This window comes from Sporosarcina sp. YIM B06819, from assembly GCF_033485175.1.
Taxonomy (GTDB): Bacteria; Bacillota; Bacilli; order Bacillales_A; family Planococcaceae; genus Sporosarcina.
The window spans coordinates 57,672-255,992 of the sequence record NZ_JAWLIQ010000002.1 but is presented as its reverse complement, the minus strand read 5'-3'; the positions used below and the strand labels follow the sequence as shown (position 1 = coordinate 255,992).

The 198,321-nt window shown below is 40.1% G+C and carries 195 protein-coding genes, 4 pseudogenes and 1 other annotated feature (1 of these 200 cut by a window edge); of the genes and pseudogenes, 90 read left to right on the top strand and 109 right to left on the bottom strand.

All coding sequences use genetic code 11. From position 1 onward, the window contains the following. On the top strand, positions 1–87 hold an 87-nt coding region (locus R2B72_RS02765; RefSeq protein WP_318614681.1), incomplete at its 5' end, for an ArsB/NhaD family transporter. A gap of 24 nt (positions 88–111) precedes the next feature. Further along, positions 112–531: an arsenate reductase (thioredoxin) gene (gene arsC, locus R2B72_RS02760; protein WP_318614659.1), complete on the top strand. Its 420-nt coding sequence runs from the start codon at positions 112–114 to the stop codon at positions 529–531. A 121-nt stretch (positions 532–652) separates the two neighbouring features. Here arsC and R2B72_RS02755 read toward each other — a convergent pair whose 3' ends face one another. Beyond that, on the bottom strand, positions 653–1,618 hold the full coding sequence (locus tag R2B72_RS02755) for an alpha/beta hydrolase (RefSeq protein WP_318614657.1): 966 nt from the start codon (positions 1,616–1,618) through the stop codon (positions 653–655). 239 nt (positions 1,619–1,857) lie between these two features. Here R2B72_RS02755 and R2B72_RS02750 point away from each other — a divergent pair, with 239 nt between their 5' ends. Then, positions 1,858–2,235, top strand: a complete 378-nt coding sequence (locus tag R2B72_RS02750) for an SET domain-containing protein (protein ID WP_318614655.1) — start codon at positions 1,858–1,860, stop codon at positions 2,233–2,235. A 189-nt stretch (positions 2,236–2,424) separates the two neighbouring features. On the opposite strand, the gene R2B72_RS02745 is transcribed toward R2B72_RS02750, so the two are convergent. Next, complete coding sequence (locus R2B72_RS02745) at positions 2,425–3,603, bottom strand: FAD-dependent oxidoreductase (protein WP_318614653.1); 1,179 nt, start codon at positions 3,601–3,603, stop codon at positions 2,425–2,427. A 170-nt stretch (positions 3,604–3,773) separates the two neighbouring features. Here R2B72_RS02745 and R2B72_RS02740 point away from each other — a divergent pair, with 170 nt between their 5' ends. The 16 genes from R2B72_RS02740 (at position 3,774) to R2B72_RS02665 (ending at position 19,674) form a co-directional block, all read left to right on the top strand. Beyond that, the gene (locus tag R2B72_RS02740; protein WP_318614651.1) at positions 3,774–4,040 is read left to right on the top strand and encodes a (2Fe-2S)-binding protein; all 267 of its coding nucleotides are present in this window, start codon (positions 3,774–3,776) and stop codon (positions 4,038–4,040) included. Continuing rightward, complete coding sequence (locus R2B72_RS02735) at positions 4,037–4,435, top strand: (2Fe-2S)-binding protein (protein WP_412177781.1); 399 nt, start codon at positions 4,037–4,039, stop codon at positions 4,433–4,435. Before R2B72_RS02740 ends, R2B72_RS02735 begins: the two co-directional genes overlap by 4 nt. After that, on the top strand, positions 4,428–5,615 hold the full coding sequence (locus R2B72_RS02730; protein WP_318614650.1) for an NAD(P)/FAD-dependent oxidoreductase: 1,188 nt from the start codon (positions 4,428–4,430) through the stop codon (positions 5,613–5,615). Before R2B72_RS02735 ends, R2B72_RS02730 begins: the two co-directional genes overlap by 8 nt. Positions 5,616–6,102: 487 nt before the next feature. Then, the gene (locus tag R2B72_RS02725) at positions 6,103–6,729 is read left to right on the top strand and encodes a LysE family translocator (RefSeq protein WP_318614649.1); all 627 of its coding nucleotides are present in this window, start codon (positions 6,103–6,105) and stop codon (positions 6,727–6,729) included. 63 nt (positions 6,730–6,792) lie between these two features. Further along, entirely contained in the window at positions 6,793–8,292 is a 1,500-nt protein-coding gene (locus R2B72_RS02720) for an amidase (RefSeq protein WP_318614648.1), read from the top strand. Positions 8,293–8,474: 182 nt separating this feature from the next. After that, complete coding sequence (locus tag R2B72_RS02715; protein ID WP_318614646.1) at positions 8,475–10,829, top strand: ABC transporter permease; 2,355 nt, start codon at positions 8,475–8,477, stop codon at positions 10,827–10,829. A 26-nt stretch (positions 10,830–10,855) separates the two neighbouring features. Then, positions 10,856–11,632, top strand: coding sequence for an ABC transporter ATP-binding protein (locus tag R2B72_RS02710; protein WP_318614645.1), 777 nt, complete (start codon positions 10,856–10,858; stop codon positions 11,630–11,632). 38 nt (positions 11,633–11,670) lie between these two features. Next, a complete protein-coding gene (locus tag R2B72_RS02705) occupies positions 11,671–12,351 on the top strand; it encodes a response regulator transcription factor (RefSeq protein ID WP_318614643.1) in 681 nt (226 codons plus the stop codon). Continuing rightward, positions 12,338–13,618 (top strand): HAMP domain-containing sensor histidine kinase, encoded by a 1,281-nt coding sequence (locus R2B72_RS02700; RefSeq protein WP_318614642.1) that lies wholly within the window; start codon positions 12,338–12,340, stop codon positions 13,616–13,618. The genes R2B72_RS02705 and R2B72_RS02700 overlap by 14 nt, the downstream gene beginning before the upstream one ends. Before the next feature lie 205 nt (positions 13,619–13,823). Then, complete coding sequence (locus R2B72_RS02695; protein WP_318614639.1) at positions 13,824–14,333, top strand: NUDIX hydrolase; 510 nt, start codon at positions 13,824–13,826, stop codon at positions 14,331–14,333. 170 nt (positions 14,334–14,503) lie between these two features. Then, positions 14,504–14,929, top strand: a complete 426-nt coding sequence (locus R2B72_RS02690; RefSeq protein WP_318614637.1) for a GNAT family N-acetyltransferase — start codon at positions 14,504–14,506, stop codon at positions 14,927–14,929. Between the two features lie 62 nt (positions 14,930–14,991). Beyond that, complete coding sequence (locus R2B72_RS02685) at positions 14,992–15,837, top strand: NERD domain-containing protein (protein WP_318614636.1); 846 nt, start codon at positions 14,992–14,994, stop codon at positions 15,835–15,837. A gap of 222 nt (positions 15,838–16,059) precedes the next feature. Continuing rightward, positions 16,060–16,833 carry a Cof-type HAD-IIB family hydrolase gene (locus R2B72_RS02680; RefSeq protein ID WP_318614635.1) on the top strand — a complete coding sequence of 258 codons (774 nt, stop codon included), beginning with the start codon at positions 16,060–16,062 and terminating at the stop codon, positions 16,831–16,833. A 775-nt stretch (positions 16,834–17,608) separates the two neighbouring features. Further along, on the top strand, positions 17,609–18,265 hold the full coding sequence (locus R2B72_RS02675; protein ID WP_318614634.1) for an HAD-IA family hydrolase: 657 nt from the start codon (positions 17,609–17,611) through the stop codon (positions 18,263–18,265). A gap of 38 nt (positions 18,266–18,303) precedes the next feature. Beyond that, positions 18,304–18,840 carry a GNAT family N-acetyltransferase gene (locus R2B72_RS02670; RefSeq protein ID WP_318614680.1) on the top strand — a complete coding sequence of 179 codons (537 nt, stop codon included), beginning with the start codon at positions 18,304–18,306 and terminating at the stop codon, positions 18,838–18,840. A gap of 96 nt (positions 18,841–18,936) precedes the next feature. Then, positions 18,937–19,674, top strand: a complete 738-nt coding sequence (locus R2B72_RS02665) for a hypothetical protein (RefSeq protein ID WP_318614633.1) — start codon at positions 18,937–18,939, stop codon at positions 19,672–19,674. Between the two features lie 95 nt (positions 19,675–19,769). Here R2B72_RS02665 and R2B72_RS02660 read toward each other — a convergent pair whose 3' ends face one another. Further along, entirely contained in the window at positions 19,770–21,326 is a 1,557-nt protein-coding gene (locus tag R2B72_RS02660; protein ID WP_318614632.1) for an ABC-F family ATP-binding cassette domain-containing protein, read from the bottom strand. A 131-nt stretch (positions 21,327–21,457) separates the two neighbouring features. Beyond that, complete coding sequence (locus R2B72_RS02655; protein ID WP_318614631.1) at positions 21,458–21,730, bottom strand: DUF2277 domain-containing protein; 273 nt, start codon at positions 21,728–21,730, stop codon at positions 21,458–21,460. A 431-nt stretch (positions 21,731–22,161) separates the two neighbouring features. Here R2B72_RS02655 and R2B72_RS02650 point away from each other — a divergent pair, with 431 nt between their 5' ends. The 7 genes and pseudogenes from R2B72_RS02650 to R2B72_RS02620 all read left to right on the top strand — a co-directional run bounded on the left by R2B72_RS02650 (position 22,162) and on the right by R2B72_RS02620 (position 27,986). Further along, a complete protein-coding gene (locus R2B72_RS02650) occupies positions 22,162–23,616 on the top strand; it encodes an Msr family ABC-F type ribosomal protection protein (protein ID WP_318614629.1) in 1,455 nt (484 codons plus the stop codon). A gap of 110 nt (positions 23,617–23,726) precedes the next feature. Continuing rightward, entirely contained in the window at positions 23,727–25,013 is a 1,287-nt protein-coding gene (locus tag R2B72_RS02645) for an MFS transporter (protein ID WP_318614627.1), read from the top strand. A 71-nt stretch (positions 25,014–25,084) separates the two neighbouring features. After that, the gene (locus R2B72_RS02640) at positions 25,085–25,426 is read left to right on the top strand and encodes a zinc ribbon domain-containing protein YjdM (protein WP_318614625.1); all 342 of its coding nucleotides are present in this window, start codon (positions 25,085–25,087) and stop codon (positions 25,424–25,426) included. A 151-nt stretch (positions 25,427–25,577) separates the two neighbouring features. Next, positions 25,578–25,928 (top strand): helix-turn-helix domain-containing protein, encoded by a 351-nt coding sequence (locus tag R2B72_RS02635; RefSeq protein ID WP_318614624.1) that lies wholly within the window; start codon positions 25,578–25,580, stop codon positions 25,926–25,928. A gap of 216 nt (positions 25,929–26,144) precedes the next feature. After that, positions 26,145–26,386 (top strand): annotated as a pseudogene (locus tag R2B72_RS18605) (YqhV family protein); the annotation flags it as partial. A gap of 161 nt (positions 26,387–26,547) precedes the next feature. Then, positions 26,548–27,081 carry a GrpB family protein gene (locus R2B72_RS02625; RefSeq protein WP_318614622.1) on the top strand — a complete coding sequence of 178 codons (534 nt, stop codon included), beginning with the start codon at positions 26,548–26,550 and terminating at the stop codon, positions 27,079–27,081. A 68-nt stretch (positions 27,082–27,149) separates the two neighbouring features. Beyond that, the gene (locus R2B72_RS02620; RefSeq protein WP_318614621.1) at positions 27,150–27,986 is read left to right on the top strand and encodes an aminoglycoside adenylyltransferase domain-containing protein; all 837 of its coding nucleotides are present in this window, start codon (positions 27,150–27,152) and stop codon (positions 27,984–27,986) included. Positions 27,987–28,004: 18 nt separating this feature from the next. On the opposite strand, the gene R2B72_RS02615 is transcribed toward R2B72_RS02620, so the two are convergent. Next, the gene (locus R2B72_RS02615; protein WP_318614620.1) at positions 28,005–28,559 is read right to left on the bottom strand and encodes an XRE family transcriptional regulator; all 555 of its coding nucleotides are present in this window, start codon (positions 28,557–28,559) and stop codon (positions 28,005–28,007) included. Positions 28,560–28,673: 114 nt separating this feature from the next. Here R2B72_RS02615 and R2B72_RS02610 point away from each other — a divergent pair, with 114 nt between their 5' ends. The 7 genes from R2B72_RS02610 to R2B72_RS02580 all read left to right on the top strand — a co-directional run bounded on the left by R2B72_RS02610 (position 28,674) and on the right by R2B72_RS02580 (position 38,005). Further along, complete coding sequence (locus tag R2B72_RS02610; protein WP_318614618.1) at positions 28,674–29,261, top strand: LysE family transporter; 588 nt, start codon at positions 28,674–28,676, stop codon at positions 29,259–29,261. A gap of 288 nt (positions 29,262–29,549) precedes the next feature. Then, complete coding sequence (locus R2B72_RS02605; RefSeq protein WP_318614617.1) at positions 29,550–30,272, top strand: GntR family transcriptional regulator; 723 nt, start codon at positions 29,550–29,552, stop codon at positions 30,270–30,272. 50 nt (positions 30,273–30,322) lie between these two features. Next, on the top strand, positions 30,323–31,381 hold the full coding sequence (locus R2B72_RS02600; RefSeq protein ID WP_318614616.1) for a TRAP transporter substrate-binding protein: 1,059 nt from the start codon (positions 30,323–30,325) through the stop codon (positions 31,379–31,381). 32 nt (positions 31,382–31,413) lie between these two features. Continuing rightward, positions 31,414–33,321 carry a TRAP transporter large permease subunit gene (locus R2B72_RS02595; RefSeq protein WP_318614615.1) on the top strand — a complete coding sequence of 636 codons (1,908 nt, stop codon included), beginning with the start codon at positions 31,414–31,416 and terminating at the stop codon, positions 33,319–33,321. A gap of 215 nt (positions 33,322–33,536) precedes the next feature. Further along, a complete protein-coding gene (locus R2B72_RS02590; protein WP_318614614.1) occupies positions 33,537–34,733 on the top strand; it encodes an iron-containing alcohol dehydrogenase in 1,197 nt (398 codons plus the stop codon). Positions 34,734–34,861: 128 nt separating this feature from the next. Then, positions 34,862–36,634 carry a sulfoacetaldehyde acetyltransferase gene (gene xsc / locus R2B72_RS02585; RefSeq protein WP_318614613.1) on the top strand — a complete coding sequence of 591 codons (1,773 nt, stop codon included), beginning with the start codon at positions 34,862–34,864 and terminating at the stop codon, positions 36,632–36,634. Between the two features lie 189 nt (positions 36,635–36,823). Further along, entirely contained in the window at positions 36,824–38,005 is a 1,182-nt protein-coding gene (locus R2B72_RS02580) for a YeiH family protein (RefSeq protein ID WP_318614611.1), read from the top strand. Between the two features lie 164 nt (positions 38,006–38,169). Here R2B72_RS02580 and R2B72_RS02575 read toward each other — a convergent pair whose 3' ends face one another. Further along, the gene (locus R2B72_RS02575; protein ID WP_318614610.1) at positions 38,170–38,832 is read right to left on the bottom strand and encodes a ribonuclease H family protein; all 663 of its coding nucleotides are present in this window, start codon (positions 38,830–38,832) and stop codon (positions 38,170–38,172) included. A 266-nt stretch (positions 38,833–39,098) separates the two neighbouring features. On the opposite strand from R2B72_RS02575, the gene R2B72_RS02570 reads away from it, so the two are divergent. From R2B72_RS02570 to hslO, 5 genes are all read left to right on the top strand, one after another. Then, positions 39,099–39,743: an FMN-dependent NADH-azoreductase gene (locus R2B72_RS02570; RefSeq protein WP_318614609.1), complete on the top strand. Its 645-nt coding sequence runs from the start codon at positions 39,099–39,101 to the stop codon at positions 39,741–39,743. Between the two features lie 219 nt (positions 39,744–39,962). Then, positions 39,963–40,442 carry an Rrf2 family transcriptional regulator gene (locus tag R2B72_RS02565; protein WP_318614608.1) on the top strand — a complete coding sequence of 160 codons (480 nt, stop codon included), beginning with the start codon at positions 39,963–39,965 and terminating at the stop codon, positions 40,440–40,442. Positions 40,443–40,492: 50 nt separating this feature from the next. After that, positions 40,493–40,714 (top strand): DUF896 domain-containing protein, encoded by a 222-nt coding sequence (locus tag R2B72_RS02560; RefSeq protein WP_318614607.1) that lies wholly within the window; start codon positions 40,493–40,495, stop codon positions 40,712–40,714. Further along, positions 40,711–41,703, top strand: a complete 993-nt coding sequence (locus R2B72_RS02555) for an MsnO8 family LLM class oxidoreductase (RefSeq protein WP_318614606.1) — start codon at positions 40,711–40,713, stop codon at positions 41,701–41,703. Before R2B72_RS02560 ends, R2B72_RS02555 begins: the two co-directional genes overlap by 4 nt. A gap of 20 nt (positions 41,704–41,723) precedes the next feature. Continuing rightward, positions 41,724–42,605, top strand: coding sequence for an Hsp33 family molecular chaperone HslO (gene hslO, locus R2B72_RS02550; RefSeq protein ID WP_318614605.1), 882 nt, complete (start codon positions 41,724–41,726; stop codon positions 42,603–42,605). A 74-nt stretch (positions 42,606–42,679) separates the two neighbouring features. On the opposite strand, the gene R2B72_RS02545 is transcribed toward hslO, so the two are convergent. Then, positions 42,680–43,942 (bottom strand): TolB domain-containing protein, encoded by a 1,263-nt coding sequence (locus tag R2B72_RS02545; RefSeq protein WP_318614604.1) that lies wholly within the window; start codon positions 43,940–43,942, stop codon positions 42,680–42,682. Positions 43,943–44,168: 226 nt separating this feature from the next. Here R2B72_RS02545 and R2B72_RS02540 point away from each other — a divergent pair, with 226 nt between their 5' ends. The 8 genes from R2B72_RS02540 to R2B72_RS02505 all read left to right on the top strand — a co-directional run bounded on the left by R2B72_RS02540 (position 44,169) and on the right by R2B72_RS02505 (position 51,769). Further along, the gene (locus tag R2B72_RS02540) at positions 44,169–45,320 is read left to right on the top strand and encodes an MFS transporter (RefSeq protein WP_318614603.1); all 1,152 of its coding nucleotides are present in this window, start codon (positions 44,169–44,171) and stop codon (positions 45,318–45,320) included. Positions 45,321–45,452: 132 nt separating this feature from the next. Then, positions 45,453–46,397 (top strand): MBL fold metallo-hydrolase, encoded by a 945-nt coding sequence (locus R2B72_RS02535; RefSeq protein ID WP_318614602.1) that lies wholly within the window; start codon positions 45,453–45,455, stop codon positions 46,395–46,397. Beyond that, entirely contained in the window at positions 46,384–47,136 is a 753-nt protein-coding gene (locus tag R2B72_RS02530) for an SDR family NAD(P)-dependent oxidoreductase (RefSeq protein ID WP_318614601.1), read from the top strand. The genes R2B72_RS02535 and R2B72_RS02530 overlap by 14 nt, the downstream gene beginning before the upstream one ends. A 20-nt stretch (positions 47,137–47,156) precedes the next feature. Continuing rightward, the gene (locus R2B72_RS02525; RefSeq protein WP_318614600.1) at positions 47,157–47,321 is read left to right on the top strand and encodes a DUF6440 family protein; all 165 of its coding nucleotides are present in this window, start codon (positions 47,157–47,159) and stop codon (positions 47,319–47,321) included. A 163-nt stretch (positions 47,322–47,484) separates the two neighbouring features. Beyond that, the gene (locus R2B72_RS02520; RefSeq protein WP_318614599.1) at positions 47,485–48,348 is read left to right on the top strand and encodes a PhzF family phenazine biosynthesis protein; all 864 of its coding nucleotides are present in this window, start codon (positions 47,485–47,487) and stop codon (positions 48,346–48,348) included. Between the two features lie 217 nt (positions 48,349–48,565). Beyond that, positions 48,566–49,555: a phosphotransferase gene (locus tag R2B72_RS02515; RefSeq protein WP_318614598.1), complete on the top strand. Its 990-nt coding sequence runs from the start codon at positions 48,566–48,568 to the stop codon at positions 49,553–49,555. Positions 49,556–49,879: 324 nt separating this feature from the next. Further along, positions 49,880–50,518, top strand: coding sequence for a VanW family protein (locus R2B72_RS02510; RefSeq protein WP_318614596.1), 639 nt, complete (start codon positions 49,880–49,882; stop codon positions 50,516–50,518). A gap of 258 nt (positions 50,519–50,776) precedes the next feature. After that, positions 50,777–51,769, top strand: coding sequence for an LD-carboxypeptidase (locus R2B72_RS02505; RefSeq protein ID WP_318614595.1), 993 nt, complete (start codon positions 50,777–50,779; stop codon positions 51,767–51,769). Positions 51,770–51,836: 67 nt separating this feature from the next. On the opposite strand, the gene R2B72_RS02500 is transcribed toward R2B72_RS02505, so the two are convergent. Together R2B72_RS02500 and R2B72_RS02495 are read right to left on the bottom strand one after the other, a co-directional pair. Beyond that, positions 51,837–53,078 carry an MFS transporter gene (locus R2B72_RS02500; protein WP_318614593.1) on the bottom strand — a complete coding sequence of 414 codons (1,242 nt, stop codon included), beginning with the start codon at positions 53,076–53,078 and terminating at the stop codon, positions 51,837–51,839. Positions 53,079–53,312: 234 nt separating this feature from the next. After that, complete coding sequence (locus R2B72_RS02495; protein ID WP_318614591.1) at positions 53,313–53,762, bottom strand: DUF4362 domain-containing protein; 450 nt, start codon at positions 53,760–53,762, stop codon at positions 53,313–53,315. 176 nt (positions 53,763–53,938) lie between these two features. Between R2B72_RS02495 and R2B72_RS02490 the strand changes: the two genes are divergently transcribed. The 5 genes from R2B72_RS02490 (at position 53,939) to R2B72_RS02470 (ending at position 59,237) form a co-directional block, all read left to right on the top strand. Continuing rightward, the gene (locus R2B72_RS02490; protein WP_318614590.1) at positions 53,939–55,693 is read left to right on the top strand and encodes an ABC transporter ATP-binding protein; all 1,755 of its coding nucleotides are present in this window, start codon (positions 53,939–53,941) and stop codon (positions 55,691–55,693) included. A 5-nt stretch (positions 55,694–55,698) separates the two neighbouring features. Further along, positions 55,699–57,480, top strand: coding sequence for an ABC transporter ATP-binding protein (locus R2B72_RS02485; RefSeq protein ID WP_318614678.1), 1,782 nt, complete (start codon positions 55,699–55,701; stop codon positions 57,478–57,480). Positions 57,481–57,680: 200 nt separating this feature from the next. Then, positions 57,681–58,391, top strand: a complete 711-nt coding sequence (locus tag R2B72_RS02480; RefSeq protein WP_318614588.1) for a cytochrome c biogenesis CcdA family protein — start codon at positions 57,681–57,683, stop codon at positions 58,389–58,391. Positions 58,392–58,407: 16 nt separating this feature from the next. After that, positions 58,408–58,734 carry a thioredoxin family protein gene (locus R2B72_RS02475; RefSeq protein ID WP_318614586.1) on the top strand — a complete coding sequence of 109 codons (327 nt, stop codon included), beginning with the start codon at positions 58,408–58,410 and terminating at the stop codon, positions 58,732–58,734. Continuing rightward, on the top strand, positions 58,731–59,237 hold the full coding sequence (locus R2B72_RS02470; RefSeq protein ID WP_412177780.1) for a CcdC family protein: 507 nt from the start codon (positions 58,731–58,733) through the stop codon (positions 59,235–59,237). The genes R2B72_RS02475 and R2B72_RS02470 overlap by 4 nt, the downstream gene beginning before the upstream one ends. Before the next feature lie 49 nt (positions 59,238–59,286). Here R2B72_RS02470 and R2B72_RS02465 read toward each other — a convergent pair whose 3' ends face one another. Then, entirely contained in the window at positions 59,287–59,694 is a 408-nt protein-coding gene (locus R2B72_RS02465) for a DUF2621 domain-containing protein (protein WP_412177782.1), read from the bottom strand. Positions 59,695–60,008: 314 nt separating this feature from the next. On the opposite strand from R2B72_RS02465, the gene R2B72_RS02460 reads away from it, so the two are divergent. Together R2B72_RS02460 and R2B72_RS02455 are read left to right on the top strand one after the other, a co-directional pair. Next, complete coding sequence (locus R2B72_RS02460; protein WP_318614584.1) at positions 60,009–60,605, top strand: SCO family protein; 597 nt, start codon at positions 60,009–60,011, stop codon at positions 60,603–60,605. Positions 60,606–60,647: 42 nt separating this feature from the next. After that, a complete protein-coding gene (locus R2B72_RS02455) occupies positions 60,648–61,316 on the top strand; it encodes a lytic transglycosylase domain-containing protein (RefSeq protein WP_318614582.1) in 669 nt (222 codons plus the stop codon). A gap of 52 nt (positions 61,317–61,368) precedes the next feature. Here the strand turns inward: R2B72_RS02455 and R2B72_RS02450 are convergent, their stop codons facing one another. Together R2B72_RS02450 and R2B72_RS02445 are read right to left on the bottom strand one after the other, a co-directional pair. Continuing rightward, the gene (locus R2B72_RS02450; protein ID WP_318614580.1) at positions 61,369–61,623 is read right to left on the bottom strand and encodes a GlsB/YeaQ/YmgE family stress response membrane protein; all 255 of its coding nucleotides are present in this window, start codon (positions 61,621–61,623) and stop codon (positions 61,369–61,371) included. Positions 61,624–61,739: 116 nt separating this feature from the next. After that, positions 61,740–61,901: pseudogene (locus tag R2B72_RS02445) on the bottom strand (isochorismatase family protein); the annotation flags it as partial. A 25-nt stretch (positions 61,902–61,926) separates the two neighbouring features. Between R2B72_RS02445 and R2B72_RS02440 the strand changes: the two are divergent. The 4 genes from R2B72_RS02440 to R2B72_RS02425 all read left to right on the top strand — a co-directional run bounded on the left by R2B72_RS02440 (position 61,927) and on the right by R2B72_RS02425 (position 66,210). Beyond that, on the top strand, positions 61,927–62,496 hold the full coding sequence (locus tag R2B72_RS02440; RefSeq protein ID WP_318614579.1) for a D-arabinono-1,4-lactone oxidase: 570 nt from the start codon (positions 61,927–61,929) through the stop codon (positions 62,494–62,496). A gap of 157 nt (positions 62,497–62,653) precedes the next feature. Further along, the gene (gene acnA, locus R2B72_RS02435) at positions 62,654–65,368 is read left to right on the top strand and encodes an aconitate hydratase AcnA (protein ID WP_318614578.1); all 2,715 of its coding nucleotides are present in this window, start codon (positions 62,654–62,656) and stop codon (positions 65,366–65,368) included. A gap of 81 nt (positions 65,369–65,449) precedes the next feature. Next, positions 65,450–65,875: a thioesterase family protein gene (locus tag R2B72_RS02430; protein ID WP_318614576.1), complete on the top strand. Its 426-nt coding sequence runs from the start codon at positions 65,450–65,452 to the stop codon at positions 65,873–65,875. Beyond that, complete coding sequence (locus R2B72_RS02425) at positions 65,875–66,210, top strand: hypothetical protein (RefSeq protein ID WP_318614574.1); 336 nt, start codon at positions 65,875–65,877, stop codon at positions 66,208–66,210. The genes R2B72_RS02430 and R2B72_RS02425 overlap by 1 nt, the downstream gene beginning before the upstream one ends. Positions 66,211–66,222: 12 nt before the next feature. Here the strand turns inward: R2B72_RS02425 and R2B72_RS02420 are convergent, their stop codons facing one another. Continuing rightward, the gene (locus R2B72_RS02420; protein WP_318614573.1) at positions 66,223–66,516 is read right to left on the bottom strand and encodes a HesB/YadR/YfhF family protein; all 294 of its coding nucleotides are present in this window, start codon (positions 66,514–66,516) and stop codon (positions 66,223–66,225) included. Positions 66,517–66,554: 38 nt separating this feature from the next. Continuing rightward, positions 66,555–67,157 carry a glycerol-3-phosphate 1-O-acyltransferase PlsY gene (gene plsY / locus R2B72_RS02415; RefSeq protein WP_318614571.1) on the bottom strand — a complete coding sequence of 201 codons (603 nt, stop codon included), beginning with the start codon at positions 67,155–67,157 and terminating at the stop codon, positions 66,555–66,557. A 296-nt stretch (positions 67,158–67,453) separates the two neighbouring features. Between plsY and parE the strand changes: the two genes are divergently transcribed. The 3 genes from parE to R2B72_RS02400 all read left to right on the top strand — a co-directional run bounded on the left by parE (position 67,454) and on the right by R2B72_RS02400 (position 73,244). After that, positions 67,454–69,427 (top strand): DNA topoisomerase IV subunit B, encoded by a 1,974-nt coding sequence (gene parE, locus R2B72_RS02410; protein ID WP_318614570.1) that lies wholly within the window; start codon positions 67,454–67,456, stop codon positions 69,425–69,427. Further along, entirely contained in the window at positions 69,424–71,853 is a 2,430-nt protein-coding gene (parC, locus tag R2B72_RS02405) for a DNA topoisomerase IV subunit A (protein ID WP_318614569.1), read from the top strand. The genes parE and parC overlap by 4 nt, the downstream gene beginning before the upstream one ends. A 170-nt stretch (positions 71,854–72,023) precedes the next feature. Beyond that, positions 72,024–73,244: an MFS transporter gene (locus R2B72_RS02400; protein ID WP_318614568.1), complete on the top strand. Its 1,221-nt coding sequence runs from the start codon at positions 72,024–72,026 to the stop codon at positions 73,242–73,244. Between the two features lie 420 nt (positions 73,245–73,664). Here the strand turns inward: R2B72_RS02400 and R2B72_RS02395 are convergent, their stop codons facing one another. Then, positions 73,665–74,243, bottom strand: a complete 579-nt coding sequence (locus tag R2B72_RS02395; RefSeq protein ID WP_318614567.1) for a Fic/DOC family protein — start codon at positions 74,241–74,243, stop codon at positions 73,665–73,667. Further along, positions 74,227–74,403 (bottom strand): Zn-dependent hydrolase, encoded by a 177-nt coding sequence (locus tag R2B72_RS02390; RefSeq protein ID WP_318614566.1) that lies wholly within the window; start codon positions 74,401–74,403, stop codon positions 74,227–74,229. The genes R2B72_RS02395 and R2B72_RS02390 overlap by 17 nt, the downstream gene beginning before the upstream one ends. A 1,191-nt stretch (positions 74,404–75,594) precedes the next feature. Here R2B72_RS02390 and R2B72_RS02385 point away from each other — a divergent pair. Both R2B72_RS02385 and R2B72_RS02380 read left to right on the top strand, forming a co-directional pair. Next, a complete protein-coding gene (locus R2B72_RS02385) occupies positions 75,595–76,248 on the top strand; it encodes a hypothetical protein (RefSeq protein WP_318614564.1) in 654 nt (217 codons plus the stop codon). A 123-nt stretch (positions 76,249–76,371) separates the two neighbouring features. After that, complete coding sequence (locus tag R2B72_RS02380; RefSeq protein ID WP_318614563.1) at positions 76,372–77,784, top strand: MDR family MFS transporter; 1,413 nt, start codon at positions 76,372–76,374, stop codon at positions 77,782–77,784. A 264-nt stretch (positions 77,785–78,048) separates the two neighbouring features. Here the strand turns inward: R2B72_RS02380 and R2B72_RS02375 are convergent, their stop codons facing one another. The 5 genes from R2B72_RS02375 to ileS all read right to left on the bottom strand — a co-directional run bounded on the left by R2B72_RS02375 (position 78,049) and on the right by ileS (position 83,477). Continuing rightward, positions 78,049–78,378, bottom strand: coding sequence for a hypothetical protein (locus tag R2B72_RS02375; RefSeq protein WP_318614562.1), 330 nt, complete (start codon positions 78,376–78,378; stop codon positions 78,049–78,051). Positions 78,379–78,657: 279 nt separating this feature from the next. Next, positions 78,658–79,089 (bottom strand): hypothetical protein, encoded by a 432-nt coding sequence (locus R2B72_RS02370; RefSeq protein WP_318614560.1) that lies wholly within the window; start codon positions 79,087–79,089, stop codon positions 78,658–78,660. 99 nt (positions 79,090–79,188) lie between these two features. Next, positions 79,189–79,770, bottom strand: coding sequence for a histidine phosphatase family protein (locus R2B72_RS02365; RefSeq protein WP_318614559.1), 582 nt, complete (start codon positions 79,768–79,770; stop codon positions 79,189–79,191). Between the two features lie 48 nt (positions 79,771–79,818). Then, the gene (locus tag R2B72_RS02360; RefSeq protein ID WP_318614558.1) at positions 79,819–80,349 is read right to left on the bottom strand and encodes a GNAT family protein; all 531 of its coding nucleotides are present in this window, start codon (positions 80,347–80,349) and stop codon (positions 79,819–79,821) included. Between the two features lie 26 nt (positions 80,350–80,375). After that, positions 80,376–83,477: an isoleucine--tRNA ligase gene (gene ileS / locus R2B72_RS02355; protein WP_318614557.1), complete on the bottom strand. Its 3,102-nt coding sequence runs from the start codon at positions 83,475–83,477 to the stop codon at positions 80,376–80,378. 47 nt (positions 83,478–83,524) lie between these two features. Then, positions 83,525–83,768 (bottom strand) — a binding site (T-box leader). Positions 83,769–84,049: 281 nt separating this feature from the next. Between ileS and R2B72_RS02350 the strand changes: the two genes are divergently transcribed. Continuing rightward, the gene (locus R2B72_RS02350; protein ID WP_318614556.1) at positions 84,050–84,835 is read left to right on the top strand and encodes a hypothetical protein; all 786 of its coding nucleotides are present in this window, start codon (positions 84,050–84,052) and stop codon (positions 84,833–84,835) included. A 17-nt stretch (positions 84,836–84,852) separates the two neighbouring features. Then, complete coding sequence (locus R2B72_RS02345; RefSeq protein ID WP_318614555.1) at positions 84,853–85,737, top strand: DUF3307 domain-containing protein; 885 nt, start codon at positions 84,853–84,855, stop codon at positions 85,735–85,737. Positions 85,738–86,045: 308 nt separating this feature from the next. Here the strand turns inward: R2B72_RS02345 and R2B72_RS02340 are convergent, their stop codons facing one another. Both R2B72_RS02340 and R2B72_RS02335 read right to left on the bottom strand, forming a co-directional pair. Further along, positions 86,046–87,392 carry an amino acid permease gene (locus R2B72_RS02340; RefSeq protein WP_318614553.1) on the bottom strand — a complete coding sequence of 449 codons (1,347 nt, stop codon included), beginning with the start codon at positions 87,390–87,392 and terminating at the stop codon, positions 86,046–86,048. Between the two features lie 142 nt (positions 87,393–87,534). After that, positions 87,535–87,711: a PspC domain-containing protein gene (locus R2B72_RS02335; protein WP_318614552.1), complete on the bottom strand. Its 177-nt coding sequence runs from the start codon at positions 87,709–87,711 to the stop codon at positions 87,535–87,537. 70 nt (positions 87,712–87,781) lie between these two features. On the opposite strand from R2B72_RS02335, the gene R2B72_RS02330 reads away from it, so the two are divergent. After that, complete coding sequence (locus tag R2B72_RS02330; protein WP_318614551.1) at positions 87,782–87,946, top strand: hypothetical protein; 165 nt, start codon at positions 87,782–87,784, stop codon at positions 87,944–87,946. Here the strand turns inward: R2B72_RS02330 and R2B72_RS02325 are convergent. The 8 genes from R2B72_RS02325 to R2B72_RS02290 all read right to left on the bottom strand — a co-directional run bounded on the left by R2B72_RS02325 (position 87,906) and on the right by R2B72_RS02290 (position 94,301). After that, positions 87,906–87,992 carry a hypothetical protein gene (locus tag R2B72_RS02325; RefSeq protein WP_318614674.1) on the bottom strand — a complete coding sequence of 29 codons (87 nt, stop codon included), beginning with the start codon at positions 87,990–87,992 and terminating at the stop codon, positions 87,906–87,908. The genes R2B72_RS02330 and R2B72_RS02325 overlap by 41 nt on opposite strands. Before the next feature lie 107 nt (positions 87,993–88,099). After that, entirely contained in the window at positions 88,100–89,659 is a 1,560-nt protein-coding gene (locus R2B72_RS02320) for a DUF4179 domain-containing protein (protein ID WP_318614550.1), read from the bottom strand. Then, positions 89,649–90,152 carry an RNA polymerase sigma factor gene (locus R2B72_RS02315; RefSeq protein ID WP_318614549.1) on the bottom strand — a complete coding sequence of 168 codons (504 nt, stop codon included), beginning with the start codon at positions 90,150–90,152 and terminating at the stop codon, positions 89,649–89,651. The genes R2B72_RS02320 and R2B72_RS02315 overlap by 11 nt, the downstream gene beginning before the upstream one ends. 141 nt (positions 90,153–90,293) lie before the next feature. Further along, the gene (locus R2B72_RS02310; RefSeq protein WP_318614547.1) at positions 90,294–90,989 is read right to left on the bottom strand and encodes a DUF3221 domain-containing protein; all 696 of its coding nucleotides are present in this window, start codon (positions 90,987–90,989) and stop codon (positions 90,294–90,296) included. Between the two features lie 154 nt (positions 90,990–91,143). Next, the gene (locus R2B72_RS02305; protein WP_318614545.1) at positions 91,144–91,581 is read right to left on the bottom strand and encodes a GNAT family N-acetyltransferase; all 438 of its coding nucleotides are present in this window, start codon (positions 91,579–91,581) and stop codon (positions 91,144–91,146) included. Between the two features lie 21 nt (positions 91,582–91,602). Beyond that, on the bottom strand, positions 91,603–92,331 hold the full coding sequence (locus R2B72_RS02300) for a hypothetical protein (RefSeq protein ID WP_318614544.1): 729 nt from the start codon (positions 92,329–92,331) through the stop codon (positions 91,603–91,605). 28 nt (positions 92,332–92,359) lie between these two features. Further along, positions 92,360–92,902: a GNAT family protein gene (locus tag R2B72_RS02295; protein WP_318614543.1), complete on the bottom strand. Its 543-nt coding sequence runs from the start codon at positions 92,900–92,902 to the stop codon at positions 92,360–92,362. Positions 92,903–93,317: 415 nt separating this feature from the next. Next, positions 93,318–94,301, bottom strand: coding sequence for a helix-turn-helix domain-containing protein (locus R2B72_RS02290; protein WP_318614542.1), 984 nt, complete (start codon positions 94,299–94,301; stop codon positions 93,318–93,320). Positions 94,302–94,691: 390 nt separating this feature from the next. Between R2B72_RS02290 and R2B72_RS02285 the strand changes: the two genes are divergently transcribed. After that, the gene (locus R2B72_RS02285) at positions 94,692–95,840 is read left to right on the top strand and encodes a tyrosine-type recombinase/integrase (RefSeq protein ID WP_318614541.1); all 1,149 of its coding nucleotides are present in this window, start codon (positions 94,692–94,694) and stop codon (positions 95,838–95,840) included. Positions 95,841–96,204: 364 nt separating this feature from the next. On the opposite strand, the gene R2B72_RS02280 is transcribed toward R2B72_RS02285, so the two are convergent. The 10 genes and pseudogenes from R2B72_RS02280 to R2B72_RS02235 all read right to left on the bottom strand — a co-directional run bounded on the left by R2B72_RS02280 (position 96,205) and on the right by R2B72_RS02235 (position 105,778). Beyond that, a complete protein-coding gene (locus tag R2B72_RS02280; protein ID WP_318614540.1) occupies positions 96,205–96,960 on the bottom strand; it encodes a DUF4184 family protein in 756 nt (251 codons plus the stop codon). A 7-nt stretch (positions 96,961–96,967) separates the two neighbouring features. Beyond that, positions 96,968–98,011, bottom strand: coding sequence for a DUF1835 domain-containing protein (locus R2B72_RS02275; RefSeq protein WP_318614539.1), 1,044 nt, complete (start codon positions 98,009–98,011; stop codon positions 96,968–96,970). A 228-nt stretch (positions 98,012–98,239) separates the two neighbouring features. Continuing rightward, positions 98,240–98,794: a hypothetical protein gene (locus R2B72_RS02270; protein WP_318614538.1), complete on the bottom strand. Its 555-nt coding sequence runs from the start codon at positions 98,792–98,794 to the stop codon at positions 98,240–98,242. A 98-nt stretch (positions 98,795–98,892) separates the two neighbouring features. Next, positions 98,893–99,255 (bottom strand): annotated as a pseudogene (locus R2B72_RS02265) (tetratricopeptide repeat protein); the annotation flags it as partial. A 12-nt stretch (positions 99,256–99,267) separates the two neighbouring features. Continuing rightward, entirely contained in the window at positions 99,268–99,822 is a 555-nt protein-coding gene (locus R2B72_RS02260) for a class I SAM-dependent methyltransferase (RefSeq protein ID WP_318614537.1), read from the bottom strand. Between the two features lie 176 nt (positions 99,823–99,998). Then, a complete protein-coding gene (locus tag R2B72_RS02255) occupies positions 99,999–100,496 on the bottom strand; it encodes a GNAT family N-acetyltransferase (RefSeq protein ID WP_318614536.1) in 498 nt (165 codons plus the stop codon). 89 nt (positions 100,497–100,585) lie between these two features. Continuing rightward, positions 100,586–101,317: a hypothetical protein gene (locus R2B72_RS02250; RefSeq protein WP_318614535.1), complete on the bottom strand. Its 732-nt coding sequence runs from the start codon at positions 101,315–101,317 to the stop codon at positions 100,586–100,588. Positions 101,318–101,741: 424 nt separating this feature from the next. Continuing rightward, positions 101,742–104,912 carry an ATP-binding cassette domain-containing protein gene (locus R2B72_RS02245; protein WP_318614534.1) on the bottom strand — a complete coding sequence of 1,057 codons (3,171 nt, stop codon included), beginning with the start codon at positions 104,910–104,912 and terminating at the stop codon, positions 101,742–101,744. Between the two features lie 120 nt (positions 104,913–105,032). After that, a pseudogene (locus tag R2B72_RS02240) lies at positions 105,033–105,455 on the bottom strand (SRPBCC family protein). After that, entirely contained in the window at positions 105,452–105,778 is a 327-nt protein-coding gene (locus R2B72_RS02235) for a metalloregulator ArsR/SmtB family transcription factor (RefSeq protein ID WP_318614532.1), read from the bottom strand. The pseudogene R2B72_RS02240 and the gene R2B72_RS02235 overlap by 4 nt, the downstream one beginning before the upstream one ends. Positions 105,779–106,825: 1,047 nt before the next feature. On the opposite strand from R2B72_RS02235, the gene R2B72_RS02230 reads away from it, so the two are divergent. Further along, complete coding sequence (locus R2B72_RS02230; RefSeq protein WP_318614531.1) at positions 106,826–108,097, top strand: LysM peptidoglycan-binding domain-containing protein; 1,272 nt, start codon at positions 106,826–106,828, stop codon at positions 108,095–108,097. Between the two features lie 127 nt (positions 108,098–108,224). Here R2B72_RS02230 and R2B72_RS02225 read toward each other — a convergent pair whose 3' ends face one another. Then, positions 108,225–108,890, bottom strand: a complete 666-nt coding sequence (locus tag R2B72_RS02225) for an HAD family hydrolase (protein WP_318614530.1) — start codon at positions 108,888–108,890, stop codon at positions 108,225–108,227. 211 nt (positions 108,891–109,101) lie between these two features. Here R2B72_RS02225 and R2B72_RS02220 point away from each other — a divergent pair, with 211 nt between their 5' ends. Further along, entirely contained in the window at positions 109,102–109,458 is a 357-nt protein-coding gene (locus R2B72_RS02220; RefSeq protein WP_318614529.1) for a hypothetical protein, read from the top strand. A gap of 78 nt (positions 109,459–109,536) precedes the next feature. Here the strand turns inward: R2B72_RS02220 and R2B72_RS02215 are convergent, their stop codons facing one another. From R2B72_RS02215 to R2B72_RS02140, 16 genes are all read right to left on the bottom strand, one after another. Then, a complete protein-coding gene (locus tag R2B72_RS02215; RefSeq protein WP_318614528.1) occupies positions 109,537–110,337 on the bottom strand; it encodes a DUF4097 family beta strand repeat-containing protein in 801 nt (266 codons plus the stop codon). Further along, positions 110,321–111,058 carry an EcsC family protein gene (locus R2B72_RS02210; RefSeq protein ID WP_318614527.1) on the bottom strand — a complete coding sequence of 246 codons (738 nt, stop codon included), beginning with the start codon at positions 111,056–111,058 and terminating at the stop codon, positions 110,321–110,323. The genes R2B72_RS02215 and R2B72_RS02210 overlap by 17 nt, the downstream gene beginning before the upstream one ends. A gap of 81 nt (positions 111,059–111,139) precedes the next feature. Continuing rightward, entirely contained in the window at positions 111,140–111,826 is a 687-nt protein-coding gene (locus tag R2B72_RS02205) for a TIGR02206 family membrane protein (protein ID WP_318614526.1), read from the bottom strand. A 131-nt stretch (positions 111,827–111,957) separates the two neighbouring features. Then, a complete protein-coding gene (locus R2B72_RS02200) occupies positions 111,958–112,380 on the bottom strand; it encodes a hypothetical protein (protein ID WP_318614525.1) in 423 nt (140 codons plus the stop codon). 142 nt (positions 112,381–112,522) lie between these two features. Beyond that, positions 112,523–113,818, bottom strand: a complete 1,296-nt coding sequence (locus R2B72_RS02195; protein ID WP_318614524.1) for a DUF4179 domain-containing protein — start codon at positions 113,816–113,818, stop codon at positions 112,523–112,525. After that, positions 113,819–114,310, bottom strand: coding sequence for a sigma-70 family RNA polymerase sigma factor (locus R2B72_RS02190; protein WP_318614523.1), 492 nt, complete (start codon positions 114,308–114,310; stop codon positions 113,819–113,821). Between the two features lie 189 nt (positions 114,311–114,499). Next, complete coding sequence (locus R2B72_RS02185) at positions 114,500–115,009, bottom strand: HAD-IA family hydrolase (RefSeq protein ID WP_318614522.1); 510 nt, start codon at positions 115,007–115,009, stop codon at positions 114,500–114,502. Positions 115,010–115,101: 92 nt separating this feature from the next. After that, the gene (locus R2B72_RS02180; protein WP_318614521.1) at positions 115,102–116,013 is read right to left on the bottom strand and encodes an alpha/beta hydrolase; all 912 of its coding nucleotides are present in this window, start codon (positions 116,011–116,013) and stop codon (positions 115,102–115,104) included. Positions 116,014–116,161: 148 nt separating this feature from the next. After that, positions 116,162–117,292: a radical SAM/CxCxxxxC motif protein YfkAB gene (gene yfkAB, locus R2B72_RS02175; protein ID WP_318614520.1), complete on the bottom strand. Its 1,131-nt coding sequence runs from the start codon at positions 117,290–117,292 to the stop codon at positions 116,162–116,164. A 125-nt stretch (positions 117,293–117,417) separates the two neighbouring features. Beyond that, positions 117,418–119,286 (bottom strand): ABC transporter ATP-binding protein, encoded by a 1,869-nt coding sequence (locus R2B72_RS02170; protein ID WP_318614519.1) that lies wholly within the window; start codon positions 119,284–119,286, stop codon positions 117,418–117,420. Next, positions 119,283–121,007, bottom strand: a complete 1,725-nt coding sequence (locus tag R2B72_RS02165; protein WP_318614518.1) for an ABC transporter ATP-binding protein — start codon at positions 121,005–121,007, stop codon at positions 119,283–119,285. The genes R2B72_RS02170 and R2B72_RS02165 overlap by 4 nt, the downstream gene beginning before the upstream one ends. A 19-nt stretch (positions 121,008–121,026) precedes the next feature. Continuing rightward, on the bottom strand, positions 121,027–122,064 hold the full coding sequence (locus R2B72_RS02160) for a HAMP domain-containing sensor histidine kinase (protein ID WP_318614516.1): 1,038 nt from the start codon (positions 122,062–122,064) through the stop codon (positions 121,027–121,029). Continuing rightward, positions 122,061–122,735, bottom strand: a complete 675-nt coding sequence (locus tag R2B72_RS02155; protein WP_318614515.1) for a response regulator transcription factor — start codon at positions 122,733–122,735, stop codon at positions 122,061–122,063. Before R2B72_RS02155 ends, R2B72_RS02160 begins: the two co-directional genes overlap by 4 nt. Positions 122,736–122,901: 166 nt before the next feature. Further along, entirely contained in the window at positions 122,902–123,279 is a 378-nt protein-coding gene (locus R2B72_RS02150) for a sporulation protein (protein WP_318614514.1), read from the bottom strand. A gap of 3 nt (positions 123,280–123,282) precedes the next feature. Continuing rightward, complete coding sequence (locus tag R2B72_RS02145; RefSeq protein ID WP_318614513.1) at positions 123,283–124,518, bottom strand: AI-2E family transporter; 1,236 nt, start codon at positions 124,516–124,518, stop codon at positions 123,283–123,285. Between the two features lie 32 nt (positions 124,519–124,550). Then, entirely contained in the window at positions 124,551–125,510 is a 960-nt protein-coding gene (locus R2B72_RS02140) for an LCP family protein (protein ID WP_318614512.1), read from the bottom strand. 188 nt (positions 125,511–125,698) lie between these two features. Between R2B72_RS02140 and R2B72_RS02135 the strand changes: the two genes are divergently transcribed. Both R2B72_RS02135 and msrA (R2B72_RS02130) read left to right on the top strand, forming a co-directional pair. Then, positions 125,699–125,842 carry a YjcZ family sporulation protein gene (locus R2B72_RS02135; protein WP_412177779.1) on the top strand — a complete coding sequence of 48 codons (144 nt, stop codon included), beginning with the start codon at positions 125,699–125,701 and terminating at the stop codon, positions 125,840–125,842. Between the two features lie 121 nt (positions 125,843–125,963). Then, on the top strand, positions 125,964–126,491 hold the full coding sequence (gene msrA / locus R2B72_RS02130; protein WP_318614510.1) for a peptide-methionine (S)-S-oxide reductase MsrA: 528 nt from the start codon (positions 125,964–125,966) through the stop codon (positions 126,489–126,491). A gap of 53 nt (positions 126,492–126,544) precedes the next feature. Here msrA (R2B72_RS02130) and R2B72_RS02125 read toward each other — a convergent pair whose 3' ends face one another. The 9 genes from R2B72_RS02125 to R2B72_RS02085 form a co-directional block, all read right to left on the bottom strand. Then, positions 126,545–127,009 (bottom strand): NUDIX hydrolase, encoded by a 465-nt coding sequence (locus R2B72_RS02125; protein WP_318614508.1) that lies wholly within the window; start codon positions 127,007–127,009, stop codon positions 126,545–126,547. 151 nt (positions 127,010–127,160) lie between these two features. Then, positions 127,161–127,967 carry a response regulator transcription factor gene (locus R2B72_RS02120; protein ID WP_318614506.1) on the bottom strand — a complete coding sequence of 269 codons (807 nt, stop codon included), beginning with the start codon at positions 127,965–127,967 and terminating at the stop codon, positions 127,161–127,163. Next, the gene (locus tag R2B72_RS02115; RefSeq protein ID WP_318614504.1) at positions 127,960–129,672 is read right to left on the bottom strand and encodes a sensor histidine kinase; all 1,713 of its coding nucleotides are present in this window, start codon (positions 129,670–129,672) and stop codon (positions 127,960–127,962) included. The genes R2B72_RS02120 and R2B72_RS02115 overlap by 8 nt, the downstream gene beginning before the upstream one ends. Before the next feature lie 47 nt (positions 129,673–129,719). Further along, entirely contained in the window at positions 129,720–131,378 is a 1,659-nt protein-coding gene (locus R2B72_RS02110) for an iron ABC transporter permease (RefSeq protein ID WP_318614502.1), read from the bottom strand. Next, on the bottom strand, positions 131,368–132,477 hold the full coding sequence (locus R2B72_RS02105) for an ABC transporter ATP-binding protein (protein ID WP_318614501.1): 1,110 nt from the start codon (positions 132,475–132,477) through the stop codon (positions 131,368–131,370). The genes R2B72_RS02110 and R2B72_RS02105 overlap by 11 nt, the downstream gene beginning before the upstream one ends. Positions 132,478–132,501: 24 nt before the next feature. Next, complete coding sequence (locus tag R2B72_RS02100; protein ID WP_318614499.1) at positions 132,502–133,515, bottom strand: ABC transporter substrate-binding protein; 1,014 nt, start codon at positions 133,513–133,515, stop codon at positions 132,502–132,504. Positions 133,516–133,933: 418 nt separating this feature from the next. Continuing rightward, positions 133,934–134,686 carry a sugar phosphate isomerase/epimerase gene (locus R2B72_RS02095; RefSeq protein WP_318614497.1) on the bottom strand — a complete coding sequence of 251 codons (753 nt, stop codon included), beginning with the start codon at positions 134,684–134,686 and terminating at the stop codon, positions 133,934–133,936. Positions 134,687–134,838: 152 nt separating this feature from the next. Continuing rightward, complete coding sequence (locus R2B72_RS02090) at positions 134,839–135,843, bottom strand: zinc-binding alcohol dehydrogenase (RefSeq protein ID WP_318614496.1); 1,005 nt, start codon at positions 135,841–135,843, stop codon at positions 134,839–134,841. A 260-nt stretch (positions 135,844–136,103) separates the two neighbouring features. Continuing rightward, the gene (locus R2B72_RS02085) at positions 136,104–137,306 is read right to left on the bottom strand and encodes a CynX/NimT family MFS transporter (RefSeq protein ID WP_318614495.1); all 1,203 of its coding nucleotides are present in this window, start codon (positions 137,304–137,306) and stop codon (positions 136,104–136,106) included. Between the two features lie 150 nt (positions 137,307–137,456). Here R2B72_RS02085 and R2B72_RS02080 point away from each other — a divergent pair, with 150 nt between their 5' ends. The 5 genes from R2B72_RS02080 (at position 137,457) to R2B72_RS02060 (ending at position 141,644) form a co-directional block, all read left to right on the top strand. Further along, complete coding sequence (locus R2B72_RS02080) at positions 137,457–137,633, top strand: hypothetical protein (protein WP_318614494.1); 177 nt, start codon at positions 137,457–137,459, stop codon at positions 137,631–137,633. Between the two features lie 466 nt (positions 137,634–138,099). Further along, positions 138,100–138,288: a hypothetical protein gene (locus R2B72_RS02075; protein WP_318614492.1), complete on the top strand. Its 189-nt coding sequence runs from the start codon at positions 138,100–138,102 to the stop codon at positions 138,286–138,288. Positions 138,289–138,460: 172 nt separating this feature from the next. Next, entirely contained in the window at positions 138,461–139,108 is a 648-nt protein-coding gene (locus R2B72_RS02070) for a cupin domain-containing protein (RefSeq protein ID WP_318614491.1), read from the top strand. Positions 139,109–139,253: 145 nt separating this feature from the next. Then, positions 139,254–140,861: an ABC-F family ATP-binding cassette domain-containing protein gene (locus tag R2B72_RS02065; RefSeq protein ID WP_318614490.1), complete on the top strand. Its 1,608-nt coding sequence runs from the start codon at positions 139,254–139,256 to the stop codon at positions 140,859–140,861. A gap of 111 nt (positions 140,862–140,972) precedes the next feature. Beyond that, positions 140,973–141,644, top strand: a complete 672-nt coding sequence (locus R2B72_RS02060) for a hypothetical protein (protein WP_318614489.1) — start codon at positions 140,973–140,975, stop codon at positions 141,642–141,644. Positions 141,645–141,761: 117 nt separating this feature from the next. On the opposite strand, the gene R2B72_RS02055 is transcribed toward R2B72_RS02060, so the two are convergent. Continuing rightward, the gene (locus R2B72_RS02055) at positions 141,762–142,067 is read right to left on the bottom strand and encodes a DUF1033 family protein (RefSeq protein ID WP_318614488.1); all 306 of its coding nucleotides are present in this window, start codon (positions 142,065–142,067) and stop codon (positions 141,762–141,764) included. A 206-nt stretch (positions 142,068–142,273) separates the two neighbouring features. Between R2B72_RS02055 and R2B72_RS02050 the strand changes: the two genes are divergently transcribed. Continuing rightward, on the top strand, positions 142,274–142,936 hold the full coding sequence (locus tag R2B72_RS02050; protein WP_318614487.1) for a 5-bromo-4-chloroindolyl phosphate hydrolysis family protein: 663 nt from the start codon (positions 142,274–142,276) through the stop codon (positions 142,934–142,936). Beyond that, positions 142,923–144,107, top strand: coding sequence for a toxic anion resistance protein (locus tag R2B72_RS02045; RefSeq protein WP_318614486.1), 1,185 nt, complete (start codon positions 142,923–142,925; stop codon positions 144,105–144,107). The genes R2B72_RS02050 and R2B72_RS02045 overlap by 14 nt, the downstream gene beginning before the upstream one ends. A 78-nt stretch (positions 144,108–144,185) precedes the next feature. On the opposite strand, the gene R2B72_RS02040 is transcribed toward R2B72_RS02045, so the two are convergent. The 6 genes from R2B72_RS02040 to R2B72_RS02015 form a co-directional block, all read right to left on the bottom strand. Continuing rightward, positions 144,186–146,087 (bottom strand): hypothetical protein, encoded by a 1,902-nt coding sequence (locus tag R2B72_RS02040; RefSeq protein WP_318614484.1) that lies wholly within the window; start codon positions 146,085–146,087, stop codon positions 144,186–144,188. A gap of 10 nt (positions 146,088–146,097) precedes the next feature. Beyond that, a complete protein-coding gene (locus tag R2B72_RS02035) occupies positions 146,098–146,961 on the bottom strand; it encodes an ATP-binding protein (protein ID WP_318614483.1) in 864 nt (287 codons plus the stop codon). 54 nt (positions 146,962–147,015) lie between these two features. Beyond that, complete coding sequence (locus R2B72_RS02030) at positions 147,016–147,213, bottom strand: DUF6501 family protein (protein WP_318614482.1); 198 nt, start codon at positions 147,211–147,213, stop codon at positions 147,016–147,018. 90 nt (positions 147,214–147,303) lie between these two features. Next, the gene (odhB, locus tag R2B72_RS02025) at positions 147,304–148,506 is read right to left on the bottom strand and encodes a 2-oxoglutarate dehydrogenase complex dihydrolipoyllysine-residue succinyltransferase (protein ID WP_318614481.1); all 1,203 of its coding nucleotides are present in this window, start codon (positions 148,504–148,506) and stop codon (positions 147,304–147,306) included. Positions 148,507–148,568: 62 nt separating this feature from the next. Further along, positions 148,569–151,379, bottom strand: coding sequence for a 2-oxoglutarate dehydrogenase E1 component (locus R2B72_RS02020; RefSeq protein WP_318614480.1), 2,811 nt, complete (start codon positions 151,377–151,379; stop codon positions 148,569–148,571). 199 nt (positions 151,380–151,578) lie between these two features. After that, positions 151,579–152,655 carry an undecaprenyldiphospho-muramoylpentapeptide beta-N-acetylglucosaminyltransferase gene (locus R2B72_RS02015; protein WP_318614479.1) on the bottom strand — a complete coding sequence of 359 codons (1,077 nt, stop codon included), beginning with the start codon at positions 152,653–152,655 and terminating at the stop codon, positions 151,579–151,581. Positions 152,656–152,772: 117 nt separating this feature from the next. Between R2B72_RS02015 and R2B72_RS02010 the strand changes: the two genes are divergently transcribed. After that, complete coding sequence (locus R2B72_RS02010) at positions 152,773–154,119, top strand: MATE family efflux transporter (RefSeq protein ID WP_318614478.1); 1,347 nt, start codon at positions 152,773–152,775, stop codon at positions 154,117–154,119. A 43-nt stretch (positions 154,120–154,162) separates the two neighbouring features. On the opposite strand, the gene R2B72_RS02005 is transcribed toward R2B72_RS02010, so the two are convergent. The 13 genes from R2B72_RS02005 to R2B72_RS01945 all read right to left on the bottom strand — a co-directional run bounded on the left by R2B72_RS02005 (position 154,163) and on the right by R2B72_RS01945 (position 165,578). Beyond that, complete coding sequence (locus R2B72_RS02005) at positions 154,163–155,239, bottom strand: Ger(x)C family spore germination protein (RefSeq protein ID WP_318614477.1); 1,077 nt, start codon at positions 155,237–155,239, stop codon at positions 154,163–154,165. Then, the gene (locus tag R2B72_RS02000; protein ID WP_318614476.1) at positions 155,236–156,255 is read right to left on the bottom strand and encodes a GerAB/ArcD/ProY family transporter; all 1,020 of its coding nucleotides are present in this window, start codon (positions 156,253–156,255) and stop codon (positions 155,236–155,238) included. The genes R2B72_RS02005 and R2B72_RS02000 overlap by 4 nt, the downstream gene beginning before the upstream one ends. Next, positions 156,252–157,682 carry a spore germination protein gene (locus R2B72_RS01995; RefSeq protein WP_318614475.1) on the bottom strand — a complete coding sequence of 477 codons (1,431 nt, stop codon included), beginning with the start codon at positions 157,680–157,682 and terminating at the stop codon, positions 156,252–156,254. Before R2B72_RS01995 ends, R2B72_RS02000 begins: the two co-directional genes overlap by 4 nt. A 114-nt stretch (positions 157,683–157,796) precedes the next feature. Continuing rightward, a complete protein-coding gene (locus R2B72_RS01990; protein WP_318614474.1) occupies positions 157,797–158,606 on the bottom strand; it encodes a CAP domain-containing protein in 810 nt (269 codons plus the stop codon). A gap of 146 nt (positions 158,607–158,752) precedes the next feature. Continuing rightward, positions 158,753–159,676, bottom strand: a complete 924-nt coding sequence (locus tag R2B72_RS01985; protein WP_318614473.1) for a GTP-binding protein — start codon at positions 159,674–159,676, stop codon at positions 158,753–158,755. 60 nt (positions 159,677–159,736) lie between these two features. After that, on the bottom strand, positions 159,737–161,242 hold the full coding sequence (locus R2B72_RS01980; RefSeq protein WP_318614472.1) for a S41 family peptidase: 1,506 nt from the start codon (positions 161,240–161,242) through the stop codon (positions 159,737–159,739). 60 nt (positions 161,243–161,302) lie between these two features. Beyond that, entirely contained in the window at positions 161,303–162,007 is a 705-nt protein-coding gene (gene deoD, locus R2B72_RS01975; RefSeq protein WP_318614471.1) for a purine-nucleoside phosphorylase, read from the bottom strand. A gap of 80 nt (positions 162,008–162,087) precedes the next feature. Next, positions 162,088–162,309, bottom strand: a complete 222-nt coding sequence (locus R2B72_RS01970; RefSeq protein WP_318614470.1) for a YozE family protein — start codon at positions 162,307–162,309, stop codon at positions 162,088–162,090. Between the two features lie 20 nt (positions 162,310–162,329). Next, entirely contained in the window at positions 162,330–162,755 is a 426-nt protein-coding gene (msrB, locus tag R2B72_RS01965) for a peptide-methionine (R)-S-oxide reductase MsrB (RefSeq protein WP_318614468.1), read from the bottom strand. Continuing rightward, positions 162,752–163,282: a peptide-methionine (S)-S-oxide reductase MsrA gene (msrA, locus tag R2B72_RS01960; protein WP_318614467.1), complete on the bottom strand. Its 531-nt coding sequence runs from the start codon at positions 163,280–163,282 to the stop codon at positions 162,752–162,754. Before msrA (R2B72_RS01960) ends, msrB begins: the two co-directional genes overlap by 4 nt. Before the next feature lie 12 nt (positions 163,283–163,294). After that, the gene (locus R2B72_RS01955) at positions 163,295–163,870 is read right to left on the bottom strand and encodes a YpmS family protein (protein WP_318614466.1); all 576 of its coding nucleotides are present in this window, start codon (positions 163,868–163,870) and stop codon (positions 163,295–163,297) included. Between the two features lie 12 nt (positions 163,871–163,882). Continuing rightward, positions 163,883–164,698, bottom strand: a complete 816-nt coding sequence (locus R2B72_RS01950; protein ID WP_318614465.1) for a GDSL-type esterase/lipase family protein — start codon at positions 164,696–164,698, stop codon at positions 163,883–163,885. A gap of 40 nt (positions 164,699–164,738) precedes the next feature. Further along, positions 164,739–165,578 carry a DegV family protein gene (locus tag R2B72_RS01945; protein WP_318614464.1) on the bottom strand — a complete coding sequence of 280 codons (840 nt, stop codon included), beginning with the start codon at positions 165,576–165,578 and terminating at the stop codon, positions 164,739–164,741. Positions 165,579–165,650: 72 nt separating this feature from the next. On the opposite strand from R2B72_RS01945, the gene trhA reads away from it, so the two are divergent. Beyond that, complete coding sequence (gene trhA, locus R2B72_RS01940; RefSeq protein WP_318614463.1) at positions 165,651–166,286, top strand: PAQR family membrane homeostasis protein TrhA; 636 nt, start codon at positions 165,651–165,653, stop codon at positions 166,284–166,286. Positions 166,287–166,349: 63 nt separating this feature from the next. Here the strand turns inward: trhA and R2B72_RS01935 are convergent, their stop codons facing one another. The 11 genes from R2B72_RS01935 to R2B72_RS01885 form a co-directional block, all read right to left on the bottom strand. After that, on the bottom strand, positions 166,350–167,081 hold the full coding sequence (locus tag R2B72_RS01935) for a lysophospholipid acyltransferase family protein (protein ID WP_318614462.1): 732 nt from the start codon (positions 167,079–167,081) through the stop codon (positions 166,350–166,352). 1 nt (position 167,082) lies between these two features. Continuing rightward, complete coding sequence (locus R2B72_RS01930; RefSeq protein WP_318614461.1) at positions 167,083–167,571, bottom strand: dihydrofolate reductase; 489 nt, start codon at positions 167,569–167,571, stop codon at positions 167,083–167,085. A gap of 15 nt (positions 167,572–167,586) precedes the next feature. Next, positions 167,587–168,528 carry a thymidylate synthase gene (locus R2B72_RS01925; protein ID WP_318614460.1) on the bottom strand — a complete coding sequence of 314 codons (942 nt, stop codon included), beginning with the start codon at positions 168,526–168,528 and terminating at the stop codon, positions 167,587–167,589. Between the two features lie 271 nt (positions 168,529–168,799). Then, complete coding sequence (locus tag R2B72_RS01920; protein ID WP_318614459.1) at positions 168,800–169,399, bottom strand: YpjP family protein; 600 nt, start codon at positions 169,397–169,399, stop codon at positions 168,800–168,802. Positions 169,400–169,672: 273 nt separating this feature from the next. Continuing rightward, positions 169,673–170,452 (bottom strand): class I SAM-dependent methyltransferase, encoded by a 780-nt coding sequence (locus R2B72_RS01915; protein ID WP_318614457.1) that lies wholly within the window; start codon positions 170,450–170,452, stop codon positions 169,673–169,675. Continuing rightward, positions 170,449–170,886, bottom strand: coding sequence for a BrxA/BrxB family bacilliredoxin (locus R2B72_RS01910; protein WP_318614456.1), 438 nt, complete (start codon positions 170,884–170,886; stop codon positions 170,449–170,451). Before R2B72_RS01910 ends, R2B72_RS01915 begins: the two co-directional genes overlap by 4 nt. A gap of 158 nt (positions 170,887–171,044) precedes the next feature. Continuing rightward, on the bottom strand, positions 171,045–171,854 hold the full coding sequence (locus R2B72_RS01905) for an N-acetylmuramoyl-L-alanine amidase (RefSeq protein ID WP_318614455.1): 810 nt from the start codon (positions 171,852–171,854) through the stop codon (positions 171,045–171,047). 147 nt (positions 171,855–172,001) lie between these two features. Then, positions 172,002–172,445 carry a hypothetical protein gene (locus R2B72_RS01900; RefSeq protein WP_318614454.1) on the bottom strand — a complete coding sequence of 148 codons (444 nt, stop codon included), beginning with the start codon at positions 172,443–172,445 and terminating at the stop codon, positions 172,002–172,004. Positions 172,446–172,514: 69 nt separating this feature from the next. Continuing rightward, on the bottom strand, positions 172,515–173,714 hold the full coding sequence (locus R2B72_RS01895) for a multidrug effflux MFS transporter (RefSeq protein WP_318614452.1): 1,200 nt from the start codon (positions 173,712–173,714) through the stop codon (positions 172,515–172,517). A gap of 394 nt (positions 173,715–174,108) precedes the next feature. Continuing rightward, positions 174,109–175,242, bottom strand: coding sequence for a conserved virulence factor C family protein (locus R2B72_RS01890; RefSeq protein ID WP_318614450.1), 1,134 nt, complete (start codon positions 175,240–175,242; stop codon positions 174,109–174,111). Between the two features lie 18 nt (positions 175,243–175,260). Beyond that, on the bottom strand, positions 175,261–177,153 hold the full coding sequence (locus R2B72_RS01885; RefSeq protein ID WP_318614449.1) for an ABC-F family ATP-binding cassette domain-containing protein: 1,893 nt from the start codon (positions 177,151–177,153) through the stop codon (positions 175,261–175,263). Positions 177,154–177,348: 195 nt separating this feature from the next. On the opposite strand from R2B72_RS01885, the gene R2B72_RS01880 reads away from it, so the two are divergent. Genes R2B72_RS01880 through R2B72_RS01865 form a run of 4 tightly spaced genes read left to right on the top strand, consistent with a single transcriptional unit; the run spans position 177,349 to position 179,972 of the window. Next, on the top strand, positions 177,349–177,780 hold the full coding sequence (locus R2B72_RS01880) for a LytTR family DNA-binding domain-containing protein (RefSeq protein WP_318614448.1): 432 nt from the start codon (positions 177,349–177,351) through the stop codon (positions 177,778–177,780). A 12-nt stretch (positions 177,781–177,792) separates the two neighbouring features. After that, on the top strand, positions 177,793–178,212 hold the full coding sequence (locus tag R2B72_RS01875; RefSeq protein WP_318614447.1) for a hypothetical protein: 420 nt from the start codon (positions 177,793–177,795) through the stop codon (positions 178,210–178,212). Beyond that, entirely contained in the window at positions 178,205–179,134 is a 930-nt protein-coding gene (locus tag R2B72_RS01870; protein ID WP_318614446.1) for an ABC transporter ATP-binding protein, read from the top strand. The genes R2B72_RS01875 and R2B72_RS01870 overlap by 8 nt, the downstream gene beginning before the upstream one ends. Next, positions 179,115–179,972, top strand: coding sequence for an ABC transporter permease (locus R2B72_RS01865; protein ID WP_318614445.1), 858 nt, complete (start codon positions 179,115–179,117; stop codon positions 179,970–179,972). The genes R2B72_RS01870 and R2B72_RS01865 overlap by 20 nt, the downstream gene beginning before the upstream one ends. A 125-nt stretch (positions 179,973–180,097) precedes the next feature. Here R2B72_RS01865 and R2B72_RS01860 read toward each other — a convergent pair whose 3' ends face one another. The 3 genes from R2B72_RS01860 to R2B72_RS01850 form a co-directional block, all read right to left on the bottom strand. After that, complete coding sequence (locus R2B72_RS01860; protein ID WP_318614444.1) at positions 180,098–180,451, bottom strand: spore germination protein GerW family protein; 354 nt, start codon at positions 180,449–180,451, stop codon at positions 180,098–180,100. A 90-nt stretch (positions 180,452–180,541) separates the two neighbouring features. Further along, positions 180,542–181,675: a glycerate kinase gene (locus R2B72_RS01855; RefSeq protein WP_318614443.1), complete on the bottom strand. Its 1,134-nt coding sequence runs from the start codon at positions 181,673–181,675 to the stop codon at positions 180,542–180,544. A 140-nt stretch (positions 181,676–181,815) separates the two neighbouring features. Further along, positions 181,816–182,058, bottom strand: a complete 243-nt coding sequence (locus tag R2B72_RS01850; RefSeq protein WP_318614442.1) for a hypothetical protein — start codon at positions 182,056–182,058, stop codon at positions 181,816–181,818. 243 nt (positions 182,059–182,301) lie between these two features. Here R2B72_RS01850 and R2B72_RS01845 point away from each other — a divergent pair, with 243 nt between their 5' ends. Both R2B72_RS01845 and R2B72_RS01840 read left to right on the top strand, forming a co-directional pair. Beyond that, positions 182,302–183,792 carry a peptide MFS transporter gene (locus R2B72_RS01845; protein ID WP_318614441.1) on the top strand — a complete coding sequence of 497 codons (1,491 nt, stop codon included), beginning with the start codon at positions 182,302–182,304 and terminating at the stop codon, positions 183,790–183,792. 227 nt (positions 183,793–184,019) lie between these two features. After that, complete coding sequence (locus tag R2B72_RS01840) at positions 184,020–185,036, top strand: DUF1646 family protein (RefSeq protein ID WP_318614440.1); 1,017 nt, start codon at positions 184,020–184,022, stop codon at positions 185,034–185,036. Between the two features lie 158 nt (positions 185,037–185,194). Here the strand turns inward: R2B72_RS01840 and R2B72_RS01835 are convergent, their stop codons facing one another. The 3 genes from R2B72_RS01835 to R2B72_RS01825 form a co-directional block, all read right to left on the bottom strand. Next, positions 185,195–186,163, bottom strand: coding sequence for a proline dehydrogenase family protein (locus R2B72_RS01835; RefSeq protein WP_318614439.1), 969 nt, complete (start codon positions 186,161–186,163; stop codon positions 185,195–185,197). 76 nt (positions 186,164–186,239) lie between these two features. Further along, on the bottom strand, positions 186,240–186,920 hold the full coding sequence (locus tag R2B72_RS01830) for an amino acid ABC transporter permease (protein ID WP_318614438.1): 681 nt from the start codon (positions 186,918–186,920) through the stop codon (positions 186,240–186,242). 20 nt (positions 186,921–186,940) lie between these two features. Continuing rightward, positions 186,941–187,804 carry a transporter substrate-binding domain-containing protein gene (locus tag R2B72_RS01825; protein WP_318614437.1) on the bottom strand — a complete coding sequence of 288 codons (864 nt, stop codon included), beginning with the start codon at positions 187,802–187,804 and terminating at the stop codon, positions 186,941–186,943. A gap of 211 nt (positions 187,805–188,015) precedes the next feature. On the opposite strand from R2B72_RS01825, the gene R2B72_RS01820 reads away from it, so the two are divergent. Further along, the gene (locus R2B72_RS01820) at positions 188,016–188,945 is read left to right on the top strand and encodes an urea transporter (protein WP_318614436.1); all 930 of its coding nucleotides are present in this window, start codon (positions 188,016–188,018) and stop codon (positions 188,943–188,945) included. A gap of 45 nt (positions 188,946–188,990) precedes the next feature. Here the strand turns inward: R2B72_RS01820 and R2B72_RS01815 are convergent, their stop codons facing one another. Then, a complete protein-coding gene (locus R2B72_RS01815) occupies positions 188,991–190,691 on the bottom strand; it encodes a methyl-accepting chemotaxis protein (protein WP_318614435.1) in 1,701 nt (566 codons plus the stop codon). 178 nt (positions 190,692–190,869) lie between these two features. After that, on the bottom strand, positions 190,870–191,592 hold the full coding sequence (locus R2B72_RS01810; RefSeq protein ID WP_318614672.1) for a DUF2161 domain-containing phosphodiesterase: 723 nt from the start codon (positions 191,590–191,592) through the stop codon (positions 190,870–190,872). 141 nt (positions 191,593–191,733) lie between these two features. Here R2B72_RS01810 and R2B72_RS01805 point away from each other — a divergent pair, with 141 nt between their 5' ends. Continuing rightward, entirely contained in the window at positions 191,734–192,159 is a 426-nt protein-coding gene (locus R2B72_RS01805; protein ID WP_318614434.1) for a MarR family transcriptional regulator, read from the top strand. A gap of 103 nt (positions 192,160–192,262) precedes the next feature. On the opposite strand, the gene R2B72_RS01800 is transcribed toward R2B72_RS01805, so the two are convergent. Next, positions 192,263–193,018, bottom strand: a complete 756-nt coding sequence (locus R2B72_RS01800; protein ID WP_318614670.1) for an SDR family oxidoreductase — start codon at positions 193,016–193,018, stop codon at positions 192,263–192,265. Positions 193,019–193,044: 26 nt separating this feature from the next. Further along, complete coding sequence (locus tag R2B72_RS01795) at positions 193,045–193,854, bottom strand: SDR family oxidoreductase (protein WP_318614432.1); 810 nt, start codon at positions 193,852–193,854, stop codon at positions 193,045–193,047. A 140-nt stretch (positions 193,855–193,994) separates the two neighbouring features. Here R2B72_RS01795 and R2B72_RS01790 point away from each other — a divergent pair, with 140 nt between their 5' ends. Together R2B72_RS01790 and ilvA are read left to right on the top strand one after the other, a co-directional pair. Further along, positions 193,995–194,894, top strand: a complete 900-nt coding sequence (locus R2B72_RS01790; RefSeq protein ID WP_318614431.1) for a diacylglycerol kinase family lipid kinase — start codon at positions 193,995–193,997, stop codon at positions 194,892–194,894. Positions 194,895–195,001: 107 nt separating this feature from the next. Continuing rightward, entirely contained in the window at positions 195,002–196,270 is a 1,269-nt protein-coding gene (gene ilvA / locus R2B72_RS01785) for a threonine ammonia-lyase IlvA (RefSeq protein ID WP_318614430.1), read from the top strand. Between the two features lie 43 nt (positions 196,271–196,313). Here ilvA and dacB read toward each other — a convergent pair whose 3' ends face one another. Further along, positions 196,314–197,801 carry a D-alanyl-D-alanine carboxypeptidase/D-alanyl-D-alanine-endopeptidase gene (gene dacB, locus R2B72_RS01780; RefSeq protein ID WP_318614429.1) on the bottom strand — a complete coding sequence of 496 codons (1,488 nt, stop codon included), beginning with the start codon at positions 197,799–197,801 and terminating at the stop codon, positions 196,314–196,316. 305 nt (positions 197,802–198,106) lie between these two features. Between dacB and R2B72_RS01775 the strand changes: the two genes are divergently transcribed. After that, positions 198,107–198,321, top strand: the 5' end (the start) of a protein-coding gene (locus R2B72_RS01775) for a catalase (RefSeq protein WP_318614427.1). Its footprint extends 1,276 nt past the window's final position; 215 of the gene's 1,491 nt are visible here — the first part of the coding sequence; the start codon lies at positions 198,107–198,109; its stop codon lies beyond the right edge, outside the window.

Sequence of the window (198,321 nt, the reverse complement as noted above, 5' to 3'; positions counted from 1 at the left end):
TATTTTAAAATCGGGATACTCTTAACAGTCCCAACGTTATTCATTACATTAATTGGACTGTATTTATGGTTGTCATTCATCCAATAAAACACAAAAAGGGGATTATTCATTATGTCAAAAAAAACACTTTATTTCTTATGTACAGGTAACTCATGCCGTAGCCAAATGGCTGAAGGATGGGGCAAAAAGTATCTTGGTGATGAATGGCAAGTTCTTAGTGCAGGAATTGAGGCCCATGGAGTTAATCCAAATGCTGTTAAAGCTATGAATGAGGCTGGCGTCGACATTACGAATCAAACTTCGGATATTATTAATCCGGAAATTTTAAATAATGCAGATTTTGTCGTCACGCTTTGTGGGGATGCTGCCGACAAATGTCCGATGACACCACCGCATGTAAAACGTGAACATTGGGGATTCGATGATCCCGCAAAAGCAGAAGGAACAGATGAAGAAAAATGGGCATTCTTCCAGCGTGTACGCGATGAAATTGGTGCAAGGATTAAATATTTTTCTGTATCAGGTGAATAAGGATATCACAATATTGCTTATTCCAGTCATTATTAGTCTCATAGCAATCAGAATAAAGACTAAGACGACAAACAACATGTTGCCAGGTGCTATCCGAGTTTTGATAGTACCTGGCAATATGTTATTCAACATATTTATTAAGAAAATGTTTAATCGTCATTTTGTATTTGTCTTGAGCCAATGCAAAGGATTCGCCATGATTTGCATTTGGGACAAGGAGAAGTTCTGTGGCACTTGAAGTATGCTTAAACAAATCTTTTGTCAATTTCGTTGGAACAAAGGTATCGCTCTCTCCATGGATATACAGGATTGGGACAGTTGTTTTCTCCACTTCATTGCGTGCACTTGCTTCTCTGAATGAATAACCGGCTCTAATTTTCGTTAACAAACTAGTACTATCTAACAGCGGAAATGCTGGCAGTTTAAACATCCGATTCATTTGATACTCAAATAATTGATAGACGGACGCATACGGGCTGTCTGCTATAATGGCTTTGACCTGGCGAGGAAGTTCTTCTTCGCCGCTAGCCATCAAGACGGTTGCTGCACCCATCGATAAGCCATGGTAGGCCACTTTCGTATCAGGCCCAAGTTTGTTTACCAAAAGATTAGTCCAATCAATCAGATCAAGCCGATCGGGCCAACCAAAACCGTAATAATTCCCCCCGCTTTTGCCATGCCCCCGTGCATCAGGCATGAAAATGTTATAGCCTAAATCATTATGATAATACTGACCAAATAGCCCCATTTGTTTTGCATGGCCTAGATAGCCATGTGGGAAAATAGCTAATTTATTTGTCGGCTTGGATGCCGGTAAAAAGTAGCCAGACAGTTTTAATCCGTCACGTGATGTTAACGTAAGTTGTTCGAATTGTTGAGCATTTACCCAAGCTATCCAATCTCCGTTTAAAAAGAGATCCATTGTTTGATCCGACACTTCCAAATCCGCATTATTCTGCAAGAAATCTTTCGGCCCTCGCTTGACGGCTAATTCATAGAAAAAGAAGCTACCGATGATTTGGATCAATAAGAAGATTGTTGCAAAGAGAATTAGTAACCTCTTCCAATTGATTCGAATTATACTCATTCCCTTCCATTTTTGAACGTTTAGTATGCAAGATGCATTAACAACAGTATAGTAGAAAAACAGAGGGAAATGAAAGAAGTTAATACGATTACATGAAGTTACCAAATAGATTTGTAAAATGTGTATTGATTTTGTGTAAAGCAATAACTGCTTTGTGGCGCTTTTATATTGACCCGAGCATTATGTTCAAATTAATGTTATAGTTAAAGAACAAAACAAAAGTGAGTAGGCGAGGAAACATGATAGAGGTAAAAACATCTCCGTTAAGTGATGGAGAATTCAATAGAGGCGTATTTGCGACATGTGATTATAAAAAAGGGGAGCTTTTACATGAAGCACCTGTCATTTCTTATCCAAACGAAGAGCATCAATACATTGAGAAAACCATCCTCAGTGACTATGCTTTTGAGTATGGGATAGGTCAATCTGCTATTCTTCTGGGGTATGGGATGTTGTTTAATCATTCGTACGAACCGAATGCAACGTATGATATTAATTTTAAAAATCGTACATTTGATTTCTTTGCTTACACCGATATAAAAGCAGGAGATGAAATTTTGATTAATTACAATGGTGACGTTGATGACAAAGATGAACTGTGGTTTAATAAGGAATAATAGGATGTGGAGGCAATTCGCTTTCCATATATATAGGCTATTCGACTATTGCTGTTAATTATTTATTTTTATGTGAAATGCTCCTTCATTTGTTGGGAGAGAACTGATTGCGTTGTCAGTATCTCTCCCACAGAAGGAGCATTTTTGAGTTATGAACCCTTTTATTTATAATTACGCAAAGTTGGAGGCTTATAAAACAGGTACTTTGGTGAAACGTTCAAAGCGCAATGGATCGATTGGAATAATCGTTTCTGACTCTTCACGGATCAATTGTTCAATCAACTTACCTGTCACAGTGGCAAGACTGATCCCATCGCCCTCATGTCCTGCGGCTATGAAAAAGCCAGGTATTTCATTAACAGCTGAAACAATTGGCAAATGATCAGATGTCCACGGTCTAAAACCGGTGTAGGCCCGAATCATCGTGAAATCATTCAATTTCGGATAGAATCGCATTGCTCTTCTTGCCAATGTTTCCACCACATTGATATCAATTCTTCCATCGTATCCAACAAATTGGCGACTGCTTCCAAGCAAGAAATTCTGACTTTCCGTAGGCTCAAACACTAACGCAACACCGTGTTCCTTTGTTCTTTCGTCCACAATCCGCTCCCGGCCAAATTTGTTCATCAAATAACCGAATTCCATGACATTCCGCATCATCACCGGTTTTTGTCTGGCGCCAACCATGATATGACCTTTTCTCGGGATTATAGGAATATCGAGATCGAGCATTTTTCCGATAAAAGGTGCCCAGACGCCTGCAGCATTGACGACTTTCTTTGCGGTAAAAGTTCCGTTTGTCGTTTCAATTGTAAAGTCCTCTTTTTTTGTAATGGACGTTACTTCTGTTTGTATTTGTACTTTTAGCCCAAATTGCTTGGCCTTTTCAATGAGTGAATAGCAAAATAGATAGGGATTGATAAGCGAATCAGTTTCACACTCTAATCCCCCTGGAATGTCATCTGCAAAATAGGGGGATTCTTGACGAAGATCCTCTCGGTCAAGTAAGTTGAACTTCAATCCAGCGGCAGTCTGAATATCTACCCATTCCTTCGCTGCTTGCATTTCCTTATCATTCTCACAGACAAGCAAACTACCGAGTGCTCGGTATTCAAATGGCAAATCTAATTCTTTGTTCAATTCTATTGTAAGTTCTTGGCTTTTCCAAGACATCAAACTATCGAATCCGGGGTCTTTATCCACAATGGTCACGTTGCCATCACAGCGCGAAGAGGTACCACTCGCAATATCATTTTTTTCAATTAATACACAGTCAAGGCCAGATTTTGCAACATAGTAAGCGATTGCACAACCGACAATTCCACCACCAATAATCGCTACCTCTGCATGATTGTTCTTTGCCATCCTCAAATCCTCCTTTGACATCTGAATGCCTTTTAGTCTATTCTACATGATAGAATGAAGTTTTGCATTTTTTTCTGAAATTCGAATATACTATTCTTACTCTATGGTAAAATAGGAGTAGATATAGTGTCAAATTTTATCGTAATGGATTATAAGGAGGAAGTTGCCGCGTGGATCAAACGATTATTTGTAGATGTGAAGAAGTTTCATTGGAAGATATCCAACAGACCGCAAGCCGTTATAACTGTTCTGCTCGTGAAGTAAAATTACGGACAAGGGCTGGAATGGGGTATTGTGGGGGACGCACATGCAGACCTGCTGTAGACGCAGTTTTGGAAGCGGTAACAGGAGAAAGAGCTGGCCATGATATTCCGTTGAAAGTCCAACCTCCCGTTCGACCTGTATCATTATCAGTTTTAGGAGGAGAATCGAGATGACGAACCGTATTGTAAATCATCCAGTTTTGGGGGAGTTGACTAATCAGACATCTGTCACTTTTACTTTCGATGGTCAAACATATGAAGGATTTGAAGGGGATACGATTGCATCTGCACTCCTAGCAAATGGAATCCGACAACTACGAGTGCATGAAGGAACGGGAGCACCACGGGCAATTTATTGCAATATCGGGCATTGTTTCGAATGTCGTGTAACTGTGAATGACACACAGATCGTTCGTGCATGTATGACGCCTATTCAACAACAAATGGTCATTGAAAGTGGTAAAATGCAACCTGCTCCATTTAAAGCGTCGCCTGAAGAATGGCCACGTACATATGCCGAATTTGAAAAAATGAATGAACATCATAAGGAGGGAGTTCCTCATGGTTGATGTTGTCATCATTGGTGCAGGGCCAGCGGGTTTATCCGCCGCAATTGCCTGCCGCGAATCAAATTTGGATGTATTGGTCATCGATGAATTTCCGAAACCGGGTGGCCGACTTCTCGGACAACTTCATCAAGAACCAAATGGTGAGTGGTGGAACGGGATTGAAGAGACGAAGGCTTTATTGGCAAAAGCTGAGAAGTTGAACACGATGATTCAATGCGAAGTTTCTTGCCATCACCTAGAAAAAATTGAGGCTGGTTATAAGGTGCATACTAATCGAGGTCTTTTTGAAACGAAAAATGTACTCCTTGCAACCGGTGCAGCAGAAACAGCGGCGCCTATCCCGGGCTGGACACTTCCTGGTGTTATGTCCATCGGGGCAGCGCAAGTTATGACAAACGTCCATCGTGTCCGTGTAGGAAAGAAAGGAATTGTCGTTGGGGTTAACGTATTGTCGGCGGCCATTGCTAGGGAACTGCAACTTGCAGGTGTTGAACTGCATAGTATGGCGTTACCTGTCAGCAATCCTGTCACGAAAGACCATGCACATCCTGGGAAAGTCATGGAAGGATTAGTGCGAATCGCTCATTTAGCACCTTCTGCCTTTCTTCGCTTCGGTAGCAAATTTGCCAAAGTCGATTGGGTACGAAACTTGGCGGTCAAATTCTATCCAAAAGGCGGAGTGAAAATGTGGGGGATGCCGATTCACATCCGAAAAGCCATCGTCCAAATTAATGGTGCCGACCAAGTGGAATCTGTGACGATGTGTGACATCACACCTGAGGGAGAAGTGATTCGAGGTAGTGAAAAAACGATTGCTGTCGACTTTGTTTGTATCGCAGGCGGACTTTATCCGCTAACAGAACTTGCCTCAGTTATCGGTTGTCCGTTCCAATATGTAGAAGAACTAGGCGGGCACGTACCCATCCATAACGAACAGATGGAAACGCCACTAGAAGGGTTGTATGTAGCTGGCAATATCACCGGCATTGAAAGTGCAAAAGTTGCTCGTGCACAAGGAACACTTGCTGGATACTCAATCGCTAAACAAAACGATAAAATTCAGCAAGCGATGAAAGAAGTTAAATCTATTCGCGAAGCCGCAACGATCCAATTCCATCCGGAAATCGCCGCAGGACGAAGTAAAGTTGAAAAAGCATTTCATGAATATATCGTTTCCTGATAAATTTAGTTACAGATGCAAAAGCTAAATTTTTGAATAGATGTAAGGCTTACTATTTAACAAAAAGAAACAGGGCGGTTGCCTCTTTAAAAGAAATTAACCGTCCTGTTTAGTCTGTCCAGAAAGTTGGTATTTACTAACTTTTTGGGTTGCTCTATCTTTCTACCCTATAAGCAGACCGTTTTCTATTCCTCGTATATCCTATTGGAAACTTATCAATCAATTGTAAGGAGTTATCGATCAATTCAAAATCGTTTTTGATCAATTGGAGAAAGTTATCGATCAGTTCTGCGAAGTTATAGATCAATTCGGCGGAGTTATCGTCATTTTGGGACCTTCGACCCATCCGAGAATGGAGATGGGGTTCCTCCTCTATATCTTGAAACTTATCAGGCAGCTCCTATAAAGTCCATTTACCAATGTATTCCTCTCGTGTTAAACTTCTAGTAATATAATTAGGAAAAATGCAGTAATTGGAGGTGATAAGATGTTTACTTTTGGGACATTAAGTACGTTTATTGTGATTGTACTTGGTCTATTTTTAATACCAGGTCCGGCTGTTCTTTTGATTACGACGCGTACTGCTCAGAGTGGGCGTAAAGTCGGTATAATGACGGGTCTTGGCATTGCGACTGGCGATTTGGTTCATACGTTATGTGCTGCGGCAGGGCTTTCTGCGATTTTGATGACATCGGCCCTAGCTTTTAATGTCGTGAAATATGCGGGAGTTGCCTATTTGGTGTATTTGGGTATTCGTGCGATTTTGGAAAAGTCTTCAGATCCTCAAATGCCAAAGGTTGCTACCGTGACAAATGGAAATGCGTATCGTCAGGCGATAGTTGTGGAAGTGTTAAACCCAAAAACGGCATTATTCTTTCTGGCATTTTTACCGCAGTTTGTTCAGCCAGCGCAAGGTTCAACGATTGTTCAATTCCTGGTCCTTGGCTTAATATTTGTGCTGATGAGTGTCATCTACACGACGTTTTTTGCCTTGAGCATTGGCGTACTTGGACAATTTGTTAAGCGAAAGTCCTGGATGAATCGGTGGAGCGGCAAAATCGTAGGCGCAGTCTATATTGGCATTGGGTTAAAAGTGGCAATGCAGAGTCGATGACTTAAACCGCTTTTCAACTTTTCACTATATTGGTTTCAAAAATATAACAATGGGAGTGGGAACATGAATATTGATACTTATTTACGCTTAGACGCGACTGATTTGTCGGAGTTGATTCGAAAAAAAGAAGTGAAGCCAAGTGAGTTGGTTGAGTTAAGTTTTGGTCAATTGGAAAAAGTGAATCCTGCGCTGAACGCCGTTACGCATATGCGAAGAGAACGTGTGTTGGATGAATTGAAGCGAGTCGAAGTTGGTAATCATCCATTTGCGGGTGTACCGATTTTATTGAAAAACATTTCACAAGCATTGCAAGGTGAGGCGATAACTTCAGGCTCTAAGTTATTATCGACGACGGTAGCCGGTCAGGATTCGCATTTTGTAAAGAAGCTTCGTGAGGCAGGATTTTTATTTATTGGTCATACAAACACGCCTGAATTTGGCTTGAAAAATATCACGGAACCTGAATTATATGGAGCGACGCGCAATCCGTGGAATCCGGATTATTCTTCAGGTGGATCGAGTGGTGGATCAGCGGCTGCGATTGCTTCAGGGATTGTTCCGCTTGCGGGTGCGAGTGATGGCGGTGGATCGATTCGGATTCCAGCTTCATTTTCGAGTTTGGTAGGGCTGAAGCCAACGCGGGGGCGGACGCCGGTTGGTCCAGGTGTTGGTCGTCAGTGGCAAGGGGCATCGATTGACTTTGTGTTGAGTCGAAGTGTACGGGATAGTGCTGCAATGCTCGATCAACTCCAAGTCGTCCAACAGGCGGCGGCGTTTCAGACACCCTTGCTAGAAGGGAGCTCGGTAGATGCGATCTGTCAACCGATTGCCCGTCAATTAAAGATTGCGTTTACAACAAAATCACCAGTAGCTACACCAGTTTCGGAAGAGGCTCAGGCGGCGGTGAAAAAAGTTGTTCGCTGGTTAGAATCAGAAGGGCATATCGTTGAGGAGCTGGACAATCAGGTTGATGGTATTCAGTTAATGCGGGACTATTTCCTAATGAATAGCGGAGAAATGGCTGCTGTCGTTGAACAATTGGAACAAGCAGTTGGCAGGGCACTCACAGCGAATGATGTTGAAATTGAAACGTGGTTATTAAATGAAGCGGGGAAATCAGTATCAGCAGCAAAATATTCAGCAAGTCTTGCATCATGGGATACAGCTGCAGCACAGATGGCGATTGTACATGAAAGCTATGATTTATACATAACACCGGCAACAGCATTTGCGGCGCCTAAAATTGGAGAGTTAACCCATTCAAAAGCAGAGCAGGAACAACTGCGGTTCAAAATGGACGAAGCATCAGGGAGTGAGCAACAACAAGCAATCATTTATGATATGTTTTTACCGAGCTTAACATATACGCCGTTTACCCAACTTGCCAATTTAACGGGGCAACCTGCGATTTCCATGCCTGTGCATTTAACGAAGGAGGGTTTGCCGATAGGTGTTCAAGTGATGGCAGGGAAAGGTGAAGAAAGACTACTTTTACAGCTTGCGGCTCAACTTGAACAAACCGATCTATGGGTTGGGATGAAAGGAAATCCACTGTTTGAGTGAATAATGTAAGATGCTATTGTTTGATGAAAAGTTCTGAAGCTAGACTAATAATAACGCGCCATCCCTTTTTTGGGGGTGGTTTTTCTTTTTTTTTATTCCAATATACTTTTTCGGACTTTAGGATTATTTAATAACTTATGTTTTAAAATGTGGTTAGAGCGTAAAGAGAAAGGGGTTCTACCATGTTTCTGAAAATATTAAAAAAGGACTTGAAGCGAAAAAAGGCAATGAATGTCGTGTTGTTTGTGCTGATTGCATTGGCATCTACACTAGTTGCAAGTAGCACCAATCTAATGTACTCGACGACAACGGCGGTGAACAGTTTTATAAGTAAAAGTCAGGTTGCGGATCTCAATATTATGATTAGCAACACACCGGAGAATGACAAAATGATTGAAGAGTGGGCAAATGATATGCCATCCATTGATGCATATTATTCAGCGTTCCAAATCGGAGTGTCTTCAAATACTATCACTGTTCCAACTGGAAGTAAGGAGTTTTCAAGCAATACTAGTATTTTTCTAGCCAGCCTTCCTCAGGATGTAAATCTCGTTTTTGGCCAGAACGATAAAAATTTTACATTGCAAGACGGAGAAATAGCATTGCCGATAAACATTAAGAATACGACGGGGATTCAACTCGGGGATCAGCTCACAATTAATGTTGAAGGATTGTCAAAAACGTTTATTGTGAAAGGATTTTTTAAAGATGCGTTTCTGGGGTCTGATCTACTAGGTATAAAAAGACTTCTAATCTCGCAGCATGATTTTGATGAAATAAAGCAAAGCGTGCCCGAGGAAACATGGATTAAGTTATGGAGTTTTGTTAAAAACCCAGAAGAAAGTCAAACGGATATTACAACAGAATTTTCAAAGTCGGATATCCTGAGTATTTTTGATATTGACAAAGCGCTTGTGGAACTGTCATATATGACGGATCGTATTATGTCAGCTTTATTATTTATCGTTAGCTTATTTTTGATCTTTATTGCTTTTTTGACCTTACGATTTACGATTATTTCTACGATACAGGACGATTATAGGGAAATCGGTGTTATGAAAGCAATTGGCTTTACGAATGCTGGTATAAGAGGATTGTATCTTACGAAGTATTTTGGATTATCTGTCGCTGGTGGTGCAATCGGATTGGGAATAAGCCTGCCTCTAACGATAATCATGTCACTGAGGGTGTCGGAATATGTCATTGTGCCTGTTGGTAGCACTAGCATAGTTATAGCAGTTTTCAGCATATTTGGTATTGTAGCTGTGACATTATTATTTTGTGCCCTATGTATGCGCAAAATTAATAAGGCTTCTCCGATTGACGCAATTAGGCAGGGACATAATGGGGAGCGTTTTAAGGCTTCCAGAAAAATGTCTCTCCATAAAAGTAAATTTCTTCATACTACCATGTTCTTGGCAATTAGTGATGTGCTCAACCAGATGAAAGGATACACGACATTAATTCTTACGTTTGTATTAAGCACGGTGATTATTCTGATTCCCATCAATTTAGCGAACACAATTCTAGCACCAGGTTTTATTAATTATTTTGGAACCACGCAGGCTGATTTTTATCCAACAACATGGACAACCGAAGGCGAAATGTCTAATGTTTTAACCGACATGGAGTCTTTAGAGCAAGAATTTCGTGACAAAAATTTCGACGTCTCTTTATCGGTTGATTATTATTTTAACACCAAATATATTCTCGAAAATGGCGAGGGTGCTCGACGTATTATTGGTATGAAAAACGTGTCCAAGATAGCTCAGAATGACTATTTAGATGGAGTGTCTCCGAAGCTTGAGAACGAAATTGCGATTACAGGCATGATGGCTGAGGCATATAACAAACACATCGGGGATACAGTTGTTTTTGAAATCGATGGGAAGATACAAACCTTTCTTATTTCCGGTATTTTTCAAACGATTACCAACGAAGGATATATGGTTCGATTATCAGATGCTTATCAGCCTTTCCAGTTAGCGGGCTATCAATTTATGGGAAACATAAATGCTTCTACTAAAGAAAAACCGCAGATTATTGAAAATATGAAAGAACAGTTTGGCCATCTAAAGATTAAAAGCGCTATGGACATGATGGGTGATTTGACTGGGGGCTTTATGGGTCAACTGAAGATGATTAATGGCTTAATTATTGCGACTATGAGTCTCATTTTATTCTTTATTACAAGTCTTTTTGTGAGGTTGTTAATAACCAAAGAAGTACATGGGATTGCAATTATGAAAAGTCTAGGTTTTACGAATGGGCAAATCAAACTATGGCAGAGTTTACGTATACTCATACTGCTTGTTTCTTCCATCATTTTGGGGGTATTTTTTGCGAATGTATTTGGAGAAAAACTAGTAGGCATGTTGTTCAGATTATTCGGTTTAACGAAGTTCGACATGGATATTGTAGCTTTACAGGTGTATGTATGGTGTCCACTGTTAATCGTAACGGTTGTCTTATTAGCGGTTTACTCTAGTTGTGGACAAATCAAAAAAATACATGTGTGGAATATGAATGAGGAATAATCAAAATGAGCGGGAGGAATTTAGTCATGAGCGCAGTATTAACGGTTGAGAATTTATGCAAAACTTACATCGTGAACAAACAACAAATTAATGTGTTGAGAAATATTAACTTCACTCTGCATGAGGGGGAATTTGTTTCAATCATGGGGCCGTCCGGTTCAGGGAAATCTACATTACTGTATACGGTAAGTGGTATGGATCGCCTAACAGCTGGAGAAGTCCTATTTGATGGAATAAGTCTTGCACAGCTTTCAGAGAAACAGATGGCTGAGGTTAGACTCCATAAGATGGGGTTTATCTTTCAACAAATGCATATGCTTAAAAATCTGTCTATTTATGATAATATTATTCTATCGGGCTATCAAGCTTTGAAGAGTAATGAGAGTAAACGCAGTCGTAGTGATGTGAATACTCATGCAGATCAGCTTATGAAGAGGCTTGATATTGTCGAATTAGCGAACCATGATATCACCGAGGTTTCAGGTGGACAATTACAAAGGGCATGTATTTGTCGTGCGCTGATTAATAAACCGAAAATGCTCTTTGCTGATGAGCCTACAGGGGCATTGAATTCTAAGGCGGCCAAAGAGGTCATGGCAGAGCTTTGTAAAATTAATGAGGATGGTACAACGATTATGCTTGTTACTCATGATGTGAAGGTAGCTGCACAAACGGATAAGGTATTCTATATGGTAGATGGTAATATCCAGGGTGAATTAAAAATGGCTACATCTGGTGATGAATGGAATGTTAGGGAACGAGAAAGAAAATTGAGCAGTTGGTTAATGGAGATGGGCTGGTAGGAATAGTGTTATGTAGAGAGGTATAGGGATGTGAGCATGTGGTAGATATTCTAATCATTGAAGATAACTTGGAGCTTGCTGCGATTCTTTCAGATTTCTTGTTGGATGAGGGATACTCCGTATTTGTTGCGTCCAGTGGAGAAGAAGGGCTTCAATATCTGGCAGAGAATCCGGTGAAGCTATTGTTGCTAGACATTATGCTTCCAGAGCTTGATGGATTTGCGGTTTGCAGGATAATAAGAGAAAGGCATAATCTCCCGATCATTATTATGAGTGCCAGACATGGGGATAATAATAAGATTATTGGTCTAGATCTCGGTGCCGATGATTATTTGGAAAAACCCTTCTCGGTCAACTTGTTAATTGCTAAAGTAAAATCTCATCTTCGTCGTAGCTATCATATGTTTGACAACAAACAATTGCTTTCTGAGGGTGCATTGACAATCGATAGAGCCTCAATGAAGGTGTATCTTAAAGATGAGTTGATTGTGATGACATCTAAGGAGTATGAGTTATTGGTGATTCTGATGATGAATAAGGGGAAAGCCCTCCGCAAAGAGTGGTTGTTTGAGGCGGTATGGGGGATTGATAGCTTTAGTGAGCTTTCGACTCTTACCGTCCATATAAGTAAACTTCGCGAAAAAATTGAGAATAATCCGAAAGAACCAAGATGTATTGTAACCGTTTGGGGTGTTGGATACAAGTATGAAGCAGTTTAATCGTCTGATTATATGGGTTATTATCATTGGGATTACGGTTGTAATCGCCTTTTCCTTTGCAGCTTCTTATAACGGAAGTATTGAGGAGAACAAGGGCTATGTGATTGAAGCGAATCGCATAGCCAACCAGCTAAATAACGGTGTGTTGCTAACTGACATTGAGATTGATCAAGCTAACTATGTTCAGGGTCTTGATTGGATGGAGGGAAATGCGGAGCCACTACAAATTGAACAATTTTTTAATGGTGCGGGAGTTAGAAGTGGAGCAGGTTTTATGATTAAACCCATCTATGACGGACAGCAATTAGCAGGGTATTTGCGGCTTACCTATATTGTTCCGAACACAATTACACCGGTCATCATTACGGTAGCCGTCATTCTACTAGTAGCTTTAACTTCTATTGTCGGGATGCTGTTGTATGTGAAAAGGGAAATTATTAAGCCATTTCATGTCATTGAGAACATGCCACTTGAATTATCAAAGGGACATCTACATCAAGGTATAAATGAGAGTAAAAGCAGGTTTTTTGGTAAGTTTATTTGGGGACTTAATTTGCTTAGAGAGACATTGAATGCACAAAAGCAAACCAATTTACGGCTGGAAAAGGATAGACAAACGCTGATTGCATCCCTTTCACATGAACTCAAAACACCGGTTTCTGCTATTAAATTATATTCGGTGGCATTATATGACGACCTGTATGAAAGTGACAAGAAGCGTAAGGAATGCGCCAAGCTCATTGAGGAAAAAGCTGAACAGATTGAAAATTTGATTGTCGATATTATTAGCACATCTGCATCTTCGATAAGCGATTTTGAAATTCAAGAGACAGAATTTTATCTAAGCGAGTGGATTGAAAAGGTAATGTATAGTAATAAAGAAAAACTTGCGCTGCTTAAAATCAAATTTGAAATAGCGCCCGTTCGAGACAAGCTTTTAATAGGGGACCCGGATAGACTTGTAGAGGTAGTGGATAATATTATTGAAAATGCGATTAAATACGGTGACGGGAATACGATTCGCGTATCGTTCTATGAAGAAGACTATCGACAATTAATCCGAATAGAGAATTCTGGCGCATCCATTTCGCAAAATGAGCTGCCCCATATGTTCTCAAGTTTTTGGCGGGGCTCAAATGTAGGCAACAAACCGGGTAACGGATTAGGACTCTATATAGGCAAGCAGCTACTCAAGAAAATGGGGGGCGACATTTTTGCGGAAGTAAAAGAGCATGCTTTTGCTGTTGTGTTGGTTGTTAGATTCTGATGGTAACCTCCTCATCGCGGGGAGGTTTTTTGCTTTGTGGAAATTTGTAAAGCGGTGGTGCTTTTCATGATAATTGTTGGAAGCTACCTGTTCTCAATGGATGCGCCTTATGATAAACTAGTTTTATAAGAATATTTTGAATGATTAACAAATCGGTATTCCGCTAAAGGACAGGTTCCTGTCAGAAAGAAATGAGGTGAAAATTATGAAGTTTAAGAAGGTATTGGAGTCGCCGATAATCAAAAACCATACTGGCATCATGCAGAGAGAAGCTGTTAGGGCTATTATTTGCACTAACAATAAAATTCTACTAGCCCGTTCAGATAGGGGGGACTATAAATTTCCAGGAGGTGGAGTGGAAGAGAATGAAAGCTACTCCGAAGCACTAGTGAGGGAAGTAAGAGAGGAAACTGGTTACATAAATTGTATCGTCAAAGGCTTAATGGGTGTTGTAATTGAACGGAAAATGGACGAGTTTGTGAATGGACATGTATTCGAAATGACTTCGCACTACTATCCGTGTGAATTAACTAACGTTGAAACGATTTCTCAAGAATTGGATGAATATGAGTCTATTTTTAAATTTACTCCCCAATGGGTTGGTATAGAAGATGCGATTAAACAAAACGAAAGTCTGATCACACGATTCGAGAACAATAGTTGGTTAAAACGTGAAACGTTCGTTTTGAAAGAATTGAAGGAATATGTAGGGTAACAAGCCTATATTCTGCGTCAAAAAAGGTTATCGAATGACTTGGAATTGTTCTGTAATCTAGTGCTTTTCAATTAATGCAGAAATGGGGAATGGATATGCGAATGGTGAGACCGTCCGTTGAATGGAAAAACGAGCATGAAGACTACATTAAAGAGTGGGGGGAGCCCCGTATGACTCCTAGCAGTTTCAATCTAGCTGGCTACGAGAACTACGATGCTTATTTAGAAGCACGGCAGATCCGAGATAATGGTGACCAAAAAACGGTGCCAAGCACGAACTATTTCTTGGTGGACGAAAATGATCGGGTCCTCGCAATGGTCGATATACGGCATAATCTGATGGATTATTTATTTAATGTCGGCGGGCATATCGGGTATAGTGTGAGGCCGGCAGAACGAAGAAAAGGACATGCGACACGAATTCTAGCTGAGGCATTGAGGAAATGCGATGAATTGGGAATCCAGCGCGTACTGGTAACTTGTAATGATGACAATATCGGATCTGCCAAAACGATAATAAAGAACGGCGGAGTTGAAGATAAGAGTTTCAAGGAAGAAGACGGAACTGTAGTTCGGAGGTTTTGGGTAGAGAGATAATTTCGGCACTTGTGTTACGATGCTTTTATTCTTAAACATTAAAGGACGAGAGTAGGGAATGGATGACTACTATATCAAAGTGGATGTTAATCACTGTAATCGCTATCGTTTTCTTGCCGATCCTATTTATCTGGACGCCTGTTCTGTTTACTTTGTCAGTACTGACTGGGATTATCATACTAAAACTTAAGTTTCCGATGATAAAAGGAGCGGTAGCAGAATGGCGAGTAAATCGTATATTGAGTGCATTAGGACCGAATTATTCAATATACCATGATCTATATGTACCAAATGGCGATAGGGGAACAGCACAGGTGGATCATGTGGTTACCTCGCCTTATGGAATCTTTGTCATTGAAACTAAGCATTTTCAAGGTTGGATATTTGGTAAAGAAGATCAAAGATACTGGACTCAGGTTATTTATAAACGAAAAGAAAAAATGTTTAATCCGATTTGGCAGAACTATGGTCATGTCCAAGCATTAAAAAACTATATTGGGAATGAGGACTCTGCATATTTTCAGTCCATTATTGCATTTTCTAGTCAATCTACTTTAAAGTTTGAAGATCGTTTTAAATCTGCAAGAGTCATTCAGTTTCCGCAATTAATTCAGGTAATTAAAGAATGGAATATATATAGAATAAGTGATTTTGAGTTGCGAGAAATTAACCGAAAGCTCGAAGGAATCTTGATTGAAGATAAGAAAGTAAAGAAGATAATTAGGAAGCAACATGTTCAAACAATCCAGACGAATCGCAAAGAAAAGGTGCGGAAAGAGAAAGAAAGCATTCAGCGGAATACTTGTCCAAAGTGCAAAAGCGAGTTGTCTTTGAAAACAGGAAAGTATGGAGATTTTTATGGGTGTAGTAGCTTTCCGAAGTGTAGATTTACAAGGGAAGTTTCTTAGAATCTAGGCGTGATTTTATGGAAGTGACCAGCCTTCCGCTGATTTAGTAATCAAAAATAAAGAGGCGGACATGCAGTATTATATTCATGAAGGAACGTGGTTTGCTTGCATAATCATAAAATAGGTACAGAACGCTCAGATTGTAGAAGTGCTTTCAAGCTATTGATAAATAAGTTGCGTTGCTTCACTCCATTGGCTAGTATTGTCAAAAGGGGTGTTTTTGTGAGTTATAAAATTGCATTTTTTGATGTCGATGGAACGATAACGAATCATCAGGACGGTAGTATTTCAACAAAAACCAAAGACGCTATTCAGGCATTAAAAGATAAAGGATTGAAGGTCGTGGCGGCAACAGGTCGGCCGTTATCAATGTGTCAAGATATTAAAGAGTTAGGAATCGAGACGTTTATTACAGCGAATGGAGGTTATGCAAAGCACGAGTCACAGGTAATTCATAAAATGGCGATGGATCAACGGAATGTTCAGGATGTATTTGAATTTGCTAAAGCTGAGAATCATGGCTTATCCTTCTACACTGAAGAATTCTATATGAATGGGGTAAAGAATCCTCAAATTTTGAAGGCCTTGGAGGAAACATTATTTCTACAAGAGTATCCTACAATAGATGAATTAATTTATCGTCAGGATGTCTATTTGATGTGCTTGTATGCATCAGATCAAATGGTGAAGAAATACAGCTCTCACTTTCCTCATTTAACATTTTTGAGATGGCATCCTTTTGTGTTGAATGTATTGCAAGAAGAAGTATCAAAATCGGTAGCTATTCGAAAAGTACTGGAATACTTCGATATTGATAAATCAGAAGCAATTGCATTTGGAGATGGAGAGAATGATATTGACATGTTAGAGTTTGTCGGTTTGGGAGTAGCAATGGGGAATGGAAATGAAAGAGTACAATCGGCAGCTGATTTTGTAACGAAAAAATCGAGTGAAGAGGGAATTGAGTTTGCTTTGAAAGAGATAGGGCTATTATAAGTGATTTCCAATATGTATCCCTCTGGTAGGATCATTTTGTTATGAAAATAGGAGTGATTGCTGACATTCACGGTAATGCTTCTGCCTTAAAGGCGGGACATTGAACACATCTATTGTTTAGGAGATATGATTGGGATTGGACCAGATACAGGCAAAATATCTATCGCTCTCTTACTAATCCCATTTATTTATAAAATTCCACATGAGAAATGTGATCATCCCCAAATTAAATTATAAACATTGCGCACAATTACAGCTGCCTTCAGCTTAATCCCCATTTATTGTGAATTGATACACACTAAAGACAAACCACAAAAATAGGAGGAAATGTGCTACTAAGTTCAGTATGAGTGAAGACTTTTTGAATAGCTTTTTTTTCAAATAACTTAAAACAAAACGTAAGAAAACAAATTGTATCAATAACATTAGAATACTGATTCCAAAAAAAAATTGATTTCCTCAGCTTCGGTTATCATATACCCTTTACTCTCGTCGAGCCTGCTGATCGAAACAACAATATAAGAGATTATAGTAGAAGTCAATATAAGACAGACGTTTATTATGAAAAATAAAACCCCTATTAGTTTGTGAAATCTATTCAAAGTATTGCCTCCTTAGCAACATTAACTATCTCATTCTGAAATTCTTTTTCCTGATAGTTTAATAACAGTTTATTTTAACATTATACTGGAGTGGTAGAAATAAGGTAAGCTTTTCGGAAGAATATGATAAAATGAAGTTGGAATTAATTACAAAAAAGGAGTGGTGGCTTACTATGAATAACTATAGCATCATTTTATTTGATTTAGATGGGACACTTTCGGATCCCAAAATAGGTATTACAAAATCTGTTCAATATGCGTTAGCCAAACTAGGAATTGATGAGCCTGATCTTGATAAATTGGACTGTTTTATCGGCCCACCACTACAAGATTCATTTGCGGAGTATTACAATTTTGATGAGGAGATAACAAAAAAAGCAATTGATTTCTATAGGGAAAGGTTTAAGGACAAGGGGCTATTCGAAAATGACTTATATTCAAGTATTTCCTTACTTTTAAAATCACTAAAAGAGCTTCAATTTACATTGGTTGTTGCAACTTCGAAGCCAACTGTGTTTGCTGAGAAAATCCTAAAGCATTTTAACATTGAACAGTATTTCGATCTAGTTGTTGGCAGTAACCTTCATGGAACGAGAACCGCGAAAACCGAAATTATTCAATACATAGTAGATGCATATAAGCATCATACGCTAGATAAATTTATTATGATAGGGGATAGGAAGCACGATATTATTGGAGCCAGTAATACAGGGATTGACTCGATTGGCGTCACTTACGGATATGGTTCGTTCGAAGAATTGAGATATGCTAATCCCACGCATATTGTTAATAGTGTTGACCAGTTGAAAGATTTTCATTTTAGGGGATGAGGTTAGAAAGGGAGTAAGTCAATGAAAAAAATTTTCCTATAATTGAAACCGGAAGACTAATTTTAAGACAAGTCACAACGGATGATGCTGTTGATATGTTTGACTATCTGTCTGATCAAGATGTTGTGAAACCTATGGGGCTAGATCCTTTCGAAACAGTAAAAGACGTATGGGATGAAATTAGCTGGTATTCATCCATATACGAAGTAGGCACAGGAATTAGATGGGGAATCACTTTAAAAGATTCTGGCAAGATGATTGGAAGTTGTGGCTTTTTGAATAGGATTCCCAAACATTATCGCGCAGAAGTTGGGTATGAAATTAGCAAAGAGTACTGGGGACAAGGGATAGCTAGCAAAGCATTAGAAGCTGTTGTGAAGTATGGCTATCATCACCTGCAGTTAGAAAGAATAGAGGCTTTAATTGAACCGTCGAATGTTCCATCGCAAAGATTGGTAGAGAAGCAAGGCTTTTTAAAAGAAGGTTTGCTAAGACATTATGAATTTGCACGTGGTACATTCGATGATTTATATATGTACTCCATCATAAAAGAAGATTTCGATTGTATGTTCTAACAGCGGAGGTTTTATTGAGAGTAAAATCTAAACGTTATGTATTTTTTTTTCGGTTGTGGAAATCCTAAACAGAATTATCGTTTAGGAGGTTCAGTAATGAGAAAAATGTATTTGATCTTCTTAATCGGCATGATTATCTTCCTTTTTCAATTTGATTTGTTTAAGGTCGGATTTGCTGTAACAAATGATGAAGCAATACCGACTGCATATGATGAAATTGCGAAGTCGGAAAAAGGGGATATTATCCTTTATGCTACAAAAATGAATGTGAATGATGTATATACTGATTTTAAAATTGATTTTAAAGGTGTTATGATGTCAAGGCCATTCTGGATTAATACAACAAGTCCTACATGGCTTCCCGAAATTATCAATGCGGACATCAATGGAGATGGCAAGCAAGAGTTAATCATCATTTTAACTAGAGGTACTGGTACTGGGATAGTAGAACGAGAAGTTCATGTTTTCCATATACAAAATCAACAATTGGGTAAGATGTTTTTTGAAGTGCCCGTTGAGATGCTTGTAGATGATCCGATTGCAATCGTGTTGAAAAATGTAAAGACTAAGATGTCATCCGATAAAGCTACTATTAGTATTGGTGACAAAAATTATACAATAGATATAAAATCGTTAGGAATTCAACCTGAAGTCTTATTTACCGATATATACTTTGGTAATATTATTAACTTTGAAATAAAAGACAATCAGCTTATTGCAAAAGTTGGCGGAATCATTTCTCCAACTGGCTATATAGGGAGTATTCAAATTACTTACATGTTCAAAGATAATATGTATCAGGCAAAAACAATCGACTTTATGCCAAACAAATAAGGTGTTGTTTGACTTTATGTAGAGTGGATCTTCATCGCAATAATACAAAAAAACCACCCGAGTGAAAAAACTTTCGGATGGTTTTTCGTAGTGGATTAAAACATTTTAGTCGTCCAATTTTCACCGTTCCAAACACCTGTCACAAGGCCTTCATAAAAATCAGGTTCGTGTGAAATGAGTAGGACGCTGCCTTTGTATTCCTGTAAAGCGCGTTTCAATTCATCTTTTGCATCTTTATCCAAGTGATTCGTGGGCTCATCGAGGACAAGTAGATTCGTTTCGCTATTGATTAGTTTACATAAACGTACTTTCGCACGTTCTCCACCACTTAACACTTTTACTTTGCTTTCGATATGCTTCGTTGTCAAACCGCATCGAGCCAACGCAGCACGTACTTCGTATTGCGTGAAATGCGGGAACTCTTCCCACACTTCTTCTAAACATGTATTGTTGTTATCCGATTTCGTTTCCTGTTCGAAATAGCCGATTTCCAAATGCTCGCCAAGTTCAACGGAGCCGGAAAGTGCAGGGATTTCTCCAAGAATACTTTTAAGCAGTGTTGTTTTACCAATACCATTGGCACCCGACAAGGCAATTTTTTGTCCGCGTTCCATCGTCAATTCTAGCTCTCTTGACAACGGTTCGTCATAGCCGATGACGAGATCTTTTGTTTGGAATAAATACCTGCCCGGCGTCCGTGCAAGTTTAAAGTTGAATTGTGGCTTCGGCTTTTCAGCATCTAATTCAATGACGTCCATTTTGTCTAGCTTCTTTTGACGAGACATAGCCATTCGGCTCGTCGCTGCATTTGCTTTATTACGTGCTACGAAATCCTTAAGATTAGCGATTTCCTTCTGTTGCTTCTTGAAAGCAGCCTCAACCTGCTGCTTTTTCATCTCATGTACGCGTACAAATTCTTCATAATCCCCGACGTAGCGAGTGATTTCTTGATTTTCCATATGATAAATCAATTGAATGACGCTATTCAAGAATGGAATATCATGTGATATTAAAATAAATGCATTCTCGTAGTTCTGTAAATAATTACGTAGCCAGTTGATGTGCTCGACATCTAAATAGTTTGTCGGCTCATCTAGTAGAAGAATATCCGGTTTCTCTAGCAATAACTTGGCGAGTAATACTTTTGTACGCTGTCCACCACTTAAATCATGAACGTCCCGATCTAGACCGAATTCGTTCAACCCAAGTCCGTTCGCTACTTCTTCAACTTTTGAATCAATAATGTAAAAATCATTATGTGATAATTCTTCTTGAATTTGGCCAGTTTCTTCAAGGAGTGCCTCTAGCTCATCTGGCTCTACTTCCGCCATCTTTTCAAAGAGTGCGTTCATTTCTGTCTCTCGGTCATAAAGGTATTGAAAAGCAGTCCGCAACACATCACGGATTGTCAATCCCTGTTTTAACACAACATGCTGATCCAAATAACCAACCCGCACGCGTTTCGACCAGTTTACTGTTCCTGCATCAGGCTCTAGCTTGCGCGTAATAATATTCATGAACGTCGATTTACCTTCACCATTAGCACCAATTAGCCCGATATGCTCCCCTTGTAATAATCGGAAAGAGACGTCCTCAAAAATCGCGCGATCTCCAAAGCCATGGCTTAAATTTTCTACTGTCAATAAACTCATCTAATAAACACCTTTTCCTTCATTAAAATAGTTCTGGCTGCCCTATAACCAGGACACGTTGAATCTTTTTATATTATATAGGTATTTTGCAGTCGAGGATAGGAATTGTTTCTTTTGTACGCAAAGTAATCCTATTCCACACTAAATCTTTTGGCAGAACGAGCCCGAGCGCGTTCCGCTTCAATTTCTCGATTGCGGGGCTCTGCATTAGTGATGGCTGTCTTGAGTAGATGCCGCGTAGCAATTGCCACTTGCTCTACAGTCTGATTAAAAGCGTCCTCGTTTGCCTTCGATACTTTGTTGAAGCCAGTGATTTTACGTACATATTGTAGGGAAGCGGCATAGATTTCATCATCGGTGGCCGGAGGTTCAAAGTTGAATAAGGTTTTAATATTACGGCACATAGCATTCACCTCTTTTGTTATTTTCTCGATTGTAGCATATTTATTGACCTAATCTGACAGAACACTTATTTTGAATAGTGGCATAATTGACACATCAAGGGAAACAAGCTAAAATGACGATAGATTGAAAAGGAGCGATAGACATGGCATTTTTACAACTATACTGATCCATACGCATATATTTTTGAGTAAACCACTCTTTGGAGAGGTTATTTGCTATGCGTACTAGGTTGGGATATGTTGTAGAAGGTTTGTGCTCTACGGGATATCTATGCCGTTATGTAACTACGCAGAGCAAGCAATCTGCGTACTTTTTTAATTGGAGGGATATTATATGGGGATGTTATTGTTCTATTGATACGAGCTTGAACTAGAAGCTCGTATCGATCCTAGCTATCGATACGAAATCACAAATTTCGGAGGTAGCGAATATGGAACAAATCTGTTTTGAGTTAGAAAATGTTGAAATGACTTATTTAGATAAAGTGATTGTAAAGATTGAACAATTAGCTGTCCATCAATTTGACCGTATCGGCATTGTTGGAAAAAATGGTGCGGGGAAAAGTACATTATTAAAAGTACTTGCGGACAGTATCCAACCAACTAGTGGAAAAGTGAAGCGTCATGTAGAGTGCGGTTATTTTGAGCAACTGGAACCGCCGACTGTTGCGGAAGCGGATGTAGCATTACTCGAAAGGTTAGCCGTTCCGCAAGAGTCCGGGCAGTTAAGTGGCGGCGAGCAAACAAGGCTGAAGCTTGCACAATTGTTTACGCATTATTATGAGTCATTATTAATTGATGAGCCTACAACTCACTTGGACCAAGAGGGCATTTCGTTTTTACTTGATGAACTAAGATATTACTACGGCGCACTTGTGTTAATTAGTCATGATCGGGCTGTTTTAGATGCACTTGTCACAACGATTTGGGAAGTAAGTGATGGTGAAGTGCATGTTTACACAGGAAATTACAGCGACTACCTGGCACAGAAGCAACTAGAGCGTGAACAACAGCGTCATGCTCATGAACAATTCGTAAAGGAAAAAAGTCGCCTTGAGCAAGCAGCACAAGAAAAAATGAAGAAAGCTGAAAAAATCGCTCAAGCGGGAAAAATGTCAAAAAAAGAATCGAAAGCACTGGCCAATCGTATGATTGAAACGAAATCAAAAGGCACGAGTCAAAAAGCGGTACATCGTGCAGCAAAAGCGATTGAACAGCGAATGGAAAAGCTGCAGGAAGTCGAAGCAGTACAAGAGGAAAGGCCAATTGTCTTCCGCCAATCGACAGCATTGGAATTGTACAACAAGTTTCCTATCATGGCAGACCAGCTAACTCTACAAATTGAAGGTAAAGTGCTGTTAGATGAAGTGAGTTTTCAACTGCCACTCGGCAAAAAAATCGCCATTACGGGGGCAAATGGTGTCGGTAAAAGTACATTGCTTCAGCATATTGCAAATGGCGGTGCAGGATTAACCATTTCACCGAAAGCAAAAATTGGTTATTTCCATCAAATGAGCTATCAGTTTACAACGGCTGAAACAGTGTTGCAATTCGTGAGAAACCGTTCAGATTATGATGAAGGATTGTTACGAAGCGTGTTACATGCCATGCAATTCGTCGGTACAGATACCCAAAAAAGTGTGAAGTCATTAAGTGGTGGGGAAGCGATCCGCTTACAGCTATGTCAGCTATTCTTGGGAAACTATAACATTTTATTGTTGGATGAGCCGACTAATTTTCTAGACATCCATGCACTTGAAGCATTGGAGAAATTTATGGCTGCATATGTAGGGACGATTGTATTTGTTTCCCATGATCAAACATTCATCAATCATGTGGCTGACTTGCAGTATCATATTCATGCAGGGAAATTGAATCAAGTATGATAGCAAGCCGTCGAGACAACCTCGACGGCTTTATTGTAATTGGGATTTCTTCGCTTGTCTGGTAATATGAAACAAGTAGCTCATTAAAGCTAAAGGAGTGTGAATCAGGAATGAAGCAACAAAATCCCACCGAAATAGAGCATTATCTCCATTCAACTGAAGCTCAACAAAAGTTGTATAAGCGCTCACTCATTGTGGTCATCATGTCGCAAATTTTCGGAGGGGCAGGGCTCGCTGCTGGGATTACAGTCGGCGCGCTCCTTGCGAAGGACATGTTAGGGAGTGCGAGTTATGCAGGACTGCCGACTGCCTTATTTACACTTGGTTCGGCGTTAGCCGCCTTTATAGTGGGGCGGATATCACAGCGCTTTGGTCGTCGATACGGGCTTTCTTTTGGGTTTATAGCCGGGGGGATAGGGGCCATTGCGGTTGTGTTTGCAGCGACAATCAACAATGTCTTGTTATTATTTTTAGCGTTATTTGTGTATGGTGCTGGTACTTCGACGAATTTACAAGCACGGTATGCTGGAACTGATTTAGCAAGTGAGAAACAACGGGCAACAGCGATTAGTATCGCGATGGTTTCCACGACTTTGGGAGCGGTGGCTGGACCGAATTTGGTTACACCGATGGGGAAATTCGCGTTGACACTTGGCATAACAGCTTTAGCGGGTCCATTTATTTTAGCGGCAGCTGCTTATCTTATTGCAGGTTTAGTCTTTTTAATATACTTACGTCCTGATCCATTTTTAGTGGCAAGAGCAATCGCTACAGAGATAGACAAACAAAGGCAGGACAAGGTGAACGATGGACATCAAGTGTTTCAAAGTAAGGTGAATCGTGTCGGTGTTGTCGTTGGGGCATTCGTTCTTATTCTCTCACATGCTGTGATGGTCGGAATTATGACGATGACACCTGTTCAAATGCAAAATCATGGCGCGCAGTTAAGTGCAGTTGGTCTCGTCATCGGTTTCCATATTGCCGCCATGTATTTGCCATCTCTAGTGACAGGCATATTGGTCGATAAAATCGGTCGTACGTTTATGGTCATCGCTTCGGGCGTTACATTGGCTTCAGCAGGTGTCGTTGCAGCTTTAGCACCGGGAGGCTCTCTGTTTTGGTTGGCCTTTGCACTTATATTACTTGGGCTTGGCTGGAACTTTGGTTTAATTAGCGGGACGGCTATTATTATTGATTCGACGGATATGAAAACACGTGCAAAAACACAAGGAACCGTTGATGTATGGGTGGCATTAGCGGGGACGGCGGGTGGCTTATTATCGGGGCTCATCGTTGCCTATTCAAGCTATGCAATCTTAGGATTTGTCGGCACGTATTTAGCCTTATTATTAATACCTCTTATGATATGGGTCCATGTGAAGCAGAAGCGTGGCTAAGCTAGTGTGTTTCATGAAATGGCATGTCTTTTATGGTATAATGTACACGAATGAATGGAGGAATTGAAATTATGTCAAATTTACCAAATTGCCCAAAGTGTAATTCAGAATATACATACGAGGATGGCAGCCTTTTTGTGTGCCCGGAATGTGCGCATGAGTGGACGTTAGAATCAGCAACAGAAGAAGTAGAAGAGAAAAAGGTCTACAAAGATGCCAATGGCAATATTTTAAACGATGGTGATTCTGTCACGGTTATTAAGGATCTTAAAGTAAAAGGTAGCTCAAACGTTGTCAAAGCAGGTACAAAAGTGAAGAGCATCCGTTTGGTGGATGGCGATCATGATATTGATTGTAAAATCGATGGTTTTGGCGCGATGCAATTGAAGACGGAGTTTGTTAAGAAGCTGTAAATGAAAAAGTAATGGCCTGCGTCAAAGTAGAATGTACCAACTTTGACGCAGGCTATTTTTATTTTTCATAATCGATATAGAAATCTGTTAGTATACTAATGATATCCATTTATTTGCTATACTAAAATTGGGGACTTGGGGAGGAAGTAGTATGAAAAGCAATGTAATCGCATTATCTATTTTTAGTTTAGCATTGGCTATTGTGTTAGGGAGTTGGCTGATAGCAGAAGGATTAAGGGAAAATGCAGTAAGTGGTAAAGAAATAGTGATTACGACTACACCGACAAAAGAAACCATACAAGCACAAATATTTACAATAACGGAGTTAGCTAGCTATTTAGGTTTGAGCGAAGCAGATGTTGAAAAATTGGGACCTGCATCAGTTGGTGATGGTATAACGACTAGTATACTTCCTTATTTGAGGATAGATGATACAGTCTACTATCCAAAAGAAGCGGTAGATCGATGGTTACGAGAAATGGAAATTGATATTGCTTATTGATTTATGTGCGTAAGGGTGGGGTATATTTTAGGTGAAGGACTGTTCCATACGTCGAAGAAACTTTGGCGTATGGAACAGTCCTATTTGATGTTGTTTTATGATAAAAGTAGAAAAGCCTTCATATACTGCAATACGATGAGTCTTAGATATACAAAAGGTAGTGGTCATAGAGGAATATCGGAGGGAAGGAGCTATTTGATTGAATAAGCACTATCAATGATAATTATATTACGGATTTTTTCAGGTAGTGTCGATATAACCGCTGCGATGCTGATGTATAAATTTAACGATTTTGAAAAACCTTATATATTAATACGCTACCCGCGTTAGTGGGTCCTGTTGTGCTAATTGTTACGAAAGGCATTGCATTGTTTGGCTTTGCGGAAAAAATTTCAGCGACTCGAATGATTTGTCTGTTTGCAGGAATTGTACTGATTCTTTTCAGTCTGCAAGCTAAATGGGGGCTAGTAGGAGTTACAAAGAAACAGTTGTCTGTTAACGATTTATCTCACTTTTTCCTTTATATAGTATAACACAGACATTTCTTGAATATAAGTCTATTTAAAAGCCCAATTTTCAGTAATAATAACATATATATTGTTCATTTGAAGGATTTGATATGGTGATTTTAGGATTAAAAAGAGGAGAAATTAAATTAGTGGAACCACAAGAAGGTTGGATCGCTGAATTTCAAAAAACGCAAAAAGAAATCCATAAGGTGACTGGTATAGATATCGATTGTATTGAGCATATAGGCAGTACATCCATCATTGGTATGAAAGCAAAACCGATGATTGACTTTGCTGTTGGAATAGCAGATATAAATAATGTTCCTGCTGGCATTATTAAAAGCTTGCAAGAGATTAGTTTTTATCGTCTCCGTGTAGTGCTGGAAAACGAAATCGTGATAGCTAGATTCGATAATGATGAGACATTTGACATCAAAACACATATTATTCATTTAGTAAATTACAAAGGAGACAAGTGGAACAATCTGATTTTATTCCGAGATAAACTTAATTCATCTGAAACGTTAAGGCGAGAATATGAAGAATTAAAAATGAGTTTTATACTGAATGAATCTGGGGATATGGACGATTATACGCATTATAAAGAGAACTTTATATTAAAAGTATTGAAGATGAATCATTGACTACCTTTACTTTTACGATTTGGAGATATAGTTTATGTAAAACACCAGAAGTAGTGGGGGAGAAATTAATGCGGGGCTTACCAGCTTATGTTAATAATATTTTAGATGAATATCTTACCTTGTTCCATGTTCGTTTGCCAAATACGCTTGAAGGTTTCTATTTGCAAGGCTCGATTGCATTGGATGCTTATGTGGAGGATTCAAGTGATATTGATTTTATTGCCATAATAAATCGACGCTTGTCGGAGGGAGAGTGCGAGATATTAGCAGAAATTCATAGGGCGATAGAAAGTACTTATTCAAAGCCGGAGATGGATGGAGTCTATTTGATGTGGGCGGATATTGGTAAATTGGCACCTGACGATACGGATTATCCTTTTTATAATGGGGGTCAATTGAGTTATGGAGCTCATTTTAACGCGATTACATGGTGGATTTTGAAAAAACATGGGATTAGCATTATTGGACCACAACCAACTGCGCTCAATGTTGAAATCGACCCACAGCATCTGGTTGAGTATGTAGTGGGAAATATGAACAGGTACTGGGCAGGGCGGATTGAAAAGATCGAACATGCGATGAAGAACATGCTTCAATTTACGACCGAGGAAATTGATGTTGAAATCGAATGGTCGATTCTGGGGCTGTTACGCCAATATTATACGTTAAAGGAACATGGCATCATTTCAAAACTGGGTGCTGGTGAGTATGCATTTCTGCATATGCCAGAGGAATGGCATCCGATTATACAGGAAGCGATAGATATTCGGAAAGGTGCGGTGAGAAACAGATTTTCTTCTGATAGGGAACGAATGGACAAAGCTTTGAAATTTTCGAAGTATATGATTGATTACTGTAACAGACATCTTTCTTTTAATAAAATAGGCCATCCCAACAGTCAGTGACTTTGGGATGGCCCTTTTTTAATTCGGATAATACAACACCATACTCAATCGCGTCACGACGCATCCCGAATTTTCATAACTATGTGGCCTGTCAGCCTTGAAACGGATGGAATCACCACTTCTTACCATATATTCTTCATCATTAACACGAACCGTTAGCTCGCCGTCAAAAATCGTTAACAACTCCTCAGTCCCTTCCATATGCGCATCCGCACTTAGAAATCCACCTGGATTGATTTCGACTGAATAGATCTCAAAGCGTTTGTCATCTTCGAATGGAAAATGAGGATAAACACGATATTTTCCATTGTCTTCGGATAAAACTTGAATATCACTTTTGGACACAACAATTGTCTCTGGCTGCGGATGATTGATGAGTGACGTAAAAGAAATTTTCAAGCCATTGGCTATTTTCCAGATGGTTGTAATGGTCGGAGCTGATTCGCCACGTTCGATTTGACCAATCATCGTTTTGCTGACTCCTGTTAGTTCGGCTACCTTTTCAAGGCTTAACTTTTTACTTTCTCTAAGCGTTTTTAAATTTTTTGCTATAACAAGATGAATTTCTTGCATTTAGACACCTCAATTCCTTCTGTACAATATAACGTCTGAATTGTACAATAAAAAGAAAACGTTATATCGTCTGTTTTAGACAGTATAACATATAGGAGAAGGGGAAGGTCTATCATGCCAGTGGTCTCATTTTTGGTATATGTGTTTGTCATGAGTTTTACACCAGGTCCGAACAATATTATGGCGATGCTATTTGCAAATCAGTATGGATTTAAGAAGACAATTCGCTTCTGTCTAGGTGTAGGTGCGGGTTTCTTTGTCATCATGATTTTATCAAGCTATTTTAATCTTCTACTTCATAATGTCATCCCAAAAATAGAATTGCCGATGATGATTTTAGGCGCAGGTTATATGCTATATCTGGCTTATAAAATTATTACAAGTACGACTAATGGTAATGGTAATGGTAATGATAGAGGCAAATATAATAGTTTCTTGGCTGGGATGCTACTACAATTTGTCAATCCAAAGGGTGTTTTATATTGCATTACAGTCGTTGGGACGTTCATCCTTCCGTACCATAGCTCACATAGTAGCTTACTACTGCTATCGTTATTTTTAGGTTTTGTCGGTATTTTGAGCACGGGTAGCTGGAGTCTCTTTGGCTCAGTCTTTCAAAAGTTTTTATCAAAATATAGACAGCAATTTAATGTTGTGATGGCGTTGTTATTGGTCTATAGTGCAGTATCGATTTTTATGTGATAATTTTTTTGGCGGGGCATAGAATCACATTAACATTAACACTTCTCAAGTTTCTACAAAACCTTGCCTATTATCTGATTAATCACTGTCTAATATGCTCTACTTGTAATTTTGAACACAGACTAACAGCTTATCTTGTATGCTGATGATGCGGAGTAAAAAAAATGCTTGACTTGCTCAACTTTATTTGATTTAATGATGGAAATAAGATATTTCAGAAAAATACAACAAGTTAGTTTTTGATTTTATACTGGTACGGATGTCTGGACCATATGAGAAGGGTGATTAATGATGATTAATAATGAGTTGCATATACCACTTCATATACAGATTAGTAAAATACTTGAGTTGAAAATAAAGGAGGGGGTTTATAAAGATAAAATACCAAGTGAGCGAGAATTAATGGATCAGTTTGTAGTGAGTAGAACAACAATTAGAGAAGCTGTTTTAAGACTGGTAAACAAAGGGACTTTAAAAAAAGTACATGGAAAAGGAACTTTCATTACGGTGAAACCACCTATTCAGGAATGGCTAACCACACTAAACAGTTTTACTGAGACAGTAAAGAATATGGGAATGGAACCAGGAAGCAAGTTATTAAAGTCAGAAAAATTAGCCGAAAAAGATTCTTCACTTGATTTATTCGAAGGGGATATTTACACAATTGAACGACTTCGTTTTGCAGATGGAAAACCAGTGGCAATCGAACAGCATTATTACTCAGTTGATCTTGGCTTAAGTTTAGCAAAATATGATCTGGATAAAGCAACTATCTTTGAATTACTAGAGAATGAACTTGGCATTAATTTGATTGAAGCTGAACAATTCATTAGCACTGAAATAGTTGATGACCGTTTAGCAAATTTGCTAAATATACCACCGAATACTAGTGTACTCAGTGTTGAAAGAATTATTTACGATGAATTCGAAAAACCAGTTGAATATTATAAGGGTTTTTACCGTCCTGATATGTATGTATTTGGGATTAAAACAAAAAGGAAAATCAAGTGAATCTGTTAAATAAAATGTAAGCGTTATCATTCGGTTGATAGGAGGAGCGTATGAAAAATTCAAAGCATTGGATTATTTCAGCCTTAGTAATCGGGACTTTTTTCAGCATGATTCTGATGGGGAATACTACGTTAAGTAAAACTACCGGTTCTATTGAAGGTGAAGTTATTACTCTTCGTGTAGCGCAGTCGAAATCTGCTAACCATCCTGTTTCACAAGGTATCGACAAATTTGCAGAGCTTGTGAAAGAAAAATCGAACGGAAAAATAATGATTGATACGTTTCATGATGGGCTTATTGGGGATGACCGAGAAGTAATTGAAAGCGCACAAAGAGGAAGTATAGAAATCGCTAGTTCTTCCACTCCCAATATGGCGGGTTTCACCAAATACTTTACAGCATGGGATCTTCCATACATTTTCGAAAATAAAGATGAAGTGTATATAGCGCTTGATGGGGAACCGGGAGATATTATTCGGCAAGAAATGAAGAAATCGGGTTTCATTGTCATTTTCTTTCCGGATTATGGATTTCGTCAAATCGTAAATAATATAAAACCTATCGAAAAACCAGAAGATTTAAAGGGGATGAAAATAAGAACTACAAACTCAAAAATAGAACAGGCAGATTTTAATTCCTATGGTGCAAATCCTACACCAATGGCCTGGTCAGAAGTATTTACAGGCTTACAACAAGGCACAGTAGACGGCGAAGGAAATAGTTACTCGCTCTTATGGGATACGAAACATCAGGAAGTGTTGAAATACGCAACTGAAGTCAATTATAACTATAGTTCCGATGTTGTCGTGATGAATAAGGCTAAATTTGAAGCACTATCGGCGGAAAATCAAGCATTGATTTTGGAAGCTGGAGAAGAGGCGATGCAGTGGCAAAGAGTACGTGCAAATGAACGTGAGGACGAGGCTAGACAACAATTTAAAGACTATGGCATTGAAATTTTTGAACCAACGCCTGAGGAATTGCAAGTATGGAAACAGGCAGTAGAACCGGTATGGGATCAATTTGTAAGAGAAGGTCAAGCTGAACCGAACTATGTTGACCTTATTCTTGAAACACTTGGCAAAACGAGAGAAGACATTTTCAATTAAGAAAAACATCTTGTAACGGGAGGTGACTGACGTTGGAACAAGGTTCTTTAGCAGAAGTGCAAGAAAATATTTCAGCTTCAATTGAAAATACTACGGTTTTCAAAAAAATTGTCAGATTCATCGATCAAAGATTTGAAGAGATATTTATTGTGTTAGGATTCTTGATTTTCATACTACTGATCAATTTTCAAGTCATTAACAGATATTTATTACCTTTTATCAACGTAGCAAATATTACAACATGGACAGAGGAAATTTCTCGCTATATTTTTATTGCAGTATCTTTTTTGGGTGCAAGTCTTGCCATAAAAAAACGAGAATCAATCCAAGTCAATGCAATTGTAAAGAGATTACCTAAGAATATCCAAAGTTCTATTAGCTTGGCAAATACAATTTTCATGCTTTATTTTAGTTATATTATGATCCGTTATGGTATTGAGTTGATTACCTTTCAATTTGATATGAATCAATTATCGCCTGCATTAGGAGTACCGATGGCCGTTCCATATAGTGCTGTACCCATCGGTTTTGCACTAATTATTCTAAGGTTGTTTCAGAATTTTAGTTTGGATTTAAAGAGTCTTGAGATTAAGGACGGAGTTTTGGGTGTAATGATTGCAATTGCTTTCATATTACCCATTGCATTATCAGCAAAATCTGCTATTACACTCCTACTTTTTGGCTATTTCATATTATTCATTATGATTGGAATGCCAATTGCTTTTGCACTTGGAGTGAGTACATTGGCAACAGTTCTTGCGACAGATGCCATTCCAATTGATTTTTTCCCGCAGACAGCATTTACGAGTATTGATAATTTCCCGATAATGGCCGTCCCATTTTTCATTGCTGCAGGAATTATAATGGGCGGCGGAAATATTATCAAAAGGCTGCTAAGGCTATCAGATGAATTATTAGGTTTTTTGCCCGGTGGGTTGGCACTAGTAGCCATTGTAACTTGTATGTTTTTTGCGGCTATTAGTGGGTCAGGTCCAGCAACGGTTGCCGCAATTGGAACATTGTTAATTCCTGCAATGATCAAACAAGGGTATAATGCTGGATTTGCAACTGCTGTGGTCGCGACTGCGGGTTCACTTGGTGTAATTATACCACCAAGTAATCCACTTGTAATCTATGGTGTAGTTGGTCAACAATCCATATCTAAACTATTTATGGCTGGTGTAATGCCCGGACTGCTTACTGGTGTGGCTTTAATGATTGTAACGTATTTCATCTCTAAGAAAAATGGCTGGCAGGGCGATCAAACGAGTTTTAATCTAAAAAATACACTGAAGGCAGCATGGGATGCAAGGCTTGCACTATTGGTACCTATCTTAATTTTAGGTGGTATTTATGGTGGATTCATGACTCCAACAGAAGCCGCTGCGGTTGCTGCTGCGTACGGCTTGATTATTGGCTTTTTCGTTTACAAAGATTTGGATTTGAAATCAATGTATAAGAATTTAGCGACTGCTGGTGTGACTTCTTCAATTATTATTCTATTGATTGTTATGGCTAGCATTTTTGGTCGATTAATCACATTGGAAAGAGTCGCTGAAACAGTTGCCCACTTTGTTTTAACGATAAGCGAGAATAAAATCATCATTCTTTTATTGCTAAATATTTTCCTGTTACTTGTGGGATTGATACTAGAGGCATTAGCCGCAATTGTTATTTTAACACCGATTCTCTTACCTATAGCAGTTGAATTGGGAGTTGATCCAATCCATTTCGGATTGATTATGATTTTTAACCTTGCAATTGGATTTATTACTCCTCCTGTAGGTGTCAATTTATTTGTTGCCTCCGGAATAGCCAAATTGGAAATTGAAGAGGTTATCAAAGGAATTGGTCCATTGCTTATTACGATGTTAGTGTTACTCGGTTTGATTACTTATGTACCGATGATTAGTTTATGGTTAGTTGGGTTGCTAGAGTAACTAACGAGTACAATTTTCATGTTTGTCTGTTGCATTAAAGGAGGTGATGAGGAGGAGAGATCCATATTTATGAGATGTTGATTTTATCACATCTGAATTAACTAATAATTACGATAAAAATCACGAAGTAACAATCTTATGCAAATACTATGAAAATGTGCAATGTCCTTGAAGCATGTAATGGATTAATAAAATAGCGTTAAGGAGGATGATTCATGGCGTCGACATATTTACCAAGACAGATTGAAATTGGAAAGGATTGTTTAAATAAACTGGGTAAAATAGCATCAGAAATGGGAGTGACAAACTTATTCGTCGTTATTGATGCATTTCTTGTGACGCTTCCACTTAGCTATGATCAAAGAATAAAAGAAATTGTTCAATCAGAGAATATGACAGTAACCTTCTTCTCTGATTATCAAGGGGAACCTACGACAGATCATGTTAAGGCAGCACTTAAGAGCTTGGTTGAAAAAGAATCTGATTGTGTTGTTGCAATCGGAGGCGGAAGTGCAATTGACATTGCAAAAGCTGTTTCGCTTTTTGGAGCTAATCCGAAAATGAGATGGGAAGAGATCGCGGCAACTAAGAAATTAAATAGACTTCCTTTAATTGCAGTTCCAACAACAGCTGGTACTGGTTCAGAGGCAACAAAGGTCATGGTTGTGACGAATCTGGAGACACAGCTTAAAATGAACCCTGCACATAAGGACCTTATTCCAGATGTTGCTATTCTAGATCCCGTATTGACACAAAGTCTGCCTAGACACTTTACCGCGTATACAGGTATGGATGCGTTAACACATGCAATCGAAGCATACATTTCTACACAGGCATCTGTTATGACAGATAACTATGCGTTAACAGCTATCAAAATGATTGGAAAATCATTGCCGCGTGTTTATGAAAATGGAATGGATCTTGAAGCCAGGGAAGCCATGCTATTAGCAAGTTGTTATTCGGGAATAGCTTTTTCGAACGCTTCAACGAATCTTGCGCACGCTATTGGCAGATCATTAGGCGCAAGGTTTAACATTCCGCATGGACTAAGTGTTTCGTTAATGCTCCCATTCGTCATGCGTTTTGGATTAGAAGTAACCAAAGAGAAGTATGCTGATATTGGCATTGCAATGGGAATGAAAAATGCGGAAAGTAAAGAGAAAATGGCGGAATCTACCATCCAACTTATTGAAGAAATGAATAGTCACTATGGAATTTGGCAAGATGGAATGAAATATATTAATCTTGAAGACTTAAACAAAAATAAATCTACCTTGATTAATGACGCATTAAGTGGAAATGGCATTTTGACAAACCAGATTGTGCCAACGGAAAAAGATGTGGAAGTGATACTTCTTTCATTAATTGGGAAGTTGGAAGAGCTAGGAAGTATTCAAATGGCTTCCTCGTAGTACACAGTAGATAATATTATCGCAAGTGGTACGGATGTCGTGATGTCGCGGGTTTAATAATCCGAATAGGCAGTGCGAGTGAGGAGTCTTAACAATGAAATACAACTATTATCTAGGGGGAAAATAAAATGACAAAATCACAAGTTGAAGTGGAGAATGTTGTAGCAAAAAAGGTGAAAATGACGCCGAGTGAGGCAATTGTAGAAACACTGTTAGCAGAAGGAGTAAAAGATATTTATGGAATTCTTGGTTCTGCGTTTATGGATATGCTCGATTTACTACCAACGGCAGGGATCCGTTTTATTCCGGTAAGACACGAACAAAGTTCTGGGCATATGGCAGACGCTTACACGCGTGTTACAGGTGTGGCAGGGGTTGTAATTGGACAAAATGGACCTGGAATTACAAACATGGTAACATCGGTTGCCGCAGCGAATCAGGCACATACGCCAATGGTTATCATTTCACCATCTGCTGGAACTCCGACGATTGGATGGGACGGATTCCAGGAATGTGATCAAGTATCTATTTTTAAATCGATAACAAAGGAAACGGTGCGAGTTACACATAGGAGCCGTGTGGCAGAGACATTGAGAACTGCTTTCCGAATTGCGTATGCTGAACGTGGACCAGTATTATATGACATTCCACGTGACTATTTTTACGGAGAACTTGAGGATCAGATTTTATCCCCTCATCAATATCGTGTAGACGCTCGTGGTAGTGGTGACCCTGCATCAATTGAAAAAGCTGTAGAGTTATTGAAAAACGCTAAAAATCCTGTGATTCTTTCAGGGCGTGGAGTTGTTGATGCAAACGGAACAGATGTTGTAGCTCAGATTGCGGAGCATTTAACTGCACCTGTTGCTGTTTCCTATATGCATAATGATGCATTCCCGGCAGACCATCCATTAGCAGTTGGCCCAATTGGCTATATGGGTTCAAAAGCAGCAATGTTATCAATTCAAAAGGCAGATGTTCTACTGGCAATCGGTACACGTTTATCCGTTTTCGGAACATTGCCAGCTTACGATATCAATTACTTTCCTAAAGATGCGAAGATTATTCAAATTGACATTAACCCACGGAATATTGCAAGGACACACCCGATTGAAGTGGGTATCATAGGTGACGCGAAAAGTGCCAGTGACGAGATTTTGAAGCAATTACAGCGTGATAAACGAGAAGTGGATTCCTCTCGTTTACAAAAGATTAATAAACTCAAAGAAGAATGGGAACAAGAGCTCATTGATTTAGCAATGGTTGAAGGCACACCAATCAATCCACGACGTGCACTGTTGGAAGTTAGGAAAGCATTACCAGACAACGCGATTATTGCAACTGATATTGGAAATGTATCATCGACAGCAAATGCTTATTTACACTTTAATCAAAGTAGACGTCATCTTGCCGCTTTAACTTTCGGAAATTGTGGGTTTGCTTATCCAGCAGCGATGGGCGCGCAAATTGCTGAACCAGATTCACCAACATGTGCAATTGTCGGCGATGGTGCTTGGGGAATGAGCTTACATGAAATCAGTACTGCCGTTGAACAAAAGCTCCCAGTTATTGCTTGCGTATTTAATAATAAATCTTGGGCGGCAGAGAAAAAGAATCAAGTAGACTTTTACAATAACCGTTTTGTCGGATCTGATATTGAAGCACCTGATTTTGCCGAAGTTGCGAGGTCAATGGGGGCGCTTGGCTTTACAGTTGACAAAGCAGAAGATATTGGACCAGCGATTGAGGAAGCTTTAAAGGCGAAAAGGCCAGCAATCATCGACATACACGTAGATGGTACTATGCTCGCACCGCCATTTAGGAAAGATGCATTAGAACTACCTACTCGTTTTTTGGAAAAATATAAGCACCTTGATTATCAGACATGGAAAGATGAATAAGAAAAACTAGTTTTTCAAATAAAATAAAAGGAATGTTAATCGTAGAATAATGGGCATCTATAATCTCATATCAGTTACTTTTAATTGCGATATTATTAAAAGTAGATGGGATTATGGATGTTTTTTAATTATTAAAGTGTCTAATCCAAATGTATATCTTAGCTAGTTGGAAGTGAAAGGAGGGAGTTTATGGGGAATGTTAAATCGTATATCAATAATTTAGGATCAACTACTAACCGTAGTTATTTAAGTATCATCTTACCTGGAGTTTTACTTTGTTTTATGGTCATGATTGCAGGTATATATTTGGCAGATCAACTTGGGATTGCGATTGTAAAGCTACAAATTCTTCCAGAAGGAAGTTCTAGTCCAGTGTCTGGAATATTTGTGGCTATTATTCTTGGTATTATTATACGAAACACAATTAATTTGCATCCGATTTTCATGGACGGAGTTGCTTTTTCTGTAAAATATGCATTGAGGGCGGGTATTATCCTACTCGGGTTAAGATTGAGTCTTATCGAAGCACTAAGGCTTGGTGCTTGGGGGATTCCGCTGATTATTGCGTGTATTTCTTGTGGTATCATTGTCACTCTGTACTTTACAAAGAAACTAAATCAGTCCAACCGTCTTGGAACGTTAATTGCCTGTGGAACAGGTATTTGTGGTGTAACGGCTATTATGGCAATATCTCCTGTACTTAAAGCAAAAGATAATGAAATTTCATATGCGGTTGCCAATATTACCATTTTTGGTTTGGTAGGTATGTTGTTTTATCCATATCTTGCAAATACCTTTTTTGGTGATGATCCAATTAAAGCGGGACTATTTTTGGGTACGGCTATTCACGATACTGCACAAGTAACGGGATCAGCACTTATTTACAATCAAATGTTTGATATGGAAAAAGTTGTAGACGTCGCAATGGTTACTAAACTGACAAGGAATCTATTTATTATAGCTGTTATTCCAATTATTTCTTTTCTATTTTTCAAAAATGCTGGTGTCGAGAATGAGACAGGGGGGGAGCGCAGAATACCAAAATGGTATAAACTTATACCTTTATTTGTCGTTGGTTTTTTGCTGCTTGCATTTGCAAGAACGATTGGAGACATGAATGTAGCAAATAGTGGATTGGCTTTCGGCTTTTTAAACTCCGTTGAATGGGAAAATTTTTATCGTTATGGAAGTTCTTTTGGAACTACTTATATGCTTGGATTGGCAATGGCTGGTGTCGGGTTGTCAACTGATTTTAGTACGTTTAAAGGATTGGGAGTAAAACCATTTTACATTGGATTAATTGCAGCGGTATCTGTCGGGATTGTCAGCTTGACATTGATTGGTTTATTTGGACATTTGATTGTCATTTAAGGTAATCAAATACGCCTAGGCTCATTTGAAACCGCCACTTTGTTTTGCTACAGAAAACACCGCTTGTTGTGAATAAATTGTATAGATTAAATTGATTTATATATATACAAAAGATACACATTCTGTTTTATTAGGGATGTGTATCTTTTTAAATTTTTAGGCTTCTAATCTTCGGTTATTTCACTCGTTGCCGTAATTGAGATGCCATGTAGTGCTTGTGTCGCTAATCGATCTGCTTCCGTGTTTCGCTTTCGTCCGACTAGTTCGTATGTTGCTTGGATAGTGAGATCTTTTAGTTTTGCTTCGATTCGGTCTGCCCACTTCGATAGATTATTTTCAAGTGTCGGCCATTCCTCGCTTAATTGGTTGATAACGACCTGTGAATCGCCAATAAATCGGACGGGCAGATGATGGACATTCAACAGCTCAAGCTCCTGTAAGCATAGATATAATGCGGCATATTCAGCTTCGTTATTAGATATGAGCTCGACAGAAGGGGCATTGCGCCGTAGTCTGTATGACTTGCCGTTCTGGTCATAATAAATAACGCAACCCATCCCAGATTTGCTCGTCTCACGGTCGAAGCCACCATCAAAATAGACCGTGATGTTATGTGGCTCTGTTACAATTTCTTTCAAATACTTTCTCATCTCTTTAAGCGTCCAAATGGTGTCGAGCTGATCCGTCAATACTATATTTTTGGCTCGCCCAGTTCGCTCGATATCATCTGCAATTAGCAGGGCCTGTGCTGCCGGCATTTCATCAGAGCGAAAGCCGGTTTCGGTGCCCCTCGGCGTTTTGTAAGTCCATTCAATGAAAACACGCATCGCAAATCCTCCTTCTGTAATAGTAAGTCTGCGAGTAAAGCTTCTTTCTCTCTCAATAAATTATATCCAATGTTAGCCGTTTCTAAAACCATATAGATTTAGAGAAAAGTTAGTTCCAACGTGCTGGCATTAGTAGAACTACTGTTTTAAAAGTACGGAAGTCGAATTGCTAGATTTCAAGCTAATATATATGCTAGAATCACATTTGTTGAGATCAGGTAAACGAATGGTCACAAAATAGAAAACAATTTGGAGGAAAAATAATAATGAATATTTTAGTAGTCAAAGCAAATAACCGCCCAGCTTCAGAGGCAATCTCAAGCAAAATGTATGAAACATTTATGGCAAACGTGCAGGATGTCAAAGACCTTAACATCTCAACATTTGATGTATTCGCAGAAGATATGCCTTACTTTGGTCAAGATTTGTTCAACGCATTTGGAAAAATGCAAAACGGTGAACAACTATCTGACCTTGAGCAACGCCTTGTTGCAGCTAAACAAAAAGCAATGGACGCTTTAACAGCAGCTGATGTAGTTGTTTTCGCATTCCCATTGTGGAACCTAACAATTCCAGCACCATTACAAACATTTGTTGACTATGTCTATCAAGCAGGATATGCATTTAAATATAACGAACAAGGTCAATTAGTGAGCCTAATGCCAGAGAAGAAAGCGATACTTCTGAACGCTCGCGGTGGAATTTATTCAACTCCTGAAACAGCGCCGATGGAAATGTCTGCTACTTATATGCGTAACGTCTTTGGAGGCGTGTTCGGTATGTCTGTTGAAGAAGTTATCATTGAAGGACATAATGCAATGCCAGATCAAGCAGAACAAATTGTTGCACAAGGCCTTGAAAAAGTAACTGAAGTTGCAAAAGCATTGGCTGCTCAACCGGCTACTGTTTAATAACGACTATAAGTAAATAAGTTCAGTCAATCCCTTCGTGAATCTGCGGAGGGATTTTTTTGTATATGCATGTAGATGTTAAAGAATCAGCTTACTATTAACAGATAAGACGAAAGGTTTTACTTTTAGATTTCGATAAGTTAAACTAACGTGGATAATGAATGTCCGTATTAGTCAAGATGCAATGAAAAATCTCTTTTAAAAAAGGTGGTGGGCATCATGCAGATGAAAACCGGTGTTGAACAATCCGTCTACGCCATTCTAATACTGAACATGTTGCCAGATAGGGCGGTATTACCAGGAGAGGCTATAAGCCAACAGTTGGGAACTTCTCCGACTTATTTTCAAAAACTGTTGAGAAAGCTAGTGAGCGCTGACTTGATTACCTCTGTCGCAGGCGTAAAGGGTGGCTTTAAATTAAAGAAAAAACCTGAAGAGATTCGGGTATACGATGTTTATCTTGCGATAGAGGGTCAGCAATCTCTTTATTCTCCAAGTGGGATTCTCGATGACATGCTTGACTTAGAAAAAGAAGATGAATGCTGTTTGTTGACGGATTTAATGGATGAAGCTGAATCGACTTGGAAAACGGTATTGAAGCGTGAAACGATTGCATCCCTTTACAAAGAAACGACTAATCGCTTCCCTGAAAAAGTAGAAGGCTTGAAAGAATGGGCAAAAGAAAGAATGGTTTTATAGGTATGGAGTTCATTTCTCTACAAATACACGATGAAAGAAGTGGCATATAGATGATTAAAGGATTAGACCGCATTAATGAATTAGCGAAAAAACAACGTGAAGAGGGCTTAACCAATGCTGAAATGGTTGAACAAACAGTCTTGCAACAAGATTACTTACGTGAAATTCGTGGGCAGGTTCTCAATACTGTGTCAGGCATAACTGTGTTGGATCCACTTGGCAATAATGTAACTCCCGAAAAAGTCCAGCAAGAAAGGAAGGTAACGACATGAGGTTAAGTGTTCTGGATCAGGCACCCGTAACAAAGGGAAATAATGCGGTTGATGCTTTGAAAAAAGCAGAAGAGCTTGCTATTTTGGCAGATGAATTAGGCTACCGTCGAATGTGGATGGCGGAGCATCATGGAACAAAAACCTTTGCAAGTTCAGCGCCAGAGGTGACAGCGGCACATTTAGCGGCCAAAACGAAACAAATTCATATCGGTACTGGCGGTACCATGATGATGCATTATTCTCCGCTGAAGCTGGCTGAAGTATTTAAAACACTCAGTGCTTTTTCACCTGGCAGAATTGACTTTGGTGTGGGGCGGGCGCCGGGAGGGGACAATGATTCGATCTATGCTTTATCCGAAGGACGCCCTCCGATGGTCAACAATATGTATGAAAAATTCGATATAGCACTGCAATTGATCAACGATGAAGTACCAGGCGATAGCCTATACAATAAAACGATTGCCACGCCGTCACAGGTAGTTTTGCCTGAAGCTTGGTTATTAGGTTCGAGTGGCAATAGTGCCATTCAAGCGGGGCGTATGGGCGTTGGATATTCGTTTGCACAGTTTTTTAATGGTCAGCTATCCGGGTCGATTTTGGAGGCTTATAGGAAGAACTTTAAACCTTCAGCGTTTATGGAGAGACCGGAAATCAATGTTTCCTATATGGTGACAACAGCTGAAACAACAGAAGAAGCTGAGTTTGAGGCAGCACCACAAGATATTTGGCGTATGCAGTTTATGAAAGGCAAATTCGGGCAACTTTTGACGCCAGAAGAAGCTCGTGATTATCCGCTGACGGAAATGGATCGCATGATGATTCAAGATAGTCGTAAAATCCACTTAGTAGGATCTTCGAAAGAAGTTGCAACGCGATTACAACAAGAGCAACAACGATATGGATTTGATGAAGCAATGATTTGTAGCATTCCTCATTCGCAAGAGAAACGTTTGAATGTTTATCGTTTATTAGCTCAGGAGCTGCTCTAGGGAAGAAAGGAAGTATGGAAATGAAGGATTATTTAGTAAAAGCCATTGCTTATAATGATCAAGTGCGTGCCTATGCAGCGATCACAACGGAAACTGTTGGGGAAGCGAAACGTCGCCATCAGACATGGCCAACTGCGTCTGCGGCGCTTGGGCGTTCGATGACAGCAGGCGTGATACTAGGCGCAATGCTGAAGGGCGAGGAGAAGCTGTCGATAAAAATTGACGGTGGTGGTCCAATTGGTACGATTTTAGTCGATGCAAACAGCAAAGGCGAAGTGAGAGGCTATGTGACAAATCCTCGAACGCATTTTGAGTTAAATGATCAAGGTAAACTTGATGTGAAAAGAGCCGTCGGAACTGATGGTCTGCTGACTGTATCAAAGGATATTGGCTTACAACAGCCTTTTGTTGGTTATGTTCCTCTTGTATCTGGTGAGTTAGGCGATGATTTTACATCGTATATTGTACATTCAGAGCAAGTCCCTTCTTCTGTTGGAGTAGGTGTCTTAGTCAATCCAAATCAGACGATTCTGGCAGCAGGAGGCTACATCATTCAGCTGATGCCTGGTACAGATGAGAAGACGATCGAGATGATTGAAGAACGTTTGAAAAATATTTCGCCTATCTCTACGATGCTCGAGCAAGGGATGACACCTGAACAAATACTTGAACAAGTATTAGGGACTGGAAATGTGAAATTTCTAGAGGAAGTTCCTGTACAGTTTCAATGCCAATGCTCCAAAGAAAGGATTTCCAACGCTATTATTAGTTTAGGTGGCGCCGAGATTCAAGACATGATTCAGACAGATGGGCAAGCTGAAGCAAATTGTCATTTTTGTAATGAAAACTACCATTACTCTAAACAAGATTTGGAAGTACTGTTGGAATCTGCGGTTTCATAAAGTTTATAGTATTCACACCATTAAAAAGCCATCTTTTCGCTTATTATGAAAAGATGGCTTTTGCTTATCCAAATTTACTGTGAAGGGAAGAAGTCATACAACTCTAACCCGATATCATGGACCCAAACTTTTGCATGGTCACCAGTTGGATCAGCGACCCATAAATCGCCTTTAAAAGATACTAAATCTTTTTGTCTTGACCAAGTGATTTTATTGATGGAAGGTAAAAAAATTGGCGTAAAATCTCCTTGTCCTTTTGGAGGCTTCGTTATTTGTATTTGTTTTGGATTGGTTAATGATAACAGATACAAAACCGGTTTCGGACGCTTATTAGCATCATCGGACCATTCACTTTCGGGCACCCTAGAAACAATAAGGGATACATCATTTACCCATGAAAAACCTAGTTCTGCATAGTTTTGCGGGGTAAGGTTTACTGTTTGAGTGGCCGGGAGCTCGGTTACTTTTAAGTTTTTATTTTTAAAACCAAATACAATTCGTCCTTCTCCTGCAATATAACCAAGTAAGCTGTTATGAAATGCCCATTTTGGAGTAAAATCATTGATGACCTCATCGATTACAATAAATTCTTTTCCGTCTACGGAAATCACACAAAGCATCTCACTGTCCATCGCCCCTGAAGGAGTATCGGAAACAATGAAGGTTATCCATTGTTTATTTGGTGAATATGAAAATTTTCCAGCGTTGAGTGCATCAACTTTTACGTCATCTTTTGTTATCTCTTTTGGAATTACGAATAAACGTTTCACATTCTTTGTTAAGTCATTGATGTTTTGATAACCATCTTCTATAGAAATCGTATAAATAATTGTGTGTGTCCAACCATCTGGGCGAAAAGAAGCACTTGACGATGTGATAAAACCTTTGCCATCTGGCTGCCACTCATAATCATTTACTCCCAAAGCAATATTATAGAACCTTGTCAAATCAGATATATTTAATACACGACCATCGCTAAAGGCAACAATATTTTCTATTGGTGACCACTTTGCATTGTATCCGTCATGGAATATTTTTTGATGCTTTTTTGTTGCGACATCATAAACCCATAATTCATTTGAAGTTCCTTTCGGATCGCGTATATTGCCAGCCACTTCTTTTTGATACAGCAGCATTTTTCCATCGAATGACCATTGAGGAGGATAATTATACGTCGCTTTTTCTTTCGTTATTTTCACTTCTTTGTCGTCGACTTTGAGCCATAAATGGCCATCTCGAATAAAAGCAATTTTTACATCGGATGTGTTCGTTTGTGCATGGGTAAGGGACGGAGCAATTAAACATAAGACCATCAGAATTTGTACAATCTTTTTCATGCCTTCACCTCTTGTCTTGTATGTTCTCCTATAGAAGTAAACTTACGCATGTCTAATTTTTACTGTACATATTAAAAAAGGGATACTTAACTTTAGGTGATTCACCCATTAAAAAGTCATCTTTTCGATTGTAGAAAAGATGACTTTTTTCATATCTTTTGCTGAAATCAACATTCCAAATATGAGATATGCGTGTTAAGATGCAATAAATGGGAGGAGATACATAGTGAATAATCAACGCTGGCTTTCGCAGAACTTTTTCGTATTTTTTTTAACATGGGGAGTATTTTTGCCTTACTGGACAGGGTGGCTTGTACAGGCTAAAGGATTGAGTGTGGCAGAAGCAAGTCTAATCATGGGATTTGGTTTGTTGGTGCGCGGAGCGTCGACGCTGTTCGCCTTCCCATTAATATCTAGATATTGGAGCAGTCAAAAGGTTATTCTTATTTTGACAGTTAGTTCACTGGCAACGACGTTACTATATCTTCCGATTTCGTCATTTCACACACTTTTCGTTGTAACCATTCTATTTAGTGCCGTTTTTCCAGCTTTACTTCCTGCTGTCGAAAGTACTGCAAGTACATTGGTACAGCAAGGTGACGTAAATTATGGTAAAAGTCGTTCTTACGGTTCATTAGGCTTTGTGATTTCTGTGTTTATCGTTAGTGTAGTAACGGGTTATTATGGAGAACAGGCGATTTTATGGAGTATGATGGTGGGGCTTTGTTTTATCCTTTTTATTTCTTTTTTACCGACACCAGCTGTCCTGTTAGTGAAACCGACGGTGAGGGAGCGTAAAGAGTCACCAACGATGCGAAGTTTATGGCAAATTAAAAGCTTTCCAATTATCTTGCTGGTCGTTGTGTTACTACAAGGCTCACATGCATCTTATTATAATTATGGCTATATTTATTTGCAGAATTTACATGTGAATAACTATTATATTGGACTCATTTTTAATATTGCCGTTATTTTTGAAATTCTTTACTTTACGAAGGCTGATCACTTGTTTAAGAAATGGAAGCCCTCGTCGCTATTATTGCTAGCGGCAGCAGGATCGACACTGCGTTGGATACTTGTGTTTTTGTTCCCAAATGTGTGGGTGTTTATGTTCTCACAAAGTTTACATGCACTATCGTTTGGAATTGCGCATTACGCATTTATCCTTTACATAACTAAAAATTTAACCAAGCAACAAATCCCAAGTGCGCAAGGCGTATACTCGGCTTTTGCCTTAAGTTTGAGCACTGCAGTTTTGACATTAGTAGGTGGGTTTTTATACGAAATTTCTCCAGGACTCGCATTTTTGGGGATGATTGTCTGTACAGTGCCAGCAATGTTGCTAATTGTAGGGACAAGAAAGCGCTATGATTATTAATTTTCACTGAATCATGTGACTTAACGGAAGTGACGCTTCAGTTAGTCTTTTTTATTCCTTAGGTGACGTCCTCTTCTAAAAAAGGTACAATGGACTGAATACTCATTCATTTCTATAAAGGGGACTTTACTGATGATACATAAAATTATACTTCCAACACCATTCGCAGTGGGCGATGTCAATTCATTTCTGATGAAAGGGGATACGTTATCACTTGTTGATGCAGGACCGAAAACACCCGAAGCATATGCGGCGCTAGAGCATGGCATTAAGGAAGCGGGTTATTCATTCAACGATATTGAACAAGTTATTTTGACGCATCATCATCCCGATCATGCGGGATGGATCGATGCATTTGATCAGGCAACTGTGTTGGGCCATACCTATAATGACCTTTGGCTGAAGCGGGACGATGATTTTTTCAAGTATCATGATGCCTTTTACCTAGATCGTCTGATGGAAGAGGGCGTACCTGAAGAATATCTCTTTTGGGTGAAACGCATGAAGCGTTCTGCTGTGTTAATGGGTGAACGACCGCTCGATCGGCTACTTGCAGAAGGTGATGTACTGCCTGGGCACGAAGGCTGGACGGTCATGGAAACACCTGGTCATGCGCAAAGTCATCTCGTTTTTTGGAATGAACAAACGGGTGAAATGATTGGTGGGGATCTTGTGCTTGAAAAAGTATCTTCCAATCCGCTCATTGAGCCGCCACTCGATCCGAGAATGGGACGTCCGCGTTCGTTATTACAATATAACGCGTCATTGAAAAGGTTGCTGACTCTGCCTGTTGATATTATTTACAGTGGGCATGGCAATGAAGTGCGCAATATTCATGCGCTGATTGAAAGTCGTCTAGTGAAACAGCGTGAACGGGCCATGAAGGTGCTTGCCATGATGGATGGCGGACCGCGGACGATTTTTGAACTAACGAAAGAATTATTCCCGGTTATTTATGAAAAAGAATTAGGGCTGACATTATCCGAAACAATTGGGCAAACCGATTATCTCGTCGATGAAGGGCTCGTTGTTGAAACATGTGATGAAGGCGGCGTCTATCATTATGAACAAGCGTAAATCAGTTGTCGTGACAGGCGCAACAAGTGGTGTCGGCTTTGCGTTGACAAAAAGGCTGTTGCTAGAAGGTCACGAGGTTTGGGCAACTGGTAGGGCACCGGATAAGCTATGGGAATTGCAAAATGCAGGTGCCCAAACGGTACTGGCGGATTTATCGAACAAAGAAGATGTGAATCGGTTGTTGGCCAAGATTGCTACGCCTGATATTGTCATTTTTTCAGCTGGTGTCGGGATGTTCGATTATGCACATGAAACGGCAGATGACGCGATAGAGTGCATGATGGCTGTCAATGTCGTTGCGCCTATGCAACTGACCAAGCGTTTGTTGCCGGGCATGATGGAACGCCAACAAGGGCATCTCATCTTTCTGGGTTCTCAAGCGGGGAAAGTGGCAACACCGAAAGCATCTGTCTATGCAGCATCGAAGCATGCGATTATTGGCTACACCAATGCGTTGCGCATGGAAGTGGCCCCATTTGGTATCCATATCACAACCATTAATCCTGGTCCGATTGATACGCCTTTTTTAGATTTGGCAGATGACACTGGCAGCTATCGAACATCTCTTGGGATGCATCTATTGGCGGTGGATGATGTTGTCGACGCAGTGATGAAAACGGTGAGACATCCGGTGAGGGATGTGAATTTGCCTTGGTATATGGGTGTGACGAGTAAAATGCATGCTGTGGCGCCGACACTTGTCGAACGACTGGGTCGTAAGTATTTTATGAAGAAATGAGGTAGCTGGGGGCTTGTTTGATGAAGAAAAGATTTAAAGTGAAATTAAAAGAACACGTCGGTGGTGGCATTATTAAAATTGTAGTGGATACTGAAACAGGTGTAAATTATCTTATTACAAGTGGTCTAGGAGTGAGTGGAATGACCCCGTTATTGGATAAAGACGGGAAAGTTGTAATTGATTAATGTCAAATTGCTGAGATATCATGCTCCTTTTATGGAGTACAGATAACTAATTTTATTGAGGTGATATGAACGACTAAACACGAAGAGGGGCATTTTACTTTAAGAAAAGACTATTAAAATATTTCTGACATGTTATCATAAGAAATAAAAGGAGAAAAACATAATGAAATTTTACATAGTTGATGTTTTTGCGGAAAAACCATTTGAAGGAAATCAATTAGCTGTTTGTATTCCTAATGGGGATATTAAACAAGAAGAAATGCAAAAAATTGCGAAGGAAATCAACTTTTCAGAAACTACATTTATTATGTCAGGATTACAAAAAAATAGCGGCTACAATGTAAAGATTTTTACACCGGATTCAGAAATACCGTTTGCGGGACATCCTACACTTGGTACTGCATACGTTATTCAACATTTTATAGATGGTAATAATTCAAATGAAATTAAACTTAATCTTGAAGTTGGACAGATCCCTGTAATGTTTAATGGTCAAGAGGGTTGGATGTTACAAAACCAACCCATATTTAAAAATACAATAGACGTAGAAACTATTTCGAGAATTCTTGGAATTGACATTAGGGATATCAATGTTGAACTTCCTGTCCAAGTAGTTTCAACAGGATTACCAAGCATTATTGTAAATGTAAAGACTTTAGATGCAATAAACCGATGTAAAATAAATCATAAACTTTATGACGAACTTTTAGAGGAAATAGGAGATGCAAATATTCTTATCTATACAAAAGAAACAGTAAATCCATCTAACGATTTACATGCAAGAGTCTTTATGTTTACGTCAGGTCATCTAGAAGACCCAGCTACGGGGAGTGCTAACGGAAATTTAGCTGGTTATTTATTAGAACATAACTTTTTTGATAGCCAGGATATAAGTTATTCAGTTGAACAAGGTTATTCGATTAATAGGAAATCATTATTAAAAGCAGTAGCTACTAAACATAATTCCAAATACACAATACAAATAGGTGGCAGTGCTTTTGTTGTAGCGGAAGGCAAATGGTTCTAATATGATATTGAACTAACAGGTGCTTCGTAATAGATTAATATGCGACATAAAAAGTCAACAGTGATCTGTTGGCTTTTTATGTCGCATCCGAACCAAAATGTGTAGCGGCGAGAGCGTAGATTGGGAGGTATAATAAGTAGTAATTTTCATAATTAACCTAATTATAGTGTGAACATATGGTAATATTTATTTAATAAAGAAAGATAGCAGGTGAGACATGGACTTTGTATTAACAGAAGAAATGATATTGAATGACCTTATCCATACGTGTAAACGATATTTTGGATTTCAAGTAGAAGAAGCTACGCCTATTAGACGTGGTTGGCTTAATTTAAAGTGGAAAATAACAACAGATGCCGGCGTTTTTTTACTCAAGCAATACAACAAGGAAAGATACAAAAAATATAACCCTGAAAAACTAGTAGTGGCTTTCTCTCAACAAATGCAATTACATCATAGGGGACTTCCATGCCCCAAGCTCTATTCTTATGAAGGACGGTTTCTTTTAGCATCGGATAAGGGAGAACTATTTATGGTAATGGAATACTGTGATGGTATTGTAATCCCCCCAGGTAAGTTAAGTGTTCATCAAATGTATGACTTAGGACGAGTCACAGGCAATATGCATCATTTGTTAAATGACGGTACATCTAGGCTTAAGAGAAGCCCCGAATTTATTCCCCCAAGTCGTGAGGAACGTTTAGCTCATTGGGAAACTGCTTGGAATCATGCAAATCATATGAACAAATCAGATCTATTACCCATATTAGAAACACAATATAACGTAACTGAAATTATAAATCTAGAAGATTTTAATCTAAATGCAACCGGTTGGGCTCACAGAGATCTTTGGGTAGATAATTTATTGTTTAAAGAGAAAAAAGTAAGTGCTATTTTAGATTTTGATCGAATGAAATATGACTACCCACAGCTCGATGTTGCAAGGGCTGTCATGTCTGGAGCTTTATATAAAAATAACTTTGATGTTTCTCTTGTTCGAGCTTTTATAGAAGGATATGGTGAGCGATGTTTGGTTGAGAAAGGATTCATAATCAGCTCTTTAAAAATGTTATGGTTCATGGAAAGTACATGGTGGATAAAAGCAAGTATGGATCAGCATAGTGGACCTCCAGAACGTTTTGCAAAGGAAATGCTTTGGCTATCTGAAAATCAACAAGAATTGGAGTCCATGTTAGGGAATACATAAAAGTAACGAAAACAGTAGATTGATAGCGAGTATGAAATAGAAGAGTGAACAGTATATTCTAAGGAAATGAATGATAGCGTACAATTCCCAAAATGGATTTTCCTTTTATTTTGGGAATGAAGTCGCCCAATCACTAAATAATCGGGGGAGAAAAATATGAGGCTATCAGAAATTCATCCACTTTTATACCACACTCGAATTAAGCAAAGACGGTTATTTCGTTTCTTCCGGAACTTGAGAGACAGAAAAAAGTTTGCAAAGAATAGGATTAAAACTTCTTTTCCTTATACGTGCAAAAAACATCAATCGCTCTTGCGGAGGCGGTTGGGTGATAGTGATCCACAACTCCAAGAAAATAAAATTGTAAATCTTTCGATTGCAGCGAGTGAAATTGATGGGATCATTATACGCCCTAGTGAAGTGTTTTCATATTGGGAATTAGTCGGGAAAACAACAAAAGAAAAAGGATATATTGAAGGTATGCAACTCTCAAGAGGAGAAGTGAAAACCGGCGTAGGTGGAGGCATCTGTCAGCTTGCGAATCTCCTTTATTGGATGGCCTTACACACGCCTTTAACGATAATAGAAAGACATCATCACAGCTTCGATCCTTTCCCGGACGAAGGAAGAGTTCTTCCGTTTGGCAGCGGTGCAAGTGTTTTTTACAATTATGTTGATTTAAGATTTCTTAATACAACTAAGCAAGCCTTCCAAATCCGAGTTTGGTTAACAGATCATCACCTAAAAGGAGCCATCTATACCAACAAGGAAGTGCATTATTCTTATCATGTCAAGGAAAGGAAGCATAAGTTTTCTAAGAAGAATAGTAAGAACTATAGACAGAATGAGATTTGGAGAAAGACGGTTGATAAACGAACTGGGAACTATATGAATGAAGAACTTCTTATTAAAAACTTTGCTGAAGTTAAATATGATGTTAAGCCTGAACTTGTCTCCCAATAATCTCAAAAATAGGATACCTTCTAAACGTATCAAAAAGGAGAAAGGTGGGAAGCGAGCTACCCGCATTTAGCCATCTTGGGACAAGTCAACGATCCGCTAAGCTCAAAAAACGCCGCACTGGCAGCTAGATTATTTCTTGGAGATATCTATAAATAGACCAAGAGACTGTGAGCGGCTTCAAATGCTTTACAGGCTGGAACGTTCGTGTGATAAAATGAAGTCAGATAGTTTGTGAAATATAAATAAAGGGGTAATAGAATGTTTCAATACTTGCAACCAGGCGACCAAATAGGGATCTTTTCACCATCGGCACCCGCGACAGTTACTGCACAAGTACGATTTGAGAGAAGTAAACGGTTTTTAGCAAGCAAAGGGTTTGAAATCGTAGAAGGTAATTTGACAGGGAAAATGGATACTTATCGTGCGGGCACACCGAAAGAAAGAGCCGCAGAACTAAACGAATTAATACAAAATCCTGCTATCAAACTCATCATGTCTACCATTGGTGGTACAAATTCTAATAGCATATTGTCTTACATCGATTATGAGGCGTTTAAAAAAAATCCTAAAATAGTCGTGGGCTATTCTGATGCAACGGCAGTACTGCTAAGTTTATATGCGAAAACGGGAATTCCAACTTTTTATGGCCCGTCCTTAATCCCGTCTTTCGGTGAATTTGAACCGCTTGTCCAAGATACTTATCACTATTTTGAAAATTTTTTTATGGCACCGCAAAGTTTACCTTACGAAATCCAGATGCCTTCTTTTTGGTCAGATGAGGCAGTTAATTGGGAGACGAAAACAAAGGAAAAAACGTTGTATAAAAATGAATGGATTACTGCCGTAGATGGCCTGGCGGAAGGCAGATTGATAGGTGGTAATTTGAATGCTATGTACGGCATGTTAAGTAGCCCGTATATGCCTGAAGTACAAAAAGGTGACATATTGTTAATCGAGGACTGTGCCAAAAATACAGCTATTATCGAAAAAAACTTTGCCATGCTCAAAGTGATTGGTATTTTGGATAAAGTAGGCGGCATTATTTTAGGGAAGCATGAGTGCTTTGATGATTTAGGAACGGGGCGTAAGCCGTATGAAGTGTTACTAGAGATCCTAGATGATGTAAACATTCCGGTGCTTGCGGAATTCGACGCATGTCACACACATCCTATGCATCCCATGCCGATTGGGCGCAAGGTCGTGTTGGATGCAACGAATAAGAAGGTATATTTAGTAGAGAAATGGATTTGAAGCTATGATAAAGAATTGACCTATCCCGGGCATTCGAGCAAAAGGATAGAGTCAATTCTTTTTTGTATTAGTCTTTATTCGCCACGTTCTTAATCAACAGCAGGCATTGTTCTTTTATACAAAAACGCTGATGACGAATCACCGTGTATATAGCCGCCACACCTAACAAGGTTGCAGATAATAGGAATGTGAATCGGACATCCCACACTTCAGCCAGAGCGCCAAAAGTTAAAGAAGAAACGGCGAATAGTAGTGAACCAAGTGCGCCTTGCGCGGCATACATTTTAGGTAGCTCCTCGGAAGTAGCTACTTTTTGGAGAAATGTGTCACTAGCAATTCCTTTTAGCTGTTGAAAGACACCATTAATACCAGAAAATGCAAGTGCAAGCCAGGAAATCGTTGCCAAACCAAACAGCAAAGTGATTACACTTATCCCGATTGAAAAAATAATTAACACATGTTTCATGTTCTTTTCAAACAGCGATATAAACCGCGTGCATAGTACTCCACCGATAACCATTCCGATAAAAAATGAGGTGTTGATATATCCCCACCAAGCCTCAGTTTCTCCCAGTACTTCTGTTACAAAAACGTAAAGTATGGAAGCAATCCATACAACATTTGCAACAGCTTCAAATACGATGATGACATGCAGGCTCCTATAAAAAGGATTTCTCCATATGATGAGCCAGCCCTCTTGTAACTCACCGCTCCGTCGACCAGTAGAATCATTTGGTTGAAACTGGGTAGGATCAGCAATTCCAGTCATCATCATCGAAGCGATCACATACAATCCCAACGTCAATAAAATGACATGTTGACCACCTGACAAAGCAACAAGTAGACCACCAAGTGCCCAGCCGCCTAAATTAACCGTTTCGTAAACAATCGAAAAGAAACTATTGGCTTTCACTAATTCGTTATTAGGTACCAGACGCGGTAGCATCGCATGGCTTGCTGGTGATGCCCATCCATCCAAAAACGCAATCATAAAAATAAAGCTGAGTAGTACAAGAATATTCGGTGTGAGTTGAATGATTAACAACAGCGAAAGTAAACCTAACAAGATTGTCTTACACACCTGAGAGTAAACAAGAAGTGTTTTTAACGAATAGCGATTTAACAGTACTGGAGCAATCATACCACCACTAAAACGCCCCATCATATTGATAAAAGGCACCAGCGCTAACATAAATGGAGACTCCGTAATGCCATACAACATTGAAATAAGCCCTACAATGTAAAAGATATCACCTAAGTTGGCCAGCGATTGACCAATCCAGAGAAAACGGAAAGATTGACTCTTCATTCTTACTACCCCTTATTCATCAAAATTAATAATTGATTAGGAAAGGGTAGGTTTTACACTCGTTTTATGCCTCCTTACATATGTTCATATTCTTTGTGTGATAAAAGACTAACAATTTTAATTAGCACATCAAACCTTTAAAGTTCATGAAGGATAGTAAGAATGAGTTACATGATTTTATTGTACACGAATTCTATAATTGTGTGAATGCTCTGGTGTTGGATGTATTTAGAATTAGTGTTCATCATGTTCTTCCTGGTCTTTCAGCACAGTTAATACTACAAATCCATCCGTGAATGAGCCTTGGTCGCACCCTTTTAGCATATATGTCACGACTTGCTGCCCCTCTTCCATGACAAGGTCCTGACAGGTTCTATTCACTTTGGCCGGCTCATCACCTCTGTTGTTATTGTTCGAACGGTCAATTTCTAAATCGATAGATGAACCATCAAATGTTAAATTGTATAGTGTCGGATCGCCTTCAAGCGTGTAATTGGCAATGCGTACAGTAGCTGGCTTATTCGCTTCGATTCTATCCAAGAACAATTCAAAGCGTGGGAAATTATAAACGGGACCATTGTGATTGATGACATCTCCATTTTTTACGGCTTTTTCGCTATCGTATGAACAGGCTGATAGTAGTAAGATTCCGAGGATCCAAAGAACGTACCCCATTTTTTGCATCGTTATCCCTCCGGTGATTCTCTAGTCTTTTCACCTTCATTGTATGGGGCATTCGAATCTATTATCACTAAAGTTATTTCATAATCCGAATAATTTAAAACTCGGACCTTTTATATTGTTCCGAATTTTGCTAAACTATTCAAAGGTCAAATTTTAAAAAAAGTAGGGGATGTCAAGTGAAGGTTTTAGTACACCTGAGTTGGTTTTTTAAACAACAGAAAAAGCAGTACCTATTTGGAATAGCCATGCTTGTTTTCGTATCGCTCTTGCAGCTCCTACCTCCGAAAATCATCGGTATCATTGTCGATGATATTACATTAGGTGAATTGACAGCTGGGGGGCTGACGAGATGGCTCGTTATTTTAGGAGCGGCAGGTATCTTCATGTATGTCGGACGTTTTTACTGGCGTATGATGATTTTTGGCTCGTCTGTTTTGCTATCGAGGACGATGCGCGAAAAGTTATTCAATCATTTCACGAGAATGTCGCCGTCTTTCTACCAAAAAAGACGGGTAGGGGATTTAATGGCCCATGCCACCAACGATATTAATGCAGTCCAGCAAACCGCCGGCATGGGGGTATTAACACTTGTCGATTCCATCTCGACGGGTGGATTAGTCATTTTGACAATGGCCATCACCATCAACTGGAAATTAACACTAATTGCACTTATTCCGCTACCATTTATGATTTTCATGACTGGTTACTATGGGCGACTGTTGCGTAATCGATTCCGAGTTGCGCAAGAAGTCTTTTCAAATTTGAATGACAAAACCCAGGAAAGTATATCGGGGATTAAAGTCATTAAAACATTTGGCCAGCAACAGGAAGATATTGAGGATTTCACGAATTTATCTACGGATGTCGTTGATAAAAACATGCGGGTTGCTAAAATCGATGCTTTATTCGATCCGACGATTACAGGAATCTTTGCCATTTCATATATTTTGTCCTTCTATTTCGGAACGAAGTTTATTATTGCAGGCGATATGTCCATCGGGGATATGGTGGCGTTCAGTACCTACCTTGGCCTACTCGTGTGGCCGATGCTGGCATTCGGCTTCTTATTCAATATTGTAGAGCGCGGAAACGCGTCATACAGCCGGATTATGGAATTATTGTCCATTGATCCAGAAATTAAAGACTTGCCGGGTGCGATTGATAACAGACCAGAAGGCGATCTTTATTTCGATATAGAGGAATTCAAATTCCCTGACGACGAGCGCCCCGCTTTGCATAATGTTCATTTCACGCTACAACGAGGAGAGACGATGGGGATCGTTGGGAAGACAGGGTCTGGGAAAACGGCTATCTTAAAATTATTGCTGAGAGAATTTGAAGGGTATAAAGGAAGTATTGTCTATGGAGGTAATCCTATTAATCAATACAAGCAGCAACGCTTACGGGAATCGATTGGCTATGTGCCACAAGATCACTTCCTATTCTCGACAACCCTGGCTGAAAATATTGCGTTTACCAATCCGAAAATTGCGACGGAGAGCATTTATGAGGCGGCACGGCTTGCACATATCCATGACGACATTCTAGGGTTTACGGAAGGCTATGATACTGTAGTCGGCGAACGTGGTGTATCGTTGTCAGGTGGTCAAAAGCAACGGGTGTCTATTGCACGTGCGTTGATTATGAAGCCAGAATTATTGATTTTGGATGATTCTCTATCGGCTGTGGATGCCAAAACGGAAGAAGCCATTTTGGCATCGCTCAAACAAACACGGACGGGCGAAACGACGATTATTACGTCACATCGTTTAAGCGCCATTCAACATGCGCATAAGATTATCGTATTAGATGAAGGAACAATCGTTGAGGCAGGAACGCATGAGGAGTTAATTGCAATTGATGGTAAATATAAAGAGATGTATGATTTGCAACAACTAGAAGTACTTGTTGAACAAGGAGGTGAGGGCTAATGTCTATGGAAAATCAACAAAAACTAACCGTAAAAGATCAATGGTTAGTCTTTAAAAGGCTATTAAGCTATACCATCCCTCATAAAAAAAGTATATTTATCGCGCTTACCTTATTGATTTTGACAACGATAGGAATCATTGTAGGGCCCTTAATTATTCAGCGATTCATCGACAATCATTTGACGCCGATGAGCTTTCCGAAGGACACGGTCACGACTATCGCCGTAGTTTACATTTTTATTCAAGTGTTCATCGTCGTAGTGTCCTATTTCCAATTGATGCGTTTCCAGGACATTGCCCTGAAAATTATTCAACAAATGCGGATTGACGTATTTTCAAAAGTGCAAGGGCTTGGCATGCGTTATTTCGATAAAACACCTGCGGGAAGTATCGTGTCACGCGTCACCAACGATACAGAATCCATCAAAGAAATGTTTGTCAGTGTTATTGTGACATTTTTACAAGCAATTTTTGTGCTTATTGGTGTCTATATTGCTCTGTTTTCACTGGATCGTCAGTTAGCGCTGATTTCTTTGTTATTATTGCCTTTAATCCTACTAGTTATTATCGTTTACAGACGTTACAGTGCTGATTTCTATCAAGATATTCGTGAACGACTAAGTCAGCTGAATGCTAAAATTGCTGAATCATTATCGGGTATGGGAATGGTCCAAGCATTTAGGCAGGAAGATCGATTAGAAGCAGAATTTGATGCGATTAATGAAAAACATTTCCGTGCAGGCATGCGTAACATTAAATTAGATAGTGTGCTACTAGGACCCGCGATTGACTTGTTATATGCAGGAGCTATTGTGTTCGTCCTTGGTTATTTCGGATTTCTGTCACTTGACAGTGCGGTCGAAGTTGGGATTCTTTATATCTTCACGACATTGATTGGGAGACTCTTCCAACCGATTCAGCAAGTGATGCAGCGACTATCAATTTTCCAACAAGCACTCGTCTCTGCTTCGCGTGTCTTTAAATTGATGGAAGATCCGGATATGGAGCCCGAACAGCAAGATCATGGCCATGCGAAAATTCAAGATGGTCAAATTGAATTTCGCAATGTATCGTTTTCCTATGATGGACAAGCGGATGTGTTGAAAAATATTTCATTCACCGCAAATGCTGGTGAAACGGTTGCACTTGTTGGCCATACGGGAAGTGGGAAAAGCTCGATTATCAACTTGCTGATGCGTTTTTATGAATATGAGCGTGGGGATGTTTATATTGATGGCGTGTCGTTGAAAGAGTTTCCGAAGCAAGAACTGCGCAAGAAGATGGGATTGGTGTTGCAAGATCCATTCCTGTTTTACGGAGATATCGAAAGCAATATCCGTTTGCATCATCAGGAGATGACTTCTGCGCAAGTCCGAGCAGCAGCTGAATTTGTGCAGGCGAATGAATTCATCGAAAAGTTGCCTGATAAATATGCGCAAAAAGTGACTGAGCGCGGTTCGACCTTCTCAAGTGGGCAGCGCCAGCTCGTTGCGTTTGCACGCACTATCGCGACCAATCCAAAAGTTCTTGTGCTCGACGAAGCTACAGCTAATATTGACACCGAAACAGAAGTGGCCATTCAGGCTAGCTTAGAAAAGATGCGAAAAGGGCGTACAACGATTGCAATTGCCCACCGCTTGAGTACAATTCAAGATGCGGAACTGATTCTTGTTCTTCATAAGGGTGAAATCGTTGAACGCGGTACGCACCAGGAGCTTTTGATACAAAAAGGACTTTATCACAAGATGTATTTGCTGCAAAATGGGATTTTAGAAGACGTCATTTGATTCATTAACAGTGTGCGCGTATCCTTACAAAGTTACGTGTACACTGTTTTTTTTGCCTAAAGGACGAGCCGTTGCGTAAGATGCGAGCCCTTTAGACTGCTCTCCTTTAAAATGTCATAAACTGTTCACAGACAAATTAGACGTAATCCCGAGCTTCTTTTGATACGATAAGGACAGAAAAGATAGAAGGGGAGAGAATAATGGCACCAGATTTAAATTTATTTCTCGCTTTTGGAGCCGGTTTCTTAAGTTTTATTTCACCTTGTACATTGCCCCTGTACCCAGCATTCCTATCGTATATTACGGGCATGTCATTGGATGATTTGAAATCGGATTCGAAGCGAATGACTAAAAGCGGAATGCTACATACGCTGTTCTTTTTAATCGGATTTTCACTTATCTTTATCGTACTAGGTTTCGGATCTTCATTCCTAGGGAAGTTCTTTATTGAAAACCAAGTGATTCTAAGACAAGCAGGCGCTATTTTCATTGTCTTATTTGGTCTGATGATCGCCGGATTGTTTACGCCGCAGTTTTTGATGAAGGAAAAAAAGTTGCAATTTAAAAATAGACCTTCTGGATACTTTGGGTCTATACTGATTGGACTTGGATTCGCAGCTGGCTGGACGCCGTGTTCAGGACCTATCATCGGGGTAATTATCACCTTAGCTGCTAACAATCCAGGATCTGGTATGGTTTATATGCTAGCCTATGTCCTTGGTTTCGCCATTCCATTCTTTATCCTATCGTTCTTTGTGACAAGGCTCAGCTGGATTCGGAAATCTAGTGGACTGATTATGAAGATAGGCGGCTACGTCATGATTGCGGTCGGGATTTTGCTGTTTTTCGATGGCATGACATACATCATCAGTTTACTTAATCCGATTTTTGGAGATTTTACAGGCTTTTGATTTGGAGGAATCACTCATGAAACAAATAGGTTCGTTTGAAGAATGGATCAAGACAATCGAGCGGGAAAATGAGTTGCTTCTTTTCGTGAAAACCAATAATTGTTCGGTCTGTGACGGATTATTCCCGCAAGTAACGGCATTGGAAGCGGATTTTCCAATCCCTTTTTATCAAGTAAATGCAGCGCAAGTACCTGAAATGGCCGGCCAGTTGTCACTGTTTACGGCACCTGTTGTTTTATTGTTCTATGGTGGTAAGGAGTATACGCGATTTGCCCGATTTGTTCGGTTGGAGGAGTTAAAGCAGCGCATAGTAGAACTTATTGAGCGGGGGAGAGCAGATTGAATGCATTGATTGAAACGATTTTCACGAAAGTGCCCCCGGTTTATCTCATTATTGGTTCCACTGCTATTGCGCTGTTTATGGGCATACTGGCACTTATTGTTCGAACGAAAGCGGCGAAAAAACCAGTAACAGCAAAAAGAATAATCCTGCCGCCCTTGTTTATGTCAACGGGTGCGCTGATGTTCTTTTTTGAAGAATTCAGAGTCGCTCCACTGCAAATTGTGGAAGCACTCATTGTCGGGGCGCTTTTTTCAATCATTTTGATTAAAACGACAGGGTTTGAACAGAAGGAAGACGGCATCTATGTCAAACAATCAAAAGCATTCTTGTTCATCTTGTTGGGGCTTCTAATTGTCCGACTCGTAGGCAAACTGCTACTTAGCAATACCATCGACGTAGGCGAACTTGGCGGGATGTTCTGGATTTTAGCGTTTGGCATGATTGTCCCATGGCGGATAGGCATGCTTGCTAAATTTAATCAAATAAACACAACTAAACAATAAGAAAAGGTGCTCACACAATTTGTGTAGGCACCTTTTTCGTGTTTCATCATCAAAATAGGCTTTCATAGGGAGCTAAATCAATGTCCATTGATGTTAGCTTTTTTCGCAGGAATTTATGATCGCGTTTTGGGGTTGCTTGTATATAGCCACGGATAATCAGATCGTGATTAATTTTCTTTGCTTTTTCCTCTAATGCAATCTCGCCAATTTTCCCTGCGATTTTTTGCTTGGCAACAGGTCGGAATAATTCCGGTACTGGTGTGACTAGCTCATTTAGCAATAATTTCGCTTCGTCATTCCACAGGTGAAGGGAACTTTCCACATAATGTTCTTCCCAGTCAAGTGTCGATTTACCGTCTGCTTTCGGGAATACTTTGAGAAATTTTCGGAACATGAAATAGCCACCAATGCCAAAAAGGCCAACGAGGACAAAGCACCAGAAAATGATGAACCACATAAATAAATCTTGCAACAGTCTTCACCTCTTCCATATCTATTCACCATTATAAGAGCATCTGCAAAAAAATACACGAACAATGTATTCCTTTTTTCAATTTCATGCTATTTAGGGTTTCCTATTTTGTATCATTTTACCTGTTGCACCACCTTGAAACCAAGCATGCCGCAAGCCATAATGTATTAGTATCATTAAAAATGAAAAGAACATCACAATATCGTCAATACTTTAATAGGATACTTTCCACCGATTTGCTTGTTTAGGTGTAGCACTTCCGCTATGATGGACGTATAAACAGTATAGTGGGGGATAAAATGCGTAGAAAATTATTATTGCCGTATGTTTTACTTGTAGTACTCGTGCTGACTGCCTGTTCAGGCCCGGGCGGTTTCAAAGCAGACTTTGAATATCAAATTGAACCATTCGAATTCACAAACCAACACAGTGAAAAAGTTTCACTAGATGATTTGCAAGGCCAAGTGTGGCTGGCTCAATTCATCTTCACGAAATGTACATCAGTTTGCCCGCCAATGATGATGAACATGGTAGAACTTGAAGCCCGGCTTGCAGACGCAAGTGTCGAGGAATATAAACTTGTATCATTTAGTGTCGATCCCGTGGAGGATACACCACAAGTACTTCAGGAATACCTTGATATTTTTGACGTAAAAGACCAGAGCAAGTGGGAAATGTTAACAGGCTATACGCAGGAATACATTTCACAATTCGCAACAAAGTCTTTTAAAACACTTGTGATTGATGACCCGAACTCAGACCAGGTAACACATGACACGAAGTTTTTCCTTGTCAATCAGCAAGGTCAACTCGTCAAAATGTATAGTGGAAACGTAGATGTACCTTACGAACAAATTGTCAAGGATATGAAAGCACTCATTAAAGAAGGTGCTTAACTAAGAAAGGCAAGGCTGGATTTGACGGGGTGAAAAAATATAATGGTAAAAAAGAAGAATAAAGGATTTTCTATCAAGGCGAAAGCGCTACTAATTATTCTTTTAATCCCCATAGCTGTCACTGTTTTTACGTTGACGGCTATCATCTGGACAGGCTTGCAGAACCCGGAATTGATTCGAAAATCGGCGAGTGCATTGCTTGATATTAAAGAGCATCATAGTGCTACAAAGATTCCGGAAGAGTATATTCCCCTTTATAAAGAGGCGGCTGAAACGTACGGTATCCCATGGACGTTGTTAGCTGCCCATCACCGGATTGAAACCCGTTTTTCAACAATGGATCCTCTTCTGTCCCCGGTTGGAGCGGAAGGGCATATGCAGTTCATGCCTTGTACATTTGTAGGTTGGGGATACCCAGGATGCAGCGGGCTCGGTAAAGGAGAAATACCAAAAGCGGATAAGACAAATCCAGAAATTATCAAGCAATATGGTGGCTATGGTGTAGATGCGAACGGCGACGGCATCGCTGATCCGTATGATATCGAGGATGCGTTGTACAGTGCTGCAAACTATCTTGCGAAAAGCGGCGCGGCTGATGGCGAGTATGAAAAAGCAATTTTCGATTACAATCGCAGTGAAAAATATGTACAAGATGTACTTTATTTCTTTAATGAATTCGAGACGTTTCGTATCCAAATGGAAAATAAATAAAAAAAGATGGACCCCATTTATGGCGGTCCATTTTTTTATTATTTTTTTGTCATCATGTAGCTTTTCGCATGGTTCTCATGATAAAGCTCATAATGAAGACAAGGATTATTGCGCCAAGCAGAGCCGGGAAGACATAAAAATCAGATACTCGCCATCCCCATTGGCCAAGAAGCTTACCGCCAATCCATGCGCCGATGACCCCGGCGACGATATTGCCGATAATGCCGCCCGGAATATCTTTTCCTAAAATCATACCAGCCAACCAACCAATGATTCCGCCGATAATCAAAAACCAAATGAATCCCATTTGCATGTCATCTCCTTTAGAGTAATTCGTAGTTGCTTTTGTAGTATTCGCAAAAACCTGCTTACAATACTTTAAACAGCAAAAATGAAAAAGTTACCAAAGGTTTTTGACGGGAATTAGCGAATGATAATAGCACCTAACGTATTTTCAAAATGACGCAATGCCCATTCGTGACCCGCTGGATGGAAACTTGCAACACCTTGTTCATGAATGACAAGGTCAAACACGCGGTTGTAGGCATCAATCGCTGTGTGGAGGATACATATTACTAAACAAAGTGTACAATCGAAAGCTGTCGATTTCATGAAAACTGGACTTGTAGAAACAGCCGGTTTCAAGGTGATTTCAGAAATTTGTCGAATAAAACCGAAAATGTCCCGAAAAATGACGGATTTATCGGCAAAAAGTGTTCCAACTGGCTCAAAAGAGGGTATGTATTATGAGATCTTCCCATCGCCGAGATTAGTGAAGTTCATGGAGACGGAATATGCGATTCCTTTGCATCAATTTGAAGCTTGTATTGAAGAAATTCACGATTTTTTACGCGCCCATCCGTTTTTTGTTCATTTTCCGATAGAATGTCGGGTGACGACTGGTGAAGATGCTTTTCTTAGTCCCACACAAGGCAGGGCAACAGCATTTCTAGCTTTTCATATGTACAAAGGAATGGACGAGGGACATTATTTTAAATGGGTTCATAAATTAATGGAGACATATGAGGGACGTCCCCATTACGGCAAGATGAACGACTTGACGATTGAAAAAATGCATAAGTTATATCCTAATATTGACCGTTTTATGGCGATTCGTGAGCAATGTGATCCGAAGGATGTTTTTCTGACAAACTATTTAAAGTCTATTTTTTCTGTTTGAAAACGCTCCACAAGTTTTGTCATTACATTTACTTATGAAAGACTATAAATATAATGTATTTTACTTATGTTCGTTGGTATTATATGATGTACTAGAGAAAAGTCACTGATTTACAGCCTTTTCAGCAGTTTTAGTAGAAAAAAGGAGGAATTCAGCAATGGCAAAAAGCAATTTGCACAACAGCCGTCAGTCATTCGAATTGAATGGCAAGACGTATAACTATTACCGTCTAGCTGCACTCGAAGAAGCAGGCATCGCAAAAGTTTCTAATCTACCTTATTCCGTAAAAGTATTACTTGAATCCGTACTACGTCAACATGACGGTTATGTCATCAAAGACGAACACGTTGAAAATCTAGCAAAATGGGGCAAAGATGCGGACGCGGAAGCAGAAGTACCATTCAAACCGTCACGCGTTATTCTTCAAGACTTTACAGGTGTACCTGTTGTTGTCGACCTTGCAGCACTTCGTTCAGCAATGGCGAAAATGGGTGGAGACCCTAACAAAATCAACCCTGAAATCCCTGTGGATCTAGTCATTGACCACTCGGTACAAGTTGACCGTTACGGAACACTTGATGCATTGCAAAAAAACATGGAGCTTGAGTTCGAGCGTAACGCTGAGCGTTATCAGTTCCTAAGCTGGGCACAAAAAGCTTACGACAACTACCGTGCAGTACCACCTGCAACAGGTATCGTTCACCAAGTAAACTTAGAGTACTTGGCAAACGTTGTCCATGCGATTGAAAACGCAGACGGTACATTCGAAACATACCCAGATACACTTGTTGGAACGGACTCCCATACAACAATGATCAACGGTATCGGTGTTCTTGGATGGGGCGTTGGTGGTATCGAAGCTGAAGCAGGTATGCTTGGACAGCCTTCATACTTCCCAATTCCAGAAGTTATCGGTGTTAAACTAGTTGGAGAGCTTCCAAACGGAACAACTGCAACTGACTTAGCATTGAAAGTGACACAAACACTTCGCGCACACGGCGTTGTTGGTAAATTCGTTGAGTTCTTCGGACCTGGCGTTTCTAAATTACCACTTGCAGACCGTGCAACAATTGCTAACATGGCACCTGAATATGGTGCAACTTGTGGTTTCTTCCCAGTCGACGAAGAAGCACTTAACTACATGCGCTTAACAGGCCGCGAAGAAGAGAATATCCAAGTTGTTAAACAATATTTAGTCGAAAACGATATGTTCTTCACAGTTGATAATGAAGAGCCTACGTACACAGATGTTGTTGAAATCGATTTGTCTCTAATTGTAGCAAATCTTGCTGGACCGAAACGTCCACAAGATATGATTCCACTAACAGACATGCAACGTTCATTCAACGATGCGGTTGTAGCTCCAGAAGGAAACCAAGGCTTCGGTTTCACTCCGAAAGAGCTTGAAAAAACAGCTACAATTAGCTTCGAAGACGGACGTTCTGTTGACATTAAAACAGGTGATCTTGCGATCGCAGCAATTACATCATGTACAAACACATCTAACCCATACGTTATGTTAGGTGCGGGTCTTGTTGCGAAAAAAGCTGTCGAAAAAGGGCTTACGCCACCAGCTTACGTGAAAACGTCATTGGCACCAGGTTCAAAAGTTGTAACAGGCTACCTAAAAGATTCAGGTCTAGATACTTACCTAGATCAAATCGGTTTCAACACAGTAGGTTACGGTTGTACAACATGTATCGGTAACTCTGGACCACTACTTCCAGAAATCGAAAAAGCAATCATGGGCAATGATATGTTGATGTCATCGGTTCTTTCGGGTAACCGTAACTTTGAAGGACGTATCCACCCACTTGTGAAAGCAAACTACTTGGCTTCTCCGCCACTAGTTGTAGCTTACGCACTAGCTGGAACGGTCAACATCGACTTTGACAAAGATCCAATCGGTCAAGATAAAGAAGGTAATAATGTCTTCTTTAAAGACATTTGGCCAACAACGGAAGAAGTACAGGATGTTGTGAAAGCAACGGTTACACCTGAACTATTCCGCAAAGAATATGCGCGTGTCTTCACAGAAAACGAAGCATGGAATGCTATCGAAACAACTGATGATTCCTTGTACGATTTCGATGAAAACTCAACATATATTCAAAACCCACCGTTTTTCGAAGGACTTGCAAAAGAACCAGCTGACATTCAAGCACTTTCAGGGCTACGTGTTATCGGTAAATTCGGCGATTCGATTACAACGGACCACATTTCACCAGCAGGCGCTATTGGTAAAGATACGCCAGCAGGGAAATACTTGCTTGACAATGGCGTTAGCCCACGTTTCTTCAACTCTTACGGTTCACGCCGTGGGAACCATGAAGTGATGATGCGCGGTACATTCGCAAACATCCGTATCCGTAACCAGATTGCAAAAGGTACAGAAGGCGGATTCACAACGTACTGGCCTACAAAAGAAATCCTACCAATCTATGATGCAGCTATGAAGTACCAAGAAGACGGTACAGGTCTTGCAATCATCACAGGTAAAGACTATGGAATGGGCTCTTCACGTGACTGGGCTGCCAAAGGTACATCCCTTCTTGGCATCAGAACAGTTATCGCTGAAAGCTACGAGCGTATCCACCGTTCAAACCTTGTTATGATGGGCGTTCTTCCACTTCAATTCTTGAACGGCGATAGTGCAGAAACACTTGGCCTTACAGGTGAAGAAGCAATTAGCGTTAACATCGCGGAAGGCGTAAAACCACGCGACATCCTGACAGTAACAGCAACAGCTACAGACGGTTCTGTTAAAGAATTCAACGTGCTTGCACGTTTCGACTCTGAAGTTGAAGTTGACTACTACCGTCACGGCGGAATCCTGCAAATGGTTCTTCGTGATAAAATGAAAGAAAACTAATACAACTTGAAAGGTGTCCGATTCATTCGGGCACCTTTTTCCACGTTCATTTTGTATAATAAACAATGAGGTGAGCAAGTAGTGTATACAAGCGAAAAAGAAGTTGAAATTAGATATGCAGAGACAGACCAGATGGGTGTTGTCTATCATGCTAACTATTTAGTATGGATGGAAATTGGACGGACGAAATTGATTGAGGATCTAGGTTTTACATATGCAGGGCTAGAAGCGGAAGGATATGTGTCGCCTGTAACGGATTTATCTATCCAATATAAGGCGGCAATGAAATATGGACAGAAGGCAATTGTTCGAACGTGGGTTGAATCGCACGGCAGATTGCGCACGACATATGGCTATGAAATCCTTCACGAAGACGGTACGCTCGCTGCAACAGCTACAACCGAACACGTTGTCGTCAAAAAAGAGAACTTCCGACCTGTGTCTCTGCGAAAAATTGCACCGGAATGGGATGCAAAATATGTAGAAGTTCGTCGAGCGGCCGACTAATGGCATTTGGCATAAAGCGCGATGAACTTGTTGCATGGAAAAAATCGGTCAGCAACGATGAAATCGCCTTTCTAACGCATTATTGGCTTGACGAACGCTTTCCAGGCTGTCACACAGTCACCAAGGCCGGTTGTGCTGACCTGGATAAGTTAGCGCAGTGGGGCAAACAATACGGCTTAAAGCGTGAATGGATTGACTTGAGAGATGATTATCCTCATTTTGATTTATTCGGTAAACATGAGCGAGACATTTTGCTGGCAGAAGGTTTGTCGAACCAACTCGAACGGTTTGGTTTGCTAGCCAATACTAGTGAAGATGACATGAAAAAAGCGTGAGGGCACAATGCCTCACGCTTTTTCATATGAATAAATGAGTTCGTCTACTGTAGGATCAACGTTAACGTGCAAGTCGTGCCCTTGGAAATACCATTCATCACGACGTTCAATATAGAATTGGACACCATTATGTTCAGTTTGAACCGCGGCTTCATCAGGTTCTTCCATTCTGACGCCCAGTGAAAATCCTGCATGTAATGGACTTGCACCGCCGTATCTAGCAAAAAACTTGATGCTATCGCCCGTTTTGGCAGCCATTTCTTCTGTAAACCAATGCAACGCTTCAGTTGATAAAATAATTTTCAATGTCCCACACCAGCCTCTCGGTTACTATCTCCATTGTATTATAACCACTTCACTTTTGGCTCGGTTCCTGCTCTGATACGTCCAATGTTTTCTCGGTGACGATAAAAGATAAAGATAGCGAACAAGCCAATCATAATGATAAGTGTGAAATCGCCTGTTCTAACATAATGAAAAATGCTGTAGAGGAAGCCAACAAGAGCATCAAGCATTGAAGTCAGTGAGACCATTTTTGTTAGCTTCAATACGATAAAGAACGTGATAAAAAGTAAAAGAAAAACTGGCCAATTATAACCTAAAAGCACGCCACCAGATGTAGCCACGGCTTTGCCACCTTTAAAACGAGCAAATACGGGAAACATATGGCCAACAACCGCAATAATTCCTGGAATGAGTGGATGTACGTTAGTTTGTTCGAAAAAAGGCAAGGTTAATAATAAAACAGCTGCGGTCCCTTTTAAAATATCAATGAGTGTCACAGCAATCCCCGCTTTTTTACCTAAAATACGAAATGTATTGGTTGCACCTAAATTGCCACTCCCGTACTGGCGGATATCCATTTTGTAAAAGAGCTGCCCAACCCATAGTGCCGATGGGATGGAACCGAGTAAATAGGCGATGAGTAAAAGTAAAATAGTTTCCATTCTATACCCCTTTATATAGTTCTATATGATTTCAGTTTAGCAGAACCATGTGGTCACTACAATGGCTTCAGCTAGAGAATTATCTGTCTTCTGCTAAAATGTTGATGTGGTGGATTAGAATATTTCATGCACGAACATCTGATTTTACCACCTGTCATTTAACGAACATCATTGCAATAAATCATCTTCTTCTATACAATAAGTGGAGCAAGCTTCCGGGAACGTTGATTTGACAACCTTCTCGTGAAGCAGTACGATTATATAAAAGAGAACATTCGTTTGATGGAGGTCGTAATTTGACGAAACAACAAGAAACAATACAATACGATGATGATTCGATTCATGTACTAGAAGGCCTTGAGGCGGTTCGTAAACGCCCTGGTATGTACATAGGATCTACCGATTCTCGTGGACTGCATCACCTGGTCTATGAAATCGTTGATAATGCGGTAGACGAGGCGCTAGCAGGATTTGGCTCAGAAGTCGATGTAACGCTTCATACAGATGGCAGTGTGAGTGTCCGAGACTATGGACGCGGTATGCCAACGGGAATACATGCGACGGGAAAGCCGACAGTAGAAGTCATTCTAACTGTTCTCCATGCTGGCGGTAAATTTGGTCAAGGCGGCTACAAAACGAGTGGTGGACTTCACGGCGTAGGGGCATCTGTTGTCAACGCTTTATCCGAATGGCTCGAAGTAACGATTTTCCGCGACGGCAAAAAGTTTCGCCAACGCTTTGAACAAGGTGGCAAGCCTGTCACAACACTCGAACAAATTGGCACAACACGTGACAAAGGGACGTTGATCCATTTTAAACCGGATCCGTCTATTTTTTCGGTACTAAAATATCAATACGACACCTTAAGTGAACGTTTACGTGAGTCTGCATTCTTGTTGAAAGGTCTTAAAATCGATCTAAAAGAACAAGGCACGGACAAGCACGACATTTTTCATTATGAAACAGGGATCGAGGCCTTTATCTCCTACCTGAATGAAGAGAAGGATGTGCTGCATCCTGTTGCTTATTTAGACGGGCAATCGGACGACATTGAAGTCGAGTTTGCCTTCCAATTCAGTGATGGCTATTCGGAAACGATTTTGTCATTTGTTAATAACGTGCGGACAAAAGACGGCGGCACTCATGAAACGGGTGCAAAAACGGCGATGACTCGTGTTTTCAATGAGTATGCGAGAAAAACGGGTTTATTGAAAGAGAAGGATAAGAATTTGGAAGGCTCGGACATTCGTGAAGGGATTTCGGCCATTGTATCCGTTCGTATACCAGAGGAAATCTTGCAATTTGAGGGACAAACGAAAGGGAAGCTTGGGACGAGCGAAGCACGCGGTATCACAGATTCCATCGTATCTCAGAAACTACTCTATTTTCTTGAAGAAAATGCTGATTTAAGTGCGTCGCTTGTTCGGAAAGCGATTCGTGCACAACAAGCAAGGGAAGCGGCACGTAAAGCACGTGAGGATGCGCGTTCTGGGAAAAAGAGAAAAAGAGCAGATACACTATTGTCCGGTAAATTAACGCCTGCACAATCGAGAAACGCGGCTAAAAATGAACTGTATCTTGTCGAAGGTGACTCTGCGGGAGGATCTGCCAAACAAGGTCGTGACCGCGTATTCCAAGCGATTTTGCCGTTGCGAGGGAAAGTACTTAACACGGAAAAAGCGAAACTTGAAGATATACTAAAAAACGAAGAGATCAATATGATTATTCATGCGATTGGGGGCGGCGTAGGCTCGGACTTCCAAGTAGAAGACATTGCCTATGACAAAGTCATTATTATGACGGATGCCGATACGGACGGGGCACATATTCAAGTGTTACTGCTGACATTCTTCTATCGCTATATGAAACCACTTATTGAAGCAGGCAAAGTGTACATTGCATTACCACCCCTCTACAAGGTGTTTAAAGGGGCAGGGAAGAGCGAGAAGCTCGCCTATGCATGGACAGAAGCCGATTTGGATGAAGCCATGAAGAAGATCGGTAAAGGCTATATGCTCCAGCGCTATAAAGGGCTTGGTGAAATGAACGCCGATCAGCTATGGGATACAACGATGAATCCGGAAACACGAACGCTAATCCGCGTGACAATCGAAGATAATGCAATATCCGAACGCCGTGTCACAACATTGATGGGTGATAAAGTAGAGCCAAGACGACGTTGGATTGAAGAAAACGTCGACTTCGGTATGCAGGAAGAACATAATATTTTGGACAATGAATTTTTGCACGTCGAGGGGGACTTTGAATGACTTTAGAAGAACGTTACCAGGATCTACCCTTGGAAGAAGTGATTGGTGACCGATTTGGTCGTTATAGTAAATACATCATTCAGGACCGGGCATTACCGGACGCAAGAGATGGGCTAAAGCCTGTTCAGCGACGGATTATGTATGCCATGTTCCATGAAGGCAATACACATGACAAAGCGTTCCGTAAATCCGCTAAAACAGTAGGGAACGTTATCGGTAACTATCATCCTCATGGTGATTCGTCCGTCTACGAAGCAATGGTGCGGATGAGCCAGGACTGGAAACTGCGTCATATGATGATTGAAATGCACGGCAACAACGGTTCTGTCGACGGTGACTCCGCTGCTGCCATGCGTTATACAGAAGCACGGTTATCCGCGATTGCGGGCGAAATGATGCGAGATCTCACTAAAAACACAGTCGATTTTATCCCTAACTTCGATGATACGGAGCCGGAACCGACTGTTTTACCTGCGCGCTTTCCAAACTTACTCGTCAATGGTTCAACGGGCATTTCAGCAGGCTATGCAACGGATATTCCGCCGCATGCGCTGCATGAAACCTTAGATGCTGTACTCATGCGTATGGATAACCCGGACGTTTCTGTCGATGAATTAATGACGGTCATCAAAGGACCTGATTTCCCAACGGGAGGTATTATCCAAGGAACGGACGGCATTAAAACGGCTTACGAGACGGGTAAAGGACGTTTCATCATCCGTGCAAAAACGTTTATTGAACCATTAAAAGGCGGTAAATCACAAATTGTTGTGACAGAAATTCCTTATGACGTCAACAAAGCGAATATGGTTAAGAAAATGGACGAGCTCCGTCTGGATCGTAAATTAGACGGTATTGCCGATGTACGGGATGAATCAGATCGTACAGGTCTTCGTGTCGTCATCGAACTGAAAAAAGATATCGATGGCAATGGTATTTTGCAATACTTGTTGAAAAACACGGACTTACAAGTGACGTATAACTTTAATATGATTGCTATCTCTGACCGCAGACCAAAACTGATGTCACTCCCGATGCTGCTAGACGCTTATATTGGGCACCAGAAAGAAGTGGTCACACGCAGATCACAGTATGACATTCAAAAAGCACAAGACCGCCTACATATCGTAGAAGGGCTTATGAAAGCTTTATCTATTTTGGATGAAGTCATCAAAACCATTCGTGGATCAAAAGATAAACGCGATGCGAAAAATAATTTGATTGCCAAGTTTTCATTTTCTGAAATCCAGGCGGAGGCTATTGTTTCGCTTCAACTTTACAGACTAACGAATACAGATATTACTGAGTTACAACAAGAAGACGCTGAACTTCGCAAGCTGATTGAACAGCTTGATGCTATTTTGAAAAGTGATAAAAAGCTGTCATCAGTTATTAAAAAAGAACTCATCGCGATTCGTAAGCAATTTGCGGAGCCACGTCGTTCTGTGATTGAGGAAAAAATCGAAGAAATTAAAGTCGATCTTGATATTCTTGTGCCGAGTGAAGAAGTCATTGTCTCCGTAACGAAAGATGGCTATGTCAAGCGGACAAGCGTCCGTTCTTACGGTGCTTCAAACGGAGCAGGGCAAGATATGAAGGAATCCGATTATAGCTTGTTAGAAGCGCCAATGAATACGCGCCATCATTTGCTATTGTTCACATCAGCTGGGAATTATCTCTACCAACCTGTGCATGAATTACCGGATATCAAATGGAAAGATCTCGGCCAGCATATTTCCAGTATCATTGCGCTTGAGCATAACGAATCGATTATTGCTGCCATCGGACTGGAAAGCTTTGATAAAGAAGCATGTATTTTGACTTCATCCAAAAACGGTTTAGTCAAACTATCAAAACTGGCAGATTATCAAGTCCAGCGCTATTCGAGGACGTTCAAAACAATGGGGCTAAAAAAAGACGACCAAATGGTAGATGCTCGACTTGTTACAGGAGACGAGGACATTATCCTCTTTACACATCAGGCCTATGCACTGCGTTTCCAACTTGAAGAACTGTCTGTAACCGGTATTCGTACAGCAGGTGTAAAAGGCATCAATTTGAAAGATGAAGACCATGTTGTGGCGATGGAAGTCATTCAAGATAACGGTGCTTCTGTCTTACTAGCGACTCAGCGCGGAACCGTGAAACGAATGAGCTTGAAAGAGCTAGATAGAGGAGCGCGTGCACAGCGCGGTGTCGTTGTCCTGAAAGAATTAAAATCAAATTCTTACCGCGTTATCGGTGCTAAAATGGTGACGACTGATGAAATTATTGTGTTGGCAACCGAAAAAGATAATAAATTTGCCATCGTTGCGGGATCATTACGCCCAACTGATCGCTACTCGAATGGTAGTACGATAACGGATGAGAAAAAAGACGGCAATGTGACGCATATTTATAAGGATCCGAAGGCGGTAGTTGAATAAGGATGCTAGGGTAGTTTTTCGAAAATGTTGTCTAGTTTGTTGAAAACGTTGCTTAGTTTTCCGAATACGTTGTGTACTTTACTAAGTCACGAGGATAAAACCTCGTGACTTTTTTTCGTGTCTCCTATATAATAGTTCGATAGGCGAAATAATAGAACGGGGATAGAGTTATGTGGAAAAATAGAAACATTTGGATCATTTTAACAGGGGAAATGATCGCAGGTTTAGGGTTGTGGACCGGCATTATTGGCAATCTAGAGTTTATGCAAGAAAAAATCCCTTCTGATTTTATCAAAGCACTTATTATGTCAGTCGGTTTGCTAGCGGGAATCATTACGGGTCCGATTGCTGGTAAAGTCATTGATCAGTCCAGGAAAAAGACTGTCTTGTTGATAGCGGGCTTCGGGCGGATGTTTAGTGTTGTCTTTATGCTAATTGCTATCTCAACCGGATCTGTTTGGTGGATGGTCGCCTTTATGATCAGTATCCAATTAGCGGCTACTTTCTATTTTCCAGCACTGCAAGCAGCGATACCGCTCGTTGTCAAAGATGACGATTTACTGACGATGAATGGGCTTCATATGAACGTTGCGACCATTGCACGTGTCGCTGGAACCGCATTAGCGGGCATCATGCTCGTTTACTGGTCATTGGCGTCGTTGTACTGGGTATCTATGATTGCCTATGGCGGACTATTTATTTTCACGTTAATGCTGCGCATTGACGAAGGGGAGGCAAGAGAGGCTAAAGTGAAAACTGCGGGCGACAAAGGCGGCTTCATGGAAGTGTTTCCGGTGTTGAAAGCTTATCCAGCTGTCGGCATGACGCTAGTTATGACGCTTATTCCATTGCTTTTTATTGGGTCATTCAATCTTCTTGTAATTAATATTAGTATTATCCAAGATTCGGCGTCTATTAAAGGGCTTATCTACACATTTGAAGGAATTGCTTTTATGGTCGGATCCTTTGCAGTGAAGTATATTTCATCTAAATGGAATACGACAACGATTCTATTTTTCTTCGCAACGATGGTAGCCGTTGCTGAATTTATGCTATTTTTTGTAGACAGTACGGCTATTACTTTAAGTGCTTTTGCTGTCCTAGGCTTTTCATTAGGCTGCTTTTTCCCAACAGCCATGGTTATTTTTCAGAAACAAATGCCGAAAGAGTACCACGGTCGATTTTTCTCGTTCCGCAATATGCTAGAACGCGTCATGTTCCAGGTCGTTTTATTGTCGGCAGGTGCATTTCTCGATATTATCGGACTTCAATCGATGGTTATTGTATTCGGATTGATTAGTGTCAGCATGACAATATTGTTCTTTATGCAAATGAAAAAAAGAAATATTGTATTAGAGCAACCTAAACAAAAAGCCGCTGAAAGTATCTAACTTTCAGCGTTTTTTTACGTCAGAAAGTATAAAATCGTGAATTTGGTCTATCATTTTCATACCAACAACCACATTATTTTCTAATCATTCTAAATAACATGTATAAAAAGTTTATATATAAGACCTCGTTAGTGCATATATGAGATAGCACTCGCACTTAGTCTACTTTCCAACCAATTATCCATTCCCGTACCGTCCAATAAGCATCGACATAAAGGATGTACAAGATAGTGGCTACAAACTAATCTTTGGTGGTGTGAAGAGTGTATGAATAGTGGTTATTGTTCATGATGCAAATGAAAAAGGTAATATTTTATTTGGACAACCGAAAAAAACACCGTAGAAAGTAGTTCACTTTCTGCGGTGTTTTTTGGTAATAAAAGAAAAACGAATTGTCCATGTTGGAATTTTCGTTCGTGTTTATTCTAATAAAGTTAAAGTATTGAGCAATAGCTGTTCAAGTAAATCTTCACTCGTCACTGCTCGAATCATAGCTTGCATGTACTGATCACGATCCATTTTGTCGTATGTCCATAAGAATCCTTTCTGCTTTGCAAAGGATTGTAAGAAAATACGGATTGTGCGGCCGTTGCCTTCGCGAAATGGATGTAGCATATTCAGTTCTGATTTAAAATAAGCCAATCTTTTAGCTGCATATTCAATAGAGTCCCAAGTTGGCTCATTGGTTAGTTGAGTAAATAAACCAGAAGCGTATCCATCCATGAATTGGACTTGGCAAAAGCGTGTGCCGCCTTTCATTAATTGGACATCTCGAAATTGTCCTGCAAACGCGTAGATATCTTGGAAAAGGTGCCGGTGAAGCCCAACAAAATCTTCGAGCGAAAAAGCAGTAATGTTGTATACACCTTGCTCAATTTGTGTTGCACGCATTGAAAAGGTAAACGCTTCAGCCTGCTCAAGCTCGGTGAAATCAGTTATACTTAACAGATTTGTCTTTAAAAGATAATCGTCATTTTCAAATTCATTGTACTTTGCCATTCGCTAAAGCTTCCTTAATCAAAGCTGGAGTTATTATGATTCCTGAATTGACGATTTCGAGAGCCTTTTGTTGTAGGGAGTGACTTAAATTTAAATTTTCAAGCTGCATGTTTTTTAATACGCGGTTAAATTCAGGAGAATTTAATTGAATTTGCTTCATAATAAACGACCCCTCTCTATTCCTAATTATAAGCTGATGTACAGGATTTATCCACTGAATCATGCGAATTCAAATTTTTATATCGTTCTAGTTATTCGCAGTTATGTATCCACTCGGAGTGGCTTTGATACAAAAGTTTGTTATGCTAACATAGGGGAATGGTTCTCCGTGCAAACGGTGGCTATTGGATTTATAAGTATTGCGCTAATCATAGCCCTGTTGCTTTGTAGTCAGATATTTAGCAAGAAGCATGAATAGTGAGTTTTTCAGTAGCTAGAATGCATATAGTGAGATTAACCATTAGACTTGAATAACATCCTAATGAGACCTTCACAATGTTGTTTAGATCATCTGACGAAATGTACTGATTCTATAATCGATAACAGAACCGTGTATTTGGATTTATCATTTGATAAAGGAATTCGAACACATAGTGACTTATACGCACCAAATACACTACTAAATTTAAAATCCTCAGAAGGGAATACTATTAAAAATGGTTCTCCTGTTCACTGTATTTATAAGATAGATTCGCATTCGCTTAGTAAAATAATATTATGCCAGGCGGATGAATTTGATGAAAAGATTTATTTTGATTAATACATAATTTGAGAAAATATGTAGAAAGAGTATTACGGGCAATTTTTCTCGTTCTGTAACACAAAGATAATTATATTAGAGCAACTGAAAAACACCGCAGAAGAATTTTAACTTCCTGCGGTGTTTTCAAATGGGAAAGTAAAGGTTCATGAATGCAAACGACTTTCTTGCAAGTCCAATGATTTAAAAATATGTATAAAAATATCAATTATTACACCTCGTTAGTGCATATATAAAGATACTACTCGCACTCAATTTACGCTTTAACTAATGATATATTCCCGATCCTCAATAAATGAAAAGGGGAGAAAAAGGGGAAGACGAACATTCTAGATGTTAGCTACTGATTGGCAAGGTCGGTACTTTGTGAAAATCTATTTATTGTTTCAAACCGCACTTATGATTGCCTTTGCTTTGTATTCTCAGGAAGTCACGTTTTTCAAGCAGAATTTTAGGGCTGTCTAATCAAATGTACAGGCTTATCGTCAGTATTGCGGGGATAAGTTCATTATTAGACGGGACGGTTTCTATGAGCCTTGTAGGGTGGTTCTCGTTGTGAATTACATTAGGTTAGATAGAGGGAGGATTAAGATGATAAGAAATAAAGCAGCACTCATTAGTTCAGCCGTTATTTTATGTATATGTACGTATTTATATTTCCCATTTCCCAATAATGAAATGTTAGATGCGCGTGTCACATTCATGTCGTTTCCAATCCGCAATCCAGATGGCTATATGGTGCTTGGTATAATTGGTTCAGTTTTGTTTATTATCGCCATGACTTTACTTGTTATTGGGTTAAAGAAATATCATTTTAGAACGATAGCAATCGTTGTCATCGTATACGCATTTTTACCAAGTGTTCTAATTACGTTATACCAAGAAACGTTTGCAAGTGGCATTATGGCAATCTCTTATGACCGCAATGGCACATGTAATTTTGACTATGTGAAAGAAGACTTATTAAATGGGCAGTGTAACCTTATGTTACATAATCGTAGCAATGAAGCGGTGTCATTTGAGTTGGAGTTTTTAGATTCATTTTTCATGGAAGATGAAGTACGAATGGAGTCGCTCATGAATTTAGGCGGTCCATATAGGATAACGATAGAAGGCAATCGAAAAAAGTCTATTCAACTTATGGAGTTACTTGACGTGTCGGAAGTCCCCAAACATATTGAAGGCGGAAACTCGCGAAATATTCATCTGAAAATTGTTGACGAGGAGACTGCACGCATCTTATAGAAATAGCATCATCATGAGAATTTACGTGGTTTTAATTTTTTTGGTTAAACAAGCGTGCTATTTTCCAATAGTATTTTATGGTAAAGTGGGGAAGTAGTTTTTTTAGGGAGGAACAAAATTAAGATGAAAAATGATTTATATGAACAGCGCGTTAAAATAATCAGCGCTTTTTTAATTGCGACCTTTATCGGGCTGTTTAATGAAACGGCTTTGAATATGGCTTTTGTACAACTAATTGCTGATTTTAGCTCAGATGCACCAACGATTCAATGGTTAACAACGGGCTATCTACTTACACTTGGGGTGTTAGTGCCGATATCAGCTATTTTAATGCAGCGCTTTACGACTAGGCAGTTGTTTATAGCATCGCTCGTATTTTCGATTGTAGGAACGGTCATTTCAGCGATTTCACCAACGTTTATTATTTTATTGTTGGGGCGAATTATACAAGCAGCTGGGACGGCCATTATTTTACCTGTGATGATGCAGGTGGTTTTACTGGTTTATCCCATTAACAAACGTGGAGCGGCAATGGGGAAGATTGGCCTTGTTATTATTTTTGCACCGGCAATTGGGCCAACGATTGCTGGTTTGGTTATTGATCAGTTATCGTGGCACTATATATTTTGGTTTAGCTTACCGTTTTTAGTATTCTCTTTGTTATTTGGTTTACGTTTTATCCAAAATGTCAGTGAAGTAAAACCTATGAAATTTGATATCTTATCGATACTGCTTTCCACAATAGGTTTTGGTAGTATTGTTTACGGCTTTAGTATTTCAGGAAAACTGGGCACATTTATGACAACAGAAGTACTCGTATCGATTGGTATTGGTTTACTTGCCTTAGTGCTTTTTGGATTCCGACAAATGAAGATGGAACAACCGATGCTGAATTTACGAGTATTTACATTCCGCATGTACAACATGGGTCTAGCGATCATTGTGATTTGTATGATGATGATTTTATCGACGATGGTGTTACTACCGATTTATTTGCAAAATATTTTACTAATAACGCCTGTCATTGCAGGTTTAGCTCTATTTCCAGGTGGTGTTATTAATGCCTTTATGTCTGTTGTGGCAGGTAATATGTTTGATCGCTTCGGGCCACGTGTGATGGTGCCTGGTGGCCTATTTATGAGCATGGTAGCGCTGTTTGCTCTACGTACCATTGACGGGACAACATCTATATACTTTATCATTACATTCCATATTATTATGTTTGTCGGTATTACATTAACGATGATGCCTGCGCAAACAAATGGGCTAAATCAGCTTCCTAAACAGTTGTATCCAGATGGCACAGCCATTATGAATACATTACAGCAGGTAGCTGGTGCGATTGGTACAGCAGTGGCGATTACAATCATGGCGATTAGTACGGCTAATTATGTAAATGAAAACGGCGATTCAGTAGCGGCACAGTTAGAAGGGGCGATTCAAGGTGTGCAAAATTCGATAACATTCGGGTTAGTCATTGCAATAATTGGTTTTGTATTATCGTTATTATTACGAAATGTAAGACAAGGGAAATGAAATCGGAAAACCGTCTTAAAAGTGCTTTAATTGCTTTTAGAACGGTTTTTAATTTTGTGAAAATGATTGCTTAATGTGATAAACATATTTGCTAAGGCCGTTAAAATTCATGTCTTAAAACGTGATAAGATTTAATGAGAATTAATAAAGTAAGTAATTTCTTCATTTTATCTCACTGTTTCAAGTATACTTATTCAATGATACGTAACTTATGATAATATATATTATGTAAACTAAAATATTTTCAAATAAAAGGGACCCTTTTTATTTAGGTCCCCCTTGGTAACTATTTTCAAGCAAATAGTTCACAGGATTATTCGTTTCTTTAGCCATTATTTGCAGCGATTCTAAAATTGCTTTGCTGATATTTGTTCGGAACGATATTCTTGAACTAATTGGTGTATAAACTAATTTTCGATCTACCAATTGCCACATTGGCAATTTCACTCGACTGTTCTGAAGTTCAAGTTTTTGTTCTTTAAAAGAAGATAAAATCTCATACAGTGTAATACTATCGCGAGGATTTTCTTGGCATCCCATTAATAGAAATAGTGATGCTAGAGCTATAAATAAATTTTTTTCATAAAGTTCCAAGCCCCTTTATCCATAGTAGACTTCAATAACAATAGAAAGTTTCAAAAAATATGCCCAAATACAGCGATAGGAACATATGTTTTGAACGTGGAATAAACTCTATTTTTTATCTATTTATCGAGCAAAAAGCTCCTATTTCTCCCCTTTAACAATTAAATAAGGTTTGTCACCCCATAAATCCATTTTTACCTATGAGAACAAATGTTCCAGTGTCGTAAATTCGGCATTTTTACTATAAAAAAGTAGGGCAAACCAGCTAATGGGTCTGCCCTACACTGCTTATTTAGTCTGTGATAGTTCCTTGTAAGCCAGTACCTTCAAGGCAAGCAATTCTTCATCCGTTAGCTTACCTTCAATGTCCTGGAGTAACTGCTGCTTCTCCGCCGCTGTTAAGCCACTTTGAGCTTTCGACTGGAGCTCCTGCAACTCACTTACATTGAACTTTTTAATCAATACCCTCACTGCTTGATCTTTTGTTTGAAATGGTAACGTGCTACTATCTACATTTTTACCTTCTTCAATAAATGCCTGCAGCTGCGGATCATTTTTGATTTCTTGCTTAATGCTGTTAAGTTGACCACTATCATTGAGCTCTACCGCCACATGATCCATTACCTGATCGGCGATGATTTTTGTTCCGAAATAGTAAGTAGAAAAGCCTAGCACACCAATAACAACGACTATTCCAAACAGCACTTTTACAAATTTCAACTAAGCTCATCCTTCCTTTATGGAATCTCTTATAAAGGATACTATACAGCATTCGTCCGATGTACAGGAAGGAAAGCGATTAGAGCGATAGAAAATGAATTATTCACCCAAATGTTTTGTGCAGTTATAAAGCGGACAGCTCCATGTATTTTCGTTATTTGTTAGTATCGTTATGGATGTATTGTCGATAGATGTTTTTGAGAATTGCTCTGGTAGTAAATGCTGTAAAGTAAGGCCTATCAGAGCCCCGTGACTCACTACCAATACTCGCTTATCCTTATAAGTCATCACGAGTTCTTCTAAAAATGCCAACCCTCTGTTGGATACAAGCTCATACTTTTCCATTCCCAGGTCTATTTCTCGCCAATTACTTCCCCATATATTGATCCTTTCGACTTCGGTTGTTCCTTCAATTTCACCGCAGTCGATTTCACGAATTCTTTCATCATGAATACTAACGGGCAATTGTAGTGTAGTTGAAACGATTTGTGCAGTTTCAATGGCGCGTGATAGATCACTCGTAATGATGACATCCCATTCTTGTTCTAAAGAAAGTCTATTGGCAAGTGCGAATGCCTGCTGCTTTCCTATATTATTCAAGGGGATATCAGATACGCCTTGCGCCTTGCCTAGTTCATTCCACTCCGTAATTCCATGTCTGATTAACCCTATTGTTGTCAAATCCCTTTTGCTCCCTTCCTATCACAAACGTTAATTCACAAACGTTAATCATTTATTCAACAAGCTATACGTAACAATATCCTCATAATAGTCATATAGCCATTGCCCATCTTTTTTTATACCTTCTTTAGAAAACCCCAATCTTTCAGGTATAGCAATGCTTTTTGAGTTATTGATTGCACATTGTATTTCAATTCTATGCAGATCTAAAACCCCGAAAAGATAGTCAATCAATGCTTTAACACACTTGGTTATAATTCCCTTCCCTTGATCCTCCTCGGCTAAAAAATAGCCGATACTAGTCGCTTTGTTTTTCCAGTCAATATAATGAAGAGCTATCATACCAACTAGCTCGCCATTAAACCTAATCCCGGCATCAAATCCATTATTATTTGCATAATTGGTTAGCCATATCGGAATGATCGGCTCAAAATCCGTTGCTGATTGTCTTTTATCTACCCAGAGTAGCCACTTGCGCAAATGTTCTCTACTTTTATCGATTAAATGAAATAGTTCTTCTTTATGCTGTTGTTGTAATAATTCAATTTCTATGTTGTCATCTACTTTAAATGTGAACATTTTTTAATCCCCCTCAAATAGAAAAGTTAGCTAATCGGCAAAAGCTGAATGACTGCCGTGTGTTCCCCTATCGTCATTTCGGAACCATTAACAACGTGATTTCTCATATATAAATGACGCATCAGTAAGTTTTCCCGCAATAAAAACGCAAACTTTTCAATAACCTCACGTAGCGCTGCCTCTGCACAGACCTCAATATCAATACGCATATTAATCGGTAACTGCAATTCCTTTCGATACGCTTGTATTGCCCGAATCAATTCACGAGCCGTTCCTTCTTGAATCAGCTCCGTTGTTAAACCAACATCTAACGTAACAGTATAGGCTCCATTTGCTGCTGAGGAATAGCCTTCTTTCGCCATTTTCTCGACGAGTACGTCCTCAATGGATACTGTGACCACTTCACCTGAAGCTGTCACCATTTTTCCGTAGCCCGCTTTTGTAAACGCCACAGACTCTTCATTCGTTAATTGTTGCAGCCATGTATGGACGATGTTGGATTGTTTACCGAACTTAGCACCTGATTTTTTGAAATCTAATTTCAGTTTGGTAGCTGCAAACTGAATTTCATCATCGACTTTGTAGAATTGTTTGACGTTCAATTCATCCATGATGATGTCCTGGTACGCCGCCCAGTTCACCGCCTGTTGTGCACTTAAGACAGAAATGCTTGCTAACGGTTGTTTTACCTTTAATGCAGTCGTGTTGCGAATACTTCTCCCTAACTCAACGATTTGCAGAACCGCTGCCATTTCATTTTCTAATGATTCATTGATCAGATTTGGGTTATAAGTTGGATAATCAGATAGGTGTACGCTATCTCCTGTTAAGTTGAAATAGATATCTTCAGCCATGAAAGGCGTGAAAGGTGCCAGCAATTGACTCGTTTTTGTCAGGACTTCGTATAGTGTCGCGTAAGCTGCCGCCTTATCAGGACTCATGTCACTCGCCCAAAAGCGCTCTCTGGATCGTCTAACGTACCAATTACTAACCTCCTCGACTAGTTGGGCTATATCCCTTGCTGCATTGGTAAAATGATAGTCCTCTAAATGAGCACTGGCCGCCTTTATAGTGCTGTGTAAGCGAGAGAGAATCCACTCGTCTAATTTATTGTATTGAGTAACAGTACCTTTTCCGAACGCATAGCCATCTAACTTAGCGTACAGGGCGTAAAAGCTATACACATTGTCTAACGTATCGACTAATTTCGATTTCGCTTCCTGGACGATACGTTGTGAAAAACGTTTGGAGCTCCAAGGCGCGCTATCAACGACTAATGCCCAGCGCAATGCATCTGCACCGTACTTTTCAATCAAATCGACCGGATCGAGCGCATTCCCTTTACTTTTGGACATTTTCTGCCCGTTTTCATCTAAAATATGGCCCAGTGATAGGACACGTTTGTACGGAGACTGCCCCTTAAATAACGTCGATACGGCTAGTAAGCTGTAAAACCATCCCCTTGTTTGATCAATACCTTCTATAACTACATCCGCCGGGAATTGCTTGTTAAATAGGTCCTCATTTTCAAATGGATAATGATATTGCGCAAACGGCATGGAGCCACTATCAAACCACACATCGATGACTTCAGGCGTTCTGGACATTTCTCCTTCACAAGCCGAACAACGAAGCTTGATGCGATCAACGGTCGGTTTATGCAAATCGAGCTCATCTGCGAATGGATGAATGGACAGTTTCCTTAGTTCTGCTATGCTCTTAGGTGCGTGCTCATGCTGACAGTCGTCACATTGCCAGACATTGAGCGGCGTTCCCCAATAGCGTTCTCGGCTAATATTCCAATCCACCATTTGCTCCAAGAAATTGCCGAATCGACCTTGTTTGATGTGCTCAGGATGCCATGTCACTTCTGCGTTATTGTCGATGAACTGCTGTTGTAAAGCCGTTGTTTTGATAAACCAGTTATCGTTAGCGTAATACAACAGCGGTGAATCACAGCGCCAGCAATGCGGATAATTATGTTCAAATTTTTCTTTGCTGTATAACAAGCCCTTATCCGCAAGATAACGAATGATATCGACATCGCAGTCTTTGACAAAACGCCCTTGAAAAGCAGGGACTTCCGCCGTATATTGCCCTTTTTCATCGACCACATTGACAAAAGAGAAACCATTTTCTTGAATGACATGATAATCGTCTTCTCCGTATGCCGGTGCAATGTGCACAATTCCTGTACCACTGTCCTCTGTGACATAATCAGCTTCCACTACCTGATGTCCGATTGCTACTTCTACAAACTCGAATGGAGCACTATACGACAGACCTTTTAACTCCGCCCCAAAATGAACAGAGAGAATGTCATAATCCTTTTTTAACACAGTTGCAGCTAGCGATTCTGCCACGATGAAGATGTCAGTGCCTTGCTGCGCACGCACATACTTCATCGTCGGATGGACAGCTAATGCCACATTGGCAGGTAATGTCCAAGGCGTTGTCGTCCAACCAAGAAAATATTCATTGGCCCGATCTCGAATCTTGAACTTCACTGTGGCCGTTAAATCCTTCACCATCTTATATTCCTGTGCGACTTCATGTGAACTCAGTGATGTTTGACAGCTCGGGCAATAGGGCGATACGCGATGTCCTTTATGCAGCAAGCCTTTATCATGAATCGTCCCTAAGATATTCCACACACTTTCAATATAAGAATTGTTTAATGTGACATAAGGATCCTCCATGTCTACCCAATAGCCAAGCTGCTCCGTAAATGTTCGCCACTGCTTTTCATAGACAAAAACACTTTCCCTACATTTTTCAATAAAGGCCTCAACGCCATAGTTTTCAATGTCACTTTTTCCAGAAATACCTAATTGCTTTTCGACACCTAATTCAACCGGTAATCCGTGCGTATCCCAGCCTGCTTTGCGAAGGACTTGGCGACCTGTCATCGTTTTGTATCTGGCGACCACGTCTTTAATCGTACGTCCCAAGGCATGCCCAACATGTGGTAAGCCATTTGCTGTGGGTGGCCCTTCGTAAAATACAAAGGAAGGCCTCCCTTCTCTTGTTTCGATGGACTGCTCAAACGTACGCTGCTGTTCCCATTGCTGTTGAATGCGCTGTTCACGTTGTTGAACCGTTTCTTTTTTCATCTGATATCGCTCCATTCTTCACTTATTGGATAAAAATACATACAAAAAAACCCGTCCCTATGGAAAGGGACGGGTTTAACCGCGATACCACCCTAATTCTATTGAAAACTTTCGTTTCTCAATAGCACTTAGCCACGTACAATCATACGCGTTCCTTTTATCGGTAGACACCCGTTCAAGCTTACTTCGTTTCAGCTTGATTTCTCAGAGAGGATTTTCGTGCATGAACTGAACACCGGCTTTCAGCATCTACCGGCTCTCTGGGGAACAGTTTCAAACAGTACTTGGTCTCGTCAACGAAAATGTATGTTTTTGTTATGGATGATATTACCTTATGCTGTGTCCGCTTGTCAAATGAATTATTTTTCGGGAACTTTCGATTCGGATAGGTATCTTTCCCGTTAACCATCTTATCTCAGCCCTATGTCACCTTTAGCTCAATGAGTGCTGCCTAATTTCGTCTATACAGCAGAATTTCAAATAAGTTTGACTGGATAGACGAAATGATGTTATATTCGTTTGTATAGACGAATTAATGTAATGATTTAACCAGCAATTTACTACAAATCAGTTGAGAGGAGATTTATATGACTTACCCAGTTTCTGTTTTTATTATGGACGTAAGCAATTCTTCCAAAGGAGACATTGGCGGTGAACTAAGTAAGTATCTTCATCATGTAGAAAAAAGAATAGCTGACTGGACGAAGGATATCACAACGACTCAAGTCATCCATCGTTCTGGTGATGAGATTGTGGTCGTCAGTAGTGGCTATGGAACAGCTTACACACTGGCCTTTTACATTAGTCAAATATGGGCATTCAAAGACCATAAACCCTATTTTGGCCTTTCGTTTGGCGAACTTCAAGAAGACATCAATGCTATCGATATCGAGACTTGGATTCATCCTTTCATGAAGCAAGCGAGATATGCCAACGATACGCTCAAACAGCAAGAGCAAAAAAGGGACCAATTTAATTTTGAGTTAACTGATTTTTTACATGTAAGCTCCTCTGAAGGCTATCACCTCTTTAGAAGTCAATTTGAGACGTTATTAAATATGATTTTAAAATTACAACAAGATCAAATAAATGAACAAACAGCTATTCAGTCACTTGTCTGTTCTTTGTTTCTCGTCCTTGACCAACAAAATAGAATAAGTCATTATCTTGGTCGGTCTGCATCCACTATTTCAAGTCATTTAAAAAAAGGGAATTTTGAATCTATTACAAGTGCATTTAATGATGTTGTCAAAGTATTGAATTCGTTGCAACCAGAAAGCGAACATGCTCAACAAGTCATCAACAATCAACTGCAACAGAATATCAAGCGGAGTGTGAGCGCTAATCTTCATGAGTATTTTTCAATTGATTAGAAATGGAGGAAGAAACGGTGATAGTCTTATTTTTACTTCTTGCTCATTTAGTAGCTGACTTTTGGCTACAAACGGATGCCATGGTGAAAAACAAGATGAAGAATTTAAAGAAGCATATGCTCCACCATCTACTGACAACTGGTCTAGTACTTGTAATCATCTGGGGCTATTCTCATCACTTTACGAATATATTCAGCTATCTTTTATTCCCCTTAGCCTTTATTGTCATGTCGCATCTAGTGATTGATATATTGAAAATAAAGCTGTTGGACACCATCAAAGCAAAAGACAGTAACAGTTTAAAGAAGTTATGGTTTTTCCTAGCAGATCAGCTATTACATATTACGATGTTGCTTATCACTTGTATGGTTTTCTTTCATATGACCGCGCCAAAGATAGTGACACGATTACTACAATTGCTCAGTGAGGAGAATGAAATCAGCAGTTTAGACGTGCTCAATACATTTCTTTTTATTGTCATTCTTTTTATTTTGGCTACAAGTGTGAGTGGACACATTATAAATTTATTGGTAGGCTCGCTGCCTTCAGAATTTGCAAATTTCGAAGGCAAATTTACGCTTAATAATCAATTAACGGAGGCAAAATCTAGTCATCCGCCTAAGATTGATAGTAATTTCACTGAGCAATACCATTACCCTACCTATTCCAATCCCCTACCTTCACGTGGAAGATTAATTGGCTATGTAGAAAGATTACTAGTGATTTCATTAACGATTGTAGGTGCGTATCCATCGATTGCTTTCATTATTGCGGCAAAGTCGATTGCGCGGTTCAAACAATTAGATGATCGTAATTGGGCTGAATACTTCTTATTGGGGACTTTAGCTTCCATATTGCTAGGATTAGTGCTTGGTTTATTGGCAAAAAAGATCATCATGTAGGTAAGGGGTCGTGAGAATCTTATCTACTGCTACTTGCACATCATTGAATGCTGGATTGAACAAGATGGATTGTCGTTCTTCGATGAAATATTTACCGTGGAACATTGTTGCATTCGCAATGAATCCAGGTTGTTAGCGCTGAAAAAATGGATCACTATATCGATATAGGCGGCTTCAATACGAAGATACTCATCTAAAGTGAACTCATTTCCATTAGACGTCTTTCCAATTTCGGAAGGACGTGGGTCATTTTTATTTTCATCAAAATAAAGGACCATTGCTAGTATAAATAGCAACAGTCCTTATTGTCAGTTCCGAATCCCCCGCATCTTATAAATCACAATCAGTAAAATAAACCAAACAGGCGTGACGAACAACGCGATGCGTGTATCTTCTGCCAGTGCTAGCACAACAAGCACGAATGCTAGGAAAATAAGAACCAAGTAATTGGAAAGTGGGTAAAACGGCATTTTAAATTTGCTCTTTCTCGCTAAATCAGGTCTCATTTTACGATACTTCAAATGACTGATAACCGTAATGCCCCAGATGAAGATGAAGCACACCGTTGCGATACTTGTGATGAGTGTAAAGACGCCTTCTGGCATGATGTAGTTCAGTACAACGGCAATCAGAATGACAATCGTTGAGAAGAACAATGCATTAGAAGGTACTTTATTACCCGTTAGTTTGGTAAAAGGTACGGGTGCATTACCGTCTTTGGCTAATGAATAAACCATTCGGCTCGTACTGAAAACAGCGCTGTTACATGCCGACGCGGCAGATGTCAGAACAACAAAGTTAACGACACCTGCTGCCGCGGTGATCCCAACCGCCATGAAGACCCGAACAAAAGGACTCTCCAATGGATTAATGGCATCCCATGGATAAATACTCATAATGACTGTCAATGCCCCGATGTAGAAAATTAAAATCCGAACAGGAATATTATTGATAGCCTTTGGAATGACTTTTTCCGGGTTCGCTGTTTCCCCAGCCATTAACCCCACCAATTCAATGCCCGCGAAGGCGAATACCACCATCTGGAAAGATAGAATAAAGCCTGTCATTCCATTCGGGAACAAGCCGCCGTGACTCCATAAATTAGAGAGGCTCGCTGTCCCAGCATCAGTTGTAAATCCTTTAAAAATCATAAAACCACCAATGACAATGAGTGCTAAAATCGCAATGACCTTAATTAAAGCAAACCAAAACTCCATTTCGCCAAACAATTTGACCGTTGCAAGGTTCATCAGTAGCAACACAACGAGCGCAATGAGCCCCGGCATCCACTGTGGCACGCTTGGGAACCAAAACTGAGTATAGAGCCCAACGGCCGTTAAATCAGCCATTGCGATGGAGATCCAGCAGAACCAGTACGTCCAACCTGTTATAAACGCCGCCATATTGCCCATATAATCTTGCACAAAGTCTACAAATGAATTGTATTTCAAATTCGTCAACAATAGTTCTCCAAGTGCCCGCATGATTAAAAAACAAATAATCCCTGTAATTAAATAAGCAAATAAAATCGACGGTCCTGTTAAATGAATCGATTTTCCTGCCCCGAGAAATAATCCCGTTCCAATCGCCCCGCCAATCGCAATCAGTTGTACATGGCGATTTTTTAAACCTCTTTCCAACTCTTGCTGCTTCACACAGTTTCCTACTCTCTGCTTACATTTTTAAAAGATATCTCCTTAGAATTTTACCATACTGGTAGCGAAAAAATACCTTCAATTTAAGAAAATTACAATCCATAAAAAGGAGTAGTTCTAAAACTACTCCATACTTGCATGCTCAATATAATGATTTTTTCGGTAAAAATAACGCAAAAATTAAATAGATAGCAATGGATCCTGGTACAAAAACAAATAGAAGCCTGACAATCAACGAGGGTAAATTGAAAAAGTCTGCCATTCCTCCACAAACCCCAAATAAAATCTTATCAGTTGATGATTTTGTTAATTTGTTCAATGGGACACCTCATCTCTACTATGTACTAGCTATTATTTTATTGCTACATGAAGGAGCAGCATAGCCTTCATTGAAAAAAAAGACTATGTTAGAATCTTATCATATCACCAACAAAAAAATGCTTGCAATTGTGAGAAAACTCATTTTAAGTCAAAAAGAGCAGTTAGAGGAACTGCTCTTTTTGACCTATGACATTAATAAAGTATCTTCTTGGGCAACAGTTGCGCAAGAATGAGGTATACAGTAAAGGATACAGGTAAGACCATAAACAGAATCCTCACAAGAAAAGGCGAGGCATTAAAAAATTCTGCTATTCCTGCACAAACCCAAACAATGCTTGATCCGTTGATCTTCTGGTTAACTTTCTCAACTACATTCCTCTTCTCCGTTAGTTATCCAACGGTATATCAATCACTTTATCGTAAAAGGAAGTAACTGTATAGCCTTCGATTTCCAACGTAGTAGGAATAAAATCTCCTGGTTGATCATCCCGATATAATTCAATCTGATGTTCAGTTGAGAAAATTCTTGGTTGCTGCAGTTCCTGTAGACGATAAAAACTGTCCTTCACCGCATGTCGCTCACCGTTATTATCGATATAGTAGCCATCCACACTACTACTTGATGATCCACGGCCATCTTTGTCATAAAAAACATAGCGAAGTGTTTCATAAGGGCGATTCGAAGCTAATTCCTCTGTCATCTTAATCTTCGTCCGTTCACCAACTTCAATCTGCTCAATCGAAATCGTATTGCCCAAATAATTGAATGTCTGTGGCTGCTCTTGTGCAATATCAATCGTAAACCGTGCCGACTCTTCTACTGTAAAGCCAGCACTCCCCACATGCACGCGGATTTCCGTCGGCTTGTCAAAATAGAGGGATTCAAATGTCGCCCTCGATGAATGCCAGCCATCGGCACTTCCCCCGCCGCCTCCCATGCCAAGTAGTTCTGGATAGACATGCTTGCCTTTGCTTTCAAGACTCGCAATCGTCAGGTAATCCATCTTTTTATCTGGATTGTTATTGCGATAGCGATAAGACAATACCGTCTGTGTTGGTGCAATCGTTACTTTATCAAAAATAACGGGATTACCGTCCACCTCAGTCTCTACTTGAAGATCATAGACAATGGCTGGATGCTTCTGAACGGGAATGTGAAAACGCCAGTCGCCCTCCATAAATATAGGGGGCGAGGCTTCTACACCCGCAACTGGAGCATCCATCACCTGTTCGAGCTTACTGAGCTTCAAGTGAATGGTTCCCTCGTTTGCGGATATCGGCGCTGTACCGAGTCTGCCTTTATAGACATTCTCACTTTCCGAATAAATCAATAAAGAATTCGTAACAGGTGAATCTGTATCGTCCCAAAGCTCAGCTTGATTTGCAATTTGCAGGCCATCCGTGAAATTAATCATATATTTAGTATCCTGTTGCAGAGCTTCCACTTCATAATAAATAAGCGTTTGGAGATCATCTGCAACAACACTCGTAATCGTCACTTTCACGCCATTGCTTTCGGCTACTACATTTACATTTTCCGCTAAACCTTGCTGAACAAATTCCTGCATTTGCGCATCTTGCTTGTTGCTAAAATCCTTCAACCAATCCACAAAGTCCGCAAAACTGTTTGTCGCAACAGCCGTCCCGACAAATAAGGTTAAGAACAGCGTAGCCACCAAACCAAATGTAGCACGACGTTTATAGCGCTTCGGTCTACTCGTTTGCGTGTTAGTTACTGCCAGCCGAACATTGTTCATAAAATCGCTAGGCACCTGAATAGCCTCATTATCAGACGCCAAGGCGGCAATGATCTGTTTAAAATTCGCCAGTTCTTGCTTACAGCTATCACAGTCAGCGATATGTTGTTCAATGTCTTGTCTTGCCGTCTCATCCATTGTTCCATCTATATACTCCACCAGCTGTTCTTGACATTCTTTACAATTCATCGTTTCCACCCCCTTCGATAAGTTGTCTAAGCACTATAAGACCCCTATACAACCGGGATTTCACAGTCCCGACTGGCAAGTTAAGAATGTCTGCAATTTCTAATTGCGAATAGCCTTGCAAGTACTTCAAAATAATCACTTCCTTATGTATGTCCTCCAGTCGATCCAAGTCATTCAATAGCTCTAATTGGCTGTCAAGTGGGCCGCTTTCGACCCTTTCAGGCGCTATCTGCTCCTTTTTCCGATAGACAGCCCGACATTCATTGATAAAAATGGACGTTACCCATGTTTCAAAATAGTTATCTTCCTTCAACTGCCCAATGTTGTCATGTACTTTCAATATCGTATTATGAAAAATGTCCTCCACATCATGATGATTTTTCAAATACGCCCAGCCAATTTTATATAACTTTGACTGTCTGACATCAAACCAATCCAATAAGGCATTCATATCTCGCTTTTTGATCTTTTTCAATAAAATAGTAGTCGTCACAAACGCCAGTCTCCCCTTTCTATCTGTCTCTTTAGCAATTAGAGTATTGAGAGGACTTAAAAGTTCCATGGATAATAAAATTATTTTTTTCAATAATGAAAACCATTCAACGGGTTAGCGTCGAATGGTCACGGAAAATTCTTATTTTACTTCTACAACAAATGTAAACGAAACTTCCCCGTTCGTCCATTCAGCAACGACTTCATAGATGTAACGACCACTCGTGGCTGGTAATGAAATCAGCCCCTCCTCCACAGCAATTTCCTCTCGTTTTGCATTCCATGCATAAACACTTAAGCTAGGATTTTGCTCAATCACAATTTTTGCTTTACTATTCGCTTCCGCGAAAATAGCCTCAAAATTTTCTGCGATTTGTGTTGGACCAGCGGCATCTGTTGTAGTCGTTTGATTTCCTTTGGTCCACCTAAAGCCCCCTTTTTCCATATTAAAGCGAGCGCTATCAATATCAATAAAACCAGCTAAATTAGGCGGAAACTCATGTTTGCTAAAATAGAATTCGTGGAATGAAAGCTCCTCTGCTCCTAGAATTTCAATATTTCGTGCTGTTGCTTGAGCAGGATAGGATTCTTTGACACCGCCTTCTATCCATACGACAACCTCTTGATTCACCTCATATTTTGTGATGTCCCCATGACTAGACAAAGTCAGCCAAATAAGGCCCTTGTCTGGATCATCCACCAACACACGATTTCCTGACACATCAACTTCGGTAATGAGGCCTATTCTATCAATTTGTCCTTTAACTGCATTATCCTTTACGTTGCAGCCAACTAAGGTTGAGCAGACTACCAACAGCAAAATCAAGTATTTTTTCATAGATGGCATTTCCCCTTTAGTTGATTGGACGGGTATTTTGTATTAAGGTTACGCTACATTTTTCCTGTTTTTATCCAACTCTAAATACGGTAACTGTCAAAATATCTTATTTTTCAATGCAATCAACTTTCCATTGCAAAGCGACTATTGTTCATTAAACACTAAAAAAGTAAAAGTAATTCGTCTCTTGGACAAACCCAATCTTCTCATACAGCCTCTGTGCAGTTACATTGTCTTTCGCTGTCTCAAGCAACAATCCCTTTGCACCCGCCTCTTCTGCAAAAGCAATCGCTCTCCGTATTAATGCCTCACCAAACCCTTTGCCACGACCAGTTTCTTTCACATACAAATCGTTTAACACCCATGTCTGTTTCATACTAACAGATGAAAATGACGGATAGAGTTGAACAAAGCCGATTGCCTCGTTGCCATCAAAAGCAATAAAGACAATGGACTCCTCATTGCTCAATCTATCATGTAGGAAAGCCCTTGCGCCCTCCGAATCAGATGGTTGCTGATAAAATAGCCGATATAAGTCAAAAAGCTCCGTTAAAGCATCCAGGTCATTTATTGTTGCTTGTACAATCGTCATGTGAAAATCCCCCTACATACATTAATTCTTTTCTAACTCTATCTCAATTTTCTTCGTTTTCTTTGAGCCGTTAAACCACGTTAAAAGCGAATCATAGTCAGTATCCTGAACATCGGCAACTCGTATAGATAGATTCTGATCACTTATCCATTTGTACTCTGTAATTGGCCATGTAGCACTCTCTATAAACTCCTCGGATAGCTCTTTATTCACTGGATGTAGCAAGACCATTTCCTTCAAATTAACAGGAATGAGGTTATTTCTAAGCACAACGTCACCTTCGTTCTCACCATAGCGAAATACGGCATGTTCTAAATTTGACGACTGCTTCATGTCCATTAGCATGCCATAACCTAATTCGATACTTGTAAACGTCTTTGATAGTTTAACTAGCAACGAGGAACATAATTTGACGCCACAATTGTATGTAAGCAGCCCATACTTACTGTCATCCGAACTGTTAATAGGTAATAGCTCGAAGGATGATCGCTCGATTTCAACCATTGGATCACTTTGTTCTTGCAAATAATTTTCATATATCGAAATAGAGCTAAACGGAATAGAAAACGCTACACCTTGTGAGCCACGTATGTTGAGTTTATGAGTTACCACATCGATTTCAATAGAGAGATTTTTATTTTCGATAGTTACGGGGTTATTCCCAGAAATATGCTCTTTTTGAATGAGATTTAAATTGAAGAAAATAACTGCGCAACAAATAATAAACAAAACATACTTTTTTATTATCAAAGCAGACCCCCAGTAGCAGTTAGTTTAATCACTTCTGCCAATCCTCTGCTAGCATTCCATAAACAACATGGTCCACGTAATGGTCATACAACCATTCAGCCTGGCGAATACAGCCTTCCTTAGTGAAACCTAATCGCTCTGGGATAGCCCTACTCTTTTTATTCTCTACGGCCGCCCGGATCTCCACACGGTTTAAGCCCAGTTCAACGAGCGCATGGTCGACAAAAGCTTTAACCGATTGGGTCATTAACCCCGAACCTTCAAAGCCTTTCCCTAACCAATAGCCTATACTTGTCGATTTGTTGTTCCAATCAATCTTGTGAAACCCAATGACACCTGCAAGTTTCCCTTCATACCAAATCCCAGCCTGAAAGCCATTGTTCTCACCAAATTGCTTCATGGTCGATGTTATAAATACCGCTGTATCCGCAGAGGTCTGCGTATAATCAATGAATGGCAGCCATTCTTTCAAACTATCTCGTGATTGATCTGTTAACTTAAATAATGGTTCCGTATCTTGTGGGGTTAACATTTTCAATTCTATCTTTTCGTCAATCTTATAAGTAAACATCCCAATCTCTCCCTACTACTATTATTGCCGTACCCAAATCGCCCTCGTATAAGCAATTTTCAATCCAGCTTTCTCCATATCATTTTGACAAACAGACCCAAATTCGGCTTTACTGACAACTAACTTCTTTAAAATCGGACACACGATAATCGCATTCTTATACATTTAGATAGTCAGAATCTTTCTATTATACTATGGATAGATAGACTGCAAAAGGAAATTTTTCCATGCTTTTTTGAAAATAGGATACCGTTATCTTTCTCATCACTACTTTTGAAACTGACTAGATTCTAAATAACTACTATATTACTGACGTAATTAATTTGAGGATGAAGTGCGCTACAGGATAATGAGTTTTAGGTATCATAGACAAATAATGATCGAATGGGGAAAATGCATGTCCCTATTCGATCTATTAGTCGTTCGTCTGTTCTCTATTCATCTTCTCTCGCAATGCAAGCTCAACATATTCACTCATTGACAGATTGTTTAATTTCGAAATTCCCTGCAATTCATCCAACAAATTGTTCGGCAAGTCAAAGGTTGTCCGCCTGTACCCACTAATCAGCGTCCACTGTCCTTCATCCATTACGACATCACCTAAGACAAGCAATTTTCTAATCATACTTTCCGAAAAAGCTTCTGGAACGGGTATCGCCAGTGCTACTACTCCACTCTTGATCGACAAATCGATATGTCTCTCATGCTCACGAATACGAATGTTTTCAATTCCCCATACCTGATACACGAAGTCTAGGAAATCGAATGATTCCTGTAAATCCTTTGGTAGCGAGAAATCGGTATAGCCCCTTACGCTGTGATTCTGCTGATGAATCGGATATGCCGGCTCATATTGAAAGACGTTTACACCATCCGCAAAAGGAATCCATGTGCGTGATTGCAAATAAAATCCCCATTCCTGGTTGTCATTACGCAACACACGAATATCCTGTCCTTGTTGAGTACGGAAACACTGGTACAGCGCAATATCCAATTTAGCATCATAAAATTCCACCCGTGTGCCACGTGCAGAGGCAGTTCGTTCGATTTCCTGTCGAATCCAGATGGCCGTTTCATCTGGAATGGAGTAAATCGTCCGTTCATCTCCAACTGGCAATTCATCCACGGGTAAATCAGTCTCTTGAATCAGGGCATAAATACGTTGCGTCGTCACGCCTAATTGCTTCGCAAGTTCGGAAGGTCGCAAGCCGGTTGGCTGATGTCGTTTTCGTTCCTCCGCCAGTGCATCTACTTCTTCCTTTTTGTACCTCGCTTCACGTATTAGCCGATGAGGATCTTCAATTTTGATAATTTTCTTTTGTTTGGCGTAATGATAGACTGTCGCCTTTGAAATGCCAAGTATGTCTGCTACTTGTTGTCTGGTATACCAATCATTCAATGTAATCTCTCCCGTGTTGTTGATAGTTATTTTATAAATTAAAATCAATATAGTTTTTCTTTATTATGTTTTGATTTGTATTATATAGAGTGAAATAACTAGTATTTAAAAGTAATATTTCTATTCACTAAGTATAGTCTAATATAAATCTGATTTCAAACAACTTTAGTTCTCTTTAATGAAATAGCAACAACTAAACGTATTATAATACAAATCCGTTTTATTTTATTTGAGCCATATATAAACAAAGGGACTGTTTTTTTATGTTCAATGAAAACTATGGTAAAATGGATGTATAGATTGAAATTAACTGCATCTATATGATTATGGATTGTATTTGAAAATAGAATAGCTTATAGAAGTTAAGATTTCGAAAAAGGTGGGTTCACTTTGACATTTTCAATTATAAAAAATAGTCAATTCCAAATAGTTGACGTTAAAAATGAATTGAGAAAAATCTCTACAATTCCAACTTTGCAAAACAGTTTGGATGAGGCGGAGAAAAATGGCCAGCCGGCTTTTCATGATTTTACAGATTCCGATATGATGAAATGGTTTCTATACGAACGTCGCCATTTGAATCAAGAAAATGATCGTGCGGAAAGGACAATACGAGAGTATGAACGTGAGTTGTTATTGTTCATTGAACAGTTGTTCACCTATAGTGCAGAAATTGATGTAGATGTGGCCTATATAATAGAAGGTTCTCTGTTTAAATCGCTCCAATCACGTCATTTACGAAGGTATCAGGAGTGGTTAGCGACCCAGAGTCCGCATGTGATTCGCAAGGGTCCGTACTCCCCGGCTACACTTGAACGAAAAACAACAGTAATCAAAGCGTTTTTTACATTTTTGCATAAGGTGGGCTATATCCAGCAACCGATTCACGAAGGGCTACGAATTGCGTCGGTTCGAAAAGATGATCGGCCCAATCGTGATTTAGGGCCAGCGGATGTCGTTACGCTACTGAATGCGTTTCGAGACATGCAGCAGCCCATTATGTTTGCCATTATCCATGTCCTCACAACAACTGGAATTCGGAATGAAGAGTTTTGTACCTTGCGAGTAAAAGATTTGAAGGTAGATGCCATACAGGGAGGCTACTATTTAGATGTGTTGGGCAAAGGGAATAAGAGGCGGCATGTGCCATTGAAGGAAAAAGTCGTTCACAGCATTCGTAGTTTTCGTCAGGCAAGGGGCTTGTTGCCAATTGAACAAGCGCAACTGGAGGATCCGCTGTTTACAACCAATACAGGGCGTTCGTACTCCCCTTCGTATTTGTCTCAGTATGTGAAAAAGGAAATCATAAGTCTGAACCAGTTGAAGTTATCCGATCAGACGATGACCATCACGCCCCACGTCTTCCGCCATGCTTTTGCGATTATCTCCAAGCTCAATGGCGTCGATATATATGACATTATGCGCTCGCTTGGACATGAGAAGATTGAAACGACGATGATTTACTTGGAAAAAGTGTTCGAAAAGGAACGTCACGCTATTCATTCGTGGAAATCGGAGGGGTTTGGAGAGTATATTTAGGGATGAAAAAGGGGTAGCGTGTACTTCATGGAAATAATGACGTACACGCTACCCTTTTCAATTTTATATACCTATTTTATATTTTGTAATTCCTGTTTCATTCAACTACATACCTTCTTGCGTACGAGATATTTACGTATATATCCACCTTCATTTTTAATTTCAAATCAAGGTTTATTGTACTTTAGTTCATCTTCCTGTAACCGTAGAAGTATGATTGCAGAGACTTTGCAACAGTTGCCATTTATGCAACACGGAAAAGTAAGTTATTTAGAAATAAAAGATTCCAGCCATACATTCTTGAGATAAGGAAAAAGTTATTTCATAATCCAATATCCACACCACGCACTATTTCACTCATGTACTAGTACCGCTTGAAAATTGTCAACAATTTAAATTTAATAACCAAAGAATTAACTAACAAGCTCAACAAAAAAGAATCTATCATTCTGACGACAACTATCCCATAGCTCATAATTGAAACATAGTCCATCAGATACCATAGAAGCACAAATACTACCGCCAAAAGTGATGTAGAAGACCAGTAAATAAGTTTACGCTTAGGAGAAACATGAATTCGGTTGTGACTCTTTTGAGATGAAGCCCTGACATTCAAATAAATCAAAATGATGGTTAAGCCAAACAATGTGCTTCCATGCTGCAAAAATTTATATAAAGGGATCGAAAAGCCATAGATGTTAGTACTATAAGTAAAGAAATCAGGAAATTTTAATACCATATATCCATTGATATGCGTGAAAGAATCCCATACAACATGTGTTATCATTCCGAGCAAGGCGGAATAGCAAAATACTACTATCTTCACAATTCCATTAGAATCAATTCTTTTTGTATCAGGATCTTGCAAACTATTTGGTAAGTGGTTGAATAGCGTTTCATGCAGAAAGAACCGATAAATAAAATAAGTGAGTAATACTAGCGGTAAATTAAACCAAATGAATCCCCAAAAGGTATGTCCGATTTCCCCCATTGGTCGACCTGTCAAAAAGTATTCAAAATCAGGAGCCATACTGCCCAATGCCAGTGCAGAAAAATGAATATATCTACTTTTTCTTGAGAATGGTAGAATAGCTGCTGGATGAGCAAAAGTTAGTGGCATTGTACACTCACATCCTTACCTTCACCTGATAAAATCGCATGGCCTTCAAATCCCCTTCATAATCAAAGATCCCTTGCTCAATTAAACAGCGAAGGCGGTACTCAATCCATTCAATCCCTCTATATTGCTCCATATGGCCACATACTTCACCAACAACCCGTGCAGCTTTGATAAAATCGGATGTTTCTTCTTCCGCATGCATCCTTTTGGCACAAGCAATGATGAAGTCATCATCACAATCTATATTCGTGTTGTGCCAGAGTTCATTGTTCTTCCATGTACGAATGAGGTATGGTTCATTGGACACCGTACTACGACCTTCTTCAAGCAACATATTCCACCCTTCCTTGCATAACATCTCTCGCTTCGCCTGACGTAAAGGTCGCATGTCGCATTGCTCGTAAAAGTGTAATAATTCATCAGAAGAAAGTTCCCTTGAGGTTTTCGGATAGTTCTCTTCTTCTAGTGCGGGATATATATGGATTTCGTGAAAAGCTGCAAAGGTATTGAGGATGTAAATGGTGTTCCATTTGTCTTTCAGCAATGCGAGGACAAGGCGTAATCCAGCTTGTTCATGTGCGTTATTGCCCGTCCAAATCACAATATCTTGATAAGAAGGAATCGCCTTGAGTCTCTCAAAGGCTTCCGTCATTCCATGCATATACGCATCACGTTTATTGATTGCATCTTGAAATCGATCTTTCAACCAGTGAAAGCGTGCTTGAAGTCCCTCTTTCGTATGTAAGCCTTTCACAGGACCAACCGATAGAATATCGGGTAAAACAAGGACCTGTTCGGTTTCTTTATAGACAGTGTCGTGAAATGCAATCCGTAAGCTACCAGCTGTTGAATCACCAAAGACAATATGTACCGTTTGGGCATGACCAGTGGGGGCGGTGTTCATAAGCGAATGCTTCACTTCGCGTAACTCTGTGACAAACTGTGCGGTCTCATTCGTTTCAGCTTGTAAAAACAGTTGAAAAAGCAATGACTTGGCCTCTGGTTCGCTTAATTTGAAAATGGCTTGTTTTAACTGATTGTTTCTGTTCAAGCGGATCCCTCCTCTTTTTGCAGTGTTCCTATTGAACAAACGATGTACATAAATGAAATAGTCAACCAAAAGGTGTTTTTGGATGTGTTATTTTTATTATCAGCGCTAATTTTCTTAATCATTGCTACTAAATTCAAACAAAATACGATAGCCAAAATCGGATTTAGATAAAACGCAGCAAGCAAGAGTATTTCCAACATTTCACCCCTATTTTTCAGGAATTAATATCTACTCGATCAGTGGTTCAATTATTTTACCATCTTGGGACAGAGCTGTGATTGTAGAACCTAGTAGTTCTTCTCCCTCGCTGATTACAAACCAGTACTTTTTACTATTGTTATACTCAATAATTTCAGCATGATATTCAACTTCATTTTTAGTAACAATGCGTACTTCTTTAATGTCAGCGACAAAAAATTTTCCACTCAGTAAATCTGTGTACCCTGAAAAATCAAACGTCAAATCGGAAAAACTCCAGCTAAATTTATAGCCCTCAGGATTTTGACCACTTGAAGCACCCACTAGTCGCCAACCAAATATATTCTTCTTGAATCTAGCATTTCCAAAAGACTCTATGCCCACAGAAGAACTTTCGTAAAATACAATGGCTTGGTTTCTGTCTAATAGCTTAGTATATAGAATTTGGGATATCGGCTGATTCAAAGAATGAAGAGCTTTTTCAATTTCTTGAATGTCATCTTTTACTGCATTGTTTACAATAAAAGCAAGAAGTAGAAGAATGGCACCACAATAAAGCAAACCCCGTTTTAGTTTTTTCGGCACTAAAAAACCTCCAGCTGTTTTACTCTTCTAGAACTACGTATTCCTAGAACACCAATCACTTTCAGTCTAATCGATTATTACTAACAAGTACTAGACCCTTAACGCCAAATCCTGTCTAGTTTATCCGCATAAAAATGGATGGCTTTCTTATAGTTTAAAATCTCTTGATCTTTCGTCGTGTCAGCCAAGCAGTTAAGCAGGAATTCCATGGCTTGATGATGCTCCTTCAAATTGTAGAGCGTCATTGAATAGAATACCTGAAGGGCTCGATTGTTTGGAAATAGCTCCATGCCTTTCAAAAATACCTCTTCTGATTGTTCATAGCTACCCAGTGCTCTATATGAACTCCCTAATCCAAGTAAGGCTTCTTCCAATTCCATTCCGGATAAGCCCAATTGAATGACCATTTCATAAAAGGGCACTCCTTGTGTTTCTTCCCCCAATACATCAAAACTCCATGCGCTTATCTTTTATCACTTATTCCCACACGACAGTACATAGGCAGGTGGAAGGTTAAACCAAACTTTTTCAACGTCTATTTGCGAAAAATATTCCTTGATGAAAGTTAGTTTCACAAGAGAATACTGAAATGTAATAAATTGACCGCCAGGCTTTAACAATTCCATCACATTTTTCAATATATTCGCGGATACTTTAGCAGGTAAAGATGCGAAAGGTAGACCCGAAACACAATAATCTATCTCACCTATATTTGAGGATTTTAAATACGATTCAATATGTTCAGCGGAGCCATTTATTACTTGTATACTTGGATCATGTTTATAGCGTTCTTGTAAAACAGCAGAAAAAACCTCATTTATTTCTATCAATAGCAGCAGAGTACCTGGTTGTTTTCTCTTCACAATTTCTTTTGTAAAGGCACCTGTTCCAGGTCCAATTTCGACGATACAGTTGGCTTTGCCAAAATCAATGCCATTGACCATCCCCTTTGCCAATTGCGAAGTGCTTGCTGCGATTGCTCCCGTATTTCTTGGATGCTTTATGTACTCTTTTAAGAATTTCAACATCTCATTTCACCTCATTTAGGGTTGTCTCTATAATTGTAACGTAGAGAGCATGATTAAAGTAAATTTTTATTCTTAACTTTTTCTCAAGATTGAATTTTGCGGAAGATTTACTGATTAAAATAGCCCACACTTTGAATGAAGTGATGGGCTGTTTGGCTATTTCGCATATTGAAGATTTATAAAAATAACACCATATGCTCTTCATCAAAATAAGTATCACCTACTTTTAATGCTTTTTTCTCTGTGCCAAAGACCTCAAAACCTAATGAAGCATATAGTTTTTTTGCGGGTTCGTTCGTCATGACAACTGTTAAATAAACCTGTTCCACGCCTGCCCAATCGTTTGCCACCTGAATGACTTCTGCCATCAGAGACTTACCAAGTCCTAATTCACGCTGATCAGGAGCTACATACATGGCGATAATAGTTGCGCGATGTTGAAGTTTAACCAAGCTTTCTCTAAATATTGTAACGACTCCAACAAGCTCGTCATCTACAAAAGCACCTAAAGTAATAGAATCGCTGGATTGAAATCTGAGTATATACTTTTCAACTGGTTGATCTTTCTCCTCTTCATAGCTAGAACCAAATGCCTCGGGATTATTTTGTAGAGCTTTCAACCTAATGGCCTGATAAGCTATGGCATCTAGTGGATTTAGACGTCTGATTTTCATCTAGTTAAGCTCCTTCAATTGTGCAAAATCAATTTGACAGCCGGTTTCTACCAGGTTATTGTCTTTCACTGAATGACTAGTATCGGGACTTACACCAATTCTAAAATATAATGCAAGTATTTACGAACCTGGATAATCCGTTCAGTTAGTGAAGCCGCTACGATCTCATAGAATGGCTCACTGTTATCTGTCTTATATAGCTTGCGAATCGTCCTTCTTTCATCTGGCCAAAACCCAACTAACAAATTGGTTTCTTCCATTTCACGTGCGATATTGTACAAATAGCCATTGGATGGAGACCAGCCGAACAAACTATTCAATTGGCCCTGTACCTCTGCCATATAGAAAGAGTCGCGGTTTAAGCTGAGTCTTAGTGCCATAAATCGAACGACATCTTTGACAGATAACAGCTTCGATATAAACGGTCTAAAGTCTTCGTGTAGTGGCTCAATGTCATCTTGGGATGGAAGGCCATTCTTCGTAAGAAAGTAATAAAATCGATCGATGACGGTCGAAACTTCACTAAATCGATACGCATAAATTGTATTGTATTCCTGAAGCCGTGCTTCCCCCTTCTTCGTAAGTTGAAAGAACTTTTTCCGACCTTCTGTTTGTGAAAGCAGAAAGCCATCATTTTCTAATGTATTAGCCATACGTGCAACATACTCGTAGGAAACAGAACGCCCTGGGAATTCTAAGTTGAATTGTTCATAAAGTGCTCTTGAATAATTAGATTGATGATGGAGAGCTCTTAATATAAATAGAGAAAGTGTATCACCTACACTAAAGCCAACAGCTTGTTGAAACGAAGGTAACTTCACACTAAACACTCCTAATATTTTAAATAATCATATACCTTGTTAGTCCATATATCAAGATAAATATCCATTGCGATATGTCTCCCCTTATCCTCGTAAATACGTTTCTTAAAATGTCCGATTCCAAGTCTTGAATGATAGATTTTTTAGATACGGGAATGTTTATTTGATAATATATACTATGTGCGAGTTATCTATTACTTATATGCACTAGCGAGGTCTTATATATAGATATTAAATACATACCATCAAAATTGATAGACCTTTTAATAAATATATAGCTGAAAAAGCTTACAAAAAAATAACTTGGAATATAAATTCCTGTAATATCCATAAATTTACTTTTAGTTTTCATTATAGACAAAAATAGAGTATGTACATGAATGAATCCATGCACCTACTCTATTCTTTGCTGACTGACAGCTATTTATTTATTTTTTTCAAGGTACTGATAAATCGCCATCATTTCTTGTTTATTCAACTCACGAATACGCTTGAAGATGAGTAGATCTGCAACAGCCTCAAGATGTGAGCCTTCCGTAACAGCATCACTTACTTTCCCAGTTAGCCATGTTTGCACGTCTATGCCCTCGACGATCTCCTTACGCCCTTCATCATTGATTCCACTTGCCTCACAACTCACACAAGGTATCGTCAATTTAAATACGCCATCATGGAGATTATCTTCTGTAATGACTTTCTTCCCTTTACAGAACGGACATGGATGACTTTTTTTAATTTTATTAATGTGAGTGACAATTTTTTTGTAACCTAACGTTTCATAGACATACGTCAGTTTTTTGTATTTTCCATTGGTAAAATATTTATCAATGATCGTTTCTCGAGTTTCGGTAATATTATCAAAATCACAGATGGTGATCCGATTATTCATGCTGATGGCTTCGATATTGCCGCTAATATTGCCCCAGAATGGCAGGGCATTTTGTAAAACTATTTCATAATGTGCAAAACTAGCCTGCTCCAGTTCAAACATTTTCAGCGCCACCTGTGTTTCCCTTGGTAATAGGGAAACATCTTCTGTTAAAGTCATATCCCCACCGACGATATCCTTTAGTTTATCTAGTATTCGTAAATTCCCAACTGTTTTCATCACTTGATCAACGGGCTGCTGAATGATTTCTCGAATATCCGTATCGCCAAATAGTAGCTTTTTATGATGATTGAGCACGGTTCCTCGACAAACTGGACAGCCTATCATTTCTTTGGATTCTTTCATTTGCTCTTTAATAATCGATTTCGAGACAAAGATATAACGCCCAATAATAAGGTTAAAACCTTCCCAAGTCCTTCGTGCCTTGCCTTCTTTATCATAGAATGACTTTTCCCAATATCCATATAAAAAGGTATGTTTTTCTGCTTCCGTCATATCATTATAACTTTTACTAATATCCTGACCTAGTTCATTTTTAATCTCATCAAAGAGGAATTGCAATTTCGGATATTGATAGTATTTTAATACCTCCATCACATCTGGGTGCAATAGGCCATCCCAGAATGGTACGGTTTTGTCTTGAATCACAATATCTATATCAAATTTTTCAATTACTTGGCGACCTGAGCAGGATGGGCAATGATTGTCTTGACGATAGAAATCGAAGCTACTCGTATTTTTATTAGTCGGATGAGCTGCCACAATATGGTTGATCAAGCCGCCCACTTCATACAGAAAGCTATATTGACTATACAAATGACGCTCCAGATCAATGGCAATGACAGGTGCAATTGTGTCAGATTCATATTCACCATAAATCAGTCGAGCCATGGAGGATAGACTTTTTAAAATGCCGCCCTTATAGACATTCTCTGCATTTTTAAAATAAGAAATTTGATTTTCTTTTAAGTAATGTACGCCTGTTTGTTGATGGATCTTTGAAGCAATTTGCAATGGAGCCACTTGATCCGGCGAATCTTGTTGACGATAATAATGTTCATGACTAACAACATCCAGGTGCTCGACAGGTGCAAGCTGTCTTTTACCAAAATCAACAATAAAATCAGCGTTTTCCATCATATATGCATTATGTTCAATCATAATCATTGAGACAGATTCATCCTGCAGAATGATCCTGATACTGTCAATGAATTGATTTAAAATGTTTTGTGATAAACCTTTTGAAGGCTCGTCAAAAATAAACAGCGTATGAGGGTTTCTTGAATTGGCAAACAGCTCAGAAACTAAATGAACACATTGAAATTCACCCGTCGATAAAGACTGTGTTTTTCTTTCCAACGTCAAATAACCAAGTCCAAGTTTGATCAATAAGCTCAAGCGTTTATGAGCGATGTCTTCATGCGGCAGTTCATCAATAATATCTTCAATCGAGCGCTGAAAAATATCATCAATTTCTTCACTGTATTTTGTAAGCTTTCTTTTAATATCAAGAAAAGTCGCAACTGTTGACCGACTCGTAATCGATTGGTTTCGATTTTGCCCGACCATGACCAGTTTATCTTTGGGATATCGTTTCTGAAAATCTTTAGCAATGCACTCATTGACAAGTGTCGATTTACCACAGCCAGATTCCCCCGTAAAAGTGACAAGTCTATTTTTAGGAATTTGAATATCAGCAATTTGAATATTACGGCAATAAAGATCATGAAACTGATAGTATTCTGTTGGTATTGCCTGATTAAGTTCCGAAGGGATTGGTTTTGGACGTGGGGATTCTTCAACAATTTGCCCACCATATTTCCCGCTACCTGGGCCAAAGAACAATTGCTCATCTGTTGCGTCAAGCACTGTATCTGAATGATCAATGAGCCAAATTTGATTTTTGTAGCCCAATTGTTTAATTTCAGCTAAAATTTTCAACAGTGTTTGGTGATCAAGCCCCACAGAGATTTCATCAATAATAATAACGGTATTTTCACTGGTCGCCATAAATTCGGCTAAGTACAGTCGTGTTAATTCTCCACCTGATAATGTACCCATAATGCGATTGACTGTTAAGTAACCAATATTCATATTGATGATATTTTGAAGAATATGTTGTTTCGCTTCACTAATATGTAAATCTTCTTTCAGTGAAAGTATGGTTTCAACGCTTAAGTTGTTAATATCGGAAATACTATGTGGCTGATCTAACAATTCGATCGTATATTGCTCCACTTCCAAGTTATAACGCTTGCCCTCACACTTTTTACATTCGACATTTTTAGTCGTTCCGCGACCTTTACAAGCTGGACACCAGCCTAATTCATTATTAAAGGAAAAAGTTTCTGGAGAAAGATTAAATTTTTCAGCAAGCCGCACGCGTATCTCTTTAAAAACGCCTGTATGGGTGCCGATTGTCGAACGTGGATTAGAAGAAATGGCTGATTTCCCCAGAAAAAGGACTAAAGGCATTTCTTCCATCTTAATAGCACTGAAATTAGTTTCCATAATAGTAGGGAATAAATACTGATATTCAGCTTTTGGTAATAAAGAAACGAGACGCTTCTTCGATTCTTCACCGATTGTTTGGCAAAAAGTTGTTTTACCAGATCCAGATAAACCAGCAATCCCTAACGATTTATCTACGGGTAGCGCTGCATCTAATTGGTTAATATTGTTCGCAATTAATTGATTAATATTCATAGTGATACCTCCCCATTCTCTACATTCAGTATTGCCGCGTTAGGTAATTAATAATTGAAAACGACGCTTTCCATGTTCCGGAAAAGCGCCTTATTGTTGAAGTCATAGTGTACAAAGAATTTATTTTTGCAGTTCCGCTAACACTTTTTCAAGTTGAACACCCATGCCCGTCCAAGCATATGTAGCCCCCTCGATTGCTCCCGCGCGTGCTTTCGTTTCTGCACTAAATCCACTTTGTTCGAAATGTAGATGAACAATTCCATCTGAACCTTTTTTCAACGTCCATGTAACAGTCGTACTTTCTCCGGCACTTAGCCAAGTGTAAGATAATTGATGAGGCTCGTCTACTTTGAGCACCTCTCAATCCACAATTCCGTCCCACCATTCGGATGGCTCTGCCCGAAACTGAAATGTATGTCCAACGACTGGTTTAAAATCATTTGCCCATATCCATTTCGCAAGTGTATCTGAATCTGTTAAAGCGCTCCACACTTGCTCAATTGAACTTGTAAATTGATAATCTAATGATACATCTGGTTTCATTTTTCTTCCTCCAATAAAAGCTGTAATTTGGCAATTCTGTCTTTCCAAAATCCTTCATAAAAAGATACCCAATCTTGTATTTCTTTCAAGGGGGCGGCATTTAACCGATACCTTGTTTCCCGCCCGACCTTACGAGCGATGACAAGATCGGCCTCTTTAAGGATTGATAAATGCTTAGAAACCGCTGTACGCCCTATTTGAAAATGAACTGTTATCTCATGTAGAGGTAATTCTTCAACATCTGCCAACAGTCGAAGTATTTTTCGCCGCGATGGGTCCCCAACAGCATCATAAACATCCCTCGCTTGACTTTTTTCGTTCACAATCGCCCCCCCACCTTTTCATGATTATTTCCTAAAAGAACATCGATTAAACTTCATAACAGCTTAATAGGACACCTTTTATTGTCTAATCAATTATAGGACACCAAAAGGTAGCATGTCAAGTACCCTTGCTATCCAGAAAGTCAGTTTTCACTAACTTTTTGGACAGAGTTATCGTCATTTCAGGACCTTAGACTCACTGCTTGAACACAGCCACACTAGTAACAGCACTAGTTATTGAAAATCATCGTGATACTGCTTTGGCATCAATATAAAAAAAGTACATCGCCCTTAAAAAGCGATGTACAATCAATCATTTATCTCGACAGAATTTACACACCTGAACGGTTTTAGCGAAATCTATTTTATGGGTGTACAATAACTTGATTCTTTTTCTTTCACATAAAGGGCAATCGCCACGCCCCTTGGATGGTAGTCGATTCAATACTTTCCCGCGATTTCTTTTCGCCACAGACATTCACCCCCATCCTAAGATTGTTCCTTCCCCTTAGTAAATGTTGGGTTTCTGAAAAAATTGACGGTATTATAAAGTCAAAATTGAAAAAGTAAGATCGTTGTTAACAATATTAGTGTTAGTTTACATAATATAATTATTAAACTCAAAAATATAAAACGCTGTACTCCTTTTTCCTCTTCAATTCCGACAACTTAACAAGCTCTCCGGTAACTGTTGTCAGCTGGAAGTCCGACGGTGTCTCCCCTACTTCCAATCCTTACTCTTCAACAGATGAAATTGAATCCATAGTCGCAGCTAAGTCCTCAATTGGAAGTATTTTACCACAATTTGATTTCACCATGATCACTATCATCGTGCCAATTAATAAGCCAGAGAAAATGAGTCCAATCGTTTTTTCATGAATGAATGTTCCTCCATTTGCAATTATCTATTAGTATTAAGTATTAATATTATGTTAACTGATTTTATCAACTAGTTGAAAAACCGATTATTGAGTTCAGCTAAAAATACTGATATCCAGCCCTCTCCTAGAATACGATAAAGAAGATGATGAATAAGGAGAGAAGTAGATGCAGATCCATGAGGTACATCCGGGAGAGACATTGTGGTTGATTGCACAGCGATACGGTATCACTCCGACTCAAATTGTCACGGCGAACGTGTTGGAAAATCCGAATAAATTAGTACCTGGGATGACCCTTGTCATGCCAACAACGCCAGGGACGCATTATGTTCAGCCTGGTGAAAACTTATCGGACATTGCACAACGTTACGGTACGACCATTCAAGAAATCGTACGCGTAAATCAGCTGCAAAATCCGAATATGATTGTGGTCGGTATGCGTTTAAACATCCCAGTCCATAAACCAATTATCGATGTGAATGCTTATACGATTAACACTGGAGAAACTGGCGCAAGGGAGATTCAAGAAGTTGGTCACTATTTAACGTATTGGATGCCTTTTGTCTATAGTGTGAAGGAAGACGGTAGTTTAACTACGCTCGATGACACCGAAATGCTTCAATCTGCTGCCGCCGAACGAATCGTTCCTGTGATAGCCATCACGAATTTCAGCGCAACAGCTACCGGATCCGGTCTTGCACATACAATCCTTTCAAGTACTGAACTTCAAGAAAAATTATTAACTAATATACTCAATGTCATGAAAGAAAAAGGATATAAAGGATTAAATGTTGATTTTGAAAATGTTTTTCCTGCTGACCGTGAAAACTATAATCAATTTTTACAGCGTGCAGTTGACCGACTGCATCCTGAAGGCTATTTTGTCTCTTCAGCCCTTGCCCCTAAAGTAAGTAGTGAGCAGCAAGGATTATTGTATGAGGCACATGACTACGAAGCCCAAGGAAAGATTGTGGATTTTGTTGTGTTGATGACCTACGAATGGGGCTATCGATTTGGCCCACCGCAAGCTATTTCGCCACTTAATCAAATAAAACGGGTGCTGGATTATGCGATCACAGTTATTCCTAGGGACAAGATTTTCTTCGGTTTTCAAATTTATGCACGTGATTGGCTAATTCCCCACGTACAAGGACAGGAGGCCGAAACGTTTAGTCAGCAAGAGGCCATTCGCAGAGCTATTCAATATGGGGCAACAATCCAATATGACCCCATTGCCCAATCACCCTTCTATCGCTACACGGATGCACAAGGGCGACATCACGAAGTATGGTTTGAAGACGCTCGTAGTGCGCAAGCGAAGTTTAAGATGGTGAAAGACTATCATTTACGCGGAATCAGTTACTGGGTGCTCGGCTACCCATTTCCTCAAAACTGGTTATTGCTAGAAGACAACTTTACCATTCGGAAAAGAGTGTAAAGTAATTGTCATTAAATTGATTTAAACGAAATTAGTAGATTCTTCACAAGAAAGTCGGGATTTATAGAGCGGAAATAACCCATCCCTGCGAGTTGTTACCTCATGGATGGGTTATTAATTGTAGGTATTAATCAAGTAACTCCTCAATAATTATACAAACCTCCATTAAATCCTTTACGACATAATCAGCCACAACTTCATCCCACTGTGAATCTTTCTTCCAAACACCTAACATACCGACATCCCGAGAGGCTTTCACATCGTTGTCGGGATGATCCCCAACAAACAGACAAGCATTTGCGGGAACATCGAGCTGCTGTAATGCTTTCTCAAATATTCGAGGATCTGGTTTTTTAATGCCTTCAGTCTCAGAAATTAATATTGTTTCAAAATAATGTTCAATGCCAAGCGCTTTGATATTAGCCATCTGGAATTGCCCTTTGCCATTGCTGATGATTCCCAAGGAGATTGATTGACCCACAAGCGATTGTAACATTTCGTGAAGGTTCGGAAATGGCACACAGTATTGGTGAAAATAATCGATATATTCTTGAAGTAATTGCTCCCATGTCAACCCGACTATTTTAAATTCCTTAACCAGTTGTTGGTATACCCTGTCCTTCCAAACGTATCCCCTGCAATCTAATTCGATAAACCTGGAGGTGAATTCCCCTTTTTCGATATGTCCAACATACTCATGTAAATGCTTATACTGTGCGTCTATGAATAACTCGACAGATGCATCCCGATTTAACAATGTGCCGTCTAGGTCAAATAAGACTGCTTTAATCATTCTCTTTCCCACCAATCCGCTATTGTCTGTAAATTCAATTATACAGGGATAGAAAAAGATATCTACTTTCTATTATAGTAATTCCCTTTTACGAGCGATATAGAATCGGCTTACAGTCCCCATTCATTTTCGTCACATACAGTGATTCGATGCAAGTTCAGGATCCTATACATAGATTAGGATAACCAACATATAGCAAGGAGGAGCTTGTATGCATTATTTTCATCCACTATGGATAGCATCAGAATCGTCGTTATCACAAAATGCACCTAACCCATTCCCCCCTGTCAGTACACAACGCTTACATGCATCAGCTGAAAAAATGCTTGAAGTCATTAGACAATCCCAAATGTTAATAAATAAGATAGTAGATTCGTCCAATTTTTCACATGACCTAATGGATGCTGCCCAATTATCCAATCAACAGAAAGTCGATGAATTAATCCAATCAGCGGGGATTACGATAAAGGTCACTACCAAATTTACGCCAAGTGGAATTCATATTGAACTCGACAATGCTGAAAAATCCGGGGAATGTTGTAAATTACAAATTGCATTGCAATGGTGAGGAATTGCTAGCGCATCAATAAAAACTGCCAAGAAACCCCATGGATAAAGAAAAAACGAAATGATAGCCCGTTAGCTATCATTTCGTCACAGTAATTCTGCCATTATCCGTTCGTAACTTAACCAAATTTTCACCTTTGCCAAACGTTACATGCTTATTTTCCTGCCCAAATAGTTCGACTCGGCCATTGTCTGTTTTCGCATCGATGATTGCATTGGTAGGCTCATTTTCTGTATGAATCTCAATTCTACCGTTATCCGTTTCTAAATCGATGGATTGATCCAAATTAGTTGTAATAAGAGAAATTCGTCCATTGTCCGTTTTGGCGTTGATCTCTCCTTCAACATCTTCGAACAGGATTTTTCCGTTATCCGTTTTTACATGGATGACTTTGGCGTCTACTTGTTTCAATTCAACACGACCATTATCTGTTTCCAGATGAATGTCTTGTGCTTGCAGCTGCCCCGCAATAATGCGTCCATTTTCCGTTTCTACTTGCAATCGATCATATTGTTTCTCAGGAAGATGCATTGTTAACGTTAAGTCAAATGAGGAAATACCGAATTGAATAAAGCTCTTGCGCTTCTCCTTAAATTGCACAGCAAGTGTATCTCCTTTTACATCCGCTTCGAAAATATATTTCTTGTTCTTCTTCGTTTTACCTGAATATTCAACTGTTGCAACTGAATCTTTTGTCGATACAATTTCCACAGCTGCATTATCAGCTGAAATCGCAATACTTGTAAACGACAGATCATCAATCACTTTTTTATTGGCGCTTTTTTCAAATCCATTCCCCGGCTTCATGACTAGCCAAATTCCACCTAGTACGACTAATACAAGTACCCCAATCACAAACAGTTTATTTTTGAAAATCATCGTGTCCCGTCCTTTCTTGTAAAAACCGAAATCGATAAGAATTCATTGCCACTTCACCGAGCTGGTCAAGCAAATTATAATTAGCAAACGCCCCAACAACGGCCCCGAAGCCCGGTATTAATTGAAACATCTTCACCAAATCAATGTGATCCCGGTATTCTTGCTGAAAGTCTTGCCAATCCATATCTGCAATCAAATGCTTGTATTGTTGCCAGTTTTCTATGATAGGCAATGTTTCTTTGCGTGTTTCCTCACTTGAAAAAGCGAGATGGAAAATATGCAGGATGAATAGGCGTTCCTCGTAGTCATTCGTATCAAAGCCATAAACTGAGGCCGCTTCAAATAGAAACTTCATCTTTATGGACAATAGCAAAGGGAAATCAGCAAAACCAAGCATAATCCCGCCTGCTCCCGTTCCAGCTCCTTCAATGACAGCTGTTTTACGAAATTTAGTCAGTTTTTCTTTAAAAAGCTCATCGCGTTCATATAAACTAAGCCCGATTGCTTGCTGCTTCTTCGTCGTTATATTCGAACCAACGAGCGTTGCCTTCACCATGTTTTTTATGCTCTCGGTCATTACGTTATGAACCTTTTTAGGAATCAAACCATTTACTTTTACTTGTGCTTTTTTTGAGGTACGCCCGATGAAACCGGATCGCCTAGTCATTTTATGCTTCCAAAAAACTAATTCCTCTTGGACCTTTGCTGTATAATCTATCATCTATTTGCACCCTTCCACTGCTTACCATTAGTATAAACTTAGTCATTCTTTATTCAAATGGACCTAAGAAGTGATTGCAACTCAGCCTTCAGACGTATTTCTCCATTTCCTGAACCCCAACCAAAGGCCAGTGAACATGACAAAAGCAACACCTTCAAGAGACAGGATATACCATGGGTAAGGTCCTAATAAGTCTAGCAAACTCCCATTATAAGGCTTATCTCGTAAAAACATATAATTCCCTTGAAAAAGCATATTTACAGCAAATATAAACGGTAATAACAGATTTAAAACAACCATCGTTTTGATAACACCTTTAAAAGTCGGCTGATAGCCTTTCATCCACATGAAATATAGTGCTGTTAGGATAATGCCGATATGCGTATAGAAAAAGTGGAAATACCTGAAATGAGGAAATCCAAGATCTAATACTGGGGTTGCCATTGCTTGAATAGCCCCGCCAATACCCGCAAAAAAGACAAAATCGATGAGATATTTATTGCCAGTACATAAGAGAACGATGGTGACGAGTAAACTTATGCTGCATAATTCTAATGGTAAGGAGTTGTCGAGCGTCCATCTGCCAGTTGCCAGCATCCAAGTATGGTACAGGATTTCCATTGCTAATAAAGACAATGCAAAAAAACGTTCATACTTCTGCGATACTGCCCCTCTTTTTCTTGAAATAAATAGGATAAGGATTGCTAGGCCCAACACACCGATTGCCATGATATGTGCCATTGAAAACATAACAAAAGCAGCAGTCATTTCATCTCCTCATTTCTCAAAAACCGTTTATTTTTTTGGATAAACACCCACCTTATTTTCCATTTTATACGTTTTCCCTACATTAGGATAGGATCTATTAGAATCAATATAGTCAGGATGTATACGACTCATCATTCATTTCCGTATATTTTATCAAACGACACAGGTTTACCATTAATAAAAAGAATTATCATATCATAGGTTTCTGCTGTGTTAATTTTATAAAGCACTTGATAATTTAAATTCCTGTTCGAGTAGTCAGAATCGGATTCCTGATTAATAAACATGCTCAGTATACCTTGTTGGGCAATGACATTAAAATCACTAAAATACAACGCATCATGGCCTTGCCTAACATAGATTCCATTTAAAAATACATACAATCCATTGTCATCATCAAGATATAAATAATGACCATTTTCCTGTTCCACAAGTTTTATAAATTCCTGTACACGATCATTTGCGTGATCTATGCTGATTTCTGAAAAGGTGTAAGTAGAACGACAGCCAGTTAACAGTAACATAAAAATAATGAGCGAAAATCGTTGTTTCACATTGTTTCTCCTCCTATACCCCTCTCGACATTACTATTCATACGTTGGAGGCAACCGAAAAATAGCCTGGATGCAAATAAAAACGACGGTTCCATGAGTTATTATTTACTCATAGGACTGTCGTTTACATTATGGGATGAAATTATTGATCCAACGGAATATCAATTTCCACCTTGCCGTCCAAATACAGCGGATAGCTATTGATATGCAGACGAATTGGATTCACTTCATTGTCAAAGTTGAAGGCGTAGGTGGCTGTTTGATAGTCATTTTCTTCGCTAAAGTTTACGGAGATTAAATTTCCATTGAGATCATTACCTTCGTTGTTTACTATTTCAACTATTAGTTGGCTCTCAACAGTCTTTGGATAAGTGACTTCCACTATATTGCTTGATGGTACTTGAACATCGATATCCAGTTCACTCGGTACATACAGCACTTTCTGTTGCTCAAAATCGACCTCAATATAGTCAGAGCCTTTTGGAAGTGCTTCAATCATCTCCATCACCAATGTTAGTTTTTGAGGCTGCCTGAAGTAATTACTGTGCATACGTATGCTTACTTCGCCGTCACGCGATATACCGAAGCCCTGCTCCATATTTCCTGTTTGCCACCAATTTTCACCGTTTTCATCAATCAACCGAACCGATCTGAATTTTAGTAATTGCATCGTGTTTTGCTCGTTAGCAGCTAGTCGGATGTCTGTGCGTAGCGGAGAAATTTCCAACTGTTTAATATGAATCGTTTGACCATCGACGACAACAGATCGGTTCACTTCATATATTTTTGGTTGCTTAATGGGTTTGGTGAGTGTGAATGGCACAGTGAACTTTGTCTCTGCTGCATCATCCAAGTGCAAATTAAATTCAAATGACATATTGTCATATGATAATTCATCAACAGGTATAATTTCAACTTTGTCTTTGCGTACATCGCTTCCACCTACTGGAGAACTAATGTAGGAACTTGCGACACCCCATGGAATGCCTTGTTGAGACACCCCTAAAGAAGTTATACTCACTTCGGAGTGATCAAAGGGAGATGTAATCGTATAGAATATCGTCATGCCAGAATGATCAGCTACGACATTTTGTAAAGTCAAAGTATAGTCGCCCTGTGTGACTATAATTCCAAGATCTTCATAGTAATTATTTTCCACAATGTCAACATAAGCAATCATGCCGACGATAGGAGCAAACCCTGGGATTTTGGCCACAGCTTGCGCAAACACAGGGGAAACGCGAATGGACGTCATAAACAACAGAAGTACAACCGCAGCGACACTAGCGACTGTATACAGTCTGCGCTTTCTCCTCTTGGTCAACTGATGCTGTTGCATGGCCTTTACACGCGCTTGATGTAAGGCTTCTTTTGGGATTTCAATCGCATCTAATTCCTCAGTCAACTTCTGCCAATCCTGCACGTTCAAGTTGGTCATTTATACTTCCTCCTTTTCAATAAGTACGCGCAATCTTTTTAACGTCGTGTGCAGCCTTGATTTTACGGTACCTTCGGGAATTTGTTTCATCCGGGCAATGTCCGTGTTCTTCAAATCCCGGAAGTATTTTAAGTAAACCAGCTCCTGTTGCTCGATAGGCAAACCTGCGATGATATCAGCGATTTCAAATGGTTGCTGATCTATTGATGCGATTTCTATCTCATGATTGTAGACAAAACGCTGTTGTTTCTTTTTCATATCTAAACAAATATTGATCATCATTCGGACAAGCCACGTCGCTATGTATGCCGGTTCTTTTACGGTATGAATCTTCTTTAAAGCTCGATATGTCAGCTCTTGTGTAGCTTCAATAGCATCATGCTCATTTTTTAAATACGCATAAGCCGTGCGATAGAGCGTGTCCTCATGATGCGCCAATAGCTCCACTAACGCCCGTTCATCCCCCGCAATAGCTCGTTTCGCTAATTCCATACCCTCACCCCCTGTTATCTATTAGACTGTTCAACAAGCCAATTCGTTCATTTTATTTTTACAAATAAAAAACGAGTTACACTAGAATTTGTGAACTCGCTCTAATATAGCATAGCTAAATGATTGGTTATATTCACAAGAAAAAGAATAATTAAGTGCTAAAAGTATCATTCAACATTCAAATCACTTTCATTGTGACTCAGTTAGTAAAACAATTTCTCTCTCAAGCTCATCCATTGAACGAATGACTACATTGGCATACTCATATTCCCCAACATCTTCACTCAGATAAATTGTTTGCAGCCCAACTTCTTTTGCGGCTACTATATCTTTCATATAGTCATTTCCAATCATCACACATTCTTTAGCGGATAAATTTAATTTATGTAGAATTGATTCAAAAAATTCAACTTGAGGTTTTTGATAACCGAGCTCCTTAGAAGTGAAGATTTCCGTGAAATAGTAGTCAATATGGACTCTTGCCAGAGCTTTTCTCACTAGTGAAGCATCTGACGCCCCTGCATTCGTAGCTAGACAAATGAGGTATTTACCATGGAACACTTCCAATGTTTCTTCTATACCTGGAATAGTCTCCACATGCGGCCACTCAGCCATAGGGCCCGAGAACTCTTGAAAATCCTTCATCACTGTGTCGCCCCAGTCAAAGATCAAAGCTTTTATTTTTTTACTATTTTTCATTTACTAATCCTCCTCCAAATTCTCATGTTTATATGGATTGCAGCAAATGATATTTATACATCATCCATTGAAAATTGAGCTTCAATTCGTTTTTAACATTTTATTTTCCTAACAATCTCAGTTATTGATTCAATAATAATATCAGGTCTATCCACATGTATTGAATGACTTGCTTCTTGTACTACAATCAATTTACTATTTTGAGTAAGCGTAGCTTGATTCACGATCAGTTCCTGCCACTTTTCTTCAAATAACCGTAACTCCCATTCTGGGAATCCGTCCTCAATGCCCATCCTAATGGAATGCTCTTTATCTCGGCCGATAACAATTAAAGGGATATCGGGAAATTGCCCCAATCTCTTGATTATTTCTGCATCCTTCTTCCAGTTGCTAATTTCTGAAGACATTGCTTTATATAAATTGGGATTTACCTGAAAGTCAATTAAGCGTTGTTGTATGTCAAAAGGGAGTTGTTCTTGTTTTTTTGTTAAAGTAGGGTTTATTATTTCTGTTAGTTCTTCCTTTTTCATCAATGAATACAAATGGCACTTTTCCATCCAGATGTCATCAGTTGAATCTTCATTCAACATAGGTAAATCCAACTCATCTAAGACCTTTACATCAACAGAAGTCGAATCAACTAACACTATTCCTGCCACCTTTTCAGGATGGGCCTTTACGAAATGCTGCGCACATAAACCACCATATGAATGTCCAACCAATATTACAGGTTCGGTCAATTTAAGGAGTGATATCATCTCACTTATTTCATTGACAACTGCTTGTGTATTACGAACTTCATTGCGAATTTCACTATTACCAAGTCCAGGTCTATGAAACATCACTACTCTATTCGATTTACTTAATGACTCTGATATATCGTGCCATTCATCGAACGAACACCCCATTCCAGTAAGGATAATAATTGGTGTTCCAGTTTCTCCTTTTTGAAGAATCTCGATCTTATGTTGATTCAGCAATAAATATTGGCTAATCTCACTCACCCCTTGCTACTATTTGATCGTGTTTTTCTTCCGGTCATTGTAGTTGTTAATACTTTACCACAAAAATCTAAATGTTTTATTTAATTAAAGAAAAACGACACCACTATGAGCAATTGAACGCTCATAGTGGTGTCGTTTTAAGTTTATCTTAACGTGTAATAGCTGCTTCCCTCTTCGTAAAATCCATTTCCGGATAATACGCCTCTTTCACCAACAAATTCGGTCCTAGGCAGGTCACCGCAGGACAGTGACAGCCAATTGTCTTCGCCAGTGGACGTTCCAACCAACGATCAAGCATTTGAGGCAATGAATCGGTTTGAATATTACCCATTGGTGGTGTATCGCCAAAGTCTGTGACGATGACATCACCTGTGAAGATATTGACGTTCAAACGTGATCGACCATCAGGGTCATTACGCACTGAGACATTTTTACTGCTGTAAATCCGTTTCAACAACGCCAGATCTTCTTCATTATCACTGCATGGGTAAAATGGCAATGTACCAAATAACATCCAGACGTCCTCATCGCGCGTGTCTAGCAGTTGGTGGATTGCTTTTCTAGTTTCATCTAATGACAATACTTCAAGCTGAGAAGCAAAATCGCTTGGGTACATTGGATGCACCTCATGCCTTGCACATTTCATTTCCTCGATAATTTGTTGATGGATATGCTCAAGATGCGGCAGTGTTCGCTTATTCAACATCGTTTCTGCTGACACCATGACGCCCGCTTCAGCTAATGCGCGGCTATTGTCAATCATGCGCTGGAATTGCTCAGCACGGCGCTCACGCGGTGGTTTTCGTTCCATATTTGCAAAGCCACCATCGATGAAGTCATCGACTGTGCCCCAGTTATGAGAAATATGTAAGACATCCAAATATGGGGCAATGGCCATATAACGGTCAAGTGGCATCGTTAAATTTGAGTTCATTTGCGTGCGAATTCCATGTTCATGGGCATATTTCAACAGTGGCAAGACATATTGCTCCACGGATTTCTTGGAGAACATCGGCTCGCCTCCTGTAATACTGATAGTGCGTAAATGCGGGATTTCCTCCAAACGCGAAATCAGCAAGTCAATCGGTAAAGCGTCCGGGTCCTTATGCTCCAACATATAGCCTACCGCGCAATGTTCACAGCGCATATTGCATAAATACGTTGTCGTAAACTCAATGCTCGACAATGTCAGTTTGCCATGCTGCTGCACATCCAAGTACGCTTCCCATGGATCATGTGCAGGTGTCATTTTTTCAAGTGACGGTACATTTGTTTTCATTTTATTATTAACTCCTATACATTAGTAAGATACTAAAATAGTATGCACGTCAATTCAAAGTTACGCAAGCACATTGCAAAACCCCATCTGAGAAAATAATACTCCTAGATGGGGTTTAATTAGCGTTACACTGCTGTTTCCTCTGAAAACTGGCTGTTATACAAATCTGCATAAAAACCATCGTCCTCAAGCAGTTCATAATGTGTGCCTTGTTCAATGACTGTCCCTTGATCCATAACAATGATCAAATCAGCGTCACGAATCGTAGATAGGCGGTGAGCAATGACAAAGCTCGTTCGTCCTTCCATGAGGCGATTCATCGCCTGTTGAATCAGTAATTCCGTTCGTGTATCGACACTTGATGTCGCTTCATCCAAAATCATAATTGGAGGATTTGCGAGAACAGCACGCGCAATCGTGATGAGCTGCTTTTGTCCTTGTGAGATATTAGACGCTTCTTCGTTCAGAACCGTATCATAGCCTTCAGGCAATGTACGAATAAAATGATCGGCATGGGCCGTTTTTGATGCCGCGAAAATCTCGGCGTACGTTGCGCCTTCTTTACCGAACGCGATATTGTCTTTAATCGTGCCATTGAAGAGCCATGTATCTTGCAGTACCATACCAAAAGTCGTTCGCAGGTCTTCACGTGACATACTACGTGTATCGAGTCTATCAATGGTAATCTTACCGCCATTTAATTCGTAAAAGCGCATTAATAAATTTATCAACGTCGTTTTTCCTGCACCAGTAGGTCCTACAATAGCGACTGTTTGACCAGGAGATACATCCAGATTCATATCTTTAATTAACAAATCGTCCCCGTAGCCAAAGTCGACGTGTTCAAATGCAACGGCGCCTTCAGCACGTGGTAGCGTCACTGTCGTTACTTCTGTAATTTCCTCTATCTCATCCAGCAATTCAAAGACACGTTCGGCCGCTGCAACCGTGGATTGAATGACATTAGCAATATTTGCCGTTTGCATAATCGGCTGCGTGAATTGACGCGTATACGTAATGAACGCTTGAATATCCCCGATGGAAATAGTACGCTGTGTCACCAAAATACCACCGACTACACAAATAACAACATAACTCAAGTTGCCAATCAAAGACATCATCGGCATAATAATGCCTGAAATGAATTGCGCTTTACGGCCAGCATCGTACAGTTGTTCATTGACTTCATCAAACTCTGCAACTGACTTACGCTCATGGCCAAACGCTTTGACAACTTGGTGACCTGTATACATTTCTTCAATATGCCCATTCAATTCACCGAGTGTTCGCTGTTGATCGGCAAAATGTTTTTGCGAACGTTTCAAAATCGGTCGAATACCGAACATAGACAAAGGTAAACTGACAAGTGCAATCAATGTGAGAATTGGACTGATAAATAACATCATCGCGAGAATCCCGACAATCGTCACAATAGACGTGATAAATTGCGTCAAGCTTTGCTGCAAGGTGCTACCAATTGTATCAATGTCATTGGTGACCCGACTTAAAGTTTCCCCAACAGGGTGTCCATCATAATATTTCAGCGGTAGCTTCTCCAGCTTGCCGTTGACATCCTCCCGCAAATCATAAACCGTTTTTTGTGCAACACTTGACATAATATATTGCTGAATATAGCTAAACAAGCTACTGACGACATAAAGCCCACCTAATAACAGCAGTAAGTTGCCAATCGCATGAAAATCGATGGCCGCGCCAGGTACATTATTAAATTTGCCATATGCGCCTTCAAATAATTCTGTAATGGCATTCCCCATTATTTTAGGCCCAACAATGGAAAACACAGTACTCAAAATAGCAGCAACTAGTACCGCAATTAACTGATTTTGACGCGGTTTCAAATAGCGAATTAGGCGTCGGAGTGTCCCCTTGAAGTCCTTGGCCTTTTGTCCAGACATCATCATCATCATATTGCCCCCGCCACCAGGTCCCATTTGGACACCGCCTTGAGGGCGAGATTTTTTGTGCTCACTCATGCAGTTTCCTCCTCAGAGATCTGTGATTCAACGATTTCTCGATAAACACCATTCGTTTCTAACAGTTCTTTATGTGTGCCTATACCAGCAATTGCACCATTTTCCAAGACGATGATTTGATCCGCATCAACGACCGTGCTGACACGTTGTGCAACGATGACGACAGTTGCTTCCTTCGTTTCATCTTTCAGTGCAGCCCGTAAGTTGGCATCGGTTTTGTAATCTAAGGCAGAAAAACTATCGTCAAAAATATATAAATCAGGCTTACGTATCAATGCCCGCGCAATAGATAATCGCTGTTTTTGACCACCGGACACATTTGAGCCGCCCTGTGAGATGTCAGATTCATAGCCATCTTTCATTTTGACGATAAAATCCTCTGCTTGTGCGATACGAGCCGCATGTTCAATTTCACCTTGTGTAGCATCTTGTTTCCCAAAACGAATATTTTCAGCAATCGTTCCCGAAAATAGCAACGCTTTTTGTGGCACAAAACCAATTTTCGACCGAACTTCCTCTTGCGATGCCTCGCGGATATCCACGCCATTAACACGAATTGTTCCTGAAGTTACCTCGTAAAAACGTGGAATCAAGTTAATGAGCGTCGTTTTCCCCGCTCCAGTTCCGCCAATAATGGCCGTCACTTGACCCGATTTCGCTGTAAAACTAATGGCTGATAAGGCAGATTCTTCGGCCCCTGGATAGCTAAATGACACGTTGTCAAATTCAAGTGTGCCAGGTGCTTTGTCTGCTTTTTGTGTGCCTTCATCCAAAAAGGTCGGTTGCATTGCAAGCACTTCATTAATACGATTAGCTGACACAGCCGCTCGCGGGATCATGACAAACATCATCGATGCCATGACAAGTGCGAACATAATTTGCATGACGTATTGAATAAAGGCCATTAAATCCCCAATTTGCATCCCGCCATTGTCAATACGAATGCCGCCAAACCAAATAATACCCACAACTGTCAAGTTCATCACCAACATCATGACAGGCATTAAAATCGCCATAATCTTATTGACCTTGATGGATACATCAGTCAAATCTTTATTGGCCTTCTGGAGACGAACTTGCTCCTGTTTCTCGCGATTAAACGCACGGATAACACGGATACCTGTTAAGTTTTCACGTAATACCAAATTCAATCGATCAAGTCGCTCTTGCACCTGCTGGAAAAGAGGCACCCCTTTATAAAGGATAAAAAGTACAGATGCGATTAAAACAGGCATCGTTGCGACAATAATTAACGATAACTTTGCATCCTTTGACACCGCCATAATTAAACCACCGACAAACATAATTGGTGCACTAACGACCATACGAAGCATCATAATGACAACTTGCTGCACTTGTGTAATATCATTTGTTGTTCTGGTAATCAAAGACGCCGTTCCAATTTCATCAAAATCTTGTAGTGAAAAACTTTCCACATGTTTAAATACTTTGCGGCGAATATCACGCCCAAGACCCATCGCAGCTTGTGAAGAATAATAGCTGGCAGTAACAGAAGCCGCCGCTCCAAGTGCAGCGACTAACAACATGATGCCACCAATTTTCCAAATGTACGGGATATCTCCAATGACAACCCCTTTGTCGATAATATCCGCCATTAATGTCGGTAAAAATAAGTCTGATAGGGACTGAACGAACACAAGCCCGAGGATTGCGACAACAATCCATTTATAGACAGATAAATTCTTTAATAATTTGATCATTCCCTAGACGCTCCTTCTTCTATACTTTCTCTTGCAACGTAACCGTAAACGTAGTGCCTTCATCTACTGCGCTTTGTACATGAATGGAACCTTCGTGCATATCGATGATTTTCTTTGTAATGGACAAACCAAGACCACTGCCACCAAGCTTACGATTGCGCGATACATCCACCTTGTAAAAACGCTCAAATAGATGGGCCTGATGTTCCTCAGCAATTCCCATTCCACTATCTGTGATTTCAACAATCGCATCTTTGTTACGCTGATAAAGGTTAATTTTTAGCGTTCCTCCATTAGATGTAAACTTGATGCTATTAATTATGAGGTTAATCCACACTTGACTCATGAGCTCTTGATCAGCCTTAATTTCTACTTCATCTAACGCAATATCCAGCTCCAGTGATTTCGCAAGCCACTGCGGTTCACAGGATAAAATGATTGTACGAATCTGTTTATCTAATCGGTAAGGCATTGGCTCAAACGGATGGTGCTGAGACTCAATAGATGTCAGCTTCAATAAGTTATCGCTTAGATTCGCTAAACGTAAGCTTTCCATCTCAATAATCCCCAGATAATGCTCCCGCTCTTCGACAGTCAAATGATTCTGCTTTAACACATTGGCAAAACCATTAATGGACGCAAGAGGCGACTGAATCTCATGTGACACATTCGAGATGAATTCTTGGCGCATCTCCTCTATCTGATTCAGTTCAACAGCCATCTCGTTAATGCCTTCTACAATTTTGCCAAACGGATGGTTTTTTTTATGTTCAAATTGATTGGCTAACTTTATAGTATAATCGCCTTTGGAAATTTGTTTCATAGCGTCAATCATTGCCGTTAAAAAATCCATTCGCCTTGGAGGAGCAAACTTTGAAAATAACAACATTATGACTGTGAACAGAAAAAACATTACAATCAATGTCAGCAACCCTGTCGAATACTCACTCATATGTAGGTCAGATTGCCGATTAATAAACGAGGTTCCGATGAATGCAAGTGACCACAAGGTAATAGTGAGCACAATCACCTCCACAACACGAAGTACTCCTTTCATTCCTTGACCTCCAGACGATAGCCTAACCCGCGGATAGTACTGATTTTGAAGTAACTAGTGGCCTCGGGAAAACGCTCACGTAGCCTATTAATATGTACATCGACAGTTCGATCTGTACCTTCGTAATCATAGCCCCATATATCTTCAATAAGCTGCTCACGCGAAAAGGTTTTACCTGGATAACTCGCTAACTTAAACAATAATTCAAACTCCTTCAACGGCAGTTCAACCTTTTGCTCACCAATAAGAACTTCATAAGTTTTGTGATTCATCAGCAGTCGACCTACCTGAACGGTTTGTGAAATGGCAATTCGATACCGTTTCAGTAATGCCTTCACCCGCGCCACAAGCTCAGCAGGCTCGAAGGGCTTCACTAGATAATCATCCGTCCCAAGCTCGAATCCTTTCACCTTCTGTGTCGTATCTCCTTTAGCTGTCAGCATCAGTAAAGGAATATCGTAGTGCTTACGGATTTCCCGGCATAGCTCCCAGCCGTCCATATTGGGCATCATAATATCCAATATGACGATATCAGCCTTAAATGACTCTAAGGCTGCCAAAGCCTCCACACCGTCACATGCCCCTACAATTTTAAAGCCTTCTGGACGAAAAAAAAGTCCGACCAACTCCCGCATATGTGGATCATCATCGACAATTAATAACTTCACCATATTTCCCACCTACTTTCTTCACTCGGCACCCCTAGATTCTTTCAATACATTCATTTTAATAGCACTATGTTAACTCAATATTAACAAACACAATATCTCATTGCGTTTACCACAAATTATCGTTTTTTATACTAAAAACGCGCCCAATCTGCAGGCGCGCCGTAGCTTACTCATATGTAATCTCATCTTCATCCTGAATATGAACCCCATTTTTCAAATAAACAGTCGTTCGTAAAACCAGTATTCTCGCTTCAGCGTCAGTTTCCCAACGCTCATCAGGAACCATTTCAAAAGGGATCATCCACGTTTCCTTCGATTTCATATCACTCATCATTTCAATGGATTGCTTCGCAATAATGCCCTCGTCCATTGCCAACCGTTTTAACAAAACGATGTCGATATAATCGACAAGTTCTTCACTTGCTTCCCCTTCAATGTAAACAGTTCCGGAAAGATTTTCACCAAACGCAATATTTGGCCCATCTACATTCGTATTGACAGTCATTTTCTCGTATACAATGGTTGACAAAAATTGCTTTACCATACATCATTCCCCCACTTCTTGACCCTCTGCAATTTCATACTGCATATTTTCGGCTGCTACATATTTATTATACCGCAATTTAAACAATTTAAATAAATGGGTAACCACAACTTTTAACAATGCATATCCTGGAATCCCTAGAACAACACCAGCTACGCCGAATAGCGAGCCTGCTGTTAGCAACACAAAAATAATGGTAATCGGATGGATTTGGAGTGATTTCCCCATAATTTGTGGCGAGATGAATTTCCCTTCGATTAGTTGAACTATCGTCCAGACAGCCGCTAACTTAAACAACAACAGTGGCGATGTCACAAACGCAATAATAACTGCCGGGGTAATGGCAATCAACGGACCTAAGTACGGAACGATGCTTGTGAACATTGCAAGCACACCGAGAAGTAGTGCATAGTCCATCCCGATAATTAGGAATCCAATGGATATCATAATACCAATACAAATCGCAACCAAAATTTGTCCTTGTATGTACGAACTAATTTGGTGATCCGCATCACGAAGGATAAGTGTAACATCCTTACGCATGCGCGGCGGTAACATCTTTACAAAGAAACGCGGTAATTTCTCCCCATCTTTCAACAGGTAAAACAGGATAAACGGCACAGTGACAATCGCTAGAATAATCCCTGTAAAAGCGGAAATGAACGAGGTTACACCACTTGCAATCCCACCAACAGTATCCGTAAAAAACTTACCGATATCCCCTTGACTCGTTTCTAGAAGCGTATTGATATTGATATCCAGACCTTCATAATAAGATGCAAAAATAGATGTCCGTAAAAATGTGTCAATCTTTAGTAATAATTGACTGAAATAAGTCGGGAACTCCGCCACAAGATTATGGAATTGCACTTTTAGAAAAGGCAATACAAGAAAAACTAATGCCGTAATCGCACCGACGGCTCCAATGAATAAAATCAAAATTCCCCAGACACGTGGAATTCGTATTTTCTCTAGTAAACGCAACAACGGTCTAAGTAAATAATAAGCGATTGTCGCAAGTATGACTGGCAATACAACCGTCGAGAAAAAGACGGTAATCGGATAAAATATGAAAGAAATCTGTTTGAAAAGTAAAATGATTAATCCAATTAATAAGATCGAAACGAGGACGAACAACGTACTTCGTCCCCCCAGAAAGCGAATCACATTTAATGTTGCTTCGCTCACTTTGCTATCTATTACATCTTTATTCGATTGCTGTTTGTCACCAAGTCCCATTGACATCCCCTACTTTCGTCAAAAATATTCTTTTAGTCGAGCTGCATATTGATAAATTTTGAGATTGCTTCTTTATTTTTTACGATATCCAACTCGATGACTGAGCCAGCATGTGCATAGGAATTGAATGAATAGGAGCCTTCTACAGGAACCGTCATCGTTTCCACATCAACTCCTTTTTTCATCAATACAGAGAGGGCACGCGAAAGTTCATCTTTCGCAGTAAGATCCGTTTTAATGTATCCTGACAAGGCACCAGCAAGCTTCGGTGCGTTCGCAAGCATACTTGGCTTCATAGCTTCATCTTTCATCGCAGAAATGACTTCTTGTTGCCGTGCGACACGGCCAAAGTCGCCTTCTGCATCTGCGCGGAAACGTGCATAACCGAGCAACTCTTTCCCATTCAACGATTTTTTACCGGGCATCAGCGTGACACCGATTTTTTCAGACATTTCTTTTTTGACATCAATTTCTACACCATTCGGAAAGGCAATATCAACAATCGACTCAAAGTTTTTAAAATCAACAACGGCATAATGATGGATAGGAATACCAAACATGCCTGTAATCGTATCTTTCACAGTTTGTACGCCATTGAGATAGTAAGCCGTATTTAACTTATATGATTTATAACCTGGAATATCAGCGTAAATATCACGCATAAACGAAATAACGCGCATTGTGCCCACATTCTTGTCCCAAGACAATACCATTATGGTATCCGTGCGCGATCTACCACTACCGTCATCGTCAGCTCCAAGCAACAAGTAATTTTCAACGGACGTATACTTCGGATCCACTGCATCTCCTTTAAATGAACCAGGGTCAATTTCATTGGCTTTTGCTAGTGATTTTCCGGCATTATATTGCACAAACGAATAAAGTCCAACGGCTATAAAGCATAGTGTTGCTATCGTAAAAATGACCCGACCTAGTCGAAGTTTTTTCTTTCTTCTTCTTTTTGGTATAGGCCCTTCGTAATGTTCTGTCATTTGATTGATTCCTCCAAAATATGATCTCCCCAAATAAGACGTACGGGAAGCGTCTTGGTTGCGTATTGTTGTGACCATTATACCATGAAGGCCCACTTCGACTATTCATTTACTTATCACAATCAAAATATTTTTAAAATAAGAGGAATGGCGGCATATTCCCCAATTCTCGCAATGGGTCACTGCATATGCTACACAGATGTCCGTTCAGAAAGGCGGTGTACAATATGGGACGCGAATGTAGTGGAGGCGCAGGCGAAAGTAATTCATTTTCATTGATTGTGGTACTTTTCATCCTCTTGATTATCATAGGTGCAAGCTTTCTTTATTAATAGCTAATCTACTCTCAACCGCTCAGCAGTACCCCGTATAATATGAGAGCGCATAACTTGCGCTCTTATTTTTGTTTGGATGGGACTATGCTATAATTTTCGTATAGATGAATGAAAGGTGATGTTTCTTTTGATAGAAAAAGCTACGTTTGCCGGAGGATGCTTCTGGTGCATGGTAAAACCATTCAAAGAGTGGGATGGTATTCACGACGTCGTGTCTGGTTATATGGGTGGACATGTCGATAACCCTACATATGAAGATGTCAAAAAAGGAGATTCAGGCCATTTGGAAGTTGTCGAAATTACCTATGATCCTGCAGTATTTCCTTATGACAAGCTACTCGATGTATTCTGGCAGCAAATCGATCCAACAGATGCGGATGGGCAATTTCAAGACCGTGGTCACTCGTACTCAACGGCCATTTTTTATTACACAGACGAGCAGCGCTTAATTGCTGAAGCGTCTAAAGAGCAACTTGGCGCAAGTGGCACTTTCACGAAACCAATCGTCACACCCATTCGACCTGCCGAAACGTTTTACCGAGCAGAAGAATATCACCAAGATTATTATGAAAAAGAACAAGAACATTATGAGGAAGATCGAGCGCGTTCTGGGCGGGATGAGTTTATTGAGAGCCATTGGGTGTGAATGAATAAAGGAGAAGGAAATCAAAGCACTGGTTTCCTTCTCCCTTTTCTACTTTATTTTACAACCAAATGCTGTACATTCGACTGTAATTCCTGTAAATAAGTCCGTAAACACTCCGGATACAGTTCAACCGTATCTAACTTCTCTAGAGGCATCCATTTAAAAATCAAGCGCTCCCCTTCAATGCCATGAAATGGTTTTTCCTGAATGGATGCAAAATTACTGTCAGCTGTTACGACATAGTAAAAACCGATTTCATGATAGTTTTTTCCACCATGTTCAAAGAAATTTTCGATGACCAAAGCCATTCTATCTACCTGTACGTCAATCCCCAACTCTTCCCGAAACTCTCTCGTCAGGCTACTTTGCGAATCCTCTGCGATCGCAACTCTCCCCCCGGGAAGCGACCAATTCGACTCATTGACATCCCGATGTACCAAAACATGTCCATTTTCTATCCAAATTCCCGCCACACGAAAATTAAACACGCCTTGTGCTGTTTGAAAAACGACATCCATCTAGCCCATTCCCTTCAAAATCAATTTGTAAGAGTAGTGCAAAATAAGATTATAGCATACCGTCAATTAAATACTGAAAGCTCGCCATCCTATTAATACCTGCTATTTTCATAAAAAATGGACAGGAGTTTAACACATCCGGTCCACTTTCCTATCCGCGTTGCTGATAATATTGGCTTTTATAGTAATGTGAAAAATCACTTGGTAAAGCATTTGTATATCGCTTAAAAACCTTAATGAAATAGCGATAATCACTAAATCCTACATCAAGGGCTACCATTGAAATTTTATCTTCCCCAACACTAATAATCTCGATAGCCTTTTGAATCCGATAGCGGTTTAGCAGTTCATTAAAAGTATAAGTTGTGCTTTCTTTAATTTTATTATTAATATAGGTTGCACTCATGCCTAACTGATCGACCAAATCGGTCATACTAATTTTTTCTTTGTAGTTGTTCTGAATAAATTCCAACGCTTGTTGGACATGCTTTGAGTCCGTATGCGCTGCATGCCAAATATCTAAATTTAAAACATTTAACTCTTCAGGTGCTGCTATTTTGTGCTGCAGGACTTGGTATTGTTTCTTTAACGTGATAGAGTCTTTTGCTCTTTCTAGTGCTTCAAATAGCTCTGTATGATTGATGGGTTTTAATAAATACTCTGTCACCTCAAATTCAATCGCTCTTTTTGCATATGAAAAATCCTGATGGCCTGATAAAATAATCGTACTAAATAAATACTTGCCACTACTTTCCTCCAACAGCTCAATCCCCGTTTTTAATGGCATATTAATATCGAGCAAGACAATATCAGGTGTTAACTCTGCAATTTTTTCAAGCCCCTCTAGCCCATTACTTGCTTCCCCGACAACAACACATCCAAACCGTAGCCAATCCACCATATATTTCAAACCATCACGGATCATATCTTCATCCTCGACAATTAAGACTTTATACATCCACATCAGCCCCTCTATTATGCGGTATCTTAATCATTATCCTTGTACCCTTCCCTGTTAAACTATCAATCGTTACACCATATTTTTCACCAAACGGCAAGACAATTCTTCGATGTGTATTATACAATCCAATGCCCTTATTTTTATTCAACTTATTTGTGGAATACAGCCTTGTTCTAATGTCATCAAGTTTCTCCGATGTAATCCCACTGCCATTATCTGCTACTGTGAAGATGATCTCATCTCCAACTATTTCTCCACGAATGTTGATTTGAAGATGCGTTTGCTGGCTGTATCCATATTTAATGGCGTTTTCGATTAATGGCTGTAGCAATAATCGAGGTACATATGCATCCTTGACCTCATCTTGTATATCGATGTCATATTCAAGGCGACCTGTAAAGCGCAATTTATGTAACTTTAAATAATCAAGAATATAATCTAAATCCTGCTCAAAAGAAACATGACGTTCATCATTATTGATACTATAACGCAATAGACGCGACAATGAGTAGATAATTTCTTGAGCCTGATCAAGATCTACATACATCGTATACCTCAATGTTTCCAATACGTTAAATAAAAAATGAGGATTAAATTGACTTTGGAGTAACTTAATTTCGTTTGTTCTTCGTATAGCGGATAATTCTTTATTTGTAGAGATTAATTGATTAAGATGATCCAACATGGAATTATATTGATTCGCCAAAACTTCAAACTCGTCTCCAGTATCAATCCGTACATAGGATGTTAAATCCCCCCGCTCCAGGTGCGCTACGGCTGTCACTAACTTATCAATCGATTGAACATTTTTGGATGACATTTTCTCAGCTAAATTTCGTAGTAAAAAGTATAGCATCACACTCGTTACTACTATAAAAATAGTATAGAGCACAATAATTAAATTGCCCGTTTTAATATTTTTCAATGTGTAAATTGTGAATAATTGATTTGGCGTTTGAATTTCTTTTAAATAATAGATATCATCTTTTATTCTCACTTGTGAATTCGAGATTTTTTCAGGACTAAATTTATTCATTAATCCTTTTACAATTCTATTCGATGTAATAATAATTTGGTCATATTGATCGGTAATGACAACAATGTCTACCTCTTCGCCAAAAATCAAACGTTGTAAATCTTCTTCATAGAGTTGGTAAATCATATAGCCGATAATCTGTTGTTCTTCAATAATAGCTTTCCCCACGTTAAAAACAGTCACTTTTCCATGACTATAATGTGTTTGTTTCGCTTCGATTAGAAGCTCATTTGGATTTTTTTGTATACTTGGAATTATGCTATGTAAAATTTCTTCATTCACTTCACTTTTCGAATCGGTTGTAGATGCTAACAGCACATTCCTATTATCAACAAGATGAAAGACACTTTTTACTGTTTGACGATTATTAAAATTATAAAACTCTTCGTAAACCAAATGATTGTTGCGCTTTGTATTAATATTATCGAGCACGACGGGGAGTTGGGACATTCGTTCAATCTCCTGCACATAATCTTGGTATACGTCCATGACTGCAGCTTCGATATGATTCGCTGATTGACTTGTATCATAAATAATCTTTATTTTAAAAATGAAAATTGTAAATAAGCTAAATAAAATCATAATCACTAAAATAGGGATGACTGTATACTTCAAAAAAAGCGCCTTTGTTGTTTCTTTAAAATTCCGCTTTTTTGTAGTTAGCATACGGCCATCCCCTTAACACTTTTCATCATTATACTATGGAAGATGCCTTATATAGCAACTTCCTTTTTGCCGGTCAACTTAAAGAATAGCAGCAAAGAAATGATCGTGATTATCATCAGCATCGTAGATAATGCCGCTGCTATTCCATAATTCCCTCGGATAACTTCCGTGTAAATTGCTATGGTCATAGTTTTTGTCCTTGCTGTGTACAAAATAATCGATGTACTCAACTCACTAATAATTGTCACCCAGCTAAGGATTGCACCTGATATGACGCCCGGTAACATCATAGGCAACGTGATTTTAATAAATGTTTTCATATTCGACGCACCTAAGCTTGCGGAAGCCTCTTCTACACTTGGACTAATCTGATGAACCATTGCCGCACTGGATCGAATCGTGTAAGGCAATCGCCGAATGACAAATGAAATAATCAAAATTGTCGCAGTGCCGCTTAATAATATAGGTTTACTGTTAAAAGTCAATAACAACGCAATCCCAAGAACGGAACCTGGAACAATATAAGGAATCATCGAAATAATATCTAATCCATTTGTTGCTGCATTTCTTCTTCTAACCGTGACATAGCCAATCAGAATGGCTATGATGACAACAAAAATCATCGCGATGATCCCAAGTAAAAAGGTATTGTAGATGGAATCTCCTACACGACTAAAAGCCATTTTAAAACTGTCTAGCGAATAACCTTTGACAAATACACGCCCGGATGTCTTTAAAAATGCGGTATAGACAACATATAGTTGCGGTAAGAACGCCAAAGCCAGGAAGCCATAAACGTACAAGTTCGCTAATACATTTTTTAATCCTTTTTCTTGTTTTTCTTTAATCGGACGTAGCGCACTCATTGAAAATGACTTTCTATTGGAAACATATTTTTGTAATAAGAAAATGGATAACGCTAGGATGATTACAATTACACTAATCGCGGCAGCAAATCCATCGTCTCCACCCATTTCACTGATGAATTCATTGAAAATAAGGACTGGTAACGTCTGGTATCCTTCGCCAATTAGCATAGGTGTTCCAAAATCCGCCAAAGCTCTCATGAATACGAGTAATGAGCCCGCAAGTAATGTTGGTACAATGAGCGGCATAACAACCTTCACTAGCTTTTTGATACCTGTATAACCCATACTTTCGGCAGCTTCTAACAGCGAACTGTCTATACTTTTAAAAGCTCCCATTAAAAACATGTAAACCAACGGCGTTAATTGTAAGGTAAGAACGACTAAGATACCTGTAAAACCATAGATATCGGGCGTATTAATGTGGAAAATATTACTCATAAAGTTTGTGATAACTCCATTTCTTCCCATTAAGAGTATCCAAGAATACGCACCAAGGAAGGGAGGAGCCATTGAGGAAATTAAAATGAGAATTTGAAGGTACACTTTCCCTTTAATTTTAATAGTCGTCATTATATAGGCCAGTGGAGTTGCAATGACAACTGCTGCAATCGTCACAGCAATGGTTACTTTTAAACTATTAAAAAGGGCACCATAATAATATTTTTTTCCGAAAAACTTTAAGAAATACTCTATGGATAACTTGCCTTCTTCACCGCCAGTAAAACTTGCCTTCAATAACGTAAATAGAGGCAACACCAATACAAAGGTGTACAGCACAATAATTCCTAACGTGATGAGTGACCAGACGTCTCTTTTCTTAGCCCAATTAGAAACCATGACTTACACCCTCTATTAGATTTACTTCGCTGTCATAATCAAATATATTAATCTTTTCCTTCTTGATACGAAGCCTCACTTTCGTTCCAGGATTAATCGTATCTCCAATCGTTGATTCCTGAATAACCTCTACTTTTTCACCGCTTACTAGCTCTGCAAAGTAATGATTATTTAGGCCCAAAAAGATATGATCGAGCACGGTTGCTTCGATACCTTCACTACTAGCTGTATCAATGATAAATTCTTCAGGACGGATGGACACTTTAACACGGACATTTTGGCTAGCTGTTTGTATGATGATATTGGGTATGTCTACAACATGCTGCCCATCCAACATCAATGTACACTTACCATTATCAATCCGAATATCTCTTTCAATTACATTTGTCCGACCAATGAAGCTTGCAACGAATAAATTAGTTGGACGTTGGTAAATGGATTGCGGAGTACCGATCTGTTGAATCGTCCCTAAATTCATGACCGCAATCCGATCTGAAACAGCCATTGCTTCTTCTTGGTCATGTGTAACATAAACCGTTGTAATCCCTACTTTTCTTTGAATCTCTTTAATGGCATTTCGCATATCGACACGTAATTTTGCATCTAAATTTGAGAGTGGTTCATCCATTAATAACACGCTTGGTTCTATGACAACCGCACGAGCAAGTGCCACCCTTTGCTGTTGTCCTCCAGATAAATTTTCTGGCATACGATCGGCAAATTGTTTAATTTGCACGACGTCCAATATCTCTGAAACTCTTTTCTCAATTTCCTCTTTCGCCAGTTTTCGATTACTTAAACCAAAAGCTACATTTTTCTTCACCGTCAAATGCGGAAAGATAGCATAGTTTTGAAAAACCATACCGATATTTCGGTGTTGGGGAGCGATATCATTAATGACTTTGTCATCAAAACTAATTTCTCCACCTTCAATGCTGTTAAACCCAGCGACCATCCTCAGTAATGTTGTTTTACCGCAACCAGAAGGACCAAGAAGGGTGAAAAACTCACCCTTCTTGATGGCAAAAGACAGTCCTGGAATAACAGTGATGTCATTGTATTTTTTGATAACATTCTTAAAGTTAATTGAAATACTCACGGCTACCCCTCTTCTCTTTGAAACTTATTGTGCACTTGTAAAGACATCAATATATTTTTCAACCAATTTATCTCGGTTTTCCTTGATATAGTCCTCATCTTCAATAATAATGTTGATATCTTGCAAAGGCGTCATATAATCGCCAAGTTCTACGCCTTTTCGAAGAGGTCTATTTGTTAGTTTCGTTCCAAAAGCATCTTGCGCGTCTTTGGAAATAATAAAGTCAACAAATTTCTTTGCATTCTCTAGGTTTTTACTACCTTTCACAATTTCTACACCCGCATCTAAAAATACCGTTCCTTCTACAGGGTACACAATTTTAACTGGTGCACCATCGCGGACATAGCTTGAGGATGGATCTTCGTACGTTAAGCCAACTACATATTCACCGTCTGCTACTCCTTTGTGGACGGCACCTGAACCGCTTGCCACTTTACCGTCTAAGTTTTTCACGAGTTCCGCGACATAATCCCATCCTGCATCAGATGTATAATCGCCACCCATTGCTAATAACATATTTGTTAATTGTGCAAAAGCTGAACTTGAGCTCGCTGGATCAGCCGCAGCAATTTTCCCTTTTAGTGCCGGGTTGAGTAAATCTTCATAGCCGTTAATTTCAATATCTCCAATTAAATCAGTATTGACTAGAATTACACTACCATCAGCAACATAAGGTGTTAAAAATCCTGTTGTATTTTTATGACCGTCTAACATATCATCATTGTTTTTTGATACGTATTCTTCAAATAAATCGGGGTATCCTAATGCCTGTGCTTTACTTCCACCAAACATGATATCTGCATATGGATTTTCTTTTTCAGACGAAATACGCTTGATGAGTTCCCCTGTGCCTGCAGAAATTAGTTCTACTTTGATCCCTGTTTCTTTTTCAAACATTGGGATAAGCGTATTGATAATATCCTCACTGTTCGGAGAATAAATTACTAAGCTATCACTACTTCCGCTATCCTTGCCCCCACAAGCGACTAAAAATACAGAAAGTGTTAAGATAACTACTAAACTAACTATTTTTTTCATTGTAAATCCTCCCTTTGTGTTGTAATGAATTGCTTACATTCCGAGTATATCCTCAGATGTAAGCGTATACAATGGTACTTTCAAACACTATTGTCTACTATTCGAAATAGTCAATAGAAATATCAGCCAAATTGTAGCAATTGAACTGAAATTGCTACGCCTTCTATTACTCATGACTTTTGCAGTCCCATTATGGCGCCTTTACTAAGTTGACCCTTCTTCTTACATTAGAAAATACCCGTCTTGTACAAAAAGTTCAGGACGGGTATTGTTACTTTGTATAAGTTTAGAATGATTCATAAAACACAATGTCATTGCGCTCCAACATCTTTTTCGCAGTTGGCTTCTCTTCAATTGTAAATTTAACCATAAAAAGACACCTCCAATTGTAGGTGGTGTCTAACAATTGGGGTGCAGTTCACTTTAAAAGTCTTCTTATTTCTTTCACATTTACTTCCGCACTATCTAAGGGATCTTTTGTAAACTCTTCCTGCTCAACAACAAGCCACAGTGCGCCTACTTCATTTCCTTTTCTTACGAAATCAGCTAGCGGCAATGTACCAGTACCAAGCTCAGTTGAAATGTATTGATTGTCCTTAACTATCATATCTTTAATATGCAATGACACACAATTATCTGCATATTTCTCAATGATTTCGATTGGATTATGTCCTGCATAAGCGGCCCAAAAACAATCGAGTTCCATTTTTAGATGATCACTAGTTGTATTTCCAAACAGAATATCAAATCCAGTTGTTCCATCAAAAGATTCGAATTCAAAACCATGATTATGATAAGCTAACTTAAATCCCCTAGCATATAAATTTCCACCAATTTTGTCCAGTATTGCTGCTGATCGCTTATAATCATCAGCTGTTGTTCGCATTTCCTTTGGTAGAGATGACACGATAATTAAATCATTTTCAATTATCTCATGATATTTTAATGTTTCATCAAGCCGATGCTGTAGTTGTTCGATCTGAACATGGGAGCCAGCCGCTTTTATTCCTACGCTATCCATTTTTGCTTTCACATCTGCTGCGTCGAGATTGAAAAAACCAGCAAACTGCGCACCGTTGTATCCCATCTTCGCTACTTTTTCAAGCGTACCTAATAAATCTTTTTCACTTGAGTCTTTAATTGAATATAATTGCAAACCAATATTATCCATGCATTATCTCCTTTGATTTTAAATAAATTCTCTGAATTGACGACGATCCCAACTTATTGCTTGCCAATGAACTCTATGGATATGTTCTATGACTTTTCAAATTTTTTATCAGACTTTAAAAGAGAATTTTTTTGTATGAGCCAATAAGCAACCTATTGCCAATTAAAAAGGACAGTATTATATTCATCCTTATTAAATCTTAAACCATCATATGCGCTCTGCGCTTCTTCTGGCGCAATTACATGACTAATGAGTGGATCAACAACTAGCATATTATCCATTAATAACTGGAAAGCAATATTCGAGTTTCTAACCAATGAATGTTTAATAAACTCGTTAGGAGTAACTGGATATCGCCATTCATGTGCACCCTTAAATGTAATACTGCCAAGGTGAGCAAGATGGCAATACTGCAAAATCTTTGTTGCATTTGTGTTATATTCTCCTCTTGGTGTGCCAAGTAAGATAATCTCACCGAAATTTGCAATCCACGTAAGACTATCTTCCACTAATTTCGGTATTCCTGTTGCCTCAATAGCCGTCGAAACTCCCAATCCATTCGTTATCTCCAGTACCTTTTCTCTTGAATCTTCATTGCTAGAATTTATCGCCTTATATAATCCACACTGACGTGCCAGTTCCAAACGATTTTCAGAAATGTCTAAACCAATAACCCTTGCTCCTTGCAGTTTTGCTAGTTGGGCCGCCATATTTCCTACTATTCCCTGTCCAGTCACTGATACAAAGTCGCCTAATTCGATTTGTGAAGTTCGAATAGAAGTCATTGCGATTGTTGCCATTCGTGTAAATGGAACCCATTTCAATTCTAAATTTTTAGGAACTTTAAGAAAAACACCTTCTGTCGTTGTGACCTCATACTTGGTATGTGTACCGTAATGGAAGACTATATCTCCGACTTCAAATTCTTTGATATTAGTTCCTATTTCAATTATTTCACTAACCGCAGAGTATCCAGGTATTCCTGGCATTTGAAACCACTCATCGGTACCAGATAGACAAGATAGTTCTGTCCCAGCGCTCACCATTGTATATATTTTCTTCACTATTACCTCATTCGGCTGTAATTCCGGGCTAAAGCGTTCATTTTGAAGTTCTACCTTCCATGGTGCTACAAACACTACTTTTTTATTTTCCATACTGAACATCTCCTCTACAGTAATTTCACCTAAAAATTATCCTTTTACAGATCCAAATCTCATAGCCACTACTGAAAAGTCCCCTTCGGAAATCGCAAAATTTGGCGATCCATCTAACATCCCCTTTTTTTTCGGTAAAATAAACCTCACATTCTATATTTTACCCCGAGTTTGATTAATTACAATATTTAAAAACCTGATTAGGGATAATGAAACCATCACAAAACGAGCTTGGAAAAATTGCTCCAAGCTCGTTTCATTCAATATATTCTGCGTTCTTTTTTATCCCCAATCAAAAATGTCAATATAAGCATCATGACATACAACAACATCATAATACCAAACGTATACTGATGGCTCGCCGTCCTGTCAAAGACCAGTGCAATGAGCAGTGGCAATAATCCCCCCATGATGAATCCGCCTGTCTGCATCATGGCTGTCCACGCGCTCGCTTCTTCAGCAGTCTCTGTCTCATCCAGTGGCAACAGCAGTGCAACTGGGAATAAACCACCTAGCGGTATGCCCATGATGACCGCGCCTATCCACATAAGTGAATGAATGCCTGTCCAGAATAAGATGATTGACGTCATTCCTGCGATAAGCATGAGTAATAACCAGAACTTCCGCGCAGGAAAGCGCTGCATGAGCTGTGGCAGTAGGATATTTAAAAAGATTTGGACGGTCGTCATCACACTGAGGAGTGTCCCCGCCTGCAACAACGTCATGCCAGCCGACGTTGCAATGGGAGCCAGCCATGTAATAATCGAAAAGAATGCGGATGATTGCAAGCCAAAAAACAATAAGAACAGCCAGGCTTTTCGAGATTTCCATGGAGACCTCACCTTTTTTCGTTCAGCTTTTACAACATCAGCATCCAGTTGACGAAACTCTATCCGATTTGTCATCGCTAAAAACCATGCAACTAAGCCAACAAGTGCTAGCACTGACCAGATGCTTAACGCAAATAAGTATGATCCAGTCGTGTCAAAAAATACAACTGTCAATCCCGCGCTCGCAGCTGATCCAACACCCATTCCGAATGAATAAATGCCAATGACAGATGCCGCCCGGTCTGGAAAATACTGTTTGATCATAGCGGAAAGAAGCGGGCCCATTACAGCAATGGCAATTCCGACAATGAATGCAGTACCAATTAGTACTGGATAGCCTGGAAGGAAGCCACGAATGGCAGTCACAACACCTACCAAAATAATCATTACGGTCATCGTTCGCTTCAATCCAAATGACCGTTTTAAAATAGGTGCCAACATGGCGAAAATCCCCATGCAGATGACAGGAACAGCTGTTAATAAACTGACCTGTGCATTGGTTAATAATAATTGTTCACGTATTGTTTCAAGCATCGGCCCAATGGATGTAATCGCTGGGCGCATATTAATAGAGATTGCAAAAATCGCAATAATCATGAGAACGGTATTTCGTTTGTTTACTTCATTAGACATGCATACTTTCCTTTCATTCGAATAAACTAGATGAATATTGACGCAATTGTACGTAAGATAAACTATAATTGTACCACTTTTCTCTTCACTCTATTCACTTTTTTTCTTTTGATATAATCCTTACAGTGTAAAAAAATGGAGGTGTGCTCAATGGAATTTATCTCTTTAATCCCTATCTTAATTATGTTTGTTATCTATCTAGTTGTTATCGGCTTGACAATCTGGTTTGCTATTAGCCTGATTTCTGCTCAAAAAGAACGCAATTTAGTGCTGAAAGAGATTTCAAATAAACTGAGTGTCGTAGAGAATAGTAAAAAGGAAGAGTGAAATACTCTTTCCTTTTTACCTTGCTTTCTGATTGTATCCCGCACTCCACATCACTACTGATAAACAAAAAAGATGACTGCTCCAAAATGGAATAGCCACCTTAAACTTTACTAATCCTACTTACCATCTCCAATTGGATTTTCTACGGTTACATCTACTTTCGTGGCAGCAACATCTACATTCAACTTCGCGATTGCATCCACATTTTGGTTTTATATTACAAACAGGTTTTATTACTCGACACTCACAACTCGATTCTGCCTTTATTCTCCGTCCTCGATCTTCACAACACATATTATTCGCCTCCTTACCTTTTGTAGAAAGTCAACCAACCTTCTATATAGTATATAGACGTGCAAGTGTAAGGATTGGACGACTTGTTTAGTCATAAGCGTTTTTATTTCCAACAAACAAACGCATAAACCTCTCTGTTCTGAGCACATTAGAATTTAGGAGGTGAATACCCATGAGTAAAAACAATAAAAAGACGATGAATGAAAGAACTCATAACGGGATGGAGATTTACAAAAAGAATAAAAATAGCAATAGCAATAATAACAACCTTAATGAGGAATTTGCTGCGGAATTTGATGTTAAAGCTAACGATAATGTTACAAGTCAAAACAATAAGCAACGATTTACCAACAATAAATAATAGCTGTATGTGAAAGGCGAGGGCTTCATGGGCTCCCGCCTTTTACATACTTAAAAAAATGTATTCCCCAGATGAAAGCAATCCCTCGATTAGCACACCAAAATGAATTCATACATATCCTGTACATATATGTGTTGTTAGTACAATTAAGACGATAAGAAAGGATGTGCTTATGCACTCAAAAATCGATTATTCATCTCCGACAACGCAGTTTACGTTTGATTTACAAGACAGCCCTCTTTTCGAAAAAGATAATCAAAACTTTATTAATGTATTAGGTATCAACCAGTTAAACACATTGCAAAATGTATCTCTACTTGATATTTTTCTTAGCGATGGTAATATCATTGAACCACATTACCACCAACATGCTGCCGAGCTAGTTTTTTGTATCTCTGGAGCAACTACTGTTTCATTATTGAACCCATTTACAAAAAAAATTCAACATTACCCCATTACAGCAGGTCAAGCCGTAAACGTTCCACAAGGATGGTGGCATTATATCGTTGCCACAGCTGATAACACCCATTTTCTAGGCATTTTTGATGCACCCACTCCTGAAGTCATTCTTGGATCTGACATTTTGACATTAACTCCTGCCAATATTATGGCGCAAACCTATGGAATCGATGAAAATCAATGGAAAAAAGCCGTTGCCCCCGTAAAGCCTTCTACATTTATCGGTCCCCCTGTGATTAAGGACGACAACAAAGCAAGGGAATACATCCCTTATCAAGATCCTCCGTTTATCGATCAATACGCGGACCAAATGTATCCATATACGCATCAAAATCGGCCAAACTTTCACCTTGGAAAATGAGGAGATAGAGACTGTATTTTGATTGACAAGCACTATTGGAAGCGCTTTTCATTTGAAGTCCGCAAACCCTTATAGTATATGCTTTCTTGCTTCTACGTTTTATTACATGTATAATAGGAGCATTGTGAATTTAGGAGGATTTTGAATGATAGCAGTCAGTAATGTAAGCCTTCAATTCGGCGATCGCAAGCTGTTTGAAGATGTGAATATACAGTTTAATCCGGGTCATTGTTATGGTCTAATTGGTGCAAACGGTGCGGGAAAATCGACGTTCCTTAAAATTTTGTCAGGTGAACTTGAAACACAATCAGGAAATGTTATCATGAACAAAGATGAGCGTCTTGCTATCTTGAAACAGAACCACTTTGAATATGAAGAGAGCGTCGTAATGGATACAGTCATTATGGGCCATAAACGCCTGTATGACATTATGATGGAGAAAAATGCTATCTACATGAAAGAAGATTTTTCTGATGAAGATGGTATGCGTGCTGCTGAACTTGAAGGTGAGTTTGGCGATTTAAATGGTTGGGAAGCTGAGTCTGAAGCTGCCATCCTTCTACAAGGGTTAGGTCTAAAAGAAGAGTTCCACCAAATGAAGATGGCTGAGCTAGATGGTTCCGATAAAGTAAAAGTGCTTTTAGCACAAGCGCTTTTCGGTAAACCTGACGTCCTTCTTCTCGATGAGCCTACCAACCACTTGGACTTGAAGGCAATCCAATGGCTGGAAGAATTCCTCATCAACTTTGATAACACAGTTATCGTCGTATCCCATGACCGTCACTTCTTGAACAAAGTATGTACGCAAATTGCGGATCTCGATTTCTCTAAAATCCAAATCTACCCAGGTAACTATGATTTCTGGTATGAATCTAGCCAACTTGCGTTGAAAATGTCACAGGACCAAAACAAGAAAAAAGAAGAAAAAATTAAAGAACTTCAAGCATTCGTGGCACGTTTCAGTGCCAATGCTTCGAAATCTAAACAAGCGACTTCACGTAAGAAGACACTTGAAAAAATTGAGCTAGATGATATTAAACCATCATCACGCCGCTACCCATTCGTCAACTTCCAAATTGGTCGTGAAATCGGGAATGACGTTTTGACCATCCAAAATGTTTCGAAAACACAGGATGGTAGAGTTATGCTGAAAGATGCATCATTCACAATGAACAAAGAGGACAAAATCATTCTTCTTGGAAACCCACTTGCGAAATCAGCCCTTCTTGAAATTCTTGCAGAAGAAGCAGAACCGGATGCTGGAACTGTCAAATGGGGAATCACGACATCTCGTGCGTACTTCCCTCTTGATAACAACGACTACTTCCAAGGCAATGAGCAATCGCTTGTTGAATGGTTGCGTCAATATTCACCTGACGATCAAACGGAAACATTCCTACGCGGTTTCCTAGGTCGTATGCTATTCTCAGGTGAAGAAGTAAACAAAAAGCCTTCTGTTTTATCAGGTGGAGAAAAAGTACGTTGTATGCTATCTAAAATGATGCTAACAAGTGCTAACGTCCTTCTTCTAGATGAACCAATGAACCACTTGGATCTTGAATCTATTCAAGCACTCAACAATGGATTGATTTCATTCAAAGGTGCAATGATCTTTACGTCACATGACCAACAGTTCATCCAAACTGTTGCCAACCGTATCATCGAAATTCATGATGACGGTACGATTTTCGATAAAATGATGGGCTATGATGAATATCTCGAATGGAAAGAACAACAAGCGAAAGCTAAATAATTAGTAAGAACAAGCCGTTTTCCCTAACTTCGGGAAAACGGCTTGTTTTTTTGTAACACTTGTGCATTAATTTCGTCTAATGGGACAAACCATATAAAAGGAGTGAATTTCATGCGAAAAATAAATCTCGTCCTCTGCCTAGTAGTGGCTACATTTGTATTCACGGGCTGTTCTAAAAATAGTAGCACAGCCCTCGATAATTCGGGATCAGACAGCAAAGGCATCATCACAAAGGATACAGAAAGTAAAGAGGTTGTCAGCCCGACTGACATCGCCATGACTGATTTCTTCCTACCTGATGGTTCAAAAGCGCATTATCAAGGTGATGGCAATGAGTTCGCAGAGCTGGATATCGAGGTAGCTCACCCATTTGAAAATTATGTCATCATTTACGAAAATAATGGTGGCGCGCTGGTACGTACTATTTACAAGATTGATCGTGATGAAATTGTGATTATTGACAATCAAATGGTGGAATCAAAAACAGACTTCCCCTCCCAGAAAGAACTAGATGCGATGACGCCAACCGGAATTTATCTCAAAAAACCATTTACAAAAGGCACTAGCTTTGGTGATTGGACGATTATTGACACCGATGTAAACGTGGAAACGCCATATCAAAACTTTGACCATGCTATTGTCATTGAAAAACAAGATAAAGATGTCATCAATCGAAAATATTTTGTCAAAGGATTTGGTGAAGTAAAACGTGAATCCATCATGACGACTGATGATGGTAGTAAATACATCGTGACATCAACGTTAAAAGCAGTCGATCAATAACAAATAAACGAGGCGTTCCTTTAACGGAATGCCTCTTCACATGTTTCACCTATTACAAAAAATACCGCAGCAACGATTACTTTTTGTAATGGGTGAATAGCTATTTCATTAAACAGATTATACCTCCATACGATGGGTAGTTGGTTTACCATCCCTCATGAAGATAACGCCGTGGTAGACCTGAAGATCCTCATCACATGATTCACAAAAGTCCTTTTCACATTCTGACCAAAACGCATAGAAACAATCTTTCTTCATCGCCTCAAGCGTATACTTCTCGCGTAGCTCCGCAAGTAGCTGTTCACAATAAGCAATAGCCTCTTCCGCATTATCAAATGAGTGGCGGGTAAGTATCATTTCTTCCCAACCTTCAAACATCCACCAAGGTTCGTAATCTGCTTTCATATAAATCACTTCAAACACTTTGACTAACCTCCCTATGTAACTCTCAGGTGAATGTCCTTCATTTTAACAAACCCCTCTGCAATGTCCAACATATTGCTCTTGCTAATTGGAGCTAATGCTTATGCTATGTGTACAGTGCGTTTATCGGGTATAATTGAACGACAAGCGTTGAAACTTTATCCGTTTTGAAACGTATAGATGTAGAGAGGGGGCCAGAAGATATCATGAAAGAAATTCAACAATTTTTCATTAGACAATTCATCACTGTGCCCATTAGCTTCGGGTCGTGGCTTTATTTATTATTTGGTGCAAGTATGAATCCTTTTGCCGCTGCAGGCATTTGGGTTGCAATCTACCTAGGTGGAACTTTTTCAATTAAGCAGATTCAATTAGCCTCCAACATAAAAAAACTAGGTATGTCCCGATCTGAATATAACCATATAAAAGGCCAACTTACTGAAGCAAAAAAGAAAATCAAGCGACTGAACAGCCTTTACGGACAAGTTAGATCCGTCCAAGCCTTTAGACAAGTATATGAAATAAACGGCCTTGCTAGAAGGATTCTTGGCATTGTTAAAACAAACCCAAAGAAATTTTATCATGTCGACAAGTTTTTCTATGCTCATCTCGATTCCGCAGTCGAACTGACTTCGAAATATGCTTTACTTGTAAATCAACCATTGAAAGACAAAGATCTTCGTATCGCGCTACAAAATACGCGTGAAACACTTGGCGATGTCAACAAACAGTTAGAGCAAGATTTACGAAGTGCTCTTGCACCCGATATCCAACAACTGCAGATGGAAATCGACTTTGTCGATAGCACGATGAATCAAGACAGACCACTTCTCGAAATGAAAGGAGATATCCCAAATGACCGAAATTAATCAAGCGAAAACAATGGATGATCTGCTTGACAATCCATTTGATTTTCAAGAACCCCTACTTTCAAAAGAAATGCAAACCGTAACTAACGAGGCCAGCGTTAGCCCAAAACTTATTGACCGACTATCAGTTGAGGAAAGAGACAAAGCTCAGCAGCTTGCTGCTCAAATACCAGTTGGTAACTACGAGGCTATTCTTACATATGGTGCCAATGCACAGGGCGAGCTATCCAAATTTTCTCATCAGATGCTCGATCATGTCCAAAGTAAAGATATTGGTCCCGTTGGCGATGTGTTGAAGGATTTGATGAATCGACTTTCTGAAATCGATCCTGATGATTTATCGGAAAAAAAGAAGTCCGGCCTTAGCCGTTTGTTCAATAAAGCGACACGTTCCGTTCAAGAAATGATGACCAAATATCAAAAATTGAGTACGCAGATTGATCGCATCGGGGTCCAGCTTGAGCATTCAAAACGAGGACTTATCGAAGATGTTCAGATGCTCGATAATTTGTATGAGCAAAATAAAACCTATTTCCAAGCATTAAATATTTACATAGCTGCCGCGGAGTTAAAACGGGATGAAATTGCCAATGACATTATTCCTGAAATGCGTAGGCAAGCAGAATTGTCGAATGACCAAATGGCATTCCAAGAAGTCAATGATATGGCACAATTCCTAGATCGCTTAGAAAAACGGTTATATGATCTACAATTATCTCGTCAAATTACCATCCAAAGTGCACCACAAATCCGGATGATTCAACAGACGAACCAAACACTTGCGGAGAAAATCCAGTCATCGATTATGACATCCATCCCACTTTGGAAAAATCAAATTGCTATTGCATTGACGCTAAACCGTCAGATGAAAGCCGTCGAGTCACAGAAATTGGTGACCAAAACGACGAATGATTTACTGTTGAAAAACTCTGAAATGCTTAAAATCAATTCGATTGAAACGGCAAAAGAGAATGAACGTGGAATTATTGAAATTGATACGCTGAAGAAAACGCAGGAAAACTTGATTCAAACGATTGAAGAAACACTTCTCATCCAAGCTGACGGTCGCGCTAAACGTAAATCGGCTGAAATTGAAATTGCAAAAATGGAAGAAGAGTTGAAACAACGCCTTCTCGGTATCCATGAAAAAACACAAAACCGCCCTTTATGAGGCGTTTTTGTGTTTTTATGGATTTATCGGCGAGTATGATGACTATACCGGCGAGCCCCCAAATCTCCTCTCACACCCTTACGTATTCCGTATAACAATCGCCAGCAACTTCCTTAATATACGCAAAGTCTGGTCTGTGAAACTTTCTACCGAGTTAGATGATGCGGTTTTATTGCCAAACATCATGGCAAATAAAGCTTTCTGATCCCCCGTCGGTTCCTCGGTCGACAAAAACAGATGAATGACGGAAATGCCCTTTTTCTCTGTTTCCATCACGGCTTCTGCAGTATCGAGAATGCCGTTGCGATCGTAACCAAAGGCAGAGGGCTCCCCGTCCGAGAAAACAAGTAAGAACTTATGCTTCTCCTGTCTAACGGCTAACTGCTCAGCCATCCAGCGAATCGCAAAGCCGTCACGGTTATCTTCATTTGCGTCGAAGGATAAGATCGACATACCATTATCTTTATTGCGATCGGCAAACGTATGCATCAGACCGAACACATTAGGCTGCACTTCCTTTGAGGCATGATACGCATCCTCGTAATACGATGAAATTTCATGGCTAACACCCAACTGACGAAGTACATCATGGAATAGTAACACTGCTTGTTTAGTTTCATCCAGCTTATCGAGCATCGAAGCAGAGCCATCGACCAGTAGCCCGAACACCGCATCCAAATTAATAGAAGGAGCATTTTTTCGATAGAACGGCTTAGGTCGCTCGTCCACTACCATCGTCGTTAGTTTAGTCGAAAGACGTCCTTTCATCAAACGCTCCCGCTTAGAATCTTCTTTCAAATCAATACGCTTCTTCATTTCCTCAACAAACGAACGAACATATGGCTTCTGTTGCTCTCGCCAAACGAGCAATTTTTGACGGTTTTCCTGCTCGTTCTCAATTTCCACGCGCAACGCTTCATAGACGACGTTGACATGCTCCTTACCGTACATTTTACAGGCCTTCACCTTATTCTCTCGCTTATCAGCTTTGTCGCCCTCATCGTCCGTCCAGCGCTCGTTGTCGTTGCCCTCTGAATCCCCGGAACCCGTTTCTTCAATGTTCGCGTCTTCATTGCCAGGTGTAGCATCATTCGCATCACTCTTACCTGACCGGCCATGCTCAAGTTCGAATTCAAGATGGATACCTGATTCACTTTCATTCTCCCTGTGCCACGAACGAAACACCTCTTCAATTGTCTCTTTTGGCTCCTCCTCCCCTTTTTCAGCATCAGACATCCCTTTATGATAATGAAATACCGTGTTGTCTTCAGTTATGGAATCCCCTGCTGAATAATATTGGTGGATAAGGTCCTTATCAATAGAACGTTCAATAATGCCAATAATCCTGTCTGCAATATATGTATTATCTTCCGTGCTTTTTGCATCATAAGCATGCTGCAAAACCGTTTGGATCAATCCAAAATCAATCTCTCCCCAATCGGTAGACGTGTCGGCGAACATACCTTCATGAAGCGATACAAATAGCTGATTTATCATCGCATCAGCCAAAAAGTTCTTTTGCATATTCGATGACAACATATTCCGATGAAAGCCGATATACGCTTCCCTTCTGATATCAAACGAAGTTGCCGTTCCGGGCCTCTCCTTCATAATGACATCAATCAAACGGAATTCCTCTAGCAATAGTAACAGTTCACAAGCAAATTTCCGAAGTGGATGTATTCTATATGTGCGAGTGAATGTAATCCATGTAGGTACACTAAATTGTTTCCAATACCCCGCTGTCAATAAATAAATATCAGAAAGCCTGCCTGCATGGATGACTTCTTCTGTCCGATGCCGCCAAAAAACGCTCATCGAAATAATGCCTTCTTGCGGACGGAATTCAAGCAATTTCCGTTCCGTCAACTCAAGAAAAGGTGCATCTGCCAACGCTCGTCCTAATCGCTCGTACAACAGTAGCGTCTTGGCATCGACGGTTTCATCATTAAATTGAATGAATCGATTCATCTTTACCATAGCAATCGCCTCATTTCACCCAAGTATCCACTAGTTCCATGACCAACCTGCGTTCAATTTTATCGTCTAGTTTTTCTGCAATGGCATACTGAACCGCACGTTGAACAGGGATATGCTCCGCTAGTCCCATTGCATCGAGCAAGCTACGAACAGATGCAGCTTCGTCCGATAATAAACCATTCATCACTTGTTTTTTTAAATCATTGCCGATCTGAAGGAATGTCTCGACAAGTTGTTGTGACGCGTTCGGATAGCTATCTGTCATGACCATTTTCAATTGTTCACCCGTCAAATAAGGTACGGTAAACGAGACAAAACGGTTTTTCAACGCTTCATTCATCGGGGATGTTCCGACATATCCTTCGTTAATCGCTGAAATAACAGTAAAGTTTTCATGTGCGTAAATGACCTCACCTGTAAACGGATTCGTCAACATACGGCGATGATCGAGCACGCTATGAAGAATCGGCAATGTTTCTGGCCTTGCCATATTAATTTCATCGATATATAAAATATGTCCTTTTTTCATCGCTTGGACAACAGGACCTTCAACAAATTCGATGACAGTTTCTCCGTCTTTGCTGATGATTGTTTTGAAGCCGAGCAATGATTCCGCATCAAGATCGACGGAACAGTTGACGCTTTGCATGGGCTGCTGAAAATAATGTGAGATCGTTTGGGCAAGTTTGGTCTTGCCAGAACCCGATGGTCCTTTTAACAACACAGGTTTTTTCAAGACAATGGCAACGAGCACATCTTCCCATAGATGAGCATCTGGCGAGACATAGCCTCCTTGTTGGATTAATAGCCGCGCTGCTGACTCATGACCGTTTTTGGAACGCCGTGCATGTTCTTGTTCGATTAAAGCATTCATTTAAAAATTTCCTCCTTATGAAAAACCCGATACAATTGTATCGGGCTTAGCGATTTATTCGAAATACGTTTTGTAATAGCCGCCGACTTTCCCTGAGTTATCTAAAACGAAAATGAATTCTTCTGTTTCATTTTTCACTTCATATTCTTTGCCAGGTGTTAGTACATTATTCACGACATATTTTGCAGCATCTGCATGTTTGCAGACGACTGTTCGAATTGCTGGTGTAGTTGTCCAATCTTTGAATGACATTGCTCATCACGCCTTTCGGAAAAGTAAAAAAATCGACCCGCAAATGAAAGCGGGCCGACTAATTAAGGCCTACTGTATGCCTTGCAGGTATTAAGAACCTAGAAGAAGATCTTCTGGATTTTCGATTAAGTCTTTGACCATTTTCAAGAAGCCAACAGAGTCTTTACCGTCAATTACGCGGTGGTCATAAGAAAGTGCCACGTACATCATTGGACGGATTTCGATATTGTCTCCGATTGCTACTGGTCGTCTTTGGATTGTATGCATGCCAAGGATTCCGACTTGCGTACCATTCATAATTGGTGTTGACATCAATGAACCGAATACACCACCATTGGTAATTGTGAATGAACCGCCTGTCATGTCTGCCATTGTCAATTTGTTATCGCGTGCTTTTTTCGCAAGCTCAACAATCGTACCTTCGATTTCAGCAAAGTTTTTTCGGTCTGCGTCTACTACGTTTGGCACAACGAGTCCGCCATCTGTTGAGATCGCTACGCCGATGTCAAAGAAGTTTTTCAAAATGATTTCGTCGCCATCGATTTCAGCGTTAACATATGGATATTTCTTAAGTGCTGCAACGACTGCTTTTGTAAAGAATGACATAAAGCCAAGACGAACGTCGTTTTGTTCGAAGAATTGGTCTTTCTTACGTGAACGAAGTGCCATCACATTTGTCATGTCGATTTCGTTAAACGTTGTTAGCATCGCAGTTGATTGCTTCACTTCCAATAGACGTTTAGCAATTGTTTGGCGACGGCGAGTCATTTTTTCGCGTGTTACACGTCCGTCTTCTTGAGCTGCAACTGGTGCTGCTGGTGCTACCGCAGATTGTGCTTTTGGAGCTGTACCGTGTGCTTCAACATCTTGTACACGAACGCGACCCATTGGATCTACTGGTGAAACAGCTGCAAGGTCGATACCTTTTTCGCGTGCCATTTTACGAGCTGCCGGACTAGCGATTGTACGGTCAGATGCACTTGCATCTTCTGCAACTGCAACAGCTACCGGTGCTGCCGCTTCAACTGGTGCAACCGGAGCCGCTGCTGGTGCGCCAGATCCTGCGCCAACAATTGCGATGACTTGACCAACTTGAACTGTGTCGCCTTCTGCTGCAAGATGCTCTTGAACAACTCCAGCTTCTTCTGAAATAACTTCAACGTTTACTTTGTCTGTTTCAAGTTCAACGATGAATTCACCTTTTTCAACCGTGTCACCTGGTTTTTTCAACCATTGTGCAATTGTTCCTTCTGTAATCGATTCTGCTAGTTCTGGTACTATGATTTCTGCCACAATAAATTCCTCCTCAGATCTATCTACGGTGTAAAGCCATTCATTATCATACAGTGTGATGATTATTTTTTCAATGCTTCGTCAAGAATACGATTTTGTTCAATCTTATGAGATTCCCCGTCGCCTTCAGATGGGCTAGCACGGTGGATTCGACCCACATAAGAAACCGCCTTATCACCCGCAATTTCGCGAATGTAATTGTTTGCGAATAACCATGAACCCATGTTTTTCGGCTCTTCCTGTACCCAAACAAGTTCTTTCGCGTTCGGATAACGAGCAATGATATCGCTAATTTTTTCAGATGGGAACGGATATAGCTGTTCCACACGAACAATGTGTAAATGATCGAAGCCTTCTCCATCTTTGACACGTTCAGCAAGATCAATCGCTACTTTCCCACTTGCGAACAAAATTTTCTCTACTTTGTCGGTCTTCTTACCTGTTCCTGGTTGCTCCAACACGGTTTCGAAATGACCTGCAGTCAAATCGTCAACGTCCGCACCTACAAGTGGATGACGAAGTAGTGATTTGGGTGACACAATGACAAGCGGACGCATCGATTTTTCACCGAGCATTTTTGCTTGTCTGCGAAGAATATGGAAGTAGTTCGCAGCACTTGAAAGGTTTGCTACTGTCCAGTTGTTTTCCGCACAAAGCTGTAGATAACGTTCAAGTCGAGCACTTGAGTGCTCAGGTCCTTGGCCTTCATATGCATGTGGTAATAGCATAACAAGTCCGGATTGTTGACCCCATTTCGAGTAACTTGAAGAGACGAACTGGTCAAACATAACTTGTGCCATGTTAGAGAAGTCTCCATATTGCGCTTCCCAAATCGATAATGCTTTTTGGTCTTCTAGGTTATAACCAAATTCATAACCTACAATTCCTGCTTCCGTTAACGGACTGTTATACGCGACGAAAGAAGCTTTTGAACCGCTAATATGGTGAAGCGGAACGAGTTCTTCGCCCGTTTTCTCATCGTGGAGCACTAGATGACGATGTGCAAATGTTCCACGTTGAACGTCCTGACCTGTCAAACGGATTGGATTACCATCTTGAAGAATAGTAGCGAATGCAAGTGTTTCTGCATGTGCCCAATCGAGTTTCCCTTTGCCGTTAAACGGTTCTTCACGACGCTTCAAAATCCGCGACAATTTGCCGAATACATTGAAGCCTTCAGGATATGTCAGTAATTCTTCATTAATACGGCGAAGATTGGCTTCACTAGTCCCCGTTTCAAGATCACGTGGATATCCAGCAAGTACTTCTTCTGGCGTAGCATTTGAAATAGGCTCCACTTGCGAAGATAGTTCTTTTACTTTGTCATATGCCTCTTGCATCGTTGCAATTATTTTTGCATCAAGCTTTGTCACATCTTCTTCAGTTAAGATATTCGCTGCAGTAAGCTCTGAACCGTACAACTCACGTACTGTCCTATGCTCATGGATTGCATGATACATAACTGGGTTTGTGACAAGTGGCTCATCCATTTCGTTGTGACCATAACGACGATAGCCAAGAAGATCAATTAGGATGTCCTTGCCAAATTTTTGACGGTATTCAAATGCGAATGATGCTGCTGCAATAACTGACTCAGGACTATCCGCATTGACATGAAGTACCGGCACCTCATACCCTTTTGCTGGGTCTGAAGAATAGTGTGTTGATCTTGAATCATAGTACTCGGTTGTGAAGCCGATCATATTATTCGCAATCACGTGGATAGAACCGCCTGTTTTGAATCCACGGACACGGCTATAGTTAAACGATTCAGGTACAATTCCTTGTCCTGGGAATGCCGCATCACCGTGAATAAGTACTGCATAAGCAGCATCTGTATCATGTTGAGGTACTCCTGGCTGATCAGTATTTTCCTGTGCAGCTCTCGTTTGTCCAGTAATAACCGGATTCACTACTTCCAAGTGAGACGGATTATAGGCAAGGAAACGTTGCATGCCTGTTTTTCCTGTATACAATGCGCCCATATGATACTTCACATCGCCAAACCAGCCGCGTGTCACTTCAAGTGAACCATCTTTAGGAAGAAACGGAGCGTCTGGAACACCTGCAAATTGAGCAAACATCATTTCATACGGTTTATTTAAAATATGTGTCAGCACGTTCAAGCGGCCTCTATGCGCCATCCCGATCAACATTTTTTTCGTTTTCTCTTCTTCAGAACGACGAACAAGTTCGTCAAGGAAGACAACAAGTGTATCCAATCCTTCAATGGAGAATCGTTTCGCACCGACAAACGTACGGTGGATGAATTTCTCAAATCCTTCGATTTTTGTCAATCTTTCAAGAAGCGCTTTTTTATCATCTACAGATAATTGAGTAGACACATTGCCACTCTCAATCTTAGATTGAATCCAAGTTCTTTCATCTTCATCGATGACATGATCAAATTCATAAGCGATTTTTCCCGTATATAATGTTTTCAAATAGTTCACAGCATCAAGCCCATGCATGACGTTCGGCGGAATAGTCGTAAAGAAAAGTGACGCTGGCATTGCCTGCAAATCGCTTTCCGTTAAGCCGTAGTAGGATGCTTCAATACGCGTTGAGTCTTTCGGACGATCTTGTAACGGATAAATATCTGCTGCGAGATGTCCGTATGTACGAATTGCGTCCTGCAATTTATAGGCAGATAATACTTTACTGAAATCAGCTGGTGCAACAGCTCCAATTGCTTCAGTTTGCTTCCCTTCATCCATTATAGGCGCACCAAAACGACGGAACATGTCCGCCAGTTCAGCATCCACAGACTCAGGCGATACTTTGAACACTTCGTACATTTCCATTACATACCCAAGGTTAGGACCCGAAAATACCGCATACGGGGAACGATGGTAGTCAACATTGTTCGACATGTAAAATGACCTCCACATTTGCCTACTGGCATATTGTGATTTTATTTTTTATCCTTATTAATATTACCACGCAAACTCTTTAACTGAAAGGGTTTAGCGTCAATTGTGAAACTTTTGTGCCCGGGACTACATTACACCTAATTTGAATGACTTGCAACCCACCTTTTAAACTAATAACAATAGAATTTGTCTAGTCCAGCTAATTTCGGTGTAACAAGATCATTTCTACCATTTTTTCAGGTGTTTTTGGCAGCGAAGATTTTTTCATTTCTTCAATCAACGACTGCTCTGCAGCGACCAAAGTAGCGAATTCTGTCGATAAAGCGCGATTGGCGATTTCTTCTTCTTGTAGCACATGTGCATAGCCCAGTTTTTCAAAATGAGCCGCATTCAAAATTTGGTCTCCTCTACTTTTGGCTGCTGACAATGGAATAAGCAACATTGGCTTGCGCAAAGCCAGCAATTCAAAAATAGCGTTCGACCCCGCCCTTGTAACGGTAAAATCAGATGCGGCAAGAAGATGTGGCAAGCCTTCTGTGACATATTCAAACTGCGTATAACCCGCCATACTTTCAAGTTTGTCATCCACATTCCCTTTTCCGCACAGATGAATAACATCAAACTGTTGGAGAATAGCTCCTAAGTCTTTACGAATCGCTTCATTAACGACCGCTGAACCTTGGCTCCCTCCCATAATAAGAAGTACGGGCTTGTTTCCAGATAAACACGCAATTCGTAAGCCGTCTTCCCGCACACCTTCAAATAATTCTGGTCGAATAACTGCCCCACTACACGTCGCTTTTGCTGCGGGTACATAGTTTAATGTTTGTTCAAATACTGTAAAAATATGATTAGAAAATGGTAGTGCCAGTTTGTTAGCAAGTCCAGGCGTCAAGTCCGACTCATGAACAACAACAGGAACTTTCGCAAGTTTGGCAGCCAGAACAACAGGTACCGTAACAAATCCACCCTTTGAAAAAATAATTTCCGGTTTAATTTTTCGAATGATCCCCAGTGCTTGCATAACGCCCGCACCAACGCGAAATGGATCTGAAAAGTTTTTCATAGAAAAGTAACGCCTGATCTTTCCGCTTTGGATAGCATGATAAATAACCTCTGGATGGCCGTTGCCAATCAGCTCCTTTTCAATCCCTTCATGCGACCCTATATAATGAATCTCATATCCTTTTTCATCGAATACAGGAATCAGCGCTTGATTCACAGACACGTGTCCTGCCGTGCCGCCTCCTGTTAATAAAATTACCGGTCTTTTCATGACCATTCACCTCTTCTAAAATTAGCAATATATATTACCTTGATTAAAGCTCATTGCTATTATAGCAAACGAATCATGATACAATGTTAGTTATCTGTTGAAAAAAGGATGATTTATTTGGAAACTACACTTTCTTTACGAAAAAAGCCGTTTAGATTGGCGACAATCGTCATGCCAATTCTCATTACACAAGTAGCGTTGTACATGATGACGTTCTTCGATATTTTGATGACAGGACGTTATGACACTTATCATCTTGCTGGCGTTACCATCGGCTCGTCTTTCTGGGTACCCGTCTATACTGGACTTGCCGGTATTCTAATGGGACTGACACCGATTATTGCCCAGCTGATTGGGGCACGTCAGCGCGGGGAAGTGCGGCCTTCCGTACAGCAAGGTCTTTACGTATCGGTCGCACTCGCTGTAATTGTCTATGCCATTATTGTATTCGCGGTTACACCTATTCTAGAAGCTATGTCACTAGAAGCAGAAGTGCGTATTGTAGCGTCGGATTATTTAAAGGGGTTGTGCTTCGGTCTTCTCCCCCTTTTCGCCTACACAGTATTACGTTCTTTTTTCGATGCACTCGGTGCAACCCGTGTGTCGATGTTTATCATCTTGCTATCAGCACCGATTAATATCATTCTTAACTATTTACTTATTTACGGTAGTTTAGGCTTTCCAGAGCTCGGGGGTGCGGGTGCAGGCTATGCTTCAGCTATCACGTATTGGCTCGTATTCTTTATTGCCTGTTCTGTGGCTTGGCTACGAAAACCATTTAAAGAATTTAAGCTGTTTACGGCTTGGGAAAAGATTTCATTAAAAAGATGGAGAGAGATTTTGTTCATCGGTGTGCCGATTGGTATTTCAATTTTTGTGGAAACAAGTATTTTCTCTGCTGTCACACTGATGATGAGTAACTATTCCACAGCCGTTATTTCTGCGCATCAAATTGCCTTGAATTTCACTTCGCTGTTATATATGATTCCGCTCAGTATTTCAATGGGCGCAACCATTCTTGTTGGGCAAGCTGTTGGAGCAGGACAAATGCGCGACGCCAAGCAGTACAGTTTTCTTAGCGTCGGTCTGGCAGTTGCATTCAGCTTCATCTCTATCGTCATTCTATTAGTGTTCAGAGAACCAATTGCCTCCCTTTATACAACGGATGGGAAAATTATCGCATTAGCCATACAGTTCTTCCTCTATGCCGCGCTGTTCCAATTTTCGGACGCGATTCAAGCCCCTGTTCAAGGAGCATTACGCGGTTATAAGGATGTCAATGTCACATTCGTTATGGCGATTATCTCGTATTGGGTGCTTGGGTTACCGATTGGTTATTTGATGGCGACTTACACTGATTTGGGGCCGTATGGTTACTGGATTGGTTTGATTGCCGGTCTGACAGTCGGAGCCATTACGCTATCCGGTCGACTGCTTTATATTCAAAAAAAGAAGTTTAGATAAGCTAAAACCCCGCGATGCCCTATGGCCGCGGGGTTTCATATTTTCAATTCAGTATTCCAGTCCGCATCATCTCCACCTTCACTTTTACCTGAATCGGTATCTCTGAAAATGTATCACCCCAATCTCCTCGCTCCCATAATTTAGGATGAAATGCACGTACGGGTTGTCCGAACCCCACGGCATCACTTTTAGCTTCTTGTAGTTTTTTGACGACTGCCGTAAAATTCTTCGTTAGTTCCTTGGATATGAAATCTTCTACGTCCTTTTTAGTTTTCTTTTTGTTTAAGCTGTCGTGTGGAAATTCCTCGACAGAGACCTTCAATTTATAGGATGCATTTATTTGGTTGTCTGAGATTTTCCAATCTTTTTTTATCGCCATAATATTGATTGACAGAGGGCTTTCTTGTGCCCCCTCTTTCCATAAGAAATCAAGACGAGAAAATTTCCCCTTTTTCTTTTGGAGTAGCATCAATATTGCCGATTCCTTCCTATCCAAAACTTCACCCGTAAATTCCCTTTGATCATTAAATAATGCAGTACCTGCGATTGTGGGCATACCGCTTTCTTCGTCCATTCTAATATAAGGAAGGGCAAGGGTTATATCTTCTGCAAAAAGAATCGTACACGTTTGTTGAAGATCGATTTTTGGAACTAATGTATATCTAGCGGCTGTATCAATCAATTGTGTATAAAAAGTTGAAATATCCTCCCCTTTACCTTTAATCGGTTCGAAATAGGGAGCCAGTTCTCCTTCGACAACTGCCATATTCGCACTAAGTCGATTCCGGGGGTCACGGAATAACACATCAAGATAAGGGTATATGTCATTTTTAGCAGCATCGTCTGCTAACAGTAGTACCTCAAGTTCAGCGGTATCAAGCCCTTGAGACGTATTTGTACTGTTTTTTGCCCCACGGGTACTAATACCATGGCCTGTTACGGTCGTATAACTGATGGCCCCATCTACATAAACCGGAAAAGCAAATTGTGCCTTGTAATTTCCTGGCGTACCTTCTAGCCCGGCAAGCGAGACATTGGTTACATCTCGATATTGCTTTTCATCCCAACACCCACTTAACAGCAAAGTACAGATCAGTAGAATAAACCCCTTTACCCTCATTTCTTTTTCCTCCTATTCATCAAAATGACGATGGTTGGTACAACCATTATGAAGAACAGATGGAAATAGGGAAGAGTGCTCTGGATCATTGCTACCCGCTCTTTTGACAGAAACAAAAGCGGGAATAACACCAGCAAGATATGCAAAATAATTGTATTTCTTTTCCGATGACCTTTTACATGAAGCTGAAGAACATAAATTGATGTAAAGGCGAAGATGGCAATCGTGATGATACTCCACATCATCCATAAATATATAAAAAACAAATCAATTCTCTCAACGAATGACACCGTTTGCGTTTTCAAAATATACATAATCGGTTCCGGAATCCTTTTTATTTCAACTAATGGGAAATAGGCTAGCGTAAACAGAACTGAACTGAAAAAAAAGACCATCCATATCGACTGATAGATGAAAAGTGGACGTCCTTTCACTTTATGCTGTTGATCAACATGCTTTCTGAAAAACAAAAATAGCTCAATGCCGATAAACGTGAATTGTGAAGTGAGTAACCCCTTTATCAACTCTGATCGATCTAAAGTGCCTATCGGGAACAAATTCGTCCATACATAGTTAGGCCATGCGAATAACAAAAGAATATAAAATAGAGGGATTAGCGGGACCAGGATAACACTTAAATTGATGACGGTTTCAGCACGGCTTAAGTTTGCGTAAAGCGATATTCCTACCATAATTGCAATTACGAGAATCTGGGGCGTATCAGGGAATGCCCAAACTGCAAGTGTATAGTCAACATAGGAAATGAAAGAAACCAAGATCAGAAACCAATAGCCTATAAAGAGCCAAGACGCAATCGGTCCCGGTTTAAAGTATTGATAATTTTTTTCATAGATAAGCAACAGCACATAATGGAAGATGCCGACACCTATAAAAACTAGCCAAGCATCACGCCCTGTTGCATTGATAAATGGGGTTTGGAAAGAAAGAGAAACCGTTCCTGTTTGTGCAATGAATAGCAATAAAAAAAATTGGTTTCTTGATAAGTTAAACGTCAACGATCCCCACCTTCTTTATCTGCACCGTGGGTAAACGTTTTTTGTTGTTTGTTCATACGGACATACGGAATCCTAAAGAACACATCCTTAAATCTTGATGGGTCAAAAGGAATAATCGGTGTAAAATAGGGCTGTTTCAATGATGACAAATTCAAAAGATGGATAAAGAGAACGAGTGTCCCAATCGCCATGCCAAAAAAACCGAACAACGCTGCCGCAAGCATAAATGGAAATCGAATGAGGCGAATGCTCATATTCATTTCCCAAGATGGAACGACGAAACTTGAAATGGCTGTCATCGCTACGACAATGACCATAAAATTCGACACAAAACCGGCATCGACAATGGCATTTCCAATAACCAGACCCCCAACAATCCCTATGGTTTGGCCAATCGGCGTTGGAAGACGTATAGCTGATTCTCGTATCAGTTCGATAAATAATTCCAATATAAGTGCTTCAACTATTGGGCGATAGGGTATATCATTGACCGCCAGCTTCACTTGTTTGCCTAGTTCAGCAGGAATGATTTCCGAATGAAAACTAACAACTGCAATATAAAACGCAGGCAAAAAAATAGCTGCCATAAAACTAATGAGACGGAGAATTCGGTAAAACGAACCGACGAGAACTCGTGCATTGTAATCATCCGGCGATTCATAAAAAGAAAAGAAGTTAACCGGGGCGATGAGTGCCGTTGGAGAACTATCAGTAAAAACCGCTATTTTTCCTTCTAGTAAATTGGCAATAACACGATCAGGACGTTCCGTATTCAAAAATTGCGGAAATGGCGACCAGACTGAGTCCTCTAAGTAATCTTCAATTGGCCCTGTACCCCATATTTTACTTAAACCGATATTTTCCAATTTATCTTTTAAATCGTTCACGACATCTTTATTTGCAATTGACTCAATATAGACATAGCTTACAAGTGTATTTGTATCGCTTCCAAGACGCATGGATTTAACAACAAGATCGGGAATGGCAAGATGCTTTCGCAGGATTCCAATGTTCGTTTCGAATGATTCAACAAACCCTCCATGCTGCCCTCGGATGACGTGCTCATTATCTGGTTCGGAAATACTACGCACCGGCATTTTCGGAATTGTGATTTTTAACAGCAAGTTTGTAAAAGGAAAAACAACAGCGACAGAACCTGTCGCCACATTTTCAATCAATGTAGGAACAGAAAAAGCTTGAACGGTTGATGCGGCCGTTTCTCCCCATTTCAATAGACCTTCTTCCGCCCGATTCCGAATTAGTTCTAGTTCTTTGTTTACTTGGGACGCTTCGTTTATCACAGAGTAATAGCAGATAATCGCCGGTTTTTTTTGCCATTCAATCTCTTCAACAATCAGATCTGCCGAATCATGAAATATGTTTTTTATGTATAAAATCATTCCGTCAATCGACTTCACATCATCCATAGCACTCACCTCTTATACAGAGTATGAGCTGCGAAAAAAAATTTTAAACGTTGAAGAAAAAGAGCCATCCCTTACACCGGATGGTTTCCAGTAAGGGATGGCTCTTTCCTACTATTATTTTTGGATAAACTGCTGCGTCCAGTAGTTGCCGTTTTTGTCATATCCAATACCGATATGCGTGTAACTAGCAGTTAAAATATTTTGTCTATGTCCTGGTGACTCCATCCAGCCTTTAACAACTTCTTCAGCTGTACGTTGACCCATCGCAATATTTTCAGCTGCCGCTTTGTACGTCACACCATTTGCCTTCATTTGATCAAATGGAGATCCGTATGTTGGGCTTGTATGTGAAAAGTAATTGTTTGAAGCCATGTCTGCTGATTTCTGACGTGCAGAAGTCATTAAGTTTTTGTCCGTTTGTAATGGTTGAAGACCCGCTTTTTGTCTTTCTGCATTCGTTAAGTCAAGAACCGCTTTTTCAATCGCTGAAATAGACGCATCTTGTGGAGTCTCACTAGGTTTCTCCGGTGTTACCTCACTAGGTTTTTCCGGTGTTGGTGTTGGTGTTGGTGTTGGTGTTGGTGTTGGTGTTGGTGTTGGTAAAGACGGTGTCGGTTTTTCTACCGGCTTACTTGGCTTCGGTTTTTCTACCGGTTTACTTGGCTTCGGCTTTTCTACCGGCTTACTTGGAGCTGGTACAAACTCCATTGTATATTTGTTAGAAAACTTCTTCCAATAGTTTAGATAACTATCGACATTCACCTTATTCGTTTTCGTATCGTAGAGTTTCCCCTCCCATACGTAACATTGAACGGGTACACTTGATGCCTGTACCTTATTCACTGAACTTGAAGCTTCTACACTTGTGTTGTTCGGCAGTAAGAGCGCCGAACCGAGCATGAGTACTGCTATTGTTTTTTTCATCTCATTACTCCTCCCTTCGCAAACTATCATACCGTCTGTGAGATTCAGAATAACGGATGTTCTTACCAATTTGTCCAGTTCTATGATAAATACCTTTGTCATAGACATCGTTTGATTAGAAATTGGATACTTTTGGTCAACTCTCTTTATATTTCATTTAAATTGGGGTTGACGTCCTCGTAATTTAGCAGTTCAATCCCTTCTCCAATGATGACAAGGCGTGGTTCTATCTTGACGTATTCAGGCAGCCAATTAACCATGCCATATGCATATTGGAATAAAAAAGGATTTTTAAACCCTTTGATAGGTACATAGCCTTTCATTCTATAAACCGTGTCTGGTAAATTCCTAATCCAATTCTCGAAATCTTCTTTGTCTACACTTTCTGAAAAAGTAATCATTTTTGAAGATAGCGGAAGACCTTTTCCAGAAACGATAGGTTGATCAGTAACTTTTTTTGGAGCTTGCAATGTCTTTTCAATAAAAGAAAATGCGATTTTTGCACCAGTCGTCTGAATAATCGGGGCGGAATCATTAAAATTAGACAATTCAAGTGTCACAGTTGCCATTTCTTCGTCTGTGAGGAGATCTGCTTTATTCGCAATAAGCAGATGGGCATGGCGAATTTGTTCCATGAATAACGCTCGAATTTGTGGAGATAGCTTGTCACGCTCTAACCAACGTTTAGAGTCAGCGACGGTCACAATACCTTTGATGGCAAGCTTGTCTGCGAATAAAGGTGAATAGATAGCATCCAGTGCCTCCACTGGATGCGCAGCGCCCGTCGTTTCAATCAAGATCACATCAATATCCTCATTCTCTTCCAGTAGCCCTTGTAGTTGCGCCTCCGTTTTTTCAGACCCTGTACAGCAAATACAACCTTCTAATAGCTCTTTAAGAGGGACGTCCCCCTCCCCTTCAACGGCATCAGAGTCAAAAGGCAATGCTCCAAATTCATTCATTAACACGGCTGGCTTCTTTCCTTGTTCTTTCAATTGTCCAATTGTATGAAGCAATAGCGACGTTTTCCCGCTACCAAGAAAGCCACTGAATAAGTAAACATCAATCATCTTCTATACCCCTTTTCATAAGAAAAAGCGTCCATCCGATTAGGGCTGGACGCCTCTCTATTATTGTCCTAACTTTTCAAGTAGTAGTTCTTTCGCTTTCAATAACTGCGGATCATCTACTTGAATTTTTGTCCGTAGTTTGTTCATCAAGCCCAGTGTTGTTTCTCCTGCTAGGATACCATTCTCTTCTAACTTCAGGTCTTGTTGTATTTTCCGGACAGCTTGTGCAGTTTGTTCATTAAACAACCCATCAATGTCACCTGGATCATAACCAACCGCTTCTAGCATCTGTTCCGCATCTTTAATAGAAGGCGTATTCATGCCTACCTTCATTTCTGTTGCAGGATCGAGGAATGGCAACATGGCATATGATGGATATGGAACGCTAACTGTTGGCTCAATTCCTTTTTTATGAATCCAATTGCCATCAGCTGTTAACCATTTTGCCGTTGTCAGTTTCAAATTAGAGCCGTCTGCAAGATTTTTTGGTGATTGAACTGTTCCTTTACCAAATGTTTTCACACCAACAAGTGGAATATCAGCAGATTCTTTCATAGCCCCCGCTAATATTTCAGATGCCGAAGCACTTCCTTCGTCAATCACAAGTGTTACTGGAACAGTCACCTTACGATCTCCAGAAGCTGTATAGACAATCGGTTTCGAGCCTTTTGCTTCATATTGGAATAAATTCTTACCATTTTCCACAAACAGATCAGAAATTTCAATGGCAGTATCTAGTATGCCACCTGGATTTTGACGGACATCGACGATCAAGCCCTTCATCCCTTGCGCTTCCATGTCATCGAGGGCTGTCAGTAGTTCAGCATAAGTACCTTCCGAGAAGCTAGTAATACGAATATGTGCAATATCATCCTCTAACATCTCTGTATAGACCGTCTCGACTGGAATGACATCACGGACAATTTTGATATCGACGGTTTCCGCTGCTTCGCCACGTTTAATGCTTAATGTCACAGTTGTCCCTTTTTCGCCACGAATAAGTAAGACAGCTTCTGATGAAGATAAGCCTTGGATGCTCTCACCGTCTACCGCGATAATGAGATCATTCGGTAAAATCCCCGCCCGTTCTGCAGGGGAATTTTTAATAGGAGACACGACGTTAATGTAGCCATTTTTTTCTTGTATTTCAGCACCAATGCCTTCAAAGCTGGATGAAATACTCTCATGCAATTGTCGAGCTTCTTTCACATTCAAGTAATCAGAATAAGGGTCGCCAAGTGCATCAATCATGCCATTGATGGCACCATCAATAATAGCTGTTTCATCAATTTCATCATAATAGTTCGCAAGCATTTCGTCATACGCATTATACAACTTTTTAAATTCATTGCGGTCTACAACTTTTGGCTTTTGTGGACTCACTACCTCAACAACTTTATCCTCACCTGTGGTTAACACAAAGAACGTTATACCAGCTGTTGCCAATACGAGACCGAACACCAACATCACAAAGGAAAACGGTTTTAAATTAATCGTTCGTTTGGCAGGCGGTTGGTGAGTAGTTTCACTTTGTTGTTCAAGATCTATTTTCTCTTTGTCATCCATCCTATTTCCCACTTTCCACCAGAAAAAGACCGCTACATTGCGGGCGGTCCTTTCCTACAATTATTCTTGAATGGCTGCTTCTAATGCCACTACAATCATATCATTGAACGTCGTTTGGCGTTCTTCTGATGATGTTGCTTCCCCTGTAAGGATGTGGTCACTGACCGTTAGAATCGCTAGTGCTTGACGACCAAATTTCGCTGCTAGTGTATACAATGCTGCCGCTTCCATCTCAACTGCCAAGACACCGTACTGTGCCCATTTTTCATGCTGTGCGTATTCATTATAAAAAACGTCTTCTGTAAAGACATTGCCGACTTTTAGCTTCAAACCTTTTTCAAGACCCGCGTGATGCGCTTTCAACAAAAGATCAAAATCCGCAGTTGGTGCATAGCTCACACCGTTAAAGATGATGTCATTCATCTTGGAGTCCGTAGATGCACTTTGTGCAAGGATTACGTCGCGAACGTGTACGTCTTTCTGAATAGCCCCACAAGTTCCAACGCGAATCAATTTTTGCACGTCGTATTCTTGCATAAGTTCCGTTACATAGATCGAAATAGATGGAACTCCCATTCCAGTCCCTTGTACGGAAATACGCTTTCCTTTATACGTTCCAGTATAGCCAAACATATTCCGAACATCATTGTATTGGGTAACATCATCTAAAAATGTTTCAGCGATGTATTTTGCACGTAGTGGGTCCCCTGGTAGTAGAATTGTATCTGCAATGTCACCTTTTTTTGCGTTGATATGTATACTCATTTTATTAGCCCCTCTTTCAAATTTTCTGTTCTCATCATACAGTCAAATAAGCCATTATGCAATGAAGATGCCGCCTTGCCTTATAGAAAACGCTCTTCGTACATTCGATATAATTCATCAAAAATGACGGATGGCATTTGTTCGTCTGCCTTTTCTTCGATATAGCGTGATAGTGAATCAAAGGACCTTTCTTCTTTTGGAAAACTTAGGTCATTGAACATCGCTTCCGCAAACATAGCATGTAAATCACCTTTACCCCCACCACGGAATGAAAGAACAAAACGGTAAAAAGATCGATCCATCTATTCATTCCTCCTTACTGTTAGTCTAGAAATTGTTGCGTGTATGCTTCGTATCCTTCTTCTTCAAAACGATCGACAGGTACAAAACGAAGAGCTGCCGAATTGATGCAGTAACGGAGTCCGTCTTCGCCTGGTCCATCTGGAAATACATGCCCGAGATGCGAGTCTGCTGTTTTACTGCGTACTTCCGTCCGGCGCATCCCATGACTTGTATCAAAGTGCTCGATTACTTCCATCGCTTCAATTGGTTTCGTAAAGCTTGGCCAACCGCATCCTGCGTCAAATTTATCTTTTGAACTGAATAACGGCTTACCTGACACAATATCGACATAGATGCCTTGTTCATAATGACTATCGAATTCATTGCGGAAAGGCGGTTCTGTGCCATTTTCCTGCGTGACGTAATACTGCATGTCCGTTAATTTCTTTTTCAGATCCTCTTTCATTCTTCCTCACCCCAATTGTCTGATTTGAACTGTTCGCGACCTGATCCAGTTGCATATCGATTGTAATGCGCAGGATTTTTCAAGTAATAATCTTGATGCCCTTGTTCTGCCGCATAAAATGGCTTTGCGGGTAGGATATCCGTTGCAATGGACTTCGTGAATTTATTCAAAGCATCCAGTTCAAGCTTGGATTGCCTGGCTAACGCTAATTGTTCAGCTGAATGATAATAGATTGCTGTCTGATACGATTCCCCGCGGTCAAAAAACTGACCTCCTCCATCGGTTGGGTCGATTTGACGCCAGAAAATGTTCAGAAGCTCACTGTATGAAATGACGTCATCGTCAAATGTAATTTGAACGGCCTCGCGGTGTCCGGTTGTATTTGTACAAACGAGTTCGTATGACGGATTGGCAATATCTCCTCCGGTATAACCCGAAACGACTGCAAGAACACCTTCGTAACGATGAAATGGTTTAACCATACACCAAAAACAACCGCCTGCAAATGTTGCCACTGATTGCGGCATCTCCATACCTCCTTATTTTTGGGGAATAATGAGTTCCAAAATAATGTCATCTTCTGCCAAGTTGAATGTTTTTGCTCTCACTTGTAGATTGCCCGTAACTGGAATTTCGGAAAGGTTGAAAAATATTTCCTCTTCTTTTGGACGAACGGTCATCCAGTCGGGCAGCTTCACGGAATCTTTTAAGATTTTCAAAATAATCGAAGGCATTACGGTTAATTCTCCAATTTCCATCTTTGAGAGCTTCAAAATTAAATTGCCGTCTTGTTGTACAACCGGGTCAAAATGCATAATAACGGGGAATGTTAACGAAAACATCGTCATTTCCGAAAACAATAACACTTCATCACTGATTTTCATCGTTACTGGAAGTGGCCCCTCCTTCATCGCCTTTCGTATAAATGTATTAGCGATGCCTTCCAAGTTTTCTTTTGTCGCCTTTACTGTCAAGACATTGTCTGACATATTGCGTGTATTCATATCAGGAAGTGGAACTGATTCAGTAGTACTACTGATGAATACAATGACTGCAGAAATCGCCGCCGCGACGAGACCCGCTAGTAAAAAAAATCCGATTTTCCATTTATTCATCGCGTTCAGCTCCTACATATCCATTTCCCCGTCTGACAGCTCCAGCAAACCACATTCCTTCAATTCTTTGAGGTAACGAGCCGCCATCGCATCATACCCTTTAGCATTCGGATGAAAGAAATCGGTGTGGTACACCATATTTTCATTGGTATCAAATAGATCGATAACTGGGACAAAGCACGCTTTGGCATCCAGAGACGTGCGGACTTCAATCGCTTCATTCCAATCATCAATAATATCGACAAATTCATTCGTTTCATTCGTCACAAGTGTAATCGGATTATAAAGGCCTGCAACCACTATGATGGCATCACTATTCAATGCACGAATAATAGACAATGACTCATCCAACCTATTTTCAAATTTCCCAAGTTCAACATAAAAAGGCTCAATCTTCAAATTAAATAAATGAGCCTTGACGACTTTCATAATGTCGTTGCCGCCAATCGTCAAATAGATCATATCGGCCCTTTTGATGTCCGATTGTATATCTTGCTCGCCAAGCTGGTCAATGAGCTGATCGCTTCTTCGTCCCCGCTTTGCCAAATTGGACGCTTCGACTTCTTTAACCCCGCGCCAATGATTCATCTCGCCCGTCACCCGGCCAAAATAGCCCTCTTTTTTCAGCTCATCCCCAACACCTTGTGTCAGCGAATCGCCCAAACCAATGACATGAACCCGTTTCGGGATAAAATAGCCTGGGATGTCCCAAGACGTAAATGCGATTTCTGGCCTTTTCGACAATGAGTCCGGTGTTTTTACTGGCTCTGCTTGACAGCCCGATAACAATAATGAGAAGGCAATTATGAATAGGAATACTCTTCTCATACGTATCGTTCCCCTTTTCATCTATTAAGAATCAATTGTTTTACTCAGTGTAGTACATAAATCCAATTGCACCTTCGCCCGTATGTGTACTGATGACAGGTGTTGCAAATGTTAGTTTGACATCTTTCACGCCCGTCTCTTCAATGCGTTTTTTTAACGGCTCTGCCATCGCCAAGCCATTTACATGTGCAATACCGACACCGCGGACAATTTTCCCTGCTGTTTCTTCTTTAAATGCTTTAAATAAATGAGCAACAACTTGCTTATGACTACGTGCTTTCGCGACGGGTGTATAGACACCGTCTTGCAGTGTAGCAATCGGTTTAATATTGAGCAACGAACCAATCATTGCTTTCCCTTTACCGATTCGACCACCTTTCACAAGGTTATCTAGCACATCGACAACAACGAAAAGTGATGTCTTTTTTCGTACCTCATTTAGATGCTCGACGATTTCAGCAACCGTTTTTCCTAGCTGCGCCATCTCCCCAGCTTCCAGCACTTGAAATGTTAATGCATGCGCAATATACATTGAATCGATAACCGTCACGTTTGAATCTGTCATTTCGGCGGCTGTTTGGGCAGATTTCACTGTTCCACTCATACCGCCTGTCATATGTACGGATATAATTTCGCTACCATCCTCACCTAATCGGTCATACAGTTCTTTGAAAACGCCTGTTGCTGGCTGTGAACTTTTAGGTAATTCAGCAACTCCTTTCATCATTTCGGCAAATTTGTCAGGTTGAATATCTACTCCATCAATATATGTTTCACCATTAATGTGTATCGTTAGCGGGACAACTTGTATACCATATTGCTCAATGTCCTCATTTGTTAATTCCGCTGTTGAGTCTGTCACAATATAAACTTTTTTCACAACACACACTCCTCTCTAATTGTAGCAATCCTCAATTTATTTTAGTATAGTAAAATAAAGGAGGTTATTTTGTTGACCACTGCCTATGATTTTAAAAATTTCCGAGAAGAGCTATGGAACGCAATCACACACGGTCTTGGCTTTGTTCTAAGTATTCCTGCCCTTGTGTTCTTAATTATTGTAGGTGTACGGCATGGCACAGCTACACATATTGTCAGTTACACTATTTTTGGTGTCTCTATGTTACTGTTGTTTCTCATGAGTACATTGCTCCATAGTATGCCTGTTAAGTTTAAACGAATCTTTTCCATACTGGACCACTCGGCCATCTACATTCTGATTGCAGGAACCTATACGCCATTTCTCCTCGTCACCATTAAAGGTGCGCTTGGTTGGACATTGTTCGGTGTCATATGGGGTCTAGCCATCGCAGGCATTTTGTTCAAAGTATTTTTTATTCATCGATTCGAGTTTGTCTCTCTCATTTTTTACATTGTGATGGGCTGGCTTATTTTGATAGCCATCAAACCTTTATTCATCCAACTAACAATGGCGGGTTTTGCACTGTTAGTTGCAGGCGGTCTGTTGTATACAGTGGGCTCCATCTTTTATGCTTGGAGGAAAATCCCTTATAACCATGCGATTTGGCATGTCTTCGTTATGGCGGGAAGTGCTTCGATGTATTTCTGCGTCCTCTTGTATACATGAGGACGTTTTTCAATTTAATTCAGCAAAAGTCCCTGCTGAATTAAATTGGACCGCCGACGGATGTCAGACTTTTGCTTGCATCGCTTCTACAGCTTGACGAATGACTGCTTCCGCATGATCAACAAGCTGCTTTCTGTTCATGTCTAGTACCGTTTCGGCATCAATTGCTGGTAAAACCTCTACTTGAACATATGCAGGTCGAATTCTATTGTTGTTCTTTTCCATAATGTCCGAAGTTCCGTGAATAGCGATTGGCACAACGGTCACGCCCGCGTCTTGTGCAATCTTGGCAAAACCAGATTTAAACTCTTGAACTCCCGTACCCTTACTACGTGTACCTTCAGGGAAAATAATAATCGAATGACCTTCACGTAATTTCTCCGTTGAATCTTTTAACACATTCATTGCACTTCTCCTGTCAGAGCGATCGATAAAGACACAATTCATCTCGACCATCCAGTCATTGACAATCGGAAATTTCTTCACTTCTACCTTAGATATAAAGCCAAATGGTTTCGGTATCGTAGATATCAATACAGGAATATCAAAATTTCCTTCATGGTTGCTAATCAATAACACAGGTCCTGCAGGTAGATGCTCCGTGCCTGTTATTTCAATGGTACTTTTCGTACGTTTCATAATCCCTGTTGCCCATACTTTAGGAACCTCATCTACATACAAGTCTCGGACATTCGAATCTAATTGCGGATTTAATTTCTTTATTTTACCCAGTCTTCGTATCGTAAATGGCAAGTAACCAAAAAGGTATGAAAACGTCCGGATTGTTTTTAACATATTAGCTCGAAGAATTCCTTTCGTACACGAGGAATGAATAAGGGATTCCATCTTCCGTGGTGTGATTTTCTGAGGTGGATGTAAGCTTCCATTCAGGTCCGTACACAGGGAAATAAGTATCCCCTTCAAACTTTTGCTGTATATTTGTAATGTACAGCCGATTGGCGATTTCCATCGTTGTCTGGAATATTTCTGCACCACCAATAATCATCACTTCATCAGAAAACGCTTGTCCTTTAGCAATAGCTTCCTGTAAATCATGGACAACAACAGCGCCCTCTGCTGTAAAGGTTTCATTGCGCGTTACAATAATATTCAGTCTGCCCGGTAGCGGTCTGCCAATCGATTCAAACGTCTTGCGCCCCATTACCATGGCTTTGCCCATCGACATTTTCTTGAAATATGCAAGATCTTCGGGTATATGCCAAGGCAATTCGTTATTTTTACCAATTACATGGTCTGGATCATGTGCAACTAGTAGTGAAATCATGGATATCGTCCTTTCTTATACAGCAATCGGTGCTGTTATTCTTGGATGCGGATCATAGTTTTCAAGTTCAATATCCGAAGTTGTTAAGTCGAAAATTGATTTATCCCCGATAGTTAGTTTCAATGTTGGTAGTTTTTTCGGTTCACGTGTTAGTTGCTCATTTACTTGATTAATATGATTGGCGTAAATATGTGCGTCACCAAGTGTATGGACAAACTCCCCAACACCGAGACCACATTCATGAGCAATCAAATGAACTAACAATGCATACGACGCAATATTAAATGGTACGCCAAGGAAAATATCCGCACTGCGTTGGTAAAGTTGGCAAGATAGTTTGCCCTCTGCTACGTAAAATTGGAATAGCGCGTGACATGGCGGCAATGCCATATCTTCCACTTCTGAAGGGTTCCAAGCCGTGACAATATGACGTCTGGAATCCGGGTTGCGCTTAATGCCCTCGATTAAATTGGTAATCTGATCGATGGTTCCTTCCCCTGTCGACCAAGAACGCCACTGTTTACCGTAGACTGGCCCAAGGTCGGCATATTTCTCAGCGAAATCAGCGTCTTCTACAACACGTTTTTTAAATGCATCCATTTCAATTTTATAAATAGCTGCAAACTGTTCGTCCTTTGCAGCACGACGCCCGAAATCGATCATATCAGGCCCTGTATATTCTGCACTCTTGACCCATTGTTCAAATGCCCATTCATCCCAAATCGGATTACGATCCTCGATTAGCGTTTTGACATTCGTATCGCCCTTCAAAAACCAAAGCAATTCCGATGAAATCAGCCGGAATGCCGTCTTTTTTGTTGTCATTAATGGAAATCCTTCATTCAAATCAAAGCGCATCTGATAACCAAATACACTCACCGTCCCCGTACCTGTTCGGTCTTCTTTCTTTGTCCCGGTTTCAAGAACGTGTTTACATAGCTCTAAATACTGCTTCATAAATATGCCTCCTTACACTTATGTTTAGTATATCAAAAAAATCATATGAAGGTAATCAATCACGCCTCGGCGTGATTGCGTCCGGATTTTTTCGAGCTTGTGGCCAACAGGAAGTAGGTCATGCAGTCGTTGCGACAGGACGTCGCGTACTTAGACTGCCTTCTTAAGTTCCCCTAAAAAATCCGTGACATCTGCCAGAGGCTTTATCTGAATTCAGCCGGTGTTTGGGCTTCGGCTGAATTCAGATAAAAAACACCTCTTAAGCGGTTAGTTACGATAACCACTTAGGAGGTGTATTTTTTGACCAGTAAATGTCACCAATCGAATGATGAGCTACAAAACTATCTTCTGCTGTATGATAATGGAAGTTGTAGAAGTAACCATCTTGCGGCCGTTTTTCAGTCCGTACATGAAAACGAATTACATCTTTGCCATCTGCTACATCATAGACGTTGAAAATTTTCTCTGCATAGTCGCCCGCTGGTTTTTCTGTGATAGCCAGTCGACGCTTATGCAAATTTCCTGTACTTTCAAATGTCATGTAAATGGCTTCTTCAATTTTCGGGAAAATAACCTCGTCAAATTCATCAGCAATTACCGGGCCAATTTTTGTACCAAATTTCGCATAAGATAATTCCTTTGCGGAGGCAATCAGTGATTCTTCTTCTGAAATAGCCTGCTCTTCCAATTGGTCGTAGACATAGGTGTCCGTTAACCCGATTGAATAATCAGTAATCTTAGGTGGTTGTTCAGCTTGTTTTGCTTGGTCTTTTTCTTGTAAACTTGTCCAAAATTGGTGATTCGGTGAAATGGCACCGAGTGTTAAGAAGGCAACCGCGACAATAAGTGTTTTCTGTAACCATTTTTTCATAAAACATCACCCGCATTTGTGTATATTTTTAAAACTAGTATACTATCTATTAGACGAAATGGTACTGAAAAGGTTTCATCTTTGTTACTTTCATTGTACAATAAAACTGTAGATAAATGTACGTTTTTTTAAAGGAGGGTATCACAAATGGATGTAACTTTGCTAATTGGTATCGGAATGCTCGCATTACTTTTATATTTGAGCTCTTTAAGCTTCACACATTAATTATGGCAAAAGCGCCGTCACCCTCTATTTCGAGGCTGACAGCGCTTTTTATTTTTCAATAACACCAAAATGGAATTTTGTATTGGGTCTAATTTTTTGTTCCATTTGAAATTGTTCAAACACCGGCGAATCAAAGCGGTCTTTGACAACGACCCGATGCTTACAGACACGATGTGCTTGCTCCATCCACTCTTGCGTCAGTAAACTATGGACTCCTACTTGCCGTAGCGCAGTGAAATTAGTCGATTCCTCAATTGGCGAATGGAACATTGGATCCATGTACACAATATCCCAAGATGAATCGGGTTGCTCGCGCAAAAATTGGACTGCATCTACCTGGATTACGTTAATCCGATACATCGCTTGTACAAGTTGCTCCGACTCCGAAGGAAAAGACCGTAAGCCCCGCTTCGTAATAAACGCCACTTCCCGATCCGCCTCGACACCCATTACCTTACCACTACTACCAGTGATGTAAGAAGCGATAATACTATCGGAGGCCAGCCCCAACGTACAATCGAGGAAAGAATCCCCTTTCTTCAATTGCGCCACTTCAACTAGTGGATCCGTCTCACCCTTCATCAACCGTTTCAAACGAAACGCAGCCGAATTGGGATGAAAGAAAAAAGGCTCGTCCATGCCAATGCGATATAAATCGAAGCGATCTTTCCCCGCAACGATAACATCCGCTCCGTACTCTTGCTGCAAGCGGACAACTGAGCGTTTTTTTCGTTCAATAATGGGATAGCCAAGAACTTCGGCAGCATCTACCGCAAGTTGTTCGGAACGTTCATCAGGTCGCCCGCCCGTTGTAATAATTGTACTCACTTTTGACAAACTTGGCCTAGTACTTCCGCTAGATGGTCTTTAATCTGCTCCATCTCAAAGTTCTCAATCTGCTCCCGTGGGATAAAGTAGGCAAGTGCCCCATCTTTCCAAACGGCAATGGAAGGTGAACTAGGTGGTACTTCTGGGAAATAATCGCGCATCATCGCTGTTGCTTCTTTATCTTGTCCCGCAAATACTGTCAATAAATGATCCGGTTTATGTGTAGCTTCTTGCAACGCCTCTCTCACCGCTGGTCGTGCAAGACCTGCCGCACAGCCGCAAACCGAGTTAATAACGACAAGTGCCGTCCCCTCAAGTGATTTCATCGTTCCTTCAACGGCCTCAGCCGTTGTCAGTTCAGTAAAGCCATTGTTCGCAAGCTCTTCTCGCATCGGTTTCACGATGCCTTTCATGTATTCATCGTAAGCATTCATGTTTCTATCCCCTTTCGATTCTTCCATCACTATTTACTAGTACTTCCTTTTCGTACTTCATTCTACATTGTCGGCAAAAGTTTTTCACTTATTGTTACTTTCAACAAAATGAAAACTGCCGGCTACTCATTTGAGCAACCAGCCGTTGTGCCATCATGTCATTTCACATCTCCCAATAATCCACGATCTAGTGCTATAAACAAAATCCCGATTGCGTCAGAGTCCGTCAACGTTCCTTGCGCTAACTTTTCACGCCATATGGATGATAACGCACCTTCTTGCTTATTTTCCAGCCGAATTAACACATCAATTGTCGAATTGATAATGGTCTGCATAGATGGTTGATAGAGCTGACCTCCACCTTTTTGCTGCGGAACTAATGGAAGTTCTTTTACAATTGGTTTCAGCTGTAACTTAAAATACACCGCCAGTCCTTCTGCAATAGCCTCCCCTTGTGCCTTCAAGTAGTTATCATCGCGTAATTTAGTAATGTCAACTGTCGAATCCATAAATCCTCCTTCTGTTAAGAACGCAGGCATTGCAGACTCGCGTAGCACGTGAAAATTGGCCCGCTTCATACCACGATTACTAATGCCCATTGCCATGACAACTCGCGGATGGATAGCCCCCGCGATTTCAATGGATTTTGGGTTGGCTGTTGGGTTGTCCATCGTATACGTTTCAATACCGCTATGTTGGCCCCACTTGCCATTTAAAGCATTATGATGAATCGAGGCATAGACATCTGCCTGCCATTCATTCGCAAGATTCGTTCGTGTTGTCAGTGGCACATCCGTCTGGCCCGTTGGATCATCGACCCGGAGAATTTCCACATCTTTGTATGTTTGTAGTTTAGCTATAGCATAGAGAGCCACTTTATTGTTAAACGTCCACTCCCGCTCGTCATCTGGTGAACGCTTACCAGGTGTATTGAATCCATGCCCTGCATCGATTACGATTTTAACCATCTGTAAGCACCTCCTTTCTCTGTAAGATAAAAAAAGTATCCATCACAAATACTTTTTCTCTCTATATTATATTCTTGCTGCATTTTCACAGGGCGGCACTTGTCCTTTTGATCTTAAAGACATCTATCGGCACAACACTTCCAGATGTCAGATCATTTTTTTCAACTTCGTCTTATCAAAAGGCAAGCCAATTCGCTTCCGATAAAAATTGAAATGATGTTCAACATGGGTCAATAATTTTTTATTTTTATCAAATAACTTTAAACTTTCCTCATAGTGCTCCCATCTAACTTCTTTTTTCAATGAATAAATGATGGCGTTTAAATGAGGATCTACTAATTCGTAGTTGACCTTCATAATGTCCTCAATTTCAAAAAGCATTTCTTTTGTAATACCGTCATAACCATCTCCGGGGACAGTAGCCGCAACAAGTATTTTCAAGATTGGTGTATAAATATTTTTTAATATTTCCGTTGTATATTTAACAGACTCGTTGCGAACCTCTTGTCTTAATCGAAAATGATAGTTAAAAAAGCTAGTGATGATAATGGTGATAGATGAGCTAATCAATGCAATGATAACTTCCCGCAAATCCTCTCACATCCTTTTGCTCTATACTATTCAAAAAGCCGCCTACTCAATTGAGCAAGCGGCTGTCTATTAGTTTTCTTTCAGCGTGTTTCTAGCTAACCCTACATAGGCTAGGACTGCGATTAAACTTGCAGTGAAAATGATAACCCCCATCGGGATTGCCGTCTCTTCGCCCGCTATTCCTACAAGTGGTGCTGTAATTGAGCCGAGAATGAAAGGCAGTAACCCAAGTAATGCAGAAGCGCTCCCAGCAATATGTCCTTGTGATTCCATAGCCAATGAGAAGGACGATGTTGAAATGACACCGATTGAAGCGACGAAAAAGAAAATCGGTATTACAATCGTGAGTAGCGGGCCATTCAGCAACACCGCTAGTAGTAGCAATGTACCTGAAGTAATGGACATAAATAAACCAATTTCCAAAAATTGCTTTTCAGATAACACACCCGTTAGGCGCCCCACCGTTTGCGTTCCCAAAATCAGACCAAGTCCGTTCATTCCAAACAGTAAACTAAATGTCTGTGGCGAAACTCCATAAATATTTTGATAGACAAACGGTGTCCCTGCAACATAAGCAAATATTCCCGCCATGATGAAACCTTGCGCCAGTGCAAAGCCCATGAATTGGCGGTTTTTCAGTAAAGATAAAAAGTTTCTCAATGTATTCGAAATACTGCTCGGTACACGCATTTGCACAGGCAAGGTTTCATCCATTCTCCATAAGACAACGACAAATAGCAGAAAACCAATTGCGCTCAAGACAGCAAATACACCCGTCCAGTCTGTGAACGCGAGAATTCCACCACCAAAAATCGGGGCAAGAATAGGCGCTAAGTTATTAATAAGCATAAGTAAAGCGAAAAACTTCGTTAGTTCCCTTCCGCTGTAAACATCCCGAACGACCGCTCTCGAAATAACAATTCCCGCCGACGCCGCGAACCCTTGCATAAAACGTGCGGCAATAAAAAATTCAATTGATGGCGCAATGACACATAAAAAAGAAGCAACAAAATAAGCAGCAAGACCAATCAGTAATGGTCTCTTTCGACCATGAACGTCACTCATCGGTCCAAGTGTGAGCTGGCCTAAGCCAATACCTAGCAGACAAGCGGTTAAGCTAACCTGCACGAATGATGCCGTTGTGTCAAAAGCACCTACAATTGTAGGGAATGAAGGCAAATACATATCGATGGATAATGGCCCCATCGCAGCCAGTGTTCCAAGTAATAACGCAAAACGAAATCTTTTTGATCCTGTTACTGGTTTCATAAACTAAAACAACCTTTCTACCGCTGAGAATTAAATTCGTGAAGTGGCCACGATTTTGGAGCATAATTCTCTTACTCTAACACCAATACATTGAATATGAAAGAAGTCTAGGACTGTCAACAATGCGTCCGTGTCCAAGCGGTGAGTCGAAGGTCCCGAAATGACGATAACTCTGCCCAATTGATCGATAACTTTGCGGAAATGATCGATAACCTTTGGCAATTGATCGATAAAGACTTCGAATTGATTGATAATCCCCGGCAAATGATCGATAAGTTTATAAATGGTGTTTTTCAGGGGATAAAATGTAGTCTTCAGTCGATTTAAAAACTAGGGTTGTCCAAAAAGTTAATAAAAACTAACTTTCCGGTCAACCCTAGCTGGTCTAACCCTTTTATTCTTGTGCCGATGCCATCCGCGCTTCCGTCATCTGTTTCCAAACGGAGCCTTTGGCATCTTCGCCTTCTGCAATACGCGCGATAGCCATACGAATTTGGAGTTTCACTTCAAACTCAGCATCATTTTCTGCATCTTTCAACGCAGGCAGTGCTATTTCAGTTCCAGATTCGTAGAGGAACATCGCTGCTCGCCAGCGGACTAATTTATTTTTATCGTTCAACGCTTCAATTGCTGCATTTTCAAAGCCTGCAAAGCCTAAGTCACTCATGCAGTCTCCCGCTGTTCGGCGCACCGCCCAGCTTTTATCCCTCAATGCTTGTTCAACATAAGGAATGACCGCTTCATCTTCAATCATGCCAAGGTAAACTGTTGCGAGACGTCTAATCGACATCTTGTCATCTTCCAGTGCCTTGCTAAGTAGTGGTGCATCAGACATATCTGGATCTGGCATTTGGTCAAGCAATTGGAATCTTGTTTCCCATTCGTTCACAGTGAATTCTTCTAGCGTAACTTTTCTGCCACGCTGAGCAGTTTCCACTTGCCCCTCATTCGCCTGCCGGATAATTTCCTGCAACCGCTCCTCAGGATAGGCCGCTTCGATTTCTTGAACAACCGTTTCACCGATTTCAGCTTTTTCTCCGTAACGAATGCCGTAATCAGCCCATTTACGCAGTAAAATATAGTTTTCAACTTCCGTACTATGCACAACTTCCATCGCTTTGACAAACCGTTCGCTGAGACCAAAACGTTCCTCCGAATTGCTATCGAACACTTTCACCTGAAGCGGAACGTCTTTATACGTTTGCACATGCACGTACACTTCCCCGTAGCTATCGTCAATAACTATTTCAGCTTCCGTTTCGGCACTTTGTTCTTCATTGAAAACTGCTTGAACGTCGGCAAGAATTGATTCCCAAGCGACATTACCAACACGTTCAACTGCCATAAAGTTCATGACGTGGTAAATCCCTTTGACACCTGTAATGTTTAGTAATGCTGCAACTGGATGTGGTGCTGTGCCTGCATCATTTTTTTTATAATTAAGCCCCGTGCCTTTTGGCAACTCCGTGTCGAGCACAATTTTCATGGAGTTCGGACTCGGCGTTGGTTCAATCGTTACAATATTCACTTGTATAGCCCCCTCTAGTTAGGATTCAGCAATTTCCTGTAAATAAGTCCAACGCTCCACTAATGTTTCATAATTGGCATTTAATTCATCAAGCGTTGCTGTTAACTCTCTCAATTTATCGTAATCAGAGCCTGTAGCAGCCATTTCAGCCTCAGTCTTTACGATAGCCGCCTCTACTTTTTCAATATCCGCGTCAATCGTTTCCCATTCCTTTTTTTCGGCATAGGACATTTTTTTCTTCGGCTGCAGTGGTGTCGGTTCTGCTACAACGGCCGCAACTTCTACGACAGGCTTTGTCTTCACAACTTCCGGAGCAACATATGTTTCTAGGAAATCCGTATAAATGCCGAACCATGTATCGACGTTTCCAGAGCCATCCATTACCCAAAGTTTAGTTGACGTACGATCTAAGAAGAACCGATCGTGCGAAATGGTAATGACAACGCCAGGGAATGTGTCGATGAACGTTTCCAATACAGACAGCGTCTCAAGATCGAGATCATTGGTCGGTTCATCCAGTATCATGACGTTCGGCTGTTCCATGAGTAGTTTTAAGAGATAAAGGCGTTTGCGTTCACCACCCGAAAGTTTACCAATTGGTGTACCATGTGCTCTCGTTGGGAATAAAAACCGTTCCAACATTTGAGAAGCAGAAATACGCACACCATCCGCATCTTCAATATCATTGGACGTGTCTTGAATATATTCGATAATGCGTTTTTTCTCATCCATTAACGGTGTATGCTGTTGGAAGTGAGCAATTTTCACCGTTGTTCCAACATCAATGACACCGCTATCTGGTTCACTTTTCCCAGATAGCATATTCAATAATGTCGTTTTCCCTGCTCCGTTCGGTCCAACAACTGCAATACGATCGCCTGATTGTAGGATGCTAGAGAAATTATCAATGATTGTTCGGCCATCAAATGATTTTGAAATGCCAATTGCTTCGATAACCTTTTTCCCTAAACGCGTCGACTTCAGGGCAACATCCATTTCCCCAACACTATCTTCTTTTTTCACTTTCTCGGCCAATTCATCAAAGCGACCAATCCGCGCTTTTTGCTTCGTCGATCTTGCTTTCGCACCGCGACGAATCCATTTCAATTCCGAACGATACTGATTGCGCAGCTTATCGTCAGACGATGCCGCCATTTCCGCACGAATCGCTTTCGCTTCAAGATAATTACCGTAGTTGCCTGTATGTGCATACAACGTTTTATCGGCTAATTCATAAATGTTGGTCGACAATTCATCCAAAAAGTAGCGGTCATGCGTAACAAAAATGACAGCCCCTTGTTCATTTTTTAAATAATCGGATAGCCACATAATCGAATCGACATCGAGATGGTTCGTCGGCTCATCGAGCAGCAATAGATCCGCAGGCTCAATGAGGACTTTTGCCAATGCCACACGTTTTTTCTGTCCGCCTGACAACTCCCCAACCTTCTTATCGAAAGTTTCAATACCTAGTTTCGATAAAATCGTCCGTGCTTTAGAGTTAATATCCCAACCAGAAAGATCATCCATCTGATTTTGGAATTTCGAGTATTGGTCCTGATTGTATGTAGATTCAGGATCTGCTGACAGTGCCTGAAGTGCATGCTCATAGTCCAAATTGACCTTGATAATTGGGGCATCACTCATAAACACCGTTTCCATCACCGTCAATTGTGGATCGAATTCTGGCTCTTGTGGCAAATAAACAATTCTATATCTATTCGGATGATCCTTTGAAATCGAATCAGCTTCTTCGACTCCTGCAAGGATCGACAATAACGTCGACTTCCCTGTTCCATTAATGCCAAGTAGCCCTACTTTTTCTCCGCTTACAACCGTAAACGCTATATCTTTAAACAAGGTTTTCTCCCCAACGGTCTTCGTTAGGTTTTCAATAATCAATTGACTCATAACAACACTTCCATTTCTCATAACTGCATTGTTCTATCATAGCCGATTTTGCTCTATTTTTAAAAGGGTATGTCCTATTCCTTGCAACTTACAGTGTAAAAAATGCAGGTTACGTAAAATTCATTGTTCTGACTTCTGCCAAATGGTACGATTCTACCCATAAGATTCCAATTGAAGGATGTGAGTATCATTCGTTTGACAATTAATGAATCCAAGAACTATGACGAGGTTGAAATCACGATCAATTGTCCGCATATTGACGATCAGCTACAACGAGTCATTAAACAAATCCAGCAGATGCACATCACCTTAACCGGAACAAGAGATGGTCGAACATATTCACTGTGCATCGATAACTTGTATTACATCGAATCTATTGACAACCAAACGTTTCTCTATGAGGAGAAGGACGTGTACAAAAGTGATTTAAAGCTGTATGAATTCGATCAATTATTACTAGACACACATTTTATTCGAATTAGTAAAAATCTCATTGTTAATACAGCGCATATTGATAATGTTCGTGCATTACTCAACGGCAAGTTTGAAGCGTCTTTGACAAATAACGAAAAAGTAATCGTCAATCGACATTACGTCAAGGCTTTCAAAGAAAAATTTTTATCATGAGGAGGGAATCAAATGAACTTATTGAAACATTACATTTCCGCATGCTGTATTTCATTCACCGTCAGCAGTCTATTTTATCTTCTTTTTAGTATGTTAAACATCTTTCCCCCTATGAATGAAGCACTCATTGTTCATATGCTGCTTATATCCATTAGCATTATTTGTTTAATCGTTATCACCCATCAGCTACCTATTCAAAATACACTCATTTTACGATTCATTGAATTACTGAATGTCATAATTGTTCTTCTTTTTGGGGGTGCGGTTTTCAAAATGTTCCCATTCACTTGGAATGCCACACTAGCTGTCATCACAACAGGCGTATTGACTTATGTTGTCGTCATCATCGTAATATTTATGGGGAATCAAAAGAGCGCTACAAAAATTAATGCTGTCATTGCACGTAAAAAAGGAGGATCATCTATTGACTAACATTATTGAAGTGAAAGGATTGTCAAAGTCATTCGGTAAAGTAAAAGCTGTCAGCGACATCAGTTTCTATGTAGAAGAAGGGTCCCTTTTTTCTTTTTTAGGAACAAATGGCGCTGGTAAATCGACAACGATATCAATTCTATTAACACTCCTTCAGCAAGACAAAGGTCATGTCACTGTTAATGGTTATACTGTTGGACAACACGACCAAGCCATTCGCCAAGAAATCGGTGTCGTGTTTCAAGACAGCTTGCTTGATCCGTTATTGACCGTCAAAGAAAATTTAGCGATTCGAGCATCTTTTTACGGGATGACGAGGCAAGAGCGTTATGCGGCAATTCACCGCGTTGCAGAAGTTGTGGAGATAGCTTCCTTGCTCAACCGGCCTTACGGAAAATTATCGGGCGGACAAAAACGGCGGGCGGACATTGCACGCGCGCTCATTCATAAACCAAACATCTTAATACTAGATGAACCGACAACTGGCCTCGATCCAGAAAGTCGCAAAAACATATGGGCAACCATACAGCAACTACAAAAAGAAACAGGCATGACCGTTTTTCTAACGACGCATTATATTGAAGAAGCAGCAAACTCAGACTATGTCGTCGTGATGAAAGAAGGTCGTATCGTTGCAAAAGGAACACCAGAGAAACTGAAAAATGACTATTCCAGACATCGACTCTCACTTTCAACAGATCAAGCGGATGAACTACGTCGCTTACTCACACTAGATGAATTCAATTTTAATGAAGAAAAGTCACTGTTCCATCTTCCACTCACCCATACAACAGATGCGATACCGATACTAACGAAATTCGCGCCTTTCATTTCTTCTTTTGAAGTTAAGAAATCCAGTTTGGATGATGTATTTATCACCATTAATGGAAAGGTTGTGCATCATGATGCTGGCATTCGCTAAACGAAATATATTATTATACTTTCGAGATAAAGCAACTGTCTTTTTCTCGTTGCTTGCGGTCATTATTCTCGTCGCTTTATATGTGTTATTTTTAGGAGACATGACTGCGAAACAACTGCCCGACTTCCCTGCAAAAAAATCATTACTTATGGCGTGGTTCATCGCTGGGATGCTTGCCATAACCTCTATGACAACAACGCTTGGCTCTTTTGGAATTCTAGTCAATGATCGAGCCAATAAAACGTATATGGATTTTTATTCGTCACCGATTTCTCGGACAAAATTGGTTGGCGGTTATATCTTGAGCGCGTTAGTCGTAGGCTTCTTCATGTGTCTATGTACGCTCATTGCGTCGAATCTATTTCTCATTGTATCAGGAGAATCGATGCTACCATTTGGTAAAATGATAACTGCAAGTGGTGTGATCCTCTTAGCTGTAGCGGCGAGTGCATCAATGGTGCTCTTGTTGGTTTCTTTTTTCAAAACATCCAATGCATTTGCCGCTGCAAGCACTGTCATTGGAACACTACTTGGCTTTTTAGCCGGTATCTATATTCCGATTGGCAGTCTACCTGATTACTTGCAAACCATCGTCAAGTTATTCCCTGTGTCCCATGTATCGGCATTGTTCCGACAAATACTTATGGAAACGCCATTGATTGATTCTTTTACCAATGCTCCTGCGGAAATGAAAGAAGCATATCTCTTCAATATGGGTGTATTTTATAAGATGAATGGTGAAAAGATATCAACATTATTCAGTGTTTTCTATCTTACCGCTACAACATTCGTGTTTTTTACATTGGCACTGTTAGTCTTGAAAAGAAAAAATAAATGAAAAAAAGCTTGGCTTTGCTACTATTCTACCGTAGCAAAGCCAAGCTTTTTTCATGAAATTGATTCATTAAATGCACTTCTTTACCTCAGGATTCCCAAACAGCATCACGAATTGGACTTTCGAATTCATTTCATGTTTCTATTTTTTAGCAACCAAACAACCCCAAATGTACATATCGATAGTAATAGAATAACAAATCGAAACTCAATAACAGGCTTGAATGTCACTTTTTCAGGTGTGATTTCATAGACACCAACTGGTTTAATGACGAAATGCCCACCGCCGCCTTCTCCTTGGCCAACTGCAGATCCCTCGCTCTCTCCCGAGTATCCGCCTCCACCACCAACAGCATAACTAACTTTTGCAACGGGTAGCACTCGTTTGTCGTCAAGATCAATAGGCTCCCCATAGACGAGTGAAACGTCCTTATGGCTAGAAAATTTCTCGAAAATAACTTTGATGGGTGATGTGTATGTCATTTGATTCATTCCCCTCTCGATTCGCACTATTTACCTATTTCGCTAACACCCACTCAAAATCCTATGTGTTCCTTAAAGAAAGTACCTTAACTAGTGATTCGCTAGATAGTTCTCCATTACTTTCTTTGTTGTTAAGCGTAAATAATAACCGGCATCATCAATCGACTCTTTTGACGATATCGTTCCGCCCGCAACCGAATGTAGTTCGGTAAATAATGGTGCGAATATCTCCCGACTCTCCTCATCTATTACACCTGAAATGAGAATAATTGGTTTGTCTACCTGATTCGCGACTTGCGCTACGCCGAAGGGTGTTTTACCTGACAATGTCTGACTGTCCGTTTTCCCCTCGCCTGTCAAAATCAAATCCGCGTCCGCGAGATGTTCAGCAAGCGACATCGTCTCTAACACAACGCTAATCCCCCGCTTCATTTCACATGGGAAGAATGCTTGAAAAGCTCCCCCTGCCCCTCCAGCAGCACCCGCACCTTTTCTTCCATAAAGTGAAATACCTTTCAACTCTTCTACTACCGATGCGAATTTTGTCAAATTGGTATCTAACACATCCACCATTTCAGATGACGCACCCTTTTGTGGACCAAAAATGGCCGAAGCTCCATCTGGTCCTACCAGAGGGTTTTCCACATCACAAGCGATCAGAAAGTCACTCTTAAAAATTCGTTCATCAAAATATGTTGGATCCATTGTATGTAGTTCCCCAAGTGACCCGCCACCTTGCAGTAATTCATTACCATTCACATCCATCAGCTTCATGCCTAGCGCTTGCAATATGCCAGCACCAGCGTCATTTGTCGCACTACCACCAAGTCCGATAATAAATTTTCGCATGCCAGCATCTAGTGCATGAACAATTAGTTGACCCGTACCGAATGTTGACGTATTAAGCGGATTTCTCTCTTCTTCGGTCAATAGCATCAAACCAGACGCTTCCGCTATTTCAATCACGCATGTTTCCCCATCTCCAAGCACACCATAACTAGCCTTTACTCTACGGCCGAGTGGGTCTTGTACAACAACAGAAACAATCGTTCCATCAGTAGCATCAACCAAGCTGCTCATCGTCCCTTCCCCACCATCAGCCGCCGGAAGCATTACTATCTCAATCAAAGGGTCAACATCACGAATCCCCTCTGCCATCGCTTGCGCTGCCTGTACAGCTGTCAAACTTCCTTTAAACGAATCGGGTACTAGTAGTATTTTCAACGTATACACCTCCCCTAAAGTGCTATTGCAATTATAGTAGAAGTATTCGAATAATACATGTTCGGGGTTCTTATCAAACACAAACAACGAGCCATTCCACTATTCCAGCGTGGAATGGCTCATTGTTTGTGTATCGTTTTTCAATCACCACTCTTCTCAACCACAGCTTTCCCTCCAGAGTACAGTCCACTTGCAGATAACCCCATCATCACCCCGACAAGTATCCCCGCTTTTACATCTTCCGGATAAACATAAAATATACCTCCTACAATCCCAAAAACTAATGCCATAGGCGGTAACAATCGCTTCTTCAACCCATACATCTTCAGCAATTCCACCATTCCTATAATTAGCGGGATTAAGACAACGTCATATATTTCCAATGGTTCTCCTCCTTCCTTCACTCTATGAAAAAATATATGTATACATGTATAAGGTTCTACTAAACTCTATCACTATAATTAATTACTATTAATTATATAACTATTACCAACTATCAATTTTCTTACTTCATGATAAAACACTGTAACAACAACATCACCCCCAAAATAATCGATTTCACAAATTATTTTTGACAATTGAAAACGTTTAATTGTATTATAGTAAAATATAAAGGAGGCATCATGATGTCACAGCTAACTAAGAAACAAATCGTTGACAGTGTCCCGCAAAAAGGATTCTTTGGGCACCCGAAAGGTTTGTTCACTTTATTCTTCACGGAATTCTGGGAACGTTTCTCGTATTACGGGATGAGAGCCATCCTTGTGTTCTATATGTACTACGAAGTATCAAATGGTGGACTCGGACTAGATAAAACAGTCGCATTGTCCATTATGTCTATCTACGGTTCACTCGTTTACATGTCGGGAATTATTGGCGGCTGGTTAGCCGACAGGATATTCGGCACATCGAAAGCCGTCTTCTATGGCGGGATTTTCATAATGTTCGGGCATATTGCACTGGCAATCCCCGGAAACATTACAATGTTTTTCATATCGATGGTACTTATTGTTATCGGAACAGGCTTATTAAAGCCGAACGTTTCTAGTGTTGTTGGCGATATTTATCCGGAAACAGATAACCGTCGTGATGCAGGATTCAGCATTTTCTATATGGGCATTAACTTAGGTGCTTTTATTTCTCCGTTAATTGTCGGTGAATTGATGAAAACAAGCTTTCACCTCGGATTTGGGGTAGCTGCTGTTGGGATGTTTATAGGATTGGTTGTTTTTGTCGTAACCAAGAAGAAAAATCTTGGTCTGGCAGGTACTCAAGTTGCAAATCCATTGGCACCTGACGAAAAGAAAAAGATTTATTCGATTTTCGGCATGGCACTTGTTGCACTCGCAATTCTTATTGCCATCGCAATTCCTAAAGGTTGGCTGACATTCGACTCATTTATCGCAATTGTAGGGATACTTGGCTTCCTCATTCCAACGATTTATTTCGTTGTCATGTACAGAAGTCCGAAAACAACCGAAGTAGAACAGTCGCGCATTATCGCGTTTATCCCACTATTCTTGGCATCCGTTATGTTTTGGGCAATTGCAGAGCAAGGCTCAACGATTCTTGCCTTATATGCGGATACAAGAACAGATTTAAATATCTTTGGCTATCAAATTTCACCAGCCTTTTTCCAATCATTTAATCCCTTGTTCATCATCACACTAGCGCCAGTTTTCGCTTGGTTGTGGGTTAAACTTGGAGATCGGCAACCATCTATACCCCAGAAGTTCTCATTAGGTCTGCTATTCGCTGGACTGTCGTTCATCGTCATCTTACTTCCAGCTTACTTCGGCGGTACAGATACGCTTGTCAACCCGCTGTGGCTCATTTTAAGCATCTTTATGGTCGTACTAGGGGAATTGTGTTTATCACCTGTTGGATTGTCCGCAACGACTAAACTGGCACCCGCTGCGTTCTCTGCACAGACGATGAGCCTCTGGTTCCTATCGAACGCAGCTGCGCAAGGGCTCAATGCACAACTAGTTAAGTTTTATTCATCCGAAACTGAAATGATGTATTTTGGGATTATCGGTGGAATCGCAATTGTGCTGAGTATGATTGTGTTTGGGTTATCACCAATCATTCAGCGTTATATGAAAGGTGTACGTTAAGTAAAAACAAGCAGTTCCGTCATCATTGCGGAACTGCTTGTTTTATTTACCATCAACGTTGAATAAATCCGGCACAACCATCCGCCGTATGCCTAATTGCTGTTGTTAGTGCTTTGTTATAATAGTCTTTCAATAAACCACTTTCAGAATAGTAGTTTTTCTTCTACTTGTAAAATGGTAAGATAGTGATATTATCATCTGAAAAGATAATTGAAAGGGGTTCAGTTATGATACTTGGGTTAACGATTATTTTAATACTTGTGCTGTTTCTACCATTCACAATTAAAATTGTCGAACGCAATTTAGAGGTTTTTCTCTTTATTATGGGGATTGCAGCTGTCGTTGTGAGCAAAGTACTCCACAAAGATCTTATTATGAAAGCATTGGAGGACCCTTTACATATTACGTTAGCCGTTGTTATTGCCGGTATATTATTCCGTTGGTTCCAAAATCCCATTGAAAAAGGAATACTTGGAATGAGCAAAGCAATCCCTCTCCGATTGTTTTTAGCAATGGTCGTCATCGTTCTTGGACTCATTTCAAGTATTATTACAGCCATCATTGCGGCAATCGTCCTCGTTGCCGTCGTCAGCGTTTTACGACTAGACCGCAAGTCGGAAATCCGCCTTGTCATCTTGACTTGCTATTCAATTGGTCTTGGTGCAGTTCTGACACCAATCGGAGAACCACTTTCTACAATCGCAACCAGCAAACTAAACCAAGACTTCTTCTATTTATTTAGATTACTCGGCGCTGATATTATTGTCGGGGTTATTGTCTTTGGCTTGCTTGCTGCAATTTTGATCAACCCGAAAGAGAAACTTGATTCTTTGAAGGCCAAACACGGAACGGAATCATATCTTGACATCTTTATTCGCGGCTTTAAAGTCTATTTATTCGTCATGGCACTCACTTTTCTTGGTGCAGGTTTTGAGCCATTCATCGAAAAATATTTACTGAACCTTAGCCCATTTGTTCTGTACTGGATTAATATGATTTCAGCTGTGCTCGATAATGCTACTTTAACAGCTGCAGAAATCAGTCCCACAATGGAAAACTCGACCATTAGAGCCATTTTACTCGGACTTCTCGTCAGTGGCGGTATGTTGATTCCAGGAAATATACCGAATATTATTGCGGCTGGTAAGCTCAACATAAAAAGTATTGAATGGGCACGTTTTGCTGTTCCCATCGGTTTAATCGCAATGGTTGCATATTTCATCGTGATTGTAATTGCGAGTTAATCAATTACGCCTCGGCGTAATTGCGTCCGGATTTTTTTCGAGCTCGCTCGAAAAGCTCCCCGAAAAATCCGTGACATCCGCCGGAGGCTTTATCTGAATTCAGATAAAAAAAGGTGGCAAGTGGGAATTACCCATTTGCCGCCTTTTAAATGCGCCATTTATTTCTTTTTAGTAAGTCTACCAATCGCAAATGCCCCTGCCGCTAGTCCAATCATCGTGTTCGTTTTCTTGTTGAACACTTGTTTGACGACAAGATTTAAGTTTTGCGGCCTTTCTGCAAGGCGACGCATGAAGTAGCCGTACCAATCTTGTCCAAATGGCACGTACGTACAGAAGTTATAGCCTTCCTTCGCCAATTGAAGCTGCATATCTTTTCTGAAGCCGTATAACATTTGGAACTCGAACTTATCATTCGGAATGTTGTTTTGTTTAACGAATAGTTTTACGTGATTGATGACATTATGATCATGTGTCGCAATTGATGTAAATTTTCCATTCAATAAATGCCATTCGATTAATTTGATATAGTTCTCATCGATTTGTTGTTTTTCTTGGTATGCAACATTTGGTAACTCCTTATAAGCACCTTTTACAATGCGAAGACGGAAATCCTTATACTTATGAAGATCTTCTTCCGCTTGGAAGAAATAAGCCTGAATGACTGTTCCGACATTATTGTAATCCTTCGACAGCTCATCCAAAATATCGAAAGAAGGCTTAAGACGTGCATGATCTTCCATGTCGAAATTGACGAAAATATCATAGCTATGTGCTTTGGCAACAATTTCTTTTAAGTTTTCTAAACAGAAATGATAATCGATATCTAGACCAAGCTGTGATGGCTTTAACGAAATATGTGCATCTACTCCATGTTCACGAATGGCTTCAATGACTGATAGGATTTGTTCTTTGGCAGCGCTTGCTTCTGATTTTTCAAAAACAAACTCCCCTAGATTATCAACCGTACAAGAAATCCCATGAGCGTTCAGTTCTTTAATACTTTGAATCGTTTCTTCCACATTCGTTCCTGCTACAACATTTTGCGCACCTAATTTCAGGCCATACTTTTTAGCAGCACCATTCAAAAGTTGGTTTTGTGATAAACCCATAAAGATATCTTTTAGCATGTCTGTTAGCTCCTCATTACGTTTTTATAGTTTAATTATAACATACCCTTGTTGAACTTTTACAATAAATCATTCTTCATTTCCAGCTATTGGTAAAACGCTTTTCCAACCTACTTTGCCATACTTCAACAACTATACTAATGCCCCAATAAACGAAGCCAACAAGAATATAAACTGTCAAATAGTCAAATTCTCTTCCTCCGACAATTTTGGCTCGCTGAAACATTTCTGGGACCGTAATCATTGCTGCCAACGACGAGGCTTTGATAAGGTCTAATAGCACATTTGACAAAGGTGGAATCGCAATTCGCGTCGCTTGAGGCAAAATGATTGACCACATCGTTTGCCAATAGGACATACCCAGTGCAGTCGCAGCCTCCCATTGGCCTTTGTCCACGGAATTAAGTGCCGACCGATTGATTTCAGCCATATAAGCAGATGAATGCAGACTAAAGCCAATTAACGCCGCTGCGACCGCTGAGAACTGGATGCCAATATTCGGCAAACCAAAGTACAGTAAAAATAAAAACACTAACATTGGTGTGCCGCGCATATAGGAAATAAATAGACGTGCGGACCATCTGATGATTCGCCATTTTGAGGAGCGACCAAGTGCAAGAATAAATCCTAGTACAAGGCCATTCACCATTCCTCCGAAAGAAATAAGAATGGTGTAACCAATGCCCTGCAAAATATACGGTAATGATTTAATAGCTAGTTGTAAGTCGAAGATGTTTCCCCAGTCGATGGCTCCCACGTTACAAACCGCCTTTCCAGTTAATCAAAATCTAAATCTTGTTCAACTGAAACATCTTCCCCGCCAAAAAATTGCTTTGACAGTTCAGAAATGGTTCCATCAGCATGCAAATCAGTCAACACGTTATTAATTTGCTCCAGTAATTCCGCATTATCTTTTTTCATAATAATGGCTTGTACATTTGGATGATATTTAATATCAGGGTGAATCATAATTTCAAATTCCGGGAACGCAGCAAGTGCTAGCTTTTGCAAATAGTAATCATTTAATATGACATCTGTCCGTCCCAAATCAACATCGCGTAAGTAGACATCATTCGTTACATTGTCATAAATGACCTCTTCCACACCATGGTCACGTCCAATTTGCATATAAACAGACGTTGCAGCTCCAGCCGCTTTTTTTCCTTTTAAATCCTCCAGCGATTCAATACCAGAATGATCAGATTTTCGAACGATAGCTGTCCCATATGAATACTTGTATGGCTCAGAAAATGTGAATTTCTCTTGGCGCTCTTTCGTAATTTCAATATCGTTTACCGCAAGATCCACTTGACCACTATTCAGTGAAGTTAGCATACCATCTAAGCCCATCTCCACAAATTTAATATCCAATTCTAAACGTTTCCCAATCTCTTTCATAATTTCAACTTCGTAGCCCGTTAATTCGTTTGTCCCACTATCATGATACGAAGCTGGGTAGAGCGTGCCTGATGTCGCAACAATAATCTCCCCTTTTTCAGTGATGTTATTCCAAACAGAGGCAGTTGTTTTTTCCGTTTTCACATCGCTCCCTGCACTCGTTCCACAAGCAGCTAGTACAAGCATTGCCAAAAGTATACATAAAGACAGGGTGATGTGACGGCGGTGACTTACTTTAGTCATCTGAATTCTCCTTTTTAAAAATAATATGGTACAAATAATTGTCCACTGAAAATTATAATGTATTCCGACAGAAGATGTAACCCTTTTGTCCGCTAATAGTTAATACAAAAAGTTACGAATTGAGCGTTCATTCAAGTTTCTTTAACGGTTTAATAGTGGTATATTGGTGAACAATATGAACGATACGGACGAATGGAAGGTGATAAACCGGATGAAGCAATCTTTCGATGTTCACCAAATAAAAAATCTTATTGCTATTTCACTAAAAGGTTTCTCACAAGTCATGTTAATGGAAAACGCCTTGTCAGGAGGGATTATCTTACTCGGCATAACCATCCACTCACCTTTACTCGGTTTGATGGCACTTATCTCATCGATTGTTGGGACACTGGCCGGCCATTATGTAGGCGCCGATAAACTAGCTATCCGTCAAGGGCTCTACGGTTTCAATTCCTTGTTATGCGGCATTGCAGTTATGCTATTTCTACAAAACGACTGGCGGTGGCTCATTGCACCTATTGTAGCTATTTCGGCATCGGTACTGATGTTCCATTTATCGAAATACCTAGCAAGATGGAAAATCCCCACTCTCACCTTTCCTTTTGTTGTAGTGACATGGCTCGGTCTTCTTGCCACTTATTCCATCAAAGGGTTACACATCAATCCGGAGTTTGTTGCATCTTCCCCTGCAAAATGGAATTTGCCCATTGAGGGAACTCCAAATTTCTTTCTCAGCTTGATAAAAGGCGTCGGAGAAGTCTTTATCATCGACTCCTTGTGGGCTGGCTTATTGATTCTGATTGCCTTATTTGTAGCCGGCTGGCGGTTTGGCGTCTATGCTGTTGGAGGAACTTTCATTTCATGGTTAACGGCCTTATGGCTAGGCGTAGATGCTGAATTACTCAATTTAGGTCTCTATAATTATAATGCCGTACTGACGATGATAGCCGTTGGACTATTATTCGACGACACACGCCGTTTCCCAATTGTCGGTATTTTTGCCGCGGCCACAACCGTACCCATTTCAGCTGGGTTGGACCTACTTCTTGTCCCTTCTGGACTGCCAACCTTAACATCCCCTTTCATCATTAGTACTTGGTTGTTTTTGATGATTCGGAAAGCCATCCCCAAGAGTCTTTGAATTGCAAAAACCCTCACAAAAATTTGTGAGGGTTTTTGGCAATCCTTATAACCTAAACTGCCCAACAACTTTTTCAAGTTCCTGTGCCATTTGACTCATTTCATTTGATTGTACAGCAACTTCTTCAATCGATGCTGTCGTTTCTTCAGTAGCCGCCGAAATATTATCCGTTGAATTATCCATGACATGAATCGATTGTGTCAGTTGATTGATGAGTTCTACAACGCGGTTTGAACTATCCGCCTCGGCTGTCGCCAAATCCGAAATCATCTTAATTTCCTCAACTGTTTCTGACACAGCTAACGAGATATCGCTCAAGGATTGAGCCGTTAAACGAACTGTTTCCGTTCCAGATTCAATAAGTTTCGTGCTTTCTGATGTAGAGGTAACAACTTGTCCAATACTTTCTGTAATATCTTGTATAAGCTTCTCTACTTCCAACACTTCTGCATTTGACTGCTCTGCAAGTTTCCTCACTTCTTCTGCAACAACTGCAAATCCTTTACCGTGTTCACCTGCACGTGCCGCTTCAATCGATGCATTTAACGCAAGTAAGTTTGTCTGCGTAGCAATACCTGCGATTGAGCTAGTAATATCTTGAATTTTTGTTGTAGATGCAATGAGATTCTGAATGGTATTGCCTACCTCTAAAGATGACGTTCGAATTTTCCCAATATCACTACTTATGTCATTGGCCCTCTGCTGTCCTTGCTCCGCAATTTGCATCGTCCGCTCTGAATTCTCTGCACTTTGCTCCGCTTTTGCTTTAGAGTCTTGAAGATCATTTGCAAGTGACGACAAAATGGATGCGGCATGTTCTGCATTGGTTGTTCCGTCTGAAATCGACGCTGCTGTTTCACCCATATTATAAGCAACTTGTTGAGCAGCCATTTGCATTTCATTCAATGATGCAGCTGTTTCAAGCGAGTTTTGCGTTAATTGGACCGCCGTGGTTTGCACTGTACCAATCATATCGCGTAAATTTGCCGTCATGACATTCAATGTGTGGCCAAGATCGGCAATTTCATCATTGCCTTTGACAACTGTATCCTTAATCGCTAGATTACCATCCGCAATCTCTTTCGCATGCGCAATCAGATATGAAATGGGCTTCGTTTTCCGTCTGATTAAGTACAGTGTAACGAGTGACGCCAAAATCATCGGGATCAAGCTAATCAGTATGCCATTCCGCACAACATCCCATGTGCGTTCCGCTACAATCGAGCCATCGAAATCGATCACACTAAGGGCAATGATTTCACCGGTTGGATCATGATTTTCAAAGATTGGTGCATACCCCGAAAGTCGTTCAATTCCTTTGAATTTATATAACTTAGAGTACGTCGAGTGTTTCATTTCCAATAGCATAGCAATCGCTTTTTCATCTAAGGGAACTGTATCACCTGGCTTTAACCCTTTGGCACGTGAATTATCGTCGAGTGCTAGGATTGTGCCATTCAAATCCAGGATATATTGTGTCTCAAAAATATCTTTATGTTCAATCGTCCAATTCAATTGTTTACCGACCCCCTCCATTACTTGGAGGTCGCCATCTAACATCTTTTCTACATCTTCTGCACGAATTAACCCTGTTGTAATGTTGGCACAGCCGTACGCTTCAATACCCGCGGCTTCAAATAATTTATCATAAGCTGTATTATATGTTGCAATGGATGTAATCGCCAGCATCGCAATCATAATACCGATAATAATGGTCCCAAGCTGAGCCGTTAATGTATTCTTCATCATCTTGCCTCCTACTATACTAATAGCCAAGTACATAATACCCACACAAACTACTATAATACTATACAATTTAGTAGAAACAAAGCACTAACATATGAAGATTCGATGAACAATAGTAAAATTCAAATTACTCCGGAAGAATAGTAGATGAGAACGGACAAATCCTTCCTCACAATGCTCACGCAAACCCCCTATAATATGCCATCAATTCAGGAAATTCTCGTAACTCACCTTCTCCTTTCTCACTTAACGAGTATGTTCCTCTTTTAACTCTATCAAACCAGCCATCATAGTTATTAGAAAGTATGGCTGTCGTTTTCTCTCCTGTTCCCATTCCTCTCAATGATTTTGGAGAAAGAGGTCCATTATTCAGCAAACAACAAGCGATATGAATACAGTTTTCTTTATAGGCAGACAGTATTTTCGTCTGACTGCTGCCACCTGTATTATAATCTCCAGTTCTTCCTTCAATTTCTGTGAGTAAATTAGTTAGTTTTTTCTTACTGCGCTGCATACTTTTTTGTCTATCAAAAGTAGCCGGTTTATGCACAACTTCCATATATATGTCATCGTCACCATGGAATGCAACCGTTACTAGTCCTAATTCCAACCTTCTTATCAAATGACAAGTATCCTTCCACTTTTTCGACCGAAGGCTATATTTCGGTTTGGGAATGGCAACGTAGACTTGATTCGTTAAGCGCTGCCTTTTAGTTGCTTGGATGAGTAAATCGATGGTCAGCGATAGTTTCAACTCTATAATGACTAGCTCATTTCCTCTGACAGCAACAACATCACAATGATTCACTTCCCCATAAACCTCGTATCCTTTTTTGATAAAATAATCCTTCACAGGCTGATAGAGATCAACCTCAAAGCATTTATCTTCTTGTTTCTTCATCGTCACAGAGCACATCCTTATGTAGCTACTTCATCCTAAAGCATTTAGTTTAACACTAAATTTCATTATGCCTAATATCCTTTCACATTAATGGTACAATAGAAATGTAATATTAGTACCTATTTTTGGAGGTTTTTATTAATGACTGATAAAACAATTTTTGAACTCATTCATGCTTTTGAAAAAGTGAATCATAAAATGACCGTTCGCTGGAAAAGTAGATCTGCTCACAATCTCGGGATTTCACATATTATCGTCTTACATGAACTACGTCAAGATGGTGAAAGTCGACCATCTGATTTAGCAAAACGCCTAGGCTTTACACCTGCATCGCTGACACATCTTTCCGGCAAACTAGCTGACCAAGAATTGATTAATCGTAGACAGGATGATCTCGACCGCCGTACTACTTATTGGTCCATCACAGAAAAAGGCATCGCTTTACTCAATCAGGCACAAAAAGATGGTCATGCCACACGTGGAGAATTATTTTCACACCTTACTGAAGAAGAGCAAACGACCTTATTGGCCATTTATCAAAAACTGGAGCAATCCTTACAAGATTAAAATGAATCAACTTGGACTTCATTAATGATAGACAAAAAGGCTGCTCAGAAAATCAGTTTTCACTGACTCTCTGTACAGCCCCAAACTATGCCTACTTATAACATCAGCGTAACTTAATAGATCCGCCATCTACCATAATTGTTTGACCTGTAATATAATCAGAATCCTCACTCGCAAGGAATACCGCTACACGTCCGATATCACTTTCTACTTCCCCAAGTCTTCTCATCGGGATTTTAGCAAGCATCCCTTGATAGTATTCTGGATTTTCTTCTGCCCATTGCACCATACCAGGGGATTTAGCAATTGGAGAAATTAAGTTAACATTGATGCCAAATGGACCAAATTCATTCGCTGCTACACGTGTAACCGCACGAATCGCTTCTTTTGCAGCCGCGTAAGAAGCCTGGTTTACATCGCCGTTAAGACCAGCACCAGATGCAAAGTTAATAATTTTTCCTTGTGATTCTTTTAGGTAAGGAAGAGCCGCTTGCATAAGGAAAAATGTCGGGTAAAACCCAGTGTTAAACGAAAAATCAAGCTCTGCTTGCGTTGTTTCTTCAATTGACGCCATTTTCGAAGCATGCGCATTGTTAACCAAAATATCAAGTTTACCGTATTGATCAGCTACTTGTTTAACGATATCACCTAGCTTATCGTGATCAGATAAATCAGCTTGAATGAACATTGACTCAGGCGAATGCTCTTTTAATTGTTTAACCGTCTGCTCGCCTATTTCTTTGTTTAAATCGACGATGACAACTTTTGCACCTTCTTTCACGAATGCCGTTGCCATCCCCATACCAATACCGCCAGCTCCACCTGTAATAATCGCTACTTTATCTTGTAATTTCATAATGAATCCGCTCCTTTTTTGAGTCCTAGTTATTTACCTTGAACTTTTGCCATATAAGTTTGGAAATCAGCGATGCTCGGATTTCCGATATAGTGACCGCCTTCAACTTGAATCGTTTGCCCTGTAATAAATTTAGATTCATCTGAAGCTAAAAATACAACTGTATAACCGATATCGTCCGCTTCCCCATGATAGGGCAGTGCATTAAATTTACCGAAAATGTCAAGCACTTCTTCTGGCATGTTGCGCTTTGCAGCAGGCGTCAAGATTAAGCCGGGTGCAACTGCGTTACAACGAATTTTATCTTTCCCGTACTGCGTAGCGATATACATTGTCAAATTGACAACAGCTGCTTTGGATGCACCATAAGCTGAACGAACAGCGTCACTCGCAAATCCTGCCATAGAAGCCGTATTAATAATTGAACCGCCGCCTGCTTTTTGCATATGCGGAATTGCATAACGGCTACCAATCAAAACGCTCTTCGCGTTGACATCCATCAAGCGATCCCATTCATCCAAATCAATGTTCACTACGTCTAAATCTTTTTGAAGATTCGTTAAACCAACATTGTTATAAAGAACTGTAATCGTACCGAATTGTTCAACTGTGAAATCAACCGCATCCTTAATGGACTGTTCTTCACCAGCATTCAAAAAGACCGCAACCGCTTCGCCGCCTTGCTGATTAATCTCTTCTGCGACTTGCTTTGCACCTTCGAGGTTAAAATCGGCAATGACAACTTTCGCGCCCTCTTTTGCCAACAATGTTGCTGCGGATAATCCAATTCCTGATGCCCCACCTGTTACTAAGGCAACTTTTCCTTGCACCCTACCCATCTAAAAAAACCTTCTTTCATATTGAATGACTTGCTGCTAATCTACTTTAACATTAAAACATATAAGTTGGAATAGCAATATAGTAATGCCCGACTTTTCATCAATATGATAAACTGATTGAATAGAAATGAGGTGATTGAGTGTATGTATTTATCGTCAACCCAGACGCAGGAAAAGGCCAAGCTGCTGGGTTGTGGAGAGAAACCGAGAAAATTTTACAACAGCAAACGATTGACTATCGTGTGCTGATGAGTAGCTCAGAAACAGCAACTCAAAGCTTTATTGCAGAGCAGCAACAACTGTATACACTCAAGGCGATTGCAGTCATCGGTGGTGATGGAACGACTAGCTCTGTCATTCAATCCATCGCAAAAACAACGACCGCATTGGCAATTCTGCCCGCAGGTTCAGGCAATGATACAGCCCGTATGTTTACATTAACGACCCAGCCTGCTCGGTTCATCGAGCAATTAGTAGCACATCAAACAACAGCTATCGACTTGCTCACGATCAATGGGCGCTACGGTATTACAGTTGCCGGCATTGGACTTGACGCAACTATTGGTCAACGTGTCAATCAATCTTGGTACAAACCAGTTCTGAATAAGCTAGGTATCGGTTCATTCGCCTATACCATTGCGGCCGTCATAGGGTTACTAACCTTTCAAGCCTTTACAAGCGACGTCACGATAGACGGTCATACCTTTCCGATGAAAACTACTTGGCTTATTGCCTGTGGTAATACATCTTCTTATGGCGGCGGTCTAGTTGTTTGCCCACAAGCATCTCCAGTGGATGACCTTCTCAATTTGACGCTACTTCACGATGTCGGGCGCATGAAAATACTCTTCCAATTTTTCCCAGCTTTACTGCGCGGACAACCGATTCTACGAAAAGGTGTCACTTACATAGAAGGAAAAGAAGTTGTTATTACATCGGACCGACCAGTTGCTGCCATTGTAGACGGCGAAATCGTGACATCAACTCCACTTCATGTCGCCATCCATGAACAAGCATTAACACTAGTCTTGACCCTTTAATGCCACGAAAGTTTACGCACAATTTCGAACACTCTAGTTTCAATTATTTGAATGTTGTGTTATGATTAAAAAATGTTCAAATGATAATGGAGGTTATTGACAGAATTATGAATCTTACAAACACTAAACCTAAAACCTTTCATGTAGAAGAAATACTAATCGCCAACCAATTATTAAAAGATATTGTTGCACATACACCTTTGCAAAGAAATGAGCGACTATCCGAAAAATACGATTGCCACGTGTATGTTAAAAGAGAAGACTTACAGCATGTTCGATCCTTCAAACTGCGTGGTGCCTATTATAAAATTAAAAGCATCGAAACAGAAGCACGTGAAAAAGGAGTCGTCTGCGCCAGCGCAGGAAATCATGCACAAGGAGTTGCCTATGCCTGCGCACAGTTAGGAATTGAAGCAAAAATCTTTATGCCGCAAACAACACCTAAACAAAAAATTAACCAAGTGAAAATGTTTGGCAAAAATGTCGTGGAGATCATTTTAGTAGGCGATACATTCGATGATACTTCTGCCCATGCAACTAAATACGCCTCTGAAAACGATCGAATCTTCATCCACCCATTCGACGATTATGACGTCATCGCGGGACAAGGAACCGTCGCGGTTGAAATGATGAATGACATCGAAGAACCTCTCGATTTCGTATTTGCCAGTATTGGTGGTGGCGGTCTCATGGCCGGTTTAAGCACCTATATTAAAAACGTCTCTCCACATACACGTATGATTGGTGTGGAGCCTGAAGGTGCTGGCAGTATGAAAGCTGCGTTTACGAATGGCGAAGTCACGGTACTTGAAAAAATCGACAAGTTTGTAGATGGTGCTGCCGTACAATGCGCTGGTCGATTGACGTATGACATCTGTCGTAAATACTTGGATGATATCGTACTTGTCCCTGAGGGGAAAGTTTGTACAGCGATTTTGAATTTGTATAATGAATATGCAATCATTGCCGAACCCGCAGGAGCCCTACCGATTGCCGCACTCGATTTTTACAAAGATGAAATTAAAGGAAAATCTGTTGTCTGCGTCATTAGTGGCGGGAACAATGATATTGGCAGGATGCAAGAAATCAAAGAGAAATCCTTGCTCTATGAAGGTCTACTCTATTATTTCATCGTCAATTTCCCACAGCGGGCAGGGGCCTTACGCCAATTTCTCGATGAAGTACTTGGACCAGATGATGATATTACAACTTTTGAATATACGAAGAAAAACAACAAAGAAAGTGGCCCAGGACTGGTTGGCGTGGAAATTAAACGCAAAGAAGACTATCTCGGTCTTATTCAGCGAATGAAAGACTGCGGCTTCTCTTTCAAGGAAGTCAACAAAGACAGTACATTATTCGAGCTACTCATCTAAATAACCCCGGTAATCCACATAATCGTGGATTACCGGGGTTTTTTTAGTTGTTAGAACTGACAATAACAGTTGCAATTCTGTCTAGGACAGGGATTGTGCTAGTTTTCTGATTCTGTGTTAGCACACTAAAAATAAGTAACTCTCCATCCTTCGTTTGTGCATATCCTGCCAAGGCACTGACATTGTTCAAACTACCCGTTTTCGCCATTACATTCCCTTTTGCTGGAGCAGCCGTCATTCGATTTCTCAATGTTCCACCAATCAATCGATCAGGTGCTCCTGCCACAGGAAGTCCTTGCGCAAATGAACCGTACCATGGGGCTGTTCTAACTTGATAAAGTAATTCCGTCATTTGAGCCGAAGTCACTTTGTTAGCGTGAGACATGCCCGAAGCATCTTCAAATACCCAATCGTTGACATCTAATCCAATAGACGTTGCATAATCCCGCATTACTTTTAATCCAGCATTCCAGCTCCCTTCTCCATATTGTGTTTTACCCATCGCCTTCGCTAATACTTCTGCATGTGAATTATTGCTTAGTTTCATAAAAGGCTTCATCAAATTCTTCAATGGCATTGAATTTTTCGCGATTAAGATTTCAGCATTTTCAGGTGTCTTACCGCGTACTGTTTTAGATGAAGGAACAAATGTGATGCCTTTAGCAGCTAATGATTTCTTGAAAATATCAAGTGCATAAGCTGTTGGATTAGACACCGTTATCCATTGCTTTTTACCAGCTGATCCAATCGGTATATTGCCCGTGATGACAATTTTATTCGTACCGTGCTGGCGTTCAATCTTTAATGTATTTTTAGAACCTTTTGGCACTGTTTTAGAGCGATTGACGACCTGAACAACAGCTGTTTCCGGTGTTAACGTTACTTTGGATGCTTTCCCATTCGTAGTCGGCTTCGATACGACAATTACTGTGCCCGCATCATAGTCAGTATTCGGCGAAGCCGTTAAGGCAGAAACTTGCGCTGCATAATAATAGGACTCATCCATTTTGTCAATACTTGGCGATAGACGAATGGCATCAAACCATGTGTCATCCCCTATTAAATTACCGGAAACCTTTTTCACACCTTGCTTGGACAACTGCATAGCGAAATGATCAAAATCCGCTTTCACCAATGTCGGATCGCCTTTCCCACGGAGATAGAGATTGCCGGTCAGTGTTCCCTTTGACAATTCCCCGTTCGTTAGAACCTCAGTTGCAAAACGATAATTTTCGCCTAATGTTTCAAGCGCCGCCGCTGCAGTAAGAATTTTCAATGTAGACGCTGGTGTAATTGCTTTATCCGCATTAGATTGATAAACCATTTCTCCAGTAGATGCTTTACGAACCGCGACACTACTCGCGACTCCTTTCATTCTACTATCTAACAAAATAGCATCAATTGAGCTTTGTAAATCCGTATAGGAGGATGTAGCCGCTTGTGCCGTCGATTGTTCCGGGAATGGTGTACAAACAGTCCCCATTACCAATAATAAAATCAGTAGTACTTTTGCTAATCTTCGTTGTAACAAATCATTTTCTCTCCTCTCAAATCTAGAACACGATAGTAGTAGTGTACATGAATAATATAAGGAGTTCATTATTTTAGAATTTTGCAAAATAATCAATTATTATGTTATCCTTTACTTAGATGTAGCGCCATCCAAAATCAAATAGACAATTATTCCTATTAACAATGTGGTACTCTCATTTAATCGTACCCATTCTCAATTAAAAAGCTTTCTTACCTATACAAGTCTATTTAATTGGTATAATGAATCTTAATTTGTTATTATTATCATGTAAGATTTATATTAATCTAAGGAGTGACTATTAAATGACTAAAAATCAAAAACCAAAATTAACAACTGCAGCTGGTGCACCCGTCGTTGATAACCAAAACTCAATGACAGCTGGCCCAAGGGGTCCAATCCTATTACAAGACGTTTGGCTATTAGAAAAGCTTGCTCACTTCGATCGTGAAGTAATTCCAGAGCGTCGTATGCATGCAAAAGGTTCAGCTGCTTACGGTTCATTTACAGTAACGCATGA

Bases quoted from the DNA above. Each gene is read 5' to 3' on its own strand.
- arsC (WP_318614659.1), top strand. From the start codon at position 112: ATGTCAAAAAAAACACTTTATTTCTTATGTACAGGTAACTCATGCCGT.
- R2B72_RS02755 (WP_318614657.1), bottom strand. From the start codon at position 1,618: ATGAGTATAATTCGAATCAATTGGAAGAGGTTACTAATTCTCTTTGCA.
- R2B72_RS02750 (WP_318614655.1), top strand. From the start codon at position 1,858: ATGATAGAGGTAAAAACATCTCCGTTAAGTGATGGAGAATTCAATAGA.
- R2B72_RS02745 (WP_318614653.1), bottom strand. From the start codon at position 3,603: ATGGCAAAGAACAATCATGCAGAGGTAGCGATTATTGGTGGTGGAATT.
- R2B72_RS02735 (WP_412177781.1), top strand. From the start codon at position 4,037: ATGACGAACCGTATTGTAAATCATCCAGTTTTGGGGGAGTTGACTAAT.
- R2B72_RS02730 (WP_318614650.1), top strand. From the start codon at position 4,428: ATGGTTGATGTTGTCATCATTGGTGCAGGGCCAGCGGGTTTATCCGCC.
- R2B72_RS02725 (WP_318614649.1), top strand. From the start codon at position 6,103: ATGTTTACTTTTGGGACATTAAGTACGTTTATTGTGATTGTACTTGGT.
- R2B72_RS02720 (WP_318614648.1), top strand. From the start codon at position 6,793: ATGAATATTGATACTTATTTACGCTTAGACGCGACTGATTTGTCGGAG.
- R2B72_RS02715 (WP_318614646.1), top strand. From the start codon at position 8,475: ATGTTTCTGAAAATATTAAAAAAGGACTTGAAGCGAAAAAAGGCAATG.
- R2B72_RS02710 (WP_318614645.1), top strand. From the start codon at position 10,856: ATGAGCGCAGTATTAACGGTTGAGAATTTATGCAAAACTTACATCGTG.
- R2B72_RS02700 (WP_318614642.1), top strand. From the start codon at position 12,338: ATGAAGCAGTTTAATCGTCTGATTATATGGGTTATTATCATTGGGATT.
- R2B72_RS02695 (WP_318614639.1), top strand. From the start codon at position 13,824: ATGAAGTTTAAGAAGGTATTGGAGTCGCCGATAATCAAAAACCATACT.
- R2B72_RS02690 (WP_318614637.1), top strand. From the start codon at position 14,504: ATGACTCCTAGCAGTTTCAATCTAGCTGGCTACGAGAACTACGATGCT.
- R2B72_RS02685 (WP_318614636.1), top strand. From the start codon at position 14,992: ATGACTACTATATCAAAGTGGATGTTAATCACTGTAATCGCTATCGTT.
- R2B72_RS02675 (WP_318614634.1), top strand. From the start codon at position 17,609: ATGAATAACTATAGCATCATTTTATTTGATTTAGATGGGACACTTTCG.
- R2B72_RS02665 (WP_318614633.1), top strand. From the start codon at position 18,937: ATGAGAAAAATGTATTTGATCTTCTTAATCGGCATGATTATCTTCCTT.
- R2B72_RS02660 (WP_318614632.1), bottom strand. From the start codon at position 21,326: ATGAGTTTATTGACAGTAGAAAATTTAAGCCATGGCTTTGGAGATCGC.
- R2B72_RS02655 (WP_318614631.1), bottom strand. From the start codon at position 21,730: ATGTGCCGTAATATTAAAACCTTATTCAACTTTGAACCTCCGGCCACC.
- R2B72_RS02650 (WP_318614629.1), top strand. From the start codon at position 22,162: ATGGAACAAATCTGTTTTGAGTTAGAAAATGTTGAAATGACTTATTTA.
- R2B72_RS02645 (WP_318614627.1), top strand. From the start codon at position 23,727: ATGAAGCAACAAAATCCCACCGAAATAGAGCATTATCTCCATTCAACT.
- R2B72_RS02640 (WP_318614625.1), top strand. From the start codon at position 25,085: ATGTCAAATTTACCAAATTGCCCAAAGTGTAATTCAGAATATACATAC.
- R2B72_RS02635 (WP_318614624.1), top strand. From the start codon at position 25,578: ATGAAAAGCAATGTAATCGCATTATCTATTTTTAGTTTAGCATTGGCT.
- R2B72_RS02625 (WP_318614622.1), top strand. From the start codon at position 26,548: ATGGTGATTTTAGGATTAAAAAGAGGAGAAATTAAATTAGTGGAACCA.
- R2B72_RS02620 (WP_318614621.1), top strand. From the start codon at position 27,150: ATGCGGGGCTTACCAGCTTATGTTAATAATATTTTAGATGAATATCTT.
- R2B72_RS02615 (WP_318614620.1), bottom strand. From the start codon at position 28,559: ATGCAAGAAATTCATCTTGTTATAGCAAAAAATTTAAAAACGCTTAGA.
- R2B72_RS02610 (WP_318614618.1), top strand. From the start codon at position 28,674: ATGCCAGTGGTCTCATTTTTGGTATATGTGTTTGTCATGAGTTTTACA.
- R2B72_RS02605 (WP_318614617.1), top strand. From the start codon at position 29,550: ATGATGATTAATAATGAGTTGCATATACCACTTCATATACAGATTAGT.
- R2B72_RS02600 (WP_318614616.1), top strand. From the start codon at position 30,323: ATGAAAAATTCAAAGCATTGGATTATTTCAGCCTTAGTAATCGGGACT.
- R2B72_RS02590 (WP_318614614.1), top strand. From the start codon at position 33,537: ATGGCGTCGACATATTTACCAAGACAGATTGAAATTGGAAAGGATTGT.
- xsc (WP_318614613.1), top strand. From the start codon at position 34,862: ATGACAAAATCACAAGTTGAAGTGGAGAATGTTGTAGCAAAAAAGGTG.
- R2B72_RS02580 (WP_318614611.1), top strand. From the start codon at position 36,824: ATGGGGAATGTTAAATCGTATATCAATAATTTAGGATCAACTACTAAC.
- R2B72_RS02575 (WP_318614610.1), bottom strand. From the start codon at position 38,832: ATGCGTGTTTTCATTGAATGGACTTACAAAACGCCGAGGGGCACCGAA.
- R2B72_RS02570 (WP_318614609.1), top strand. From the start codon at position 39,099: ATGAATATTTTAGTAGTCAAAGCAAATAACCGCCCAGCTTCAGAGGCA.
- R2B72_RS02565 (WP_318614608.1), top strand. From the start codon at position 39,963: ATGCAGATGAAAACCGGTGTTGAACAATCCGTCTACGCCATTCTAATA.
- R2B72_RS02560 (WP_318614607.1), top strand. From the start codon at position 40,493: ATGATTAAAGGATTAGACCGCATTAATGAATTAGCGAAAAAACAACGT.
- R2B72_RS02555 (WP_318614606.1), top strand. From the start codon at position 40,711: ATGAGGTTAAGTGTTCTGGATCAGGCACCCGTAACAAAGGGAAATAAT.
- hslO (WP_318614605.1), top strand. From the start codon at position 41,724: ATGAAGGATTATTTAGTAAAAGCCATTGCTTATAATGATCAAGTGCGT.
- R2B72_RS02545 (WP_318614604.1), bottom strand. From the start codon at position 43,942: ATGAAAAAGATTGTACAAATTCTGATGGTCTTATGTTTAATTGCTCCG.
- R2B72_RS02535 (WP_318614602.1), top strand. From the start codon at position 45,453: ATGATACATAAAATTATACTTCCAACACCATTCGCAGTGGGCGATGTC.
- R2B72_RS02530 (WP_318614601.1), top strand. From the start codon at position 46,384: ATGAACAAGCGTAAATCAGTTGTCGTGACAGGCGCAACAAGTGGTGTC.
- R2B72_RS02525 (WP_318614600.1), top strand. From the start codon at position 47,157: ATGAAGAAAAGATTTAAAGTGAAATTAAAAGAACACGTCGGTGGTGGC.
- R2B72_RS02520 (WP_318614599.1), top strand. From the start codon at position 47,485: ATGAAATTTTACATAGTTGATGTTTTTGCGGAAAAACCATTTGAAGGA.
- R2B72_RS02515 (WP_318614598.1), top strand. From the start codon at position 48,566: ATGGACTTTGTATTAACAGAAGAAATGATATTGAATGACCTTATCCAT.
- R2B72_RS02505 (WP_318614595.1), top strand. From the start codon at position 50,777: ATGTTTCAATACTTGCAACCAGGCGACCAAATAGGGATCTTTTCACCA.
- R2B72_RS02500 (WP_318614593.1), bottom strand. From the start codon at position 53,078: ATGAAGAGTCAATCTTTCCGTTTTCTCTGGATTGGTCAATCGCTGGCC.
- R2B72_RS02495 (WP_318614591.1), bottom strand. From the start codon at position 53,762: ATGCAAAAAATGGGGTACGTTCTTTGGATCCTCGGAATCTTACTACTA.
- R2B72_RS02485 (WP_318614678.1), top strand. From the start codon at position 55,699: ATGGAAAATCAACAAAAACTAACCGTAAAAGATCAATGGTTAGTCTTT.
- R2B72_RS02480 (WP_318614588.1), top strand. From the start codon at position 57,681: ATGGCACCAGATTTAAATTTATTTCTCGCTTTTGGAGCCGGTTTCTTA.
- R2B72_RS02475 (WP_318614586.1), top strand. From the start codon at position 58,408: ATGAAACAAATAGGTTCGTTTGAAGAATGGATCAAGACAATCGAGCGG.
- R2B72_RS02465 (WP_412177782.1), bottom strand. From the start codon at position 59,694: ATGTGGTTCATCATTTTCTGGTGCTTTGTCCTCGTTGGCCTTTTTGGC.
- R2B72_RS02460 (WP_318614584.1), top strand. From the start codon at position 60,009: ATGCGTAGAAAATTATTATTGCCGTATGTTTTACTTGTAGTACTCGTG.
- R2B72_RS02455 (WP_318614582.1), top strand. From the start codon at position 60,648: ATGGTAAAAAAGAAGAATAAAGGATTTTCTATCAAGGCGAAAGCGCTA.
- R2B72_RS02450 (WP_318614580.1), bottom strand. From the start codon at position 61,623: ATGGGATTCATTTGGTTTTTGATTATCGGCGGAATCATTGGTTGGTTG.
- R2B72_RS02440 (WP_318614579.1), top strand. From the start codon at position 61,927: ATGAAAACTGGACTTGTAGAAACAGCCGGTTTCAAGGTGATTTCAGAA.
- acnA (WP_318614578.1), top strand. From the start codon at position 62,654: ATGGCAAAAAGCAATTTGCACAACAGCCGTCAGTCATTCGAATTGAAT.
- R2B72_RS02425 (WP_318614574.1), top strand. From the start codon at position 65,875: ATGGCATTTGGCATAAAGCGCGATGAACTTGTTGCATGGAAAAAATCG.
- plsY (WP_318614571.1), bottom strand. From the start codon at position 67,157: ATGGAAACTATTTTACTTTTACTCATCGCCTATTTACTCGGTTCCATC.
- parC (WP_318614569.1), top strand. From the start codon at position 69,424: ATGACTTTAGAAGAACGTTACCAGGATCTACCCTTGGAAGAAGTGATT.
- R2B72_RS02400 (WP_318614568.1), top strand. From the start codon at position 72,024: ATGTGGAAAAATAGAAACATTTGGATCATTTTAACAGGGGAAATGATC.
- R2B72_RS02395 (WP_318614567.1), bottom strand. From the start codon at position 74,243: ATGGCAAAGTACAATGAATTTGAAAATGACGATTATCTTTTAAAGACA.
- R2B72_RS02390 (WP_318614566.1), bottom strand. From the start codon at position 74,403: ATGAAGCAAATTCAATTAAATTCTCCTGAATTTAACCGCGTATTAAAA.
- R2B72_RS02385 (WP_318614564.1), top strand. From the start codon at position 75,595: ATGATAAGAAATAAAGCAGCACTCATTAGTTCAGCCGTTATTTTATGT.
- R2B72_RS02380 (WP_318614563.1), top strand. From the start codon at position 76,372: ATGAAAAATGATTTATATGAACAGCGCGTTAAAATAATCAGCGCTTTT.
- R2B72_RS02360 (WP_318614558.1), bottom strand. From the start codon at position 80,349: ATGTTCACATTTAAAGTAGATGACAACATAGAAATTGAATTATTACAA.
- ileS (WP_318614557.1), bottom strand. From the start codon at position 83,477: ATGGAGCGATATCAGATGAAAAAAGAAACGGTTCAACAACGTGAACAG.
- R2B72_RS02350 (WP_318614556.1), top strand. From the start codon at position 84,050: ATGACTTACCCAGTTTCTGTTTTTATTATGGACGTAAGCAATTCTTCC.
- R2B72_RS02320 (WP_318614550.1), bottom strand. From the start codon at position 89,659: ATGAATTGTAAAGAATGTCAAGAACAGCTGGTGGAGTATATAGATGGA.
- R2B72_RS02310 (WP_318614547.1), bottom strand. From the start codon at position 90,989: ATGAAAAAATACTTGATTTTGCTGTTGGTAGTCTGCTCAACCTTAGTT.
- R2B72_RS02305 (WP_318614545.1), bottom strand. From the start codon at position 91,581: ATGACGATTGTACAAGCAACAATAAATGACCTGGATGCTTTAACGGAG.
- R2B72_RS02295 (WP_318614543.1), bottom strand. From the start codon at position 92,902: ATGTTTACTTATAAGATTGACGAAAAGATAGAATTGAAAATGTTAACC.
- R2B72_RS02280 (WP_318614540.1), bottom strand. From the start codon at position 96,960: ATGCCACTAACTTTTGCTCATCCAGCAGCTATTCTACCATTCTCAAGA.
- R2B72_RS02260 (WP_318614537.1), bottom strand. From the start codon at position 99,822: ATGTTGAAATTCTTAAAAGAGTACATAAAGCATCCAAGAAATACGGGA.
- R2B72_RS02255 (WP_318614536.1), bottom strand. From the start codon at position 100,496: ATGAAAATCAGACGTCTAAATCCACTAGATGCCATAGCTTATCAGGCC.
- R2B72_RS02245 (WP_318614534.1), bottom strand. From the start codon at position 104,912: ATGAATATTAATCAATTAATTGCGAACAATATTAACCAATTAGATGCA.
- R2B72_RS02230 (WP_318614531.1), top strand. From the start codon at position 106,826: ATGCAGATCCATGAGGTACATCCGGGAGAGACATTGTGGTTGATTGCA.
- R2B72_RS02225 (WP_318614530.1), bottom strand. From the start codon at position 108,890: ATGATTAAAGCAGTCTTATTTGACCTAGACGGCACATTGTTAAATCGG.
- R2B72_RS02220 (WP_318614529.1), top strand. From the start codon at position 109,102: ATGCATTATTTTCATCCACTATGGATAGCATCAGAATCGTCGTTATCA.
- R2B72_RS02215 (WP_318614528.1), bottom strand. From the start codon at position 110,337: ATGATTTTCAAAAATAAACTGTTTGTGATTGGGGTACTTGTATTAGTC.
- R2B72_RS02210 (WP_318614527.1), bottom strand. From the start codon at position 111,058: ATGATAGATTATACAGCAAAGGTCCAAGAGGAATTAGTTTTTTGGAAG.
- R2B72_RS02205 (WP_318614526.1), bottom strand. From the start codon at position 111,826: ATGACTGCTGCTTTTGTTATGTTTTCAATGGCACATATCATGGCAATC.
- R2B72_RS02195 (WP_318614524.1), bottom strand. From the start codon at position 113,818: ATGACCAACTTGAACGTGCAGGATTGGCAGAAGTTGACTGAGGAATTA.
- R2B72_RS02190 (WP_318614523.1), bottom strand. From the start codon at position 114,310: ATGGAATTAGCGAAACGAGCTATTGCGGGGGATGAACGGGCGTTAGTG.
- R2B72_RS02185 (WP_318614522.1), bottom strand. From the start codon at position 115,009: ATGAAAAATAGTAAAAAAATAAAAGCTTTGATCTTTGACTGGGGCGAC.
- yfkAB (WP_318614520.1), bottom strand. From the start codon at position 117,292: ATGAAAACAAATGTACCGTCACTTGAAAAAATGACACCTGCACATGAT.
- R2B72_RS02170 (WP_318614519.1), bottom strand. From the start codon at position 119,286: ATGAGTGAGCACAAAAAATCTCGCCCTCAAGGCGGTGTCCAAATGGGA.
- R2B72_RS02165 (WP_318614518.1), bottom strand. From the start codon at position 121,007: ATGATCAAATTATTAAAGAATTTATCTGTCTATAAATGGATTGTTGTC.
- R2B72_RS02160 (WP_318614516.1), bottom strand. From the start codon at position 122,064: ATGAAAGGAGTACTTCGTGTTGTGGAGGTGATTGTGCTCACTATTACC.
- R2B72_RS02155 (WP_318614515.1), bottom strand. From the start codon at position 122,735: ATGGTGAAGTTATTAATTGTCGATGATGATCCACATATGCGGGAGTTG.
- R2B72_RS02150 (WP_318614514.1), bottom strand. From the start codon at position 123,279: ATGGTAAAGCAATTTTTGTCAACCATTGTATACGAGAAAATGACTGTC.
- R2B72_RS02145 (WP_318614513.1), bottom strand. From the start codon at position 124,518: ATGGGACTTGGTGACAAACAGCAATCGAATAAAGATGTAATAGATAGC.
- R2B72_RS02140 (WP_318614512.1), bottom strand. From the start codon at position 125,510: ATGACAGAACATTACGAAGGGCCTATACCAAAAAGAAGAAGAAAGAAA.
- R2B72_RS02135 (WP_412177779.1), top strand. From the start codon at position 125,699: ATGCTACACAGATGTCCGTTCAGAAAGGCGGTGTACAATATGGGACGC.
- msrA (WP_318614510.1), top strand. From the start codon at position 125,964: ATGTTTCTTTTGATAGAAAAAGCTACGTTTGCCGGAGGATGCTTCTGG.
- R2B72_RS02125 (WP_318614508.1), bottom strand. From the start codon at position 127,009: ATGGATGTCGTTTTTCAAACAGCACAAGGCGTGTTTAATTTTCGTGTG.
- R2B72_RS02120 (WP_318614506.1), bottom strand. From the start codon at position 127,967: ATGTATAAAGTCTTAATTGTCGAGGATGAAGATATGATCCGTGATGGT.
- R2B72_RS02115 (WP_318614504.1), bottom strand. From the start codon at position 129,672: ATGCTAACTACAAAAAAGCGGAATTTTAAAGAAACAACAAAGGCGCTT.
- R2B72_RS02110 (WP_318614502.1), bottom strand. From the start codon at position 131,378: ATGGTTTCTAATTGGGCTAAGAAAAGAGACGTCTGGTCACTCATCACG.
- R2B72_RS02100 (WP_318614499.1), bottom strand. From the start codon at position 133,515: ATGAAAAAAATAGTTAGTTTAGTAGTTATCTTAACACTTTCTGTATTT.
- R2B72_RS02095 (WP_318614497.1), bottom strand. From the start codon at position 134,686: ATGGATAATATTGGTTTGCAATTATATTCAATTAAAGACTCAAGTGAA.
- R2B72_RS02090 (WP_318614496.1), bottom strand. From the start codon at position 135,843: ATGGAAAATAAAAAAGTAGTGTTTGTAGCACCATGGAAGGTAGAACTT.
- R2B72_RS02085 (WP_318614495.1), bottom strand. From the start codon at position 137,306: ATGTCTAATGAAGTAAACAAACGAAATACCGTTCTCATGATTATTGCG.
- R2B72_RS02080 (WP_318614494.1), top strand. From the start codon at position 137,457: ATGGAATTTATCTCTTTAATCCCTATCTTAATTATGTTTGTTATCTAT.
- R2B72_RS02075 (WP_318614492.1), top strand. From the start codon at position 138,100: ATGAGTAAAAACAATAAAAAGACGATGAATGAAAGAACTCATAACGGG.
- R2B72_RS02070 (WP_318614491.1), top strand. From the start codon at position 138,461: ATGCACTCAAAAATCGATTATTCATCTCCGACAACGCAGTTTACGTTT.
- R2B72_RS02065 (WP_318614490.1), top strand. From the start codon at position 139,254: ATGATAGCAGTCAGTAATGTAAGCCTTCAATTCGGCGATCGCAAGCTG.
- R2B72_RS02060 (WP_318614489.1), top strand. From the start codon at position 140,973: ATGCGAAAAATAAATCTCGTCCTCTGCCTAGTAGTGGCTACATTTGTA.
- R2B72_RS02050 (WP_318614487.1), top strand. From the start codon at position 142,274: ATGAAAGAAATTCAACAATTTTTCATTAGACAATTCATCACTGTGCCC.
- R2B72_RS02045 (WP_318614486.1), top strand. From the start codon at position 142,923: ATGACCGAAATTAATCAAGCGAAAACAATGGATGATCTGCTTGACAAT.
- R2B72_RS02040 (WP_318614484.1), bottom strand. From the start codon at position 146,087: ATGGTAAAGATGAATCGATTCATTCAATTTAATGATGAAACCGTCGAT.
- R2B72_RS02035 (WP_318614483.1), bottom strand. From the start codon at position 146,961: ATGAATGCTTTAATCGAACAAGAACATGCACGGCGTTCCAAAAACGGT.
- R2B72_RS02030 (WP_318614482.1), bottom strand. From the start codon at position 147,213: ATGTCATTCAAAGATTGGACAACTACACCAGCAATTCGAACAGTCGTC.
- R2B72_RS02020 (WP_318614480.1), bottom strand. From the start codon at position 151,379: ATGTCGAACAATGTTGACTACCATCGTTCCCCGTATGCGGTATTTTCG.
- R2B72_RS02015 (WP_318614479.1), bottom strand. From the start codon at position 152,655: ATGAAAAGACCGGTAATTTTATTAACAGGAGGCGGCACGGCAGGACAC.
- R2B72_RS02005 (WP_318614477.1), bottom strand. From the start codon at position 155,239: ATGAGGGTAAAGGGGTTTATTCTACTGATCTGTACTTTGCTGTTAAGT.
- R2B72_RS01995 (WP_318614475.1), bottom strand. From the start codon at position 157,682: ATGGATGATGTGAAGTCGATTGACGGAATGATTTTATACATAAAAAAC.
- R2B72_RS01990 (WP_318614474.1), bottom strand. From the start codon at position 158,606: ATGAAAAAAACAATAGCAGTACTCATGCTCGGTTCGGCGCTCTTACTG.
- R2B72_RS01985 (WP_318614473.1), bottom strand. From the start codon at position 159,676: ATGATTGATGTTTACTTATTCAGTGGCTTTCTTGGTAGCGGGAAAACG.
- R2B72_RS01980 (WP_318614472.1), bottom strand. From the start codon at position 161,242: ATGGATGACAAAGAGAAAATAGATCTTGAACAACAAAGTGAAACTACT.
- deoD (WP_318614471.1), bottom strand. From the start codon at position 162,007: ATGAGTATACATATCAACGCAAAAAAAGGTGACATTGCAGATACAATT.
- R2B72_RS01970 (WP_318614470.1), bottom strand. From the start codon at position 162,309: ATGGATCGATCTTTTTACCGTTTTGTTCTTTCATTCCGTGGTGGGGGT.
- msrB (WP_318614468.1), bottom strand. From the start codon at position 162,755: ATGAAAGAGGATCTGAAAAAGAAATTAACGGACATGCAGTATTACGTC.
- msrA (WP_318614467.1), bottom strand. From the start codon at position 163,282: ATGCCGCAATCAGTGGCAACATTTGCAGGCGGTTGTTTTTGGTGTATG.
- R2B72_RS01955 (WP_318614466.1), bottom strand. From the start codon at position 163,870: ATGAATAAATGGAAAATCGGATTTTTTTTACTAGCGGGTCTCGTCGCG.
- R2B72_RS01950 (WP_318614465.1), bottom strand. From the start codon at position 164,698: ATGAGAAGAGTATTCCTATTCATAATTGCCTTCTCATTATTGTTATCG.
- R2B72_RS01935 (WP_318614462.1), bottom strand. From the start codon at position 167,081: ATGTTAAAAACAATCCGGACGTTTTCATACCTTTTTGGTTACTTGCCA.
- R2B72_RS01930 (WP_318614461.1), bottom strand. From the start codon at position 167,571: ATGATTTCACTACTAGTTGCACATGATCCAGACCATGTAATTGGTAAA.
- R2B72_RS01925 (WP_318614460.1), bottom strand. From the start codon at position 168,528: ATGAAGCAGTATTTAGAGCTATGTAAACACGTTCTTGAAACCGGGACA.
- R2B72_RS01920 (WP_318614459.1), bottom strand. From the start codon at position 169,399: ATGAAAAAATGGTTACAGAAAACACTTATTGTCGCGGTTGCCTTCTTA.
- R2B72_RS01910 (WP_318614456.1), bottom strand. From the start codon at position 170,886: ATGAATGCTTACGATGAATACATGAAAGGCATCGTGAAACCGATGCGA.
- R2B72_RS01905 (WP_318614455.1), bottom strand. From the start codon at position 171,854: ATGGTTAAAATCGTAATCGATGCAGGGCATGGATTCAATACACCTGGT.
- R2B72_RS01895 (WP_318614452.1), bottom strand. From the start codon at position 173,714: ATGAAACCAGTAACAGGATCAAAAAGATTTCGTTTTGCGTTATTACTT.
- R2B72_RS01885 (WP_318614449.1), bottom strand. From the start codon at position 177,153: ATGAGTCAATTGATTATTGAAAACCTAACGAAGACCGTTGGGGAGAAA.
- R2B72_RS01875 (WP_318614447.1), top strand. From the start codon at position 177,793: ATGAACTTATTGAAACATTACATTTCCGCATGCTGTATTTCATTCACC.
- R2B72_RS01865 (WP_318614445.1), top strand. From the start codon at position 179,115: ATGATGCTGGCATTCGCTAAACGAAATATATTATTATACTTTCGAGAT.
- R2B72_RS01860 (WP_318614444.1), bottom strand. From the start codon at position 180,451: ATGACATACACATCACCCATCAAAGTTATTTTCGAGAAATTTTCTAGC.
- R2B72_RS01845 (WP_318614441.1), top strand. From the start codon at position 182,302: ATGTCACAGCTAACTAAGAAACAAATCGTTGACAGTGTCCCGCAAAAA.
- R2B72_RS01840 (WP_318614440.1), top strand. From the start codon at position 184,020: ATGATACTTGGGTTAACGATTATTTTAATACTTGTGCTGTTTCTACCA.
- R2B72_RS01835 (WP_318614439.1), bottom strand. From the start codon at position 186,163: ATGCTAAAAGATATCTTTATGGGTTTATCACAAAACCAACTTTTGAAT.
- R2B72_RS01825 (WP_318614437.1), bottom strand. From the start codon at position 187,804: ATGACTAAAGTAAGTCACCGCCGTCACATCACCCTGTCTTTATGTATA.
- R2B72_RS01820 (WP_318614436.1), top strand. From the start codon at position 188,016: ATGAAGCAATCTTTCGATGTTCACCAAATAAAAAATCTTATTGCTATT.
- R2B72_RS01815 (WP_318614435.1), bottom strand. From the start codon at position 190,691: ATGAAGAATACATTAACGGCTCAGCTTGGGACCATTATTATCGGTATT.
- R2B72_RS01810 (WP_318614672.1), bottom strand. From the start codon at position 191,592: ATGAAGAAACAAGAAGATAAATGCTTTGAGGTTGATCTCTATCAGCCT.
- R2B72_RS01805 (WP_318614434.1), top strand. From the start codon at position 191,734: ATGACTGATAAAACAATTTTTGAACTCATTCATGCTTTTGAAAAAGTG.
- R2B72_RS01795 (WP_318614432.1), bottom strand. From the start codon at position 193,854: ATGGGTAGGGTGCAAGGAAAAGTTGCCTTAGTAACAGGTGGGGCATCA.
- ilvA (WP_318614430.1), top strand. From the start codon at position 195,002: ATGAATCTTACAAACACTAAACCTAAAACCTTTCATGTAGAAGAAATA.